Source organism: Shewanella rhizosphaerae, assembly GCF_019457655.1.
In the GTDB taxonomy this organism is placed as follows: Bacteria; Pseudomonadota; Gammaproteobacteria; order Enterobacterales; family Shewanellaceae; genus Shewanella; species Shewanella loihica.
Map to the genome: position 1 here is coordinate 2,760,382 of NZ_CP080420.1, position 230,686 is coordinate 2,991,067.

Annotated in this window: 174 protein-coding genes, 3 tRNA genes and 1 other RNA gene (2 of these 178 running past the window's edge); 83 read left to right on the forward strand and 95 right to left on the reverse strand. The window is 53.2% G+C overall.

Annotated features, from left to right (window positions below; all coding sequences use genetic code 11):
* On the forward strand, positions 1-938 hold the 3' portion of the coding sequence (locus K0I63_RS12240; RefSeq protein WP_220081216.1) for an aminopeptidase P N-terminal domain-containing protein. 382 nt of this gene lie to the left of the window's left edge; the window shows 938 of its 1,320 coding nt (coding positions 383-1,320); its start codon lies off the left edge, out of view; it ends in the stop codon at positions 936-938.
* 69 nt (positions 939-1,007) lie between these two features.
* Here K0I63_RS12240 and K0I63_RS12245 read toward each other — a convergent pair whose 3' ends face one another.
* The 3 genes from K0I63_RS12245 to K0I63_RS12255 form a co-directional block, all read right to left on the reverse strand.
* Complete coding sequence (locus K0I63_RS12245; RefSeq protein WP_220081217.1) at positions 1,008-1,598, reverse strand: uracil-DNA glycosylase family protein; 591 nt, start codon at positions 1,596-1,598, stop codon at positions 1,008-1,010.
* Positions 1,599-1,760: 162 nt separating this feature from the next.
* Positions 1,761-3,083, reverse strand: a complete 1,323-nt coding sequence (locus tag K0I63_RS12250) for an NAD(P)/FAD-dependent oxidoreductase (RefSeq protein WP_258406861.1) — start codon at positions 3,081-3,083, stop codon at positions 1,761-1,763.
* Between the two features lie 14 nt (positions 3,084-3,097).
* Complete coding sequence (locus tag K0I63_RS12255; RefSeq protein ID WP_220081219.1) at positions 3,098-4,138, reverse strand: proline racemase family protein; 1,041 nt, start codon at positions 4,136-4,138, stop codon at positions 3,098-3,100.
* Positions 4,139-4,341: 203 nt separating this feature from the next.
* On the opposite strand from K0I63_RS12255, the gene dapA reads away from it, so the two are divergent.
* The 5 genes from dapA to K0I63_RS12280 all read left to right on the forward strand — a co-directional run bounded on the left by dapA (position 4,342) and on the right by K0I63_RS12280 (position 9,815).
* Positions 4,342-5,256 (forward strand): 4-hydroxy-tetrahydrodipicolinate synthase, encoded by a 915-nt coding sequence (dapA, locus tag K0I63_RS12260; protein ID WP_220081220.1) that lies wholly within the window; start codon positions 4,342-4,344, stop codon positions 5,254-5,256.
* 20 nt (positions 5,257-5,276) lie between these two features.
* On the forward strand, positions 5,277-6,278 hold the full coding sequence (locus K0I63_RS12265) for a 4-hydroxyproline epimerase (RefSeq protein WP_220081221.1): 1,002 nt from the start codon (positions 5,277-5,279) through the stop codon (positions 6,276-6,278).
* A 26-nt stretch (positions 6,279-6,304) separates the two neighbouring features.
* On the forward strand, positions 6,305-7,870 hold the full coding sequence (locus K0I63_RS12270; protein WP_220081222.1) for an aldehyde dehydrogenase (NADP(+)): 1,566 nt from the start codon (positions 6,305-6,307) through the stop codon (positions 7,868-7,870).
* A gap of 106 nt (positions 7,871-7,976) precedes the next feature.
* The gene (locus tag K0I63_RS12275; protein ID WP_011866162.1) at positions 7,977-8,648 is read left to right on the forward strand and encodes a GntR family transcriptional regulator; all 672 of its coding nucleotides are present in this window, start codon (positions 7,977-7,979) and stop codon (positions 8,646-8,648) included.
* 99 nt (positions 8,649-8,747) lie between these two features.
* Positions 8,748-9,815: a ketoacyl-ACP synthase III gene (locus K0I63_RS12280; RefSeq protein WP_220071738.1), complete on the forward strand. Its 1,068-nt coding sequence runs from the start codon at positions 8,748-8,750 to the stop codon at positions 9,813-9,815.
* Between the two features lie 101 nt (positions 9,816-9,916).
* Here the strand turns inward: K0I63_RS12280 and K0I63_RS12285 are convergent, their stop codons facing one another.
* From K0I63_RS12285 to K0I63_RS12345, 13 genes are all read right to left on the reverse strand, one after another.
* The gene (locus K0I63_RS12285; protein ID WP_220081223.1) at positions 9,917-10,507 is read right to left on the reverse strand and encodes a lecithin retinol acyltransferase family protein; all 591 of its coding nucleotides are present in this window, start codon (positions 10,505-10,507) and stop codon (positions 9,917-9,919) included.
* Between the two features lie 154 nt (positions 10,508-10,661).
* Positions 10,662-11,294, reverse strand: coding sequence for an exonuclease domain-containing protein (locus K0I63_RS12290; protein ID WP_258406862.1), 633 nt, complete (start codon positions 11,292-11,294; stop codon positions 10,662-10,664).
* Between the two features lie 48 nt (positions 11,295-11,342).
* Entirely contained in the window at positions 11,343-13,190 is a 1,848-nt protein-coding gene (locus K0I63_RS12295) for a DUF294 nucleotidyltransferase-like domain-containing protein (RefSeq protein ID WP_220081224.1), read from the reverse strand.
* 120 nt (positions 13,191-13,310) lie between these two features.
* Positions 13,311-13,931, reverse strand: coding sequence for a class I SAM-dependent methyltransferase (locus K0I63_RS12300; RefSeq protein WP_220081225.1), 621 nt, complete (start codon positions 13,929-13,931; stop codon positions 13,311-13,313).
* Between the two features lie 149 nt (positions 13,932-14,080).
* Positions 14,081-15,799: a sodium:solute symporter family protein gene (locus K0I63_RS12305; protein WP_220042760.1), complete on the reverse strand. Its 1,719-nt coding sequence runs from the start codon at positions 15,797-15,799 to the stop codon at positions 14,081-14,083.
* Between the two features lie 11 nt (positions 15,800-15,810).
* Complete coding sequence (locus K0I63_RS12310) at positions 15,811-16,077, reverse strand: DUF4212 domain-containing protein (RefSeq protein ID WP_011866169.1); 267 nt, start codon at positions 16,075-16,077, stop codon at positions 15,811-15,813.
* Positions 16,078-16,387: 310 nt separating this feature from the next.
* A complete protein-coding gene (locus K0I63_RS12315; protein WP_220042761.1) occupies positions 16,388-17,020 on the reverse strand; it encodes a thiol:disulfide interchange protein DsbA/DsbL in 633 nt (210 codons plus the stop codon).
* A 223-nt stretch (positions 17,021-17,243) separates the two neighbouring features.
* Positions 17,244-18,131 carry an SDR family oxidoreductase gene (locus K0I63_RS12320; protein ID WP_220081226.1) on the reverse strand — a complete coding sequence of 296 codons (888 nt, stop codon included), beginning with the start codon at positions 18,129-18,131 and terminating at the stop codon, positions 17,244-17,246.
* Positions 18,132-18,194: 63 nt separating this feature from the next.
* Positions 18,195-19,403 carry a cyclic di-GMP phosphodiesterase gene (locus K0I63_RS12325; RefSeq protein WP_434086800.1) on the reverse strand — a complete coding sequence of 403 codons (1,209 nt, stop codon included), beginning with the start codon at positions 19,401-19,403 and terminating at the stop codon, positions 18,195-18,197.
* 498 nt (positions 19,404-19,901) lie between these two features.
* A complete protein-coding gene (locus K0I63_RS12330) occupies positions 19,902-20,372 on the reverse strand; it encodes a DUF2919 domain-containing protein (RefSeq protein ID WP_220081228.1) in 471 nt (156 codons plus the stop codon).
* Positions 20,373-20,533: 161 nt separating this feature from the next.
* Positions 20,534-22,543: an NAD-dependent DNA ligase LigA gene (gene ligA / locus K0I63_RS12335; protein ID WP_220081229.1), complete on the reverse strand. Its 2,010-nt coding sequence runs from the start codon at positions 22,541-22,543 to the stop codon at positions 20,534-20,536.
* A 67-nt stretch (positions 22,544-22,610) separates the two neighbouring features.
* On the reverse strand, positions 22,611-23,621 hold the full coding sequence (gene zipA, locus K0I63_RS12340) for a cell division protein ZipA (protein ID WP_220081230.1): 1,011 nt from the start codon (positions 23,619-23,621) through the stop codon (positions 22,611-22,613).
* A 23-nt stretch (positions 23,622-23,644) separates the two neighbouring features.
* Positions 23,645-27,070, reverse strand: coding sequence for a chromosome segregation protein SMC (locus tag K0I63_RS12345; RefSeq protein WP_220081231.1), 3,426 nt, complete (start codon positions 27,068-27,070; stop codon positions 23,645-23,647).
* A 188-nt stretch (positions 27,071-27,258) separates the two neighbouring features.
* Between K0I63_RS12345 and cysZ the strand changes: the two genes are divergently transcribed.
* Positions 27,259-28,032 (forward strand): sulfate transporter CysZ, encoded by a 774-nt coding sequence (cysZ, locus tag K0I63_RS12350; RefSeq protein ID WP_220042768.1) that lies wholly within the window; start codon positions 27,259-27,261, stop codon positions 28,030-28,032.
* A 50-nt stretch (positions 28,033-28,082) separates the two neighbouring features.
* On the opposite strand, the gene K0I63_RS12355 is transcribed toward cysZ, so the two are convergent.
* Positions 28,083-29,372, reverse strand: coding sequence for an RDD family protein (locus K0I63_RS12355; RefSeq protein ID WP_220083438.1), 1,290 nt, complete (start codon positions 29,370-29,372; stop codon positions 28,083-28,085).
* A gap of 263 nt (positions 29,373-29,635) precedes the next feature.
* Here K0I63_RS12355 and cysK point away from each other — a divergent pair, with 263 nt between their 5' ends.
* Entirely contained in the window at positions 29,636-30,604 is a 969-nt protein-coding gene (gene cysK, locus K0I63_RS12360; RefSeq protein ID WP_011866179.1) for a cysteine synthase A, read from the forward strand.
* 62 nt (positions 30,605-30,666) lie between these two features.
* Here the strand turns inward: cysK and K0I63_RS12365 are convergent, their stop codons facing one another.
* Entirely contained in the window at positions 30,667-31,323 is a 657-nt protein-coding gene (locus K0I63_RS12365) for a TetR/AcrR family transcriptional regulator (protein WP_220081232.1), read from the reverse strand.
* Positions 31,324-31,579: 256 nt separating this feature from the next.
* On the opposite strand from K0I63_RS12365, the gene K0I63_RS12370 reads away from it, so the two are divergent.
* Together K0I63_RS12370 and K0I63_RS12375 are read left to right on the forward strand one after the other, a co-directional pair.
* Positions 31,580-32,647 (forward strand): methyltransferase, encoded by a 1,068-nt coding sequence (locus K0I63_RS12370; RefSeq protein WP_220081233.1) that lies wholly within the window; start codon positions 31,580-31,582, stop codon positions 32,645-32,647.
* A 980-nt stretch (positions 32,648-33,627) separates the two neighbouring features.
* The gene (locus tag K0I63_RS12375) at positions 33,628-36,315 is read left to right on the forward strand and encodes a TonB-dependent receptor (RefSeq protein WP_220081234.1); all 2,688 of its coding nucleotides are present in this window, start codon (positions 33,628-33,630) and stop codon (positions 36,313-36,315) included.
* A 72-nt stretch (positions 36,316-36,387) separates the two neighbouring features.
* On the opposite strand, the gene yfcC is transcribed toward K0I63_RS12375, so the two are convergent.
* Positions 36,388-37,917, reverse strand: coding sequence for a putative basic amino acid antiporter YfcC (gene yfcC, locus K0I63_RS12380; protein WP_220081235.1), 1,530 nt, complete (start codon positions 37,915-37,917; stop codon positions 36,388-36,390).
* Positions 37,918-38,259: 342 nt separating this feature from the next.
* Here yfcC and K0I63_RS12385 point away from each other — a divergent pair, with 342 nt between their 5' ends.
* Positions 38,260-39,174 carry a LysR substrate-binding domain-containing protein gene (locus K0I63_RS12385; RefSeq protein WP_220081236.1) on the forward strand — a complete coding sequence of 305 codons (915 nt, stop codon included), beginning with the start codon at positions 38,260-38,262 and terminating at the stop codon, positions 39,172-39,174.
* A 184-nt stretch (positions 39,175-39,358) separates the two neighbouring features.
* Here K0I63_RS12385 and focA read toward each other — a convergent pair whose 3' ends face one another.
* A complete protein-coding gene (focA, locus tag K0I63_RS12390) occupies positions 39,359-40,885 on the reverse strand; it encodes a formate transporter FocA (protein WP_220081237.1) in 1,527 nt (508 codons plus the stop codon).
* Between the two features lie 960 nt (positions 40,886-41,845).
* Here focA and K0I63_RS12395 point away from each other — a divergent pair.
* From K0I63_RS12395 to pflA, 3 genes are all read left to right on the forward strand, one after another.
* Positions 41,846-43,378 carry a DUF3360 family protein gene (locus tag K0I63_RS12395; protein WP_011866186.1) on the forward strand — a complete coding sequence of 511 codons (1,533 nt, stop codon included), beginning with the start codon at positions 41,846-41,848 and terminating at the stop codon, positions 43,376-43,378.
* Positions 43,379-43,942: 564 nt separating this feature from the next.
* Positions 43,943-46,225, forward strand: a complete 2,283-nt coding sequence (gene pflB / locus K0I63_RS12400) for a formate C-acetyltransferase (RefSeq protein ID WP_011866187.1) — start codon at positions 43,943-43,945, stop codon at positions 46,223-46,225.
* A 103-nt stretch (positions 46,226-46,328) separates the two neighbouring features.
* Positions 46,329-47,069, forward strand: coding sequence for a pyruvate formate lyase 1-activating protein (gene pflA, locus K0I63_RS12405; RefSeq protein WP_220060451.1), 741 nt, complete (start codon positions 46,329-46,331; stop codon positions 47,067-47,069).
* A gap of 6 nt (positions 47,070-47,075) precedes the next feature.
* On the opposite strand, the gene yfbV is transcribed toward pflA, so the two are convergent.
* On the reverse strand, positions 47,076-47,519 hold the full coding sequence (gene yfbV / locus K0I63_RS12410) for a terminus macrodomain insulation protein YfbV (protein ID WP_011866189.1): 444 nt from the start codon (positions 47,517-47,519) through the stop codon (positions 47,076-47,078).
* 195 nt (positions 47,520-47,714) lie between these two features.
* Between yfbV and ackA the strand changes: the two genes are divergently transcribed.
* The 4 genes from ackA to K0I63_RS12430 all read left to right on the forward strand — a co-directional run bounded on the left by ackA (position 47,715) and on the right by K0I63_RS12430 (position 52,891).
* Positions 47,715-48,911 carry an acetate kinase gene (gene ackA / locus K0I63_RS12415; RefSeq protein ID WP_220081238.1) on the forward strand — a complete coding sequence of 399 codons (1,197 nt, stop codon included), beginning with the start codon at positions 47,715-47,717 and terminating at the stop codon, positions 48,909-48,911.
* A gap of 96 nt (positions 48,912-49,007) precedes the next feature.
* Positions 49,008-51,146, forward strand: a complete 2,139-nt coding sequence (gene pta, locus K0I63_RS12420) for a phosphate acetyltransferase (protein WP_011866191.1) — start codon at positions 49,008-49,010, stop codon at positions 51,144-51,146.
* A 327-nt stretch (positions 51,147-51,473) separates the two neighbouring features.
* Complete coding sequence (locus K0I63_RS12425; RefSeq protein WP_011866192.1) at positions 51,474-51,905, forward strand: hypothetical protein; 432 nt, start codon at positions 51,474-51,476, stop codon at positions 51,903-51,905.
* 761 nt (positions 51,906-52,666) lie between these two features.
* Complete coding sequence (locus tag K0I63_RS12430) at positions 52,667-52,891, forward strand: hypothetical protein (protein ID WP_011866193.1); 225 nt, start codon at positions 52,667-52,669, stop codon at positions 52,889-52,891.
* Between the two features lie 88 nt (positions 52,892-52,979).
* Here the strand turns inward: K0I63_RS12430 and K0I63_RS12435 are convergent, their stop codons facing one another.
* Positions 52,980-53,903 carry a class I SAM-dependent methyltransferase gene (locus tag K0I63_RS12435; RefSeq protein ID WP_220081239.1) on the reverse strand — a complete coding sequence of 308 codons (924 nt, stop codon included), beginning with the start codon at positions 53,901-53,903 and terminating at the stop codon, positions 52,980-52,982.
* A gap of 63 nt (positions 53,904-53,966) precedes the next feature.
* On the reverse strand, positions 53,967-55,118 hold the full coding sequence (locus K0I63_RS12440) for an AI-2E family transporter (RefSeq protein ID WP_220081240.1): 1,152 nt from the start codon (positions 55,116-55,118) through the stop codon (positions 53,967-53,969).
* Positions 55,119-55,193: 75 nt separating this feature from the next.
* Here K0I63_RS12440 and folX point away from each other — a divergent pair, with 75 nt between their 5' ends.
* A complete protein-coding gene (gene folX, locus K0I63_RS12445) occupies positions 55,194-55,559 on the forward strand; it encodes a dihydroneopterin triphosphate 2'-epimerase (RefSeq protein ID WP_011866196.1) in 366 nt (121 codons plus the stop codon).
* Positions 55,560-55,655: 96 nt separating this feature from the next.
* Positions 55,656-56,585 (forward strand): TIGR01777 family oxidoreductase, encoded by a 930-nt coding sequence (locus K0I63_RS12450; RefSeq protein ID WP_220081241.1) that lies wholly within the window; start codon positions 55,656-55,658, stop codon positions 56,583-56,585.
* A gap of 120 nt (positions 56,586-56,705) precedes the next feature.
* Here the strand turns inward: K0I63_RS12450 and K0I63_RS12455 are convergent, their stop codons facing one another.
* Complete coding sequence (locus K0I63_RS12455; RefSeq protein ID WP_220081242.1) at positions 56,706-59,156, reverse strand: ABC transporter permease; 2,451 nt, start codon at positions 59,154-59,156, stop codon at positions 56,706-56,708.
* On the reverse strand, positions 59,156-59,896 hold the full coding sequence (locus tag K0I63_RS12460; protein ID WP_220081243.1) for an ABC transporter ATP-binding protein: 741 nt from the start codon (positions 59,894-59,896) through the stop codon (positions 59,156-59,158). The genes K0I63_RS12455 and K0I63_RS12460 overlap by 1 nt, the downstream gene beginning before the upstream one ends.
* Before the next feature lie 34 nt (positions 59,897-59,930).
* Between K0I63_RS12460 and K0I63_RS12465 the strand changes: the two genes are divergently transcribed.
* The 3 genes from K0I63_RS12465 (at position 59,931) to K0I63_RS12475 (ending at position 65,045) form a co-directional block, all read left to right on the forward strand.
* Positions 59,931-60,524 (forward strand): arylesterase, encoded by a 594-nt coding sequence (locus K0I63_RS12465; protein ID WP_258406863.1) that lies wholly within the window; start codon positions 59,931-59,933, stop codon positions 60,522-60,524.
* A gap of 581 nt (positions 60,525-61,105) precedes the next feature.
* Positions 61,106-63,757 carry a parallel beta-helix domain-containing protein gene (locus K0I63_RS12470; protein ID WP_220081244.1) on the forward strand — a complete coding sequence of 884 codons (2,652 nt, stop codon included), beginning with the start codon at positions 61,106-61,108 and terminating at the stop codon, positions 63,755-63,757.
* A 52-nt stretch (positions 63,758-63,809) separates the two neighbouring features.
* Positions 63,810-65,045, forward strand: coding sequence for an SO2930 family diheme c-type cytochrome (locus K0I63_RS12475; RefSeq protein ID WP_220081245.1), 1,236 nt, complete (start codon positions 63,810-63,812; stop codon positions 65,043-65,045).
* On the opposite strand, the gene K0I63_RS12480 is transcribed toward K0I63_RS12475, so the two are convergent.
* The 3 genes from K0I63_RS12480 to K0I63_RS12490 all read right to left on the reverse strand — a co-directional run bounded on the left by K0I63_RS12480 (position 65,042) and on the right by K0I63_RS12490 (position 69,840).
* The gene (locus tag K0I63_RS12480; RefSeq protein WP_220081246.1) at positions 65,042-66,055 is read right to left on the reverse strand and encodes a helix-turn-helix transcriptional regulator; all 1,014 of its coding nucleotides are present in this window, start codon (positions 66,053-66,055) and stop codon (positions 65,042-65,044) included. The genes K0I63_RS12475 and K0I63_RS12480 overlap by 4 nt on opposite strands.
* A gap of 138 nt (positions 66,056-66,193) precedes the next feature.
* On the reverse strand, positions 66,194-67,225 hold the full coding sequence (gene sohB, locus K0I63_RS12485) for a protease SohB (RefSeq protein ID WP_220081247.1): 1,032 nt from the start codon (positions 67,223-67,225) through the stop codon (positions 66,194-66,196).
* 128 nt (positions 67,226-67,353) lie between these two features.
* On the reverse strand, positions 67,354-69,840 hold the full coding sequence (locus K0I63_RS12490; RefSeq protein ID WP_220081248.1) for a VolA/Pla-1 family phospholipase: 2,487 nt from the start codon (positions 69,838-69,840) through the stop codon (positions 67,354-67,356).
* A gap of 260 nt (positions 69,841-70,100) precedes the next feature.
* Here K0I63_RS12490 and K0I63_RS12495 point away from each other — a divergent pair, with 260 nt between their 5' ends.
* On the forward strand, positions 70,101-70,838 hold the full coding sequence (locus K0I63_RS12495; RefSeq protein WP_220081249.1) for a YciK family oxidoreductase: 738 nt from the start codon (positions 70,101-70,103) through the stop codon (positions 70,836-70,838).
* Between the two features lie 142 nt (positions 70,839-70,980).
* Here the strand turns inward: K0I63_RS12495 and fabB are convergent, their stop codons facing one another.
* Complete coding sequence (gene fabB / locus K0I63_RS12500) at positions 70,981-72,192, reverse strand: beta-ketoacyl-ACP synthase I (protein ID WP_011866207.1); 1,212 nt, start codon at positions 72,190-72,192, stop codon at positions 70,981-70,983.
* Between the two features lie 340 nt (positions 72,193-72,532).
* Here fabB and mnmC1 point away from each other — a divergent pair, with 340 nt between their 5' ends.
* Positions 72,533-74,356, forward strand: coding sequence for an FAD-dependent 5-carboxymethylaminomethyl-2-thiouridine(34) oxidoreductase MnmC1 (gene mnmC1 / locus K0I63_RS12505; protein ID WP_258406864.1), 1,824 nt, complete (start codon positions 72,533-72,535; stop codon positions 74,354-74,356).
* An 82-nt stretch (positions 74,357-74,438) separates the two neighbouring features.
* On the opposite strand, the gene K0I63_RS12510 is transcribed toward mnmC1, so the two are convergent.
* From K0I63_RS12510 to prmB, 6 genes are all read right to left on the reverse strand, one after another.
* Positions 74,439-74,963 (reverse strand): RNA methyltransferase, encoded by a 525-nt coding sequence (locus tag K0I63_RS12510; RefSeq protein ID WP_220081251.1) that lies wholly within the window; start codon positions 74,961-74,963, stop codon positions 74,439-74,441.
* 2 nt (positions 74,964-74,965) lie between these two features.
* The gene (locus tag K0I63_RS12515; protein WP_220081252.1) at positions 74,966-75,247 is read right to left on the reverse strand and encodes a YfcL family protein; all 282 of its coding nucleotides are present in this window, start codon (positions 75,245-75,247) and stop codon (positions 74,966-74,968) included.
* 22 nt (positions 75,248-75,269) lie between these two features.
* Positions 75,270-76,436 carry an ATP-NAD kinase family protein gene (locus K0I63_RS12520; protein WP_220081253.1) on the reverse strand — a complete coding sequence of 389 codons (1,167 nt, stop codon included), beginning with the start codon at positions 76,434-76,436 and terminating at the stop codon, positions 75,270-75,272.
* Positions 76,437-76,459: 23 nt separating this feature from the next.
* Positions 76,460-77,620, reverse strand: coding sequence for an MFS transporter (locus K0I63_RS12525; RefSeq protein WP_220083440.1), 1,161 nt, complete (start codon positions 77,618-77,620; stop codon positions 76,460-76,462).
* Between the two features lie 232 nt (positions 77,621-77,852).
* Entirely contained in the window at positions 77,853-78,947 is a 1,095-nt protein-coding gene (gene aroC, locus K0I63_RS12530; RefSeq protein WP_220081254.1) for a chorismate synthase, read from the reverse strand.
* Positions 78,948-79,078: 131 nt separating this feature from the next.
* Positions 79,079-80,023 (reverse strand): 50S ribosomal protein L3 N(5)-glutamine methyltransferase, encoded by a 945-nt coding sequence (gene prmB, locus K0I63_RS12535; protein ID WP_220081255.1) that lies wholly within the window; start codon positions 80,021-80,023, stop codon positions 79,079-79,081.
* A 79-nt stretch (positions 80,024-80,102) separates the two neighbouring features.
* Here prmB and smrB point away from each other — a divergent pair, with 79 nt between their 5' ends.
* A complete protein-coding gene (gene smrB, locus K0I63_RS12540) occupies positions 80,103-80,630 on the forward strand; it encodes an endonuclease SmrB (protein WP_220081256.1) in 528 nt (175 codons plus the stop codon).
* 187 nt (positions 80,631-80,817) lie between these two features.
* Here smrB and sixA read toward each other — a convergent pair whose 3' ends face one another.
* Positions 80,818-81,288: a phosphohistidine phosphatase SixA gene (sixA, locus tag K0I63_RS12545; RefSeq protein WP_144200613.1), complete on the reverse strand. Its 471-nt coding sequence runs from the start codon at positions 81,286-81,288 to the stop codon at positions 80,818-80,820.
* Positions 81,289-81,499: 211 nt separating this feature from the next.
* Here sixA and K0I63_RS12550 point away from each other — a divergent pair, with 211 nt between their 5' ends.
* The 3 genes from K0I63_RS12550 (at position 81,500) to K0I63_RS12560 (ending at position 89,945) form a co-directional block, all read left to right on the forward strand.
* The gene (locus tag K0I63_RS12550; protein ID WP_220081257.1) at positions 81,500-84,289 is read left to right on the forward strand and encodes an insulinase family protein; all 2,790 of its coding nucleotides are present in this window, start codon (positions 81,500-81,502) and stop codon (positions 84,287-84,289) included.
* A gap of 637 nt (positions 84,290-84,926) precedes the next feature.
* Entirely contained in the window at positions 84,927-89,192 is a 4,266-nt protein-coding gene (locus K0I63_RS12555; protein ID WP_220081258.1) for an EAL domain-containing protein, read from the forward strand.
* A gap of 150 nt (positions 89,193-89,342) precedes the next feature.
* Positions 89,343-89,945: a hypothetical protein gene (locus tag K0I63_RS12560; protein WP_220081259.1), complete on the forward strand. Its 603-nt coding sequence runs from the start codon at positions 89,343-89,345 to the stop codon at positions 89,943-89,945.
* Between the two features lie 419 nt (positions 89,946-90,364).
* Here the strand turns inward: K0I63_RS12560 and K0I63_RS12565 are convergent, their stop codons facing one another.
* The 3 genes from K0I63_RS12565 to fadI all read right to left on the reverse strand — a co-directional run bounded on the left by K0I63_RS12565 (position 90,365) and on the right by fadI (position 94,165).
* Complete coding sequence (locus K0I63_RS12565; RefSeq protein WP_350354946.1) at positions 90,365-90,565, reverse strand: hypothetical protein; 201 nt, start codon at positions 90,563-90,565, stop codon at positions 90,365-90,367.
* A 164-nt stretch (positions 90,566-90,729) separates the two neighbouring features.
* The gene (fadJ, locus tag K0I63_RS12570; RefSeq protein WP_220081261.1) at positions 90,730-92,850 is read right to left on the reverse strand and encodes a fatty acid oxidation complex subunit alpha FadJ; all 2,121 of its coding nucleotides are present in this window, start codon (positions 92,848-92,850) and stop codon (positions 90,730-90,732) included.
* Positions 92,851-92,854: 4 nt separating this feature from the next.
* On the reverse strand, positions 92,855-94,165 hold the full coding sequence (gene fadI / locus K0I63_RS12575) for an acetyl-CoA C-acyltransferase FadI (protein WP_011866223.1): 1,311 nt from the start codon (positions 94,163-94,165) through the stop codon (positions 92,855-92,857).
* 408 nt (positions 94,166-94,573) lie between these two features.
* On the opposite strand from fadI, the gene K0I63_RS12580 reads away from it, so the two are divergent.
* The 19 genes from K0I63_RS12580 to K0I63_RS12670 all read left to right on the forward strand — a co-directional run bounded on the left by K0I63_RS12580 (position 94,574) and on the right by K0I63_RS12670 (position 117,000).
* On the forward strand, positions 94,574-95,530 hold the full coding sequence (locus K0I63_RS12580) for an AAA family ATPase (RefSeq protein WP_220081262.1): 957 nt from the start codon (positions 94,574-94,576) through the stop codon (positions 95,528-95,530).
* Entirely contained in the window at positions 95,530-96,459 is a 930-nt protein-coding gene (locus K0I63_RS12585; protein ID WP_220081263.1) for a DUF58 domain-containing protein, read from the forward strand. The genes K0I63_RS12580 and K0I63_RS12585 overlap by 1 nt, the downstream gene beginning before the upstream one ends.
* Positions 96,460-96,954, forward strand: coding sequence for a DUF4381 domain-containing protein (locus tag K0I63_RS12590; RefSeq protein ID WP_220081264.1), 495 nt, complete (start codon positions 96,460-96,462; stop codon positions 96,952-96,954).
* A complete protein-coding gene (locus K0I63_RS12595) occupies positions 96,942-97,961 on the forward strand; it encodes a vWA domain-containing protein (RefSeq protein WP_220081265.1) in 1,020 nt (339 codons plus the stop codon). Before K0I63_RS12590 ends, K0I63_RS12595 begins: the two co-directional genes overlap by 13 nt.
* Positions 97,958-100,036, forward strand: coding sequence for a VWA domain-containing protein (locus tag K0I63_RS12600; RefSeq protein ID WP_220081266.1), 2,079 nt, complete (start codon positions 97,958-97,960; stop codon positions 100,034-100,036). Before K0I63_RS12595 ends, K0I63_RS12600 begins: the two co-directional genes overlap by 4 nt.
* Positions 100,030-101,670 (forward strand): BatD family protein, encoded by a 1,641-nt coding sequence (locus K0I63_RS12605; RefSeq protein WP_220081267.1) that lies wholly within the window; start codon positions 100,030-100,032, stop codon positions 101,668-101,670. Before K0I63_RS12600 ends, K0I63_RS12605 begins: the two co-directional genes overlap by 7 nt.
* An 84-nt stretch (positions 101,671-101,754) precedes the next feature.
* A complete protein-coding gene (locus K0I63_RS12610) occupies positions 101,755-102,318 on the forward strand; it encodes a sigma-70 family RNA polymerase sigma factor (protein WP_144200587.1) in 564 nt (187 codons plus the stop codon).
* Positions 102,311-103,015, forward strand: a complete 705-nt coding sequence (locus K0I63_RS12615) for a DUF3379 domain-containing protein (protein ID WP_011866231.1) — start codon at positions 102,311-102,313, stop codon at positions 103,013-103,015. The genes K0I63_RS12610 and K0I63_RS12615 overlap by 8 nt, the downstream gene beginning before the upstream one ends.
* Positions 103,016-103,378: 363 nt before the next feature.
* Positions 103,379-104,830 (forward strand): sodium/proline symporter PutP, encoded by a 1,452-nt coding sequence (gene putP, locus K0I63_RS12620; RefSeq protein WP_220081268.1) that lies wholly within the window; start codon positions 103,379-103,381, stop codon positions 104,828-104,830.
* 381 nt (positions 104,831-105,211) lie between these two features.
* Entirely contained in the window at positions 105,212-106,528 is a 1,317-nt protein-coding gene (locus tag K0I63_RS12625) for an OmpP1/FadL family transporter (protein WP_220078623.1), read from the forward strand.
* 105 nt (positions 106,529-106,633) lie between these two features.
* The gene (locus K0I63_RS12630; RefSeq protein WP_220071787.1) at positions 106,634-107,020 is read left to right on the forward strand and encodes a VOC family protein; all 387 of its coding nucleotides are present in this window, start codon (positions 106,634-106,636) and stop codon (positions 107,018-107,020) included.
* A 75-nt stretch (positions 107,021-107,095) separates the two neighbouring features.
* Complete coding sequence (locus K0I63_RS12635) at positions 107,096-107,806, forward strand: SIMPL domain-containing protein (RefSeq protein ID WP_220081269.1); 711 nt, start codon at positions 107,096-107,098, stop codon at positions 107,804-107,806.
* Positions 107,807-107,920: 114 nt separating this feature from the next.
* Positions 107,921-108,937 (forward strand): efflux RND transporter periplasmic adaptor subunit, encoded by a 1,017-nt coding sequence (locus K0I63_RS12640; protein WP_220042810.1) that lies wholly within the window; start codon positions 107,921-107,923, stop codon positions 108,935-108,937.
* 30 nt (positions 108,938-108,967) lie between these two features.
* Positions 108,968-112,222, forward strand: coding sequence for an efflux RND transporter permease subunit (locus tag K0I63_RS12645; protein WP_220081270.1), 3,255 nt, complete (start codon positions 108,968-108,970; stop codon positions 112,220-112,222).
* 11 nt (positions 112,223-112,233) lie between these two features.
* Positions 112,234-112,446: a YgaP family membrane protein gene (locus K0I63_RS12650; protein WP_011866238.1), complete on the forward strand. Its 213-nt coding sequence runs from the start codon at positions 112,234-112,236 to the stop codon at positions 112,444-112,446.
* 92 nt (positions 112,447-112,538) lie between these two features.
* Positions 112,539-112,853, forward strand: coding sequence for a rhodanese-like domain-containing protein (locus K0I63_RS12655; protein WP_398351624.1), 315 nt, complete (start codon positions 112,539-112,541; stop codon positions 112,851-112,853).
* A 664-nt stretch (positions 112,854-113,517) separates the two neighbouring features.
* On the forward strand, positions 113,518-115,929 hold the full coding sequence (locus K0I63_RS12660; protein WP_220081271.1) for a S8 family serine peptidase: 2,412 nt from the start codon (positions 113,518-113,520) through the stop codon (positions 115,927-115,929).
* A gap of 99 nt (positions 115,930-116,028) precedes the next feature.
* On the forward strand, positions 116,029-116,379 hold the full coding sequence (locus K0I63_RS12665; RefSeq protein ID WP_220083441.1) for a VF530 family protein: 351 nt from the start codon (positions 116,029-116,031) through the stop codon (positions 116,377-116,379).
* A 144-nt stretch (positions 116,380-116,523) separates the two neighbouring features.
* Positions 116,524-117,000 carry a hypothetical protein gene (locus K0I63_RS12670; protein ID WP_220081272.1) on the forward strand — a complete coding sequence of 159 codons (477 nt, stop codon included), beginning with the start codon at positions 116,524-116,526 and terminating at the stop codon, positions 116,998-117,000.
* 126 nt (positions 117,001-117,126) lie between these two features.
* On the opposite strand, the gene ribA is transcribed toward K0I63_RS12670, so the two are convergent.
* The 6 genes from ribA to rssA all read right to left on the reverse strand — a co-directional run bounded on the left by ribA (position 117,127) and on the right by rssA (position 123,347).
* The gene (gene ribA, locus K0I63_RS12675; protein ID WP_011866243.1) at positions 117,127-117,744 is read right to left on the reverse strand and encodes a GTP cyclohydrolase II; all 618 of its coding nucleotides are present in this window, start codon (positions 117,742-117,744) and stop codon (positions 117,127-117,129) included.
* A 234-nt stretch (positions 117,745-117,978) separates the two neighbouring features.
* A complete protein-coding gene (locus K0I63_RS12680) occupies positions 117,979-118,335 on the reverse strand; it encodes a YibL family ribosome-associated protein (RefSeq protein WP_011866244.1) in 357 nt (118 codons plus the stop codon).
* A 158-nt stretch (positions 118,336-118,493) separates the two neighbouring features.
* Positions 118,494-118,967, reverse strand: coding sequence for an anaerobic ribonucleoside-triphosphate reductase-activating protein (nrdG, locus tag K0I63_RS12685; RefSeq protein WP_220078630.1), 474 nt, complete (start codon positions 118,965-118,967; stop codon positions 118,494-118,496).
* A gap of 120 nt (positions 118,968-119,087) precedes the next feature.
* Positions 119,088-121,205, reverse strand: coding sequence for an anaerobic ribonucleoside-triphosphate reductase (gene nrdD, locus K0I63_RS12690; RefSeq protein WP_220081273.1), 2,118 nt, complete (start codon positions 121,203-121,205; stop codon positions 119,088-119,090).
* A 250-nt stretch (positions 121,206-121,455) separates the two neighbouring features.
* Entirely contained in the window at positions 121,456-122,193 is a 738-nt protein-coding gene (locus K0I63_RS12695) for a hypothetical protein (RefSeq protein WP_220081274.1), read from the reverse strand.
* 206 nt (positions 122,194-122,399) lie between these two features.
* The gene (gene rssA / locus K0I63_RS12700; RefSeq protein ID WP_220081275.1) at positions 122,400-123,347 is read right to left on the reverse strand and encodes a patatin-like phospholipase RssA; all 948 of its coding nucleotides are present in this window, start codon (positions 123,345-123,347) and stop codon (positions 122,400-122,402) included.
* Positions 123,348-123,599: 252 nt separating this feature from the next.
* On the opposite strand from rssA, the gene K0I63_RS12705 reads away from it, so the two are divergent.
* From K0I63_RS12705 to K0I63_RS12715, 3 genes are all read left to right on the forward strand, one after another.
* Positions 123,600-124,943 (forward strand): DEAD/DEAH box helicase, encoded by a 1,344-nt coding sequence (locus K0I63_RS12705; RefSeq protein WP_220081276.1) that lies wholly within the window; start codon positions 123,600-123,602, stop codon positions 124,941-124,943.
* Positions 124,944-125,258: 315 nt separating this feature from the next.
* Positions 125,259-125,699 (forward strand): DUF3010 family protein, encoded by a 441-nt coding sequence (locus K0I63_RS12710; protein ID WP_011866250.1) that lies wholly within the window; start codon positions 125,259-125,261, stop codon positions 125,697-125,699.
* Between the two features lie 75 nt (positions 125,700-125,774).
* Positions 125,775-126,281 carry a M48 metallopeptidase family protein gene (locus K0I63_RS12715; RefSeq protein ID WP_220081277.1) on the forward strand — a complete coding sequence of 169 codons (507 nt, stop codon included), beginning with the start codon at positions 125,775-125,777 and terminating at the stop codon, positions 126,279-126,281.
* Between the two features lie 74 nt (positions 126,282-126,355).
* Here the strand turns inward: K0I63_RS12715 and K0I63_RS12720 are convergent, their stop codons facing one another.
* The 10 genes from K0I63_RS12720 to K0I63_RS12765 all read right to left on the reverse strand — a co-directional run bounded on the left by K0I63_RS12720 (position 126,356) and on the right by K0I63_RS12765 (position 142,499).
* On the reverse strand, positions 126,356-127,612 hold the full coding sequence (locus K0I63_RS12720) for a peptidoglycan DD-metalloendopeptidase family protein (RefSeq protein ID WP_258407012.1): 1,257 nt from the start codon (positions 127,610-127,612) through the stop codon (positions 126,356-126,358).
* A 245-nt stretch (positions 127,613-127,857) separates the two neighbouring features.
* Positions 127,858-130,914 (reverse strand): AAA family ATPase, encoded by a 3,057-nt coding sequence (locus K0I63_RS12725; RefSeq protein ID WP_220081279.1) that lies wholly within the window; start codon positions 130,912-130,914, stop codon positions 127,858-127,860.
* Entirely contained in the window at positions 130,911-132,053 is a 1,143-nt protein-coding gene (locus K0I63_RS12730; protein WP_220081280.1) for an exonuclease SbcCD subunit D, read from the reverse strand. Before K0I63_RS12730 ends, K0I63_RS12725 begins: the two co-directional genes overlap by 4 nt.
* A gap of 234 nt (positions 132,054-132,287) precedes the next feature.
* A complete protein-coding gene (gene yghU / locus K0I63_RS12735) occupies positions 132,288-133,148 on the reverse strand; it encodes a glutathione-dependent disulfide-bond oxidoreductase (RefSeq protein WP_220081281.1) in 861 nt (286 codons plus the stop codon).
* Between the two features lie 243 nt (positions 133,149-133,391).
* Positions 133,392-133,721, reverse strand: a complete 330-nt coding sequence (locus K0I63_RS12740; protein WP_220081282.1) for a hypothetical protein — start codon at positions 133,719-133,721, stop codon at positions 133,392-133,394.
* A 124-nt stretch (positions 133,722-133,845) separates the two neighbouring features.
* The gene (locus tag K0I63_RS12745; protein WP_220081283.1) at positions 133,846-134,973 is read right to left on the reverse strand and encodes a toxin-antitoxin system YwqK family antitoxin; all 1,128 of its coding nucleotides are present in this window, start codon (positions 134,971-134,973) and stop codon (positions 133,846-133,848) included.
* Positions 134,974-137,292, reverse strand: a complete 2,319-nt coding sequence (locus K0I63_RS12750) for a toxin-antitoxin system YwqK family antitoxin (protein ID WP_220081284.1) — start codon at positions 137,290-137,292, stop codon at positions 134,974-134,976.
* A 147-nt stretch (positions 137,293-137,439) separates the two neighbouring features.
* Positions 137,440-139,248 (reverse strand): toxin-antitoxin system YwqK family antitoxin, encoded by a 1,809-nt coding sequence (locus K0I63_RS12755; protein ID WP_220081285.1) that lies wholly within the window; start codon positions 139,246-139,248, stop codon positions 137,440-137,442.
* A 9-nt stretch (positions 139,249-139,257) separates the two neighbouring features.
* Positions 139,258-141,567 (reverse strand): hypothetical protein, encoded by a 2,310-nt coding sequence (locus tag K0I63_RS12760; RefSeq protein ID WP_220081286.1) that lies wholly within the window; start codon positions 141,565-141,567, stop codon positions 139,258-139,260.
* 167 nt (positions 141,568-141,734) lie between these two features.
* Positions 141,735-142,499, reverse strand: coding sequence for a TSUP family transporter (locus K0I63_RS12765; protein WP_011866261.1), 765 nt, complete (start codon positions 142,497-142,499; stop codon positions 141,735-141,737).
* 110 nt (positions 142,500-142,609) lie between these two features.
* Here K0I63_RS12765 and gcvA point away from each other — a divergent pair, with 110 nt between their 5' ends.
* Positions 142,610-143,533: a transcriptional regulator GcvA gene (gcvA, locus tag K0I63_RS12770; RefSeq protein WP_220081287.1), complete on the forward strand. Its 924-nt coding sequence runs from the start codon at positions 142,610-142,612 to the stop codon at positions 143,531-143,533.
* A 3-nt stretch (positions 143,534-143,536) separates the two neighbouring features.
* Here the strand turns inward: gcvA and K0I63_RS12775 are convergent, their stop codons facing one another.
* The 6 genes from K0I63_RS12775 to K0I63_RS12800 all read right to left on the reverse strand — a co-directional run bounded on the left by K0I63_RS12775 (position 143,537) and on the right by K0I63_RS12800 (position 149,079).
* Complete coding sequence (locus K0I63_RS12775; RefSeq protein ID WP_220081288.1) at positions 143,537-145,507, reverse strand: NERD domain-containing protein kinase family protein; 1,971 nt, start codon at positions 145,505-145,507, stop codon at positions 143,537-143,539.
* 109 nt (positions 145,508-145,616) lie between these two features.
* On the reverse strand, positions 145,617-146,003 hold the full coding sequence (locus K0I63_RS12780; RefSeq protein ID WP_220081289.1) for a ribonuclease E inhibitor RraB: 387 nt from the start codon (positions 146,001-146,003) through the stop codon (positions 145,617-145,619).
* 32 nt (positions 146,004-146,035) lie between these two features.
* Positions 146,036-146,266, reverse strand: coding sequence for an RNA-binding S4 domain-containing protein (locus K0I63_RS12785; protein WP_011866265.1), 231 nt, complete (start codon positions 146,264-146,266; stop codon positions 146,036-146,038).
* Positions 146,267-146,314: 48 nt separating this feature from the next.
* Positions 146,315-146,860, reverse strand: a complete 546-nt coding sequence (locus K0I63_RS12790) for a GNAT family N-acetyltransferase (protein WP_220083442.1) — start codon at positions 146,858-146,860, stop codon at positions 146,315-146,317.
* Positions 146,861-146,867: 7 nt separating this feature from the next.
* A complete protein-coding gene (locus K0I63_RS12795; protein WP_220081290.1) occupies positions 146,868-147,146 on the reverse strand; it encodes a peptidylprolyl isomerase in 279 nt (92 codons plus the stop codon).
* A 91-nt stretch (positions 147,147-147,237) separates the two neighbouring features.
* Positions 147,238-149,079 (reverse strand): DUF885 domain-containing protein, encoded by a 1,842-nt coding sequence (locus K0I63_RS12800; RefSeq protein WP_220081291.1) that lies wholly within the window; start codon positions 149,077-149,079, stop codon positions 147,238-147,240.
* 79 nt (positions 149,080-149,158) lie between these two features.
* On the opposite strand from K0I63_RS12800, the gene K0I63_RS12805 reads away from it, so the two are divergent.
* Positions 149,159-149,668 carry a GGDEF domain-containing protein gene (locus K0I63_RS12805; RefSeq protein ID WP_011866269.1) on the forward strand — a complete coding sequence of 170 codons (510 nt, stop codon included), beginning with the start codon at positions 149,159-149,161 and terminating at the stop codon, positions 149,666-149,668.
* Positions 149,669-149,727: 59 nt separating this feature from the next.
* On the opposite strand, the gene K0I63_RS12810 is transcribed toward K0I63_RS12805, so the two are convergent.
* The 10 genes from K0I63_RS12810 to K0I63_RS12855 all read right to left on the reverse strand — a co-directional run bounded on the left by K0I63_RS12810 (position 149,728) and on the right by K0I63_RS12855 (position 163,528).
* Entirely contained in the window at positions 149,728-150,975 is a 1,248-nt protein-coding gene (locus K0I63_RS12810) for a tetratricopeptide repeat protein (protein ID WP_220081292.1), read from the reverse strand.
* A gap of 2 nt (positions 150,976-150,977) precedes the next feature.
* A complete protein-coding gene (locus K0I63_RS12815) occupies positions 150,978-151,595 on the reverse strand; it encodes an energy transducer TonB (RefSeq protein WP_011866271.1) in 618 nt (205 codons plus the stop codon).
* Between the two features lies 1 nt (position 151,596).
* Positions 151,597-152,001, reverse strand: a complete 405-nt coding sequence (locus K0I63_RS12820) for an ExbD/TolR family protein (protein WP_011866272.1) — start codon at positions 151,999-152,001, stop codon at positions 151,597-151,599.
* 13 nt (positions 152,002-152,014) lie between these two features.
* Complete coding sequence (locus K0I63_RS12825; protein ID WP_011866273.1) at positions 152,015-152,542, reverse strand: MotA/TolQ/ExbB proton channel family protein; 528 nt, start codon at positions 152,540-152,542, stop codon at positions 152,015-152,017.
* Positions 152,542-153,897: a MotA/TolQ/ExbB proton channel family protein gene (locus K0I63_RS12830; protein WP_011866274.1), complete on the reverse strand. Its 1,356-nt coding sequence runs from the start codon at positions 153,895-153,897 to the stop codon at positions 152,542-152,544. Before K0I63_RS12830 ends, K0I63_RS12825 begins: the two co-directional genes overlap by 1 nt.
* On the reverse strand, positions 153,897-154,679 hold the full coding sequence (locus K0I63_RS12835; RefSeq protein ID WP_011866275.1) for a DUF3450 domain-containing protein: 783 nt from the start codon (positions 154,677-154,679) through the stop codon (positions 153,897-153,899). The genes K0I63_RS12830 and K0I63_RS12835 overlap by 1 nt, the downstream gene beginning before the upstream one ends.
* 502 nt (positions 154,680-155,181) lie before the next feature.
* On the reverse strand, positions 155,182-156,141 hold the full coding sequence (locus K0I63_RS12840; protein WP_258406865.1) for a class I SAM-dependent methyltransferase: 960 nt from the start codon (positions 156,139-156,141) through the stop codon (positions 155,182-155,184).
* Between the two features lie 109 nt (positions 156,142-156,250).
* Complete coding sequence (locus tag K0I63_RS12845) at positions 156,251-158,848, reverse strand: TonB-dependent receptor (RefSeq protein WP_220081294.1); 2,598 nt, start codon at positions 158,846-158,848, stop codon at positions 156,251-156,253.
* An 847-nt stretch (positions 158,849-159,695) separates the two neighbouring features.
* Positions 159,696-160,907, reverse strand: a complete 1,212-nt coding sequence (locus tag K0I63_RS12850; RefSeq protein ID WP_220081295.1) for a porin — start codon at positions 160,905-160,907, stop codon at positions 159,696-159,698.
* Between the two features lie 233 nt (positions 160,908-161,140).
* Positions 161,141-163,528: a DNA polymerase II gene (locus K0I63_RS12855; protein WP_220083443.1), complete on the reverse strand. Its 2,388-nt coding sequence runs from the start codon at positions 163,526-163,528 to the stop codon at positions 161,141-161,143.
* A 162-nt stretch (positions 163,529-163,690) separates the two neighbouring features.
* Between K0I63_RS12855 and dinG the strand changes: the two genes are divergently transcribed.
* Genes dinG through K0I63_RS12885 form a run of 6 tightly spaced genes read left to right on the forward strand, consistent with a single transcriptional unit; the run spans position 163,691 to position 169,173 of the window.
* Positions 163,691-165,763, forward strand: coding sequence for an ATP-dependent DNA helicase DinG (gene dinG / locus K0I63_RS12860; protein WP_220081296.1), 2,073 nt, complete (start codon positions 163,691-163,693; stop codon positions 165,761-165,763).
* A gap of 38 nt (positions 165,764-165,801) precedes the next feature.
* The gene (locus K0I63_RS12865; RefSeq protein ID WP_220071811.1) at positions 165,802-166,575 is read left to right on the forward strand and encodes a sulfite exporter TauE/SafE family protein; all 774 of its coding nucleotides are present in this window, start codon (positions 165,802-165,804) and stop codon (positions 166,573-166,575) included.
* On the forward strand, positions 166,572-167,234 hold the full coding sequence (locus tag K0I63_RS12870) for a primosomal replication protein (RefSeq protein ID WP_220081297.1): 663 nt from the start codon (positions 166,572-166,574) through the stop codon (positions 167,232-167,234). Before K0I63_RS12865 ends, K0I63_RS12870 begins: the two co-directional genes overlap by 4 nt.
* A gap of 9 nt (positions 167,235-167,243) precedes the next feature.
* A complete protein-coding gene (locus K0I63_RS12875) occupies positions 167,244-167,933 on the forward strand; it encodes a DUF2057 domain-containing protein (protein WP_220071813.1) in 690 nt (229 codons plus the stop codon).
* Between the two features lie 7 nt (positions 167,934-167,940).
* Positions 167,941-168,843: a histone deacetylase family protein gene (locus K0I63_RS12880; protein WP_220081298.1), complete on the forward strand. Its 903-nt coding sequence runs from the start codon at positions 167,941-167,943 to the stop codon at positions 168,841-168,843.
* 51 nt (positions 168,844-168,894) lie between these two features.
* Positions 168,895-169,173 carry a late competence development ComFB family protein gene (locus K0I63_RS12885; RefSeq protein ID WP_144200513.1) on the forward strand — a complete coding sequence of 93 codons (279 nt, stop codon included), beginning with the start codon at positions 168,895-168,897 and terminating at the stop codon, positions 169,171-169,173.
* Between the two features lie 340 nt (positions 169,174-169,513).
* Here K0I63_RS12885 and ffs read toward each other — a convergent pair.
* An RNA gene (ffs, locus tag K0I63_RS12890) (signal recognition particle sRNA small type) lies at positions 169,514-169,611 on the reverse strand.
* A 172-nt stretch (positions 169,612-169,783) separates the two neighbouring features.
* Complete coding sequence (locus K0I63_RS12895; protein WP_220081299.1) at positions 169,784-170,083, reverse strand: ComEA family DNA-binding protein; 300 nt, start codon at positions 170,081-170,083, stop codon at positions 169,784-169,786.
* Positions 170,084-170,473: 390 nt separating this feature from the next.
* Here K0I63_RS12895 and K0I63_RS12900 point away from each other — a divergent pair, with 390 nt between their 5' ends.
* Positions 170,474-171,865: a DASS family sodium-coupled anion symporter gene (locus tag K0I63_RS12900; protein WP_220081300.1), complete on the forward strand. Its 1,392-nt coding sequence runs from the start codon at positions 170,474-170,476 to the stop codon at positions 171,863-171,865.
* Between the two features lie 105 nt (positions 171,866-171,970).
* Here the strand turns inward: K0I63_RS12900 and megL are convergent, their stop codons facing one another.
* The 6 genes from megL to pspA form a co-directional block, all read right to left on the reverse strand.
* Complete coding sequence (megL, locus tag K0I63_RS12905) at positions 171,971-173,146, reverse strand: methionine gamma-lyase (protein WP_220081301.1); 1,176 nt, start codon at positions 173,144-173,146, stop codon at positions 171,971-171,973.
* A 125-nt stretch (positions 173,147-173,271) separates the two neighbouring features.
* On the reverse strand, positions 173,272-174,366 hold the full coding sequence (locus K0I63_RS12910) for a TIGR01620 family protein (RefSeq protein ID WP_220081302.1): 1,095 nt from the start codon (positions 174,364-174,366) through the stop codon (positions 173,272-173,274).
* A 70-nt stretch (positions 174,367-174,436) separates the two neighbouring features.
* Positions 174,437-175,879, reverse strand: coding sequence for a YcjX family GTP-binding protein (locus tag K0I63_RS12915; RefSeq protein ID WP_220083444.1), 1,443 nt, complete (start codon positions 175,877-175,879; stop codon positions 174,437-174,439).
* A 51-nt stretch (positions 175,880-175,930) separates the two neighbouring features.
* A complete protein-coding gene (pspC, locus tag K0I63_RS12920; RefSeq protein WP_144200503.1) occupies positions 175,931-176,326 on the reverse strand; it encodes an envelope stress response membrane protein PspC in 396 nt (131 codons plus the stop codon).
* A complete protein-coding gene (gene pspB / locus K0I63_RS12925) occupies positions 176,313-176,552 on the reverse strand; it encodes an envelope stress response membrane protein PspB (RefSeq protein WP_011866292.1) in 240 nt (79 codons plus the stop codon). The genes pspC and pspB overlap by 14 nt, the downstream gene beginning before the upstream one ends.
* A gap of 20 nt (positions 176,553-176,572) precedes the next feature.
* Positions 176,573-177,256, reverse strand: coding sequence for a phage shock protein PspA (gene pspA / locus K0I63_RS12930; protein WP_011866293.1), 684 nt, complete (start codon positions 177,254-177,256; stop codon positions 176,573-176,575).
* Positions 177,257-177,433: 177 nt separating this feature from the next.
* Here pspA and pspF point away from each other — a divergent pair, with 177 nt between their 5' ends.
* The 7 genes from pspF to fabV all read left to right on the forward strand — a co-directional run bounded on the left by pspF (position 177,434) and on the right by fabV (position 185,236).
* Positions 177,434-178,504, forward strand: coding sequence for a phage shock protein operon transcriptional activator (gene pspF / locus K0I63_RS12935; RefSeq protein ID WP_220081303.1), 1,071 nt, complete (start codon positions 177,434-177,436; stop codon positions 178,502-178,504).
* Positions 178,505-178,591: 87 nt separating this feature from the next.
* Positions 178,592-180,235, forward strand: a complete 1,644-nt coding sequence (locus K0I63_RS12940) for an ABC transporter substrate-binding protein (protein ID WP_220078659.1) — start codon at positions 178,592-178,594, stop codon at positions 180,233-180,235.
* Entirely contained in the window at positions 180,235-181,266 is a 1,032-nt protein-coding gene (locus K0I63_RS12945; protein WP_220081304.1) for an ABC transporter permease subunit, read from the forward strand. The genes K0I63_RS12940 and K0I63_RS12945 overlap by 1 nt, the downstream gene beginning before the upstream one ends.
* Complete coding sequence (locus K0I63_RS12950) at positions 181,253-182,143, forward strand: ABC transporter permease subunit (RefSeq protein WP_011866297.1); 891 nt, start codon at positions 181,253-181,255, stop codon at positions 182,141-182,143. The genes K0I63_RS12945 and K0I63_RS12950 overlap by 14 nt, the downstream gene beginning before the upstream one ends.
* 12 nt (positions 182,144-182,155) lie before the next feature.
* A complete protein-coding gene (locus tag K0I63_RS12955) occupies positions 182,156-183,169 on the forward strand; it encodes a peptide ABC transporter ATP-binding protein (RefSeq protein ID WP_011866298.1) in 1,014 nt (337 codons plus the stop codon).
* Positions 183,144-183,929, forward strand: coding sequence for a peptide ABC transporter ATP-binding protein (locus K0I63_RS12960; protein WP_011866299.1), 786 nt, complete (start codon positions 183,144-183,146; stop codon positions 183,927-183,929). The genes K0I63_RS12955 and K0I63_RS12960 overlap by 26 nt, the downstream gene beginning before the upstream one ends.
* Positions 183,930-184,033: 104 nt before the next feature.
* Positions 184,034-185,236, forward strand: coding sequence for an enoyl-ACP reductase FabV (gene fabV / locus K0I63_RS12965; RefSeq protein ID WP_220042850.1), 1,203 nt, complete (start codon positions 184,034-184,036; stop codon positions 185,234-185,236).
* Positions 185,237-185,721: 485 nt separating this feature from the next.
* Here the strand turns inward: fabV and K0I63_RS12970 are convergent, their stop codons facing one another.
* The 9 genes from K0I63_RS12970 to K0I63_RS13010 form a co-directional block, all read right to left on the reverse strand.
* On the reverse strand, positions 185,722-187,587 hold the full coding sequence (locus tag K0I63_RS12970; protein WP_220081305.1) for a SurA N-terminal domain-containing protein: 1,866 nt from the start codon (positions 187,585-187,587) through the stop codon (positions 185,722-185,724).
* A gap of 225 nt (positions 187,588-187,812) precedes the next feature.
* A complete protein-coding gene (locus K0I63_RS12975) occupies positions 187,813-188,085 on the reverse strand; it encodes an HU family DNA-binding protein (protein WP_011866302.1) in 273 nt (90 codons plus the stop codon).
* 259 nt (positions 188,086-188,344) lie between these two features.
* Entirely contained in the window at positions 188,345-190,702 is a 2,358-nt protein-coding gene (gene lon / locus K0I63_RS12980; RefSeq protein WP_220081306.1) for an endopeptidase La, read from the reverse strand.
* A 126-nt stretch (positions 190,703-190,828) separates the two neighbouring features.
* A complete protein-coding gene (gene clpX / locus K0I63_RS12985) occupies positions 190,829-192,109 on the reverse strand; it encodes an ATP-dependent protease ATP-binding subunit ClpX (RefSeq protein ID WP_011866304.1) in 1,281 nt (426 codons plus the stop codon).
* Between the two features lie 84 nt (positions 192,110-192,193).
* Entirely contained in the window at positions 192,194-192,805 is a 612-nt protein-coding gene (clpP, locus tag K0I63_RS12990; RefSeq protein WP_011866305.1) for an ATP-dependent Clp endopeptidase proteolytic subunit ClpP, read from the reverse strand.
* A gap of 89 nt (positions 192,806-192,894) precedes the next feature.
* Positions 192,895-194,199 carry a trigger factor gene (tig, locus tag K0I63_RS12995; RefSeq protein WP_220081307.1) on the reverse strand — a complete coding sequence of 435 codons (1,305 nt, stop codon included), beginning with the start codon at positions 194,197-194,199 and terminating at the stop codon, positions 192,895-192,897.
* A 252-nt stretch (positions 194,200-194,451) separates the two neighbouring features.
* Positions 194,452-194,527: transfer RNA gene (locus tag K0I63_RS13000), tRNA-His, on the reverse strand.
* Between the two features lie 8 nt (positions 194,528-194,535).
* Positions 194,536-194,612 (reverse strand) — tRNA-Arg (locus K0I63_RS13005).
* Between the two features lie 64 nt (positions 194,613-194,676).
* Positions 194,677-194,753, reverse strand: a tRNA-Pro gene (locus K0I63_RS13010).
* A 347-nt stretch (positions 194,754-195,100) separates the two neighbouring features.
* Here K0I63_RS13010 and folD point away from each other — a divergent pair.
* On the forward strand, positions 195,101-195,955 hold the full coding sequence (gene folD, locus K0I63_RS13015) for a bifunctional methylenetetrahydrofolate dehydrogenase/methenyltetrahydrofolate cyclohydrolase FolD (RefSeq protein ID WP_011866307.1): 855 nt from the start codon (positions 195,101-195,103) through the stop codon (positions 195,953-195,955).
* A 159-nt stretch (positions 195,956-196,114) separates the two neighbouring features.
* On the opposite strand, the gene cysS is transcribed toward folD, so the two are convergent.
* Complete coding sequence (gene cysS / locus K0I63_RS13020) at positions 196,115-197,494, reverse strand: cysteine--tRNA ligase (protein ID WP_220081308.1); 1,380 nt, start codon at positions 197,492-197,494, stop codon at positions 196,115-196,117.
* Positions 197,495-197,758: 264 nt separating this feature from the next.
* Between cysS and K0I63_RS13025 the strand changes: the two genes are divergently transcribed.
* Positions 197,759-198,253: a peptidylprolyl isomerase gene (locus K0I63_RS13025; RefSeq protein WP_220081309.1), complete on the forward strand. Its 495-nt coding sequence runs from the start codon at positions 197,759-197,761 to the stop codon at positions 198,251-198,253.
* 18 nt (positions 198,254-198,271) lie between these two features.
* Entirely contained in the window at positions 198,272-199,000 is a 729-nt protein-coding gene (locus K0I63_RS13030) for a UDP-2,3-diacylglucosamine diphosphatase (protein WP_220081310.1), read from the forward strand.
* A gap of 73 nt (positions 199,001-199,073) precedes the next feature.
* Here K0I63_RS13030 and miaE read toward each other — a convergent pair whose 3' ends face one another.
* Positions 199,074-199,844 carry a tRNA isopentenyl-2-thiomethyl-A-37 hydroxylase MiaE gene (miaE, locus tag K0I63_RS13035; RefSeq protein WP_220081311.1) on the reverse strand — a complete coding sequence of 257 codons (771 nt, stop codon included), beginning with the start codon at positions 199,842-199,844 and terminating at the stop codon, positions 199,074-199,076.
* Between the two features lie 250 nt (positions 199,845-200,094).
* On the opposite strand from miaE, the gene K0I63_RS13040 reads away from it, so the two are divergent.
* Complete coding sequence (locus K0I63_RS13040) at positions 200,095-200,691, forward strand: Yip1 family protein (RefSeq protein WP_011866312.1); 597 nt, start codon at positions 200,095-200,097, stop codon at positions 200,689-200,691.
* 87 nt (positions 200,692-200,778) lie between these two features.
* Here the strand turns inward: K0I63_RS13040 and glnS are convergent, their stop codons facing one another.
* From glnS to K0I63_RS13055, 3 genes are all read right to left on the reverse strand, one after another.
* A complete protein-coding gene (gene glnS / locus K0I63_RS13045; RefSeq protein ID WP_144200479.1) occupies positions 200,779-202,449 on the reverse strand; it encodes a glutamine--tRNA ligase in 1,671 nt (556 codons plus the stop codon).
* 205 nt (positions 202,450-202,654) lie between these two features.
* Positions 202,655-204,949: a Fe(2+) transporter permease subunit FeoB gene (gene feoB, locus K0I63_RS13050; RefSeq protein ID WP_220081312.1), complete on the reverse strand. Its 2,295-nt coding sequence runs from the start codon at positions 204,947-204,949 to the stop codon at positions 202,655-202,657.
* Positions 204,942-205,181, reverse strand: a complete 240-nt coding sequence (locus tag K0I63_RS13055) for a FeoA family protein (RefSeq protein WP_011866315.1) — start codon at positions 205,179-205,181, stop codon at positions 204,942-204,944. The genes feoB and K0I63_RS13055 overlap by 8 nt, the downstream gene beginning before the upstream one ends.
* A gap of 393 nt (positions 205,182-205,574) precedes the next feature.
* Between K0I63_RS13055 and K0I63_RS13060 the strand changes: the two genes are divergently transcribed.
* The 10 genes from K0I63_RS13060 to K0I63_RS13105 all read left to right on the forward strand — a co-directional run bounded on the left by K0I63_RS13060 (position 205,575) and on the right by K0I63_RS13105 (position 225,183).
* Positions 205,575-206,543, forward strand: coding sequence for a DmsE family decaheme c-type cytochrome (locus tag K0I63_RS13060; protein ID WP_220081313.1), 969 nt, complete (start codon positions 205,575-205,577; stop codon positions 206,541-206,543).
* A gap of 15 nt (positions 206,544-206,558) precedes the next feature.
* Positions 206,559-208,670: an MtrB/PioB family decaheme-associated outer membrane protein gene (locus tag K0I63_RS13065; protein ID WP_220081314.1), complete on the forward strand. Its 2,112-nt coding sequence runs from the start codon at positions 206,559-206,561 to the stop codon at positions 208,668-208,670.
* Between the two features lie 37 nt (positions 208,671-208,707).
* On the forward strand, positions 208,708-210,618 hold the full coding sequence (locus tag K0I63_RS13070) for an OmcA/MtrC family decaheme c-type cytochrome (RefSeq protein ID WP_220081315.1): 1,911 nt from the start codon (positions 208,708-208,710) through the stop codon (positions 210,616-210,618).
* A gap of 75 nt (positions 210,619-210,693) precedes the next feature.
* The gene (locus tag K0I63_RS13075; protein WP_220083445.1) at positions 210,694-212,841 is read left to right on the forward strand and encodes an OmcA/MtrC family decaheme c-type cytochrome; all 2,148 of its coding nucleotides are present in this window, start codon (positions 210,694-210,696) and stop codon (positions 212,839-212,841) included.
* A gap of 539 nt (positions 212,842-213,380) precedes the next feature.
* Positions 213,381-215,672 (forward strand): multiheme c-type cytochrome, encoded by a 2,292-nt coding sequence (locus tag K0I63_RS13080; RefSeq protein WP_220081316.1) that lies wholly within the window; start codon positions 213,381-213,383, stop codon positions 215,670-215,672.
* A gap of 487 nt (positions 215,673-216,159) precedes the next feature.
* Positions 216,160-218,337: an OmcA/MtrC family decaheme c-type cytochrome gene (locus K0I63_RS13085; RefSeq protein ID WP_220081317.1), complete on the forward strand. Its 2,178-nt coding sequence runs from the start codon at positions 216,160-216,162 to the stop codon at positions 218,335-218,337.
* Positions 218,338-218,709: 372 nt separating this feature from the next.
* Complete coding sequence (locus K0I63_RS13090) at positions 218,710-220,680, forward strand: OmcA/MtrC family decaheme c-type cytochrome (RefSeq protein ID WP_220081318.1); 1,971 nt, start codon at positions 218,710-218,712, stop codon at positions 220,678-220,680.
* A gap of 81 nt (positions 220,681-220,761) precedes the next feature.
* Positions 220,762-221,751, forward strand: coding sequence for a DmsE family decaheme c-type cytochrome (locus K0I63_RS13095; protein WP_220078676.1), 990 nt, complete (start codon positions 220,762-220,764; stop codon positions 221,749-221,751).
* Positions 221,752-221,763: 12 nt separating this feature from the next.
* Positions 221,764-223,863 (forward strand): MtrB/PioB family decaheme-associated outer membrane protein, encoded by a 2,100-nt coding sequence (locus tag K0I63_RS13100; protein ID WP_220081319.1) that lies wholly within the window; start codon positions 221,764-221,766, stop codon positions 223,861-223,863.
* 156 nt (positions 223,864-224,019) lie between these two features.
* The gene (locus K0I63_RS13105; RefSeq protein WP_220081320.1) at positions 224,020-225,183 is read left to right on the forward strand and encodes a sugar diacid recognition domain-containing protein; all 1,164 of its coding nucleotides are present in this window, start codon (positions 224,020-224,022) and stop codon (positions 225,181-225,183) included.
* A gap of 22 nt (positions 225,184-225,205) precedes the next feature.
* On the opposite strand, the gene K0I63_RS13110 is transcribed toward K0I63_RS13105, so the two are convergent.
* Both K0I63_RS13110 and K0I63_RS13115 read right to left on the reverse strand, forming a co-directional pair.
* Positions 225,206-226,885, reverse strand: a complete 1,680-nt coding sequence (locus K0I63_RS13110) for an RluA family pseudouridine synthase (protein ID WP_220083446.1) — start codon at positions 226,883-226,885, stop codon at positions 225,206-225,208.
* A 190-nt stretch (positions 226,886-227,075) separates the two neighbouring features.
* Positions 227,076-228,047 carry a TDT family transporter gene (locus K0I63_RS13115; RefSeq protein ID WP_220081321.1) on the reverse strand — a complete coding sequence of 324 codons (972 nt, stop codon included), beginning with the start codon at positions 228,045-228,047 and terminating at the stop codon, positions 227,076-227,078.
* A gap of 110 nt (positions 228,048-228,157) precedes the next feature.
* On the opposite strand from K0I63_RS13115, the gene K0I63_RS13120 reads away from it, so the two are divergent.
* Both K0I63_RS13120 and K0I63_RS13125 read left to right on the forward strand, forming a co-directional pair.
* Positions 228,158-229,060, forward strand: a complete 903-nt coding sequence (locus K0I63_RS13120) for a LysR family transcriptional regulator (protein WP_220081322.1) — start codon at positions 228,158-228,160, stop codon at positions 229,058-229,060.
* Positions 229,061-230,183: 1,123 nt separating this feature from the next.
* Positions 230,184-230,686: the 5' portion of a gamma-glutamyl-gamma-aminobutyrate hydrolase family protein gene (locus K0I63_RS13125; RefSeq protein ID WP_220081323.1), read on the forward strand. It continues 301 nt past the right edge of the window; 503 of the gene's 804 nt are visible here — the first part of the coding sequence; the start codon lies at positions 230,184-230,186; its stop codon lies off the right edge, out of view.

The following is a 230,686-nucleotide window of genomic DNA, read 5'->3' on the forward strand; positions in this document are numbered from 1 at the left end:
TCAGCGACGAGCTGGGCCGCTTTAATCATAAATTGCTGGCGTGGTGCAACGCCCAGCGTCATGGCAGCGCCTTCGATACGCCTAAATACTTTCGGAGCATCACGCCGCTGGCCAAGCACCTACATCCACTGAGAGTGCTCAAAGATGAGAGCGAGCAGGCGGCGATCCGCGCCGCAGTTAACGCTTCCATCGACGGCCATAAAGCAGTAATGACAGCCTGCCGCGCAGGGATAAATGAGGCGCAGCTTGCCGCCACCTTTAATTTTGCCATCGCCGCCCACGGCGCTAACGAAGTGGCCTACCCCAACATAGTGGCGGCGGGCGACAACGCCTGCTGCCTGCATTATGAAGAAAACTGCTGTCAGACCCAATCCGGTCAGATGCTACTGATCGATGCCGGCGCCGAGCTCAATCACTACGCCGCAGATATCACCCGCAGCTATCCGGTAGATGGCCGCTTTACTCAGGCACAAGAAGCGATCTACCAACTCGTACTCGATGCCCTCGATGCCGCCATCGCCAAAGTCAAACCAGGCACGCCCTGGAATCACCTCTATGAGACCTGTATGCAGGTGATGGCCCGCGGCCTCATCGAACTCGGGCTATTACAGGGGAGCTATGAGGAGGTGATGGCCAGAGAAAGTTACAAACGCTTCACTGTGCATAAGACGGGGCACTGGCTGGGGATGGATGTCCACGATGTCGGCCCCTATCACGATGAGAATGACGAGTGGCGCAGCCTTGAGCCAGGGATGATCTTTACCATAGAGCCCGGCATCTATATTCCGGCCTCAGCCACAGATGTACCCGAAGCTTTTCGCGGAATGGGGATCCGCATCGAAGATGATATCCTGGTCACTGCTGACGGCCATGAAAACCTGTCAGAGAAAGTACCTAGGTCAATTGCCGAGATCGAGGAATTCATGGGCCGAAGCTAGTTTTTTATGACGTGAGCGCTATAACAGCATTAGGGTTCTAATGACTCGAGGTTTCTTGGGTTTAGAACTTTAAAGACGCTTTTGCGCGATAGCGCTCGCCACCCGAGCCTTGAGTACGGGCAATAATTCGGTTTCAAACCAAGGGTTACGCCTGAGCCAAAGATTGTTGCGAGGGCTGGGATGAGGCAGCGGCATGATCTGATTGCCGTAAAGTTGCCAGCCTTGCACGCACTCGGTCACCCCACCACACTGCTTACCGAAATGATAGGCCTGGGCATATCGGCCAATCACCAGGGTGAGTTGAATGTTTTTTAGGTGTGCCAGCAGAGCCTCTCGCCAGGCGGGCGCACATTCTGCCCTTGGCGGCAGATCCCCAGAGCGTCCCTTCCCCGGATAGCAAAAACCCATGGGGACTATGGCAAAAAGATTTGGATCGTAAAACTGCTCACGGCTCACCCCGAGCCATTCCCTGAGCCTGTCACCGCTGGGATCATCAAAGGGCTGCCCGCTGGCCGCGGCCTTAGTGCCCGGCGCCTGACCGACAATCAACACCTTGGCGCTTGATTCGGCCTGCAGCACGGGCCGCACCTTATGACTAAGATGCGGCTGGCAGATCTGACAGCGGGCTATACGCTCTAGTAGTTGTTCTAAGGATTCCATAAAGGCTCCGGCAAAATATTATTAACCAATATAATGCTACAGCAATGCCAAAGCTAAATCGCAATCGAATCTTCACCGAGATGCGATCTTACAGACATGCATACCCGCCTTTCTTTTATCTCGTTATCCTTAAATCACTTACTATGCCTCATCGTCCGCCACCTAAAATCGGTCGATGCGATAAGGGGTCATATCGACCAAAGCCTCCTCCCTCTTGATGGTCTTCGCCATAAGCTGTGCGCTAAAGGCGGCCCAGGTGAGTCCCAGGTGCTGGTGACCAAAGGCAAAGAAGATCTTATCACTCTTAGGTGAAGCGCCCAGCACAGGCAGGGAGTCGGGCAGCGAGGGTCTAAAGCCCATCCAGCGCTCTCCCTGGGAGGTTTTAGCACTGGCCAACACATCTGGCAGCAGCGCCTTGGCATGGGGCAGCAAACAATCGGCCCTTGCCTCGACCAGTGGCGCCTTGAGACCGCCAAATTCAACCGTACCAGCCAGACAGGTGCCCCGACTCATGGGGGTAATGATGAACTTGCGCTCGAAAGATGCCACAGGCCGCTGCAGACGGCTTTGCTGTGGCATCATCAGATGATAACCACGCTCGGTTTCCAGCGGCACCTTAAAGCCAAGCTGCTGCGCCAAAGGTTTTGACCAGGCGCCGGCGCTAAGCAATAACTTGTCGCTTTGGTAAGTTACTCCGCTAGCGACACTGACATTAACACCTTTCTCATTATTATCTCCCTTACATTCAGCAGCTAACTGAATTACCTCTCCGATCACCAGCTTGCCGCCCAGCTTCTCAAACTGCGTTGCCAAGCGGTGACACAACTCGGCCGGGTCCGGTGTATGGCCGACCTGGGTAAACCACAGTCCGTGGTTGATATTGGGGCTTAGATCCGGCTCTAGCGCCCTCACCTCCTCACCACTGATTAGCTTCACCACCACGCCGGCATCGCGATAGCTCTTGTATACCCGCTCGACCTCGATAAAAGGCGTCTGTTCAAACACCAAGAGACTGCCCTGCAGTTTGAGTAGCTCGGAGCAGCCACAATCGCTCACCAGTTGCTGCCAGGCTTGGATACTCTTTTGATTTAAGGCCTTGATCGCCGCCGAGTTATGGGCGCGTCTTGCGGGCAACATATTGACTAAGAAGCGCATAAACCAAGGCAAGGCCTTGAGAAAATAGCGCGGCTGAATGCGAAACGGCCCTAATGGGTCGAGCAACATGCCAGGCAGTTTGAGTAACATAGCCGGGTCGGCCAGGGGGAACACCTGCTCGGTGGCAAAGTGGCCCGCGTTTCCAAAGGAGGCGCCCGCCGCCACTCCTTGCTTGTCGATAACGCGCACGCTAAAGCCGGCCTTTTGCAGGGCGATGGCATTGGCAAGGCCTATAACGCCAGCGCCTATAACAGTGACATCCGCGTTTCGGGTAGAGGCAGCGCAGGCCCGAGACTCTTTGTCATGGCCCGTTAACTCATGGTTTGTCATATGATTAGCCTCGATCATCTGAGCATAAATCCCTGCTGAAACTGATCCTTAGGATCTAAGATAAACTCATGACGCCCGGTAATAAAGGCGCGGCCGCTCACCTCTGGGATCACCGCCGCCTTGCCATAAAAGTCGGCGTTATCCAGCGCGCAAACCTGCATGGCGCCATCGACGATACTCTCAATCTTCAGGCGCTCACCCAGTGCGACCTCGCCGCGAGCGTGAAGCAAAGCTATTCGACCGGCAACCCCTGTTCCCGTTGGCGAGCGATCGACTTCGCCATCGGCAAACACGCACACATGTCGCGAGTGGGCATCATTGGAGCTGGTCTTATTTGAAGTAAAGATGGTGCCGTAGAGAAAGCCCAAATCCGCTTCTAATGGATGAGCTAACGGATGCTGAGCCATCACGGCGTGCTTGATGCGCCGACCCCAATCGATCAGCTGGGCGACATTATCCGGCAAGCAGCTCAATCCCAGCGCATCGGCATCGACATAGGCGTAATAGGCACCGCCGAAGCCGATATCGTAAGCCACCTCACCTATGCCCTCGACGTTTACGCGACAATCCAGCGCCTCGGCCCAGGAAGGCACGTTACGAAAACTCACCTTGAGTTCACCCTTCTCATCACGATAGGCCTTGGCATGGATAAGCCCAGCCGGCGCATCTATCTTTATCTCTCTTGGCGTATCGCCTAGCGCTAGGGTGCCCGTCTCGACCGCCACTGTTACCAAGGCCAAGATGCCGTGACCGCACATGCTGCTGTATCCCTCGTTATGGAGAAACAGCACGCCGAAATCAGCGCCCGGGGTGATAGGCGCAGTGATGATGGCGCCGTACATGTCGGCATGGCCCCTGGGCTCATGCATCAAGAGCTTACGATAATGATCCAGATGCGCCGTGAGATATCTGCGTTTGGCCAAAATGGTATCCCCGGGGATCTCGGGATATCCCTCCAGCAGGATCCGCAACGGCTCGCCTTCGGTGTGAGCGTCGAGGGTCTTAAATCGGGTACAAGCATCGAGAAAGCTAGGACTTAAATCTAATAGGCGCATGGGGACTTCCTTTGTTATTGTTTGTATGCAATATATAGTATTTACCGGTGAGAGATAAAAACATAAATAGCGGCAATCTCACCAAGGGGCTTTTCTTCCCCTTAAAATTGTATACAATATACTATAGCTTTTGGTAAACGCCAAAACTTGATATCACTTTTTCGCCGCGCACGTTGCACGGCAATATCTATAGAGGTCTGAACATGAAAGTAAACTGGCAAGGTGTATTCCCAGCAATTTCTACCCAATTTAATGACGATGGTTCGATCAACTATGAGTCGAACGCAAGAATGCTGGAAGACCTCATTCGTGACGGTATCGATGGGGTGATCGCCCTGGGTACCATAGGCGAGAACGCCTCCCTTTCTCCGGAAGAAAAACGTGAATTCATCAAGCACACGGTCGAGACGGTCAATGGCCGCATCCTGGTGCTCTCTGGCTGCACCGAAAACACGGCCCAGCAGGCGGCGAAATACGCCCAGGATGTCGAGGCGCTCGGTGTCGATGGCCTGATGCTACTGCCCGCCATGGTCTACCGCGGCACTGACCGCGAGGTGATCGCCCACTATCAACATGTGGCGCGCTCGACCAAGCTGCCTATCATGATCTACAACAACCCTGTGGGTTATGGCGTCGACATCAACCTGGAGATGACCGCAGTGCTGGCCGAAGAGCCAAACATAGTGGCCATCAAGGAATCGACCACAGATACCCGCCGCCTCACCGAGTTGCAGAGCCGTTTCGGCGATCGTTTCAACATCCTCTGCGGTGTCGACGATATTGCGCTGGAGAGCATTTTGCTGGGCGCCACAGGTTGGATCTCTGGCCTAACCAATGTCTTCCCAAGAGAATCTGTTACTCTGTTTAAACTGGCCCGTGCCGGCCGTATTGAAGAAGCCCGTGAGATCTACCGCTGGTTCATGCCGCTGCTACGCCTGGACACCATTCCGACCCTGGTACAGTGCATCAAGTTTGCCGAGCAGATCGTCGGCCGCGGCAGCGAAAATGTGCGCCTGCCTCGAATGACCTTGATCGGTGAAGAGCGTGCCTATGTGGAAAAGGTGATGGCCGAAGCCTTGGCTACCCGCCTGGATCTCGACAAGTACAACCTCAACTAATTCTAGGGAGTATGGCATAGATGTTAAAAGGTACCTTCTTTTGCGTCGATGCTCATACCTGCGGCAACCCGGTCCGTTTGGTCACCAGTGGCCATCCGGACCTCAAGGGTCGCACTATGAGCGAGAAGCGCCAGGATTTCCTGGCGCAGTATGACTGGATCCGCAAGGCGCTGATGTTTGAACCCAGGGGCCACGACATGATGTCCGGCGCCTTCCTCTACCCCCCTTGCAGCGACAACGCCGACGCCGCCATCCTGTTTATCGAAACCAGCGGTTGCCTGCCCATGTGTGGCCACGGCACCATAGGCACCATCACAGCCGCGCTCGAGTCTGGCCTGTTAACCCCTAAGACGCCGGGTCAGCTCACCATAGACGTGCCCGCCGGGCAAATTAAGGTGCAGTATCAGCAAACCGGCGCCAAGGTAGATTGGGTCAAGATCTTCAACGTGCCCGCCTATCTAGCCCATAAAGATGTGGTGCTGGATATCCCAGGCCTTGGGCCGCTCAAGTTAGATGTCTCCTACGGCGGTAACTACTACGCCATCGTCGATCCCCAGGCCAACTTCCCTGGCCTGCGCCACTGGAGCGCCGGCGATATCCTGCGCTGGAGCCCGATCGTGCGCGAAATCGCCCACAGAGAACTAAACTGCGTGCACCCAGACGACCCCACGGTCAACGGCGTCTCCCACGTGCTCTGGACCGGTGACACCATCAGCGAAGGCTCCAACGGCGCGAATGCTGTGTTCTATGGCGACAAGGCGATCGACCGTTCACCCTGTGGCACAGGCACCAGCGCCCGTCTGGCTCAGCTCTATAGCCGCGGCGAACTCAAGGTCGGCGATGAGTACACCCATGAAAGCATCATAGGCAGCCAGTTTGTCGGCCGCATCGAAGCCGCCACCAAAGTGGGCGAGTTTGACGCCATCATGCCAAGTATCAAGGGCTGGGCACGCATCACCGGGCACAACGCCATCACGGTCGACGATGACGATCCCTATGCCTTCGGATTTCAGGTGGTCTAACCGGCCAGCCCAAAAGGACAATAGCAATGACACTAAGCATCACCAACAGATTAACCGGTCAGCATTACATCAATGGCGAGTGGCAGGGCGAAGCCTGTGCCTTTAAAAGCTTTAACCCAGTCGCCAATACTCAGATTGATTGGCACTTTGCCAGCGCAAGCGACGAGCAGCTCGCCCAGGCCACCAAGGCGGCTGAGCAGGCCTTTAATAGCTATCGCAACAAGAGCGACAGCGAGCGCGCCGCTTTTCTGAGCGCCATTGCCGAGCATATCGAGGCCGACAAAGAGGCAATCATAGAAGCCGCCCACCTCGAAACCGGCCTGCCTCTGGCCAGATTACAGGGCGAAACTGGGCGCACCTGTGGTCAGCTGCGCCTGTTTGCCCAAAATCTTGTTAACCCAATAGAGCAATCGATTGCCGACATGGCTCAACCTGAGCGTCAGCCGCTGCCAAAGCCAGATACCCGTCTAGGTAAAGTTGCCTTAGGGCCAGTGGCCGTCTTCGGCGCCTCTAACTTCCCGCTGGCCTTTTCCACCGCGGGGGGCGACACCGCATCGGCGCTCGCCGCAGGTTGCCCCGTTATCGTCAAGGGCCACCCGGCGCACCCGGCCACGAGCGAGCTGGTCACCCAGGCCATAGAAAAGGCGATCAAAGCTTGCGACATGCCAGCCGGCGTATTTAGCCTGCTGCAGGGACACACCCCGGCGCTTTCCACTGGCTTGGTCGAGGCGACAGAGATCAAGGCGGTGGGTTTCACAGGTTCGCTAAAGGTGGGTCGCATCCTGGCCGATCGCTGCGCGGCGCGCCCCGAGCCTATTCCCTTCTATGGTGAACTGGGCTCTACCAACCCACAATTCCTACTACCTGGGATACTCGCCGAGCAGGCAGAGACGCTGGCCGAGACTCAGGTGCAGTCTATGATGATGGGCCATGGTCAGTTCTGCACCAGCCCTGGGGTGATTGTCGCCATCAAGGGCGAGGCGCTGACCCGCTACTGCGATAGACTCAGCCAGACCCTGGCCGAACAAGCCGCCAGTGCCATGCTCACCCCTGGCATCGCCGCCACCTATCAGCAGCAGACAGAGGCACTGCTGGCACACCAGCAGCTGACGCTTTTGGCCCAGGGCAAGGCGGCCGAGGCCAGCCACCATACCCGCCCGGCGGCGGTAAAGGTGGATGCGGCAGGCTATCTGGCCGACAGCGCCCTACAAGAGGAGGTCTTTGGTTCCTTCGCTATAGTGGTAGAGTGCCAAGACGGCGCGCAGATGCAAGCCGTTGCCGAGCAGCTTGAGGGGCAGCTCACCGCCACGCTTCATGGCAACGAGAGCGATTGGGCAAATGCCCATAGCCTGGTGGATGCCATAGGCCAGCGTGTCGGCAGGCTTATCTTTAATCAGATGCCAACAGGTGTCGAGGTGTGTCACTCGATGAACCATGGCGGGCCTTATCCTGCCAGCACCGACAGCCGTAGCACTTCGGTAGGCAGCATGGCGATACACCGCTGGACGCGGCCCATCTGCTATCAAAACATGCCAACCGCTTTGCTGCCCGAAGCATTGCGAGATGGACAAAGTCTCCTAAAGCGCTTCTAACAGGCATATTAAATAAAGGGAAACCACGGTTTCCCTTTATTTATAGTGCTATAAGCGGTAATCTTATGCGGATCACATATAATAACGAAAAGACATTACGGGAACTATGAGCCGAACAACTCCAATCGTTCATAAAACGCGCACCCAGGTCGTGGTGGAAGTCTTAAGAGAGAAAATCCTTTCAGGCGAAATTGCCGCCGGCGAACCTTTACGCCAGAGCGCCTTAGCCGAGGCACTGAACGTCAGTCGCATCCCGGTCAGAGAAGCCCTGCTGCAACTCGAAGCCGAAGGACTCGTAAAGTTTGAAGCCCATAAGGGCGCTACCGCCACCGAATTGTCGGTCGATCAGGTTACCGAGCTGTTTGAGCTAAGAGCCCTTATCGAAACCGATCTGCTTGCCAAGGCGATCCCGAATCTCGATGATGAGATGCTGGCTCAGGCCCAGGGTTACCTGGATGAACTGGAGGCGGCTTTCCAACAGGAAGATGCCGTGAGCAGCTGGAGTGAACTCAATACCAAGTTCCACACCTGCCTGTATCAGGCGGCCGACCGCCCTCACACCATGGATGTGGTACACGGTCTTAATACCAACTGTGATCGCTACATACGTCTACAGCTTCTGCTGGCAGGCGGCATCCCCAGAGCGGCGCAAGACCACAGAGACTTGCTCACCTACTGTCGTAACCAAGAAATTGACAAGGCAGTAACGCTTCTGAGAGACCATATATTACATGCAGCCAATGCCATACGTGAGCTGGTTGCCCAACAGGTGAGCTAAATCACTGTAGCTTGCTTGACTTATTGCTAGGCTTATTAGATTAGTTTGATAAGGCAGAGCTGATGTACTCTGCCTTTTTATTTTTGAGAGAATATTCAGATGCAGTACGCCACCATTACCGGCTGGGGAAAGTGTGTTCCCCCCGCAACGCTTACCAACCATGATCTTGCCACTTTTATCGACACTTCCGATGAATGGATTAAGCCGCGTACTGGGATCAGTCAGCGACACATCAGTCATGTTAACACCTCTGAGCTGGCAACCGTTGCCGCCCAGCGTGCCTTGGCCGCTGCCGGTGTTAAGGGCGAAGAGATAGATCTTATCATACTGGCGACCGCCAGCCCTGATACGCTGATTCCAAACATAGCATCAACCGTACAGGCCAACATCGGCGCCAGCTGCGGTGCATTCGATATCAACGCCGCCTGTAGTGGTTTCCTCTACGGCTTAGGTTTGGCCAGCTCACAGATCAAGAGCGGTCAGTCGAAGAAGGTATTGGTGATCGGCGCCGAGCGTCTCTCCTTCTACCTCGACTGGTCTCGCCGGGAAACCGCGGTCCTCTTCGGTGACGGCGCGGGCGCCGTGGTCGTTGAAGCCACAGATCAGCCTGGCGGCGTATTGGGCTATGAGCTCAACAACGACCCTGCCGGTCGCGATATCCTCAAGGCGGGCTTTGGTACCGCCATGGACAGATTCAACGCCGCTTCACTGGATTTCTACATCGAATTCAACGGTCAGGAGATCTTCAAACGCGCCATCGCGGGTATGGGTAAGCTCAGCAACACAGTGCTGGAAAAATGTGGCGTCGACAAAGACGAAGTGGATCTGGTGATCCCGCATCAGGCGAACGAGCGCATTATCGATACCCTGATCAACCGCATGAAGATCCCGAAAGAGAAGGCAGTGGTGAATATCGCCAACTACGGCAACACCTCGGCGGCCACTATCCCTATCGCCATCTGCGATGCGCTGGAGAAGGGTCTGATCAAGCCAAATCAAACCATCTTGTCTTGCGCCTTCGGTGCCGGCCTGACCTCGGCAGCAGTGCTGTTCAAGTGGGGCGAGCGCGTGACACCGATCAGCGAATCGGATGCCGAGCTACCGCCATGCGATCAGACAGGTATCGAGCTGGTCAAGCGCGCCGTGAACTACTTCTGCGGCGAATAATCGTCAAATTGGAAACAGAAAATGCCGACATGATGTCGGCATTTTTTTTAGCGTAAGACTTAATGAATTGACCTTCGAACCAGGCACAAGCTAAGCCTTTCTTAATCGTGTTTCACTATAGCCGCCTCATCCCAATAGATCGCCTGGGCGAAATGGCTGGCCAGCAGGCGATTAAACTTATCGAAACTCGAGATACTCAGCTCCTCGCCGGTAAGACAATACCAGACGAAGCGATGGCAGTTGTTATCGAAGAGATCATAGTCGCGATACTGATAGATGGCCTGCTGCGCCCTCTTCAGCACGGATTCACCAATTAAGGGCCTATGTTGATGGTCACAGGCGACGAAGATACGGCTACCGGTGCGCCCCGCCAAGAACCGCTTAGATGACACAGGCCGGATCAGCCCGCTGCCGTGTAACTCTACTAAGGTATCCTCACCTAACCAGATCCCGGTATGCTCTATCACCCCGAAGACGAAGCAGCACACCAGGGCACCGGGCGGCGGCGTGACCTTGACCTCGCCGAGGTGCAACACACTGGGGGCGAGCGGGCTCACCCGCTTACCCTCTGGCGCCTTGGGCGCACGGCCTAACCGCCTGTCTAAGGTCAACTGTCGTTGTTTCTGTTTGGCGTCGGCGATAAAGGCGGCCCCTAGGGCGGCCCCGCCGAGCCAGAGTAAAGGAAGCGCCATGATTAACCTCTTTGCTTATTACTTATGCCATGACTCAGGCCATAGCCGGACAATACCATCTAAATGGCTCCATCCAAGCTCCTGTCTCTATTGAGATAATGGCGGAAAGTCGCCAAAGATAAAGGCGCAAAATGTAACCAAGTATAACCGAGTATTAAGGCAGCAGCTCGGCGATCTTTACCTTAGTTGCGCCGCCCATGGCCGCCACCTGTGCCAGCAGCAACTCGCCGCAGGCCAGCGCGTCGATGAGCGCGTTATGAGCCGCATACACGGGCAGACCGTAACGGGCGCGGCTTCGCCCCAGGCGCAGACTGCCCTCTTGCAGATGTTCCTGTTGCCTCAGTAGTCGCTGCTTCTCCAGCAATAAAGTATCTATGGCGAGTAGGCGCGGCTTCTCTCCCAAACAGGCCTGCAGGCCAGATTGTAAGAAGGCGAGATCCAGCGGCGCATGGTGGGCCACCAACACCTTGCCCTCACTCACGGATAAAAACCAGGCCATCGCCTGCTCCGGGGTCAAGGCCGCATCCAGATGGGTATCTAAGATGCCGTGTATGGTGGCGCTCTGGCCGACGCTGCCCTCTATCTGCACCAACTTGTGCTGCGCCTCGCTGAGAATAAGCTGCCCCTGACGGATAGGCACCACGCCGATACTTAAGATCTGATCGAAGCTGGCATTGAGCCCTGTCATCTCGAGATCTATTGCCAGCAGCTCCGCCTCCGCGAATGGCTTGTCGATAACCGGCATCAGCGCCTGCTGATAGGCCTTGAGCCCGGCATCTTTTGCCATCAGGGCTCGCCAACAGAGCTGCGACCTGACCTTAATCCCTGCCAGCACCTAGAAGCTCCGGGTAAATTTAAGTTTTAGGCCCGCCTGCGCGTCATGCACCACCTTGAAGGCGTCTCGCAGCTGATGACGTACCAGCGAGGAGAGCTGCTGGGGCATCAGATAATTAGTGAGGGGTTGGTTGTGAGTATACTGATAACCCTGATTCGACAGGCGCATGTGGGCGATAAACTCGTGGGCATCGGCTAGATTCAGGGCATCTTTGCGATTGATGATGTTCTGCTCCATCAGCAGGCGAATGCGCTTGGCGGTATTCACCTCGCTAATGCCCGCCGACAGGGCGTAGACTCTGGCGATATCGTTAATGAGCGCACTGCCCTTGTGCTTAAGATCGATGCCTTTCACCTCCTGGCCGTCACGCTCCAGGACAAACTTCTTGAAGAAGCCCAGCGGTGGTGATACCTGCAAAGCGTTGCCCGCCATCCCCGCGAGGAAGATATCGTTATCTTTGGTGGATTCCAGCACCTGAGACTGCAGCCCGTCAAACAGGCTCGACGGGCCATAGACGCAGCGCATATCGAAGAAGATGCTGGCATGCATCAAGGCCTTAGGCTCGGGGTGCTCGACCCAGTTGGCAAACTTCTGTTGCCACTGGGCTAGCGTCATCCGCCATTTAGGGTTCTGCGCCATGATGTCCCCAGGGCAGTAGACATAACCGCAGCGATCCAGCCCGGCGCAGACCGCCTTGGTCAGGGCCTCGAAATACCCCTGGGCATGCTCATCCATCTCATGTGCCAACAGCAGGCCGTTATCCTGATCCGAACAGGCCGCCTGATCCTGGCGCCCCTGAGAGCCGAACGCCAGCCAACAAAATGGCATGGGCGCCTGACCGAGGATCTGCTGATTGAGCACGATCAGCCGCCGGGTCAAGGCATCGGTCACCGAAGTCAGCACCCTGCCGATCTCCTCGGCCCTGGCATCGGCGCTGATGAGATTTTGCAGCAGCAGCGGTATCTGTTTAGAGACATGGATCAAGCTCTCGAGATCATGCTGACGCTCTATCTCGCCAATGAGCAGCAAGGGCTGCGAGCTCTGGCCCCGCAAAATATCTGTGCTGGTGATCACCCCTATGGGGTGTCCCTCGTCCAAGATGGGCAGATGGTGAATGTTGTGCTGGCTCATCAGCAACATGGCCTCGAACACCAGGGCATTGGCACTCAGGGTGATCGGGGTAACCGTCATCGCCTGATGCACAGGCAGGCTGCCGTCGAGGGACTCGGCCAGCACGCGGTTACGCAGATCCCTGTCGGTGAGGATCCCCGCAAGCTTATGGTTATCTATGATAAGTACCGAGGAGACCCGGTTATCCCGCATCAGGCGGGCTGCGTCGCTGACGCTGGCATTGATATCCAGACACAGGGGCTGTTTAGACATCAGGCTGCTGACTCTGTTGGTGGAGCCTAGCTCCTTGGCCTTGAAGCGCCCCTGATGGCGCAGCCGCTTGGCGAAGGCGCGGTTAAAGAAGCGATCGAACTCGCGGCTCTCGCTTCTGAGCTGGTTAAAAGTTTCTGGGTCTAAGTGATATACCAAACCATCTTCGAGGATCTGTACTCTGTTGCTCACCTTCTCGCCGGAGAGCAGCGAGGGAAAGCCGAAGAAATCGCCGTCGCCGAGCCTGTCGATCAGGTCGCCATCTTCGCCGCGCACCTCGAAGGCGCCGCTGCGGACGATATAGAGCTGAGGATGCTCCTCATCTAGCGGCACATAGACGGAGGAGCGGCTGTAATAACCGACGGTGAGGGCGCGGCAGCAACGCTCCAGGGTCTGCTCAGAGAGGCTGTCAAAGGGCGTCAGCTGGCCAAGAAATTGGGTAATAGGTTGCAGTTCGCTCGCGTCCATGATCTCCCTCTTACGTTATGGTCGGCATCTCGCCCTAGACTCTCGCCAAGCATCGGCCGTTTTATTCACTATAGCCTTAACAAACAAACTCTTGTATACGACTAAAGGCCAGCCGATTCCCTAACGCCGCCTGGCAATGATGAAGAGATCCACATCGCCCCGCTCAGGATAGTCCTGACGATGACAGCTTAGCAGCTCAAAACCTGCCGAGCTCAGCTCAGCGCTGAGCCAGACGCCGCAGTGATAATAGATGAAAGCCTGATCGCCGCTGCTGGAGGTCTGCAGCTTAGAGGCGGCATAATCGCCCTCCATGGTGCTCAAATAGAGTAGGCCACCAGCATTCAGCCTTCTTGTCATCGCCTGGATCAAGGCCTTGGCTTCATCCCGACTGAGATAAGGCAGGCAAAAACCACACACTATGGCATCAAACATCTCAGTTAAACTGTCGATAGCCAGGCAGTCCATCACCTCAAACTGGGCGGTGGGGTTATTCTCTCTTGCCAGGCTCACCATCTGCGGCGCCAGATCTGTCCCCAAATAATCGAGCTGAGGACGGCGCGCCAGCAGATAACGGGCAATGTTACCCGGGCCGCAGGCAAGCTCCAGCACCCTATCTTGCTCGCCGAGTAACTCACTCAGGCGGGCATAGGTGGGCTCGTAGAGTGGCATCTGCATATATTTATCCTGATACTGGCGCGCCAGCTTATTAAAGGTCGCCACAGATAATTGATAGTTACTCACCCCTACTCCCCTACAACTCCAAACATGAATCCCAACCATAAACTCTAAACACAAACCCTGAGACTGCCAGATAAGCTAAAGATAAATCAATAAGATATGAAACAAAAAAAGGGAGCGCACTGCGCTCCCTTGGTCGATAAGTCTATCGATTAGTGGTCGTGGGCCTCACCGGCTCCCTTAGGGAAGCGGATTGATTCAACCATATCAACCACATTCTGTGGTACCGCAGCCGTTACCTTGCTGACGATAAAGGCTACCGCAAAGTTGATGATCATACCCAGCATGCCTATGCCTTCTGGCGAGATGCCAAACAACCAGTTCGCCGCGTTGTTATCACCAGGGTTCACAAACTTGAAGTAGATAATGTAGCTTGCCGAGAACAGCAGACCTATCACCATACCGGCAATGGCACCCTCTTTATTCATGGTACGAGAGAAGATACCCATGATGATCGCCGGGAAGAGTGACGATGCCGCCAGACCGAAGGCGATTGCCACCACGGCCGCTACGAAGCCTGGAGGATTGATACCAAAGTAACCCGCCATAACGATACCCAGCGCCGCGGCGATACGGGCATAGAGCAGCTCCTGCTTATCCGAGATATCCGGCATGAAGTTCTTCTTCAACAGGTCGTGCGATACCGACGTCGAGATAACCAGTAGCAGACCCGCAGAAGTTGACAGCGCCGCTGCCAGACCACCTGCCGCAACCAGTGCGATCACCCATGCTGGAAGATTAGCGATCTCAGGGGTAGCCAGTACCATGATGTCGCGGTCGATCTTCATCTCGTTGGTTTCGCCCTTGGCATAGTAGATCTTGCCGTCGTTGTTCTTATCGTCCCACTTGATCAGACCTGTCTTCTCCCAGTTCTTGATCCAGTCTGGTGCCGTTTCATAAGCCACACCCGTTGACTCTGGACCATTGATTGTCTCAATCATGTTCACGCGAGAGAAGGCAGCCAGTGCAGGAATAGTGGTGTACATGATGGCGATAAACACCAATGCCCAACCGGCTGAGACACGTGCATCTTTCACCTTAGGCACGGTGAAGAAGCGAACGATAACGTGTGGCAGACCCGCAGTACCGAACATGAGTGCGCCCGTGATGAAGAAGACGTCGATCATCCCCTTAGAGCCCTCAGTATACTGAGAGAAACCAAGCTGAGCAGACAGACCGTCGAGTTTCTCAAGCAGGTAGACACCCGTGTTGTTGCCCGCGGCATCGACCAACTCGGCACCGAAGCCAAGCTGCGGTAGGATATGACCTGTCATCATCACGGAGATGAAGATAGCAGGAACCATGAAGGCGAAGATCAATACACAGTACTGAGCCACCTGGGTATAGGTAATGCCCTTCATGCCACCGAGTACTGCATAGAAGAAGACCACGGCCATACCAATATAAACACCGGTATCGACCTCTACTTCCAAGAAGCGTGAGAACACCACGCCCACACCGCGCATTTGTCCGGCAATGTAGGTGAAACAGATGAAGATGGCACAGACAACCGCAACGGTACGGGCCGCCTGGGAGTAGTAACGATCGCCGATAAAGTCAGGCACGGTAAACTTGCCAAACTTACGCAGGTAAGGTGCCATACAGAGCGCGAGCAGCACATAGCCGCCTGTCCAGCCCATCAGGTAGACGGAACCGTCATAACCGACGAAGGAGACGATACCCGCCAATGAAATGAAAGACGCCGCCGACATCCAGTCTGCCGCCGTGGCCATACCGTTCATCACAGGGTGTACGCCACCGCCAGCAACATAGAACTCTTTGGTTGAGCCGGCGCGAGACCAGATCGCAATGCCAATATAGAGGGCAAAGGTAAAGCCCACTATCAAATAGGTTAACGTTTGAACATCCATCTCATTGCTCCTTAGTCTTCATGAACATTGTATTTTTTGTCCAGCGCATTGGCTTTCGCCACGTAGACAAAAATCAGTGCAACGAATACATACATGGCCCCCTGCTGAGCAAACCAGAAGCCCAGTTTGAAGCCCATGAAATGGATCTCATTGAGTACATCGACCAATAAAATACCGCAGCCAAATGACACTGCAGCCCAAATTGCTAGCAGTCCGAGCACTAGACGTAAATTTTCACGCCAGTAACCTTCTGCCTTTTCGTTATTTTCAAAAGCCATTGCGACTCCCCTGTGCTGATTATTATTAAGTCATGAATTAATCTAGCAAGCGCAGTCATTAGGACAATCGCGACTTTGGTCTAACGCCAGCGTCAACCTGAGCGCGAATTAAAACATTTTCTTTACAAAACAATAAGATCAAAGTTGACGCCAGCGTAAACCTATAATTTTCATAGGCTTGCAAACTAGACTAAGGTCGAACAGAATTGTTAATGGAATGTACAAAAAAGCCGCCAAGTGGCGGCTGATGGATTAGAGAGGCTTCCAATTAAGAGACTCTCTATTGAGGGACTTCCTAGTAAGAAGTGGCCTATTTCAGAGTCGAAAGATAGGCAAGCAGATCGGCCAACTCCTCGGCGCTGCGCTGCTTATTGCTCACCAGATATTTGCCGTTCACCAGCAGCGAAGGCACCCCGCGGATCCCAGATAATTGCGCCTGAGTATCATAGTCGGCGATCGCCAACTTGTTATCTACCGACGCCAGCGCCTTGTCGACCTCAGCCTTGGACAAGCCCTGCTCGACGAAGAACTGACTCAGCTCCTCCTGACGCTTAAAGGCGCCGTTCCCCTCATGGATCCGCTTAAACAAATTGCCATGGGTCTGCTCGGTCACATGAAACTTCTTCGCTAGGTAGTAGGCTTCCTGGCTTAGCTGCCAGGCAGCACGCCCACCCGCCACCGGCGTGCGCTCAAATGCCAGCTTATCACCCAAGTCGGCCTTTAGCTTGGCCACGGCCGAGGTGATCAAGCCATCCTGACGATAACAGTGGGGGCAGTTATAGGAGAAGAACTCGCGTACCACAGGCTGATTCACCTCAGGGATCCCCGCCACCTTCACATAGTCGACCCCTTCGACATACTTAGCCTCAGCACTAACCTGAAAGGCGGCCAGGGCGATAAACAACAGACTCACATAACGACATAGATTCACGACTCTTTTCATAACCAACTCTTCTTATTATTGAAAAATGTTTCTACCCCAAGCTTAGCTGAGGCTATTTATTTATCTTGCAACCTTCTCTCACAATCTTCTCTTACTATCTTCTCTTACCAAGACAAGGACTCATAAATTCAGTCAAAAGCGCAACCAAATACGCTTCGGCCTTTTGAACGCTAAGCTTCAGGAACATTAGCCTTCACGAACACTGGCTTTCACAAGCATTAGCCTAGCAATGGGCCAACATAGCTAAGGGATCGGTAAACTTATACCGATAGTTTAGCTCCCGGGTGATAAGGCCTCCATCGACGCGCTTATCTTCAGCTAAGTCTCCCTCGATAAAGCTTGGCGGCGTGAGCCCCAACTGAGTCGCCGCCTGTTGATAAAATTCCGCCTTGGTGGGATGCTGCGGCGCGCAGAGATTATAGGCTGGCGATAAAGGCCCCTCAGCTTTCAGCAGCGAGGTCACGGCACCAATGCAATCATCGAGATGCACCATATTCACTGCAAGGTTACCACCAGGCACATCCTCTCTTCCCGCCAGGAAGCGCCCTGGATGCCGTTTAGGACCTATGAGACCGGCAAAACGCACGACGACGCAGTTATTGTTAGACTCGCCAACGGCAGAGTTAGCACCAGAGAAGAGCGCCTCGGCGGCCAGTAAGGTCTCGCTCGCCGGGCTGTGGACCTTAGCATCGCTCTCGACGCAACCACTCTCAGCACTCTCGCTCGAAAAACAACCGCCACCGGCAGGATAGACACCAGACGTGCTGATAAAAATGATACGCTGATATTCGTGAGTCCCCATTAACGCCTTGAGGCGCTTGAGACGATCCAGATAGCCGTTATCACCACGGCGAAGTCCGGGGGGAATGTTGATCACTATGGCATCGCAGGCGAGGCCTTGGGTTATCGCTTCGCGGGTCTGAGAGGACAAACCTTCACTCTCGAGTGCTTCTAAATCCAGCGCAAAGCCAGTGATTCCATCGGCTGATAAGGCCTCGGCCTCCTGTGGCGAGCGCTTGGAGCCCGTAACCTTTAATCCTTGGCTTAACAGGGCCTTGGCCAAAGGCAGACCAAACCAGCCGCAGCCGACGACGGCAACAGAAGTTATCATCTTGAATGCTCTAAATTAAAATATTTTGACTTGAAACCAGACTTCTAAAATAACGCAACGGGACTAGGGGGTGCCAGCAAAATAAAAACTAATTCCACTGTCGGCCTGTAACACGCGCATTGCACCTTCGGTTAATTCTTCAAGCTTTAGCACGCTATCGACAAACACCTCCTCCTGACTGAGGAAACGCAGGCCGGGCTCGCTACCGTCGGGATGACAGGCCCACACCTGAGGCTGTTTCACCGATTGAGTGGTGACCATCACCTTGCCGACATCGCCATCGCTGAGACGCACCAGAGTGCCCGGCGGATAGATCCCAAGCAATTTAACCAACACGGCGATCAGTGTCTCCGAATGTTTCCCCGCATGATTCTTAAACAGATAACCCAGAGCTATCTGAGGCGAGCGGCTCTCTTCGGCCCACAGCTGACCGTCATAATCATTCGCCAGGCTCACCAGCTGGGTGATGATGGGGATCTTCTTCTCTGTCAGGCCGTCTGGAAAGCCAGAACCATCGATAAACTCGTGATGATGCAAGACAATACTGAGCACCGCCTTATTAAACAGGCCCGTCTTGTTGAGCATCTCGTAGCCAAAGTTGGGGTGCATCTTAAGGAAATTGGCTTCGGAGGCCGTTAACGGTGTCTTCTTGCGCCGGATAGACTCGGGTACCTTGAGCTTGCCTATGTCGTGGAACAGACAGCCCAAGGCGATGTCGCGCATATCTGATTTTGGCAGCTCCATGGCCCTGGCGATCATCAGCGCCAATACCGCCACCGAGATGCCGTGTTGAGTTACGCTATTGTCACTCTCACCTGCGGTCACTAACGCCAGGTGGGTCTGCTCATACTCAAACATATGCTCGATGAGGGACTCCACCAGCGAGGCAGCCTCGCGATAGGCACCCTCGGGATCGCTGGCTATCTTGCTAAAGGTCGAGCGACACTCGTTGACACAATCGATGAATCGCTTCTGACTCAGACGCAGAGACTTCCGCACATTGCGTTTGGCTTCTACGATGGGATCCACCACCTCTTCTGCCTTTTCAGCCTGCTCATCCCCCTCCTCACTCTCCTCTTCCAGCAGTTCTTCGCCCGACACCAACAGAACGTAGGGCACGCCAAGACTCTTGATCAGCTCTATCTGCGCCTCTTCTTCAATCTTGATGCGGTTAAAAAGGAAAGGATGGTTTTTCCAAGACAAGGGTAACTTAACAGTGATACCTGTTTGTAACTTAGACAGGGGTAATTGTATCGGCTCAGTTCTGGCCACTCGAAGCAACTCCATTGATTTTCCCCATACCCATTGGGTCCCCTGCTCCAGATCTGGATGCGGGATGATCCCCTAAGAATATGAAAAGCAACCTAACTTTAATAACATAACTATAGTCAATAGCAACTCAATTTGTACAATCTGTCATTAAATTGACCACTTACGCACAGATTGACGCCAAAGTGCACCGAGAGACGATTAGCTGCTGGTTATAAGATATGCAAAAAATCTAAACTAAGATTGAAATTATTTATTGTATACAATATTCAATTGGTGTTAGTATGCTTCTGTTCTTTAGAGATACGTAGCAACCCCGGATTATGTTTCTTTAAAGAGTGTTGCTGTCAATTGTCCTTAATATAAGTCCTGTGAATTTGTTGTTTTTCACATTGATTTATAAGGTATTTTGTAACATTCCGATATCTTGAGACTGAATTTTCATTCGAAAAGATATGCTTGGCGCTGCATCTTGCAGCGCTTTTTTTTGGCCGGGATTCGCTAATCCGTCTGATTGCGCCAATCCTGAAGGTAGTATTTGAGGTGCTTCGACTTGGCGATGTAGAGCAGGCTCCAGAAGAGAAACAGCGCGTCCAGGCCAAAACTCCAGCTATAGAGAAAATGGTTATGAATCAGGCGCTGCAACAAGAGGCCGGCATCCAGCATCAAGAACACGATCAGCAGAGGTTTGAGTTGATTAAAGGCGGGTCTTAACCAGAGTGGAGCGCGTTTGCGCTCGGCGATCACTAAGCCATAGAGAAATAAGCCACCGACACCGGCCGCCAAGGCCATCAGAAAGTCAGACTTTTGCGGATAGATGAGGGCGACCAAACCGGCTCGATCGCTGGCCTGAGTCAGGGAGGCGATAAACACACACCATCCCCGGGCGATAAAGGCCAGCATCAGGTACAACATAAGCGGCGGCTTAAAGTGTCCCTTATCGTCTAACCAATTAATATGTCCAAAATTCAATAGTGTTCTCCCTCCCCCGTTTCTCTCTATATGGTGATGATGTCGCGGATTTCAACATCTGATAACAAATGGAGGCGGTGAACGATAAAAAAAGCGCCATCCCTCGATGACGCTCTCGTTTAACTTAGATCTAATTTAGTAGGCTAATTCACACAGCCAATTTAAGAGCCTAGGATTGCCAAGAGCTCTGCCTCATCGATCACCTTAACTCCAAGCTCCTGCGCCTTGGTCAACTTTGAGCCGGCCGCCTCACCGGCAACCAAGCAATCGGTATTTTTCGAGACGCTGCCCGCCACCTTGGCACCTAATGCCTGCAGCTTAGCCTTGGCATCGTTGCGATTGAGTTGCGTCAAAGTGCCGGTTAGTACCCAGGTCTGCCCCTTCAGGGAGAGCGCCTCTTCGGCAACCTCTTCGATGTCGGGCCAGTGCACACCGGCCTGCAGCAGGCCGTCTATCACCTCAAGGTTATGGGGCTGCTCGAAGAAGTGCACCAGATGCTGAGCGACGATCACCCCCACATCGTCAACCTTCATAAAGGTCTCGGCGTCCGCCTGCTTGAGTTTCTCAAGGGTCTTGAAATAATTAGCCAGGTTGGCGGCGGTGGCTTCGCCCACTTCCCTGATCCCCAGCGAATAAAGGAAACGGGCAAAGGTAGTTTGCTTGGCCGCTTCCAGGGCATTGACCAAATTAGTGGCCGACTTCATCCCCATACGATCCAGCATAGTGATCGCCGAGGCGGTAAGCTTGAAGAGATCCGCAGGGCTGGCCACCAGCTCCTTATCGATCAGCTGCTCCACCACCTTGTCGCCCATGCCATCGATATCTAACGCCTTGCGCGAGGCGAAGTGCTTGATCGCCTCCTTACGCTGGGCCTCACAGTAGAGGCCGCCTGTACAACGGGCAACCGCTTCGCCCTCGACGCGCTCCACGTCGCTGCCACACACGGGGCATTGTGGCGGAAACTGGATCGCCTGGGCATCGCTCGGGCGCTTCTCGGGCACCACGGCAACGACCTGAGGGATCACGTCACCGGCGCGGCGGATGATCACGCTATCGCCTATCATCACCCCGAGACGGGCGATCTCATCGGCGTTATGCAAGGTGGCGTTGGAGACGGTAACCCCGCCGACAAAGACAGGTTGCAGGCGCGCAACCGGGGTCACGGCGCCGGTACGGCCCACCTGGAAGTCTACCCCTTCGAGCAGAGTGATCTCCTCCTGGGCCGGAAACTTATAGGCGGTGGCCCAGCGAGGCGCCTTAGCAACGAAACCAAGAGTCTGCTGCTGAGCGATATCATTCACCTTAAGCACCACGCCATCTATCTCATAGGCCAGCTCGCTGCGACGGGTCAGTATGTCCTGATAATAGGCCAGCACGGTCGGGATATCCGCACATACCTTGACTTCACTGCTCACCGGACAACCCCACTCTTTAAGCTGCATCAACTGCTCGAAATGGCTGGCTGCCAGCGGCCAGGTTTCTGGCTCCACCACGCCCAGGGCGTAGGCATAGAATGCCAAGGAGCGGCTGGCGGTGATCTTGCTGTCTAACTGACGCAGGCTACCGGCGGCGGCATTACGCGGATTGACGAAGAGCTTCTCGCCCTTGGCGCGGGCCTTGTCGTTGACCGCCTCGAAGGCCGCCTTAGGCATAAAGACTTCGCCGCGCACCTCGAGCAGTGGCGGGAAACCGCTCCCCCTGAGTCTTAAGGGCACAGATTTGATGGTGCGCACATTCTCGGTAATGTCCTCACCGACAGAGCCATCGCCGCGGGTGGCGGCGCGCTCAAACACGCCATCGCGATAGAGGATACTCACCGCCAAACCGTCTAACTTAGGCTCACAGCAAAATGCCGGCGCCTCCGGCAGCTTATCGCCGACGCGCTTATAGAAGGCGTTGAACTCCTCTTCGCTGAAGACGTTATCCAGGCTCAACATGGGTTTGAGGTGAGTCACCTGATTAAACTTGCTCAGGGCCTCGCCGCCGACTCTTTGGGTTGGAGAGTCGGCCAGCGCCAGCTCGGGATGCTCGACCTCCAACTCCTGCAGGCGACGCATGAGACGGTCATATTCGGCGTCGGGGATCGAGGGCGCGTCATCGACATAGTAGCGATAGTTGTGCTGATTAAGCTCGTCGGTTAACTGTTTAATCTCGTCTTGTATGGCTTGCATGATTTCTTATCCAGTTTAAGCAACAGAGGCCGCTGATGCGGCCTCTACTTCAATGTTGGTCTAGGGATCACATCTGCGCGCGAATGCGCTGCAGGTAAGACTGCTTGGTCTGCTCGCTCCAGGCGCCGCGACCACCGTCGAGCACTTCGCCGCCGAGATCGTCGGCCAGCTGATGGGCCGAGTTAAGCATGATTGAGAAATTCATCAGAGGATCGCCATAGCAAGGCAGCGTCATAAACAGCACTATGCCCTGAGTAGTAAACTGCTCCATCTCATCTGGGTTGAATACCCCAGGCTTAACCATGTTAGCCAATGAAAACAGCACCTTGCCTGTGCCAGCATTATCCTCATGACGATGGAAAATATCCATATCACCAAACTTGAAGTTAAGGGTCAACAGGCTAGGTAGTAGCTCGGCGCCATTGAGGGCCTCGCCCTCTTTAGCCACCACGTGCAGCACCAGTACATCCTGTGGTTCGCCAAGCGGCGCCTCTTCGGCCACTTCTGGCGTTGGCTCTGGTTCAACAGGCACTGGCTCTACAGATGCAGGCGCTACTGACTGAGTCGCTTCGACTCTCGGCGCGGGGCGCACTGCTTCATGCTTCCGCTCAGTAACAGGGTCTTCAAACAGCGAAGGCTGCGCGGGGGCCTGCCCCAGGCCAAGCTCCATCTGCTCGAGATGGGCGTCGCTAACTTCCTCGTTAGGAGTGGCCGACATCACTGGCTCTTGACGCGAACGCGGCGCCTTCTGCTTAGGCTCGTCCGACAGGGAGAAACTGGGCGAGGCTTCTGCTGGCTCGCTCTCTTGCGCGCGAGCACCTGCAGGTGTGGCACGGCTGGTCGAGGTGGCCTTAGGAATGCTGCGATCTTCGCCGTTATTTTTAATTACTCTTACAGGGCCAACGCCATCTGCGTCGAAACCGTCACTGTCACGTGTCTTATCTGTGTATAGCCCTGTCATGGGCGATTCTTTTAATGATTTAGGTTGCTGCCGCCTAATGGACCAAAAACCATGCACAAGTACCGCGATAATGGCTACCGCGCCTAACACGAACAATACCAGTTGCAAATTTTCCATTGATTACCCTGTTTTTCCCAAAATTATACTGCGTCGGCTAATGCCACCGCCTCATCGATATCGACGGCAACTATGCGTGAAACCCCTGGTTCGTGCATAGTGACACCTATTAGTTGATCGGCCAATTCCATGGTGATCTTATTGTGACTAATATAAACAAATTGCACGCTCTGAGACATCTCTTTTACCAGTCGGCAGAACCTGTCGACATTGGCATCATCGAGCGGCGCATCGACCTCATCCAACATACAAAATGGCGCCGGATTCAGCCTGAAAATCGCAAATACCAATGATAAAGCGGTTAATGCTTTTTCTCCACCCGAAAGCAGGTGAATCGTACTATTCTTTTTCCCCGGCGGTCTGGCCATAATGGTGACCCCAGTCTCCAGCAGATCATCATCGGTCAGCGCCAGATAGGCACTGCCGCCGCCAAACACCTTAGGAAACAGCACTCCGAGATCTTGGTTGACCTTATCGAAGGTCTCCTTAAAGCGCGTCTTGGTCTCGCGGTCGATCTTGCGAATCGCCTCCTCCAGGCTGCCAAGGGCCTTGGCCAAGTCCGCATCCTGACTGTCGAGATAGGCCTTGCGTTGACTCTGCTGCTCGAACTCTTCAATCGCCGCCAAATTTATCGCGCCAAGATGTTCGATCTGCGCCTTTGTGCGCTCCAGCGCCTTCTGACGATGGCTCAGGCATACAGTCAGATCCAGCGTTGCCTGCACCTCGGCGATATCCACCTCTTGGCTCTTGATCTGGGCTAACTGACTGTCAATTTGACCTTTTATTCCTTCGCGACGTAACTTTAACGCGCTGATGGCTTGAGTCAAGTGATCTAACTTGCCAAGTTGTTGTTTTTGCTTGGCGCTGATCTCGTCTGCTTGATTTTGCAGCTCAGCCTGCTGCAGGCGCAGGGCATCGAGCGCCGCCTGCGCCTCTCCCTGACGCGCCAGGGCATCATTGAGCTGGGCCGTCATGGCATCGGCTTGCAGCTTACCATCTAGCTTATCCTGCCCCTCGAGTTGCCCCTGAAGCTCGCTCAGTTCTTGGGCCAGCTCCTTCATCTGCCGCTCGAGCTGCTCACCCTGCTGGCGGCTAAGCGCCTGCTCGGTATTGATCGCCTGCAGCGATTGCTGTAGCTGCTGGGACTGCTGCGCCAACGCCTGACGCTCGCGGCCCAGCGCCTTATGCTGGGCGCGGCGATCGGCAAGTCCCGCCACCTGACTGTCGGCTGAGCGCGTCAGCTCAGTCAGCTGCGCCTCGTCTTGATCGCGGCGACTTGTCAGCTCACTCAGGCTTTGCTCCACGGCTGTGAGCTCGCCGGTCTGCTCTTCGAGCAAGGCCTTCAGCCTGGCTTGCTGCTCACCTTGCTGGGCGATACGCTCCTGGGTCGCCTGAGCCTGCGCCATCAGACGTTCACGCTCAAGCTGCGTCCCCTGCAAGCTGGTATTTAGCTGCAACATTGCTTCACGCTGCTCATCCAAGCCCTGATTGACCTCGGCAAGCACCGCCCTTCGCTCATCGATCGCCTCGACACTGGCCGCTATGCTGAGCTCCAATGCTTCCTGCTCGGCCTTGAGCTGCACCAACTGGCTGCCCTGCTCGGCCTTTTGCAGCACAAAGCCTTTACCCACTATGTAGCCATCGGCGGTGACGATGCGCTCGTCATCCTCAAGTGAATCCAGCATCGCCTTAGCCTGACTCAGGCTATCGACCCAGCTAAGCCTAGACAGCCAGGGCGCCAGGTTGACCTCGCTGCTCAGCCCAGTCCACTGCTGAGATCTGCTTAACTCAAAGCCGCTCTCATTCTCTGTTTCCTCTGCTCTTGGCTTGTCACTCACCTTCTGGGTGAGCAGACCGTCGAGCAACAGGTCGACCGCCGCTTCCCAGCCGGGCGTGACCTGAATCGCCTGCCAGAGGGCGCGGCCCTGAAGCGCGTCTTCCTGAGGTAAGATACGCTTGACCACCGCCAGACGTCCTCTCTCCTCGGCCAGGGACTGCGACAGGGCATCGACCTGCGCCTGGGTCTGGCGCGCCTGCTCCTGTCGCTGAGACTGAGTGCCAGCCCCCTGCTCGATCTCGCCCTTAAGCTCATCGAGCCGCTCGGCGAGCCGTTCACACTGAGCATGTTGCAGCGCAAGATTGGCGCTCTCATCCTGATGGGATAACTGCTCGAGCTGGCGTGACGCGCTCTGATGTTGCGACTTAAGCTGAGCCAGGGCGCTCTGCTTATGCTTGAGCTCCCCCTTGGTGAGTTCCAGGCGTAGCTGGCATTGGTTAACCGCCTGCTTGGCCTGACTCTCGGCTTCCTGTGCCTGCTCCAGTGATAGCTCGACCTCGCCAAGCTGCTCATCGAGTAGCTCGAGCTGCAGCTGCAAGGTCTGATGGGCCTGCCGGGCATCGTGCTGACGTTCATCGAGATCGCCGCGCGCCAATATAAGCGCCTGCTCCTGCGCCTTTAACAGCGCCAGCTTCTCTTGGTCCTGCCTGATACGCTGCTTGAGGTGCGCATCTTGCTGCTGGCGATGCTTGACCTCCTGTTCGAGCTTGGCGATCTGATTACCGTTAAGATAGAAGGCCTCGACCTGTTGCTGCTCCTGGCGCTCAAGCTCATCGAGTTTGAGTTTAAGCTCGGTCAAATTGCGCGACAGAGCTTCTCGCCCAGCATCGCCCTCGCTCTGGGTCAGCGTCTTGGCTTCTATCTCCTGGGATAACTTGTCAGATTGGGCGCTCAGCTCCAGATATTTAGCCACCTCGAGTTGGGCCTGCTGATCCCGCTCCGTCTGCTTCAGCGCACGATATTGACGCGCAGCCTCGGCCTGCTCGGCCAGCTTGTCTATCTGTCGGCCCAGCTCTTGACGGATATCTCCTAGGCGTTCGAGGTTCTCGCGGGTGTGGCGGATACGGTTTTCCGTTTCGCGTCGTCGCTCCTTATAGCGGGAGATCCCCGCCGCCTCTTCGATGAAGACCCTCAGCTCCTGAGGCTTAGATTCGATGAGACGTGAGATGGTGCCCTGCTCGATAATGGCGTAGCTGCGCGGACCAAGTCCCGTGCCCATGAAGAGATCGGTAATGTCCTTACGGCGGCACTTTTGGCCATTGAGGAAGTAACTGGATTCGCCGTCCCGGCTCACCTGACGCTTCACGGCAATCGCCTGATAGCTGGCGTACTGACCGCCCAGACGGCCCTGCTGATTGTCGAAGCTGAGCTCGACACTGGCCACGGAGACCGGGCGTCTGGCCGAGGAGCCGTTAAAGATAACGTCAGCCATGGAGTCGCCGCGCAGGTGTTTGGCAGAGCTTTCGCCCAGCACCCAGCGCACCGCATCAATCACATTGGACTTGCCACAGCCATTAGGGCCAATAATTGCCGTAAGCGGTTGGTTAAAAGGGATTTTAGTGACATCGACAAACGACTTAAATCCAGCAAGTTTTATCTGTGTGAGTCTCATTGTGCCAGTTTGGTCGTCTATTGGGAGGCGCGCTTGGTATCGCTGTTATTATTGCTAGCCACTTTATCAAAGCATGCCGCATTTTGTAACGTTTTTTCTGTTAAGCGGCGTGATTTCACCCTTGTTTTTACAACAGGGCTGACACACAATCGGCCTTAAGCAAGACATAAGGATATTCAGATAAGACTATGAATCAAAAAGCAAGCAAGCCCGCTAAGAGTGGCGTGAACTATTTTCTCGACGGCTTTCGGCTGATCAAACAGCCGGGGCTGAGACGCTTCGTCTTCATCCCGCTGAGCGTCAACCTGGTGCTGTTTGCGGCGGTGATCTACTTCGCCATCGGCCAGCTGGAGCAGGTGTTTCAATGGATCAATGGTCAACTGCCGGAGTACCTGAGCTGGCTGAACTTCCTGCTCTGGCCGCTGGCGGTGCTCACCCTCTTGGTGGTGCTCTCCTTTATCTTCAGCTCCGTCATGAACTGGATAGCCGCCCCCTTCAACGGCCTGCTGGCGGAGAAGGTTGAGCAGTATCTCACCGGCAAAGACCTCAATACCGGTGGCACTATAGATTTGATTAAAGATCTGCCGCGTATCCTGGGGCGCGAGTGGATGAAACTGAAATATTACCTGCCCAGAGCCATATTGTTTCTCATTTTGTTCTGGGTGCCTTTCATCGGCCAGACCGCCGCCCCTGTACTCTGGTTTCTGTTTAGCGCTTGGATGATGGCGATCCAATACTGTGACTATCCCTTCGATAATCACAAGGTGCCTTTTAATGATATGAAGTTTGCCCTCAATCAGACCAAGGGCAGCAGCTTTAGCTTCGGCGCCGCGGTCACCCTGTTTTCGATGATCCCCATCATCAACTTTATCGTGATGCCAGTCGCCATCTGTGGCGCCACCTCTATGTGGGTCGACAAATACCGCGCCGCCTATCGCAATGAGCAGATTGCCCCTGAATAAAGCTCACTTCAAAAGAAAAGGCCTGCAATTGCAGGCCTTTTTATTACGAATCAGGCGCCACCGTATACCTCAGGGGAGCTCTCCTCTGCTGGGATTTCTCTTGGCTTAGAGAGATCAACAACGACAGTTTCTGAGATTTTATCTTGAATCGCCTGACGATTGGCATCCCAATATATCTGTAGGAATCCGAGTAAACCTGTGGCGAAACCGGCGCCATAGCCGCCATAACGTCCAAAGGCATCCCATAGCGAGATAGATGAGGCATCCAGCGGCACCACCCGAATGTTGAGCAATTTCTTACCCAGCGTCTGGCCATCGAACCAGGCGGTAAAGATAGTAAAGTAGAAGGCGGCCCAGCCAAAGCCGAGCCCGAGATCGTTTAAGATACCTTTGGCCCATTCCAGCAGGCTGTAGGGCGAAGGCTTATCTTCCTCCTCATCAAATTTATCCGGGTCAATCCCGAGCGCCGCTGGCTCATCCATTAAGGCTTGTTGGCTTGGCTCGGCGACCTTGCTCACTTGCTTATCCAGCGCTGCTTCAGTCCCATCTAGCTCCGCCTTAGGCGCCGGGCCTGTCTTACTCACCTCTTGCTTCAGTGCTTCTTGCTTCAATGCTTCTAGCTTAACCACGTCTTGCTTATCCTCGCCGTGCTTCACAGCATAGCCATTAGGGTAAGCCTGCTTTAGGCGCTTCATCAGTAGTTGTTTTTCCTGACTCGGCAGAGACAGCTCGTCGATCAGCTGAGATGCCAGCGCCACCTTCTCCCTGTCGCTTGCCTTTAAGCTGTCCATCGCGCTAAGCAGCTTGATTAATTTCTCGTCGGCGCAGCTTGCCTCCTCACACAGACTAAGGGCTATGATCTGCGGCATGACCTTAAGTGCATTCAAGGACTCCGCCTGCTGGCCTGTGGTTTGCGCCACTTTCTCCACGTCTTTACCTTTATCCGCATCGCCGTAGGAGATGATGTTGTCGCTGGTGACCCAGATTGTCATCAAGAGCATGGCAAGATAGAGGCCCCACTTCAGCGCCTTGCCCAGTTGATGGCTGCGACGCTCAATGACTAAGGTTAAACCGACCAGGAGAATGAACAGGGCGCCGGCCTGCTCTGCTAACACGCTAATCAGCAAACCATCGATCAGCATCGCTAGGCCGCGCTTGAGTGGCGAGGCCAGCGGGGTATAGAGCAGTTCTGGCGCCACATGAAAGGCGAAGGGGGTGACTATTGTCTTAGGGTCCTTGATCCTAGGGTCTTTGGTCTTAGGACCTTTGGAGTTTGGAGCTTTTGTCTTAGATTTTTTAACTGACTCAGGGCTCGCAGATCCATGCGCTGTGCTCGGCATATTTGCCACATCCCCTATGCTATCGTTTGTGCTGCTCACTCATCTGCTCCCTGCGATTTATTCTGCTTATTTTGGCTAGCGGGCTTGATACATTTCGCTAACTTATCAATAGGATCCCCATTAGACCAGCCCCCTTAGCGATGTAATTATGATATAAGTGACAGCTTTTATAACAGAAAAGAATAACGAAGATGAAACTATCATTTCTAATGCGCCCAAACCACACTATGATTTAGCTGTATACATTAAGGAGCAAGTAATCCATGAGTAAAATTTTCGAAGACAATTCATATACCATAGGTAATACACCTCTTGTTCGCCTAAATCGCGTCAGCAAGGGAAATGTGCTCGCCAAGGTTGAGGCCCGTAACCCTAGCTTTAGTGTAAAGTGTCGTATTGGCGCGAATATGATTTGGGACGCCGAAAAGAAGGGCTTGCTCACTAAAGACAAAGAATTGATTGAGCCGACCTCAGGTAACACAGGTATCGCACTGGCCTATGTCGCCGCGGCCCGTGGTTATAAGCTAACCCTGACCATGCCAAACACCATGAGCCTCGAGCGTCGCAAGCTGCTTAAAGCCTTGGGCGCCAATCTGGTGCTGACCGAAGGTGCCAAGGGCATGAAGGGCGCCATCGACAAGGCTGAAGAGTTACGTCAATCTGCACCAGAAAAATACCTGATATTAGGTCAATTCGATAACCCAGCGAACCCAGAGATCCACGAGAAGACCACAGGCCCTGAGATCTGGAACGACACAGACGGTGAAGTCGATGTGGTTGTGGCGGGCGTGGGTACCGGCGGCACCATTACCGGTGTGAGTCGTTATATCAAGCAAACTCAGGGTAAGGCGATCACCTCGGTTGCCGTTGAGCCTGCAGACTCTCCTGTCATTGGCCAGACCATGGCTGGTCAACCTGTGCAGCCTGGTCCACATAAGATCCAAGGTATCGGCGCAGGTTTCATCCCTGGCAACCTAGACCTTGACGTGATCGATCGCGTAGAAGCCGTGACCAACGAAGAAGCGATCGAGATGGCCCAGCGTCTGATGAAAGAGGAAGGTATCCTGGTAGGTATCTCTTCGGGTGCAGCGGTTGTTGCGGCTAACCGTATCGCCGACTTGCCAGAATTTGAAGGCAAGAACATCGTAGTGATCCTGCCATCTGCGGCCGAGCGTTACCTCTCTTCAGTCCTGTTCCAAGGCCAATTTGGTGACGCGGAAAACGTTCAGTAAGACTCGCCTACTAAGGCAGGTTAACTAACTTGAGGCCCCGATAGTTTTAAACTATTGGGGCTTTATTTTATGGCACGCAGGATCTTGTCGATACAGGCACCAAGGGTCCGCTGCAGAAAGTCACTGTTTAGATTGCCACTGATAATACTCTGATACTCCACCCAACGAATCAGCCCCAACAGCTGATGGGCGTCGGCATTGGCCGTGGTTGATCCTAAGGCGGTAAAAAACTGCTCGATAGTGCTGACAAAGTCATTGTCCAACAGCTGAATCGCCTCGGCGAGCGCAGGATTGCGCAGCGCCTCTTCGTGAAACGCGACCTCGAGAATACGATCGTCCCTGTGACTCACCTGAGTTTGAATATGCTCGCAAAGAAAATCGGTCAGATGAGCCGCCACCTTGTCCGGCGCCACCTGGTGACTGTCTGCCTTAAGCGCCTCGAGCAACTGAAAACTCTTCTGCTCCAGAGTGTTGTTCATCCACAGGGTCTTTTCGGCAAAGTAGGTTAAGGCGTCGCTGATCAGATCTTTGATATCTTTAAAGTAATAGGTGGTCGAGGCAAGCGGTACCTGCGCCTCTGTTGCCACGGCGCGATGACGCACGCCGCGAACCCCCTCCTTGACGATCAAGCTTAGAGTCGCCTCTAAGATGGCCACCCGCCGCGCCTCACCATCGGCCCTGTGGGTGATACGTCCAACATAACTAAGAGGTTGCTGCATTAATTCTATCCTTATCGATCTAAGCCGTCGGCGACAGAGCTGATGCTATGTTAACACCTGAGTAACACTTGACCTAGCACAGCGTCGTTACACGCCCCTTCTCAACGATCAATAACGCCTTGTATCGTAGATAATTTCGGCTATCTTGGGACTGTTTTCGCGAGCCAGGTCGATAAAACGACATAGACTTGATGTCCTAAATTGAGGATCGGGCTAGAGTGGATGACATTGCACTCACTCAAGCGTCAGGACTCTGATGGACTTTTACCAATCGCCGAAACAGATATCGGCATTTGATGCCAAATTTGAAGCACAGAAAATCGCATTCGCTCCCATAACCTTCCAGGTTGCCCGTTGCCTGCTGAAATTTAATCTATTAGCCCAAATCGAAGCTAAACCTGGCTCGAGCCGCCCACAGCTCGCCAGTCTGGTTGAGCTGTCAGACTATGGCGTTGGTGTCCTGCTGGATATGGCCCTGAGCATGGGGCTCGTCTGGCAAGATGATCAAGGCTTTCACCTGGACAAGATAGGCCACTTCCTGCTTCACGATGAGATGTCCAGAGTCAACCTTAACTTCAACCATGACGTTTGTTATCAAGGGATGTTCGAGCTCGACAAGGCATTGGAGAATGGCGAAGCCAGTGGTCTGAAGGTGTTTGGCGATTGGCAGACCATCTATCCTGGCCTAAGCCAGCTGCCACCGGCGGCCAAGCAGAGCTGGTTCGAGTTCGACCACTTCTATTCCGATCACGCCTTTGGCACTGTGATGCCACTGATCTTTAAAGCCAAGCCGAAGACACTGGTGGATATCGGCGGTAACACGGGAAAATGGGCTCTCGCCTGCACCCGCTACGATACCGACGTCGAAGTCACCATCATGGATCTCCCGGGTCAGCTGAAGGTCGCCATGGAAAATGCCAAAGACAAGGGCTTGAGTGAACGTATCCATGGCTTCGAATGTGATCTGTTAAAGGCGGATACGCCTTTCTTTAAGGGAGGGGATCTCTACTGGATGAGTCAGTTCTTAGATTGCTTCTCCGAGGAGCAGATACTGACCATATTAAAACTGGCCGCCGCCAATATGGCTTCCCATAGCGAACTCTGTATCTTAGAGACCTTCTGGGACAGACAACCCTGTGAGGCCGGTGCCTATTGTGTCAATGCCACCTCGCTCTACTTCACTGCCATGGCAAACGGCAATAGCCGCATGTACCACTCCAAAGATCTGCTCAAGCTGATCTCATCGGCGGGCCTCTATGTCGACGAGGATATCGATAACATAGGACTAGGTCATACCTTGCTGCGCTGTCGTAGAAAGCCTTAAAAACTTAAACCTAAATTCTTAAATCTTTAATCTTAAATCTTTAACCTTAAAAATCTTAGGTAGACCAATGACCTCACGCTTGCGGTCTACCTAGCTCTCTATTTTCTCTAGTCTCTATAGTACCGATGTGTACTCTGTTAAATAGCGCTAGGTTTGGGTTAATAGATGTATAGACACTAGATTAATAAGCTTAATAGCCAACTCGGCTGGGCCAAATGTGTTGCTAAGCACCTTCTCAGCCAACAAACCGTCGCCCGTCAAGGTGACTTCCCTTTCCCTTTCCCTTTCCCTTTTCCTTCCTTTTGCCCTCTCATTGGTGCAAATAGTCGAGCGGAAAAGAGCAACACAGATTTAACAAGCCTAACCCTCAAACTTAATAATAATGACTTATCATGGGCGCCAAATAGACCATGAATTAAGAAAAGCACCGCACATTAGTATTAGAAATTAATCCCCTCACACCTTGCCGTTAACAATAAACAAACAATTAAACAGACATGAATAGCGGTGATTTTGGTCACAAACAAATCATTTCCACAATATTTTTCATATTTTTTGTATTTTTTTTAAATAACAAACAACACAAGTAAAAAACAACCACCCACAAAAATAAAAACAAGTGAAAAACAAATAACCCCACGAGATTTCACATCATCGCTACAGACAACCCCAAAATATAACATCTAGAAGTATTTTGAAATAAATCGCTTATTTAACACCCACTTTGCAATGTTAATTGTTTTTTATTTGTTAAAAAAAAGATAAAAATCTAAGTGCGTAAGCAGACGTATCGGCTGTAGCCGCCTTGTTGCAGTTGTTACCTCTCTATGATTATATCGAGCACGAGGTAAAGATTTATCAATATAAGTAAATATTTGAAAAGTTTTTACTAAATAAAGATCGACACTTAGATCGAATAAAAGCGGTCAGTCCATAAGTGTTCAAATCAAAAATTAAAATAAGTCTCAGGGAGAAACACAATGCAGCCTAATTCTATATTGGCTAAAGCTGTTCGTTTCGCATTAATTGGTGGTGCCGCGACGGCAGCACTAAGCGTACCTGCCGTTTATTCGGCGGACGAAGACAGCGTAGAACGTATTCAAGTAACAGGTTCACGTATTAAGCGTACCGATATGGAAACGGCTACACCTGTTACCGTCATGAGCGCAGAAGACATGGCGAAACAGGGTTTCACTAACGTTCAAGATGCGTTGGAAAGCCTAACTTCAACCACCAGTGCAATGACCACCCAGTCAGTTCATGGTTTCACACCAGCCGCCTCATCTATCAGTCTACGTGGCGCCGGTGCTAACCGTACTTTGACACTGATCAATGGTAAGCGTCTAAACCAATATCCAAAGCCATCTGGTGGTACCGATAACTTCGTAGATACTGCTAACCTGCCTATGGAAGCGGTACAACGTATCGAAGTACTGCAATCTGGTGGTTCTGCTATTTACGGTGCTGACGCCGTTGGTGGTGTGATCAACATCATCCTGAAAAAAGACTTCGAAGGTGTAGCACTTAAGTACCGTCACGGTGACACCACAAACGGTGGCGGCGGAAGTGACCGTATCGCGCTTTCTCTAGGTGCTTCATCTGATCGCGGTAACGTATCGACTTTCATCGAATTTACCGATAACGAGCAGCTAAAAGCGACTGATCGTGAAAACTTCGGTCTACACACTGACAAAGTACCATACAGCGAATTTTCTGCTTACAGCTCATACGGTGCTCGCATCGTAGGTTCTGGTACTGGCGCACGTCAACTGACTGAAGAAGAATGTACCGCTGGCGGTTACCTGTGGACTGGCTCTCTGTGTGGTTTCGACCGTTCAGAATGGCGCGACCTACAACCTAAGAGCTCACGTTTCATCAGCTCAACCAACTTCAACTATGAGCTGGCCGATGACATTAGCTTCGTAGGTCGTTTAGATTTCGCCGAAGCGAAATCTACCACTAACATCGAGCCTATGGCGATCAATGACTACGACATCAAAGTCGCAGGCAACAGCGTCACCGTAAGCAATGGCGATCTAAGCAAGACTTTCAACGACAAGACTACTGCCCTAGGCGGTGACTTCGCCAACGCAACCGATGGTGATTACAACTACCTACGTCGTCTACACGAGTTCAGCAACCGTGCTGGCGAGACTAAGACGCGTAACTACTTCTTCACCGCTGGTCTGGAAGGCACACTGGCTGATGAATACAGCTGGGATGCATCAGTTAACTACGGCCGTACTAACGTAGACGTGTTCCGCAGTGGCTATGCTACTGTTGGCGGCATGTTCGACTACATCACTGCCGGTGAAAACGGCAACTCTCTGCTGAAGAACATGAGCGCAGAAGATGTAGAACAAGCCTCTTACTCACCATTTGAGAAGGCTCAGTCTACTCAGAAGAACATCCAGGCTAACATCTCTGGTATGGCGTTCGAAATGCCAGCGGGTGACGCTCAGTTTGCATTCGGTGCTGAGTACACAGAGCAAGACTATGAAACCAACACAGATTCAGAGTCTAAGAAAGGTAACATCCTGACCACTGGTGGTTCTTCAGGTGCCGGTGAGCGTTCTTTCTGGGCAACTTATGCCGAATTGAGCCTACCTGTTCTTGACGTACTGACTGTCGACGCGGCACTACGTTATGACCGCTACGATGATTTCGGTGGCAACCTGTCTCCACAGTTGACTATTGAATACCGTCCACTAAGCGAACTATTGGTTCGTGGTTCTATCAGCTCAGTATTCCGCGCACCAGACATGCATCGTGTATATGGTGATGCGACTAAGGGCTTCTCTACTGTTATCGATTTCAAACAGTGTCAAGCACTTGGTGGTATTCCAGGTCAGGGCTACCCAGGCGATGAAACACTGAATGCTGTTTGTAAGGAACTTCACGTAGACACTACAACAGGTGCTAACAAAGATCTGGAAGCCGAAACTGGTTACACAGCTAACATAGGCGCGGTATGGGGCGGTGATGCACTCAACGCATCATTCGACCTATGGGAATGGAAACTGGATGACATGGTTAGCGACATCAGCGCTAGCAAGGCTGCTCGTGAATACGAACAGTACGAAAGCATGCTGACTCGTGATGCAAGCGGCACTATCACTCACGTGAACGCCGTTGCACAGAACCTGGCATTCCAAAAAGTACGTGGTTTAGATATCACTGCTGGTTATAGTTGGGATCTGGACAACATTGGTGAGCTGAAGCTTAACTTCACCGGTACTTACATCCTGTTGTCTGAGTACCAACTGTCACCAACTGATCCAGTTGAAGACGATCTAGAAAACGGTGGTCTGCCACAGTACCGTGCAAACGTTGTACTGGGTTACTACATCGATGACTTCGAAGCAACCTTAGGTGCTTACCACACTGCGCGTATGCACGGTGTTCAATACAAGACGTTCAAGCAATCTGCTATCGACAACAACGAAACATTCGACGAAAGCGCACACGAAGTGGCATCACAAACTAAGTGGAACCTGACTGCAGGTTACAACATCACTGATGCTATCAAGGTGAAAGCTGGCGTAGTTAACCTGTTCGATGCAGGTCCTAACTTTGACCCAACCGATACTTCTTGGCCGCACTACCCACGTTCAGTGTACAACGCACGTGGTCGTGAGTGGTTCCTAGAAGGTGAAGTGAAGTTCTAATCTAACTGAACTTTAATGAAAAAACGGCATCCTAGGATGCCGTTTTTTATTGCCAAAATTAAAAACTTGCTCTTAGACAAAGCCGAGATAATGAGCGGCGACTACCACTAGGCTAGAGACCAAAAACAGCGCTAGCATGAAACGCCAGATAAACTTGACCCAAATGCCCCAATCGACACGACACACACCTAATGTGGCCATCAATGACGCCGACGTCGGCACCAGCACATTGGTAAAACCATCCCCCAACTGAAAGGCCAACACGGCCACCTGGCGGGACACACCAACGATATCGGCAAGGGGCGCCATCAAGGGCATGGTCAAGGCAGCCTGACCCGACCCCGAAGTCACAAAGAAGTTGAACACCGACTGAAACAGCAACATAAACCAGGCCGAGGCGACCGCAGGTAATTGGCCAATCAAGCTGCCTGCGCTGTTGAGTAAGGTGTTAAGTACGCTTGGTTCATCAGGCTTACCGCCACCGAGAAGCAGCAAGATCCCCGAGGCGCAGCCTACCAGCAGAGCTGGCTCAAGCATGGTGCCAGCGCCTTGTTTGAAGCTGGTCGCCATACGATTCAGCGTCATACCATTGAGCCTTAAGATCACCGCAATCATCCCCACGACAATCCCCATGGCAAAGAACTGACTGGCGATTTCGGGAATAAACCAGGCGTTAGCGACAACGCCCCAAATCACCCAGATAACCGTTAGCAAGATGGTAAGCAGCACCAGGCTATCGCCGAGATTAAACCGGCTCTGTAACTCCCTCGCTGCATGATGCTCGCGAAAATATCTGTCCGACTCATAACAGAGTGAGCATTGGGGATTGGCCTGGATCTTGGCGCCGTAGCGCATGGTGAAGATCACCCCCATCAGGGTGAAGCCTGCCCACATGACGCCCCTTACCCCAGCGCCCGACAGCACGGGAATGCCGGCGATGCCCTGGGCAATCGCCACGCTGAAGGGATTCATCCAGGAGCTGGCAAAGCCCACCTGAGTCGCCACATAAGTCACCATCACAGTGGTGATACCATCGAATCCTAAACGTATCATCAAAGGGCAGATAATGATGGCAAAGGCGATCGCCTCCTCCCCCATGCCAAACACGGCGCCGCCAAGGGAGAACAGGATAAAGAGCACGGGAATGAAGAGGCGCTCATTACCCTGGGTCTTATCAATAAGCCTTATGATGCCATTATCTATGGTGCCGGTTTCCATCACTATGCCGAAGGCGCCGCCTATCACCAGCATAAACATGATCACCCCGATGGCGGTGCCCCACTTAGAACCCGAAGTTAAGCCTTCGAAAGCAAAGTTAAAGAAACCTACGCCTCCGCCTCCCTCAAACAAGGCGACCGGCTGCTTGAGATGCTCTCCGGCCTCATCCAGGCTAAAGCGAAACGAGTTAGGGTCGACGACACTGCGCTGTTTTTCGACGCCATCGGCAAGATAATGGATCTCCTGGGTCTCGAAGGAGCCGACTGGCACCAGATAGGTCAGCAACATGGCAGCCAAAGCCACGAAGAAGATGATCACTAAAGTATCGGGTAAAGGGATTTTATTTTGCGGGTTCACCGCCGGGGAAGGCGCTTGATTTGCCATTGTTTTTCCATGGTTATTCTTGGAATCTAAGTTATTGCCCGCCAATATAAACCAATTCCCTTTTCACTGCACAAGAATCACCCTTACCAGCGAATAAGGGATAGCGCTCAGATCAGGCGGCCATATTGCTCAAGCATCCCTGGATAGGATTCACGTATTGGTCAAAATTGTCATGGGGCGCACAAGACGTCGCCAAAGAGTGAGGCAGGTCGAGTAACTTAGATAAAATCAACGCTTTACTTGTGAAAGCATTCGGGCGCTCATACAATCAATATCACACAAGCATCAATTTTATTGATAGTTTTCTTTATTGTTTAAATCAGTTAGGACGCCACAAGCTCGATGAAGTACTCACTAAAACAAATCATGGTGTTCGATGCCGTAGCCAGCCTAGAGAGTGTGAGTGCCGCGGCGCGAAAACTGTCGATGACCCAGTCTGCAGTCAGCATGTCCCTTGGCCAGTTGGAGAACCTGCTCGGCCGCCCGCTGTTTATCAGACAGGGCAATCGCCTCACCCTCAGCCACTGGGGAAACTGGTTACGCCCAAGGGCAAGACGCCTGCTACAGGATGCTCAACAGATCGAATTAGGCCTTCACGAACAACACCTTATAAGTGGTCGTTTCCGTTTATGCTCGAGTCAGACGGCCGCCGAACATCTGCTGCCTGAGCTCATCAGTAAAATCGATACCGATTTTCCTGAACTTAGGATCGAGCTCACAGTGGAGAATACCGAGAACGTGGTCGAGGGCTTACTTAATTACGAATATGACTTTGGCATCATAGAAGGCCGCAACGACGACAGCCGTCTCTATCAGGAGCAATGGTTAGACGATCATCTGGTGGTAGTCGCCTCGCCTCATCATCCCTATGCCAAGCAGACCAACATCAGCCTGGCGCAGCTTGAACAGGCAAGATGGGTGCTGCGCGAGCAAGGCGCCGGGACCCGCCGCATCTTCGAGGGAGCCATACACGGCGTCATCGAAAAGCTTCACGTATGGAAAGAGTATGAGCATGTCTCCCTGCTCAAGGCCCTGGTAAAGAATGGCCCCTATCTGAGTAGCCTACCTTTCCTGGATGTGGAGAAAGAGGTCGCCGCCGGCGAGTTGGTTATCCTACCGACCCCGCAGCTCAATATGCAGAGGCACCTCTCCTTCGTATGGCGCTGCGATTCAGGCGAGAATCCGCTACGTGACTGCGTGATCACCGAGGCCAGACGCCTGAGCAAACATCGCCAGCACGCCAAAGGCACTAAATAGCAATTAGGAATTAGTTGCCCAACTCACTGACGGCTTAACTCACAGGTAAAATGAGTAGACAATTGAACGGGCAATTGAAAAGGCAATTGAACTGCAAATCGAACAGACAGTTGAGCTAGCAACTCAGTAGACATTAAAAAGGGGCATTCGCCCCTTTTTTGTTGTTTACAGCTGGTCTTGGCCACTATTCGTAGATGGCGCATACCTTGGCTACGATGGACTCTCGGTTAATCACCCCAACTAACTTGCCTTCACTGACCACAGGAAAACAGCTGGGCTTACTGGCGCTGGCGTGGCGCAGTCGCTCCTCGTAACTGGCATAGGTATGACCGGTCAAAACGCCCATGTCACTCACGGGAAACAGCTTGTCACGATCTACCACCATCACCTCTATCAGATCGGCCACCGCATCATCAGGGGTTACCGTCAACACCCGGGTCTGCATCAGATCGGCCACCTTGTAGCTAATGCCACGGACAAACTCTTCTGACCAGAGACTACGCAGCAGATCTTGTTGAGAGACAAAACCCAGCAGGCGTTGCTTAGCATCAACAACAGGCGCGCCGCGCAGCTGCTTCTCGTTGAGCTGCTTAAGCCCCTCATATACAGACAGCTCGGGGGCTAGGGTAAAAGGTGTCTGCTCCATCAGCGCGCTGACATTTAATTTTTGAATCGATTTAGGCATTTGGGTCTCTCCCCTACAAGCTTTACTAGATAATATTGAGATTGAATGTGCAGCGAGCTCGCTGCCGTTGTCCTGTCTGTTACTCTGATCACTGCGGCTTAACACGGGCTCGAGATGCACCGTCATAGATGTCACCTGAGCGAGTGGGCCAACATGTGCCTTACTTGAATCTATCCACCAGTAACCCAGCCCCACCACTAAGCCACCGCCGACGATATTGCCCGCGGTCACAGGGATCAGGTTATTGGTCAGAAAATGAAGCAGCGTCAGATCACTAAACTGCTCGGCGGTAAATCCGGGGATCTGATACCAGTCCCAGATGGCCAACTGCTTAATGGCGATCCCCAGCGGCACCATGAAGAGATTGGCTATGCTGTGCTCGAAGCCACTACTGACAAACATCGCCACGGGTAGCATTAACAAGATGGCCTTAGTCAGCGCCTCCTTACTGGCGAAGGTCATCCAAACCCCCAAACAAACCAGCATGTTACATAAGATGCCCAGTGCGAACGCCTGGCCCCAGGAGTGGTGCAGCTTATGTTGGGCGACCTTTAAGGCGTTGAGGCCCCAGAGTCCACCGTCTAACAGATACATCTTGGCACTGAGGATCAAAGCCAGCATGAACATGGCGCCGCAAAAGTTACCCAGATAGACGCGTCCCCAACAGGCGAGCAGCTCCCGCGTGCTGACACGTTTCTGCGCCCAGGCGACGCTGCTCAGTACGCTACTGGTAAACAGCTCACCACCACAGATCACCACCAACATCAACCCGAGGCTAAAGGCCAGGCCGCCAACGAGTCGTACCATGCCCCAATCGCCAGATGCCCCCGTGGTAACGGTGAGATAAAACACGAAGGCGAGCGCGATAAAGGCGCCGGCAAACATCGCCTGGCCGATAGACTGCATCGCCTGCTTAGTTACCTTCTCCTGACCATAAGTCGCGGCGCGTTGACACAGACTAGGCTCGATCGAAGGCGCTGGCTCGACCCGCCTGGCTGCAAGTGGCACTAGATTAGGTATCGTCATGGCGCGTCCATCTCCAGCCGAGCGTAAAACAGGGGTGAAATTTCATTAACATCATCTCCGCAAGTGCCAAGTCCCGAAAGACGGCTATTGATTAATAAATGTTTTTACAAAGAGTTAGCCTATTGCCTCACTCTCTGATGCCGAGATTAGCCATTAAAAAGGCGAAATAAAATTTGATAATAATGAATGAGACAATCAGTAAAATTGATAACCAAACCTGGAGGTAAGCAAGTTGTTAAGTCAGCAACAAATAACCTTTAAAGCGATTAAATACAATAAGTTATAAGAAAACATATGTTACTTAGGAAAATAGAGATAAAAGCGCCCATGAGGTGTAAAGGCGTACGGCTCACCAAGCAAACTGGCAACTAACCACCTATTGCCTAAGCTATAAGGCATCTTGATTAACATCCCTGGCGAATCCTTTGTGTGGGCGCGCTGGAGGCGAAGCGGCAGACGCAGATGAGCATTTTCGAGACGCGACGCACATCGCACAGGCTTTTTGTGAAGCCTGCCCCAGCCAAAAATGTGAGCCGTGCGAGGCATCTCTAATTTGCAGAGAATGGGGGGAGTGGCTCCCAAAAGTGACAAAAGGCGCGATCCATATCCAAACGCAATATATATGCCTAATGTAAAAATTGATCTGAAATGGCGATACAAGATGTTAACTAGCTCCCAAATCATCTAATCACCAGTTTCAAGTTTATTGATAGTTAATGTCAGGTGAAATTCACTATGTTAAGATTTATGAGGTAAATTGGTCAGACCAATTTTAAACAGCGTTAGGGATGCAACTGCTCGCCGGATTTAGGGTGTTTTATCCATTCTAGGGGGCGGACAAGTTACTCGAGTGGCACCTGGGGGTTTTTCAACAAACGACACTCGCTGACTTGCAAGGATTACCTCTAAGTCTTCATCGAATTGATGAGTCAATAAGTTCTTTTCGGAGAATGAGAAATTATGTCAGAAACAGTCAAAAAAGAAGAGATGGAAGCCTCTGAGCTGACTTACAAGGCGCTTCACCGTCCTGCCAGCGAGTTTGCCACTCGTGAAGAATATTTAGACCACGAATTACAGATCATGAAGCCCAGACGTTGGGGCCTCAACCTGCCGGGACGCGACTTCCGCTTCGAGTGGGAAGACTTAGTACCCGCCATCGCTGGTACTATCGGCATCACGGTAATGTATTCCGCCGTAATGGCCGCCTGGGCGTCGGGCCTGAGTGAGCGCTGGGAACACATCAACCTGGGCGCCGAATTCGCCATTCAGGTGGTTCGCGTCGAAATGCTCATCCCCGCCCTGCTCTTCTGTATCATCAGTTCCGGCTTTATCAACCCTCGCGCTAACCTTGGCGGCAACCACGGCCCCATGATCCCACTTATTGGTACCATCGCCTTAGCCGGTGCGCACCCGTTAGCGCTTGCGATCCTTCTGGGTATCTTTGGTCTGCTACTCAGTTATTTTAAGGGGGGCTCCAGGTTGGTAAACCTCACCTCCAGCGGCGTCGCGGGGGGACTCTTAGTCTTCCTGGGCTTCATGGGCGCTAAGAGTCAGATCACCTCGCTGTTTGACTGGGCCGGCGGCCTGCAGGCCAAGCACGCCCTGGACTATAGCCTGGGCTATGTGGCCTTCTTCATCCTCTTGGTGAACGTCGTTCTCTACGCCTACCTGGCCAAGGTGGGTAAACGCTGGCTGGCTATTCCGCTTTGTTCAATCGCGGCAATTGCGCTGGCCTTCGCCCTCGGCGCCGGCTTAGATCTGCAGTTTGTTACCGCCCCTGGCATCCCTAACCTGAACCCAGTGTACTGGTGGGGCTCTACCGAACACGGCTGGCAGCTAGGCTTACCTAACTTCGAGCACTTCATCGCATCACTGCCTTTCGCCATCCTGGCGGTTGCCATGTGGTCACCAGACTTCCTCGGTCACCGTATCTTCCAGGAGCTGAACTACCCTAAAGGCACAGAGAAAGTGCTGATGGATGTGGATGACACCATGACCACCTGCTCGCTACGTCAAATCGTGGGTACGGCTGTGGGTGGTGGTAACATCACCTCTTCATGGGGTACCTACATGATCCCGGCGGCGATCGCTAAGCGTCCTATTCCTGCCGGCGCCATCTTACTGGGCAGCCTGTGTATCATAGTCGCGGTACTGGGTTACCCAATGGATGTCACCGTATGGCGCCCTGTTATGTCAATCGCGTTGCTGGTAGGCGTATTCCTGCCGCTACTGGAAGCCGGCATGCAGATGGTGAAAGACACCCAAAGCAGCCAGGCGGCGGGGATCTGTATCTTCGCCTCATTCGTCGCCAACCCTGTGCTGGCCTGGGCACTCACCATGCTGTTAGACAATAACGGCTTGATTGGTGATAAAGAACGTGCCGCCAGCCTAAGCCTGGCCGACAGGCTGATCATTCCGGGTCTGGCCTTTGTTATCTGTCTCGCCGCCATGCTCGCGGTGGGGATGATTCAAGGGATCCCAGCGCTACTTTAATCGCGCAAACGACGACGAAGAGGGCTTAGGCCCTCTTCATTTTTATCTCCCCTATACTTACATCAAACTTGCTGATAACAGGCATCAATATGCCCTATGGGCATGGTGCTCATAACTCCGGGGAATCGCCCTTATCCTCAATGTCACGGACAGTCAGACAAAGGTGTGAACCACCTCGCGCAAATAACCGACTCTTAGGTGAGATGCAAACGAAATTTTGCGCCAAAAATGATAACCCGATAGCAATTTTGGCATTAACTCGGGCAAAAGCGGACCGATTCAGATGCAGCGCCTAGGGAGATATGGTACTATGCACATGGTTAATTGGTCTTACCAATTTAACGATAACCGAATCAATTTAGACAGTGAGTGTCAAACGGCTTCGGATATCGCGTAAAACAGATTTAAATCGACACGGTTTACCGGTTCGATAATTCAGTTCCCATCATCCGGGTAATACATTGAAGGGAGCTGCGAAGAATAGCTATTGGTGTATCGCAACGTCTGCAGTGACAGCCTCTCGATAACCAATAACCTTTATCTCAAACAGAAGGTATTAGTACGATGACCGAAAAAACTGAGCTGTTCACCAAAGCGTGGGAAGGTTTTACTCCTGGTGATTGGAAGTCTGAAGTAAATGTACGCGACTTTATTCAAAAGAACTACAAGCCCTATGAAGGAGACGAATCTTTCCTAGCCGGCGCCACCGAAGCGACCAGTGCGCTTTGGGACAAAGTGATGGAAGGTATCAAACAGGAAAACCGCACCCACGCGCCGGTTGATTTCGATACCGACAAAGTCTCTACCATTACCTCTCATGCAGCAGGTTACATCGACCAAGATCTTGAAACCATTGTCGGTCTACAAACAGACGCGCCACTTAAGCGTGCCATGTTACCCAATGGCGGTATCCGCATGGTCGAAGGTTCATGCGCTGCCTATGGTCGCGAACTGGATCCAAACATCAAGTATGTCTACTCAGAGCTCCGCAAGACCCACAACCAAGGCGTGTTCGACATCTACACCCCTGAGATCATGCGCTGCCGTAAGTCTGGCGTACTGACAGGTCTGCCAGATGCCTACGGCCGTGGCCGTATCATTGGTGACTACCGCCGCATCGCCCTGTACGGTATCGACTACCTGATGCAGGAAAAATTTGCTCAATTCAGCTCACTGCAAGCGCAGTTTGAAGCGGGTGAAGACCTTTCAGCCACCATGCAGCTACGCGAAGAGATCGCCGAGCAGCACAAAGCCCTGGGTCAAATGAAGCAGATGGCTGCCAGCTACGGCTGTGACATCTCAGGTCCTGCAACCAACGCTAAAGAAGCGATTCAGTGGACCTACTTCGGCTACCTGGCCGCAGTGAAGAGCCAAAACGGTGCAGCTATGTCTCTAGGCCGTACCTCTAGCTTCCTAGATATCTACATCGAGCGCGACATCAATAATGGCGTGTTGACCGAGCAGCAAGCCCAGGAGATGGTTGACCATTTCGTGATGAAGCTACGTATGGTGCGCTTCCTACGTACTCCTGAGTACGACGAGCTATTCTCTGGCGACCCAATCTGGGCTACCGAGTCTATCGCGGGTATGGGTCTTGATGGCCGTACTCTGGTGACTAAGTCTAGCTTCCGCTTCCTGCACACACTGTACAACATGGGTCCAAGCCCTGAGCCAAACATCACAGTGCTTTGGTCAGAGAAGCTGCCGCTGAACTTCAAGAAGTACTGCGCTAAGGTCTCTATCGACACCAGCTCTATTCAGTACGAAAACGATGACCTGATGCGTCCAGATTTCGACTCTGACGACTACGCTATCGCCTGTTGTGTGAGCCCTATGGTTGTTGGTAAACACATGCAGTTCTTCGGCGCCCGCGCCAACCTGGCCAAGACAATGCTTTACGCCATCAACGGCGGTGTGGATGAGAAGCTTAAGACTCAGATAGGTCCTAAGTTTGAGCCAATCAAAGATGAAGTCCTGGACTTTGACGATGTGATGGGCCGCCTGGACACCATGATGGAGTGGCTAGCCACCCAATATGTGTCTGCGCTGAACGCTATTCACTACATGCACGACAAGTACTCTTACGAAGCGGCCCTGATGGCGCTACATGACAGAGACGTACGTCGCACCATGGCTTGTGGTATCGCCGGTCTGTCTATTGCTGCCGACTCACTGTCTGCCATCAAGTTTGCCAAGGTTAAGCCAATTCGTGACGAAAACGGCATCGCCGTCGATTTCGACATCGAAGGTGAATATCCTAAGTTTGGTAACAACGATGCACGCGTCGATGACCTGGCCACCGAGCTGGTTGAGCGCTTCATGGCTAAGATCCGTCACAAGAAGATGTACCGTAACGCGATCCCGACTCAGTCTATCCTCACCATCACCTCAAACGTGGTTTATGGTAAGAAGACGGGTACGACACCAGACGGTCGTCCAGCAGGCGCGCCATTTGCACCGGGTGCAAACCCAATGCACGGCCGTGACGAGAAAGGCGCTATCGCCTCGCTAACTTCTGTTGCTAAACTGCCATTTGCTCACGCACAGGACGGTATCTCTTATACCTTCTCTATCGTGCCAAATGCCCTGGGTAAAGATGACGACGGCCGCCGCGCTAACCTGGCTGCACTGATGGATGGTTACTTCGCTCATAACGAGACCCGCGAAGGTGGTCAACACCTGAACGTGAACGTGATGAACCGCGAAATGCTGGAAGATGCCGTGGTTAACCCAGACAAGTATCCACAGCTGACTATCCGTGTATCTGGTTACGCCGTGCGCTTCAACGCACTGACACCAGAGCAGCAACAGGACGTCATTACACGTACTTTCACCAAAGGGATGTAATTTCCGTCAATCGAGCGGTCAAACGCTAGATTTTTGGTGAATATAAGCTAGGCTGTGCACTAATTTAGCACAGCCTACTTTAATTGAAGTTTTCGGAGTCACAATGACAGTAAAAGGGCGGATTCACTCACTGGAATCCTTTGGCACAGTTGACGGTCCCGGCATTCGGTTTATCACCTTTATGCAAGGCTGTTTGATGCGCTGCCAATACTGCCATAATCGTGATACCTGGGATCTTCACGGTGGACGTGAAATCGAGGTCGACGAGCTGATGGAACAGATCATCAGCTATCGACCTTTTCTCGAGTCCAGCGGCGGAGGCGTCACCGCCAGTGGCGGCGAAGCCATACTGCAAGCCGAATTTGTCGCGGCCCTGTTCAAGGCCTGCAAAGCGCAAGGGATACACACCTGCCTAGACACCAACGGCTTCGTCCGTAAATACACCCCAGTTATCGATGAACTCCTCGATAACACAGACTTGGTGCTGCTCGATATCAAACATATCGACGACGACCAACACATCGCCTTAACCCATGTCAGCAATCATCGCACGCTGCAATTTGCCCAGTATCTCCAAAAACGCCAACAAAAAGTGTGGATACGCTATGTGGTCGTGGGCGGCTATACCGATGATATTGCTTCGGCAAAAGGCTTGGCAGAATTTATTAAACCTATGACCAACGTGGAGAAGGTAGAACTGCTGCCCTACCACGAGCTAGGAAAACACAAATGGGAAGCCATGGGCGAAGAGTACACCCTCAAGGATATCTCTCCCCCATCTCGCGAAACCATGGAACAGATTAAACAGGTGTTTGTGGAAGCCGGCATAACTGCCGTGTACTAACAAAGGTTAGAGCGCTTCCCAGTAGTGCTTATCGAGACGCTCGAAGGCCATCTTCAAGATGACCGCCATGTCAAGATAACAGGCACTGGCACCTAGCGGGGGACAGGCCACCCCCATCCCCTGGAGCTTGGCGGACAGATTATTGCCCCAATCCAGCAGAGAAAGTGGCAGCGGATGCTTGGCGCGCCAACCGAGCCAAAGCAAGCCTTGAATAGGCAAGCTGATAAAGAATAAGGCGATGGTGATAGCCTGAGGTAACCAGGCCCAGCCATACAGATAGAGTTGACTGCCGCCGGCCAGCAGGGCCAGCAGAGGCATCAAGCGAATCGCCAGAGCCGTCGCGCGGATCACGCGATACTCTGGAAAATAAAAACTAAGTTGTCTAACCATAGGCCAGGTCTTCATATAGCGACGACCGACCCCTAAGGTTTTTAACACTTGAACAGTCAATGATGACACCTAACACTTAAGAGACTGTCTTTACCATAGCACAAGGCGAGCGTCAGCCCCAAGCGGCATCGCCTTGGCAAAGACCGAATCTTAATCTCAGGAATGAGAATTTAAAGCGACACCGGCCCTAGGCTTTGTGGTCATTTAATTTTGGTGAATGCCAGTCATTCACTCACTTTGCAAAAGGTTTTAAACATGTCTAACAAACTGGTTTTGGTACTAAACTGCGGCAGCTCATCACTGAAGTTCGCCATTATCGACGCGCTTACGGGTGACGACCAGATCTCAGGTCTAGCAGAGTGCTTTGGTCTGGAAGATTCACGCATCAAGTGGAAAGTCGATGGCAACAAATTCGAGTCTAAGCTAGGCGCCTTCACGGCTCACCGCGAGGCGGTCGAGTTTATCGTTAAAGAGATTCTGGGCCAGTATCCTGACGTCGCCGCCCAGATCCAGGCAATCGGTCACCGCGTTGTTCACGGTGGTGAGAAGTTCACCCACTCTGTGGTGATCGATGACAGCGTGATCGCGGGTATCGAAGATTGTGCCGCCCTGGCACCACTACACAACCCTGCGCACCTTATCGGTATTCGCGCCGCCCAGGCCTCTTTCCCTAACCTGCCACAGGTAGCCGTGTTTGACACCGCCTTCCACCAAACCATGCCAGAGCGCGCCTTCGTGTATGCCCTGCCCTACAAGCTCTATCGCGAGCACGGCATTCGCCGCTACGGCATGCATGGTACCAGCCACCTGTTTGTGAGCCGCGAAGCCGCCAAGGCGCTGGGTAAAGAGTTAGCCGACACCAACGTCATCTGTGCCCACCTGGGTAACGGCGCGTCTGTCACCGCGGTTAAAGGCGGTAAGAGTGTCGATACCTCTATGGGTCTGACACCGCTCGAAGGTCTGGTCATGGGTACCCGCTGTGGTGACATCGACCCATCTATCATCTACCACCTGGTAGATCGTCTGGGTTACACCTTAGATGAAGTCAACAACCTGATGAACAAGCAGAGCGGTCTGCTGGGCATCTCTGAGCTGACTAACGATTGTCGCGGCATCGAAGAAGGCTACGCCGAAGGCCACAAGGGCGCGACGCTGGCGCTTGAGATCTTCTGCTACCGTCTGGCCAAATATATCGCCTCTTACACTGTGCCACTGGGTCGTCTGGACGCCTTGGTATTCACCGGCGGTATCGGTGAGAACTCAGATCTTATCCGTGAGAAGGTGCTTAACCTGCTCGCTATCTTCAACTTCGAAGTGGATCCAGCGCGTAACCAGGCGGCACGCTTTGGTAACCAGGGTCAGATCACCACAGATAATGGCCCAGTTGCCATGGTGATCCCAACCAACGAAGAGTGGGTGATCGCCGAAGACGCCGTTTCACTGCTAAAGTAATGTTATCGAAGCAGTAAATGCTATCGCGGCGCCAAACGCCGCCACCAATTTTGACAAGACCCGGCCGTATGTCTGGCCGGGGCATAAGAGGTAACTATGTCTCGCAATATTATGCTCATCCCCAATGGTACCGGCGTCGGCCTGACCTCTATCAGTCTAGGCATGGTACGCGCACTGGAGCGCCACGGGGTAAAGGTGAGATTCTTCAAGCCTATCGCCCAGCAGCGCCCAACCGATAAGGGTCCTGAGCGTTCGACCACCATCCTTAGCAAGTCGCCGACGGTAAACCCGCTCGAGCCCTTCGACATGGCTCACGCCGAGCACTTGATCCGCACCGATCAGACTGATGTCCTGATGGAGCAGATCATTGCCCGCGCCACCGAGTGCGCCGATCCAAGCGAGACCCTGATCGTCGAAGGTCTGGTGCAGACCCGCAACCACCCTTTCTCAGACGACATCAACTATGAGATCGCCAAGGCACTGGATGCTGACATCATCTTCGTCGCCGCGCCGGGTAACGAAACCCCGACCGCCTTGATGAACCGTCTCGAGATCGCCCATAACGCCTGGGGTGGCAGCAAGAACAAACGCCTCATCGGCGCCATCATCAATAAGATTGGTGCCCCGGTAGACGATGAAGGCCGCGCCCGCCCGGATCTGTCAGAAGTGTTCGATCACCAGGATGTACAGCGTCCAGACGCCGCCAGCATGTTCCAGCTTCCTGGCAAGAGCAAGCTGCGTATCCTAGGTAGCGTGCCATACAACCTGAATCTGGTCGCGCCACGCGCCTCAGATTTGGCCAAGCACTTGAGTGCCCGCATCATCAACGCCGGTGAGATGAATACCCGTCGTCTGCGCAAGGTCACCTTCTGCGCCCGCAGTATTCCTAACATGGTGACCCACATCAAGACAGACTCTCTGCTGGTTACGTCGGGCGACCGCTCTGATGTGATCGTCTCTGCCTGTCTGGCGGCGATGAACGGCGTTAAGGTGGGTGCACTGCTGCTGACAGGTAGCTACGAGCCAGAGCCTGAGATCATGGCCCTGTGTGAGCAAGCCTTCGAGACAGGCCTACCGGTATTCTTGATCGACACCAACACCTGGCAGACCTCGCTCAACATCCAGCGCTTCGACCATGAGGTGCCTGTGGATGATGCCGTGCGTATCGAAGAGGTGCAGGAATATGTTGCCAGCCACATCGATCAAAGCTGGGTAGAAAGCGTCACCATGAACTCACCGCGTGAGCACAGACTGTCGCCACCAGCGTTCCGCTACAAGCTCACCGAGCTTGCCCGCGCCGCGGCCAAGACAGTGGTTCTGCCTGAGGGTGACGAACCAAGAACCATCGAAGCGGCCGCCATCTGCGCCGAACGTGGCATCGCCCGCTGTGTGCTGATTGGTAACCCTGAAGAGATCCAGCGTATCGCCAGCCAGCAGGGGGTAACTCTGGGCGAAGGCGTAGAAATCATCGAGCCTGAAACCGCTCGTGAGCGCTATGTTGCACCTATGGTTGAACTGCGTCGCCACAAAGGCATGACAGAAGTGGTCGCCCGAGAGCAACTGGAAGACAACATGGTACTGGGTACCATGATGCTGGCACAGGGTGAAGTAGACGGTATCGTCTCTGGTGCGGTAAACACCACGGCCAACACCATACGTCCGCCACTACAGCTGATCAAGACGGCGCCTGGTTCTAGCCTAGTTTCCTCTATCTTCTTCATGCTGATGCCGGATCAGGTACTGGTTTATGGTGACTGTGCCATCAACCCAGATCCAAACGCCGAGCAGCTGGCAGATATCGCCATTCAGTCGGCCGACAGCGCCGCGGCCTTCGGCATCGAGCCTAAGGTTGCCATGATCAGCTACTCAACCGGTAGCTCAGGCACAGGTTCGGACGTTGATAAGGTGCGTGAAGCAACCCGTATCGCCAAGGAAAAACGCCCTGAGCTGGTGATCGACGGCCCACTGCAATACGACGCCGCCGTGATGCCAAACGTGGCTCAATCTAAGGCGCCTAACAGCCCAGTGGCCGGTCAGGCAACCGTGTTCGTCTTCCCAGATCTGAACACAGGTAACACCACCTACAAAGCGGTTCAGCGTAGTGCGGACTTGATCAGTATCGGCCCTATGCTGCAGGGTATGCGTAAGCCGGTTAACGATCTGTCTCGTGGCGCCCTGGTCGACGACATCGTCTACACCATCGCCCTAACGGCGATTCAAGCCTCACAGAACTAATCTGTACTCGCCATAAGATCGAAAAAGCCTGTCACGAGGCAGGCTTTTTTTATTCTCAAACGGTTTGGCAAGATTAAAAAATATTCAGAGATGCACAATGCGTCAAAAAATGACCACAAAAATTTACCAATTAAGTTCAGTCACTTAAGAGTTATGCATCGACTCTTCAACATACTTGTCCACAGATTCTGTGGATAACCGTAACAATTTGTTCATTCAGATATGCCAGCCCAGCTCCTAAGAGTCAAGTACTTTCGACTGACGCGCCCCGCTTGCCAAGACTTTAGAGAATCGCGATACTAGGTCAAAGCCTTTCGATTAAACCCTATGAAAAAATTACTCTTTATCTTCATTTTATTCTTAACGGCCTGCAGCCCAGACTCGGAAACCGTGTCGGGCGTCATGACACCTGAGCAGGTCTCATTAGGATTCTTTCGTGCCATCTATGTCGACAGAGATGTCGAGAAGGCCAAGCAGTTTGTCGATGAGCCGATGCAGAAGGTGTTGTCGCACTACTATATCGCCGCCTCGGTGCAGCGCCACGTGTTAAACCTCTCCATGCGCGATGTGACCCTGGAGATCGAAGAGATAGATATCGACTTCTTCCGCAAATTTACCAAAGATGTCACGGTGATCGTCAAGATGACAGGGCTCAAGGGTGGCCAACCTTGGATAGACGATCGCACCATACGCCTGCACAAGGTGAATAAACGCTGGGTGATAGTGGAAATTCTGCCGGAGAAAGGCAACCTCAACTAAGCGCTGGACTCTTCATGCGTTAGTCTCTTCATGCGTTAGACTCTTCAAGCGCTAATATCAATAAGCGCTTGTCTCAATCGGAGTGCCCGATACCAGAGTTCTAGCTATATAGGCCTAGCTTTGGAGGCCTAGCTTTAGAGATCGAGCTTAGAGGCCGAGCCTTCAAAAAACACGGCCTATGGTGTCGTCCATAAAGCGGCAAAACAATTAGCGTCACAACCACAAAAAAGAGCAGCCCTAGGGCTGCTCTTTCTGTCTGAAGACTCTCACCTTAACGCACCTAGTCAGACTCGGCACCTAAGTGAAAATTCAGTTTGGATATTTCCTTAATCCAAAAACGCTTCGTCATCCATCTCAACGGGTAATGACTCAATTACTTCATCTTGTACTTGGTAATAAGCGCTTTCGTATTCACGGGCTTCCATAACGACTCCAGATTTTTGTGTAGGGTACAGGCATGCTTTTTTATTGGTGCATTTTGCCTTGGGTATAAGCTGCAACTATCTGCTAACTCATGGACGCTAGTGTAACACTAAAAAAGTGGGACTTACAGAAAACTTTCAGTATTGTGGCCACATTTAGCAAATAAATGCCTAAAAGTGTCAATATTCAATGATCAGGGTGAAAGTCTTTCATTTTTTTACTGCTACGAAAACTAAAAAACATTTTCTTTACAATAAAACGATCTAATGACTCAAATGAGAACTGCTATCAATTAATTAATAGCGAATCGTTTGCGCAAGCAGGAGTGAGGTGATGCAATGAACACGCTGATCGAATTTGAGGCCCAAAGGCTAGCCGACCTGTTTACGCAGGGAGACACCTTATCTATCCACCTGTTCATGGACTCAATGTCCATGCCCTTCGACGTACAAGAGAAACTGTTCAACGAAATTTCGGCGTTAAAAAACCTGGACCACCAACAGATAGCCCAGGTCATCGAATCTCACGGTCAATCCCTGATTCAGGAACTCTACCGCTACTAACTCTAACGCTACTAAATCAACCCCTACTAACTAGAGGCTCATGGCTGAATGGTGCTAGCCATGAGCACGGCTCATTAGCCCTTAAAGCCTATTCTGATTCTGCTTGGCGCTGACGATAGCGCAGCACCTTCAAGGCCTTGTCGGGATCTTTATCTAGAAACACCTCGGGATTAGCCAGCTGCTCGACAAACTCCAGCGTCGGACTCTGCTCTGCCACCTGCTGTTTGAGAAAATCGATATCCAGCTCCGGCGCATTGAGACACAGCAGGACTTCGCCTTGCGGCGCCAATAACTGAGGCAGGCGGCGCAGCAGGCGCGCATAATCCTTCGTCGCCACGAAGCTGCCGCGCTGATTACTCGGCGGATCGGCGATGATGAGATCATAAGGCCCCATCTTGGTTAGCTTGCCCCAAGACTTGAAGATATCGTGCCCCAGGAAGCGTGCACCATGGGGCAACTCGTTGAGCAGATGGTTCTGTTTGCCTATGGCTAACGCCCCCTTGCTCATGTCGATATTAACCACCTGATCCGCACCGCCCTGCAGCGCCATCACAGAGAAGCCGCAAGTATAGGCAAACAGGTTGAGCACATTGGCCTGGGCGGCATTAGCCTTCACCCAGGCGCGCCCGGCGCGCATATCGAGAAACAGGCCGTGGTTTTGCCCGCGCAGCAGATGGATCTGAAAACGCGCCCCGTTTTCACTCACCAGATGTGGCTCGGGCACCTCACCATATAGCAGATGGGTCTGGGTCTGCCCAGCGCATCTGTGCTGGAATACCAGGTTAAAGCCCTGCTCTCCCTGCTCTTCTCTCCAACGCGCCTGAATCGCCTGAGTCAACTCCTCAAGCGCCGCCTCATCGATCTCTTTGAAACTGGTGAGCAGAAGCACAGGGGGAAACCAGTCGAGACACAGATGCTCGGCGCCCTCATAACGACCACCACGGCCATGGAACAGCCGCTCGGCCTCGTCAGAGAATTGCACCTGCTGTATTGCTTGCTTAAATGACTCCATCTAACGCTATTTACCTATTACTTTATGCTTTAACTAATGCTATTTGCTTTATCGAATAATGAACTACTTTTCCACGTCGGCTTGTTCGCCGGCGTCGGTTTGCTTGCTGGCCTTGCCACTTACCTGAGCATCGGCGTTAACCTGTGCATCGGCGTTAACCTGTACCTCGGCATTAACCATAGTCTCATCGACGCGATCGGCCAGTAAGATGGCCAGCCAACCGCCACTTTGACTCGACTCTAGCGCTATCTTGACGATCATGGTCAGCGGCACAGAGAGCAACATGCCCACAGAGCCCAACAGCCAGCCCCAGAAGATCAAGGAGAGGAACACCACCAGGGTCGAGAGTCCCAGGCCGCGCCCCATATATTTAGGCTCGACGATATTCCCCATCACGGTATTGGTCGCCAGATAGAGCAGCGCCGTGCCCCCCGCCCCCGCAGGGCCGAGTTGAATAAAGGCCAGCAGCACAGGCGGAATCGCGGCGATGATAGAGCCTATGTTGGGAATATAATTAAACAAGAAGGCGACAACGGCCCAGAGCAAGGCGTAATCGACGCCCATCAGCGCCAACCCCGTCCCGACCACCACGCCGGTCCCCACGCTCACCAACGTCTTGATCACCATATATTGGTTAACCGACTGCAGGAATTTGTCTATCTGCTTGATGCGCATGTCAGGATCGTCCAGCGCGAAATGCAGCTTCTTGGGCAAGTCCTGGGCCTCAAACAACATAAACACTACGGTTAGTATGATCAGAAACAGGTTAGCCATCACGCCGCCGACACTGGACAACATGTTAGTGGTCATCGACAGCGCAATACCCGGGTCGAAATAGGCCAAGATCTGCTCCTTGGAGACCTCGATATTCAGCGCCTGTAACTTGGTCAACACCCAGGCAAACTGCTCCACCAGCTGATCTCTATATAGGGGCAACTGACGGGAAAATTCGTTGATTGAGCTCCCCACCAAGGAGGCCAGCCAGAGCCCCATCAGCACGATAAACACCATCATGATGGCCACCGCCAATGCGCGGGGCAGCTTGAGCCGAGTCATGCCGTTGATGGCCGGGTTGCAGATCACCGCAATAAAGGCCGACAACACAAAGGGAACCACGATAGGGCTGGCGGCTTTTATCCCTGCCAAAATCACGACGATAAACGCCATGATGGCAAAGCCTTTAAACGCGACCCCCTGATTATCAAATCGAGTCATCTAAATAAAGTCCTTCTGAATTACCCATAATATTGATAGGCTTAACTTAAATCTTACACAAGAAAAATTACGATCATGAAACCAGAAATCGCCATCATTCGAATTAAAAATCTTCGTCTTCGCACTTACATTGGCATCAAGGAAGATGAGATCAACAACAAACAGGACGTCACCATCAACGCAGAAATCCATTACTGCGCCGCTAAGGCCCGTAACAGCGACAACATGCAAGACGCCCTGAATTATCGCACGATAACGAAAAAAATCATTGCTTTAGTTGAAAACAATCGCTTCTCACTGCTCGAACACCTCACGGATCAGGTGTTAAGCATTGCCAGCGATCATGAATGGGTCGATTTTGCCTCGGTCGAGATAGACAAGCCCCATGCCCTGAGGTTTGCCGATTCTGTCTCGATGCAGCTCTGCTACCAGAAGGGCTAAGCCTCACCCATCCCCTCAATATCAGCAGCCTAAAAGTGATCCGAATCCCTCGCTATGGTGTATATTTTTGATATCCCCTAAAAAATTGGAGTCGGCATGCGGATTTTGATCACCGGCGGAACTGGATTCATAGGCAAGGCCTTAGTGAAGGCCTTGGAAGGCGAACATCAACTCACCTTACTCACCCGTTCGGCCGGTAAGGCCCACCTCACCCTTGGTAACCAACACAAGTTACTGGGTAACCTTGGCGCCCTAGCCAATCTCGACGGCTTCGATGCCGTCATCAACCTGGCGGGTGAACCCATTGCCGATAAGCGCTGGAGCCTGGAGGTAAAGCAGAAGATCTGCGACAGTCGCTGGGATACCACTGCGCGTCTGGCCAAACTCTTCGAGGCGAGCAAGACGCCGCCTAAGGTCTTCATCAGTGGCTCTGCCATCGGCATCTATGGCGATCATGACAAGCAGGTTCATCTGGATGAAAGTTTCGACCTCGCCCACTTCAAAGACACAGGCAAGGAGGAGAAATTCCCCCATAGCGTCTGCGCCAAATGGGAAGAGTTAGCCCTGCAATGCCAAGCGCTGACCCGGGTCTGTGTGATTCGTATCGGCCTGGTGCTCGGTTTAAACGGCGGCGCGCTGAAGAAGATGTTGCTGCCCTTTAAACTAGGCGCCGGCGGCGTGGTGGGGTCCGGCAAACAGGGGATGAGCTGGCTCCACAGAGAAGATCTTATCGCCATCATACTGTTTCTGTTAAATAACGATCAGTGCCAGGGGATCTATAACGCCACCGCTCCTAACCCGGTCAGCAATCGCGAATTTACCAACTCTTTGGGCACAGCCCTGAGCCGCCCCACCCTGCTGCCTATGCCTGCCCCTGTCCTAAGCCTAGCCCTAGGTGAGATGTCCCAGCTCTTGCTGGAAGGCCAATATGTCTACCCCGATCGGCTAACCCAGGCGGGCTTTAGTTTTCACTACACTCATCTGGATGACGCGCTGACAAATCTATTTGGCGCCTCCACAAGCTAAAGTCTTACCCCTCGAGCCTTAAAGGCTTAAACCTTGAGCCTTGAGCCTTGAGCCTTGAACTTTGAACTTTGAACTAGCGGCGCGCTAACCACTCGCGCCGCTCTGCTCTTTTACTTCCCGTTAGCCTTGCAAGAGTTGTCGACAGGACTTCTGCAATAGCTGACGACAACGCCAAGTGCCCAGCAGGGCGACGATGGCCGCGCCGGCAAGCGGTGCCAACAGCCACCAGTCCCAATGCATATAGACCACTAGCTCAAACACCTGGGTCTTCAGCAGGTAGATGGTGAACTCGGCGACTATGGCGGCCAACAGGCCGGCGATAAGCCCTAGCAGGGCAAACTCCAGTGCGGTGGCCATGCGCAGCAACCAGCCAGAGGCGCCGAAGGTGCGCAGCACCGCTAGCTCGCGCTGACGTGTCGCCATCCCCGCCTCGGTCTGCGCTATCATCACCAGGCTGCTGGCCAGCAGGACCAGTACCAGCACCAGGGTCAGCGACAGAGAGACCTGGTCGATGATCTGCCTAAGCTGCTTCACCATGGCGCCGACATCTATGATGGATACCGTGGGGAAGCGTTTGATCAACTCGATCACCATAGGTCGCTTGCTGTCGTCCAGATAGAAGCTGGCCATTGAGGTATAGGCAAAGGGCGCTAAGGCGTCGGGGTGGAAGATCATGAAGAAGTTTGGCTGCATCGTCTCCCAGTGTACGGCGCGGATGCTGGCCACCTTGACGGTCAGCGGCTGGTTATCGATAACATAGCTCAGCTCATCCCCGAGCCCGATACCGAGGCGCTCGGCGACGCCGGACTCCACCGACACCTCATCGGCCTTTTGGTTAAAGTGACCCGACAGCAGCTCGTTATTGGGTGGCAGCGAGGTACGCCAGGTCAGATTCAGCTCACGGGAAATCCCTACTCGGCCTTGGGCCCCCTCATCTGCCTGCTCGGCAGAGATCAACTTCTCGCCATTGATCGCCACCAGACGGCCGCGGATCACTGGATAGATATCGGTTGCCTTGACGCGATTGTCACTAAAATAGGCCTCCAGCGGCGCCTGCTCCTCGGGCGCTATGTTCACCAGGAAATAGTTGGGCGACTGCTCGGGCAGCTGTTTATGCCACTCATCGAGCAGGTCTTGCCTAAGCGCTATGATGGTCAGCAGCAACACCAGGGCGCTGCTAAAGCCCACCAGCTGCACCGCGTTTTGCCTGGCGCGGCGTCTGAGCCCCGCCAAGGCCAGCTGCATAGGATTGGTGGTCTTCATGCCTACGCTGTGACCGGCGCGGATCAACAAGAAACCAAACAGACTCAGCAAGACGCCGAGCAGCATCACGGCAGCAACCACAGTCAAGGTAAGTACCAGACTCTGTGAATAGAGATACCCCAGCAGTGCCATCGCCGACAGACTAAGCACCAGGTGCAGCCACATCCCCAGCTGAATTCCCTCTAGCTGGCGCTGCAACACCCTAAGGGGCGGAATGGCCAACAGCCTCATCAGTGGGTAGGCCGAGAACATGAAGGCCGAGATAAGCCCGGTGGCGACCCCTAAGGCGATAGGTCTAAACAGCGGCGGCGAGTACGCCGAGATCGAGGCTGGCAGATAGGCGCTGATCAGCGTATCGAGCAGAAAACCACCAATAAGCCCCAACGCGATACCCGCAAGGGTGACCAACAGCAGATGCAGGCCAAAGAGAATACGGATCTGACGGCTGGAAGCGCCGAAGGTCTTAAGCATAGCCACCACGTCAAAATGGCGCTGACAGTAACGCTGGGCGGCGATCCCTATGGCGGCGCAGGCAAGCGCTATCCCCAGCAGGCTGGCGAGCAGCAAGAAGCGCTCGGCCCGTTTGACCGCACCGGCGATGGGAGAGTCCCCCGACTGCACATCGACCCAGCGCTGACTGTTGTTAAGCAGCGGCTTAACTTCGGCCTCGAAAGCCTTGAGCTGGTCAGCCTCTCCAGCGAACTGATGGATATAGCTCACCCGACTGCCAGGTTGAATCACCCCAGTCTTGGGCACATCTTTAAGTCGCATCAGCACCACAGGCGATGAGGCGAAGGGGTTAAAGCCCGCATCGGGCAGCCTGGCTATCTCGGCGCTGAGGCTGAAGTTGGCATTGCCTAGCTCGAGCTGCTTAGGGTAACCCAAGATCCCACCCAGGCGGGTCTCGTACCAGAGCTGATCCGCTTTGGGCAGCTTATCGGTCGGGCCATCACTCAGCTCTATCACGCCTTTTAAGGGGTAATCGTCGCCAACCGCCCTTACCGTCACCAGCTGAAAGGCATCACCTGCATAAGCCATGGAGTTAAACTGCATGCTGGCAACGTGTCTGAGCCCCAGCGCATCGGCCTTGGCTAAGATCTTGTCATCCAGGGGAACCGGCGAATTGATGATGCGATCGGCGGCGATAAATTTAGAGGCCTGGCCATTAATGGCCAGCTGCAGGCGCTCGCTCACCCGCGCTAGGCCTGATACCGACAAGACCGCCAGGGTGATCGCCAATATGATGAGTAACAGCTGTCCCTGCAACAGCTCTCGTTTAAACAACTTCCATGCGATGCGAGACTCCATTAACTCGCCTCCGCTGCGCTCGAACGGGCCATCTCTTGCTCGCCGCTGTTGTCAGTTTCTCTCATCACCTCACTCAACTGCCCCGCCTGCATGTTCAGGCGGCGCTGACAACGATTGGCCAGCTGGAGATCATGGGTCACCAGCACCAAGGTAGTGTCGCTCTCGCGGTTGAGCTCAAACAGCATGTCCGCCACCCGGTCGCTGTTGGCGCCATCCAGGTTACCCGTCGGCTCGTCGGCAAACAGCACCTTAGGCTCACAGATGAAGGCCCTGGCGATGGCGACGCGCTGCTGCTCGCCGCCAGAAAGCTGATTGGGGAAATGGTTGAGTCTGTGGCTAAGTCCCACTCGCTCCAGCATCTGCTGCGCCTTCTGCTTGGCATTACTGATCCCCGACAGCTCGGCCGGTAGCATGACGTTCTCCAGGGCGTTGAGGGTATCGACCAGCATGAAAGACTGAAAGATGAAGCTGACTTTCTGTTTACGCAGCGCGGCCTTGCCTTCCTCATCCAAACCATTGAGGGTCACGCCATCGAGGACTATCTCCCCCTTGGTGGGCGAATCGAGCGCGGCCAGCAGGCCGAGCAGGGTCGACTTACCCGAACCCGAGGGGCCAAGAATCGCCACACTCTCCCCCGACTTGACATCCAGATTGATGCCATTGAGGATAGTAAGCTCTCCCTCTTGGGTAGTTACCGATTTATAGAGATCACTGACCTTGATAGCACTATTTTCTAACATAAATTCCTTCTCGCTTCGTCGCTTAAGCCGTTTGGTGCAAGCCACTTGCCTGCTTGTCTTATTCTTGATCCCCCAGGCCCATGCTAACCCGATATTGATCTTAGGTGATAGCCTAAGCGCAAGCTACGGCATGGAACAAGACAAGGGCTGGGTACATCTTTTGCAGAAGCAATCCCCCGAGGTCACCATCATCAACGGCTCGGTGAGCGGCGAGACCTCGGCGGGCGGTCTGCGCCGACTGCCCGCCCTGCTTGACTCGACCAAGGCCAAGCGGGTCTTTATCGAGCTCGGCGGCAACGATGGCCTGCGCGGATTTTCGCCTAAGCAATTGAAAAATAATCTTACAAAAATGATACTGCTCGCCAAGGACTCAGGCGCCGAGGTGCTGCTCAGCGAGGTGATGGTGCCGCCCAACTATGGCCCTCGTTACGCCAAACAATTTACCCAGGTCTATCAGGAGCTATCGAGCGAGCAAAGGGTAACCTTAGTGCCCTTCTTTATGACAAATATAGCCATTCATCCCGAGCTGATGCAGGCCGACGGCATACACCCCAACGAGCAGGCACAGCCACAGATCGTCAGCTTTATCCGCCCCTGGCTTATCGATACGCAGCAACCGAGTGAATAGGATCACCTCGGGCACGCATTTGGGCAGACTATCCCGGTATGCTGATCTGTTCGCCTGGGGGCATAGCTATTACGCCGAGTGCTGACAGCTCCCCCTAATTATACACTTGGCCTTCCCCTTCCTGTTGTGCACCAACCTGCAACCAGATATCTCCCCAAGCCTTGCTTGCTCTAATCCATGCTTGCTCAAGCCCGTTCTAATTCTTACGCCTCTGCCTATCTGTGCCTCGCCGCGATTTACCGCAAGCGGCTTCCGCCTATGCCCCCAAGCCCCATGCCCCATGCCCGATGCCCCAAGCAACAGCCCCAAACAACGGCCCCAAGGCTAACGGTTTAGGCTCCCTATCAGGCTTGAATGCTAAAATCAACTCCTCCTACCAGTTGAGTGTGGCAAATTTTACCGTTTGATAAATTACACACCTCACTGTTTTCCATCAATTTTATCTCAAACACCTGTTTAATAAATGTACTAAGCCACTGATTGTTACGGATGTTAAAAGTTTGTTGGCCGGATTTCACATTGCTTATCTAGTACGCCAGTGCAATCTAGAGTGGGAATAATAACAATAAGTAGGAGATACTATGTTCAACAAGATGCCTTCGTGGCTGCTCCCAAGTCTAGTGGCCAGTGCAGTGGCCCTGTCCATCACCGCCTGTTCCTCAGATGATGAAGATACCCCTAACGTCGAGACACCACCTGTTACCACAACACCAACGGATCCCGGCCCAAGCTTTCCGGTCGGTGCCATCATCATCGAAGATGGTGAGAACCTGACCACCCGCATTCAGGAAGCCCTGATCAACGCCCAGAGCAATGATGTGATCGTGCTGCCTAAGGGACACTTTAAGATAGAGTCGACCCTGCTGTTTGACGGTGACGTGGACGGTGACGGTGCCTATGCCAAGAACATCACCATCATGGGCTACGGCATGGAAGAGACTGTACTGGACTTCTCTGAGTCGATCACCGGCGATGGTATCTTCGTGCAGAACGCCGTTAACATCACTATCCAGGACCTCTCGGTCAATGAGGCCAAGAACAACGGCATCAAGCTGAAAAACACCAACGGCATCATCTTGAGACGCCTGGCCACCGTATGGGAAGGTGCGCTGGATGAAGATAACGGCGCCTACGGCCTCTATCCGGTGGAGTGTGAAAACATCCTCATCGAAGACACCTATGTGCGCGGCAGCGCCGATGCCGGTATCTATGTGGGTCAGTCTGAGTACATAGTGGTTCGCCGTAACATCGCCAAGGAAAACGTCGCCGGTATCGAGATTGAAAACTCTAAATACGCCGACGTCTACGACAACGAAGCCATGGGCAACACGGGCGGCATCCTGGTATTCGATCTGCCGATCAACAACCACAGATATGGCTCCAGCGTGCGTATCTTCAACAACAAGGTGTATAACAACAACACCCCTAACTTCGCCAACGCCTCCTCTAACCCTGCCGGGGTACATATCGTGCCGCCAGGCACAGGGGTGATCATCCTCTCCACTAACGATGTGGAGATCTTCAACAACGAGATCACCGGCCACGACACATTAGGGGTGACCGTCTCCAGCTTCTTCATCGCCGAACCGGATATGACCAGCTTTGTAGGCAACTATGGCCAGCCGGGCCAGCCCATAGAAGATGGCTGGCGCCCGACACCACGCAACATCTATCTGCATGACAACGTCATCACAGACTATGGCAAGAAGCCTAATGGCTATCTGATTGAAGATATCATCAAGGCCTACCTGCTGAGCCACGGCGCCTTCCCTGGGATCCTCTACGATGGCTTGGGCGAGATGCTCTCCAACAACGGCACCGCCGCCTATCTGGGGCTTAAGGAGTTGCCTTTTGCCGATGATGGCAGCGACAACATCTGTGCCCGCGATAACGGCGATGTCTCCTTCGGTCGTCTCTATGCCAACAACAACACAGATATCAGCATCGCCGACGTCCTCTATGAGAAGACCCAGGATAAGATCATGAACTGTGCCCAGGTCAGTTTGCCCGTGCATACTGTCACCTTTGGCGATCAGATCTTCGGCTGCGGCGTGGATGACGATGTCGAGGGCTGTGACGGCGGCAACCTGGTCGGTGGCGGCGGCACCATAGGCGAAGGTGAAGGCGGCCTGGTGGGCGATGGTGACCTGAGCCTGTGTAGCACCACAACACCAGGCGTAAATTGGGATGCCCTGCTGGGCGCCAACTGCCCGAACCTCTCAGACTATCAGCTGTTTGCCGATACTAAAGATCCGAGCACTGGGGCGAACTCAGGCGGTATTCCTTACGATCTCAACACTCAGCTGTTTACCGACTATGCCAGCAAGTATCGCTTCGTCTTCGTGCCTGAGGGCAAGGTGGCCAACTACTCGGCCAACGAGAGCATGGACTTCCCCGTCGGTACTGTGATCACTAAGACCTTCGCCCTACCAAGCGACACCAGCAAGCGCGGCGTGGCCAACGAGACACTGGTCGAGACCCGACTGTTGATTAAGCGCGCCACCGGCTGGTCGGCCCTACCCTATGTGTTTAACGCAGAGCAGACAGATGCCGTGCTGGCCAAGGCCGGCGCTATCCAGGCCAAACAGGTGGTTCACAACGGCAAGACGCTGGACTTCGACTATGTGGTCCCCAGCATGAACCAGTGTAAGCAGTGTCATCAGTTTAAGAGTGATGATGCAAGTAACGCGGTATTCGTGCCCATAGGCCCTAAGGCGCGCCATCTGAACAAGGACTATGCCTATAGCGACGGCACCATGAATCAGCTGATGAAGTGGCAGGCCGCCGGTATCTTGCAGGGCGTGCCAGACACGGCAAGCATCCCCACAGTGCCCGCCTTCCACGATGGCGATGAGGCCAAGGTGGCAGCCATGACAGATGCCGAGCTGATGCAAACCGCCAAGGGCTACCTGGATATCAACTGCGCTCACTGTCACCGCCCAGAAGGCAACGCCTCTAACACAGGCCTGAAACTGGAGTACTGGCGTACCTACGAGGAGGACAGCGGCTATTCTCACGGTACCTGTAAGTCGCCAATCGCCTATGGCGGTGGCTCGCTGAGCTACGACGTGGTGCCGGGCTCGAGCGAGACCTCTATCCTGCACTTCCGCATGGATAGCACGACACCTGGCGATCGCATGCCTGAGATAGGTCGCAGCTTGTCCCACACCGAAGGCTCGGCCTTGATTGCCGAGTGGATCAAGCGATTACCGCTGGCCACCTGCTCTCAATAATCCCAACCCAAGGGCCGCCATCTGGCGGCCCTTTTTCTCACGAGTCGAAACTATGTTAACCAGCCCAGTAAAAGGTTTGCTGCCGCTTTCGAGCCCAGTTTTATTAGCTCTCTTGCTGCTATGCCTCACGGCCTGCGGCGGCAGCGATGACTCCTCGACCAATCCAACAGGCACAGACACCAACCAGCCTGGCACACCTGTGACCCCGCCGACGGGCGGCACAGATCCCTCATCGGATATCTGCGATAGCCAGGAGGGGGAGATCAACTGGCAGGCGCTGATGACACAAGACTGTCAGCTTCTGTCCCAATACCGGCTATTTCAGCAGCCTGATAAACCAACAGCAGATCCTAATGGCCCAGGTTTTAGCTACGAACTCTCCAGCCAACTATTTACCGACTACGCCCATAAATACCGTTACATCTTCCTGCCCGATGGCAGCCAGATCGACTATCACCCGAGCGATACCTTCGACCTGCCGGTAGGCGCCGTGCTTGTCAAAACCTTTGCCTTGCCAAGCGACACCCAGCTCACAGGTGAAGCCAACGAGACCTTGGTCGAGACCCGTCTGCTTATCCACCGCGAGAGCGGCTGGACGGCGCTACCCTATCTCTGGCAAGGCGGCGAGGCGCGCCTCGCCGTTGCTGGCGCCAATCAGGCCCACAGCCTGACGCGTCAAGGCGAGCAGCTCGAATTCACCTACCATGTGCCCAGCCGGGCGGAATGCAAGGTGTGCCATCAACGCGCAGGTGACGGTGGCGCCCAGATCTATCCCATAGGCCTCAAGCCCTACCTGCTAAACCATGAAGTATTAGTCGATAATCAGACGGTGAATCAGCTCGAACATTGGCGCGACCAGGGGCGCTTGAACGGCCTGCCGGCGGGCGGCGCCCCAGATTCGGCGCCGGCGATCACAGATGAGAGCAGCGATCTGACCATTAGAGCCAAGGGATATTTGGATATCAACTGCGCCCACTGTCACAGGGCCGAAGGCTTTGCCAGCATCTCGGGGCTGCGCCTGGGTTTCTATGTGGATCACACCAGCTATCAATATGGGATCTGTAAACAGCCACCGGGCTGGGACGGCGGCGAGAAGGGGCTCTCCTACGACATCATCCCCGGCGATGGTGAGCACTCCATCTTGCTCTATCGCCAGATACTAGATGCGCCCAAAGATCGTATGCCGCCCATAGGCCGAAGCCTAAGCCATGTGGAGGCATTGACCGTGCTACAAAGCTGGATAGATGGCCTGTCGCCCAGTTTAGGCAACTGCCAGCATGGGGGCTAGATCTTGCGAATAAACTGGCCTGGCGGCAGGCCAAGCCAGTGTTTGAAGCTCTGACGAAAATGGCTCACATCGCCGAACCCCATGATATCGGCGATATCCACTATGCTCTTGTCGCCCTGAACGATGAGGCCGATAGCCGTCTGGCAGCGCACCTGATCCACCAGCTTCTGATAGCTGGTGCCTGCACTCGCCAGGTGTCGTCTCAGGGTACGATCACTCATGTTGAGTCTCAGCGCCATCGACTCCAGCTTAGGGTTATTGGGAAAATCCTGGTTTAGGATGGCCAACACCTTCTCGATCAAGGAGGTGTCATGCAGAGCCTGCTCATCAAGATGTAGCAGAGAGAAGTCATACACAACAGGCAGCGAAAGCATTTCATGGGAGATGGCCCACTCGAAGAACTCGCCGTCGAAACCAATATCGGCCTGGCAGAACGCCGCCAGGAACTCAATGTCGTGAACCGGGGTGGCCAGCTGCACCCGCTCGAGTGTCACCATCTCCCCCGTGAGCTGACGCGCCAGGGCTAACATGGAGCAGACGCTGTTTTGAAACTGCAGGCTGAAATAGGGCGCCGAGATCTTCGCCGTATTGAGCCAGCGAAAATAGAGGCTTCGCTCGCCATGGCTCACTAGGGTATCCGAGACACTGCCCACCAGCTCGGGATGGGCGATAACAAACTCAAGGCATTCACCTAAGGTCTGACACTTGGCCAGATAGGGCCAGATAAGCGCCAGCTCTTCCACCCTGTAGGTCTCGCCGAGCCGCGCGCCTATCTGAGGGTCTTCAGCTAAGTTCCCCAGAAACGCCATGGCATAGTCCACCTGCCAGACATAGACAAAGTTTAACTTGGCCAGCTCGTTAAGCCCCAGGCCTATCTCCTGACACAGCTGCTGGGCATGATGCTCGCCATAACGCTCGGCCATGAAATGAACCAGGCTTCTCAGTTCATAGGCGGGATAAGATTGATCGCCAACTTTTAATGTCGCCTGATAGCGGGTATTACTCGTCATCTCATCATTACAACATCCAAGGATAATAGTATTTTGTATAAGATTTTAGAGGCGAGTAAAAGCCCAGCAGGGATAAAAAGTTACAAATATGTAAAAACCCGCCGAGGGCGGGTTTTTATCCGGTGAAAGTCACAAGCCTTAGTTAAGAGGTTGATTCTTTTCCGCCAAGCGATTGAACACGGCATTGACCGCCAGTGAGGCGCTGTGGGCAAACTTGTCGGCTATCTTCTTCTTCAGCTGATAACGAACCTTGATCACCGTCTTCTCTTCGGCAAGCTTCATCACCACATCGTCACTGGTAGAGAGGCCATCGACCAAGCCAAGATCCAGCGCCTGCTGACCATACCAGTGCTCACCGGTCGCCACCTTGGCAATATCCAGCGTAGGACGGTACTTGCTGATGAAGGCTTTAAACAATACATGGGTCTCTTCCAGCTCTTCCTGGAACTTCTGTCTTCCTTCGTCGGTATTTTCACCAAACAGGGTCAGGGTACGCTTGAAGTCACCTGCGGTGTGCTGCTCATAATCTATATCATGCTTCTTCAGCAGACGATTGAAGTTAGGGATCTGCGCAACCACACCGATAGAACCTACGATGGCAAAAGGCGCGGCATAGATGGTATTGGCCACACAGGCCATCATATAGCCGCCGCTCGCGGCCACCTTGTCGACACAGATGGTCAATGGGATCTCGGCGCTGCGCAGTCTGTCGAGCTGGCTCGCCGCCAAGCCATATCCATGGACCATGCCGCCGCCACTCTCGACATTGACCACCACTTCGTCGCCTTGCTCGGCAATGGCCAGGATGGCGCTGATCTCCTCTCGCAGTGACGCCACCTCATGGGCATCTATGCTGCCCTTGAAGTCGATAACAAATACACGAGGCGTAGGCGCGGCTTCGCCATCGGCCTTCTCTGCCTTCTCCTTGGCCTTCGCCTCGGCCTTGAGGCCCTTCTCGTAGGCCTTAAACTGCTTCTTGCTCAGCAGTTCTTCCTTTAAGTCGTGTTTGAGTGCCTTAAGGTCCTCAGACACATTGGTCAGCTTAAGCTCACCCTTATCGGCCTTCTGCTTCACCGCCGAGGCCAACACCAGCACCACGACGGCGACGATAGCCACCACTATGGTGACGGCTTTTGCCAGAAAGAGTCCATACTCGTACAAAAATTCCAAAATTCAGCTCCGTGATCAGGCCTTTAAAATCTGGCCGCTATTCTATCAGCCCTGAGGGCAATAACAAATCCAGCCATAAAAAAACCCAGCCAGGCTGGGTTTTTATTTAGTCCTTTTTGGATTTAGGCTTAGTTAGCTGGCACCGCACAAGGCTGAATCACCGAATCATCCTGCACCAGTACGCTTGCCTGGCCCTTACCCGCAGTCAGGGCAAACGCGGCAACTTGCTGCTGCATCTCAACCGTAGCCGCCGCGGCGCTACCATCTGTCACACCAGGAACCTCACTTGGGCTAATCAGCGAGCTGTGATGACCCTTGCTAAAGCGCACGGCGCCAGAGCCAACTGTCGTGGTATCTATACACTCAAGACCCAGGTTGGCAATCAGCGGCTCGGTACCCGCCACAGGGAACTTGTCTACGCGATTAGGTAGTACCTGATCCCCTAAGTTGCTGCCATCTCCCACGACTTCAATCAGATGTACAGGCAGACCAGTCGATTTAAGCGTTGCTGCATGGTTGATAGGATCCGCACCATCTACCGCAGTTTGTACCGCGAAGGCGAAGGTTGGAATGAACTCGGCATACACTGCCTGAACCAGGGCCGCATACTCTGGCGTACCAGGCTCATAACCGGCAACGTTAGCCTCATCCATCAATGCCTTGAAGGTATCGCTGGCGGTCACGTTTTCAAACAGCAGCGGGCCGAAGGTGGCAGAGCCGATGAAGGTGCCCGATAAGCCACCAGTTGGCGCAACCAGAGAAACCGCATTGAGCTTATGCACATAGCTAAGATCCGCACCGTTAGCCGGATGGCTCAGGCCAGAGTTAGCATAGGTAGCAAAGTCGGTACCGACGATGGCGCCAAGGCTCAGACCCTGTGCACTGATCTTAGTGATATCGAACATCTGCGGCATCTGCGCGGCGGCTAGGCCACCGGCAAGCCCTGTGAGGGCGGCGCGAAGCGCTAGATGGTCAACCGTTGCCTGTCTGAAGTTATCACGTACCGCCAGAGTGCTCGCTATGTTAACAAACACCAAGGGGTTACCATTCTTAAACGCATCAGGGTTACCTATCACAGCGCCAAATGCTGGATCTGAAGCCGATACCTCATAGATGCCGTCACCGTTGGCATCGAATGAGCGAGCGCCGTGCAGCGGCATATCGATGGCGATAGTGGCAACGCCCATTGCGGCATAACTACCGGCATAGGCCAGTGACATCTCTTTACCGCCGCCCAGGCCATGCATGGCGATGGTAGTCGGCCAACCACCAGTTGGCGGCGTAAAAGGTAGTCCCTGAGAGGCGTAGAACTGCGCCAGACGCTCGGCGTTTGGCATAGAGATCAACACTGGAACCTTCTCTGCGCCAGTTGGTGCAGGGATAGGGTTGAACTTAGTCAGGTGCTTGGCCTTATCGGCCGGCGTACCATCATCGAGTAGCCAGGTCTTACCCGCCAACAGGGCAGGATCTGCCAGACCGGCCGCGGGGTCGATACCGTGCGCCACGGCCTGAGCGCCGTAATTTTGCTGACTCAGGGTACCCGATTGCAGGGCTAACAATACGGCTACAGGGCTGTCGCCCAGCGCATGCCAGTTACCATTGATGCCATTACACATCACAGAGTTACAGGCGCCATAAGTAGGCAGGGTCAGCTCTGCAACATAAACATCGGCTAGACTAGAGACCACATAGGCCACGCCATCGGCAGGTGTCAGGCCAGCCGCCTGGGCAACTGTGATCCCCAGCGGATGCGGCTGAGGCACTGAGATAGACGGCGCAAAAGGTGTGCCCTCTTGCAGCATCAGTAGCTTAGTCGTCTCATAGACATCGCTGATCGACTGGGTAGTAAACAGACCAGCATAACTGATAGTCGCGCTATCTACACCGTGAGCAGCAGCCATGCCCTTCTCATAACTGTTCACTAGCGTTTGCAGCATCAGCTGATCGGGTGTCTGCAGCGGCTTGGTCTCGATATCGAGTTTCAGCGTGGCATAGGTGGTCGACGGCGCAATAGGACGACCTGCCGAGTCTTGAATCAGGTCTGTGGTCGCATACACATAAGATTGGCCCGCCTTAAGTGGCTTAAGCGGTACGATAGCGATAGTGTTGCCCGAGGCGCTAGCAACAAAATCAACGCCAAACTGAAGCTCGTTGCCTATCTTACAGGCTGACACAGATGGCGCAGACTGACACTCGGGATCCGATGATAGCGGACCACCTACAGTGGCTTCGAACATGCGCACCGCGCCAGGCTGGGCCACAGAGGCAGCCGCCAGCGTCAGCATGGTACCGTCATGGTCGGTAGCAGGTTCAACCGTGATAGAGATGGGAGAGGTGGTAGACCAACCGTCCAGTGCGCCCAGCGCCATCTGAGGGTCGGTGTAATCGCTTGAGCCGTCAGCTTTTTCGCCCGGCATGGTCAGGGTACCGTCGGTGGTGCCACTAAAGAGTAGATCGTTGGGTAATGGTACCTTGCTGTTAGCAGGATCGAATACCATGTGTGAAAGAGGGATTAGCGGCTCAGTCTTCTCTGCGAGTTGATCGACGCTATCTTCGCTACAACCAGCCATTCCCAATGCGGATGCAATTGCGACACCCAAAAAGAGTCTTTTCATCTTTTTTCCCCAAATCTTGTTGTAATAATTTTGTTTTCCCCAAAAATTGGTCACAATAGTCTTCCTTGTGTGACCAATAGGACTTTTAGTGTCCTTATGGCTACTCAAGTTAACGCAAAATTATTGAGTTAGCTACAATTTTGTCACACACAAACAACAGAACGATGGTCATTAATCAGTCATTTGTTTTAAACATACGTTTCAGGCTCAAATAAATCATAGAAATGGCGGGGAATTCCGCTAACAGGAAAAATTGACTCATGTTGGAATATCAGGCAGCAAAAGATTTACTTAAAAATAAAACGATACTGGTCACAGGCGCCGGAGATGGTATTGGTCGCGCCGCTGCTCTGGCCTACGCTGAACATGGTGCCACGGTGATCTTGCTGGGCAAGACAGTCAAGAAACTGGAAGCCGTCTATGACGAGATAGAACAGGCCGGCTACCCTACCCCTGCTATCGTGCCACTCGATCTCAAAGGCGCCACAGAGCAAAACTACCAGGACATGGCCGAAACCATAGAGCAGCAGTTTGGTCACCTCGACGGCCTGCTGCACAACGCCAGCCTCTTGGGTGTACTGGGCCCGTTCGAACATATCTCGATGGATTCGGTAAAAGAAGTGCTACAAGTTAACTTGGTCGCCGAGATCATGATGACCAAGGCGCTGCTTCCCGTGATGAAGAAAGCCCCTGCTGCGTCTATCCTGTTCACCTCCAGCAGTGTTGGCCGTCAGGGACGCGCCTTCTGGGGCGAGTATGCTATCTCGAAATTTGCCACCGAAGGCATGATGCAGTCTCTGGCCCACGAATATGAAGACAGCAACCTGAGAGTCAACAGCATCAATCCTGGCGCCACCCGCACCAAGATGCGCGCCAATGCCTACCCGGCAGAGAACCCACAGGATCTCAAGGCGCCAGAAGAAATCATGGCGACCTATCTCTACCTCATGGGTGACGACGCTAAAGGCGTCACTGGCCAGCAGTTTAACGCCCAGTAGTTTAAGGGTCAGTCATAGCTCACGCGCCCGCTTTGATGGGCGTGTTTCACTTTTTATCAGTAAGATGACCAGCTGACGCTAGACACAAAAAAGGGAAGCATCTGCTTCCCTTTTCTAATAACTGTCAAAAACAGCTGAGCAATTACTTGTACTTGCGCATAACCAGAGTAGCGTTTGTGCCACCGAAGCCGAAGCTGTTGCTCATGATAGTGTTAAGCTCGGCATCGCGATATTCGGTCACGATAGGCATACCTTGAGCCTTCTCGTCGAGAGTATCTATGTTGATGCTTGGCGCGATGAAGCTGTTCTCCATCATGATCAGGCTGTAGATCGCCTCATGTACACCCGCGGCGCCCAGAGCATGACCAGTCAAAGACTTGGTCGATGCGATAGCTGGCAGGTTGTCACCGAAGGTTTCGGCCAAGGCTTCCAGCTCACGCATGTCGCCAACTGGCGTTGAAGTACCATGAGTGTTGATGTAGTCGATTGGTGTGTCTACACCTTCGAGGGCCATCTTCATGCAACGCACCGCGCCTTCGCCCGATGGTGCAACCATGTCGTAACCATCTGAAGAAGCGCCGTAACCGATCACTTCGGCATAGATCTTAGCGCCGCGAGCGAGCGCATGCTCAAGCTCTTCGACAACCACGATTCCGCCGCCACCAGAGATAACGAAACCATCACGGTCTGCATCATAGGTACGAGAAGCCTTCTCAGGGCAGTCGTTATACTTAGTCGACAGTGCGCCCATGGCGTCGAAGCCCATGGTCAGGGTCCAATCCACCTCTTCTGCACCACCAGCGAAGACCATGTCTTGCTTACCCATCTGAATCAATTCGACTGCATGGCCGATACAGTGAGCACTGGTTGCACAAGCCGAACTGATTGAGTAGTTCATGCCCTTGATCTTAAACGGCGTGGCCAAACAGGCACTGGCCGTGCTCGACATGATGCGTGGCACGATATAAGGACCAACGCGCTTCACACCTTTCTCACGCAGAGTATCGGCAGCCTGAACCTGGTTAGCCGATGACGCGCCGCCAGTACCGGCGATGATACCGACGCGGTGATTTGAATATTGTTCTTCGGTGAGGCCAGCATCGGCTATCGCTTGCTCCATGGCAATATAAGCGTATGCGGCTGCATCACCCATAAAACGTAATGCTTTACGGTCGATATGTTCTTTAGGGTCTAACTTAATGTCGCCCCAAACATGGCTACGAAGCTTCATTTCTTCAAACTGATCTGAGTGGGTAATACCACTGCGACCCGCTTTGAGTGACTCGGTGACTTCTTGCTTGTTGTTACCGATACTTGACACTATGCCAAGGCCGGTGATCACGACTCTTTTCATTATTTACTATCCATTCCGTACGTCTAGTACCAATTTAGCTGCGCCAATAGTATCGCTTTTACTGCATTTAAGTGGTCAGCTTTCCATAAAGGCAGGTAAAATAATGCCTAATATCCCCTTGAGAGTAAATTCATTGGCCACCGAACACCCGAATAACGCACAAAATAATGACAAAATGCCTACATTCGACGCAATTTTCAGCCATTTATCGGCGGTAAAGAGTCAAAACTCTCACCAAATTATCGCCCTACTCCCAAGCAGTGATGCCAACTGGCCAGCCGCGCTTATAACAGAGCGACTAACGCAAGCTGGTTCAAAACAGCCCCCTCAAAAGCAGCAATTGCATCTACACCTGTTTGCCCAGCATCAGGCATGCTGGCTTAAGGCCCTAGCCGAGAGTGAAACCCTGGCGTCACCAGCCAAAGAACAGATTAAGGCGATTTGCGATGCTCGGGTATCGGGCTGTCACAGGCTCAAGCTGGCAAACGCGCGGCTTATCATCGACATCCATCTTGGCGATCCGCTTTCCCAGCTCAAGGCGTTAGTTGCCCCAAGCTTAGCAAGTCAAGCAATCCAAGGCTGGTTGGCGGATACCCAGGCTACCGATGAGGCGCTTATCTGGCAGATGGCGCGCCTCAGCCAAGATAACGCCGAGTTTCTCCTTCTAGAGAATAGCGACGTCAATCTAGACAAGACCTCAGATAACGCCAGTACAAACTTACTGACCCAGTTGATCATTAAGGCGGGTTTTACCTGCTATCGCCTTAACTTACCCCTAAAAGATGACCAACTCGTGACCCTGGCCGAAAAACCAAGTATCGCGTCTCAGGATATCGCCATGCAGGAGCGGCGCGCCCTCAGGCGCCAACAATTAGATAAGTTCGCCTTCAACCCCTTAACACAAGGTCGTGAGGGAGAAACCGCCATCATAGGTGGTGGGGTCGCCAGCGCGAATCTGGCGCTCTCACTGGCCGAGCGCGGCAAAAAGGTTAGCTTCTTCTGTATGGATAAGGCGCCGGGCGAGCAGGCCTCGGGCAACAAACAGGGCGCTATCTATCCCCTGCTCACCCCAGAACATGGCAGCCTGAGTCACTATTTTTTGCAGGGTTACCTCTTTAGCCGTCAAAGGATTAAGCAGCTCCTTGAGGCGGGCCATGAGATCCCCCATGATTTTTGCGGCGTGCTGCAGACCGGCCACGATGAGCGCAGCCATAAGCGCCTCGCCAAGATAATCAACGCCCAGCCCTGGGCAGAATCTATCGCTCGCCCTGTCGATGCCCTCCAGGCCACGGCGCTCGCCGGAGTCAGCATCGAGCACCAGGGGATCTACTATCCGCTCGCAGGTTGGGTATCGCCACAGGCCTTTACCCGCGCGGCCATCAGCCAAGCCGAGCAGTTAGGTAAACAGACCAGCCACTACCAATGCCAAGTCACGGCGATTAGATTTGAGAACCAGCAATGGTATCTCAGCGCCATTCAAGATAGTCAAGAAGTCGAATTTGGCCCCTTTGCCAATCTGGTGCTGGCCAATGGCCGCCACCTGACTGATTTCGCCCAAACCGACCACTTACCCATCAGCGGTTTTCGTGGTCAGGTCAGCCATATACCGGCAAGAGCGCCACTTAAGGATCTTAAGACGGTACTCTGCGCCCACGGCTACCTAACCCCTGCCCACGATAAGCTGCACTGCACAGGGGCCAGCTATGTGAAAGACGCCAGTAACCTCGATTACAGCGCGGTGGAGCAGGTGGAGAATTTAGACAAGATCCGCACCAGCTACGGCGGCGAGTGGACCAAGGCGGTAGATATTACAGGCCATAGCGCTCGCGTAGGCGTGCGCATGGTCACACGGGATCATGCCCCCATGATGGGCTGTGCCCCTGACTTTGAGGCGATATCGGCTACCTATATCAACCATCAGCAAAGCAAGAAGAGCCCCAAGGAGAGCGCCAAGTGTTGGCAGACGACACCAGCACCCGTTCATCAGGGACTGTTTATTCTCGGCGGACTTGGCTCGCGGGGCCTCACCTCTGGCCCACTGGCGGCAGAGATCTTAGCCGCCCAGCTTTGCGGCGAGCTCCTGCCCGCCACTCAGGATATATTAGCCCTGCTCAACCCCAACCGTATGTGGATGAGAAAGCTGATAAAGGGTAAGGCGCTGTAAGCGCTAATTTGAGAGATTAGGGGTAAGCAATGAGAACCAAGGGCGAGTCGTTAAGCCCTTGGTAAATGATCCACCTGATGAGTTAGGCTTTGACCTTGACGCGGTTGTTAGTGTCACGGCTTGCACGAATGAGGTCATCGCCCGAGAGATGCTCCCCCTTGGCCAGTCTGTCGTAAAGCAGCACATTGACCGAGGAGGCCAGATTCATGCAACCCACGGTCGGGACATAGACCACCTCATCGGCGCAGTCGATAAGCGCCTGATCTAGGGTGCCATCTTCTGGACCGAAGAGATAGATGGCCTTTTGCGGATGGCTAAAGGCCGGCAGCGGCGTGGCACCTTCCACCAGATCGACGCAGATCACCTTGGTATCGGCATCGAGTGAGTCAAGCAGCGACTCTACCCCATTGAGGGGAATATGCTGACTCACCCGCTTGGTGTCGGTATTGTACTGCTCGCCCCTGTGCAGGGCAGCCAGCGCATAACGTTTACCCGTATAACGCACCTCATCGGCGCGATAACAGCCGGCGGCGCGCATCACGCCGCCCACGTTCGTCGGGCTCTTTGGGTTTTGCAGCCCTATGATCACCTTGCTTGCATTAGCCATGACTAGGCGTTTTCTACCTGAGCCATCTTCTCGCGCAGCTCAGCCCAGGCATTAACCACCAGGGCATAATCGGCAGGCTCGAGCTCAGACTTGGCCGTTTCCAGACAGGTCTGCATCTTAGCCTCCAGCGCCTCGCTGTCTTGCACCGTTTCCTGCTCGAGCTCTGACAGCACCACAGCCACATGCCCCTGTAGGTAACCACTGGCAAAGAGTTGGTCGTCATCACCGCCTGCTACCTTGGTGGCGATCCACTCGTCTAATGCTTGCTCATACTGCTCTAACATTGTGTCTCCAATTGTCATCTTGCTATTCAGGCTGCCCGATCACATCTGGGCTGACTAAATCTAGGCTGATTAGGTCAGGATTAGCCACCTGATACATCACATAATCGTGGTAGCCGGTCACGACTTTATAATAACCACATAATTCACTGTCTAACTCTGGGTCGCCACTATCCACAATTAAGGGCCGACCTTCAAGTGCTTTTAACTTAGTTTTTGTCGCCAGGATGATAATATTCTCCTTGCCCACCTGACGAATAAGCGCCGGCGACAACTGTTGGTTGCCCCGTCCCAGGATATGCCCCTGGCCGCCGATGAGGGTGATCACTAACTTACACTCACGACCAGTGGTTGCCTCGAGCAGCGACTGGGCGCTGAGATCGCTGGCAAGCAGCTCGCCCGCGTCAATCAGATCCACCCCGAGCAGGGTGTTATCCAGCCCAAGTTCCTCCATCACGGCGGCGACTGTGCTGCCCGAGCCCATGATGGCGAGCCCATCGTCTATCTGCTCAATCGCCTCGGCGGCGATATCCGCCAGCACCAACTCATCGACCTCTTTGCCGCCCATCTTGACCGCCTGAATGTAGCGCGGTTCGGCAGGCACCTGCATCTCGCCGAATCGGCGCGCCCTTACCACACCTTGCCTGAAGGCCACCTCGTCGATATCCATCACATCGGCCGACATCAGGCTCACCAAAGCGCCCTCTAGCAGCAACTTGACCACCATGCCCGAGGCGTGAGGCGTAATACCATAGACGCCCGAATGAATCTTCACCCCGGCCGGCACGCCCAGCACAGGCTGAGCCTCATCGACCACCTCAAACAGATCACGCGCCGTGCCGTCGCCACCGGCAAACAGCAAGAGATCCACGCCTGCGGCCTGCAGCGCCTTGGCGGCGGCTTGGGTATCGCTGGCCGCGGTGGTATCACCCGCCTGATAAACCACCTGATGGTTAAATCCCATCTTCGCGGCTAAATCGGCGCCCATGGCACCGGAGGCGGTAACGACAGTGATCTTATCCAGATAAGGTTTAATCACCTCTAGCGCCTGGGCCATTCTCAGATGAGCCTTAGGCTCGGCGCCGCGGGCTATCGCCTCATCCGCCACGCCATCGCTTCCCTTGAGTGCCACACTCCCTCCAAGGCCTGCCAGAGGATTGATGATCACGCCGAGGCGAAATGTCTGTTTCATGGATATTTCCTTATCATCTCTTATTATTTTGCGATTTCGCGCGCCTTAGGGATTAACAGTACCGCAAGCATGGACAGTAGGGCACAAACGGCGGCCGCCAACCAGCTCAGCCAAGCCTGGGAACCGTCCCCCCAGATGAAGCCGCACAGCCAGGTGCCCAGCGCGCCGCCGACACCAAAACTCAGGCTGGCATAAAGCGCCTGCCCCTTACTGCGGTGACGCACGTCGAATCTTTGATGAACGAACTGAATCGAGGCCGCATGCACCAGACCAAAGGTAAAGGCATGCAGCAGCTGACTAACCCCGAGCCAGATCATGTTGCTGGCACAAAAGGTCATGAGTAGCCACCGCACCGCCGTGAAGCCGATAGAGATAACCAGCAAGGCACTGACCCCATATCGACCCAACAATCTCGGCGCAAACATAAACATGACAATCTCGGCCAGCACCCCAAGAGCGACATAGATACCGGCACTAGACTCGCTGTAACCCACCTGTTTCAGATACAGCACAAAAAAGCCGTAGAAAGGTCCGGCGCTCATCTGCAGCAACATGGCCGATAGCAAGAACCAGATGATACCCGCATCTAGCTTCAGAGGCGTGGGTACCTGGCTCTTGTCGACCTTCACCCGGGTACTTGGCAGAGACAGGGAGCAGCCCAGCAAGCCAAGGAACAGGGCCAGACCGACGAAGGGCAAGATCTCTGTGCCGAACTGGCTGATGGCAAAGCCTACGCTGACCACGAACACCAGATAACCCAGGCTGCCGAAGCTGCGGATCTTACCATAGCCCCCGGTGTTCTCCCCCAGGGTCTCTAGGGTAATCACCTCGAGCTGGGCCAAGATAGCGTTCCAGAAGAAGGTATAGATGCTGAGGCTGATGGCCAGATAGACAAAGCCACCGTGATAGAAGAAACTCATAAAGGTGACCGCCGAGCAGGCCGCCCCCATCTTCACCAGCTGGCCACGCATGCCCGTCTTATCGGCCACCATGGCCCAGATATTCGGGGCTATGATGCGCGTCGCCATCAAGATGGCGAGCAAAAAGCCGATCTGCTGGGCATCGAAGCCCCGGTTCTCGAAGAAGACCCCAAGATAAGGCACCAGCACGCCGAGGATCGCGAAGAAGAAAAAGTAACAGGCGCTAATCCAGTGCAGTTGGTGTTGTGGATCAGGCTGTGACATGCCATTTGGCGACATGCTAGTGGATGACTGGGCGTTGGACGACATTTGTGTAGGGCGATTCCTATGTGTAGGGCGATTTCTAGCAGGGTTATTATCTGCTCTCGATATGACTCGGAGCGACTTCTTATAATGACTTTAATTCTGAATTCTTATAATGACTGGAACCCATAACATTAATGGCTCCCATAAAAGAAGGCACATTTCTGTGCCCTCCAATTCGCTCAATTGCGTCTTACTTCATCCCAATCACAGGGGTGATGCTCTCGACATTCATGTTTTGCGCCCTGTGCCTGAGGAGATGGTCCATCAGGACGATAGCCAACATGGCCTCGGCGATCGGCACGGCGCGAATCCCTACACAGGGATCGTGACGGCCCTTGGTAACCACCTCGGCACGCTCGCCCTGCACCGTCATGCTCTCTCCTGGCACGCTGATGCTGGAAGTCGGCTTCATGGCGATATGCGCGACGATTGGCTGACCCGACGAGATCCCACCGAGAATACCGCCCGCATGGTTAGAGGCGAACCCCTCGGGCGACATCAGATCTCTGTGCTCTGAGCCCTTCTGGTTTACCACGGCAAAGCCATCGCCAATCTCCACCCCTTTGACAGCGTTGATCCCCATCAGGGCATGAGCGATATCGGCATCGAGACGGTCGAACACCGGCTCGCCCAGTCCCACAGGCACATTGGTCGCCACCACAGACACCTTAGCGCCTATGGAGTCACCGCTCTTTTTAAGCTCACGCATATACTCGTCAAGTTGCTCGAGCTTGGCAACATCGGGAAAGAAGAAAGCGTTGTGCTCAACCTGATCGAAATCCAGGGTCTCGGCGCAGATAGGCCCAAGCTGTGACAGATAACCCTTGATCTCTATGCCGTGCACCTGTTTTAGATACTTCTTGGCCACAGCGCCGGCCGCCACACGCATGGCGGTTTCCCGCGCCGATGAGCGCCCGCCACCGCGATAATCCCTAAGGCCATATTTTTGCTGATAGGTGTAGTCGGCGTGGCCCGGACGGAACTGATCTTTGATGTTGGAGTAATCCTGGCTACGTTGATCGGTATTCTCGATCACTAAGCCTATAGAGGTACCGGTAGTTTGCCCCTCGAATACACCCGAGAGGATCTTCACCTGATCCGGCTCGCGTCTGGCTGTGGTGTATCGCGAGGTGCCCGGACGGCGCCTGTCGAGATCATGCTGCATATCGGCTTCATCGATAGCCAGACCCGGAGGGCAGCCATCGATAATACAACCTAAGGCTTTACCGTGGCTTTCACCAAAAGTCGTCACCACAAAATTTTGACCGATACTATTACCCGACATTCGCTTACTTCACCTCTACTTGATTATTTGCCTCAGCATAACCTAAAGCCGCCACTGGCTATATTCCTAAATCGGCTTAGTCATTCTAAGCCGACAAAACATTGGCCAATCAGACTCTAGACGACCACACATTATTCACTATCTTTGTAGATGGCGAAAAGTGATTCATTTTCAACTAACTGATCGCGAGTCAGCACGAACACGCCGTCGCCACCGTGCTCGAAGTTAACCCAGGTAAATGGCACCTCGGGGAACTGCTCCATAAGATGAACCATAGAATTACCCACCTCGACCACCAAAAGGCCATCTTGAGTCAGATAATCGGCCGCATTGGCAAGGATGCGCTTGGTGAGATCCAAACCATCGCGCCCCGAGGCTAAGCCTAGCTCTGGCTCGTGATGATATTCCTCTGGCATGTCACCGATATCTTCGGCATCCACATAAGGTGGGTTAGAGACAATCAGATCGTATTGCGGCCCCTTAGGAATGGCGGCAAACATGTCAGACTCGATAGGGAATACTCTGTCCATCACGCCTAATGATTCAATGTTAATCTGCGCCACTTCCAGCGCATCGCTGCTGATGTCGATAGCATCGACCTCGGCATCTTCAAACTCATAGGCACAGGCGACGGCAATACAGGCGCTGCCGGTACAGAGATCCAGAATACGGTTAACCGGCTTGTTATAGAGCCAAGGGCTGAAACGGTTAGCGATCATCTCGGCGATCGGCGAGCGCGGCACCAACACCCTGTCGTCCACATAGAACTCCAGGCCGGCAAAGAAGGCGCGGTTGGTCAAATACGGCACGGGCAGACGCTCGCGTACCCGGCGAATGATGAGCTCGACAATCTTATGCTTTTCACTGCTGGTGAGATTGCTATGGATCACCTGCTGACCAATCTCTTCTGGCAGATGCAGTGCATGGAATACGAGAGCGATCGCTTCATCCCAAGCGTTATCGGTACCATGACCATAGTAGATATTGGCATCGTTAAAGCGGCTCACCGCCCAACGTAACATATCGCCGATTGTACGTAATTCCGTCACGGCTTCATCAACAAAAATCTTGTCCAAAACTGGCTCCCGCTAGATAGTTCCGCCTCATTGTAACTGAACTCTATTCATATGGCATCGGATTCAATAAAATAGCGCCATGAATAAAGAAAATGATGATGAATTGGCGCTTTTTTCAGCGTTAACCAAAGGGATAAAGCCGCTTAAACAGGATAAGCGTCATTTCGCCGCGCCGCAAAAACCGAAGCGAGAGCTGGAGATTGCCACCACCCAGCTGCACGCCGACAGCTATTTTTCCGATACCTACCAGCCCCTGTTGCCGCTAGAGGGCGCCATGCGCTGGTCGCGAGAGGATGTCGACAGCCACGAGCTCAAACGGCTCAGACGCGGCGACTATCAGCCGGACCTACTGCTAGACCTGCACGGCATGCGCCAAACCGAGGCCAAACTCGAACTTGCGGCCCTAATCCAGGCCTGCGTTAAACAGCACAGCCACTGCTGCTGCGTCATGCATGGCCACGGCACCGGCATCTTAAAACAGAATCTTCCCATGTGGCTTGCCCAGCACCCTCTGGTTAAGGCCTTTCACAAGGCGCCTAAGGAATGGGGCGGCGATGCGGCCCTCCTGGTGTTGATTGACGTTGGCGAGTTGCCGAGCTGGGATTAGTCCTTTGTCTTTTGGGAATGTGACCAGCAGATACGATAAAGCTCACTGCTTGATTGACGAGCGGACTGAATAGCCGCCTTCTTATTTCAGTAGAGATCAAAAAGGACGCCGAGGCGTCCTTTTGTTTATGTGGTTTTGTTTATGTGGTCAACAGTTACGCAAATGCGTTAATGCATTTTTCTATGAGTTAGCTCACCGTGTGCGGCGTATGCTGCCAGCTGAGCGAACCACGCTCACCGTGACGGTCTATCAGGGTCACACCAGAAGTCGCAAACAGCGGCGGCTCTATACCAGGCACCAACTCGCTCACCATATAACCTAGCAGCGGCATGTGGGCAATCACTAACACACTGTCCGCCTTATACTGTTCGGCGTAGGCCAGGGTCAGATCGGCGGCTAGGGTCGGCTCGGCCGATGGAGTCAGCTCGTCTAATACCAGCCACTTTCTCGGTTCGGGGAAGTGCTTACTCACTTCCTGCCATGTTTGCTGCGCACGCAGATAGGGACTCACCAACACGAGATCGAACTCGGTCACATCACGGGCCAACCAATTACTCATCAATTCAGTCTGATAACGGCCGATTTCTGTCAGTACTCGTTCTCGATCTGAGTGGGCGTGATAACCCGCCTCGCCATGTCGCATCAAATATAGCTTCATACTACTCTCGCTATGATTATTCTTGTTCTACTATGAATTGTAGCGTTAAAGTGCAGCGCAACAAACCTTAACCCTGTTATTAATTAGTCGAATAATGGATAAGATATTTGCCAAAGTCTTTTTTGAGGCTCAATATGTAGGCTTACCGCTTTAGTCGCCTAAACTCCGATGAATATCATACGTTTGTCCAGCATAAGGATGGAGCCAGCCATTGCAAACATCTATGCCGATCACTAAAAGCCCCAACGATCATCGCCAGTATCAGTATCTGCAGCTGGACAATGGGCTACGTGTATTGCTAGTGGAAGATCTCCAGGCGCAACAGGCCGCGGCATCGATGGCGGTCAACGTCGGTCATTTTGACGATCCCGCTTCGCGTCCCGGCATGGCGCATTTTCTCGAGCATATGTTGTTTCTGGGCACGGAAAAATACCCCAAGTCTGGCGAGTATCATGCCTTCATCAATCAACACGGCGGCAGTAACAACGCCTGGACAGGCACGGAGCAGACCAACTTCTTCTTCTCCATCGACGCCGAGGTGTTCGAGGAGTCGCTGGATCGCTTTAGCCAGTTTTTTATCGCGCCCTGCTTCGATCTTGAGCTGGTCGATAGAGAGCGCCACGCCATCGAGTCCGAATTCAGCCTAAAACTCAAAGATGATATCCGCCGCACCTATCAGGTTCAGAAGGAAACGGTTAATCCGGCTCATCCCTTTTCAAAGTTTTCGGTTGGCAATCTCAAGACCTTAGACGGCGATGAGAAAGCCCTTAGGCAAGAGCTGCTGGATTTCTATCAGACCCATTACAGCGCCAACCTGATGACCCTGTGTCTGGTAGCGCCCTTGCCACTTGCAGAACTCTTGGCATTGGCCGAGAGCTATTTTGCGCCGATTGAAAACCGCAAGCTGGCAAAGCAATACCCAAATGTGGCCATCTATGAAGCCGCTCAGCTTGGCCAACAGATCAACATAGTGCCGCTAAAAGAGCAGCGCCGCGTGGCGATCACCTTTCCCCTTCCCGCCATCGACCGCTTCTATAAGCGCAAGCCGCTGACCTTTATCAGTCATCTATTGGGCTATGAGGGCAAGGGCAGCCTGCTGAGTCACCTAAAGGATCAGGGGCTGGCCATCAATCTCTCAGCCGGTGGCGGCGTCAATGGCTATAACTTTAAAGACTATAACATCAGCATTCAGCTGACCGAGAAAGGCCTGCTACAGCTCGACGATGTGATTCAGGCGAGCTTCGAATACCTGAAGCTGATCAAGACCCAGGGCATGCAGGCATGGCGCTATCAAGAGCGAGCCAACCTGCTCAAGCTTGCCTTCAAATATCAGGAACAGATCAAACCACTGGATCTGGCCAGCCATCTCAGCATCAACATGCACCACTACGAGGTATCTGATCTCATCTATGGCGACTATCGCATGGATGGTTTGGATGTAGCTCAGGTCACCGAATTGCTGGATCTGATGAGCCCGGATAACTTACGTATTCAGCTGATCTCACCCGACTTAGACACAGAGAAACAGGCCGCCTGGTATCACTCGCCCTATCAGATGAAACCCATAGATGCACAGAGGCTCAAGCATTGGCGCGAGCCTGAGATTCGAGAGGCGCTGAAACTGCCGGAGCCTAACCCCTTTATCATCGAAGACTCGATCGCCAGAGACGTTAAGAGTGACCATCCGGTGCCCGTTGTCGTCTGTCAGGAAACTGGCTACCGAATTTGGCATAAGAAAGATGACGAGTTTAACGTGCCAAAGGGACATATGTACTTGTCCCTGGATTCGCACCAGGCAGCCGCTACCCCAAAACATGCAGCGCTGACCCGCCTCTACGTGGAGATGCTGCTCGATTATTTGACCGAGTTTACCTATCCAGCCGAAGTCGCCGGGCTCAGCTACAACATCTACCCTCACCAAGGGGGGATCACTCTGCATCTAACCGGCTTGACCGGTAAACAAGAGGCCCTACTGTCACTGCTGATCAACAAAGCTAGGGAACGCAACTTTACCCAGGACAGGTTTAAGCAGATAAAGAAGCAGATCCTACGCAACTGGTTTAATCAGAGCCGCGCAAAGCCCATCTCTCAGCTATTTACCAGCCTGACGGTAACGCTGCAGAAACGCAGTTTCGAGCCGCAACGTATGGCTGAGGAGCTAGAAGACATTACCCTGGACGATCTCCACAACCATGTGCGGGCCTTCTATGAGAAGATCCATCTCGAGGGTCTGGTCTATGGCGACTGGCTGACCGAAGAGGCTCAGGCCCTGGGTAAACGATTGGATCACATACTCTCTTTGGTCTCCTCACCCAGCGGTGAGTCGGAGCGAGAGCTGATCAAACTTGAGAATGTCGGCACCCTGATGCGTGAGGTCAGCGTTAATCATCAGGACAGCAGCATCATAGTCTACTACCAGTCGTCCCAGGCAACCCCCCTAAAAATGGCCCTGTTTAGCCTGTTAAATCACACCATGTCCTCGACCTTCTTCCACGAACTGAGAACCAAGCGTCAACTAGGTTACATGGTGGGCACGGGTTATCTGCCGCTGAATCGTTATCCTGGGATGATCTTCTATGTGCAATCGCCCACCGCCGGCCCCTTAAAGCTACTGGAGGCCATAGATGAGTTTATTGCCGACTTTAACTACGCCGTCATGCAGATCACCAATGATCAATGGGAACTCACCAAGCAAGGGCTGATCAACCAGATCATGGAACACGATCCAAACCTTAAGACCCGGGGGCAGAGATATTGGTCGAGCATAGGAAACAAAGACTACGACTTTAATCAGCGAGAACTTGTTGCCGAGCAAATTGGCGAACTCACCCGTTCGGATCTGATTAAGTTTATGATGCAGAAGATGCGCACCAAACACGGCGACCGCCTGATCCTCTTCACAACAGGAGAGCAACACAGAAATCAGGAACAGCTGACCTCAGACAATATGATCACAGATCTGAGAAGCTTTAAACAGCGAGCCGCCAAGTTTAGCTATTAGGCTAGTGCCCTCCCCTAGAGTCTGGCACATTAGTGTCCAAGGCTTTGGGCTTTGGGCTTTGGGCTTTGGGCTTTGGGCTTTGGGCTTTGGGCTTTGGGCTTTGAACCTAAATAGCCACAGTGTTAAGGCACTGTACTTGAGGTAGCGTTCTTCTAATAGTGTGCTAAAGAGCTTTTTCTTGCTGGATACTAGTTCACTCTGGGTGTTTAAGATTGAGTTGCTGGCCTCAGTACTTGATACATTCATCTTAATCCATTGGTTAGTTCTTGTGTTTTAAACCCCCTATCTGATCCACTACGAGACTACGGTGAGAATCGTTAACAGATCGAACCTGTTTTTACCTCACTGCGCCGACCCAACATTGTCGCAACGCCAGGACACTGATTATTAGCGTCTTTTTTGCTTCAACCCCTAAAATACGCGATATAGTACAAACGCCTGATTGGTTCCCACACAACAGACAAAGCCAGATCACGAAGAAGATTTAGCAGTACAAAACCCTAAAAGACAATGAAAATGAAAGTAATTTGCAAACAAGAAAATTCAGTGTTCTTTTGACAAATCCCCCTATTTCTGAATAAAGTAGGTTAAATAACTGTTGCCTATGCATTATTGGCTAATAATCAAACTAATAATTATGCCTAAATACCTTATAAGATTTGCACTATCTTTCCTGCTGGCTGCCTCATTCTCTAGCCAGGCTTTAGCTGTTGAAAATGCAACATCAAGCGGATTACTTCTGAATATTGATTATTACAATGTACCCGAAGGGCTATCACAGAGTACGGTCACTTCTATTGTCGAAGATCAATATGGTTATGTTTGGATAGGAACCCTTAATGGCCTTAACCGATTCGATGGGAAAGCATTCAAACACTATTTTTCAGTTAACGACAATAACTCCCTCCCAAGTTCATTTATCCGTAGCTTATATATTGACAAAAATGGAAGGCTTTTAATCGGTACAGATAAGGGATTAGCCCTGTATAACCGTGAGCTCGACATATTTAAAAAAATTGATATTCTCGGTAATGAACAGATCTGGTCTATACATGAAAAAAAAGACAACATCCTAATAGGAACGGATAATTTTATTCATGAGCTGGATATAAATCTATCCCTAAAAATCAACTCAAACAACATTAACGCCAGCGGAATAAAAAAAATAATAACAACAAAATCATCCATTATCATTAGAGCTTACAATGGCAATATTTATTCAATATCAGAAGGTAAAGCAAAGTTACTATTCACGAATACCGTCGACATTATAAGTTATGAAAAAGAAGTTTATAGGGTGTCAGTAGACGGAGTTTTTAACATTAAAGATAATTCTTTGTTAGAAACACCAACAATTCCAGAATCCATTACTGAAAAAAATAATGAACTGTACTTTTTTAGCGACAAATCAATCTTCCAAAGCAAACAAAAAACATTCTTGCAACTAGGAAAAACGAATAATAACTCTATAAGCGCCCCAGATATATATGTAGGAGAAAAAAACTTATACCTAGCAACTCAAAACAATGGCTTTGCAATAATTAACAAACAAAAAAACATACTCAATACATATAATATTACAGAAAATGTTTGGTCTATAAATACTCTAGATGATAACAGGCTAATTATCGCATCTGACTCCGAGGTTATTGGAATATATGATGATAATCTGAACATAATCTCATCTTATGATTCTCATGTAAAAGGCCCTAAATCGGCAGTCGTTGCAAACAACACGTTGTACGTAGGTACATCTGAAGGACTCCTTACGATAGATTTATCATCAAATGGAAAAAGAGTCATTAACCACGAACGATTTTTCATCGTAAAATCAATAAATGAAAATAGTATTTTTGCAGGTACATTTGACGGGAAAATAGTTTCAATAGATATTGATTCGATGAAACAGAGCGAGTTAATTATCGACGCTGGCAACCCCATATTCGATATAGAACCATTGAATAAATCAATATGGATAGCGACACAAGGTGGACTCTTTAAATTGAAAAATGGTGTTATAACACCGATTTTTACTGAAGATATGGTAACCGATATCCATTCAAAAAATGGAAAATTATATTTTGGAACCAGAAAATCCATATCAGAAGTAAACCTTGCCACCGATAAAGTATCCACTCTATTTGAAACGACCAAACCTATATATGCACTTACATCTTACAATGATAACCTTTTCGCCTCTTCAAATGCCGAAATAATACTAGTAAGAAAAAATGGACAAAAAACATCTTTAACATCTGAATATGGTAGCCAAGGTGAGTACAACACACAGTCAATTGCACACATAAATGACAACATATATATCGGCGGAATTTCTGGTATTACAAAAATATCTGCTAACACAATATTAAATAATTTAAATACGCTCCTCCCCCCCAAAGTATCTTTGGAACAACTTTTAATATTCAACGTTCCAGAGAACGTTGGTAACGGAGTACTAAGTAAAAGCCTAGACTTTTCCAAAAACCTAACTCTAAAGTATTCTGACTACCCATTTACGTTTAAATTTGTATCACCAGGAAATATGAATGATCAGTTACAGTATTCATACCAAATGAGTGGTTTAACAGATAGTTGGCTAGAATCTCAGGGTATCAATTCAGCAACCTATACGAATCTATCTCCAGGTGACTATACATTTAAAGTCCAAGCAATTGATCCTCTGACAGGCAAAAAAGGAGAAGTTAAAAGTATCCAAATAGAAATCACCCCTCCTTGGTGGTTATCGATCCAAGCTAAGCTCGTCTACCTACTTATTACCCTTTTGATCACGGGTGCCATAGCCAAGGCAGCGCTTAGAAGAAGAGAGGTACAGCGTCAGATCGCTAAGTCTGAAGAACGGTTGAAACTCTCCCTGTGGGGGAGTGGTGATGAGATGTGGGACTGGGATATCGAGACGGGTCAAATCTACCGCTCTAACATCTGGGGGTCTCTCGAGTTTCCACGGGATGGCCAGCGCTCCGGTGAGGAAGGTGAAGAGAGTAACATTCATCCTATGGATCAAGAACGTGTAAACACGGCGCTGAATAAACACTTCTACGGTGAAACCGATCACTTCGAGGCAGCCTATCGCGTTAAGGGCAAAGATGACCAGTGGATCTGGATCTTGGACAGGGCAAAGATCGTTGAACGCGATGAAGAAGATAAAGCCCTGCGTATGACAGGTACAATCAAAAACATCAGCAACTTTAAGCAAGCCGAGGAACAGCTCAGACTGTTCGAACGCGCCATCGAGAACATCTCAGAAGGCATGTTCATCCTGGACAACAAATTTAAATTTGTTGAAGTCAACGAAGCCTGCTGCGATCTGTGTGAGAAGAGTCGCAATGACTTTATTGGCGAACTGTTTAAGTTTGACCTTTATCCCGAGAGCTACTCAGAGCAGATTCGCCATATTCTGCAACAACAAGGTAGCTGGAGTAACGAAGTTGAGTCCGCCAAGGGCGACGGCAGCAGTTTCTTGATGGAGCTCACCGTCGATGCGATTTACGATGAACAAGGTGTCCTCTCCCACTATGTAGGGGTGTTCTCTGATATCTCCCGTCGTAAGCAGCAGGAAGAAGAGTTACGTAAACTAACCAACAACGATCTACTCACCAGTCTGCCAAACCGCTCTAGCCTCATGGTCACCCTTGGTAACTTGGTGAAGAAAGATACCCATCACACCCTGATGGTTTTGGACTTAGATAACTTTAAGAAGATCAATGATTCACTTGGGCACCAGGTTGGTGATGAGCTATTGATCAAAGTAGCGAGACGCATCGAATCCACCGTACCTTACCATACGAGTATCTATCGTTTGGGCGGCGATGAGTTCGCCATACTGGTCGATAACAATCCAGATATCGGATCCAGCGCCGTCATCGCCAATCATGTAGTCGATGCCTTCTCAAGCCCATTCGAGCTCACCAAAGACAGAGTCGTTGTCGGGGTGAGTATAGGCATAGTGCTCTACCCAGAAGACGATCAGAATGAACAAGCACTTCTGCGCAAGGCGGACATTGCCATGTATCACGCAAAATCTGCCGGTGGCAATCGTTATCAATTCTATTCGGAGTCTCTCAACCGCAATGCCATTCGCCAGCTGGAAGTGGAGAACCTTATCCGCGAAGGTTTAAGGGACGATCTCTTCGAAGTCTACTATCAACCTAAGATTGACCTCAGAACCAGCAAGATGGCCGGTATGGAGGCCCTGGTAAGATTAAATCATCCTGAACACGGTCTCATTCCACCGGGCGACTTTATCCCACTGGCCGAGGAGAATGGACTCATCGTCGAAATTGGCGAGGTCGTTCTACGTAAAGCCTGCTTTGCGGCACAAAATTGGCGTCGTCAAAATTTGTTCAACGGCCGGGTCGCCGTCAATTTATCATCACAACAATTCGCTCTTCCGGACCTACAACAACGGATAGAGTCAATTTTACGTCTAACTCAACTGCCCGCAGCCAACCTTGAGCTTGAAATTACCGAAGGCACCGTCATAAAACAGCCAGAAAAAGCGATAAAGGTGATGATGCAACTCTCTAAGATGGGCGTCAGCCTTGCGTTAGACGACTTTGGCACCGGATATTCGTCACTGTCATATTTAAAGCGCTTCCCAATTGACACCCTAAAAATCGATAAGGCTTTTGTTGACGACATAGATAAATCTGACAGAGATCTAAAGATGGTCGACTCTATTATCACTATTGCCCATAACATGGGCCTATCTGTGGTCGGTGAAGGCGTCGAGGAAGCCTCTCAGCTTAGCATCTTGAAAGCATTAAAATGCGAAGAAATACAAGGATTTATTTACAGCAAGGCAGTAAATGAAACCAGCTTCACCGAGCTACTAAAACAGGAGAGTTTTACCTACACACCTGTCTCACAACACAAGAAAGCCTAGTCATAGAATGGGAAATCACACACTTAAAGAGGAATATGTTTAACTAAAATTAAGCTAAAAATAAAAATTGGCATAACACCTGCAGTACATCTCTCAGACGTCAACAAATTGTTGGCACTATAACTTCAATAACCCTGAGAGATTAAGACAATGATTAACGGACTAGTTACTGCCATCGCTTTAGCGCTTTCTATTTCTTCAGTAAATGCTGAAACAATTTCTAAGGAAACGGTAGTCACCGCAGGCTTTCCTCATGTGAAAGTAAAGCCTATGGAAGTTACTGGTTTCCCACATGTTAAGTTCAAGCCTATGGAAGTCGTTGGGTTCCCGCATGTTAAGTTCAAGCCTGTGGAAGTCGCTGGATTCCCACATGTTAAGTTCAAGCCTATGGAAGTCGCTGGATTCCCGCATGTTAAGTTCAAGCCTATGGAAGTCGCTGGATTCCCGCATGTTAAGTTCAAGCCTATGGAAGTCGCTGGATTCCCGCATGTTAAGTTCAAGCCTATGGAAGTAGCTGGATTCCCGCATGTTAAATTCAAGCCTATGGAAGTCACTGGGTTCCCGCATGTTAAGTTCAAGCCTATGGAAGTCGCTGGGTTCCCACATGTTAAGTTCAAGCCTATGGAAGTCGCCGGGTTCCCGCATGTCAAGTTCAAACCTATGGAAGTAGCCGGCTTCCCTCATGTTAAGTTCAAGCCTGTAGAAGTCGCTGGGTTCCCACACGTCAAATTCATCAACGCAGCCGTTGCTTAAGTCTTAAGGAGAATGATTATGTTAGATTCATTGAAAAAAGCTCTAGGACTTACTCACAAACCAGAGCGCAAAAAAGTACAGCTTCCAGAAGGCCTGAATCACTTAGAGGTGATCCCAGCAAAAGGTTGGTGGAACTAATTGACTTCAAACGTCTTTCGAAAACCAGACACATAAAAAAGGAGCTCCAAGAGGCTCCTTTTTTGATCTGACTTATCTATCTGATTTTTTTATCTATTTCTTTACATGAACTGACTATTGTCCGAGATGTAGATATCTTGGCCCAACGCCCATGCCACGCTAAACGCGCAGAGAAGATGGCATCTACTGGCACTTCAAACTTGCTAATAAGTCACTCATATTCACCGCAGCTCTACATCTTGATAGCGCTACACCCTTATGGCTTTTATACCTTAATAGCTCTATACCTTAATAGACATGCTTTGCTTGCCCTGCGCCCGCTTCTGCGCGAATCGCTTGTGAGTGCTAAATAGCGGATAGGCGACCGGCCCTATGATGAGTCCTAGCATGGCCCAGCGTTTCACCCCTAGCCCAGCGCGAAATGCCATACTGCCCATCGCCACACTACTCACCATCAACACACCAAGAATGTAAATCACCACAGACACTACCTCACAACAACGGCGTCAATAAGGCTAAAAACAGCCAAAACGAGCCCAGCATGATAACCGAACCCACGCCTTGAATGAACAAAAAACAGGCAAAAATAATCCTGAGGCAAAAAAAATGCGGCATTATGTTGCCGCATTGTTAAATATGGAGCAGGCTATTCGTAGAACTTGCTGCCCGATTCGGCCATCTCGACTAGACGATCACATGGCGCGAAACGATCCCCGAATTGATCTTGATAACGTTTCAAGGTCTCGACCAAGTGCTTGGCACCCAAGGAGTCCATGTAACGGAAAGGCCCACCCAAGAATGGCGGGAATCCGATGCCAAATATTGCGCCGATATCACCGTCTCGTGGCGAGGCGATAATCCCCTCCTCCAGACAACGAACCGCTTCATTGAGCATCTGCACCACACATCGCTCGGCCAGCGTTCTTGGCTCGCTGTCGGCGCCAGGTGTTAACCCAAGCACACCATAGACGCTCTCATCCACCAACTTCTTCTTCGATTTAGCACCATATTGGTAGAAGCCCTTACCATTCTTACGGCCCTTACGGTCATCGGCCAAGAGCTTGTCAAAGGCGGCGGGTGCCTTGAAGCGTTCACCCAACTCCTTCTCCAGAATCGGCGAGATCTTGGCGCCCACATCTATGCCGACCTCATCGAGCAGCGTCATAGGACCTACCGGGAAACCAAACTTCACCAGCGCTTTATCCAGGTGATCTACGCTCTGCCCTTCCAGCAGCAGATTGGCTGCCTCGTTCATGTAGAGCGCCAGAATACGATTAACATAGAAACCAGCACCATCTTTCACCACGATAGGCGTCTTTCCCTGCTTGCGGGCAAAGGCAACTGTAGTGGCGATAGTCTGTGGTGAGGTCTTATCATGGGCAATCACCTCGACCAGAGGCATCTTCTCAACCGGCGAGAAGTAGTGCAGGCCAATCACATTCTCAGGACGCTCGGCAGCCTCGGCGATCTGCTTGATGGGCAGGGATGAGGTATTCGAGGCAAAAATCGTATGCTCGCCACATTCACGCTCGACATCCTTCACCATCTGATGCTTGAGGTCTAGATCTTCAAACACGGCTTCCACCACCATGTCCGCATCCTTGATCCCTTTATATTCGGTGGTGGTGGTCATCAGCGCCATCAGGTTATCGCGCACCGCAGGCGTCATGTGACGACGTTTCACCCCTTTGGCCAGCAACTTATAGGCATAGGCCAGTGCGTTGCTTAAACCTGTCTCGCTGATATCTTTCACCCGCACCGGGATCTTCGCCTTGGTGGTGGTCACAGAGGCGATACCGCCACCCATCAGGCCACCGCCCAGTACCATCACCTTGTTGACGGCCTTTGGCGATACATCACCGGCACCAGACTCTTTCTTCATCTCTGTGGTTGCAAAGAAGATGCTGCGCAGGGCCTCTGACTCACTGGAGACCACAAGATCGCCAAAGTGCTGCGCCTCAACCTCGAGGCCTTTCACTATGCCTTTGGTCACGCCCTGACGCACACAATCAATGATCTTCTCTGGCGCAGGATAGTTGCCCTGAGTCTTCTTATTGACCTGCTTAAGCGCCTGTTCGAAGATGATGTTACGACCAACAGGCGTACCCTCAAGCAGCTTCTCTACTGTCGACAGCTTTGGCTTCTTCGCCGGACGTGCGCCAGCCAGTGCCATCTCTATCGCCGTCTGCAGCAGAATCGATTCCGGCACCACATCGTCAACCAGCCCCATCTTCAATGCCTGCTTGGCGCGCAGCTGCTTGCCGGTGAGCATCATATCCAGCGACTTGGCAATACCCACTAAACGTGGCAGACGCTGAGTCCCGCCGCCACCTGGCAGCAGGCCGAGTTGCACCTCGGGCAGCCCCAACATGGTCTTGTTGCTGTCGGTACAGACACGCTGATGACAAGCCAGGGCCAGTTCTAATCCCCCACCGAGACAGGCGCCATTGATAGCGGCTACCACGGGAATCGAGAGCGACTCCAGCGCAAAAAACACCTCGTGACCCTGCTTAGACAGCTCTCTGGCATCTTCGGCGGTAGCGCAGGCATCCAGCATAGAGATATCGGCGCCCGCTACGAAGGAGTCCTTCTTACCCGAGATGATCACCACACCGCGAATCCCTGTATCGGCCTTGATCTCGGCCAACATCTCACAGATCTCCGGGCCAAACTCGGCTCTAAGGGTATTCATGGTCTCGCCAGGTACATCCATGGTCAGCACGGCGATGCCGTTGTCGAGACGATTTAATGTAAAACTCTTTTCCATGAGATCACTCCACTTCTACTATCATAGCTGCACCTAAACCACCCGCCGCACAGGCCGTTGCCAGGCCGGTACCGCCGCCGCGTCGTTTGAGCTCGCGACACACCTGAGTGATCAAACGCGTCCCGGTCGCCGCAAAGGGGTGACCATAGGCCAAGGAGCCGCCCAAGACATTGAACTTAGTCATGTCGATCTCGCCGATGGCGCGATCGCGGCCCAGCTTCTCTTTGGCAAACTTCTTCGAGGCAAACATCTGCATGTTGGCCAGGGTCTGCGCCGCAAAGGCTTCGTGCATCTCGATAAGAGTAAGATCCTCAAGCTCCATACCGGCGCGTTTCAGTGCCAGTGGCGTCGCATAGGAAGGCCCCATCAACATATCCTGCCACACGTCGATGGCGCTAAAGGCGTAACTCTTAATGTAACCAATCGGCTCATAGCCCAGGGCCTTAGCACGGCTCTCGCTCATCAGGAGTACCGCCGAGGCGCCATCGGTCAGCGGCGTACTGTTGGCCGCCGTCACAGAGCCATGTTTGCGGTCAAACGCCGGACGCAGCTTGGCGTAAGAGTCGAGCGAAGAGTTTTCGCGAATGTTGTTATCTCTGTCGATGAAGGATTTGTATGGCGGCACGTGCGCCACCATCACCTCATCACGCAGGTGGCCCGAATCCCAGGTTTCTGTCGCCAGGGTATGTGAGCGATGCGCCAGGGCATCTTGATCGGCGCGGCTAATGTTATAGGTCTTGGCCATCTGCTCGGCGGTCTGTCCCATGGAAAGGCCGGTTGAGTATTCCGCAACCGCAGGGGGCACAGGAAGCAGATCTTTCAGTCCAAGACGGCGGATGATGGCCCACTTTTGGCCAAAGCTGCGCGCCTTATTGAGATCCACCAGGGCGTGAGCCAGTTTCTTCGACACGCCGATTGGCAGTACAGATGATGAATCGGCGCCGCCGGCAATCCCTATCTCGATATTGCCCGTCATGATGGACTCGGCCACATTGACTGTCGACTGGAAACTGGTGGCGCAGGCACGTGTCACACTATAGGCGTCGGTGGACACATTCATGCCGGTGCCGAGCACTATCTCGCGGGCGATGTTGGGCGCCGCTGGCATCTGTACTACCTGACCATAAACGAGCTGTTCAATCTCTTTCGGGTCGAGTTCCGAGCGAGACAGGAGTTCGTTCACCACCATCTTGCCCATATCCAATGCCGACACCCCATGAAACGCGGTCGCCTGCTTAGCAAAGGGGGTTCTAAGCCCCATCACTATCGCGATGCGATCACCCTTCGCGTTCCTTACTTGCTGTAATTCACTCATCTTTTGCCCTCGTGACGCGTCTGATAGAAACGCTTCTACTAACGCCGTTATTATTCTTCCCTACCCCGTTGCCGGGTATCTCGCTACACTCTCGCAACAGGTCAGACCATCAAAGTGTGATCTGATTCTAACTTCTTATTTCAAGGTTTTAAACACCTGTTTGGTTTTTAAACGACAAATATCGAAAAAGATGTTGATTAACAATGTTTAATAAAAGCAAAATTAGCCATTAAAGCCAGTTTAAATCCCGGTTTAAGCATGCTAACTTATTTTGCTGATTGAAATTTGGCGCCGCCAAGCCCACAAGGTCATCCAACTCACCTGAGGCTGAGGTAAGGCGTTTATCACTGAATTTTTTACCCGATACGCTGTCTACAGCTCACACAATAGATAATACCGAGTAGCATCATGCCCTTAAGTCGATTTCATGCATTACGTGAATACCTGGATAAAGTGATCCTAGGTCAACCCACTCTTACCGAAAACTTATTGATCGCACTGATTGCCGATGGTCACTTACTGGTTGAGGGCCCACCAGGCCTGGCCAAGACGCGAGCGGTCAAGGCGCTGAGCGATGGCGTAGAGGGGGACTTTCACCGTATTCAGTTTACCCCGGACCTACTCCCGGCGGATCTCACCGGCACCGACATCTATCGCGCCCAGACGGCCACCTTCGAGTTTGAGGCAGGCCCTATCTTTCACAACCTGATCCTGGCCGATGAGATCAACCGAGCGCCGGCCAAGGTGCAATCGGCGCTATTGGAAGCCATGGCCGAAGGCCAGGTTACCGTGGGTAAACAGAGCTACAAGCTGCCAAAACTGTTTCTGGTGATGGCGACACAAAACCCGCTGGAAAACGAAGGCACCTATCCCCTGCCCGAGGCGCAGCTTGACCGCTTCCTGATGCACCTGAATCTTGACTACCCCAGCGCCGCCACCGAATTTGAGATCATGCGCCTGTCCCGCAGCGAAGCCCTCACCCAGGAGCTGCCAAAGGTTGAGCCTATCGCCCAGGAAGAGGTATTCGCCGCCCGTAAGGCCGCGCTGGATATCTATCTCGCCGAGCCGCTGGAGCAGTATATTGTCAACATCGTGATGGCCACCCGCCAGCCACAGCAATACAGCGATCAACTGGCTAACTGGCTGGAGTATGGCGTCAGCCCGCGTGCGACCATCTCCATCGAGCGCTGCGCCCGCGCCCGCGCCTGGCTGATGGAACGCGACTTTGTCTCGCCGGAAGATATTCAGGCCGTGGTGCCCAACGTACTGCGTCACCGCCTGCTACTCAGCTATCAGGCCCAGGCCGAAGGCGTGGGCAGCGATCAAGTAATAAACCATATTCTGAGTCAGGTAGCGGTGCCTTAATGGGACAGAATGCTTTACCCCTATTTGCCGATGGCGTCTCCCTCAATCAGAAAGAGCTGTTAGCCTGCCAAAATCTTGCCCGGGCCCTGCCCGAGCGCAAGAGCAAGGCGCGCGCGGCACTAGCCGGCCAAAGAGCCAGCAGCATCAAGGGACGGGGAATGGAGTTTGCCGAGGTGCGCCATTACCAAGCCGGCGATGATGTGCGTACCATAGACTGGCGAGTAACCGCCAGAACCGGCAAGGCCCATACCAAGCTGTTTGTCGAGGAGCGTGAGCGCCCGGTATTACTGCTACTGGATCTCAGCCACAGCCTCTATTTCGGCTCGAGTCTGATGCTACAATCGGTGCAGGCGGCGCATCTGGCAGCCACCCTGGGCTGGGCCGCCGTCGGTCACGGCGATCGCCTGGGCGCACTGATCGCCAGCGAGGCCGAGCACCTAGAGCTTAAACCCCGCAGTCGACAAACTGGCATGCTGGCGCTTATCTCTGCCATAGAGCAGGTCCACCAGCAGCAACTTCATCAGCTGAATCAGCCGGTGAAACAGCCCGAGCATATATTCAAGGCCTGTCAGCGCCTCAGGCGAATCGCCAAGCCTGGCTCGCTAATCTGGATCATCAGCGATGGTAGCCATTTCGGCCCCCAGTGTCTGGGGCCGCTGAGCGAGCTTAAGCGCCATTGCGATATCGGCGCCTTTCTGGTAACAGACCCCCTCAGGCAAGGCACCCTAAAGCTGCCGCCCCAGTTTCAATTTCCGGTGAGGGATGGTGATAAGGAGCTGATGTTAGACAGACGCAGCTATGATGCCTGGCTGGTTCAGCAACAAACACAGCAACAGGGATTTATCACCATGATGGATCAGATAGGCGCCCGGCCAAGACGCGTCGACGCGGCCCAGCCGTTAAACCAACAAATTGGAGCCCTGAGGTAGATGCAAGCGGCAAGTCAACCTGCGCTCGCCAATCTGCAGGATATCATTACCCCTGAGCCTATCGGCTTCTGGCCCCTCGCCTATGGTTATTACCTGCTGGCGCTGCTAGTGCTAATCCTGATAGCGGCCCTGTTTTTCTATGTCAAACGCAGAGGCAAGCTGCTGGCGGCAAAACGCGAGGCGCTTAATCTTCTCGCTAAGGTGACGCCAGAGGACCCTCAACTACCGCTGGCGGTCAACAGCCTGCTAAAACGCAGCGCCATGAGTTATCTGCCTCGCGAGCAGGTCGCCTCTCTACAGGGCGATGCCTGGTATGCCTGGCTAGAGGATCAGGTGCCGTCCATGGATCCTATGCTGCCAAGCCTGTTGGAGAAGCGTTTCCAAGCGAATAAGCTCTCATCAAGCGAGGCCACGCAACTCCTCGATGGCGCCAAAGCCTGGCTACAGCAGGCGCTGCCGCTCAAGGCTGGTAAGGAGGCGTCATGTTCACACTAGCCTGGCCCTGGCTACTCATTTTGCTGCCGCTGCCGCTGATTTTTTCTCTTCGCAAAGCAAGTGGCAGCAAACAAGCCACGCAGACGGGCGGCGGTCATCTACAGATGCCCGGCGTCGCTGAAGCGCCAACGACAAGATTCGATCACTCCCCTCGCCGCAGCCGCTGGCCCTATTGGCTCATCTGGACGGCGCTGGTATTCGCCGTTGCCCGCCCGCTATGGGTTGGCGATGCCATAGAACTGCCCAGCAAGGGACGCGACCTCATGCTGGCGGTGGATCTGTCGGGCAGTATGCAGATAGAAGATATGGTGCTAAATGGTAAGACGGTCGATCGTTTCGCCATGGTACAGCAGGTAATGAGCGAGTTTATCGAGCGCCGCAAGGGCGACAAGCTGGGGCTGATACTGTTTGCCGATCACGCCTATCTGCAGGCCCCGCTCACCCAGGACAGACGCTCGGTGGCCCAGTTTCTCACCGAGGCACAAATCGGCCTGGTGGGCAAACAGACCGCCATCGGCGAAGCTATCGCGCTGGCGGTCAAACGCTTCGACAAGGCCGAGCAGAGTAACCGCGTGCTTATCCTGCTCACCGATGGCTCAAATAACTCGGGTAGCATCACGCCGGAGCAGGCCGCCGATATCGCCGCCAAACGAGGCGTAACCATTTACACCATAGGGGTGGGCGCCGAAGTGATGGAGCGCCGCACCCTGTTTGGCAAGGAGCGCGTTAATCCGTCGATGGATCTCGACGAGACGCAGCTCACCCTGCTGGCCCAGAAGACCAAGGGGCGTTACTTCAGGGCGCGTAATTCAGATGAACTGGAACAGATCTATCAGGAGATAGACAAGCTTGAGCCTACCGATAGCGACCAACTCAGCTATCGACCACAGGCCGAGCTCTTCTACTATCCCTTGGCCATTGCCCTGCTTGTCAGTGTGCTCATGATGTTAAGCGGCTTTGTCGCCGTGCAGGCCATAGTTCAACGTTTACCACGGAGCGCCTCATGATCCATTTTCTCCGTCCCGAATGGCTGCTGGCCCTCATCCCCCTGGCGTTATTGCTCTGGCTGCGAAAGCGCCAGCGACATCAGGCCTCTAGCTGGAATCGCTATATCGCGCCGCACCTAGCTAAGGTGTTAGTGAGCGGTCAGGCAAGCAACAAGAAACAACACCTGGGCCTCATCGCCTTTATCTGGCTCGTTAGCGTCCTGGCGCTCTCTGGCCCGGCGCTGACAAAGCAGACGCTGCCGGTATTTGAAGCCAACCTTGGCCGGGTGATAGTGATGGATATGTCGCTCTCCATGTACGCGACCGATCTGGCACCTAACAGGCTGACTCAGGCCAAGTTTAAGGCAACGGATCTGATTAAGAGCCTCAAAGAGGGTGAGACCGGCCTTGTAGCCTACGCTGGAGATGCCTTTACCATCAGCCCAATGACCCGGGACAAATCAACTCTACTGAACCTGCTGCCGACCCTGTCGCCGGAGATCATGCCTGTGCTGGGCTCCAACCTGCCAGCGGCGCTAGAGCAGGCCAAGCAGCTGCTTGTCCAGGGCGGTCACCTTAAGGGCGAGATCATCTTGCTAGCCGATGGCGTCAACCCAGACCAAATCAGCAAGGTCAAATCGATACTGGACGATACTCAGTATCGTCTCTCCATCATCGCCATGGGCACAAACCAGGGCGCCGCCATCCGCTTACCGGATGGACAACTGATGCGTGACCAAAGCGATCAGGTGGTGGTCAGTCAAACGGACCTCGCTCAGCTTAATAGTTTAATTGGCAACAGCGGTGGCAAGTTATTTGCCTACCGCGCCGATGGCAAAGATCTTGAGGCCCTGACCCAGAGCTTAAGTCAGGAGAGCGATGCCAAGACCTCAGATCTCCAGGGAGAAGCCTGGCAAGATCTCGGCCCTTATCTGGCCCTGCTCCTGCTGCTGCCGGCGCTGCTGAGTTTCAGACACGCCTTCGCCGCGCTTGCCTGTTTAGCTATTCTCGCCCCAAGCCCAGAGGCCCAGGCCGCCAGTTGGCAACATCCCTTCTCCACAGACGATCAGCTGGCGATGCAGGCCTATCAGGCGCAAGACTATCAAGGTGCGGCCGAGCAGTTTACCTCGCCTCAGTGGAAGGCCGCATCCCTGTACAAGAATGGTGATTATCAAGAGGCGCTCGAGCTTTTCGAGCAGGATGACTCGGCGGGAGGCCTGTTTAATCAGGGCAACAGCCTGATGCAACTCAATGACCTCGATAAGGCCATCGAGCGTTATCAGCAGGCGCTCAAGAAAGACCCTCAGCTTACTCAGGCCGAGCAAAATCTTGAGTTGGCCGAGCAGCTAAAGCAGCAACAGCAAGCTAGCCAAGATCAAGGCCAATCGGATCAAAAACAGTCCGAGCAGAATCAATCTGAGCAAGACCAGTCGAATCAGGACTCAAATAAGCAAGATAAGTCCCAACAAGACGGCGCCGGGCAAAATCAAGGTCAGCAACAAGGCCAAGGCGATCAGCAATCGGGCCAGGGCTCGAGAGGCCAGCAGTCTCAAGGCCAGAATGGTCAACAAGAAAATGGGCAAGGCACTGACCAACAAAGCACTGGCCAGCAAGGCGCTAGCCAAGAAAGTCCTGAGCAAGAAACTCCCGAGCAACAAGCCTCTGCCGAGCAGGATGCCAGCCAGGATGGTCAGTCGCAAGACCAGCAGACAGGCGCCGCTAATGACGCTCAGATGAGCGCCGATCCGGCCAAGGACGCCAAAAACCAAATGGATGGCAACGCAAATCAATCTGACGCTGGCCAGCAGATGGGAAAAGGCCAACAGGCGCAAGACGAACAAGAGAGCGCTCAAGCCCAGGCTCAGGCCCAGGCCGCGAATATGACGCAGGGCAAACCCGGCGAGGGCGATGAGCAAGGCGAGCCGGTCGCGGCCGCAACCAACGCCATTGCGCCAGAAGATCTGCCCCCCGAGATGCAGCGCGCCCTTACCGGGGTGATAGACGACCCTCAGGTCTTGCTGCGTAACAAGATGCAGCTGGAATATCAAAAACGCCGCCGTCAGGGGGCGACCATAAAGGACAATCAACAGTGGTAATACGACGCTTTTTGACCTTAGCCTGTTTGGCGCTCTGCCTATCGGCGCCGGCCTATGCCTTAACCAAGGTAGAAACATCGGTAGACAGAAACCCCGCCATCCAGGGGGAATATCTGGTGCTCAGCATCAAAGCCGATGACGATGTAGACAACGCCAGCCTGGATACCAGCGGCCTGTTAAAAGACTTTATCGTCGGGCGTACCAGTGTCAGTCGCAGCACCCAGATCATGAACTTCGACGCCAGCAAAGAGACCCGCTGGCAGATCCTGCTGGCGCCCAAGAAGACCGGCACTGTGATCATCCCCGCCATGACCATAGACAACATAAGTTCAGATCCCATAGAGCTAAAGGTGGCCGCCCCCGGCAGCCAACCCGAGCAGATGAAGAATCTGTTCATCCGCAGTAGCGTCTCAACCGAGACCGCCTATGTGGGTCAGCTGATCACCTATAAGGTCAAGCTCTACCTGGGCGTCGAGCTGCAACGGGGCGTACTCAGCGCGCCCAACGTCGAAGGGGCGCAGCTTAAGCAACTGGGGGACGATGTCGATGGAACAGAGATCATCGACGGTCGCCGCTACCGGGTGATCGAACGCACCTATAGCCTGATCGCCGACGAACCCGGCACGCTGTCGCTCTCCGGCGCCAGCTTCTCCGGCGATGTCTTAGTGGAATCTTCCCGTCGCGGCGGCATGTTCTCCTTCAACGAGAGCCGTCCCATGCAGGCCAAGGCCGCCCCGAGTGAGATAGAGGTGTTGCCGATCCCCGCAGGCTATCAGGGCGACTGGCTGGTCAGCGATCTCGTGGTCTTAAAAGAGGACTGGAAAAAAGATGCCCAGTATCAGGTAGGCGTGCCCATCACGCGCAACATCAGCCTGCTTGCCTCCAACGCCGACGACACCAGCCTGCCCAGCATCAGCCTGAGTCTACCTGACTCCTTTAAGGTCTATCCGGAAAAACCCCAGCGCAAGACCTATGTGCGCGATAAGCAGGTGGTCGCCCAGCTCAACCAGACCACGGCGATAGTCCCGACACAGCCCGGCAGCTATACCCTACCCGAGATCCGTATTCCCTGGTGGAACAGCCGTACCCAGAAGCAGGAGTTCGCCACCCTGCCCGCGCGCAACATCAGCGTCGCGCCGGCTAGCGCCAACCAGGAGAGTCCGCAGCTCACCGCGGTAACACCACAAGCCGATTCGAGCGGCCTCTGGCCGGCCATCAGCGCGCTGTTTGCCCTGCTCTGGTTGGCGACTAGCCTGCTCTGGTACCGTCACTACCAAGCTAATCGTTATCGCGCCGCGCCAAGCGGTGCAGATGAAGGTGCTACGAGTCACGCGCCCAAAGCCACGGATGCGTTACGTCAATTTGAAACCGCCTGCCGGGATGGTAAGACGGGTGACGCCCTGGTCGCCCTGCAGCGTCACATGAGCCAGCAGGCCGGCGTGCCAATGACTCTGACCGATATCGCGGCCGTAAGCTGCGATCTCGACCAAGCGATTCAAGCCATTCAGCGTCAGGGATACAGCCCAGACGGCCAAGGGCTAGAGGTTGAAAAAGTGATCACTGCGGTGAAAAATGCCCCAAAAGCTGCGCCCCACAGCACACAATCTGCTTTAAGGCCCCTAAATCCGCTCTAACAACTTGCCTCAGGCGCGCCAATGGCGTTAACGTAGTCGAAACAATTGACGCGCCTCCCCTCCTTTCTATGCTGCGAGTAAAAAATGTTTAGCGTGATACGAAATAAAAAACCGAAAAAGTCGGTCAATAGAGACATGCTGAATAAACAACGACGATACGATAGCCTTGTCAGGGCACTTCATGGCGATCTGTTCCGCTACGCCTTCTGGTTGTGCGGGGATAAACATATCGCCGAAGATATCACCCAAGAAACCTTCTTACGCGCCTGGCGCTCCTTGGAATCACTCAAAGATGACAAGGCCGCCAAGGCTTGGCTGATCACCATATTACGACGTGAAAACGCCCGCCGGTTCGAGCGTAAGCAGTTTGACTACTCGGATGTGGAGCAGGCCGATATCGCCGACCATATCTCTTCCTCCAGCGAGGAGAACATGGAGCAGCATATGCTGAGGCGCCAGATTGCCAAGCTCGAAGCCGAATACCGCGAGCCCTTGATCCTGCAGGTGATCGGCGGCTTCAGCGGCGAAGAGATCGCCGATATCTTAGATCTGAATCGTAATACTGTAATGACTCGCTTATTTCGCGCCAGAAATCAGCTAAAAGAGATACTCGATGACACGCAAACCAGGGGGCGCTCTAATGGATGAGCTCAAATTCCGCCGCGAGGCCTATGAAAATCCAAACCGTCAAGACGACGAGTTTCTTGCGTCGATGCACGAGTCGAGTGAGCGAACTGCCTTTGTCAACGATCTCAAGCTATTAGACAAGAAACTCGAGGCCGCCCTTAAGATAGAGGTGCCTGAGGATCTCGAGGCTAAGCTGCTGCTCAACCAACAGCTGCATCAGCATCAGGTAGATCGCCGCAAGACAGGCTTTACCCTGGCCCTGGTGGCCTCTATCGCCTTCATTGCCGGCATCAGCTTTACCCTGCTGCGTCTCGCCCCGGTGGATCTGGGACAGCACGCCCTGGCCCATGTCTATCATGAAGAGATGGCGATGAAGAGTGAAGAGAACATCAGCGTCGATGAGGTTAATACTCAGCTGGCCTCGCTGACCAGCCTGAAGCATGCCCACTTTACCGAGCAGCCCGGTCGCGTACTCTACAGCACCTACTGTGACTTCCAGGGAGTGAAGAGTATCCATCTGGTGATGCAGGGCAAGCAGGGGAAGGTCACCCTGTTTATCGTGCCGCTGGAGGATCGTATGGTGCTCGAAGAGGCCTTTGCCGACAACCGTTATCAGGGAATGGGCTTCAAGTCTGACAACGCCTACGTCCTCTTGGTCGGCGAGCATGCCACAGATCTGGATTTTGTCAGAGACGAAGTGAAAGAGTCTTTCATCTAGGGCTCCTACCGTTAGACCAGAGTCCAAAGCACATTCCAGTTAATCAGGTAAGCTAATACAGGGAGTCGACCTCAGGTTGGCTCCCGTTAACTTTCACACTGTGATTTAACCCCACGGCCACTAACATATACGAGCCGCAACCTACCAATATGACCAACAAAGCCACAACATTTCCGCATAACTTGGCAATTAATCGACCGATAAAGCCTAGATCTTGATCACATTTCACAGCAGATTTGGGCTAGCGCTCAAACATCTGCTAGCATACAGGCTCATTTAAAACAGACATGTCATCGCACTTTGACGCTGGGCTCAGATCCCGGCTAACAAAAGGCATTGGCATGAGAACAATATGGCGAAAGCATGAATATTGAATTACCGATATTAGTCACTTTTTTCGGCTACCTCATCCTTATGATGGGCATTGGCCTTTGGGCATATAAAGCAACCGACTCTGTCGACGATTATATTTTGGGTGGCCGCTCCATGGGACCGGCCGTCACCGCACTCAGCGTGGGCGCCTCGGACATGTCCGGCTGGCTGCTGCTGGGACTCCCCGGCGCCGTCTATCTCGGCGGCTTGGGCGAAGCCTGGATCGGCATAGGCCTGGTGTTTGGCGCCTGGCTAAACTGGCTGTTCGTGGCCAAACGCCTGCGGATCTACACCCAGTTTACCGACAATGCCCTCACCCTGCCGGACTTCTTCGAGAAACGCTTCGAAGACAAGCAGTCCGTGCTTAAGCTGGTCTCGGCGATCACCATTCTGGTTTTCTTCACCTTCTATACCTCGTCAGGCATGGTGGGCGGCGCCATACTGTTCGAGAAGGTGTTTGGCCTGGACTACAACCTGGCCCTGCTTATCGGCTCTGGCATCATAGTGGCCTACACCTTCGTCGGCGGCTTCTTCGCCGTGAGCTGGACCGATTTCTTCCAGGGCTGTCTGATGCTGATCGCCCTGCTGATCGTGCCGGTCACCATCTTCAGCCAGCCTGAGACCCAGAACGGCATCCACAGCCTGGATCCTGCCATGCTATCACTGCTGAGCGACAACACCACTATGATAGGCCTGGCATCTCTGCTTGCCTGGGGCCTTGGTTATTTCGGTCAGCCCCATATCCTGTCGCGCTTCATGGCCATCGGCAGCGCCGACGACCTTAAGGTCTCGCGTCGTATCGCCATGAGCTGGATGATAGTGGCGCTGATGGGCGCGCTGGCAACAGGTCTTGCCGGCACCCTCTACTTTGCCGATCAGCCTATCGACAACCCAGAGACCATCTTTATCCACCTGGCCCACGCCGCCTTTAACCCGTGGATCGGCGGCCTCCTGGTGGCGGCGATCCTCTCGGCCATCATGAGCACCATAGACTCACAGCTGCTGGTCTGCTCTAGTGTGATCACCGAAGACTTCTACAAGAAGTGGCTCAGACCCGATGCCAGCAGCAAGGAGCTGATGATGATTGGCCGTATCGGCGTGCTGACCATAGCCGTCATCTCTGGCGTCATCGCCCTGAACCCTGAGAGCAGTGTGCTGAGCCTGGTGAGCTATGCCTGGGCAGGTTTCGGCGCGGCGTTTGGCCCTGTGGTGATCCTGTCTCTCTTCTGGCGTGGCTATAGCCGCAATGGCGCGGTAGCCACTATCGTCGTTGGCGCTATCACAGTGGTACTTTGGAAGCAGAGTACAGGCGGCATCTTCGACCTGTACGAGATCCTACCTGGCTTCCTCTTCGCCACCCTGGCCGGTGTCTTAGTCAGCCTGGTCTCGGCGCCAGCAGAAAGCACCCGCGAACAATTTGAGCAATTTAGCCAGAAACTCTGAGGCAAGGCTCCCACTTCGCTGATGTAAAAATGAGCGGAAGATCAAAAAAGCGTACAAGTGTACGCTTTTTTTATACCGCATAAATTTTACTTACAATTTGCCATTTCACAACCCGTTAACCTTTAGCAAAACCTTAATCAAACCCAGAAGCTACGTGGCATAGCGCCATCAAGCACCTCTTCAAACAACAGCTAACTTTCCTGCATAAAACTGGCCATCCATTTAACACAAAATCAACAAAAAGTCGCATCTGGTCGGAGTTGTTGAGGTAACACCTCATCCCTACTATGCACGGGAATTATAAAATGGACCTGGCCGCCATGACTCAGGCACAAGCATGAGCGCAGTATGCAGCCGGGCCGACAATAACGAGAACAAACTATGAAGCGTTTCAACAAGACAATACTCGCAGTAGCCGTCACACTCGCTAGCTCACAGGCGATGGCCGCCGGTTTCCAACTCAACAGCCAGTCAGCCACTGGTGTCGGCCGTGCATTTGCCGGTGATGCCGTCATCGCTGACAACGCCTCAGTGCTGTCTCGCAACCCAGCGGCCATGGCCCTGTTTGACGAGAAGCAACTTTCTATGGGCCTGACCTACGCCGATGTCGAAGTCAGCGTGAAAGATGTTTACATCGACTCGCTAGTGGGCCCGATCCACTATGGTCATGTGGACGATGCCGCAGAAGCCAAGATCATCCCTAACTTCTACTATGTCAGCCCGGTAAACGACAAGTTTGCCTATGGCGTTGCCATGTTCAGCAACTTCGGCACAGGCACAGACACTACCCCTATGTCACAGCAGCTGGTTAACGGCCTGCCTGCCCCGCTGGATCTTTTGGGTAAGACAGAAGTGACCACGCTCAACTTTAACCTGAGCGCCTCTTACCGCTTTAACGACCACTTCAGCGTCGGCGCCGGCGTCGATGTGATCTATGGCCAAGGCACCCTGACCCGCGGCGGTTTGGTACCGACTCAAGCCGGTGCAGTACAGCAAGATCTTGTGGATGTTGACGCCGACGGCGTAGCATTCGGCGGCATCATAGGCGCAGTGTATGAGATCAATGCCGATCACCGATTCGGTATGAGCTACCGTTTCAGCCCAGATTTCAAGGCAACAGGCGACATCAACATGTATAACCCAGTTGCCGGTGCCAACGTGTCCTTCGATGAGATCAACATCCCTATGCCGGATATCTTCCAGGTGGCGGGTTTCCATCAGCTGACCGAGAAGTTTGCTCTGCACTACACGGCGCAGCTGACCACTTGGGGCGATTTCAAAGAGATCACTGTGACCGACGGCACCATAGGCGGCGTGCCTGTCGCACCTGAGGCTAGCCTCAAGACCTACGCCTGGGATGACTCTTGGCTGTTCAGCGTCGGCGGCACCTACACCCTCAATCAGGACTGGACAGTGCGCGCCGGTTACATGTTTGACCAAGGCGTCGTTGGCGAAGTCAGCTCTATCTCCATCCCTGACTCTGACCGTCAGTGGTTCACCGCTGGTGCCACCTATAACCTGGGCAAACACGCTAGCCTGGACTTCGGTGTCGCCTTCATCCGCGGTGAAGATGTAGACCTTATCGAGCACAGCGCCATCACAGGCGGCCTGCCTATCGGTCCTGATACTGGCATGGTTCACGCGACCACACGCTCGAACGCCACTTACTACTCTATGCAGTACAACTACAAGTTCTAACTTGTACGAGTGTCCCCAAAAAGCCGCAGCCTACTGCGGCTTTTTTGTAGTTATCGGAAAACTTTTCTACAGTTAATACAAAGCTCCCGTGACGACAGATGGACAATGGCAAAAGTAATTGGTTTAGGTGGCATATTTTTCAAGAGTGACGATCCCCAGCGGCTCGCACTGTGGTACAAAACCTACCTGCAGGTGCCGGTAGAAAACTGGGGCGGCGCGGCCTTCTACCTCAACAACCTGATGCCTATGGCGGCCACCGGCTACAGCGTCTGGACGCCAATGGGGAGAGACACAGATTATCTTCACCCCTCAAGCAAAGAGTTTATGTTTAACCTGATCGTCGACGATCTCAACGAGGCCCTGTCTCAGGTGGCCGAAGGCGGCGCCGAGCTTTTGGCCGAAACCGAGGACTCAGAATTTGGCCGATTCGGCTGGTTTATCGACCCCGACGGCAACAAGGTCGAGCTCTGGCAACCCAGCACCCAAACCTAAGCGCTGTTTCCCCTGGAAAACCAAACGAAACAAGCATATGCTGGCTTTACCCCATAGCAACTCGGACGCTTATCCATGCAAAAATCAGTGGCAAGTATTCTCTTAGGCGGCTTCATCTGCGCCGGTCTCTATCTGTTAGGCACTAGCCTTGGCGACAGCATCATCAAGATGCGCGCCATGGAAAGAACCGTCACGGTCAAGGGCCTCGCCGAAGTCGAGGTAAAGGCCGATACCGCCATCTGGCCCATCCGCTTCACCCAGGTCGACAATGATCTCAATACCCTCTATCAGGAGGTGCAGAGTAAGACGGATAAGGTGATCGCCTTCCTGATTAAACAAGGTTTTACGCAAGATGAGATCTCAAGCTCCCTGCCCTCCATCGAAGACAGACAGGCCCAGGGTTATGTAGACCCTAACGTCAAGTATCGCTACGCGGCCCAGGTCACAGTATCCCTCTACACCAAGCGGGTGGATCTGCTGCTGGGCACCCAGCGCAACCTTATCGAGCTTACTAAGGAAGGGATTGCCATTTCCAACCAGGATTACAACGGCCGCACCGAGTTTCTCTTCACCGGCCTGAATGAGCTCAAGCCGCAGATGGTGCAGACGGCGACGGAAAATGCCCGCCAAACCGCCGAGAAGTTTGCCAAAGACTCCGCCTCCCAACTTGGCAAGATAAAGCAGGCGTCTCAGGGGCAATTTACCATCAGCAACCGTGACAGCAACACGCCGAGTATCAAGAAAGTCAGGGTGGTTTCGACCCTGACCTATTACTTAAACGATTAGTTTTAAAGGGGCAAAGGATTTTCGTCCCTTCAATCGTATTTTTCTAATAAAAGATTGCACAAGCTTAAAAAGTCCATTAGAATTTTCTTATGAAGTTTTAAGAGGTGATCTTCCATGCAAGTACAACACACACTTTCCATCGGCATTTTGCTGTCACTCGTCAGCCTGGTATCTGGCGCCAGCGAACTGCCCACCATGACGGTGGCCAAACACTCTCAGCCCCAGTGGATCACCTTAGATGCACAGCTTGAGGCGGTAAAGTCGGCGACGGTATCGGCGCAAACCTCGGGCCGCATCATCAAGATCAACTATGACGTCAACGATATCGTGCCCCAGGGCGCATCGCTGCTGGAGATCACCAGCAAGGCCCAGGGCGCCGAGCTGGCGGCCGCCGAGGCCGACTTTGCCCGCGCCCAGGCCCAAAACGAAGAGGCGCAGAAGCAGCGTAAGCGTTATGAGCAGCTGTTCCCCCAAGGCGCCATCTCCCAAGGCGATATGGATCAGGCCATCGCTAACGCCCGCGCCTCGGCCCAGGCGGTCAGCGCGGCCAGAGCCCGTATCATTCAGGCCAACGAGTCTCTGCAGTACACCACGGTCAGCGCCCCCTTTGCCGGCGTGGTCACCAAGCGCCATGTGGAAGTGGGCGAAACTGTGTCTCCCGGCCAGGCGCTGCTGAGCGGCTTTGCCACCGAGCATATGCGCGCCGTCACCCATGTGCCCCTGCGTTACATAGATGCGCTGCGTGCCAATCCCAAGATGAAGCTAGTACTGACCAACGGCAAGGAGCTCGAATCGGACGCCCTGACCATCTTCTCTTTCGCCGATGCCAAGAGCCACAGCTATAAGACACGTATTGACCTGCCGCCTCAGGAGCCCAACCTGATGCCGGGCATGTGGGTCAAGGCCAGCTTCAACGCCGGCGATCGCAATACGCTGACCATCCCCGAGTCTGCGGTGATCTACAACAACGAACTGAGCGCGGTCTATCTGATGCAGAACAATCAGTTCATGCTTAATCAGGTACGCCTGGGCAACAAGCAGGGCGATAGCTTCGAGGTGCTGTCGGGCCTGAGTGATGGCGACACCATCGCCATCGACGCCTATCAAGTGCTGCTGAAGTTGAAACAATAGATCTGGTGATCGAATAGGAGCCGTATAGATATGAATCAGCAAGATCGACACCAAGATAATCCGCACAGCCCAAAACGTCTGGGATTTTCCGGGCGCCTGGCGGCCATGTTCCAGCTGAGCGCCATCACCCCCTTGCTGGCCCTGCTCGGCCTGCTGCTGGGTCTGTTCGCCGTCATGGTGACCCCAAAAGAGGAAGAGCCGCAGATAGATGTCACCTTTGCCGACATCTACATCCCCTTCCCCGGCGCCACGCCGAGCGAGGTCGAGCATCTGGTGACCCAGCCCATGGAGGAGGTGATCTCGCAGATCAAGGGAATAGACACCCTCTACTCCTTCTCACAACCAGACGGCGCACTGATCATCGCCATCTTCGAGGTGGGGATCCCACGTAACGAGGCGATCGTCAAGCTCTACAATCAGGTCTATTCCAACAAGGACAAGGTTGCCAGCCAGGCAGGCGTGGGCGAGCCACAGATCAAGCCCCGCGGCATCGACGATGTGCCCATCGTCAGCCTGACCCTATGGTCAAAAGACAAGGCGCAATCTGCCGAGCAGCTGACCCATATCGCCAAGGGACTGGAGAGCGAGCTAAAACGCATTCCGGGCACCCGCGAGATCTACAGCGTCGGTAGTCATGAGATCAGCCTCAACGTGCGGATCGATCCCGCCAAGATGAGCTTCTATGGCCTCACCTACGACGATATCAACCGTAGCCTGTCGAGCAATAACCATGTCTCCATGCCGGTATCTCTGGTGCAGGATAATCAGGAGATCAAGGTACAGACTGGGCAGTTTTTAAAATCTAAACAAGAGGTTGAGCAGCTGGTTGTCGCCGTGTATCAGGACGAGTCAGGCCAGAGCGCTCCCGTGTACCTGGGCGATATCGCCAAGATTAGCCTCAACAGTGACATCCCGACCCAGCACGCCTGGCACGGCGATAAGTCGGCCATCTATCCTGCGGTCACCATCGCCATCGGCAAGCAGCCCGGCGAGAACGCCGTGGATATCGCCAATGTGATCCTCGAGCGCCTGGATAAGATAGACAACATACTGGTGCCCGACGATGTCAACATCACGGTCTCGCGCAACTATGGTAAGACGGCGGGCGACAAGGCCAACACCCTGATCCTCAAGCTGGTGTTTGCCACCTCGGCCGTGGTGATCTTGGTCTTCCTCACCATGGGGCTACGTGAGTCTGTGGTGGTGGGCATCGCCATCATCATCACCCTGGCGATCACCCTGTTTGCCTCCTGGGCCTGGGGCTTTACCCTTAACCGTATATCATTGTTCGCCTTGATCTTCTCTATCGGCATACTGGTAGATGACGCCATCGTGGTGGTGGAGAACATCCACAGGCATATGGCGCTGGGCAAACGCTCCTTCGTGGAGCTGATCCCCGTCGCCGTCGATGAGGTGGGCGGCCCCACCATATTGGCGACCTTTACCGTGATCGCCGCGCTGATGCCGATGGCCTTCGTATCCGGCCTCATGGGCCCCTACATGAGCCCTATCCCCATCAACGCCAGCATGGGGATGCTGATCTCCCTGGCCATCGCCTTCATCGTCACCCCCTGGCTGGCCACTAAGCTGCTCAAGGGTCATCAACACCAAGGTGGTGATGGTGAACATGACGTGGACGATCGCATGCTGAGGCTGTTTACTAGGCTGATCTCCCCCTTCGTCAGAGGCAAACAGGCCGGTAAGGCGAGGATTGGACTGGGCGCCGCCATCGCCCTGCTGATCATGATCGCCGTCTCGCTGCCCGTGGGTCAGTTAGTGGTACTCAAGATGCTGCCCTTCGATAACAAGTCGGAGTTTCAGGTGATGCTGGATATGCCTGAAGGCACGCCGGTTGAACAGACCCAGCGCGTACTCAAAGCCCTGGCCATGGAGCTGGATAAGGTCGAAGAGGTGGACAACTACCAGCTCTACGCCGGTACCGCCGCGCCGATGAACTTTAATGGTCTGGTGCGTCACTACTTCCTCAGACAGAGTCAGGAGCTGGGCGACATTCAGGTCAATCTGGTCGATAAAGGCGATCGCGACAGAGACAGCCACAGCATAGCTTCCGAGGTGCGCCGCGCGCTGCAGGCCACCGCCAAGCAATACAATGCCAACGTCAAGGTGGTCGAAGTGCCCCCTGGCCCACCCGTGTGGTCGCCCATCCTAGCCGAGGTCTATGGCCCTAACGCAGAGATGCGCGAGACAGCAGCCAATGCTCTGCAGCAGCTGTTCCACGATACCCAGGATGTGGTGGATATCGACATCTACCTGCCCGCCGCGCAGCAGAAATGGCAGGTCAATATAGACCGCGCCAAGGCTAGCTTGATGGGCGTGCCCTACAGCAATATCGTCGATCTGGTGGCCACCTCGGTGGGCGGCAAGGCGGTGAGCTACCTGCACAAGCCGAATCAAAAGTCGCCTGTACCTATCAAGCTTCAGCTGGAAGAAGGTGCCAAGGTAGATCTCGAGCAGGTGCTTAACCTCAGGCTCACCAATGCCTCGGGTAACTCTGTGCCCGTCTCTGAGCTGATCACCATACACAAGCGAGCCATAGACGCGCCTATCATACGCAAGAACATGATCCCAATGATCATGGTGGTCGCCGACATGGCCGGCCCGCTGGACAGCCCGCTCTATGGCATGTTCGAGATCGCCGGCAGCATCAATCAAGAGGGTGGTCTGGGCTTCGATCAACACTATGTCAACCAACCCTCAGGGCTGGACAGCATAGCCGTGCTCTGGGACGGCGAGTGGAAGATCACCTATGAGACCTTCAGAGACATGGGTATCGCCTATGGCGTGGGCATGATCGCCATCTACCTCCTGGTGGTGGGTCAGTTCCGCTCCTACAGCGTGCCGCTGATCATCATGGCGCCTATTCCGCTCACCATCATAGGGGTGATGCCGGGCCATGCCCTACTGGGGGCACAATTTACCGCCACCTCTATGATAGGCATGATCGCCCTGGCGGGCATTATCGTGCGTAACTCCATCCTCTTGGTGGACTTTATTAATCAGGAAACCGCCGCGGGTGTGCCCTTCGAGCAGGCGGTGATCCATTCTGGCGCCGTCAGGGCCAAGCCCATCATGTTGACGGGACTGGCTGCCATGATAGGTGCCCTGTTCATCTTAGATGATCCGATCTTCAACGGCCTAGCCATCAGCCTGATCTTCGGCATCTTGGTATCAACCCTGTTAACCCTGGTGGTGATCCCCGTGCTCTATTACGCCGTGATGCGTCACCGCCCCGAATATTTTGCCGCGGTTAATCCGCAATCTTAAGGAGATACAGTATGTCTGTCGAACGTAGTATTTTCGCCTTTGCAGGCTTTATGGTCATGTTGTCTTTACTGCTCACGACCTTTGTCCACCCTAATTTTATCTGGCTAACGGCTTTTGTAGGCGCTAATCTATTTCAAAGCGCCTTTACCGGCTTCTGTCCGGCCGCCATGTTAATGAAGAAGATGGGGATCAAGACGGAAGCGGAATTGGCCCGCATGAAATAACTCACAGATCACAAGGAGCCAACGTGAGACAAGCCAATAAGATGCTACCCAAATCAATCATCAGCCTGATGGCGCTGCTATTTGTCGCCATCATGGGCGTATCGGCGCCAAGCTATGGCGAAGAGAAAAACCCTAAGGTTGCCTGGGAGCATATACAGCAAGGGGCCATGGTCGTTGATGTCAGAACCCCGGAGGAGTTTGCCGAGGGACATCTAGAGAACGCGATTAATATTCCCTTTGAAAACATTGCCGAAGAGTTTACCAAGCGCGGCATCGCCAAAGATCAGTCTGTGGTGCTCTATTGTCGCAGTGGCCGCCGCAGCGGCATCGCTCAGGAGAGTCTGGTAAAACTAGGCTACAGCAACACCTATAATGGTGGCGGCTATCAGAGCCTGGCTAAGCACTAAGAGAAGATGAGCTTAACGCTCAGACATCCCTAAACCGACTAAGGCACCCCTGGGTGCCTTTTTCATTAGCTGCCTTTTTCATTAGCTGCCTTTTTCTTTAGCTGCCTTTTTCATTAGCAGCCTTTTTATTCCCAGTATTATTTACTAGTAGGCGTGTTCACAAGCGGACTGCTTCATTAGCTGCCATCTTCACACTGCGCCTTTTTACACTTAAAGCATGCCTCCCCCTTTAGAAGGCTAGGGATCTCGCGACATTAGGACGCTGCCCAATTGTAACAATTGAAACAGCATATAACTATTCGCTATATGTTATTACACTTGTGGAATAACGATTATCCCATAATTACAATAAGTTATAAATTAAGGTCAATTTTACGTCGCAGGCAATCAGGCAACACACCAAGCATATAAACAGGCTAAAAATTCGAATAAATACTCAAAAACACACTATCCCATCGGCGAAACAATCGTATTCACTGAATATTTTCTGCATAAAAATGCTTTGCACAAATCGCTTCTTTTACCCAAACACAGACTTAACAGCTTGTTTACAAATGTTTCATCAGCAGATAAATTCACTGTCGAGTAACGCATATGATGGCAGTCATGCTGCTATGCACTCCAATAATAATTATTAATTCTAACTTTTAAAATGGAAGACAATATGACAGTTAAAAAGACAACTGCGGTCGCTATGTCTTTGTCTGCGCTTGCCCTGGCAATTGCAGCAAACGTCAATGCGGCGCCTGCGAAAGGACTCCACCTTCAGGCAGATAATGCTCGTATCAATCAAGCATCTCCCCTGCCTAAGCGCTATATCGTCAAGTTTAAGAATGCCCAGGCCGCCGCACAGGCCGATGCCAACAGCCTAAACGACTATCAACCAAGAGCCAACGAAGTCTTCTCTCAGCACAGAGCACTGAACAGCGTTAAGGCTAAGCAGATGAAGCGCATCGGTCGCTCAAACGCTTACTCGGCGCAGCTGGATAACAATGGCGTTAAGGCCCTGAAATTGCGCGCCGACGTTGATTATGTTGAAGAAGATATGCCACGCCACCTGCTGAGTGAAACCACACCTTGGGGTCAAACCTTTGTGGGTGCCACCAGCCTGAGCGACAGCATGGCCGGTAACCGCACCATCTGTATCATCGACTCGGGTTACGATCGTAGCCACAGCGAGCTAAGCGGCAACAATGTCACAGGTACCAACAACTCAGGTACGGGTAACTGGTATGAGCCAGGCGCCCACAACGCTCACGGTACTCACGTAGCGGGCACCATAGCCGCGATCGCCAACAACGATGGTGTGGTCGGTGTGATGCCAAACCAGAACGCCAACATCCACGTAGTGAAAGTATTTAACTCAGATGGTTGGGGCTACTCATCATCATTGGTTTCGGCGGTTGACACTTGTGTGGCCAACGGCGCGAACGTAGTAACCATGTCTCTGGGTGGCTCTCAGTCAACCACCACAGAGAAAAACGCCCTAGCCGCTCACGCCAACAACGGCGTGCTGCTGATCGCAGCGGCCGGTAACGACGGTAACAACACCCACAGCTACCCAGCATCATACGATGCGGTTATGTCTGTAGCTGCGGTTGATAACAACAAAGATCACGCGGCCTTCTCTCAGTACACCAACCAGGTGGAGATTTCAGGTCCAGGTGAAGCGATCCTGTCAACCGTTACTCGCGGTGAAGGTCGTCTGGCTAACATCACAGCCGGTGGTCAGTCATACTTCGACAATGGCGTAGTGCCTCACAACCGCTATGTGAAAGACAGCAGCGGCAACTATGTTGGCACGCCTATCACAGGTTCTGTCACTGCCGAGCTGGCCGAGTGTAGCGTATCGGGCGGTGTCTTTAACTGTGGCGACATGACTGGCAAAGTCTGTCTGGTTGAGCGTGTTGGCAACCAAGGCGCAAGCTACCCAGAGTTCGATGCGGTCAAGGCATGTAATAACGCCGGCGCCCAAGCAGCTATCGTGTTCAGTAACACTGCGCTGCCAGGTCTGCAAAACCCCTTCCTGGTTGACACCAACAACGAAGCCCCAATGGTTTCTGTGTCTGTCGATCGCGCCACAGGTCAGGCACTACGTGCTCACCTAGGCACTAACGTTACAGTAGCCAACACTAGTGGTGAAGATTACGAGTACTACAATGGTACCTCTATGGCGACACCACACGTATCGGGTGTTGCAACCCTGGTGTGGAGCTACCACCCAGAGTGTAGCGCCGCTCAGGTGCGTGCTGCGCTAACTGCAACGGCTGAAGATCTCGATGTTGCCGGTCGCGACGACAAGACTGGTTACGGTCTGGTTAACGCGGTTGCCGCCAAAGAGTACCTAGATGCCTCTTGTAACGGCCCAACCGATCCAGGTACAGGCACCGGTGGTAACGTACTGGAAAATGGCGTGGCTAAGACCAACCTGACTGGCGTGAAAGGCGACGAGCTACACTTCTCTATCGACGTACCAGCCGGTGCCAGCGATCTGAACTTCGCCATGAGCGGTGGTACAGGCGACGCTGACCTTTACGTTCAGTATGGCGCGGCACCTACGCTGAGCAGCTACGACTGTCGTCCATGGAAAGGCGGCAACAGCGAGTCTTGCCCAGTGAGCACACCACAGGCGGGTACCTACTATGTGATGGTTCAAGGTTATAGCGACTTTAGCGGTGTTAGCCTGACAGCCAGCTACACAGAGCAGAGCACTGGCGGTAACACAGGCGGCCCAGCCACCTATACCAACAACACCAGCTATGCGATCCCTGACAACAACACTGCGGGTATCAGCAGCCCAATCGATGTGGCTCGCAGCGGCGACTCTGGCACGGTAACGGTAACGGTTAACATTACCCACACCTACATCGGCGATCTGCAGGTTGAACTGCACAGCCCAAGCGGTCAAGTAGCCGTGCTACATGACAACAGCGGCGGCAGTGCCGACAACATCATCAAGAGCTACACAGTCGACATGTCTGGCGTTGAATCTGCCGGCACCTGGACACTGAAGGCAGTTGATAGCGCCCGTCGCGACACAGGCACTATCGATGCGTGGCAGCTAAGCTTCCAATAATTGCATCATCTAGATAGGGGACCTCAGGGTCCCCTTTTTTATCGAAAACGCCTTGGATAAGCTGATATAATGGGCCAAATTTTTTACTCAGCTATCACCATGACTCAGGCGAATAACCCACTACACGGCATCAAACTCGAAGCCCTACTCACAGACCTCGTCGACCACTACGGCTGGGAAGAGCTTGGCAGACGCATCGACATACGCTGCTTTAACCACGACCCATCCATCAAATCCAGTCTCAAGTTCCTGCGTAAGACCCAGTGGGCCAGGGAAAAGGTGGAGCGCCTCTACCTCAAGATGATTGGCGAGCCTATCCCGGCGCATCTACGCGGCGATGCCAGTCGTCCTATAGATGCCCCCAAGCCTAAACGCACCACTGGCGATGAGGCGGAAAGCTCAGGCACCAGCGGTGTCAACCAACATATTTGGGGCAAATCTGACGACTAAGCCAGGTGATTTCACCAAAAAATCGAGCCTCATCAGATTAATCCCATAAAAATCCGCTTAAGCTTCTGCCCTGCCTGCCGATACTAACGTCAGGCATACTTTTAATTGCATCTATTTAATGAAGTAACAAGGAAGGTTAAGCAGATGAATGTGAACGGTATAAACGCCTTCGGCGCCCAAAGCCTGGGCCCTCAGAGCCTAAGTTCAGTCGATGTGCGCGATCCCAACGCGCCCGAGGCGGCTCAAAATCCAAATGACCCAAACCAGAGTGAACAAACTCTGTCCAGCAGTGACAGAGTCAGCCTGTCTGAGGCAGGCAAGCAGGCCCTCGCCGATGCAACCGGCAAGGCGCTGCACAACAGCGAAGCCGCCAAGACTGACAAGGCGCGCAAGACTGAGGAAGCAGAAGACGATGAAAACTTGTCTGAGATCGACAAGAAGATCAAAGAATTGAAACAGAAACTCGAAGAGCTACAACTGGAGCTTCAGGCCCTGCAGGGGGACGATTCTGAGGCGGCGGAGCTGGAGCGCAAGCAGATACAAGATCAGATAGCCATCACCACCAACCAGCTGATGGCCCTGCTTAAAGCCAAAGAGAAGCAGGTTCAGCCAAGAGAATAGAATCCATAGAGGAAGAGTTGCCAGCATGTAGGCCGTGGCGACACATTAAGGTCACCACGGTGCTAACTCATATTTAGAAGTTATCCCAAAGCCTATACCGTGAACTTAGCCACGGCAAAAGCAGGATTAGTCTTGATGCTCTTCGGTGAAGTGATATTCAGACATCATGTGACCCAGCTCGGTCGATTTGGTCTTCAGATAGGCCTCGTTATAACGATTCTTACCCACCTGCAGTGGCACACGCTCGATAACCGCGATGCCAAGTTCCTTCATCGCCTTCACCTTGCGGGGATTATTGGTCATCAGCTTCACCTGCTGCACACCAATCTTCTCAAGCATGGGCTTGATCATGTCATATTTGCGCATATCGGCGGCAAAACCCAGACGCTCGTTGGCTTCCACCGTATTGGCGCCTTGATCCTGCAGCTCATAGGCACGGATCTTATTGAGAAGGCCTATACCACGGCCTTCCTGACGCAGATAGAGAATAAATCCCTGACCCGCCTCGGCGATATTTTGCATCGCGGTTTGTAGCTGAAAACCACAATCGCAGCGCAGACTGAACAGGGCATCGCCAGTCAGACACTCGGAGTGAATTCTGCCCAGAATGGGCTGGCTCGCATCTAACTCGCCAAAGGTGAGCGCCACATGTTCTTTGCCCGTCTCTGTATCTTCGAAACCATGCATGGCAAACACTCCCCAAGGGGTGGGAAGCTTTGAGGTGGCGACATACTTAATCGACATGAAATAACCTTTACAACTCGCTCTGTCTGAGATGCGAACGAAAAATGAAAACCAGGAGGAGAGACTCTCCCCTTTCTCAGACCGAGCATTCTATGTGTTTTTGCCTAACAGTGAAATACCCGAGTGATGAAATCGGTTATTGCTTCACCGCAACCGCTTTGGCTTATAAGGATACGCCCTGAGTGGCGGCAAGGCTATGAAGTCGCTCACGCCGCCATCAAAATCCTCTATGGCCTAGAAGGCCTTAGGCGCGTATCCAGTCACCTGAGTCAGTCCCATCTGGCGCCCAAGGGCCGTCATGGGATGCACAACGATCAAGCCCTTCACCGAACGCTTGAGCTTACCCATATCCGCCTGCTCGGCCTTGGTCAGCGCACGGCTAAAGGCAAGTTCGCTCACCTCTGTGCCGCGTTTGTTCAACTGACGGCTCTGCTGCTGTTTAACATGGGTAATTTGCTTAGTTACCGCATTGATCTCTTGCTTAAATTGCAAAATCACCGCCTGATCGCCACGCTTCTCTGCCGCATCTAATTTACGACGATACTTGTCGAGACGATCGTTTAACTGCTGTAACTCTTGCTTTAAATTCATTAACTTGCCTTAAAAATCTCGCGAATATACAAATGCCACTCAGATAAAAATAGGCAGCATTTGCCAGTTTGGCGAACATTATACCACTAATGAGGAAGGTACGAACAAGTCATCCGGCATTGGCTGCACCCAAGCCATAGCAGTATCTGCCGCTAATTTCAGCGTTTTTCGGTGAGATAGTGAATAACCTGATTGCTGCTCCCGCGAAACACCAGACTGGGATCGGCGAGCGACTGCTCAAACTTGCCATCCACCAGCACGTCCACATGGGCGATAACCGCTTGTTGGGCCGGGCTGAGTTCATCGAGTCTATAGCCAGTCCACAGCCAGATATCCTTGCCCCGGCACTCCTGCCTTACACGTTTAACTAAGGCCAAGATGACATCGAGATTACCCGGATGCAGCGGGTCGCCGCCAGAGAGCGACAGGCCGCGGCGCACAATGCGGGTATCATTGAGATCCTTAATCACTTGCTCAAGCATAGCCTCGTCGAACAGATGGCCCGAGTCAGGATTCCAGGTCGACTGGTTGTAGCAGCCACGGCACTGATGCTCGCAGCCCGAGACAAACAGGGTCGCCCTGGTGCCGGGTCCATTGACCACGTCGATAGGAAAATATTGATGATAGTTCATGTGCCCCTCATACAAAGATAGCAAGTGCCCCGGGGCGCCTTGCTATCTTCATCTTTTCTTTCACTTTCTATATTCACTTTGTGCCCGCAGCCGAAACTTAGGGCTGCTTGGCTCAGCTCATTAGAGGTGCTTCACCCGGCGTTTAACTTCTTCCTGCTTACCATAGTTGAAGGGTCTGGCATCCGGGCTGCCCAGGTAGCCACACACCCTGCGGGTCACAGACACCCGGCTCGGCTCATGGTTGCCACACTTAGGACAGGTAAAGCCCTTGCTGGTACAGCTAAACTCGCCGGTGAAGCCACAGTCGTAGCACTCGTCAATCGGCGTGTTGGTACCATAGTAAGGCACCCGGCTGTAACTATAATCCCACACATCTTCCAGCGCCTCGATATTGTGCTGCATGTTAGGGTATTCACCGTAGCAGATGAAGCCGCCACTGGTGAGCGCGGGATAGGGCTGCTCGAAATCCAACTTATCGTAGGGATTCACCTTCTTCTCCACATCTAGGTGGAAGCTGTTGGTGTAATAGCCGCGATCCGTAACGCCGTCGATCACCCCAAAGGCCTCTGTATCCAGCTTGCAGAAGCGGCTACACAGGTTCTCGCTCGGCGTGCTGTAGAGGCTAAAGCCATAGCCCGACTCCTCGCGCCAACGCACGGTCGCCGCCTTGAGGTGCTCGATAATGGCAAGCGCCTTGCCGCGCAGGGCCTCGCTGTCATATACATGGGTCTCGCTGCCATAGAGGGCATTGATGGTCTCATGCAGGCCGATATAACCCAGGGAGATAGAGGCGCGACCATTCTTAAAGATGCCGCTGATCTCATCATCCGCGCGCAGACGCACGCCACAGGCGCCTTCCATATAAAGAATTGGCGCTACCCTAGCCTTCACGCCTTGTAGACGCTCGATGCGCGTGTCCAGGGCGCGGCGGGCCACCGCCAAACGCTCATCCAGCAGCTGATAGAAACGCGTCTCGTCGCCCTTAGCCTCGATAGCGATACGCGGCAGGTTCAAGCTGACCACGCCAAGGTTATTACGCCCTTCATGTACCAGCTCGCCCTCCTCCTCGTAGGTGCCGAGGAAGCTGCGACAACCCATAGGCGTCTTAAAGGAGCCTGTGACCTTTTCCACCTGCTCATAGTTGAGGATATCCGGGTACATGCGCATCGACGCACACTTGAGTGCCATCTGCTTGATATCATAGTTGCAGTCGCCCGCCTTGTGGTTGATGCCGTCGCGAATGGCGAAGACCAGCTTAGGGAAGACCGCCGTCTTACGGTTCTTACCCAGGCCCGTCATGCGCACCTTCATCATGGATGACTGGATGAGGCGCGACTCCCAGGAGGTGCCCAAGCCGAAGCCGAAGGTGACAAAAGGTGTCTGGCCGTTGGCTGTGTGCAGGGTGTTGACCTCATACTCCAGCGACTGGAAGGCGTCGTGACACTCTTTCTCTGTCTGCGCCGTGGCAAAAGCCTTGGCATCTGTGATCCCCCAAGTCAGCGCGACCTGATAGTGCTTGTCATAACTCTTGGCAACGAAAGGCGCGAGCACCTCGTCGATACGGTTGATGGTGGTACCGCCATAGATATGGCTGGCCACCTGGGCGATGATCTGCGCCGTAACCGCAGTCGCAGTCGAGATAGACTTAGGGGTCTCGATCTCGGCGTTGCCCATCTTGAAGCCATGGGTCAACATGCCGGCCAGATCGATCAGCATACAATTAAACATGGGGAAGAAAGGCGCATAGTCGAGATCGTGATAATGGATCTCACCCGACTCATGGGCCGCCACCACATCCTTAGGCAGAATATGGCGTGTGGCATAGTGTTTGGCCACAATGCCCGCCAGCAGATCACGCTGGGTGGGGATCACCTTAGAGTCTTTGTTGGCGTTCTCGTTCAGCAGCGCCGCATTGCTCTGCTCCACCAAGCCACGGATCTCGCGGTTGAGACGGCTGCTCAACTCACGATGGATATCCCTATCATGGCGATACTCGATATAGACCCTGGCGAGTTGCTTATAGGGGCCTTCCATCAACTGATTTTCTACCGCATCTTGCAGGTCGTGAATATCCACCTGCTCGAGCTCGGCCACCGAATGGCGTACTTGTAAGGCCACCTCGGTGGCATAGGCAACATCATCAATACCTGCCGAACTTGCTGCAGCAACCACTGCATCTCGAATCCTTGTTTCGTCAAAAGGCGTGCGGTAACCATCCCGCTTAATAACCACTGGCATTGTTCAATATCTCCTCAAGTAACGGCCAAATTAACACCATATATAGTGTTAATATAGACGATGAACACAATATGTAGCGCATTAAGCTACAAGTTAGGCTCAAGTACCTTGATCCAGATCATTAATTTGCGGATGGAATTTTGTGACACAAGATTACTGCCAACTGGGCCACTTATCGTTAAAACTTGCCTTGACCCAGTCGGCAAAGGGAGCTAGATGCGGGATAAAAATGGGACAAGCTGTGAATAAATTACGTAATTCGTTTAGATAGTGCCAGATAACGCTGTAATTGCCCGGAAGCCTGTTGCGAACTTCCCGACGCGACCGCCAATTGCATGGTGGATTTAAGCGCCTGCCACATCTCCTTGTCTCTGCTCGCCAGACCGTTATCTCCTTGAACAAACACCGACAGCTGGGCCGATACCCGCGCCGCCTTCTGGTTCAAACCCTGAGTGTCGAGGCTGTCCATCTGCTTGAGCACAGACTCGGCGTCATCTAGCATGGCGATCATCACGCTATCGGGTTTACTCTCCTTGAGCTGCTCGCGCTGGCTGGCAATGAAGTCGAGCAGCGACGGCTGCGAGCCATCGCCCCTTGGGATCTCAAAGCCCGCCTGACTCAGGCGATTTAGCTGATTTTCCGACAAGATGCCGTCCTGATGTAGACGCTGAATTAACTTGGGAATATCGCCGATACTAAACTGCCCTTTGGAGAAGAAGTCTTTGGCCATCGCCTCTATCTTCTGTGCCCGCTCGGCCCTTGGCGAGAGAAATACCGCCTCCTGTGGGATATCTGGTCCTGTCGTTTGCGCCTTGGAGACTTGATTTGACAGGGTCACCTTGTCGCTGGCCGATGAGCCGTCGACATCACGTGTGTCCTGACCATGTGTATCAGGGCCATGTGCTTCTTGGCCGTGTGAATCTAGGCCATAGCTGTTGGCAATCAGATTGGCTTGTGAAGCATTAATGGCCTGGCTAATTGAATTCATTGTCAATTTTTCGACTACTGCAGAGAAATATCCCTACAAGCAGCAAAAACCAGGCCAAAGCTCCTAGCCAGAACTCCTAAAGAGACAAGCCTTAGGGAATGCTAGGTGATTATTTAAACAACTCCTGTTTATAAGGACTGACGCCTAAGGGCTAACAACTACGCACTCACGCCTAAAGACTATTACTTAGACTATTACTCAGGCTATCAGTGACGCTCAAGCTCATCGATACGGGCGCGGATGATATGGGCCACCTGCTTCACCGCCTCTTGCCCCGCCTCGATCGCCTCGCCCGCGCGGTGGAACTCCATGGTGCCAATCTCCATCACGTTAGGGGTGATCAGAATATCCGGCGGATCCCCCATCAGGCGCACCCGCTTGTGGCGCTGCTCCAGGATATCCATCGACTGAGACATCACAGCCAACATGCCTGGCTCGCTGCGATTGCCGAGGGAAAACTTATCGGTCAGGCCGCTGACATAATCCCGGCCCCGGGCCAGGAGATCCATGAAACCGCTCTCCAGCTCCTTCTCGGCTTTCACCTGCTCTGCTTGGCTCGCCTTCACGTCGGAAGAGATGGCCACAGGCAGCTGCTGATGGCGGGTCTTCCTGTGGGCGTTAAGATCCACGGCAATCACCAAGTCGACGCCCATGGCCCGGCTTACCGATACGGGCACAGGGTTAACCACGGCACCATCCACCAGCCAACGCTCGCCGACTCGCGCCGGTGGTAAGATCCCCGGCATGGAGCAGGAGGCTCGCACCGCATGACGCAGGCTACCCTGCTTGAACCAGATCTCCTGGCCGGTATAGAGGTCGGTCGCCACCGCGGCAAAGGGCATCTGCATCTGCTCGATATCCAGGTTGCCGATATGCTGCTGCATCACGTCGAACACCTTCTCACCGCCAATCAGCCCCCCCTTGCGCCAGCTCAGATCCATCAGGCCCAACACATCCCAGCTGGAAAAGCTGGTCACCCAGGCCTCTAGATCGCTAAGGTTATCTTGTGCATAGGCGGCGCCCACCACGGCGCCGATAGAACAGCCGGCCACCTTGTTGGGGAAGACTCCCATGTTCGCCAGCTCGTTTAGCACACCTATATGGGCCCATCCCTTTGCCGCACCACTACCCAGTGCAATGCCGATATTCACCATCTTCTCTGTTACTCTCCCTGGGACGCGAGCCGCTTGAGCTAGTCACTTAAGTAAATAGCTTGAGAAAGTCGCGTCTTATTGTCTTTAGTTTTCATCATAAGCCAAACCATGACGCCGCACAGCCCATAGCGATAAAAATTAATCTAAGCGCTGCGCCGTAGCATTGATTGGCGACGGGCCAGCGCGCAAGTCGTGGCTGAATCGCTCACGGCGATGTATAATGCGCCCCTATCTATATTTCGGAGCACAGCATTGCAATTTTCAGATTTTTCACTCGATAAACGTCTACTGACCAGCCTTGAACATATGGGCATCGACACGCCGACCGAGATCCAAACGCAATCGATACCCGTAGGCTTATCGGGAAGAGATCTTATGGCATCGTCTAAGACGGGCTCGGGCAAGACCCTGGCCTTCCTGTTGCCAGCAATGCAGCGTGTCATAGCCACCAAGGCGCTAAGCAAGCGCGATCCCAGGGTATTGATTCTGCTACCGACCCGAGAGCTGGCCACCCAGGTCTACAGTCAGCTGCGCCTACTGGTCGCCAATACTCAATACAAGGCGATCAAGATCCTCGGCGGCGAGAACTTTAACGATCAGGCCAAGGCCTTGGCGAGAGACCCCCACTTCGTGGTGGCAACCCCTGGCCGTCTGGCGGATCATTTGGCTCAGCGTCACCTGTTCCTCAACGGACTCGAGCTGCTTATCCTGGATGAGGCCGACCGCATGCTGGATCTTGGCTTCGCCGAGCAGCTCAGGGCGATCAACCAGGCCGCAGATCACAAGCGTCGCCAGACCCTGATGTTCTCGGCAACCTTAGATCACGGTCAGATCAACGAGATTGCCGCCGAGCTGCTCAAGGAGCCGGAGCATGTGGCCATAGGCGCCTCCCATGTGGAAAACCAGGATATCGCCCAGAAGATCTACCTGTGCGACAACCTGAGCCACAAGGAGCAGCTGCTCACCCGTCTGCTACAGCTTGAGCCCCACAAGCAGGTGATCATCTTCACCGCCACCCGTGGCGATACCGACCGCCTGGCTGGTGTGCTGGCCGAACAGGGCTTTAGCACCAGCTCCCTCAGCGGCGAGTTGAAACAGGCGGCGCGTAACCAGATCATGGACCAGTTCAGCCGCGGTCAGCAGCAGATATTGGTCACCACAGACGTGGCCTCCCGCGGCTTGGATCTGCTTAACGTATCCTTGGTGATCAACTTCGACATGCCAAAGTTTGCCGAAGAGTACATTCACCGTATCGGTCGTACCGGCCGCGCCGGCGCCAAGGGCGATGCTATCTCCCTGGTAGGCCCGAAAGACTGGGTCAACTTCAAGCAAGTACAAAACTTCCTGCGTAAAAGCTTTGAGTTCAGCGAGCTGGAGGAGTTGGCGCCTAAGTTTAAGGGGCTAAAAGATAAGCCGAGCCAGGAGAAGCGCCTGGGTAAGCAGCAGGCGAAACCTAAGGCTAAGAAGGCTAAAGCCGCCAGCAGAGCCAAGCCGACGAAGCCGCGGGATAAGCGCTTCATCACAGGCGTCGATGTGGGCGATGCGCCTATGCTTAGAAAGCCCAAGGCGAAACTGCAGGATACCCCTGAAGATTAACGCCTGGCCCCGAGCCAAAAACCTATGATTAGCGGTCACTTAGCGGTCACTTAGTATTTACTGAGGGCCGCTTTTTATTGCCCGCTTTATCTCTTGTCTATCTGCTCTCTACTGTTCTGTACCCGTTCTGCATCTATTCTATATTTATTCAATATCGCCCGACGCTAATCGTGTCGGGCGGTTATCTATGGCACATGCCACCCTATTTAAATCAAGCGGCAGACGATAGCGGCGATTTTCACCTAACAACTAGTGCTCAATCGGACCAATTAAGGTTACAATAGCCGCCATTGATTTTTTTATATTAGGGTTATCATGAGAGTTTGTGGCGTTGAGTTAAAAGGTGGCGAAGCCATCATCTGTTTGTTGAGCTATGAGGGTGAGACCTTTAACATCCCAGATTGCCGTTCTCGCTCACTGACCATCTCTAATTCGGCCAGCACTGAGTCGATCAAAGAGTTCCACTTCGCCTTCAGTAAGCTGATGCAAGACTACAAGGTCGATCAGGTCGCCATCATAGAGCGCGAGCAGAAAGGTAAACTGGCAGGCAGCGCCACCAGCTTCAAGATGGAAGCGGCGATTCAGCTTTGCGGCCTGCCGGTACAGCTGATCTCACCGGTCAACATCAAGGAGCAGCTCAAACGCAATCCACCTATGGTGGATTTCGAAGGCCTGGATCTCAAGCGTTTCCAAAAGAGCGCCTTCGAGGTCGCCTACTGCTACCAAAACAAGTGCATCTTCGCCAAGAAAGATTAAGCCTGTTGCCGGGCGCATCCCGCCCGGCATTATCTAATCGCTTCACCTCAGCCGTCATCCACTAGGCTTTTGCTTATGTCATCACTGCCCTATCTGCAAGGCTATCGGCCCGAGCTTATCAGCCAGGTCAACGAACTGATCGAGACCAATCGATTGAGGAGCGTCCTCGAACGCCGCTACCCTGATAGTCACACGATCCGCAGCGACAAGGCCCTGTATGACTACACCATGGCGCTGAAAACCCGTTATCTTAAGAAGTCTTCGCCCCTGAGTAAGGTGATCTTTGACGATAAGATCACCCTCAAGAAGCAGGCGCTGGGCCTGCACAGCTATGTCGCCAAGAATCACGGCGGCAAGACCAAGTCGAAGAATGAGATCCGCATCGCCGCGCGCCTCAAGGAGGTGCCCGAGCCCCTGCTGCGCATGGTGGTGGTACACGAGCTGGCACATCTTAAAGAGAAGGATCACAACAAGGCCTTCTATCAGCTCTGTTGCCATATGCAGGGCGACTACCATCAGCTTGAATTTGACCTGCGGCTGTGGCTCACCATGCTGGATCTCGAGGCCCAAGAGAAAGGCTAAGCATAAAAAACGCCACATCATGTGGCGTTTTTCTATTCAATAAGCAGTTAAATCAATCGGTATTAATTAGCTTTTTAGCTCTGGCCCATCATCATCTGGCGCACCTTGACCAGCTGAGCAAACTCGCCCATCTGCTTTTTCGACAGCTTACTCGCCATAGGGATATCCGCCTTCATAGGATCCACGGGGCGGCCATTGATATGGAACTCATAGTGCAGATGTGGCCCTGTGATGCGGCCCGTCTTACCCGACAGGGCGATCACCTGGCCTCGAGACACCCTCTGTCCCTTGTGCACCAGGGCCTTAGAGAGATGCAGATAACGGGTACGATACTTGTTGCCGTGGTCGATCACCACATATTTACCCGCATATCTATGGTCGGTCACCAAAGAGACGATGCCATCGCCAGGGGCTACCACCTTAGTGCCGATCGGCGTGGCGAAATCTGTGCCGTTATGGGGCGCGGTGCGACCCGTAACCGGATGGTGACGATGGCGATTAAAGCGCGAGCTGACACGGTAGTTCTTCTGTAGCGGCACACGCTGGAAGGCCCTTGCCAGGCTGCGGCCCTGATCGTCATAGAAGTTGCCGTCGCTATTCTGGTAGGCGTTGATCGTGCTGCGGCCACGTTCTATGGTGATGGCGAGAATGTCGCTGTTACCCGTCACCTCACCATCGATGTATTGATCGCTCTTAAGCACAGAGAATCGGTCGCCCGCGCGCAGATCCCGGGCAAAATTCAGCTTCTCTTTCAGCAGGGACTCGATGCGCTGGATCTCACCGGCATTCAGGCCGATACGCTGAGCCGACAGATAGAAGGAGCCCTGGATCTCACCGCTTAAGGCCCTGTCCTGCCAGATCCCCTCGATATTGATCTCATCGACACTGAATCCCCCCTCCTCGTACCGGCTAAACACCACCTGGCGCGCCGCATTGAAGTAGAGTTCGAGTTTCTCGAGCTGACCCGAGTCATCGAGCCAGAAACGTATGATGTTGCCGGGTTTGAGGGTATCGAGGGCCAGAATGTTCAGATCCGCCTCCAACACCTTGTACATGGTCTGCTGATCCACATTGGCCTCGACAAACAGGCCACTGAGGGTATCGCCGGATACTATGGTCTCAACAAAATCGGCATGAGACACGGTTTCGACCGCTTCGTCGCCCAGGTGCAGGTTAGTCACCAGAGACTCAATATCCAGCGCCACCGGAATGCGTTGTGGCAGGGCCTGTTTCTGGCTTGGCCAAAGCAGTGCCGCGCCCACGACCAGCCCGGCCGCCAATAAGATCTTCTTGTGGGGCGAGGGTAACGCCATGATACGGGATTGAGACATGCTCAAAAAAGAAATTTTACCTGCGCGCAACCTGTGCCTCATTTTTCATTATTATGCTTATCATTAGACCCCAAAACCCCATAAAACATGGGGTCGATGCCAAGTTATATCAAAAATAACGGCATTTACAAACCGATCGACAACACAATTTAATGGAATAAACAGAGGTTTTTGGCGACCAAACAGACAAAAAAACTAAAAAGGTGCTGAAAATCCCACTGATATCAGCACCCTTTTAATCTAGCTTAAGGTAAAACTAATTTAATCTCGCTGCCCTCGGCACTCTTAAGGATATCGATGCGGCTAGCGATCTGCTCTTTCATCTCGGTCACGTGGGAGATCACCCCCACCATGCGACCCGCAGACTGAAGATCCATCAAGGTTCTGATGGCCAGCTCGAGGGAGTCCTGATCCAGGCTACCGAAACCCTCGTCGATAAACAGGGTGTCGAGCTTAATGCCGCCGGCATAGGCCTGCACCACATCCGATAACCCAAGGGCCATAGACAGAGCCGCCATAAAGCTCTCGCCGCCACTCAGGGTCGCCACTGAGCGCACCTTGGCGGTGTAAGCATCTTCCACTTCCAGCTCCAAACCAGAGGCCTTGTTACCCTTGGCCCTCTCCTCCTTGCGCAGCAAGCGATAGCGCCCCTTACTCATCAGCTGCAACCTGTGGCTGGCTTCCAGCAAGACATCGTCCAGCAATACGCTCAGCACGAAGCGTTGCAGGCTTATCTTGTTACCCGTGTTGCCATTGGCAACATCGGCCAGGGTGCCGACCACGGCGTATTGCTGCTCGAGAGCGCCGGCCTTAAGATCCAGCGCCTTGAGCTGCTCCTGGGTTTGACTTAGCTGAGCCGCCCTGGCGCTCACCTTCTGCCACTGAGCCAAGGCCTGCTGCATCACCTGCTCGGCGTCCATTTTTTGCCGCTCGAGCGCACTCATATCCGGCGCCTCACAACCGGCTAAGGTCTCTTGGAGCTGAGACAGGTTGGCCTGATGAGTGATAAGCGCCTGCTCGAACGCCTTAATCTGATTGGACAGCTCGGCCAGATCGGCCTCGGTCAGGCAGGCCTTCTCGAAGGCGGCAACACTTTCAAATTCCGAAGTCGCTAGCGCCTGTTGGAAACTCAGGCTCTCCTGCTCGGCTAGGGCATTCACCTCACCAAGACGACGGCTCGCCGCCTCCAGCGAAGCCTTGGCCGCCGCATTATCCTGCTCAGCCTTGGCATGGGCCGCCCTCACCGATTGCTGGCGCGACTTAAGCTCATCGATAGTCTTGGTAAGATCGGCAATGGCCGTGCTGAGCGCCGCCAGGTCGCTATGGCCCTGTGGTATGGCCGCGCTTATCTGCTGATACTGCCCCTTGTCGCTGGCCAGCTGCTCGGCCAGTTTGCCGTAGTGGGCACGCGCTTCATCCAGCGCGGTTTGTAGCTCTCGTCCCTGGTGCTCGCTGCGCTCAAGCTGAGTCTCTAACTGGGCAAGTGATTGCTGCGCAGCCTTGGCCCGATCGAACCCGTCGCTAAGCGCTGCGAGTCGCACCTGATGCTCATCAAACGACAAACCCGCCGCCTCGCCAAGCTCCTCTTGTAGCTGAGATGCACTTAGCTGCAGGCTCGAAAGGGATTGCTGGAGCAGCTTATACTCGCTTCTGGCCTGATGCAGCAGATTAAGCGCGTCGCTCTCTCGCTGCTTGGCCTGGGCCAGCGCCTCGTCGCTCGGCAGGTCAAATTCGCCCATGGCAGGCTCTGGGTGTTCTAGGCTGCCACAGACCGGGCAAGGCTCACCCGGCGATAACTCTGCCGCCAGGCGCGCCGCCTGACCGCGATGCCAGCTAAGCTCCAGACGCTTATGGGCATCGATCGCCTGCTTGTGCTTTTCGGCAAGCTCACTGCCTGCTGTCTTAGCCGCCGTTAACTTCTGCTCGAGCGCTGCGATCTCCAGCCCCTGCTGCTGCCAGCGCTCAAACACCTTGAGCTGGGCACGGCCGTCGCTCAGAGATTGTTGCAACGCGAGCTGCGGCTCGGCGTCACGTTTAAGAGTCTCGCGGCGACTCACCATCTCCTGGCGAGCCTGATTAAGCTCGTCTAGCTGCTTGGCGCTCTGCTTACCACTCGCCTCGGCCGCCTGCATCTTAGCCTGGCCATCGGCGAGTCGCTGATTCAGTTGATTAAGCTGCTCTAGCTGAGGCGCTAGTGCCTCAAGTTGGGTCAGGCGCTGCTGCTGGCTCAGTTGCTCTTGCTCGAGCGCGCCCAGCTGCTCGAAGGCCTGCTGGCTCTGATTCAATGCATGCTCGGCGCTAGCTTGAATCTGCTGACACTCATCTAAATGCTGGCTTGCCGAGCGCTGCTCGCCGAAGCGCGACTGCATCGCCCGGTACAGGGGGCTCAGGCTATTGGCTCGACCGGCCGCCTGCAGTCTCTGTTGCCACAATGTCGCCTCAACCTGGCGGGCCTTAAGCCCCTCGCCCTCGCTTTGCAGCGCCTGCAGGCGATTGAAATCACTCTGCAGCTTCTGGCCCTTGTCCAGATTCTGATTGGCCGTCAGCAGTGCCTGCTCGGCTTGCTGCTTTTGCGCTTGGGCAAGTTCCAGCTCGGGGGCTATATTCGTCTGTTCCTCGATAAGCGCCTGATCGCTTGCTAACTCGGCGCCCTCCAGAATGCCACCACGGCGATTGCGCATCGCCTCTACGTCACGGCGGATCCCGGCCGCCTGCTGCTTGAGGCGCTCCTCGATGCGACGATAGATGTGGGTCTGAAACAGCTGGCTGAAGATCTTCTCCCTGGCCTTAGAGTCGGCCATCAAGAGCTCGCGAAACTTGCCCTGGGGCAGCACCATCACCTGACGGAACTGATCCACATCCAGGCCAGTCAACTGCTCTATCTGCGCTGTGGCGTCAGACACCTTGGCCGCCACCAGCAGGGTCTCGCTGCCATCTGTGTCGAAGCGAGACAGCTGGGCCTCGCTCTTTTGCAGCGTCACCCCATCACCACTCTTCTTAGCCCTTGGCTGCTCGGGCACGCGGCGAATAAGATAACGCGTGCTGCCGAGCTCAAACTCGAAGCCGACCTGAGTCAGCCTCTGCTCATCGGCCATGTCGCAGCGCATCTGGGTGCCTTCGCGCTCATCTCCTGTGGTCTTGCCATAGAGGGCGAAACAGATGGCATCGAGAATCGTCGTCTTACCCGCCCCCGTGGGGCCGTTGATTAGAAACAGCGGGTTACTGCCCAGGGCGGCAAAATCTATGGTCTGCTCGTCGGCGAAGGGGCCGAAGGCGGTCATGGTCAGTCGCAGTGGTCTCATTGCGCCGCCTCCCCTTTGTGCAGCTCATCCAGGGTCTGGGTGATCAGCTCAAGCTGCGCCTCGTTAAGTGGATCGCCGGAGACCTGAGTGAAGAAATCTTTGAACATCTCGAGCTCACCCTTCTTGATGTGATCCGAGGCGATGGCCAGCTGCTCATTATTGGCCATCAGGCCGGTGCGCTCAAGATGCAGCACATTGGGATAGACGCTTCTGAGCTTACCCATGGCATCTAAGATGGCGTGTTTATCCAGCAGTCGCACCATCAGATAATCCTCACGGCCGGGATCTTTCGCTCCTTGCTGCAATAAGTCATCGAGCGCGCCCTCTATGATGCGCACATCACGCAGAGGCGTGAGCGGCAGCAGTGTCATGACAGCCTGGCTGTCTGCCGTGAGCTCCACCAGGGTTACCGACTTGTTCTGATGTTGCTCGCTAAAGGAGTATTTGAGGATGGAGCCAGAGTAGCGCACCTGCTCCGTCCCCTTGCATTGCGGGCCATGGAGATGACCCAGGGCCGTATAGTCGAAGGGCGCGAAATGCTTAGGCGAGATCTTGTCTGCACCGCCGATACTCAGTGGTCGCTCCGAGTCCGATTCGCTGCCGCCATCGAGGAAACAGTGGCCTATCACCACCTTAGGTAATCCCTGACTGTCATGATCCTGCACCTGCTTGAGCAGCTCGACCATCGCCTCCTCATGGCTGCTGGCCTCGCATTCCAATTGCTGTCTGACGGTAGCGGGCTCGGCATAGGGCAGCGGATAGAAGATGGCATCACCGCTGCCTGAGCTTAATCTTATGGGGCTCACCTTGGGCGCCAAGGGGCCTATGATGTGCAGGCCGCTGGCCTGCATCTGGCGCGCGGCAAACCCCAGCCTTTCATGGCCGTCATGGTTACCGGCGATCATGATGACGTCGATCCCAAGGGCGATAAATTCGTTGAGCACCTCATCGAGCAAAGCCACAGCGTTGGCCGGCGGCACGGAGCGATCGTAGATATCACCGGCGACAATCAGGGCATCGACCTCATGGGTTTTAGCCAGGGAGACTATCTGATCCAGCACATGACGCTGATCGTCCAGCAGGCTCTGATTGTGCAGCTGACGGCCAATATGCCAGTCTGAGGTATGGATAAATTTCATCTTTTCTCGTTTAAAAATGAGGAGGATAGGAAGAGAAGCTCTGCAGGCTATAGTAAGAAATGTCACCCCATTAGGCAATGCGCTGCCCAAGGCTTTGTGAAAGCGGCTTAGCAGCTGCTCAGTATTAGGCCCAAACCTGCCCTGCAATAAACTCTTGGCCAGCGTTTCTTCTAAATAAAAAAGACCCACCATAACGGGTGGGCCTTCTCTGTTTACCAAGCTTGTACGCGCGAGCTATTTATCCGGCGTCAATGCCAGCACGGCGTCGACATCAGCAGCGCTATGACGCTCGGCCAGCTGCTCCCAAGGTTCGCCCCAGGTGCGATTGACGATGCGACCGCGCTTCACCGCATCCCGCGCGGCGATCTGCTCGGCCCAGCGCTTGAGATGCACATAGCTGTCGACATCGAGGAACTCAGCCGCGTCATAGGCATGACCCAGCACCAGATTGCCATACCAGGGCCAGATCGCCATGTCGGCGATGGAGTAGTTGTCCCCGGCGATATAAGTGTGCTCTGCAAGCTGCTTGTCCAGCAGATCCAGCTGACGCTTCACCTCCATGGAGAAGCGGTTGATGGGATACTCAAACTTTTCCGGCGCATAGGCGTAGAAATGGCCGAAGCCACCGCCGAGGTAAGGCGCCGCGCCCTGCAGCCAGAAGAGCCAGTTGAGCACCTGAGTGCGCTCAGGACCAGTCGCTGGCAGGAAATAGCCAAACTTCTCAGCCAGGTGAAGCAAGATTGCGCCGGACTCGAACACGTTAACTTCAGTATCACCCGTCTTATCCAGCAAGGCAGGGATCTTAGAGTTGGGGTTGACCGCCACGAAGCCGCTGGAGAACTGCTCGCCCTCACCTATCTGAATAAGATGCGCGTCATACTCGGCATCCGCGCCTATGGCGAGAAGCTCCTCGAGCATTATGGTGACCTTCTGGCCATTAGGCGTCGCCAGGGAATAGAGCTGCAAGCCATGCTCGCCCTGGGGCAGTTTGGCCTCATGACGGGCGCCCGCCGTGGGGCGATTGATGCTGGCCCAGGTACCGCCATTTTCGCTGTCCATGGTCCACACTTTCGGGGGAATATAGGTTTCAGACATACTGCTTCCTTTATCTTATTAGTTGGTGTCGCGATCAATAGTGTCGTCGCGCCATGCCCGCTGGGGACATACTCTGTCCTGGAGTGATCTCGGGGCGTATGCTGACAATTTAAACCCTTGTGGGGTCAATTGGATAGAACCTTTGGCTATAGGGCCAACTGAATTGGCATGAAAGAAAATCGCCATTCACCGCAAGGCCACAACTGACAGGCGTTCGCTCAATAAAAGGCGTTTCAGAATGACTCAATCCGAATCCGCATCAGCATCCGACTCGTCGGCCTGTTTGGCCTGGTATCTTTCTAAGATCCCGCTGCGGGCAAGTCCGCGATGCACATTGCGGCACAACTTGGCGAAGCGGCTCACCTCACCGAGTAATGGCGTGCCTCCCTGCTCGATGGCGCTTTCCCAATAGCGCATCTCGCTGTCGACCAGCTCGAGTAACTTCTTGGGGCAACCGATACAGGAACCCTGAGGGCCACAGACGAAGGTCTCGGGCTCATTGAGCGGCATCGCCTGCTTGACCTGATCGATCAGCTGTAACATGGCGGTGGTGCTATCTGGCTTGCGCGTCACGGGCGTTGAAATCTCACATCGAATCTGACGAAAAATAAGACGGCTATATTACCTTTCCCTAAGCTAACAAAACAGGACCTGGATCATAGCCCCCGGATCAAACCCCCTGAGTCATAGTCTTGGTTCATGGCCGCTCGTAATAGGTCTGCTGACCCGCAGCGTTAAAGTAAAACGCCTCGAGCAATTTCCCCTGGCCGTCGAAGCGCTCACGCTTAATCAGTTTGCCCGATTCATCGAAGGTCTTCACCTCTGTATCGACCATGATCCCCTGTCGATACTCCTTGGCATTCATCAGCTGACCATTGCAGTGATAGGACTCGAATCGCCCCTGCTCGACACCCATCTCATAGTGAGCGAGCTCCTCCAGCGCGCCGCTAGACTGACAGAAACTGCGCTGCTCACCGTGGCGCTCGATAAGCGGATCGAAGCCATATTGCTGCTGCGATTGAAGGCGACCGTTTGGCCAATAGGTCTGCTGCGCAGCCAGATTGCTCTGCCTATCATAGGCATAGCGCGTCTTTACCTTGCCGCTGGCATAATAGGTTATCTCGCTGAGCCGCTTAAGATCCTGTTTACGAAACAGGGCGTCGCTGGCCAAGCTGCCGTCTGGGAAATAGTGACGCAGGCGCTCACGCTGTTCGCCGTCCTGAAAGAATAGGTGCGTCCAGGGACGTCCCTGCTCATAGGTGATGGACTCGACTGTCTTATCGCCCTCCAGGCGGCGATAACTTTCTATGATGCCAGCCTCATCGAACAGGGCAACCGCCTGTTCCTCACCATTCTTGTAGATGGCCTGACGTTTCGGTCGCTGGCTTTGCACATGATAGTCCAAGTGCTCACCCTCTCTTATCCCTTGGCGATACCAACCCTGGGACAGGATCCGGCTGCCCTCGGCTGAGAAGCTAAATCCATGGCGTTTCCCCTCGTAGTACTGGGTGGCGCCAAAGTAAGTCGCCGGCTCGCCTCGGGTCGCTATGCCGCTAAAGGGCTTGCCGCGATAGCCTGTTAGGCAGTCGGTCTCGACCCAGATCCCGTAAACCTGCTGCTTGCTGCACTCGATAGGCGCAAGCGACTGCTCATCTATGGGCAACTGAGGCGCCTGATGGCAGCCGGGTAACAGCAAGAAGGCCAAGAACGCCGGAGAGATAAGCTTGACGCCAGGCTTCATCTTATCCCGGCTCCATCTTGTTCCAGCTTTGCTCAGTTTGACCTGTTCCAGCGTCCTTTGGCTAAGTGGCACGTATCTTCTCATCTAGTGATGTTCCGTCTTGATCAGCTTGCCGAATTGATCATAGAAGGCCCAGTCGCCGGCCTGACGATCAGCGATATAGCTGCCTTCGCTGCGCAGCTCACCACTTGGCCAGTAGGCGCGCCACAAGCCTTCCTTGCGAGAGCGCAGGAAGGCCCCCTGCTCGGCCTGCTTACCATTAGCGTGAAAATAGCTGGCCTCACCTTCACGCTGACCGTCCAGCCACAGCTCCTTGGCCTGTGGCTTACCCGTTTGGAAATAGCTCAGCTGCTCGCCGCTCAGCTTGTCTTTCTGGTAGTGGGCGCGCACCTTTAACTGGCCATTGGGGTAATATTTGGCGTACTCGCCGTTAAGTTTACCCGCAAGATACTCGCCGCTTTCCGACAGCACACCGTCCTCAAACCAGCTTTGCCAGAGTCCGACCTGCTCCCCCTTAAGCATCTCGCCCTCACGCTTGAGTTGGCCGTTATTGGCGTAGTACTCGCTGTAGTGGCCGCTGAGTTCACCCGCCTGATATTGCTCGCTGCGATAACGCACCTGCTTGAAGCTGTAATAGGCCCGCTCGCCCTCGAGTTTGTCCTGATGATAATGGCTGACGCGATAGATGTTGCCCTCGGGAATAGGGCCGAAGCTAGGATCCTTCTCCTGGTAGCGATACTCGGTCCACTCGCCCTCCTTGCGATCCTCAAGGTAATGACCTGTCACCCGGCGACGTCCGTTATCCAACTCGCTGTAAGGCCCGTTTAGCTTGCCCGCCTCAAAGGTCATCTCGCGGCTCACTATGCCCTGACGATACTGACGCCAGGTACCCTGTTTCTCGCCATTCTTGTACTCGCCAGCCTCGTTGAGATCGCCGTTGGCATACCAGCGGGAAAACGCGCCATGAAGCGGATAGCGGCTGCGGCCGGCGATTTTCTCATCGCTGTAATGCATAAGCTCTCTGGGTTTACCCGTCTCATAGAAGGATTCATATTTGCCGACCCATTGCCCGTCGATGCGGGTGCCACGCTCCTTGAGGGTGCCGTCGTCGAAATAGCGCTCGGCCCTGCCTGTCTGGCGATTGTCCTGATACTGATCCAGGCTGCGCAACTGGCCGTTATCGTAATAGGCGATGAAATTCCCATGGCGCGCGCCCTGACGCCACTGCTCCTGACGCTGCAACTTGCCCTGACGATAGGTCTCGAACTTGCCATCTTTCAGCCCCAGATCGTAATGCTCAGTGGCCAGCAGGTTACCCGCCGGGTCGAAGCGCTGCTGCAGGCCATGCAAGGGATACTGCCCGTTGTCGGCCAAAATTTGATCCTGGTAGCGAATCACCTTCTTGGGTTTACCATCGTCAAAATAGGTCTTCTGCTCACCCGCCTGCAGGCCCGCCTTATAGTTCAGCTCACTCACCAGGATGCCGGCGCGGTTAAAATAGCGCTGAATGCCGTCATGTTCGCCATCGAGGTAGTTTTCCTCCTCGAGCTTGACCCCTGTGTCGCTGTAATGCACCAGAGTGCCCTGGCGCAGATCCTCACTATACTGACCCTGCAGCGATAACTGGCCATTGGGATAGTAGCTTAGACTCTCGCCGTGGAGGCGACCGGCGACGTAATGCTCGTCACGCTCGGGCGTGCCATCATCATAGAACGTCTGCCAGCGCCCCTGACGCTCGCCGTTGGCATCTAGCGTGCCTGTCTCAATCACCTGCCCCTCGCTGTTTTGCGCAAGATAAGGGCCGGACAACTGGTTGTTGGCATACTGCTGTCGCTGAGCCAGCACGCCGTTTGCATGGTAGATCTCCCACACTCCGTGGCGCAGATTATCGACATAAGTCTCTTTGGCCTTAAGCTTACCGCTGGCGAAATAGCGCAGCACCTGGGTCTTCGCCCCAGCCTCATAGACCGTCTTCTGATAAAGGTTACCCAAGTCATCATATTCGGCCCACTCGCCGCTTGGCACGCCGTTGAGATAGAACTGCTCCTCACTCAGCTCGCCATTTGGGCTAAACAGCTGCCAGCGCCCCGACTGCAGGCCGCTGACATACTCGCCGTCCACCAACTTCTGATTGTTGGGCAGATAGACCTGCCAGCGACCATTGGGCACGCCCTGGGCAAACTCCCCCAGGGTATAGCCTTGATTATCCCGCACCAGGGTCACCTGACCACTCAGCGCCATGCCGGTGGCCAGGTTGTAGTAGGTGGCGATCCCTTCCTGCTGGCGGATCTCCACCATCAGGCTGGAAATATTCTGACTCGCCGCCACGGGGCTGGCGATAAAGCTAGACACGCCCAGGCCGATCCCAGCCAACAACACAGAATAAGCGCGATTAGAGTGCATATAAGCTTCCTTGTACCTAACCATTTGTTCCTAAAAACATGTTCCTAACTATCTGTTCCGAACGATATGTTCCTAACAATATGTTTCTAAAAGACGTCTAAAAATTAATATTTACTGAATAATGTTGGGTGCAGCCAGGCCCTGCTGCTATCGCCGAAAGATCAGCTCATGCTGAGTGCGATAGGGCCAGCTTTGTTCAGCCGCGATCGGCTCGCCGTGGCGATACTCGCTACGCCTACTCAGGGCGCCATCATCATAAAACGCATACTGAGTGCCATGCAGGCGCCCCTGCTCATCAAACTTCGCGATAGCCAGCCTATAGCCCTGGGCGCTGAAACGCTGCCATTTCCCCACCTGCTTGCCTGCCCGATATCGGCCTTGCCAATTTTCGCGCCGAGTCACGGGGCGCGGCGAATAATCCCCCTCGCTCGGCGGCACTATCCAATCGCCGTCACGCTGACCGTTAAGATATTGGCCACGCGCGTAGATCTGGCCGTCGCTATAGTAGCGCTCAAATTTGCCGATGAGCTCGCCATCGCGATAGTGAATTCGCTCCAACACCTGACCCGCCTCTCCAAGGGATAAATACTCGCCATCGAGCCGGCCATGGCGGTTATAGTGGCACTGGGTGCGCATCTCGCGGCTTTGCATCACCCAGTCGCCCACCTGCTTGTCGGCGGCATATTCTCCCTGATAGATGAGCTTGCCATCGCCGCTTCGTTTCTCTGCCTTTCCCTGCTTCACGCCGTCGTGATAGTGGCTCTTCTCTATCCAGGCGACTTGATTGTTCCGGCCCTGTTTATTGCTGGCAGCTTCGCTATTGTTAGCTGCGTGACTATTGTTTGCGCCAAGCTTATTGTTATCGCTAAGCCTGTTGCTCCCGCCAAGCTTTGCCTCAATTTTTAATCCGGTGAGCTTACCCGCTATAGTCTCCTCGCGGCCTATCATCTCGCCCTCAAGGTATTGGCTAACCAGACGCCACTGCCTCAGCTTGTGCTTTTCTATCTGCGTGACCAAAACCTCTTTTTGATAGAAGCGCCTCACCTCTTGGCGATCGCCATAGGCGAGGTAGCGATATTCCACCTCGAGGTAGCGCTCACCATTGTCACGATACTCGACCACGCTCTCGGTGCGGCCACGCTCATCGAGGAGCTCGCGTTTAGCCAGGCGACCATCTTCGAAATAATTCAGCTGCTCGCCCGTCTTGATGCCGTTTTTCCATCTGTGATGCTGCTTGAGCTGACCACTTTGAAAATAGGCAAAGTAATCCCCCTCCTCCTTGCCATCACGATAGGCCTGGGTCACCTCCACCTTGCCATCCTGCCAGAAGGTTTCGGTGCCATGCTTAAGCCCATCTCGCTTCTGGCTTTCCATGGTCAGCTGACCCTGTGGGTTGTAGAAGCGGTCACTGCACTGCCCGGTATGACAGAGGACTCGCACCGGCGCACCGGTCGGTGAGTAGACCATCTCCTGCTGCACAGGCTTGCCCTGGTGATAGATAGACTCGCGCTTAAGCTCGCCTGTTGGGTAATACTCTTTCTGCGGTCCCTCTCTCTCGCCCCTATCGAACTGGCAGTCGCAGCTAAGCTTTCCATCCTCATCATAAATCCTCACCAAGCCTTGGCGCTGACCCAGGTCATTAAACTCGCCCTGCTCGACCAAGGCGCCATCGCTGGCGAAGAAGCGATAAGGCCCGACGGGATGAGTGCCGTTATCTCCCAGTCGATCACTGCTTAGGGCGCCACTAAATTGCTTGATGTTTGTGCTGAGATAATAGGGCTCAAAGCGAAACCGCCCCAAGGATGAGCCGGGCAGAGTCTCGAGTGGGCCCTTAAGGTAAAACTTGGCCTCGCTCTTAAGCTCGGTCGGTTGCCAGTCCTTATCGAGCCAGATGCTCGCCTCGGCGGCGCCAGAACTTACACACAAGACGAGCAGAAACAGTAAGATACGCTGCATTCTCATCTCCTAGGGCAGAGGCTTGAGCTTAAACTGATAGGGAAAGCTAATAGACTCATCGCCGATGGCGAGATAGGCGGCGCTGCTCGCCGCGCCATCAACGCTAAGAAATCGTCCCTCAACCAAGGCCTTCTCCAGCCCCTGCCCCTCGCCGTCTTTAGGCAGACGCGGCGACAGTGGCCGTCCCTCGGCGTCTGTTATCAGCAGCGAACGATACAAACGACTCACCTCAGCCTTGTGCTTATCCAGATTAGATAGCCAGGGAGTGAGGTCCACCAGCCAGGGGCGACGCTTATCGCCCTGCCCAATACTCTGCCACTGGGGGCGCCCCTGACAGACAATGCTGCCCTGGATGCTTTTGTCGTAGAAATAGCGCCGACTGCCATCTTGGCTAGCCAACACATAGGCGCTCTGCCCCCGACCGTTATCGATAAGGCGCCACTGCACCGACTTACCGGCCTCGTTAAACCCTTTATCTATCTGCGGCCGACACACCTCGGCAAGGGCAGTCGGCATTGGGATATAGAGATCGTTCCCTGTGCGAGAGACGACCGATAGCTCGGTAAACTGCCATCTATCTTTCGCCTTAGCAGATGCATCGCCGTCAAGGCTGCCCCTTGAGGCTGGCGTTAGCGGTGGATTGGCGAGGTTCGCCTCATAGTCTGACTGAGTCACAAAGGTGATAGCTTTTGTCCTCACCCTATCTATTAGCTGCTCACCGTGGAGGATTGAGAGTGATGTGGGCACCTGGGCTAACTGCAAGATGTAGACATGACTAGTCTGCTCACGGGAGGCCTGCTCGCCGGAAGCCTTTTCACGGGAGGCCTGCTCGCGAAAAAAGAGCTCATCTAGCAGTTGCTGCTCTGTGCTCGTCAGCCACTTAGGCCCCTGACCTACTGGCGCTTCGAAGCCCAACTTGCCGTTTAGGCCGTTGAAATCAGGCGACAGGCTGTTAACTCCACGATTAGTCACGACTAGGCGATAACGACCGGGTTTGTTCAGTGCGCTGAGTGTTAGCGTCGCCTCGCCGAAGCGGTAAGACTGCTTCAGCAGTGCCTGCCAGGAGACTTGCTCAGTGTATGTGCGTACCGGAGTAAAACTCACCTCGGCGCGGATCTGATAGAGTTCCTCCAACTTGGTCCGGCTCTCGCCCCAGCCGAGCGGCAGCAGATTAACCCCTGAACTAACCACACCCTCTAGGGCGCTGGCGCCCCGGACACTATGACGCCACAATGGCAGCTCTATCTCCCTGTCCCGCCAGTCGATAAGCTGGATATTTTGGTACTCGACCGAGGTGGCAAAATCCCCCGCGACTAGGCCATGAATATAGCGCAGCTCGATATCATCACCGCCCCAACCGGCTGACATGATCCCTTGGTCCGGCTCCATCATAGGGAGGCTAGCATCAGGGTCGTCTGGCGTCATGGGCAAGGTTGGGATCTCATACAAGTCGTGCTCAAGGTCATCGATCGAGTCACCCTCATCCTGCCACAGCATGTCGCTCACATAGAGAGTCGATTTAGGCGCCAGCAGCCAACGGCGCGTCTGCCTCCTATCGCCTTTCTCTTGCTGCTCCACCAGCAAGATCCTATCTAGCCAGCCGCTATGCCTGTTGAACCTCAGCTGGCCATAGCGTCGGTTTTCTATTCCTTGTTGCACACTGCTCTGCTCGAGCGTCGCCGTCACCCATTGCCCCTCGATGGCGGTTATCTGCCAGGGTGCTGACTCACTCGCTGCGATTTGAAACAGGTTACCGAACTTAAGGGTGTCACCCACACTAGGCGCCTTAGCTTGCCACTGAGCTAAGGGTATGAGCGGATTGAGCGTGAACAGGGATTTCAGCGGCGCCAGCGCCCTGACAGCCTCTTTGCCCTGCTTCGCCAGATAGGCATCCCACGAATTCTGAGCCTTGAAACGCGCTTGGCTTTGACTTGTAGCGGCCTTGTCATCACCGCTTAACAGCACTCCCTGACGCACTATCTTGGCCAGCGCCGCGCCGCGGCCAGCATCATCGAAACTATTGATATTGAGTCGATAGGCAGGGTCTTGATACTGCAGCATAGTCGGGATAACAGAGAGGCTGACGCCACTGCCGCTACTTGTTGTCGAATCTGCTTGATACTTGAGGAGCGCCCGGGCCCGGACGCCGACTTGCTTGCTGTCACCATGAACATAGAGGGTACTCATGGTGACTTGATATTCATGGGGGCGGGCATCCGTTTCCCGGCTATTCGCCTCACAATAATTACTCTGAGACGCGAACAGACTCAAACAGAGCATCAATGCCGTACAAACAATCCTGTTTTGGCTAAAGGCCATCCTAACTTCCCTGGCTTTGCATGTTACTGAAATGTAATGAGATTAAACTAAACCTTCAGCCATTCTACACAAAACTCAGGTGAAATACACAGCATTCGATTTCCGCTGTCAGATCCCCTAAGTCACTGACTTACAGAGACTACGGCTCTTTTATGTCAGAGAAAGTACTACAGGTAATGCTCCAGCAGCAACTTGCCGCTCATGGCGATCGACATGGTCACCACCAGCGGGCGGATGATCTTACTGCCCTTGGTCACCACCATGCGCGAACCTAAGGTAGCGCCAATCGCCTGACCCAGCAGCATCACGCCGCCCAGCAACCAGAACACCTTGCCGCCCAAGGCGAAAAAGATCAGTGAGGCAATGTTGGTAGAGAAATTGAGCACCTTGGCATGGGCGGTCGCCTTCGCCAGCCCATATCCGGCGAGCGACACGAAGGCCAGTGCGAAGAAGCTGCCGGTCCCCGGACCGAAGAAACCATCGTAGAAGCCCACGCCTAAGGCGGCCGTCAGGCCAAAGAGGGTTGGCGACATCACCTGATGCTTATCCTCTTCGCTGATGGACTTGGAAAACAGGAAATAGCAGCCGATCGCCAGGATCAAGAAAGGCAACAGCAGCTTAAGCACACTGGCATCGATTAGCTGCACCGCGACCGTCCCAAGCGCGGCGCCAAGAAAGGCGCAGCAGATGGCCAATTTCATCTTACTGAGATCCACCATCCCCTTACGCACGAAGTAGAAACTGGCAAAAAAACTGCCGCCACAGGCCTGTAGCTTGTTGGTCGCCAGCGCCGCCGTGGGTGGCAGGCCCGCCCACATGAGCGCAGGAATGGTGATCAGGCCGCCGCCTCCGGCGATGGCGTCGATAAAACCGGCCAGGGCGGCCACTGCAAACAGCAGTGCCATCAGTTCATAACTCAGTTCGAGGGACATAGGGACTCTATAAAGGTTTATTCACAATTGGCCGCTATTAAACGCGCTTTGCATACATTTAGCAAAGGAGTTATCCTCGCCTTAGCGTGAAATAATCTCACAGATAAAATATGAACCAACTGACACTCCCGCCCCTAAATGCCCTGCGCGCCTTCGAGTCTGCGGCAAGACATCTAAGCTTTACCCGCGCTGGGAATGAACTCTTTGTCACCCATGGTGCCATCAGTAAGCAGATAAAATTATTAGAGTCTTACTTAGATGTCAGCCTGTTCAGCCGCCAGCATAAACAGCTCAGCCTCACGCCTGAGGGCGAGCGTTATCTGCGCCATATCAGCAGCGCACTGCAAAGTATCAGCCAGGCCACAGAGGAGCTAAGGTCACAACCGGGTATCGCGCAGGCGCTGTCGATCAACGTCTTGCCCAGCCTCACCATCAACTGGTTGATCCCGAGACTCGAGGAGTTTAAGGCCCGCCATCCCCACCTCTATGTGGATCTCTCCATCGGCGACTTTCAGGTGGATTTCAAGCGGGATAAGTATGATGTGGCCATTCGCAGCGCCACGGTGCGCCCGACCCATTGCCATGTACTCAAGTTGATGGATGAAGATCTCTGCCTGGTCTGCGCGCCGCAGCTGGCCAAGCAGATAGACAGCCTTCAAGATATCAACCGTCAGACGTTACTAAAACACACCACCCGCCCCGAGCTCTGGCCACTGTGGGCCGAGAAGGTAGGGCTCAAGCTGACTACAGACAAGATGCTTGGGATGGAGCACTTCTATATGCTGAGCCAGGCGGCGGTCAGTGGCATGGGGCTTGCCCTGATCCCCCGCTTCTTCATCGAAAAGGAGCTGGCAGAGGGCAGCCTGGTGATCCCCTTAGCGACCCAATTTACCAGCCCCTACGCCTACTATGTGTTGACGCCGAATCTACCGCCGTCAAAGCAAAGTGAGCGACCACTCAAGGTCCAGGCCTTTATCGACTGGCTGCTGGAGATCTTTGCCCCATACCGCCACCAAAGCCACGATCTCAACTAGAACTTACTCGAGCAGATCGCTCACATCGAAGGCGTCGAGATAGTTAACGCCCTGGCCCACATCGAACTCGAAGTTGAGCACCTTGAGGCAGGTATCGAAGGTCTTCTCGCCAAACCACTCTCGGTCGAAGGCATGCAGCGCCTTGATGATCCCGGCCTGCCCGCCATCTCCCTGGAGCTTGACCGGCGTCAGGGTGGCGATAAAACTTGCCACCAGACCGTAGAGGTCCTTCTCGGCCTCCCCTTCGGCGGCCCATAGCTGAGGGTCGGCGTAACGGCGAGCATAATGACTGGTGGCGATATCCAGTCCTATGCCGAAGTTCACCAGTACGGCCTTATCGTCGCTACAGATGATGTTTTTCGGGCAGATGGCGCCGTGATAGATATCCATCTGATGCAGATACTGCAGCGCCGACAACAACTGAGTAAACCAGGTCGCCGGTTGCCCAAGTTGAATGTCGCTCAGCTCATCCAGCGACACGCCGCGCTCCCAGGCGCGGCTGATAAACAGCTCATCGCTCTGGGGCAGCTGCCCAAAGTTAAGTACCTGCTCCACGTGGGGATGATAGAGTTTCGACAGGCTGCGATAGAGGCTGCTGAGCATCAGCCAGTCAGTCTCCACCTTGGCATAGAAGGAGACGCCGCAGGGATAGTTACCCTGAAGATGACGCGCGCGCCAGAACTGGCTATGCTCGGTGGCGGCGATGAACTGCTCCAGCTGATAGTGATGATCGATAATGGCGCCGCTGGCGATCTCGATGCGCTCCGGCAGGGTGTCGCAGACGCCGTTGTCGATTAATGCCGCGATATCACAGCGGATCATGTCTAGGTCTGTGGTACTGCCACTGGCGGCCTGGCGAAACCATTGATAGATCCTCGGCTGACGTGTCTGCTCCGCCAGGGAAAGAAAACTGGTGGCGAAGGCGGTGATATCTTGGCTGGCATTGAGGTTGTCCTTGATATCGATAAACTCGACATCGCCGAGATCTGAGACGAACAGACAGTTGCTCTGCCAGCCGCCAACCGTGACACCACGGCGATGGATCTGCTGCAAGCCGGAGACGGCGCGGCGCAGGATCTCCAGCAGCTGATAGGTGGTCAGTTGCTCATGCTCGAGCACATCCAGTGGCACGCCCCGTGGCATCCTGATCGGCAACACCAACTGCTCGCCATCTTGAATAAGAGGCGCGCATTGCGGCACGCCGCTACAGCCCGCCAGGGTCTGCAGCCGTTTAAACTCATCGCGCAGACGCAGCTCATATTGCAGCGACTCATCGCTGTTCTCAAACTGAGTCGGCACTAACACCTTGAGCAACCAGGGCGCCGTCCAACCGCCGGGGCTGTACTCAGCCTGCCACACCTCGAGGCCGCTCTGGATGAAGAGACACTTGAGTTTGACGAAATCCTGGATCTTGTTGTTGCGCTGCTCCACCAAGGCCACCTGGCCTATGGTCTCCAGCACCATCTGTTTCTGCTTGTCGGTCACCTGATGCTTACGCGGCGCCGTCAGACCCCACTCTTTGGTGAGCGCGGCAACGATCTGGCTCGGAGTATAGATACTCAAAGAGCCCTGCTGTTTCTCAAGCTCAATCTCCTCCCCTTTGCGGCCGGTGACAAACACCATCCCCTGACACCAGGGCGCATAGACCCCCACGGGGATCTTGTGTTTGACATTGCCCGCCAATACACGGGCCACATAGTTGGCCTTGGCCAGGCTGTTATCCACCTGACGGCCATCGAGCGACCAGGCATGCAGGCCGGCGTCCAGACGACCGATATAGCCCTTCACGTCGACCACATAAACGCCCCACTCGCCAATCACCAGCGCATCGACCTCCATCGCCTGTCCCGACTTGGTGGGGATCTCCACATTGGTCAGCAGTATGTAGTTGTCGGGCAACTCGTCGGCCAGCATAGCAAATGCCCAGCGCTCGGCGTCGTTGACCGGGGTTCCAAAACTGATCTGCTTCGCCATCTGCTCTCCTTAATCCTTGGCTCGCTTATCTTATTGCTAACGTTACCGCAAAAAAAAGCCACTATAAATAGTGACTTATTAAATTAGTGGCATTTTGAATTAGCTGCGATTAATGATGGCAGTCGTCATCGCATTCATGGTCATGGTCGGCAAACTCATCGTCACCTTCCTGATGCTGCATCACGCCCCAGCCATCGGTCGCCCCACCGAACTCGGCGGCAAACTCGTTGAGCTCAACCTCCTGCTCGACGATGGCCTGATATTCCGGCACCATGTTGATGCAGACGATCAATTCCCACTTACCAAGCTCATCGTTGAGTTGTAGCTCCAACTCACCTTCTAGCTCTGACTGGGAAAGCTCTTCCACCGCGGATTCGGCGTCGCGCTGATCGTCGAAGATCAGGAAAAAATCCACATCCAAGGCCTTAGTTAAATCGATACCGGCCTCGGCCATGGCGGCTAACATCTTGCCATTATCATCATCTGGAAACTGCATTGTTTGACTCCTTCTGGATCTGTCGCGACGAATCACTCAGCGACAATTGTCACGCTTTCGCCGTTGTAGCTGACCACCTGTCCGGCAATCACCTTCTTACGTTTACGGGTCTCGACCTCACCATCGACGGTCACCAGGCCTTCGCTGATCACCATCTTGGCTTCGCCGCCACCTGAGGTCATTGATTGCACCTTCAATACTTTATAGAGTTCAATAAACTCTTCACCCGGTAACAGGGTCAAGGTTTGAGATTCTGTGGTCACACTAACTACCTTTATTTAACTGAGTCGGCGGGAGTATATCACTCTGGCCTATTGCGGGCTATCACTGCGCTCCGAGGCGAGCAATCCATAATAACGATCGTCCACCCAGGCATTATTTAGCCTGAAGTTATGCCTTAAGGTGCCCTCAAGGATAAAGCCGCACTTCTCAAGCACCCGGGCCGAGGCCAGATTCTGGTCGGTACAGAGCGCAATAAATTTATGGGCATTAAACTGCAGACAGGCCCAATCGATCACCGCCCTGAGGCTCTCGGTGGCATAACCGCGCCCCTGGCCACTATTGCTTAGCATATAGCCCACCTCGACCTGACCCAGGCTGGTATCGACGCCATAGAAGCCGGTGAAACCGATAAACTCACCATCCTCTATGGTTTCAATCACCAGGGTCAGCCAGGCACCAGACTCGTAATCCCAGGGCGCGAGACGCTGCTCGAACTTCTCCCGGATAACACCTTCAGTTTGGGGGGCTCTAACATAGCGGTTTTGCTGCTCATCCTGATGGACCGACAAGAAATGCGGCCAGTCCTCAGGCATGAGCGAGCGGATCTTTAAGTTGTCTGTATATAACTCGACGATCAAGAGACTAACCGCGGCTGGTCACTTCGAGCAGGTGGTAGCCGAACTGGGTCTTAACCGGGCCTTGCACCTCGTTTAGCGGCGCACTGAAGACAACCTCGTCGAACTCACGTACCATCATGCCAGGACCGAATGACCCCAGGTCGCCGCCCTGCGCCCCTGATGGACAAGATGAATGCGCCTTGGCCATCTCGCCGAAATCTGCGCCATCCAGGATCTGTTGCTTGATCTTTGCGCATTCTTCTTCGCTGCTAACCAATAGATGACGTGCTGTTGCTTGTACCATGTGGCACTCCTTTGATTTCCCTAAAAATGAATAAAATAAAACCCAGCAAGTATAAAACATTTGCTGGGTTTAAAAAGGTATAACGCTAAGATTATGCCTTAGCGCCCTGAGCTTTTATCCAGCGGTGGATTTTTTGCTCCATTACCGCCATCGGCAGCGAGCCTGAGGTTAAGATCTGATCGTGGAAGCCTTTGAGATCGAACTTGTCACCCAAAGCCTTTTCCGCCTCGGCGCGCAGGGCCAAGATCTTCAGCTGTCCCACCTTGTATGAGAGGGCTTGGCCGGGGATCGCCATGTAACGCTCTACCTCGGCGATGATGTCGGTCTCGGCCATCGGCGAGTTATCCTTCATATACTGAATGGCCTGTTCGCGGCTCCAACCTTTGGCGTGCAGGCCGGTATCGACCACCAGACGCATGGCGCGCAGCATCTCATCGGATAGCTTACCGAAATACTGGTAAGGATCTTCGAACAGGCCCATCTCGATGCCGAGATACTCAGCGTACAGGGCCCAGCCCTCTTCGAAGGCGGTATAGCCGCTAAAGCGTTGGAACTCAGGCACACCGATCAGCTCCTGCTTGATGGCGATCTGGAAGTGATGCCCAGGTGCGGCCTCGTGCAGTGATAGTGTCGTCATGCCCCACTTAGGCTGCGCCTTCAGGTTATAAGTGTTGATATAAAACACACCTGGACGTGAACCATCGACCGCAGGTGCCTCATAAGATGCACCGGCCGCAGACTGCTCGCGGAAGCTCTCAACCGGCTTAACCACATAGTCGGCCTTAGGCATGACATTGAAGTAGTTAGGCAATACGGCGTTGATCTTGTCCTTCAGTACCATGTAGCCGTCGATCAGCCCCTGACGCTCGCTAAAGAAGTATTGCGGCTCAGAAGACAGTGAAGCAAAGAAGTCCTTGAGATCGCCCTTGAAGCCCACCTGCTCTCTCACCTTATCCATCTCGCTGAGAATACGCGCCACCTCATTAAGGCCAATCTGATGGATCTCATCAACCGGCATAGTGGTTGTGGTGTGGGCATTGGCTAGATGCTGATACCAAAGTTTACCGTTAGGCAATCCCCACCATCCATCGCTGGCTCTGGCCACGGGCAGATAGGTTTCCTGGAAATATTGCTTCAGCGACGCCAGCGCTGGGATCAGCTCTTTGCCGATCAGAGTGTCATATTGCTGAGTAAGCTTCTGCTTCTCCTCTTCACTAAAGCTCTCCGGCAGATTAGTGATAGGCGCATAGAAGAGGCTGTCACTCGGCTGCTCGACCAGTTGGGCCTCCAGCTGCGGTATGATGCGCTCGACCAAGACTCTTGGTAGCACCACCTTGCTGGCGATACCTTCGTCCATGCGCGCTTGGGCCAACTTAGTCCAGTTGATGAAGCCCGATAGACGCGATAGCCAGTTTTCATAGTCTTTAACCGTTTTAAATGGCTGCGCGCTCTCACCGCTGCCCAGCTGCACCATGGTAATGACTGTGCTGTAGAACTGGTTCATCGGCATGAAATAGGACGGGAAGGTTTCGGACACCAGCGCCATGTTTCTATCATAGGTAAACATGTCGTAGCTCAGCTGCAGCGGCTCGGGTAAGGCGCTGCGATCTATGGCCTTTACCGCCTTCAGATAACGACTGTTAAGCTCGTGACGCGCCTTGAGATACTCCTCGGTCAGATCGCCGCCAAACTGGTCGTTGTAGTCATTGACGCCGACAAAGGTGGCGTACATTGGCTCTAGCTTGAGCATGTCGTTGAAATAACGATCCACTAAGGCGAGGTATTCCTGCTCTGCGCTTTGTGCCTGAGGCGCCACAGTCTGTTCTGGCGTTGGCGCATTGCTCTTGGCCTGGCTTGCACTGGTTTCCTTGTCTGAGCAGCCCACCATGGCCACTAAAGCTGATATCGTCAATGCGAGAAGCGTTTTGTTCATTCGAGTTATATCCTTCATATTCTGTGCAAGTGAGTGTTGTTTTCTATAATTACCTTAGGTGTATCTGAGGAGCGAGCTAATGATTTACTCATTTAGTAATTCTGGATTCAGAGATCCCGAAACTGGCGTCTACAACCAAACCTATTTTATGGAGGTGTTTAACCGTGAGTGGCACCGCCACATGCGCGAACGCCAGACGCTGGCCTTATTGTATCTTTGCCCACACATTCATGAAACAGTAAAGCAACCTCATTTACTGGAATTATTCATGAAACAGGTTCAAGAAGCGATACTTAGGACAACGGATATGGTCGCCAGACTGAATCAGGATAACTTTGCCTTGGGGCTGTTTAACATAGATAGAGAAGGAACCGAAATCGTTATCGCCCGCATAGAACAGAAAATAATGGACTTCAATCAAGACTATCAACGCAAACACAGCAACCGCATCGACTATGAGCTGGCCGGGTGTCTCTGCCAACCCGAGAGCGATCTCAACATCGAAAACCTGTTTGAAGATGTCCGCTCATTGACCCACACCCTCGAGGGGCAGAAGGAACACCATACGGCGATGCATTGTCTGAACTAACTTGTTTACTTATCTACAGGCATAAAAAAAGCCCCTTGCGGGGCTTTTTATTTTAAGGCTTAAAGTGCGACGTTATAGATACGTGCCTTTTCCTTGATATAGGCGAGATAACTTGTCGCTGAACGCTTAGTCTTCTCATCCTTAGCAGCCTTCAAGCAGGCATTGTATGCCGCTTTAATCTGCTTAGTACCTAGATAAGCCAAGGTTAGCTCAAACTCAACTTCACCTTCACTCACACCGCCGGCAGCCAATGCTTTTTTCAGCACAGGGATCGCCTCTTTGTGTTTCTCTTGCAGAGTGAGCAGACGGGCTTGTTTAAGGTAAAGTTTACCATCGTTGTTGATGGCAGCTGCCTTACCATAATAATCCGCCGCTTCCTTTAGCTCTTTAGCATTGTGATAGAAGCCACCCAGGATAGAGAAAGTCTTCTCATCTTCCTTAATCAGGCCGCTCTTCATATGCTTTTCATAGATTTTCGCCGCGCGATAGGGTGAACCATTTTGCGCCAGCAGTTGAGACAGACGCGTGATGTTACCCGACGTCTCTAAAAATCCATTCTTATAAGCTAAGTCATAGGTTGCTAAAGACTTATCATAGCTTTCAGTCATCAAATAAAACTGCGCTAACTGTACCCATAGACGGCCATCTTCTTGGAAAAGAGGCACCATAGTCTCTAGGACTTTAATCGCATTTTTATAATCTTTCTTGTTGAAGTAAGCCGTCAGCTTCATCTGGTACAAGCCTTTATCTGGCTTAGTACTGATAGACAGACCCTTATCGACAACGCTGAGCACCTTATCCCACTCTTTGAGCTCTGAATAAGCGATACCTATACGACGATACACTTGTGGATCTTCTTTACAGGTAAACTTCATCCACTCGTAGTAGTAAGGGATAGACTCTTTAAACTTCTTTTCCTGAATCAACAGGTCGGCATATAGACGCAGGGTTGCACCATGGTCTGTACCGCCAAGAACATCAGCGTCAACGGCTTGCTTCAGGTACTTGATTGCCGTACCCATCTGATTCTTTTCGGCGTAAAAGTTACCCAACATACGGGCAATATAGGCCTTATCAAAAGCATCGCGTGGGCTGGCTTCAAGCAACACGGCAATCGCTTCGTCGATATTGCCTTCTTGATAAGCTTCGAAAGACTTTTGCACTTTCTTTGCCGAGCTTTGGCCTACAGCCTTAGACTGGCGCTTCTCAATGGGGCATTTTTCGGCAGCGTTTGCTGCTGGTGCAACGACTAGGCTTCCACCAATGGCAAGCAATAGTGCGGCTGCAAGTGTATTAACCTTTTGCATCTCTATTTGCCTCCATCAAGTTTAAAGTCTAGTTGTACAGTCATACCAGGTTGCTTAAGGGCTTTACCGTCAACAATCTTTGGCTTGTACTTCCACTTCTTCAGTGCACGCTTAGCTTCTTTGTCGAAGATACGCTTAGGATCGGCGTTGATCACTTGCACATCTTCTACACCACCAAGTTCGTTGATGGTAAAGCTAAGTTGAACCCAACCTTCCTTACCGTCACGCGCTGCAGCAATCGGGTACTGTGGCTCGATACGAACGATAGGTGTTGCATCACCGTCACGAGTCATCATGTTACCCAGCTTAAAGCCGGTAGATGCTGCACCTGCTACTACACCAGTCATGTTGAAAGACATGTTAGTGTCGATGTCTGACGAGCTATCAGGCGGTGGCGTATCTGGTAAAGGTGGCTGCTCAGGCGGTGTAGGTGGCTTAGGTTTAACCCTAGGCTTGTCCTGCACTTTCGTATCCTGTTTATCCATACTGATCTCAATAACCGGAGAATCAGTGGCAGTGTCGGCGCGTTTCGCGCCGCCACCGACCAAGAAGGCCATGAAAACAAACAGGGCGAAAGTAACAGCACCACCAACTAATAATGATACTATTCCTCTCAGCATATTAGTCTTTCCCCGCTGATACCGAAATCTTGTTGATCCCAGCTTTCTTCACATTGTCCATAACCTTAACAACAATGCCGTGTTCAGCTTCTTTATCTGCTTCGATCAATACAGCCGCTTCTGGTGATTCAGCCAGCATACGCTCAACGTTTGCTGTTACACGCTCGATGTCAACCTGACGGTTTTCCATCTTGATCACGCCTGTCTTGCTCACACCGATAAAGATGTTTGCCGACTTCTGAGTTGTCGCTTGAGAAGCCTCTGGCTTGTTGTAGTCAAGACCAGATGGCTTAATGAACGACGTTGTTACGATAAAGAAGATCAACATGATAAACACGATGTCGAGCATCGGTGTCATATCAATTTGCGCTTCTTCTTCTATACTTGAATGCTTTTTACGTGCCATGTTCAATCTCTCTCTAGTGGTGTGGCAGGCTATCTTTTAGCTTTTCCATACTGATTTTCATCTTGGCGTCTAGGCGAGTACTAAAGAATACTCCCGATAACGCTGCGACCATTCCCGCCATTGTCGGCATGGTTGCCATTGAAATACCAGCTGCCATCATACGAGCATTACTCGTCCCATGAACTGCCATCACATCGAATACCTGTATCATACCGGTTACGGTACCTAGTAGACCGATCATTGGACAGATGGCTACTAAGGTTTTGATAATCAGCATACGAGCATTCATATCTTGTTTCGCTTGGGATACCCAAGCTTCACGGATACGGTGTGCATGCCAAGAGGTTGAATCCTCTCGCTTGTCCCATGCGGTGATAATGTTTTTGTGCTCTTTTGGCGCAATCAGATTGAGATACCAATAGCGCTCAAGCATTAACACCCACATGAGGAATAGCACTGCCGCAACCAACCAGAGGACGTCGCCTCCGGAGGCCATGAAGCCCCTGACGGAATCCCAGATGTCCATCAGGTATAGCATCATTAGGCGTTCCTCTTCTCAGCGTGCTCGGCAACGATACCTGCACTTTGCTCTTCAAGTACTTGAACAACTGACTTGCTACGTGCAATCACGATAGCGTGCATTAGCATTAGTGGCAGTGCAGCAACCAGACCTTGTACGGTCGTCATCAGTGCCATAGAGATACCACCAGCCATTAGCTTAGGATCACCAGTACCGAATAGCTGGATGCTTTGGAAGGTTGCAATCATACCTGTTACTGTACCCAGTAGACCCATCATAGGTGCGATAGCCGCTAGAACCTTGATGATAGAGATACGAGTCTCAAGTGCTGGAGTTTCTTTCAGAATCGCTTCGTCAAGTTTCAGCTCAAGCGTTTCAACGTCAACATCTTTGTTATCGTGGTATGCCTTAAGTACGCGACCCAGTGGGTTGTTACCAGGGTTGTCGATGTTCTTACGTTGTGCGTTAACTTTCGCGCCAACAACATACAGAGTCACCAGACGCTCGATAGAGATCAAGGCACCAAGAACAAGCAGACCGATGATGATGTAACCGATAGTACCACCGGCTTCGATACGCTCTTCGATAGTTGCCTTCTGAGTGAACACGTTTAGCAGTACACCACGTGCAGGGTCAACAAACAGCTTGTGAACGCCTGAAGTTTGACCTTCAAAGTCTTTAACGCTGGCAACTTGCTCGCTACCAGGCTGTTGTGAAAGCTGCTGAACCAGACCTAGATCGGCGTTATAAACAACATACTGTCCATCGGCTAGCAGGTTGTAAGCACCAACACGAGTGATCTTGGTGTTGTGAACGTTACCGTCGATACCAGTTACGGCACCTTCAAAAGTAACCACTTTACCAGACTCAGCCATTTCGAATAGCTGCTCTTCCCAGAACTTTTCTAGCTCTTCGATTTTTGGCAGCTCTTTACGTGCACCTAGCTCGGCGATGAAAGCATCACGACCAGGGAACTGAGCGCTAACGTTTGATGAAACAAGCTTACCAGCGAAATCACCGGCTTCACCTTTAACAACACCGAACATCTCACCCAAGTCACCTTGAGCAATCTTACGGTCTTCTTCTAACTGAGCGATTTTACGCTCGTTATCGGCAAATGCTTGAGAAAGATCTTTACCGCGTTGTTCTTCAGCCGCTAGAGCCGCTTTTTCACGCTTTAGCAGTGCAGCCTTATCGCCACGCTCGGCTTGGAACTCGGCTTCACGCTTCTTGTTTACTTTAGCAGCGTTAGCACGATCGGTTTGAACTTGCTTAAGTAGCTGGTCGATGTTCTTAGGCGCATCAGCAGCGCTCACCATGCCAGCAGTTAAAGACAGACTTGCAGCAACGATTGCTGTAGAGATTAACTTTTTCATTATTGTGCAGCCTCCGCAGCTGGGATTGGTAACGCGAACATATCTGGAGCACCCTGGCCACGAGCCTGGCGAATTGCTTTAGTAATGTTACGTAGATAGCTATCTTCTAGCTTATCCCATGCTTTTGTCTCAGGATTGAACATCCATGCAGACTTTTGATCTAGGCTTTGTGCGTAGTAGGCAACGCGACCGAAGTTGATGAAATCAACCAGGATCTCTTTACCGTCAAGTTGCAGCTTACCGGTTTCAACATTCAACTTAGAACCATATTCACGCTCGATGTTATAAGCATCAAGGATCAGACGGTATTTTTCAGCCAATGTTACGTTAGCGGTATCTAGGGTTTCACGAAGACGCTTGATACGGGCTTCACGAGTTTCTTTGTTGAATGGCAGATCCAGAGCAACAAACTGCTCTAGTGCATCAACCATCTTGAACATTAGCGGTACAACGCCTTGACGTAGCTTATCAACACCGTTGATGTCTTCTTGGATAAGCTTCATGGTGGCTTCTTGGTCTGCTACCAGGCCAGCTACATAATCGTTGTATGACTTAGTTGACTCACGAGTGTCTGCAACTTGGCCATATTCAAACGCCATGTCTTGCGCTTGATCGTAATACTTATCAACTTTCTTTTGAGATGCGGCTGCATCTGCATGAATTTTCGCATCCGCTTTCTGAACATCAGAAAGTGGATCGGCAACCACTAAGTTACTGCCTGCTAAGGCCAGCGCGCCAATGAGCGCCGTAGCGATTTTAGTTCTATTGCTTACCTTGGACATAGTTCCCAACCAATTTGAAGTGAAAAATAAAAGGTTTAACTTATTGGTAACACGGGTTTTCTGCTTATATTTGCATGAATTCCGCCACCATAAGTGTGCATTTCTCTTGTGATTGTTAGTTATTATCTTCCCTTTTCTACACCAATCAAGGTGTAGACCCGCAGGCATCATTTCACAAAATGTTGACCTGTGTCAACATTTGGAAACGGCTAAAACTAGCAGAAAAAGCTCTTAGGGGCTGAAAATAACACAAGAGGTGTTTTTTCAAACAAGTCAATATTTACAAATCTAATTCACATGAGCCGACTTAAACAACAATACATATCTAACCACATGATTTTAATAAGATATAACAAACAACAAAAACCAAATATACCATTAACAAACTATTAACCAAATAACTTTATCGCAAACGTTTGCATCAAATTATGTTGTGCTGGTATTACCACGTGGTCTATCTGAAACATCTTTTATACATATCGCGAATTGGGGCCTGCAGATACTAGATAGTTTTATTTATGACAATCTTCCAACCCAAAACCTGACCGTCATTATCTTCAATCTGATTAATGCTGCTTAAGTTCGCACCCAGTTCAATTAGATTAGCTAACATGGCTGAAAGTGCCAATTCATCTAGAGATGCTTCGACAAGCTCACCGAGGCGATCTCTTAATGTTTCAATCTGCTGCCGTGCAAAAGAGAGATATTGCAGCTTCTTTGCCAAGGGCCAAAATAGGCCTTGTTGAAAAAGGCTCGCCACATAGGTAAGCAACTCACTGTCCTTCAGCCCTTCCTCATCGGACTGAGCCAGGGTTGAGATCTCTTGATTCAATTGGTGGCGCAATCGCTCGCACTCGATATCTTGCTTGATGCGCTGAACATCTTCTGCGTTGGTGAGCGTGCCCATCTTCAAAGTGAGCGCTTCCATGGTCTCGAATACTTTGGTTATCGAATGCTGACTGACGACATTCAAAATTCGCCGGTTACGATTAATGATCATCGAACGGCTATGGTGAGTCACCAAGCTAAGTCTGCCTCCGGGCTTAAGCACACGAATCGCCTCCGGAATAGAAAGGGCTAAATCAGAGTACTCTAGACCATATTGGGAGATAACCAGGTCAAAACTATTGTCCTCAAAAGACAAGCTTGAACAATCTATGTGGGAAAGCAGTGATACCCTCACCTGCTCACTTAACGCCAACTCGTCCAACTTGGTATTAATTTGGGCAAGGTCTACACCTATTACTTCACCTTTCTTATTATCGCCTTTGAAATATTGATTCAACAGCAGCGGTAGTGCCCCGTTACCAGTAGCCAGATCCAGCACCTTAAAATTGTCTGCTAAGGCATTAAAGTCCTTGTGCCAATTTGTCTCTAGTACGCCTGAGTAATTGCCAGAAAAACTGTCACCAAAAGATGTCAGATGTCCCTGTTGCCAGTATTCGTCCCAATGATGGCTCATAATGCTCGCCCTTTTGTCGTTTTTGTTATCGGCTTTTATTAATACCATAAAAAAAGGCCCTAAATAGGGCCTTTTATCAGATATTTATACTAAAACTATTAGCTTACTCTTAGAACTTCAGAGTGTAGCTTGCGCGGTATTCGCGGCCGTAGTTGTTGTATAGCTCTGGGTTTTCGAACTTACCGTCTGAAGATAGAACTGGATCTTCATCAGTTAGGTTGTTAACACCTAGCATGATTGAACCGAATGAACCTGCATCATAGGTATAGTTGATGTTATGGATTAACCATGAATCAAGCTTACCAGTGTCTTTAGTTTCATAAGTTGAATCTGTGTAGTTCATGTTCCAAGATACGCGGTGGTCGCCCATTGTGTAAGTTGTAGTAAATACAGACTTGTACTCTGGTTGGCCATTCCAGCCCTTAGTATCAACGGCACCAGCACCACCTTCAACTTCCTCTGTGTATTCAAGAACGAAGCTGTTGGTCCATGCTAGACTGAAGTCGCCGATATCAGTTTCTAGGTTACCGTTCAATGCAACGTCAAGACCTCTGATTTGAAGTTTGTCGCCGTTACCGTAACCTGTACCAATCTCTTCAGCTGCACCAGTCGCATCGCGCTTAACATAGAATGTATCTGTTGGAGTCAATGAGCCACTTGCAATACCTTCCATCACGTTTGTGATAGAACGCTGGCTGATAACATCGTCGATCTTCAGGTCGAAGTAATCAACCTTAATACCAAAGTTATCTACCACATCCCATGCGACACCGAAGTTGATGTACTTAGAAGTCTCAGGGCCTAGATTCTTGTTAGCGCTGATCCATGTATCATACTGCTTTTCAGGACACTTATCTTGAGGAATACCTGTTGCAGCGCAGTATGGATAGTCGGTACCGTCCTCAGCACTGAAAGTTGTTGCAGCATATAACTGATCCAGAGCTGGAGCACGGAAGGCTTCAGAGTAAGAAGCACGAACAACAATGTTGTCCAGAGCTTGCCAACGAATAGAGGCCTTAGGTGCAACGTTATCACCGAAATCGCTGTAATCATCGTAACGAGCAGCGATGTTCAGTTCGATGGTGTCAGTCAGAGGCATAGCCGCTTCATAGAATGCAGCCCATACTTGACGGTCGCCACCCGCAGAGTTACCAGCACTACCACCGATCAGACCCGCTTCAGATTGTGCATCATAAACAGAGTTATAATCTTGATCGAAGTATTCCATACCAAAGTAGTGAGCAACAGCACCGCCTGGCAGTTCAAACGCATCGAAACCTATACCTGCGTTGTACTGGTGGAAGGTCGCACGGTCTTGAGTCAGAGTAGTGGCCTTCATGTTGTTTACACCGGCTTCAGACCCCAGATCGATTCCGTTAGCTTCGTTGTAAGCAAGACCTGAGTAGCTCAGGTAGTACTCACCGATAGACTTGTTATCGGCCTTGTTGTAGTGGTAGTAGAATTCCCAAGTCGCATCGTTCCATGCGCTGATAGAACCACGAAGACCAGTCAGGTAATCTTGGTTGTAGTCATCTACGTTACCGTCACGAGTACCGATACCAACCCAGCGGAAGTAACCTTTCGCTTCTACATCAAACGGGTTATGTGGGTTATCGGCAGACATGTTATTCCAAGCAGCTGCTGGAGGCGCATAACGACCGAATGAGTTGTTCTGGGTGAACATTACACGACCGAACCATTCTACATCTTCAGCGATTTCATAGTTGGCATCTACATAAACGGTGTTACGGTCAACAGAAGCCTTGTTGTATGAAACATTACCGTATGCATACATACATAGCTCAGAACCCGCACCAAATACGTCATCACCACGTACTTTCTTAAATACATTGTCACCGTATTGTGCCGCTAAGTCGTCACAAAGTGGTGAAGGCTGGTAAATACCTGTATCAGGATGCTTAACGCTCGCGCCGTAATAACTCCAGCCATCTGTTTCTGAGTATGCCTGGATTACACCGTCACCGTTTAGATCACGCATCCAAGGAGCTGTGAACTCACGATCTGCATCAGAGATACCTTTACGGTCTTGGTGGTCGAATGCGAAGGTAATGTTACCCTTGTCCATTTCATAACCAGCAACCACAGAGAATTCTTTACTTGTCAGACCGCCGTCACGGTCACGTGAACCGCCACCAACGTTGAATTCGATACCTTGGAAGTTCTTCTTCATGATGATGTTAACAACACCAGCAATCGCGTCAGAACCGTAGGTAGAAGAAGCACCGTCGGTTAGAATTTCGATACGCTCAACTGCCGCCATTGGGATGGCGTTAAGGTTAGCAGAAGCACCACCTAGAGTAGGTGAACCTGGGAAACGCTTACCATCGATCAGAACTAGGGTACGGCTTGAACCAGCACCACGTAGGTTGATTGTCGCTTGAGACTGAGCAGAGCTACCAGAGCGCTCAGAGAATGAACCAAAAGAGTTTAAGTTACTGTTACGTAGCGCATCGGCTACTGTAAAGTTACCTTCAACTTTCATATCGTCTGCAGTGATCGTTGTTACAGGTGAAGCACCTTCAAGATCACTACGCTTAATGCGTGAACCAGTAACTTCAATACGTTCAACTTTATCTGCAGCTTGCTCGTCTGCCGCGAATACTGCTGGAGCAGTAAAAGCTGTCATAGCTGCACCGCTAACTAGTGCGAAACGCACTGAATTAGCTAATAAGCTGTTCTTATACATGTTGTTTCTCCCTGGACTTTATTTTTTATTTTTGTGTGAAAGTAAACACAAATAAACACCAATCGTTACACTTGTGCACATTCGCCAACAAATAGAACCACATGTGAAACATTTAATCAACAATCGCATCACTATTTTCACAGATTTAATTGGCGATCGCTCAATTTGTAGACGCCCGTCACAATAAGGCAGATTTTTGCTAGCTGTAGCAAGTCGACGATTTAGGGCAAAAATTGCCGTAACAAAGTATTGCGAACAGAGATGAGTTACAATTAAATCAAATAAAACCAATGGGATATAATTTTTTAGCATATGCACACTGATTACAGATAAAACTAATTTAGGAGGACTATTAATTAGCGGTTCATCAAACTAATGATCGACAAGTTGTTAAATATCAGTAGTTGTAACAAAGAGGCTTAATTGTAAAATCACGCTGGCAATTGGGTAAAATCGGCAACCGTACGTAAAGAATTGATTACAAATTAAGCTGCTGTTAGCGATTAAATCGCAATACCTCTCACATAAGGCAAATTCGGCAGCATTAGGGGGAGTTAAGATAAAATAAGGTAAGGACTAAGGTTAAACCGAGACCCGACTAAGACTTGATTAAGCGCAGATAGAGACTAGTCTCGAGTCAGGCAATGAGACCTAGCTTCGACTCTTGATAGACACTCAAATATTAGTGTGCAAAACCAGTCGAGCAGAATAAATAGAGTAGCTTATGACAGGGTCATCACTCGCCATCAAAAGATAAGAATTGGCATTTTAGAAAGGTAATAAAAAAGCGCCTATTAGGCGCTTTTCTTTGCATTGATCAGACTTTCACTCGTAATGACAAGACGTATTACAGAGTGTAACGAATACCTATGGCTATACCGTCTTCTTCGAATTTAGCCTGGGCTTCAGCATCGGCACCTTCAAACTTACTGAAGTCTTTACGGCCTTCAACATAAAGCACTGTGTTGGCATCCCACACATAGTGCAGACCAACAACCACGAACTGACGCTTGAACGACGAGTTAGGGTCAACATTGTTAGGCTGGATCACATAGTCCTTACCCGCGTCCAAGATGTTGTAAGAAACAAAGGGACGGAAACCGTTATCAAACTTGTAAGAGAACAGCGTTTCGACACCATATGAATCCTTGATCAGACGACCCAGGTTATCGGTATCGTGGTTCTCGTTCTTGTTGAAGTTAGCCGCGCCGTAGAAACCGTCGGCGTCCCAGTTACCCCAGGTCACGCCCATACCGTAGATCACGTCGATTGCGGTGATCTGCTCTGAGGTCTTTCTGAAGGTGACATCAAACTCACCACGGTTGATACCGGCAGAGACAGCAAGCTTGTCGTTAACCTGATAGGTCGCAGACGCACCATAGGTGTAGTTGTACTTAACTTCTTCTGAATCTAAGACAGGATCTTGGCTGTCCCAACGCTCTTTACAGTCGGTGGACAGGTTAGGATCATATTCACAGGTATAGAACTTATCGTTCTTTAGCTGGGCCTGAACCGCAAAGCTCAGATCGCCGACGCTGTTACGGTACTGAACGATCTTGTCACCACGACCCACACCGTTTACCGCACCATCTGCCTTGTTATAAGTATAAACACCAGCAGCGTTACCGTCCCATACGAAACCGTAGTTAGTGTTGTAAACCACATCATACCAAGCACCCCACTGCTTACCTATGGTCAGGCTACCATAAAGATCGTGGGCGATACCGACATAACCTAGACGATTGTTAAGAAAGTCACCGCTCTTAGATTCGAAGTTACTCTCACTGCTGTAAACGATTTCGCTGTTACCGAATGGGTTAACACCCCACTCCAGCTTAGTGAACGCCTTCCAGCCGTCGCTCATCTCACGGGTGAAGCCAAAATTGATCCGTGACGCACCGTTAACCACTTCAGTTGAACCTTGAGTGTTAATAACACGGGCATCAATAAAACCACCAATTTCTACCGCATTTTTATCGTCTTTATAGATTTCGATAGCGGATGCAGCGGGGACAAAAATGACAGCCGCTAACGCTGTTGCTATTACACTCTTCTTCATCTGTTAGTCTAACCTTTTGTTATGTTCAGTTTGCTTTATCTTATTGTGCGACATTCCGTTGTTTTATTTCGTTCCAATTTCAGCTAAAGACTAGCAAAAGATTAGCATTCCCTCAAAGACGAATATCACAATAACGGCGCTATTTTTCACCAAGTTAACTAAAGAATTCCAGAAAACTCAGACTTTACACCAAACGTTAACAACTCATCACTATCTCAACAACCAGAAAACAACTAAATTAACGACATTTGCTTGGCCACAAGATTATTGAAACTAGTGTTTAAAATTGAAAGTATGGGATCAGAAATGGGGGCGATCTGTTTATCCAGATAATACTGATAATCGATCTTTCCGAGTAGATGCTGTACAGGTTCTGCGCCGTTTTGTGTCATCAGATAGCTTATTTTTTCGCCCCGCTTGCCATGACTGTCATCCCCACTTCGCTGACACCAGAGAGTCGCCGCCTTCACGTGGGGTGATGACTTGGCGGTATAGTCTTCGATGTTGCGCCTGAGGCGTTTAGAAAAAATCAGCTTGTCGTCCAGCTCTCCCTGCTGCAGCGCATCCACAATTTGTTTTAAATAGCCGAGCACATCCTGCTTGGCAAACAGTCGATAATAGAGCTCGGCCTGCACCTCCCGCGCCAAGGGGCTCCAGTCACTCCTCACCTGCTCCATCCCCTTGAACACCAGCTTGAGGCTTTGGTCCTCCTGACGATAGGCGCCCACATAACGCTTCTTGGAGCCTTCGGTAGAGCCACGCAGTGTCGGCATGAAGAACTGCTCGAAATGTCGCTCATATTCAAGCTCGAGGTAACAATCTAACTGAAACTCCTGCTTGAGCTTGAGTCGCCATTTCTCGTTGATCGATGCGACTAACTCCCTGGCAAAGGAATCGATATCACCGACGCGCTCGGGCGAGGAGATATGCACGAAGGTAGAGTCCGTATCACCATAGATAACGGTCAAGCCTAGCGCCTCAATCCATTGCTTGGTCTGCTTCATGATCTCATGACCCCTAAGGGTAATTGAGCTTGCCAGGCGAGCATCGTGGAATACGCAGCCGCGAGACCCCAGCACGCCGTAGAGAGAGTTCATGATGATCTTTATCGCCTGCGACAGGGGGGCATTGGCTTCGCGCTTGGCTTCTTCGCGCTTGGCTGACAGGCTGGCGATAAGCTCAGGCAGAATGGGCGAGTTACGGCTAAACTGGGCGCCCAAAAAGCCAGGCACGGTATCATTGCCTTCTCTTAGTCCCCTTGCCCCAGCATTCGCCACTTCTTTTAATCCTTCCACCAGCCCCTTGGGATCGATTAAGAAGGTTCTGATAATCGAGGGATAAAGGCTCTTAAAATCGAGCACCAATATATGTTGATAGAGACCGGGTTTCGAATCCATCACATAACCGCCGGGACTCTCTATGCCATCGCTGACCGGCGCACTGGGGGCCACATAGCCGGCGCGGTGCAGATGGGGCAGATAAAGATTATTAAACGCCGCCACCGAGGCGCCGACCCGGCCAAGCTCCAAGCCGGTTAGACGCGAGCGCTCCATCACAAAGGCCAGCAGATCGGTTTTGGCAAAGATCTCCCACACCAGGCGACAGTCGGTAATATTATAATGAGCCAGCGCCGCCTTATCCTCACGAAACAGAGTCGCTATCTCCTCGGCGCGGTGACTGACGTTATGAATCGCCTTCCCCTCGCCGAGTAACTCTCTGGCGACAGACTCAAGACTAAAACTGTCAAACTGATAGAAGGCCGCCTTGAGCCAGTCGATGCCATCGAGCACCACACGCCCAGGCAAGATTAAGGTCTCGGGGCGATATTTGTTGTCGACACGCCAAGAAAGCTGAGTGCCTAGCCTGCCAAGCGTAAGGGGGATATTGAGCGCCTTGGCCCTGCGATACAAGAGCGCCAGATCGAAGGTCACAACCGCCCAGCCTATGATGATGTCGGGATCATGCAGCTTAAACCAGTCGAGCAAAGCCTTAATCAGCGCAGCCTCATTGGGCACAAGCTCGAGATACTCAGGCGGCGAGTCACACGCCTCCCCCACCATGATCACCTGTTGATAGGGCTCGCCGCTGGCCGATTGGCCGTACAGCCCGACACTAAAAAGCTCTCCATCCATGGCACATTCGAAATCCAGCGAGACCACAGCCAGCTTAACTTCTCGATTAACATCTAGCTCACTGCGTCTGGCGCGCTCGGCGATGAGCGTGGGCGTGTCTTGTGCTTGGTTTTGCCAGCGACCGATAAACTCTACGTCCAAGGCGATGTAACGCTCGATAAGATAACGCTGTTCGGCCCTGAGCTCAGACTCATAAAGGGAGATCCCCTTATCGGTGGCGATACGGCTTAGATGACGAAAGCTTTGATTATTGGCGAAATAGAGTGCGCTGACCGGCTCATCTTGGAAGGTGGTCAAGTTAAGCGCTTCGCTACGCACCCCACTCTCCTGGTTGCCGCAGAGAAGGCTCAATTCATCCTGAGTGCGACAAAAACAGATGCGCTCGCCATTGGGCACAATGACCCGAGTCGGCCCTTCGGCCGTACTAAGATAATAATGTAATTCGCTGCCTTGGTGGTGACGGGTTAAGATCCGCCCTTTTACGCTCACCAGCGGGATGTTTAAATCATGCAAGCCTGGCTATTATCCAATTAATTTCAATACATTAGGTAACACGACTACAAATAAGTCGTGAATTCCTTGCTTCAACTCTTCTTAGGCTATGTAATCACTGTTATTATGTACAGCATTATTTGCCAGCACTAAGCCTTCATGTTATCTGCCGACGTTAAAACCCAGATCCGAACGATTTACAAAGAGATTGCCGCCGCCCTGCCTAACTTTAGATCGCGTCGGGAACAAAATTATATCGTCGCCGAGATCTCCAAGACACTCGCCGGTGAATATGACAAGCATAGACGCATCATAGTGGTCGAGGCAGGCACAGGCATAGGCAAGTCACTGGCTTATATCTTAGGTTCGATTCCATTGGCGTTAGCGAGTAAGAAGAAGGTCTGTATCGCCACCGCCACGGTTGCCCTGCAGGAGCAGCTGCTCAACAAGGACTTACCCTTCTTCTCCAAGCAATCAGGGCTTAATTTCACCTTCGGCCTAGTAAAGGGACGTCAGCGCTATGTCTGTCTCTCTAAGCTTGAGATGCTGATCGGCGGCGATGACGGCACTCAGATGGCCATGTGGCAGACAAAGCCCGACCATAGCCAGGTAGAGCTCTTACAAGGCCTGCTGAAACACTTTCACGAAGGACGCTGGAACGGCGAGCGAGACACACTGTCTCAGCAGCTGCCCGATCACCTGTGGCAGCAGATCGCCTGCGATAAACACAGCTGCCACAGACAGCTCGCCAGCCACAGACACTGCCCCTTTCATAAGGCCCGTGAAGACGTGGACACCTGGGATGTGCTAATTGCCAACCATAGCCTGTTGTTTGCCGATCTCGAACTGGGCGGCGGGGTGATTCTGCCAGATCCGGAAGAGCTCTATTATGTGATTGACGAGGCCCATCACCTGCCGATAGTGGCCAGAGACTTCTCCAGCGCCCAGGCAACCCTCAGGGGCGCCATCGACTGGCTTGAAAAGGTCGGTAAGACCAGCGCCAAGCTGCAGAACCAGCTCAAGAGCAACAACATCATAGCCCCAGCCCAGGCCATGCTAGATCACATCAACGATCTCACCAGCCTACTCACCAGCGTCGCCCAATATTGCGACGGCCAGGCGGCCAAATTTGATAACCCGGAGCGGCGCATCCGCTTCGAACACGGCAAGCTGCCGGCGGCCTTGACCATGCTGGCGGAAAACCTGGCCACGGCATCGAGCAGCGCGCTCAAGCAATTCAACAAGATGCTGGTGCTGCTCAACGAGGCGATTAAGGATGGCGAGCTACCTAAGCATCAATCTGAGCAGCTACTGAGTGAAACGGGCTTCATGTTACAGCGCCTGGAGAATCTGCAGAAGCTGTGGAAGATGATGGCCAAGGAAGACAGCGCCAAAGGCGCGCCCATGGCCCGCTGGGTCGAGCATCTGGTGGGCAAACAGAGCGACTATCTGTTTAACGTCTCGCCGATCGAGGTGGGATATATGCTCGAAACCCTGCTGTGGGAGAAGGCCGCCGGCGTGGTACTCTGTAGCGCGACACTGAGGGCACTGAATAACTTCAACCACTTTACCCATCAGGTAGGACTCTCCATCAACGATGGCAGTCGCTATCTGGCCATGGACAGTCCGTTTGATTTCCAGCAGAACGCCACCCTGTATCTGCCCAAGATGCGCACCGAACCCACGGACGATCGCTATACCGACGAGCTGGCGGAACAGATCCTCACCCTAATCGACGGTGAGATGGCGACCCTAGTGCTGTTTGCCTCCTACTGGCAGATGGAGAAGGTGGCCGATCTGGTCAGAAGCAAGATTAAGTCGCCGCTGCTTATACAAGGGGAAGCCTCCCGTCAGCAGCTGCTGCAAGATCATAAGCAGCGCTGCGATAACGGCGAGGTCAGCATCATCTTCGGTACCGGCAGTTTTTCTGAGGGTCTCGACCTTCCCGGCGACTACCTGACGAACCTGATCATCACAAAACTACCCTTTGCCGTGCCCACCTCGCCGGTGGAACAGGCACACGCGGAATACATTAAGGCAAAGGGAGGAAATCCCTTCTTGCAGCTGACGATCCCAGATGCTTCGCGTAAACTGATCCAAAGTTGTGGTAGATTACTGCGTAAAGAAGAGGATTATGGCAGAATCACCATATTGGATCGCCGTTTAGTGACCAAACGCTACGGCAAATCCCTACTGGATGCCCTGCCTCCCTTTCGTCAAGTCATTGAATAGAAAGCAATCTAATAGAAAGCAACCGAATAGGATAACCATTGGATCTATTACTCGACCCAGGTAGCTGGGCGATTCTGGCTGCGACCGGCTTTATCGCAGGTTTTATTGATGCCGTCGCCGGTGGCGGTGGCCTGCTGTCGATCCCGGCCCTGCTCACCATAGGCATTCCACCCCATACGGCGCTGGGCACTAACAAGTTGGCGGCCAGCTTCGGCTCCTCCATGGCGGCCTTCACCTACTATCGCAAGCAGTTTTTCACCCCCAGATTTTGGTATCACGCCTCCATTGCTACCTTTATCGGCGCTGTCATAGGCACCTTTGTGGTCTACCTCATCGACAATCAATGGCTCGAGAAGTGGCTACCGCTATTTATCATCGCCGTGGCACTTTATACGCTACTAAAACCCAATGCCATGGGCTGCCCCACCTATGAGCCGCCGGTAAAGCCGCCCTCGAAGTTCAAGCAGTGGCGCCAAGGGCTACCGCTTGGCTTCTACGACGGATTTGCCGGCCCAGCGACCGGCGCCTTCTGGACCATCAGCAGCGTGTCTCAATATAAGCTGCCAGTGCTCAATAGCTGCGGCCTTGCCAGAGCCATGACGCTGATCAGCAACCTCACCTCACTGAGTGTGTTTCTTGCATTAGGCCAGGTGAACTTGATGGTTGGACTGTCGATGGGGCTGTGTATGATGCTTGGCTCATTCATCGGCGCCCGCACCGCCATCAAGTTTGGCGTGCCTTTTATTCGCCCCCTGTTTATTAGCATAGTGATACTCATCGCCATTAATCTGGCCTGGGGAGCCTGGGCATGAAGACAAATGAACTTATCCACCGCCTGCGAGTCCAACTGAAACAGTTAGAGCAAGAGGTGCTGCAACACGACAGCCAATTGCCTAAGGGCGAGCGTAAGCTGCTGCAAGATACAGAGCGATTTAACGACAATCTGTTTAATCAGGCGGGTGCTCAGCTTGGCCCCTGCATAGATCAGCTCAGTAAGAAGATTGCTCAGCTCGAAAAGCTGCTCCAGGGCAATATTTCGGCGACCACCATCACCCTGGCCTGCGAAGGTATTCAGGACAGGTTTACCGCCCTGAGACGCGCGTTGAATACCACGGCGCTTGGGGTAAAGTCGGCCGAGCAGCAGAAGGCATCACGCATCGCCCATGCGCGCAAGCGGCGGCAGAAGAGTCATGCCCAGAGCGGATTTAGTTGGATCGCGGCCGGCGTGATGAATAACAGCCACCAGCTCTATGAAGAATTGAACAAACATATGAACTGGGTTCACACCTTTGAACAAAAAATTGCGCATTTGCAATCTAAGCTTGAAAACTGTCATAGTGCTGACAAAATTGCACTGCAAAATGAAATACTTTTGGTCCATCGCCGCTTAGGCAAGTGCCGACAAGCTATCAGCTATATAGAAGATCGTATTCAGGCGTTCGAACGCCCATACAAGCATCAGAATCGTTAAGGAGCAACAATGAAATCAATCAAGCCAATCACCGCTTTAATCGCTCTGCTTGGTGCCTCATCGGCAATGGCTGCCAACCTCTCCATCCCCATGGCATTCGAATACCTTGCCCTAGACGGCAAGAAGGTAGAAGGCAGCCTGTTTAATCACAAATCTGATCTTGAGCTAAGCCAAGGCACGCACAAAATCGCTATCCGTTACCACGACATGGTGCAAGACGACTTCAGCGACAGCGAAAGCTTTGTAAAATCATCTCCCTTCATCGTAACCCTTGCAGTTGACGGCGACTATGACTACCGCCTGCAGCCTGCCGAAGGCGAGATCATCAAGAAGCCCAAGTCATTCGCCAAATCACCAGCGGTAGTGATCAGCCGTATCGATGGTGGCGCGGTCAACTACAAGGTGACTCACACCGAGCTCACTGAAGACAGCTTCGTCAGCAAGCTGTTTAACGGCAACTCGGGTCAGGATATCGAAACCGCTGCCGCGGCCGCGACAGGTACAGCCGTCGCCGCCCATGCAACTGCGCCAGTACAACCAACTGGTACTGTCGAAGCCGTCACCCTACCCGCTACGCTACCGGCCAATCCAACGGCTAGCGATGCCGATCATGCTCAGCAGATGTTGCAATACTGGTGGCTACATGCCGACGACAAGACACGTAAAGAGTTTATGAGCTGGGCTATCAAACAGCTGTAACTTTTAGATGGTTCCACTCGTCTATCACGCCAGCTATTCACAGCTGGCGTTACCCCACCACCACAGATTTCCCATAACTAAATACCAGGCGCTCTACCAATACCTGCTGGATAGACAGATAGTCGACCCGGCTGCATTTCACTCACCCGAGGCAGTTGGCCTTGAGTGGCTGAAATCGATCCATTATCCCGACTATGTCATGCAGTTTATCGAGCAGCGTCTGCCCGATAAGGCGGTGCGTCGACTGGGATTTCCCTTGAGCGAACGTTTAACTCAGCGGACACTCTACTCCGTCGGCGGCACCCATCTTGCCTGTGAGCTGGCGGTCAAAGACGGCGTTGCCCTGCAACTGAGCGGCGGTTATCACCACGCCCACTATCAGTTTGGCAGCGGCTACTGCGTATTTAACGACCTGATCTCCGCCGCCCTGCACGCCCAGAGTCTGGAGGGCATAGAGACTGTACTCATCTTCGACTGCGACGTACATCAGGGCGACGGTACTGCCGCCATGGGCCAGGCCTATGACAACCTCTACACCTGCTCCATTCACTGCCAGGAAAACTTCCCCGCCCGCAAACAGACCTCAGATATCGATATGGAGTTGAGCCGCGGTGTCGGTGATGAGGAATATCTCGAGGCTGTCGCTCAAACCTTGGCGCTCGCTATTCGCCTCTATCGACCAGACCTGATTATCTATGACGCCGGGGTCGATGTGCATCAGGACGACAGGCTAGGCCACCTCAATATCACCACCGAGGGGATCTACCAAAGGGACAGGCTGGTGCTGGAAAACGCCAAGGCAGCCGGCATTCCCATCGCCTGCGTCGTCGGCGGGGGTTACAGCAAGGAGATAGAGGTGCTCGCCGAGCGCCACGCGCAAGTTTTTATTGCCGCTCACGCCATATGGTAGCAAACTAGATTATGCTTAGTTAAACCATAATGGAGCCTGAGGGAGAGACCTATGCAACTGGAAATTCGCAATTATTACGAAGTACTGTTGATGGAGTTACTGTCTGATGAAGGATTATTTGACGAGCTACCCGAAGACTATCTTGCCGATCTCTGCTGCGTGACCCTGAACCAACTGCCGGTGCGCTATATACGTCATCTGGTGGATACCTACTTCTTCGAAGACTACAACGAACTCAAACAGATGAAGGAAGAGATCCAGACCGCACTGGAAAAATCGCGCGCCTTCTTAAAGTCAAAACTACCGGAAGAGCAGATTCAGGCAGAGTAGCCCAGGGGAAAGCCAGACAATCCTAGTGGGTTGCCGTCATAAGCAAAACCAACCGCCGGAAACTTTCTCTGGTGGTGAGCTACTTTCTGCTATCACACTTCCCCAGAAGAAATAGCCAGAATAAATGGGCAGAATACCTTGCTAAACCATTGGTAGCTAAGCCCAAAGTAGCTGTGCCTAGAGCACGACACTCACGCAAACCAAATGACTGATGTATGGACGAGATTGAAACAGATAAGGAGAATTTTTAGATAGACTATTTATCATCGAGTGTACCACCAAGTGTATCACCTGAGGTATTTCTGAGTTAACTCGTTGATAATAGTTAGGATTGGAGGTTCCCCTAGAGCCAACACCCCGGCACATGAGTCGCCTGCTGCGGTTGCTCCCTTCCGGGCCTGGCCGAGTTCACAAGTTATCATTGCGGGGGGACCCTAGGGTCACCATAGATTCTCAAGCAATTAAATTCTTAAGACGGCGTGCATTATCTACTATGGCAGCCCGGCAATCAAGTCAATAACCAAGAGTAATCGCCAGAATAGGCCCAACTGCCCATTCTATAAACAAAAGCCCGCGAGTGCGGGCCAAATTCCATCGACATCTAGGATGACTACAGGGCCAGTATCGCCTTGTTCTGTTCGATCACCTTAGGGCCGATACCCTTTACCTGGGTTAATTCTTCAATGCTGTTGAATTTACCGTAAGCATCTCGGTACTCGACTATGGCCGACGCCTTAGCTTCACCAATCCCCTTGAGCTGAGTCAGCTCCTGGGCGCTTGCGGTATTGATATTAACCTGGCTTAGGCTCGCCTGGGCCGTGTCGGCAGGTATCGAAACCTGTTCGGCAGCCAGAGCGGGAAAGAGGGAAAATGACGCTACGACGAACGCAGCTAAAAGTAGGTTCTTCATTGGGGCTCTCCTTAAATATCCTTATGCTGTTCATGGCCAACAATCCATTTTCCTCGGCCACCTCGAAAACATAGAACAGCTTCAAAAATTTCGCCAATTCGTGACCAACGAACACGGAGCCACAACCGCGGCGAGAGATGGATCACAAAATAAATTATATTAATTTATTTCAGTCTGTTATTAATTAGCGCCCCGTTACCCAGCCGCCGTAAAAAAAATTGATCGTCAGACATCACCACTGCGTGACTTGCGCTGCAAACCACACCAATAGAGCGATCTAAATCACACACGAAAAGGTGTGAAATGTAGTTTTGCCACAGAAAAAATTTAGTTGCGCCCCGCAACCGCTAGGCTAGTGTAGAGCGCCAAAATAATAATTAAGGAACCCCTATGTCCCTCGACACCACACAAGAGGCGCTCGCCGCGCCGCCAAAGCAGGCAGCCCAAACCAACTTGCCGATTCTGTTTGGCGATATAGTGCTGTTCGCCTTGCTCTATAACTTCCTGCCTTTCGAGCCAGGGGTGAATACCGGCATCGCTATTCTCGTCTTCGCCGCCGTACTCTGGCTGACCGAAGCGATTCACATCAGTGTCACCGCAATACTGATCCCTATCATGGGCGTCTTGCTGGGGGTTTTTGAAACCAAGGCAGCCATGAGCAATTTCGCCAACCCCATAATCTATCTCTTCTTCGGTGGCTTCGTGCTGGCCGCGGCCCTTAACCATCAGGGCATTGATAGACGCATCGCCCAAAAGGTATTGACCGCCTCAAAGGGCAAACTCAGCATCGCCTGCATGCTGCTGTTTGGGATCACGGCGCTACTCTCCATGTGGATCAGCAACACGGCCACGGCGGCCATGATGCTGCCTCTGGCCCTTGGGATCCTCAGGCAACTGGATTTCAAGGAGCACAGAAGCACCTATCTCTTCATGCTGCTGGGCATCGCCTATTCGGCTAATATTGGCGGCATAGGCACCCTGGTGGGCAGCCCGCCGAACGCCATCGCCGCCGCCCAGGTCGGCCTGAGTTTTGCCGACTGGCTAGAGTTTGGTCTGCTTACCGTGGCCCTTATGCTGCCTAGCATGTTGATTGCGCTCTATATCTACCTAAAGCCCAATCTAAATGTGGTGTGTGAGATCCCCAAGAGCAATGAACAACTCGCCCTGCAGGGCAAGCTCACCTTGCTTATCTTCCTTACCACTGTGTGCTGCTGGATCTTCAGCAAGCCTATCTCCACCGCACTGGGGGGAATTAAACAGTTCGATACCATAGTGGCACTGGGTTCAGTCGTCATGCTAGCCGGGCTTGGCCTGGTCGACTGGAAGAAGATTGAGAAAACCACAGACTGGGGCGTGTTGATCCTCTTCGGTGGCGGCCTCACGCTCAGCGCCATCCTCAAAACCACGGGCACTAGCGTCTTCCTTGCCCACTGGGTCACCGACATCTTCGGCAACACCCATATGGCCCTGTTTACCTTTGCGGTGATCTTCTTCGTGGTGATGCTTACCGAATTTGCCAGTAACACCGCCAGCGCCGCCCTCCTGGTGCCTGTGTTTGCCGCCATCGCCGAGGCGCTAGGCTTGTCACCTGTGATGCTCTCTGTGCTTATAGGTATCGCCGCGTCCTGCGCCTTCATGTTGCCAGTGGCCACACCGCCAAACGCCATCGTTTACGGCTCTGGCTTTATCAAGCAATCTGAGATGATGCGCGCCGGGATGATCATCAACTTCATCAGTATGTTGGCGCTCTATGTGATCGCCCATCTGTTCTGGACCATCTAAAACACAAAAGCCTGCAACTGCAGGCTTTTTTATTCGTCCGATTTAACGGCTTACATAACAATCAAGACGTTATTTTCCAAATTAGTCGTCAAATTAGCTGTCGATCTAAGCCTCGAAGGCTTGGGCCAGATCGGCAATAATATCCTCACTATCTTCAAGGCCCAGAGAGATCCTCAGTAGGGTATCGCCTATGCCGGCATCCATTCTCGCCTCTGGCGAATAGGGCGAATGTGTCATCGAGGCGGGATGCTGGATCAAAGACTCAGCGTCCCCCAGGCTGACCGCGATTTTAAACAGCTTGAGCCTATTAGCGAACGCCTTGGTAGTGTCGAAACTGCCTTTAAGTTCGAAGGCCACCACGCCGCCGGCACGGCGCATCTGCTTGCCCAGCAAAGCATGCCCAGAATGCCCCTTGAGGCCAGGATAATAGACTCTGGCCACCTTAGGATGTTGCTCGAGATAGTCGGCGACCCGCTCGGCGTTATCGCAGTGGCGCGCCAGTCTCACATCTAAGGTCTTGAGTCCTCTTAATATCAACCAGGCATCGTGGGGCGAGATCACCCCGCCGATATCCTTAAGCACTTCGAGTTTCACCTTAGTGATCATCTCCTCAGTCCCGCAGACGATGCCCGCGATCACGTCACCATGACCGTTGAGATACTTGGTCGCGCTGTGGATCACCATATCGATCCCCATGCTCAACGGGCGCTGCAACAGCGGCGTCATGAAGGTATTATCGACTATGCTCACCAGCTGATGCTTCTTGGCCAGCGCCGCGATAGCCTCAAGATCATAGACATCCAGATGTGGGTTAACAGGCGTCTCGCAAAACAACGCCTTAGTGTTGGGGCGAATGGCCTGAGCTATGTTGGCCACCTCGCAGAAATCCACCAGGGTCACCTCTATGCCGAAGCGCTTAAACTGCTCCGTCATCAGGGCAAAGGTACAGCCATAGACAGCCTTGGAAGCGACAAGGTGATCGCCTTGACTTAGATTGGTCAGCAGGGCCGCAGACACCGCCGCCATGCCGGATGCGGTCGCCGCAGCAGCTTCGCTGCCTTCCAGCACCGCCATCTTACGTTCTAGCTCTGCCGTGGTGGGATTGCCAAGGCGAGTGTAGATATAGCCTTGTTGTTCGCCGGCAAAGCAATCACCGCCCTGCTCGACTGTCTCAAAGGTAAAAGTGGCGCTTTGCACCAAGGGGGATACCAAGGCGCCATGCTGATTGGCCTCATGCCCAGCATGGATCACCTGAGTGGCAAGTTTCCATTTATCTTGCATAGACTTTCTCCGTCATACTCGCTGCCTATTATTGTTGGCTTATATTTATTGGTTTAGCGTGGCAGCGATGCATTAACTTGCCCAGTTTCGGGATGCGGAGTAAACCTGCTTAGCGAAATTATCTCCTATTTGGATGTAAAATCTTTGTTACGAACAGGCGTTTTACCTAAGACGCTAATAGAGAAGTCTTTCAACTCGCCCAGCAGGGCCGTGTGTATCTTACTCAGCTTAGGTCGGGAGTCAGGGGTAAACACCACGGGGCGACACAGCCGCATGGTCTGATAGCCCAGGCGCGCCGTGAGCAGGCCGCCACCCAGCCCCTGTGCCAGCCTCGCGGAGATCTTGCCTGACATCTCCAGCGAAAACAGCTGAGTCCCGATATCGGTGACAATCTCGCTGGTGCCGGCATAGATGATGTTAGTGATCACCGACCGGATAAGCTTGATGCGGCTCCAGTAACCCAGCTCAATGCCGTAGCAGCGCGCCAGCTCAGCTATCATCTTCTGATTGCGCCAGAGGATGATCGCCATATCGAGCACGGCGATAGGACTGGCCGCCAGCAAGAGTGCCGATTCGCTGGCATAGCGATGCACCAGTTTCTTCGCTTTGGCATCGACCTGCGGCAGCACGCTGCTCTCGAACAGCATCAGGCGTTCGGCGTCGTTATGCTCCTCGTGCACCAGGCGATAATAGCGATTGGTGTCAATATCTTCTGGCAGATTCGAGATGAGTCTGTCGATAAACTTGTCCGCCTCGCCCCTCTGCACGCTCTGAGATAAGCGCTCACTCACCGCCTGGGCCTCTTCTACCGCCCTTAGCCTGCGCAGTTGGCGCCACTCCTTCACGCCTAGGGTGATAGCCCACAGACTCACGATGGCGGTCACGCTACCATAGAGACCAAACAGCCAAGGGCTCTGCGCCCACGCATCCTTTAGGGTCAGCCCGAGCTCCACCAGCAAGATACAGCCAATCCCGAGTAAGGACGCCTTGGCAAGCCATGACCATGAGCGCCGACGCGCGCCAGATGGCGACCGACTAACGATGCCGTCAAGCTCAGGCACCAGTGCCTGGAGCGCCGCTTCGTCGAGTTCACCTCTCTCGGCATCCTCAAACACCACCTGGTCATCGAAGCGCTCTGCCGCTTTGAGCTCGGTGACGCTTAACGCCTGCTCTGGCTCGAACACTTGCTTCTTTTCTATCTGCATATCGGCTTTACTCATAACGCTTTTCGGTGCCCTCTTTGAAATGCATGCTTTCTAACTGCTAGCTCTCTACACCCAAGTGCCCGATTTAACTCAGCTTGTCGCCGAGCAAAAATTGCAACAGGTGATCCAGGCGAATATGCTCAAACTGCGCCTGATGGCCAGACTCGGCCAGTCGCGGCGGGGCGAAATCGACAAACTCGAACCCTTGCCTTCGCCAGAAATCGCCACCGGGTAAGTGAGTGGGGACTTCGCCCGGGAACATGGTCACCTCTTGGTTTGAGGCGAGCTCTATCCCCTTCACCACCTCGACCGATTTCCCCTGGCTCTGCACCATGCCGTGCTGAGTCGCCTTGATGGCACTGATCGCCATCACCTCGACTTCACAGCCTTCAAACTGGGCATGTTGCTGGCTGCGTTTCACCAGGTGAGACAAGAGCGACAGCACATTGCCCTGCTGATCCCGAGTGATGTGATCCACCTTGCTGGCGGCAAACAGCAGCTTGTCTATCCGCGGGGCAAATAAGCGTCTCAACAGATTCGATTGCCCGAAATGGAAACTCTCCATGATGGCATCGAGCGCTCCCGTCATATCATCAAACTGCGCCTTACCGCGATTGAGCGGCGTCAGACAGTCGACCAACACCAGCTGGCGGTCGAACTTGGCAAAATAGTCACGATAGAAGGGCTTTACCACCTGGCTAACATAGCTGTGATAACGCTGCTTCAATACCTGATAGTAGGAGTGCTTTGGACTCTGTTCTGCGGCGTCCAGCTCGGTCTCACTGAGATGCAGCAACGGAAAAAACGCCAGGATGGGGGTATCTGCAAGCTCACCCGGCAGCAACATGCGCCCGGGCTGCGCATGGTAGAAGCCTTGCTGTTCCACTAAATCTACCAACAAGGCCTGATAGAGGCTGGCGATCTGCTTTAACTTTAACTCGTCGGCACTTTGCTTGAGGTCCAGCTCCCGACAAGCCGCTACGAACGCCTGATAATGGGCGCTCTGAGACAACACGGCATCACGGCGCGCCTGCACCTGGCACCAGGCCTTGAAACTCAGCTTGAGCATAGGCAGATCCAGCAGCCACTCGCCGGGGTAATCCACTATGTCCAAATAAAGCGTCGCGCTGTCGGTAAATTTCGCCCTAAAGCCTGCCGAAGGCTGATAGCGAATGGCCAGGCGCAGCTCGCTGATGGTACGGGTCGATTGTGGCCAGGCAGGCGTCTCGCCGCACAAGGCGCTCATGGCGCCCTCATAATCGAAACTCGCTATAGTCAGATCCGGCTGTAGGGCGCGTTTCACCCCGTGTAAGCGCCCCTCACGGGAGACCTGCAGCAGCGACAACGCATTGTGGCGCTGACCGACACCGGCATGCAGCAGTTGATTGACCAATCCGGTAATGAAGGCGGTCTTACCTGCGCCCGATAAGCCTGTCACCGCCAGACGAACATGATTGTCCGTGGTGCGTTTAACCAGTGACTTGGAGTGATGGCCGAGTTGACGAAGTGAGCGGTTAAATGAATTCATCATTTGATTTTAATACGGCTAAGGGCGGTATACACCGCCCATTGAAAGGATTTAAAGATTGTTGATCTGTTGTTTAAGATCGAAGCTATCTGAGGTGACGTGCCTTTCAAGATGCTGCAACCTGAGTTCTAAATCGCGGAACTGGTTGTTGACGTCTCTTAAGGCAGCCTTAGCCGGCTCTCCTGCCTGCCATACCTTCTTCTTCACCTCGATCTCCTTGTGTTGTTGCTTGTTCTTTGCGCTGCCGGGTTTGATATCCAAGATCATCCAGAGTAGTACGTAGATGATAAGAATAACCCCAGATCCCCCAAGCAAAAATATCGATGCGGCGACCACTCTGACCAACCAGGTTTCAAAGTTGAAGTAGTCCGCTATCCCTGCGCATACTCCAGCTATCTTGCCTGACTCGGGGATTCGATATAAGGGTCGTCCCTTAGATTCGCTCATCTCGATTCCTCCACTGCGGGGCCTCGCTATCTAAAATCGCTTCCAATGTCTCTATGCGTTGGGCCATTTTATCAGCTTTGCCGATTAGCTCATTCAGCTGAGCATACTCTTCTTCAGTGAGTCCCTGGCTCACTTGGCGTTTGCTACGATAGTGCAGTATCAGCCAGATGGGCGCCACCACTACCATAAAGATAATAATTGGGGCTATTAATAAATCCAAATCCATAACTCACCTCAGAATTGTTGTTATTTAGTCTGTTTCTTGGCTTTCGCTGCTTTTACCTTAGCCTTCAGGGCTTCTAGCTCTGCACTAACGGCATCTTCAGCTTCCAGCGCGGCGAATTCATCGTTCAGTGTCTTCTGGTTACCCAGATCATAGGCTTCCACCTGAGATTCAAGACCTTCGACACGACGCTCATACTGCTCGAATCGGCTCATGGCATTGTCAATCTTGCTAGAATCCAACTGACGCTTCACCTCAAGGCGAGAAGACGCAGTCTGCTTACGCATAATGATAGTCTTCTGACGTGCCTTGGCGTCGGCCAATTTCTCTTGCAGCAGGTTCACTTCCTCTTTCAGGCGTGCGATCTGTTCTTCGACAACCACTAGCTCCTGCTCTAGGGTGCTTGCCAGCTCACTGGCCTTTTGCTTTTCAAGCAGAGCGGCCTTGGCCAGATCTTCACGGTCTTTCGACAGTGCCAGTTCCGCCTTGTCCTGCCAATCCTGAACCTGCTCCTGCACCTTAGCGATACGGCGAATGATCTCTTTCTTCTCTGCCAGTACCTTGGCTGAGGTAGAACGAACTTCTACTAACGTATCTTCCATCTCTTGGATGATCAGGCGAACCATTTTTTCTGGATCTTCTGCTTTATCGAGTAATGCGCTGATATTCGAGTTAATAATATCTGCAAAGCGAGAGAAAATTCCCATAATACTGTCCTCAAATTTATGTTGGTTTCGCCTAGATTAATACATTAAGTGTGCCAACTTAACTATACCGATTAAAAACAATCGGTTAAACATATTTATAACTTTTTCTTTATTTTAATTCACAGGGCACATATTATAATTTTCACCAATAATTAGCGTGAAAGACTAAAAAATAAAGTGGCCAATCAATTTCAACAAGACAACCTCATAGGTCAGTCGAACGCTCTACTGGAAGTCCTTGAGCACGTTTCAAAAATTGCACCCTTATCTAAGCCAGTCTTAATTATTGGCGAGCGCGGAACCGGTAAAGAGTTGATCGCCGAGCGCCTACATTATCTCTCCAAGCGCTGGGATCAAAGCTTTATTAAGCTAAATTGTTCATCCCTCAGTGAAAATCTATTAGAGAGCGAGCTCTTTGGCCACGATGCCGGTGCCTTCACCGGCGCCAACAAGAAGCATGAAGGACGGTTCGAGCGTGCCGATGGTGGCACTCTGTTTTTAGACGAGCTCGCCAACACCTCTGGGTTGATCCAAGAGAAGCTGCTGCGCGTCATCGAATATGGCGAGTTTGAACGTGTGGGGGGCAGCAAGACGGTACAGACAGATGTGCGCCTGGTGTGCGCCGCCAACGAAGATCTGCCCTCACTGGCCGAAGCCGGCGAATTTAGGGCCGACCTGCTCGACCGCCTCGCATTTGATGTGATCACCCTGCCACCGCTGCGTCATCGCCCGGAAGATATTATGCCCCTGGCCGAATATTTCGCCATCGGCATGGCTCGCCAGCTGAAACAGCCACAATTTGACGGCTTTAGTCGCAATGCCATCGACCAATTACTGGATTATCACTGGCCAGGCAATATCCGTGAGTTGAAGAACGTGGTCGAGCGCGCCGTCTACCGTAATACGGATCTGGAAGAACCGATCGACAGCATTATCATAGATCCCTTTGCTTCCCCTTATAGGCCGACCAACCGCGTCAAGACCAAGTCCCGCCAGGTGCAGAGTGAGCCGATCGCTGAACAGGAGAGCCCTGCGACGCCCGCTACCGAATCAAGGAGCGAGGCTAAGGGCTTAGATATCAGCTTCCCGCTGGACTTTAAAGAGCACTGCGAGCAGCAGGAGATCATGCTGCTTAAGAAGGCGCTGGAATCGGGGCAATACAACCAGAAGAAGACGGCGGAGCTGCTCGGGCTTAGCTACCATCAGCTGAGAGGCATCTTAAAAAAGTACAACTTACTGGATAAATAAGCGCGCCAGGGGCAGATGATGTTTGCCCCTAACTCCAGACCACTGTTAAAATAAACCCCTTCATTCAAATAACTATTACATCTGCTGATGAAAGAGCTGCTCAAACGTCTCACGTTAGGTTCGGCGTTTTGTTGTATCGTGCCACTGCTGTCGGCCTGTGGACCGACGCGAGTGCCCTCGGGATTGGTCTATTGCTCTGAAGGCAACCCTGAGTCCTTCAACCCCCAATTGGTCACCTCTGGGACCACAGTCGATGCGACCTCACAGCAGCTATACGACGGTCTGGTGGATTACGATGCCAGAACTGGTGAGATGACCCCATCTCTCGCCACCTCCTGGCACCTGAGCGATGATGAGAAGGTCTACACCTTCGAGCTACGCCAGGGCGTGCAATTTCATCGCTCCGACATCTTTACCCCGAGTCGCAACTTTAATGCCGACGATGTGCTCTTCTCTTTCAACCGCATTATAGATACCGACAATCCCTATCACTTTGTCTCTAAAAGCGGTTATCCCTTCTTCCAGAGTATCGGCTTTGCCGAGCTTATCGACGACATAGAGAAGATAGATGACTACCATGTCGCCTTTCATCTCAAGCACAAAGATGCCTCTTTCCTCTCTAACCTGGCGACAGGCTTTGCGGTGATCCTCTCTAAAGAGTATGCCGACCAACTGCAGCGCACGGGCCAGGAAGAGTTGCTGGATAAACTGGCCATAGGGACAGGGCCCTTCAGGCTGATCGATTACGTCAAGAACGACTTTATTCGTTACTACCGCAACCCCTACTATTGGCGCCTGACCCCCGAGGTCGACCAGCTGGTGTTTGATATTACGCCAAAGAGCACTACCCGCCTGGCTAAGCTTATCACCGGCGACTGCAACGTCTCGGCCCTGCCTAAGGCCGGTGAACTGCCGGTGGTGATCGAGAAAGAGGATCTCGAGGTGGAGTCGCTCCCCGGATTTAACGTCGCCTTCTGGGCCTTTAATACCGAGCGGATCCCCTTTAACGATGTCAGGGTGCGCCGCGCACTGGCCCACGCCATAGACAAAGAGAACATCCTCAGGGCCGTGTATCAGAAGACGGCCGAAGAGGCGGTGGGTCTGCTGCCGCCACTCTCCTGGGCCTACTCGGCCAACGAGAAGATGATCGACTACAACCCAGAGAAAGCCCGCGAGCTACTCGACGAGGCTGGAGTGAAAAACCTCACTATAGATATCTGGGCCATGCCGGTCGCCCGCATCTACAACCCCAACGCCCATAAGACCGCCGAGCTTATCCAGGCCGATCTGGCCAACATTGGCGTCAAGGTCAATATCGTCAACTACGACTGGAGCGTCTTCAATCAGAAGCTGAGTCAGCATGGTTACGACTCGGTGCTCATCGGCTGGAACGCCGACAACAGCGACCCCGACAACTTCTTTACCCCCATTTTAAGCTGCGCCTCGGTGGGCTCAAACAGCAACCGTTCGCGCTGGTGCGACCCCGCCTTCGACCATATCCTCAACGCGGCCAAGTCAACCACAGACAGAGAGAAGCGGGCGCGTCTCTATCAAGAGGCCGAGCAGTATGTGGCCGAGCAGGTACCTATGCTGCCCTTCGCCCACGCTACCCGTATGGTGGTAAAACAGAAATCGGTGACCGAAGCTAAGCTGACCCCCTTTGGCGGCATCTCCTTCACCAAGACGTCTGCCCAGCCTCGCCTTGCCAGCGACAACAAGGAGAGTAACTGATGGCCAGATACCTGATCCGTAGGTTAAATCTTTTCCTGGCGACCTCACTGGTGCTTTTCCTGGTGATGTTTATCGCCACCGGTAAGTTTCCCGTCGCCCACACCTTTGCATTAACGGGCCTGCAATCGCCTACTGCCCAGGAGCTGACGCAAATAGCGCAAGATTATCAACTCGATAGCTCGCAGGCACACCAGTTTCTCGCCTACCTACAGCAGCGCCTGTCGGGCAATCTGGGCATATCGGCCACCTCACAGAACCCGGTGATCGACGAGCTCACCGCCGTGCTACCCGCCAGTTTCGAACTGGGGATTGTCGCCGGACTGATTGCCCTGGTATTGGGCCTGCCGCTGGGAGTGCTGGCCTCCTTGAGCAAACATAAGATCACTCAGCACACCATCATGGCGATCACTCTGACCGGCTACTCCATTCCCGTATTCTGGCTCGGCCTGTCGTTGTCGCTCTGGTTTGGGGTGCAGCTGGGCTGGCTGCCGATCTCGGGGCAGATTAATCTGCTGTATGACATACGCCCGGTTACCGGCTTTCTACTGATCGATACCCTGCTGTCGGACTCCCAATACGCCACCTCGGCCTTTATCGACGCCCTGCTGCACATCATCTTGCCTGCGGTGACCCTGGCGGTACTGCCTTTTACCGTGGTGGTGCGTATCACCCGCGCGGCGATGATATCCATCATGGATCAGACCTATATCAAAGCCGCCGAGGCCCGCGGCCTTCATACCAGCATCATAGTGCTGCGCCACGCATTGCCAAACGCCTTTATTCCCGTGCTGAAAAACCTCGGCCTTATGCTGGGCGCCTTTGCCAGCTATGCTATGGTGGTGGAGGTGATCTTTAGTTGGCCAGGCGTGGGCGCCTGGCTGGTCTCTGGGATCTATCAACGGGATTATACTGTGATACAGGGCGGGATCCTCGCCGTCGCCTTAATCATCATCTTCTTAAGTATCCTTATCGAGGTGATCCATACGGCAATGAACCCCCTCAGCAGGAAAGAGCTCTATGCCGCAAATTAAAATCTATCAGGAAGATCACATCCCCTCGCCCCTGAGCCGGATCTGGTCCGCCTTTACCGATAACCCGTTCGCCTTCGCCGGGCTCTGGGCCGTCTGCTGTCTGCTGCTTCTGGCCCTGTTTGGCCCGCTTATCGCACCCTATAGCCCTGAGCATCAAGACCCCTTGGCGCTGCTGCTAGCGCCCTCCTGGGAGCCCACAGGCACTGTGGAGCACTTCCTCGGCACAGACGATCTGGGCCGAGACATCTTCAGCCGCCTGCTTCATGGGGCTCACCTCACCTTCGGCATGGCGCTGGCAATCGTTATCACCGCCCTGCTGCTGGGCTTCATCATAGGCTCCATCTCGGGCATGATGAAGGGTCTTAAGTCGAGTATCTTGAGCCACCTGCTTGATGCGCTGCTGTCGATCCCTTCGCTGTTGATGGCGATTCTGGTGGTGGCTGTCACAGGACCAGGGCTTGGTAACGTCTTCTGGGCCGTGGGTATCGCGCTCACGCCGCAGTTTGTCCGCGCCATTCACCAAGCGGTGCACGAAGAGTTACAGAAAGAGTATGTCACCGCCGCCAGACTCGACGGTGCCAATAGTTTGCAGATCTTCTGGTATGTGATCCTGCCCAACATCATGGATACCATGATCATTCAGACCACCTTAGGGATCTCAGCCGCCATCCTGGATATCGCCGCGCTGGGCTTCCTCAACCTGGGGGCCCAGGCCCCTAGCCCAGAATGGGGCGCCATGGTGTCACAAGGCTTAGATAACCTGCTCACCGCCCCCTGGACGGTTACCATACCCGGCGTCGCCATCCTCTGTAGCGTGCTAGCCATTAACCTGGTGGGAGACGGACTGCGCTCTGCCCTCTCGCCGATTCGCTCCTAACGAGACGCAGCTATGCCTTTACTGGACATTAGAAACCTCACCATAGAACTCGACACCCCCCACGGCCGCGTCAAGGCCCTGGAGCGCGTGAGCCTCACCCTTAACCCGGGCGAGGTCCACGGCCTGGTGGGCGAGTCGGGCTCCGGCCGCACCCTGCTGGCCAAGGCTATTCTTGGCATCCCGGGTCACAACTGGACCATACAGGCGGATCGCATGATGTGGGATGGACAGAACCTGATGGACATGTCCCCCAGCGAACGCCGCGTGCTCATGGGCAGCGAGATGGCGATGATCTTTCAAGACCCCATCAGCAGCTTAGATCCGGCCATTGCCGTCGGCACCCAGATCATCGAGGCGATGCCGGAAAACAAGGAACTGCCTTGGTGGAAGCGCGGCAGCGACAAGCGCAAGAAGGCCCAGCAGTGGCTGCATAAGGTGGGTATCAAAGAGACCCAGAAGATCATGTCCAGCTACGCCTGGGAGCTCTCCGACGGTGAGTGCCAAAAGGTGATGATCGCCATCGCGGTAGCCAACCAGCCCAGGCTGCTGATTGCCGACGAGCCCACCAACTCGATGGAGGTACGCACCCAGGCACAGATCTTCCGTCTGCTGAGTAAACTCAACCAGCTACAAAACGTGTCTATCCTATTGATTAGCCACGAGTTAGAGACACTTTCTCAGTGGTGCGACCGCCTAACCGTGATGTACAGCGGTCAGGTGATGGAATCGGGAGTGACTAGCGATGTTATCGCCAATCCCTATCACCCTTACACCAAGGCGCTGTTGGATAATATTCCCGATTACTCCAATCCCGAGCACCACAAGACCATGATGCAGACCCTGCCAGGCTCGGCGCCTGCGCTACAACATCTGCCCATAGGTTGCCGACTCGGCCCCCGTTGCCCCCAGGCACAGAAGCTCTGCGTCAACCAGCCAAGCCTGTGTCACCAGAAAGATCGCTATTTTGCCTGTCATTTCCCTTATCACAATGAGCCATGCCATGAAGAGCCCCTTACTAAAAGTTAATCGACTCAGTAAAACCTTTTTCGCCGGCTATAAGGGGTTTAAGCGCCAGTATAATCATGCCCTCGAGCCTATCTCCTTCGAGCTTAATCGCGGCGAGACGCTGGCGATAGTGGGCGAGACAGGCTCGGGCAAGAGCACCCTGGCGCGTATCTTGGTAGGCGCCGAGCAGCGCACCGATGGCGAGATCTTATTTGAGGGCGAAGCGCTGGAAAGCCGCAACCTGAAGCAGCGTTGCAGGCTCATTCGGATGATTTTCCAAGACCCCAACACCTCGCTCAACCCGCGCTTGACTGTGGGTGAGTTACTGGATGAACCCTTAAGGTTCAATACGGATCTGGACAAGCAGGCACGCTTCGCGCAGGTAGTGGATACCCTGCGCAAGGTCGGCCTGCTGCCAGAGCACGCCGACTTTTACCCTCACATGATCTCAGAGGGGATGAAACAGCGGGTAGCGGTAGCCAGGGCCTTGATGTTAAACCCAAAAATCATCATCGCCGACGAGGCATTGACGGCGCTGGATCTCTCGGTTCGCTCGCAAATTCTTAACCTGCTGCTCAAGCTGCAGCAGGAGATGGGACTCTCCTATATCTTCGTGTCCCATAACATGAACATCATTCGTCATTTCAGCGATAAGATCATGGTATTGCACCAGGGCAAGATGGTGGAAAAAGCCACCACAGAGAAGCTGTTTAACGCCCCCGAGCATGAATACACCCAGCGGCTTATTCAGGAACAGACCATGTTTTCCTACAAGCGTTAAACTGCTCCAACCACTGGAACATTAACGTCTTATTATTAAAAAAGGTGTGCCATTTCAGCGTGGTTTAATTATCCTTATGGCACTTTTTCAAGAGAAGCAGAAACATGATAATCAAACCCAAAACACGTGGCTTTATTTGTACCACCACTCATCCGGTTGGCTGTGAAGCAAATGTACTAGAGCAAATCAACATCACTAAGGCAAAAGGCCCTGTCGCCAACGGCCCTAAGAAAGTATTAGTGATCGGCTCTTCAAGTGGCTATGGTCTATCTTCGCGCATTGCGGCAGCCTTTGGCAGCGGCGCGGCAACCCTCGGCGTCTTTTTTGAAAAACCAGGTACCGAGACTAAGCCTGGTACGGCTGGCTGGTATAACTCAGCGGCCTTCGACAAATTTGCAAAGCAAGACGGTCTCTATTCTAAGAGCCTGAACTGCGATGCCTTCAGCCATGAAGCCAAGCAGAAAGCTATCGAGCTGATCAAGCAAGATCTGGGTCAGGTAGACATGGTCGTCTACTCACTGGCCTCTCCGGTAAGAAAACTGCCTGACAGCGGCGAGCTGATTCGCTCTTCACTGAAGCCGATTGGCGAGACATACAAGTCTACCGCGGTTGATACCAACAAAGATCTGATCATCGAAACCAGCGTAGAGCCGGCCACAGAGCAAGAGATTGAAGATACTGTTACCGTCATGGGCGGTCAGGATTGGGAACTGTGGATCAATGCCCTGGCCGAGGCTGGCGTACTGACTCCAGATTGTAAGACAGTTGCCTACAGCTACATAGGCACAGAGCTGACCTGGCCTATCTACTGGCACGGTGCCCTGGGCAAGGCCAAGATGGACCTTGACCGCGCCGCGCACGCACTCAACGACAAGCTATCGGCCACAGGTGGCAGCGCCAACGTCGCCGTGCTCAAGAGTGTGGTTACTCAGGCCAGCTCGGCCATCCCTGTAATGCCACTCTACATCGCCATGGTATTTAAGAAGATGCGCGAAGAGGGTCTGCACGAGGGCTGTCAGGAGCAGATCAACCGTATGTTCCACGAGCGCCTCTACCGCGCCGATGGTGCAGCACCGGCAGTCGATGATGCCAACCGCCTGCGTCTGGATGACTGGGAACTTCGTGACGAGATCCAGCAGCACTGCCGCGACCTATGGCCGACCATCACCACAGAGAACCTCAGCGAACTCACCGACTACCGTGAGTACAAGGAAGAGTTCCTCAAGCTATTCGGTTTCGGTATCGAGTCTGTAGACTATGATGCCGATGTGAACCCAGAGGTGAACTTCGACGTCGAGCAGTTCTAAACCGCTCGCTCATCGATAAAAAGCCACGGCCATAGCCGTGGCTTTTTGTTTTCAGGCTATTTTCCCTGAAGCGCCTCAGAGGCGCTATCAGGCCGCGATTGGTGAAACCTGCCATAAGCCCCAATAAAAGTTGCATTCAACTCATCTCTTCTAAGCGGCGTCATGAGTAGGCTAAAGACAATCTCCCTACCAATCCCCCATAGAAGACAATCCAGAGTGATAACAGCAAAAGCAGATGCTAACCGCTACTAGCTAGAAGCCACAGCCATACACTCGATAGAAGGCAGTTATCGACACACACCTTCCCCTAATGAAACGGCAGAAATGGCTTCTATGCAGCAACTTAGGCAGATATCCCCCTTAGTCGGATTGTCGCTCTGTACTCACTGGCAAACCGAGTTGCATGTCCTCGGGCCGAATCTTAGCGACAAAAAAGCCAGTCACTAGGACTGGCTTTTGGCTACTCATCTTATTCTCAAGATAAATTATTCGGCTGGCGTGTAAACCACTTCCGCCTGAGCCTTCAACGCGGCGATAAGCGCGCGGTAATCGTTCTCACTGTACTGAGAGTTCAAACGCTGCTTAAGGGCCGTAACTAGGCTCTCATCGACGCTCTCGGCTTGATTCACCTTATCGAGGATCACCACGGCATAACCGTTAGCCAGGGCTGCGGTATCAACCACAAACTGCTCGGCTGGCTGGGCCATCTCGAACGCTTTGCTAACGATAGAGGTATCTATGCCTTGCTCACCACGGCTTAGCTGAGTGCGCGTGATCATCTCGGCCGGGATCTCACCGCCCTTGATAGCTGCCATCATCTCTTGTGCCTTGTCGCGTGCCAGCTCGTTAGCCTTGTCCTGCTTGAGACGCTCGACAATGGTCGCCTTCACGTCGGCAAACTCCATGGTGCCCGCCGCAGCGTGCTTGTTCACACGCACCACGACCACATGGTTATCACCCAACTCGATCACATCACTGTTCATGCCATCGAGCAGAACCGTATTAGAGAAGGCCGCCTTAAGCACATCGGCAGAGTTTAGTGGCTCTGGCGCATTGTCACGAGTAAATACAGGGCTGATCTTAACCGCAACGCCCACTTCTTTAGCCGCTTCGGCTAGGGTATCGGGTACTTCGTAGCTCACGTCAGACAGGCGCTGTTGCAGGGTATAAAACTCGTTAACTGCCTTGTCTTGCTGGATCTGGGCAACGATCTTGTCTTTTACAGCCTCAAATGGCGAGGTCGATGCCGCTTGTAGATCGAGCAGCTTGATGATGTGGTAACCGAAGCTGGTCTTCACTATGTCTGAGTACTGACCTTTTTCCAGTGCGAATAGCGCCTGGTCGAAAGGAGCTTCCATCACGCCCTGTTCGAACCAATCCAGCTTACCGCCCTGCTCACCGCTGAAGCTGTCATCTGAATCACTCTTAGCCAGCGCCTCAAAATCTTCACCCGCCTTGAGCTTAGTCATGATAGCTTCGGCCTTAGCCTTAGCTGCATCTTCATCATCACCCAGGCTCACCAAGATATGGGCGGCCAGACGCTTCTCAGGCTGCAGGTACTGCGCCTTGTTCTCGTCGTAATAGGTCTTAGCTTCTTCATCGCTTACCTGAATCGCCGAGGCCAATTGATTGGCACTTAGCTCGATATAATCCAGCGCAATGGTTTCAGGACGCACAAACAGCGACTGATTTTGCTGATAGTAGGTATTCGCTTCTTCGTCACTTACGCTTACAGTGGCCAGCATAGGCTCAGCATCGACCACATGGTAACGAATGTCTCGGGTTTGCCCCTGAATCTTGGCCAGATACTCGGCTTCACCAGGCAACACAAATTCAGAACCGACAACGGTCACCACTAGCTGACGACGAGTCATGTCACCACGCATCATGTCGCGGAAGCTGTTGGCTTGATAGCCAAGCTGGCGGATCAGGGCTAGGTAACGGTCGTTGTCAAACTTACCATCGGTTTGGAAGGCGGGCTCATTCATGATAGCCGTCTTGATCTGTTGATCAGACACTGTAAGCCCTAAGTCGGCAGCGGCTTGATCCACCAACTTGTCGGCGATCAGGCGCTCTAATACATTCTGCTTAACGCTAGCCAGGTAGCTTTCGTTGCTGGCCAAGGTGTCGTACATATCACCCAGTTGCTGCTCTAATCGAGCACGCTCGCTTTGATAGGCTTGCTCCAGTGCAGATTTACTGATCTCTTCACCATTAACCGTAGCCGCGCTCGGCTCCGAAGATGAACCCAAATAGCTACTCACGCCAGTAAATGCAAAGGACAAAATGACAAGAACGAGAATGCCTTTAGCAATCACGCCCTGTGAGCCTTCGCGAATCTTTTCTAACATCAGACTTCTCGCTCGTTGCAATAAAAATAAAAAGGCGCATCACCTATTGGAGGATGCGCCATTTTTGTAATTTGTAGACCTAGTTTACACAGTGCGTAATGTTAGGCCAACGGCTTGATAATGAGGGTTACATTATCAAAACCCCTACTCGTAAAAAGCACTGTCTAAACAGTGCTTATCAAACTACTCGTAAGGTTTACAAAGGCCACCTTAACTAAGTGTGTCTTAGTTTACAGCGTCTTTAAGTGCTTTACCGGCCTTGAATGCTGGAATGTTTGCTGCAGCAATCTTGATCTCTTTACCAGTCTGTGGGTTGCGACCAGTACGCTCTGCGCGTTGACGCACTTCAAAAGTACCAAAACCAACTAGAGAGATTTTATCGCCATCTTTTAAGCCATCAGTCACAGCAGAAATAAAAGAATCTAGAGCACGACCAGCGGCCGCTTTAGAGATATCAGCACCAGAAGCGATTTTCTCGATTAGTTCAGATTTGTTCATGTCATCCCCTTGAATTTAATTTTTGCGCCGCAACCAAATCCTTCTCTAGAGCGGTCTGCGGAGGCTTTTTATAACAAGCTTGAAACTAAAGTTCAAGCCAAATAGGAAAACCTAAGAAATAAAATTGGAATAAGCCTAAAAACCAGCAGCGCCAAGGGCTGCAGCTAAAATGCTATCCACAGACCTAGGCTACCACAGGTTTAGATTTTAAAAAGCCCCTTTTTGCATTTTTTTTAATGCAAATAGGCATTTTCTTGCGTTAGACCAAATTTTTAACAACTTCAAAGCCTTCGATTGGTCGTTCTAGCGCCAGCTTAAGCACCTCATCCACCCAACGTACGGGTCTGATCTCAAGGTCGGCCACCACATTGGCCGGAATTTCCTCAAGATCACGCTCGTTCTCCTTAGGGATCAGCACAAGCTTAGTACCGCCGCGATGGGCCGCCAGCAGCTTCTCTTTCAGGCCGCCGATTGGCAAGACCTCACCGCGCAGGGTGATCTCACCCGTCATGGCCACATCGGCGCGCACCGGGTTACCTGTGAGGCTAGAGACCAGGGCGGTACACATGGCCGCGCCGGCAGAAGGACCGTCTTTCGGTGTAGCTCCCTCGGGCACGTGCACGTGAATGTCACGCTTCTCGTAAAAATCTGGGTTGATGCCCAGCTGCTCGGCCCGGGCACGTACCACTGTCATGGCCGCCTGAATCGACTCCTGCATCACGTCACCTAATGAGCCAGTGTAGGTCAGCTTGCCCTTACCCGGCACAGAGGTGGCCTCTATGGTCAACAGATCGCCCCCTACTTCGGTCCAGGCTAGGCCTGTCACCTGGCCAATCTGGTTGTTCGACTCGGCCTTGCCATAGTCGAAGCGCTGCACGCCGAGGAAAGACTTGAGGTTGTCTTGATTGACATCCACATGCTTCACCGACTTGTCCAGCAGGATTTGTTTAACGACCTTACGGCAGATCTTAGACAGTTCGCGCTCAAGCGCACGCACACCTGCTTCGCGGGTGTAGTAGCGAATGATGCCAATAATGGCGCTCTCATCGACGTTGACTTCGCTGACCTTGAGGCCGTTACGCTCTATCTGTTTAGGCAACAGATGCTGCTTAGCGATGTTGAGCTTCTCATCTTCGGTGTAACCCGACAGACGAATCACTTCCATACGGTCAAGTAGCGGGCCTGGAATGTTCATCGAGTTAGAGGTCGCCACGAACATCACATCGCTCAGATCGTAATCGACTTCCAGGTAGTGATCGCTAAAGGTCGCATTCTGCTCAGGGTCTAACACCTCAAGCAGCGCCGACGCCGGGTCACCACGCATGTCGCTGCTCATCTTATCGATCTCATCAAGCAGGAAGAGCGGGTTCTTCACGCCAACCTTAGACATCTTCTGGATCACCTTGCCCGGCATTGAGCCGATATAGGTACGGCGATGACCACGGATCTCCGCCTCATCTCGCACGCCGCCAAGCGCTACGCGCACATACTTACGGCCGGTTGCCTTGGCGATAGATTGTCCCAGCGAGGTCTTACCCACACCCGGTGGCCCCACGAGACACAGGATAGGTCCCTTGAGCTGTTTAACACGGCTCTGGACCGCCAGATACTCTAAGATGCGCTCTTTAACCTTTTCCAGACCATAATGGTCTGTGTCCAGCACATCCTGGGCCTTGGCGAGGTCGCGCTTGATCTTAGAGCGCTGCTTCCAGGGCACAGAGATCATCCAATCCACATAGCTGCGCACTACTGTGGCCTCGGCGGACATAGGCGACATCATCTTCAGCTTGTTGAGCTCGGCGGTAGCCTTCTCTTTGGCCTCGCTCGGCATGCCGGCTTCTTCAATCTTACGGGTCAGGGTCTCAAACTCGTCGTGAGACTCGTCGATATCCCCAAGCTCCTTCTGAATCGCCTTCATCTGCTCGTTGAGGTAGTACTCGCGCTGGCTCTTCTCCATCTGTTTCTTGACGCGAGAGCGAATGCGCTTCTCCACCTGTAGCAGATCGATCTCCGACTCCATCATGGCCATCAGATATTCAAGGCGCTCGGAGACGTTAACCATCTCGAGTACCGCCTGCTTATCTTCAAGCTTAAGTGGCATATGGGCCGCCATGGTGTCGGCAAGGCGCGCGGCTTCATCGATCCCCGACAGTGAGGTCAGTACCTCGGGCGGGATCTTCTTGTTTAGCTTGATATAACCTTCGAACTGACCGATGGCCGAGCGCACCAATACTTCCTCTTCCTTATCGGCAAGTTCTTCCGATTCGAGGTACTGGGCGGTCGCCACAAAAAATTCGGTTTCTTGAGTGTACTTGTCGATACGGGCACGTTGGCCACCTTCGACCAGCACCTTCACAGTGCCGTCAGGCAGTTTGAGCAATTGTAAGATAGAGGCAACGGTTCCGACCTCGAAGATATCATCGCTGGTCGGCTCATCTAATTCAGCATCGCGCTGGGCCACTAATATAATCTGCTTATCTTGCTCCATCGCCGCTTCCAGGCAGCGAATAGATTTTTCCCGACCGACAAACAGGGGAATAACCATATGGGGGTAAACCACCACGTCTCTCAATGGCAGTACCGGGAGTTCGATTCGCGCTTCACGCTCTAAGGTCATAGCTCGATTCCGTTTGGTAACAATATTAATGAGTATATTGGGGTGTTTCAGTGGGTTTCAATGGCAAATATAAAAAAAGGAGCCCAGTGGACTCCTTTATGTTTATTTCGCTTCACGTTAGCCGAATTATTGTTCAGCCACCGCGGCTTGCGTCTCATTGGCTTCGTAGATGAGGATAGGAGCGGACTCGCCCTTAACCACTGACTCATCGATAACCACCTTGGCCACGTTCTCGGTTGATGGCAGGTCATACATGATGTCCAGTAGAATGCCTTCGACGATTGAACGCAGACCGCGAGCACCTGTCTTACGATCCATTGCCTTGAGGGCAATCGCCTTGAGCGCATCTTCTCTGAACTCAAGCTCAACCCCTTCCATCTCGAACAGGGCGGCAAACTGCTTAGTCAGCGCATTCTTTGGCTCAGACAGGATCTGAATCAGCGCCGCTTCATCCAGCTCGGCCAGGGTAGCCAGTACAGGCAGACGACCGATGAACTCAGGGATCAAACCATATTTCACCAGATCTTCAGGCTCAACCTGCAGCAATACGTCAGAGATAGTGGCCTTATCGGCCTCGCCTTTCACCTCGGCGCCGAAACCTATGCCGGTACCGACATGAGAGCGCTGCTCGATCACCTTCTCTAGGCCCGCAAAGGCGCCGCCACAGATGAAGAGGATCTTAGAGGTATCGACCTGCAAGAACTCCTGCTGAGGATGCTTACGTCCGCCTTGGGGCGGTACGGCAGCCACAGTGCCTTCGATCAGCTTAAGCAGCGCCTGCTGCACGCCTTCACCGGACACGTCGCGGGTGATCGATGGGTTATCTGACTTGCGGCTGATCTTATCGATCTCATCGATATAGACGATACCGCGCTGGGCCTTCTCGACATCGTAGTCGCACTTCTGCAGCAGCTTCTGAATGATGTTCTCGACATCCTCACCCACATAACCGGCTTCGGTCAGAGTGGTGGCATCGGCCATGGTAAAAGGCACATTCAAGAACCGAGCTAAGGTCTCGGCAAGCAGCGTCTTACCACTACCGGTTGGGCCGATCAGCAAGATGTTACTCTTACCCAGCTCGACACCATCTTTAGGGGTGGCATTTTTTAAACGCTTATAGTGGTTATATACAGCAACAGATAAGACTTTCTTAGCCTTCTCTTGACCTATGACATAGTCATCAAGATGCGCTCTGAGCTCATGTGGCGTAGGTAATCTATCTTGATCTTGCTTTGGCGATATCTCACGGATCTCTTCACGGATAATATCGTTGCAAAGCTCTACACACTCGTCACATACATACACAGAAGGGCCGGCGATGAGCTTACGAACCTCATGCTGACTCTTTCCACAAAAAGAGCAGTACAGCAGTTTCCCGCTATCACCGTTACTTTTGTTGTCGCCCATTAGTTTACCTCTTTTGCAGTTTCACTCACTGCACAATTCTTCTCTTACGCCTTTTACTGATCATAGCTCAGCAAGCGACAAATATCAGCCTCGTTTATCGAGCACAGAGTCAACCAATCCGTACTCTGCGGCCTCGGTTGCACTCATGAAATTGTCACGATCCGTATCGCGCTCGATCACTTCCAGCGGCTGGCCTGTATGGTCGGCAAGCATCTGGTTCAGCTTGTTCTTAATGCCCAAGATCTCTTGCGCGTGAATCGCGATATCAGAGGCCTGGCCCTGGAAGCCACCCAATGGCTGATGGATCATCACACGTGAGTTAGGCAGACAGTGACGCTTACCCTTGGCACCACCGGCAAGCAGGAAGGCGCCCATACTGGCGGCCTGACCGATGCAGACTGTGCTGACATTTGGCTTAATAAACTGCATGGTATCATAAATCGCCATCCCCGCAGTGACCGAGCCACCAGGAGAGTTAATATAAAGATAGATATCTTTATCTGGGCTCTCAGACTCGAGGAACAGTAGCTGAGCCACAATCAGGTTAGCCATATGCTCTTCAACCTGACCAACGAGAAAGATCACCCTCTCTTTGAGCAGACGAGAATAAATATCATATGAACGTTCCCCTTTGGCAGTTTGTTCAACGACCATAGGCACAAGTGCATTCAGTACTGATTCTGGCGCATTTTGCATTATTAACTTCCCTAAATAAAAACGGCCCGCATGAGGAGCCTCATACGAGCCATTATAAATGGCTAACAGCCATTTAAGTCAAGCATAGGTTACGCGCGACCGGTAGCCTTGTTCATAAATTCTTCGAATTGAACTGCTTTCTCGGTAACCTTGGCAGTTTTCAGCAGTGCTTCAACAGCTTGCTCTTCTAGCGCAACGTTACGCATGTTCTGCATCATCTCTTGGTTGTTATTGTAATATTCAATAACTTCCTGTGGATCTTCGTAGGCAGAAGCCATAGAAGCGATCAGCGCTTGAACACGCTCGTCGTCAGCTTTCAGCTCGTTAGTCTTGATCACTTCGCCAAGTAGCAGACCCACTTTTACGCGGCGCTCGGCTTGCTCGGTGAACAGGTCAGCTGGTAGCTCAGGCATGTTAGCGGCTTGGTTGCCGAAACGCTGCATAGCTTGTTGACGCAGGACGTTAACTTCGCCATCGATTAGTGCCTTAGGCAGGTCGATTTCGTTTTGCTCAAGCAGACCGTTTAGGACCTGATCTTTGACGTTAGCTTTAAGCGCTTGCTCAAGCTCACGGCTCATGTTCTTACGGATCTCAACTTTCAGCGCTTCCAGGCCGCCATCGGCAACGCCGAACAGCTTAGCGAACTCGTCGTTCACTTCTGGCAGGTTAGCCGCTTGTACTTCTTTCAGAGTGATAGCGAACTTGGCTACTTTACCCTTCAGGTTTTCTGCGTGGTAGTCTTCTGGGAAAGTCACGTCGATATCGAATGCTTCACCGGCTTTGTGACCTTCAACACCAGACTCGAAACCTGGGATCATACGGCCGCTACCTAGTTGAAGTTCGAAATCTTCAGCCTTGCCGCCTTCGAACTCTTCACCGTCGATAGAACCAACGAAGTCGATCTTCGCCTTGTCGCCTTCGGCAGCTTCACGCTCAACTGCTTCGAACGTAGCGTGTTGCTTACGCAGCGTTTCGATCATTGCATCAACGTCTGCATCGGTAACTTCGGCAGTTGGTTGCTCAACTTCAATCGCATCTAGGCCTTTTAGTTCTACTTCTGGGTAGATTTCGAAGGTAGCAACAAACTGGAAGTTTTCAGCGTCGGTTTCACCAGGAACGAAAGTTGGTGCACCGGCTGGGTTCAATTTCTCTGCGATGATGGCTTCAACGAAGTTACGTTGCATCACTTCGCCAGTGATCTCTTGACGAATCGCTTTACCATAACGCTTGTTGATCACGCTTACAGGTACCTTGCCTGGACGGAAACCAGGAATACGTGCACGCTTAGCTTCATTTTTCAAACTATCAGAAACGGCTTTTTCAATCTGCTCAGCAGGAACAGAGATAGTTAGGCGGCGCTCTAAACCTTGTGTTGTTTCTACAGAAACTTGCATTGTTTTACCTCGAAATATGTCAAACGTCTTTTGTAATAGCCGAATCATCAACTATTAAGGTATTCGTTTCTTGATCTAAAAAAACGACTAAAATGCCTTGGTAACTGGGTTTGGCAGTCGTCGCACATAGTTGAAATTTATCAAGACGCGACATTATAGCCACGGTTTTCGGCATAGTCGAGCCTCAAAGCTCTAATTACGGGCGTAAAAAAAGCGACCAGAGGTCGCTTTTTTTATTTTCTTCGAAAGAAGTGGGGTGACTGATGGGACTTGAACCCACGACAACCGGAATCACAATCCGGGGCTCTACCAACTGAGCTACAATCACCACTGATTTGGTACGCCCGGCAGGATTCGAACCTGCGGCCATCCGCTTAGAAGGCGGATGCTCTATCCAACTGAGCTACGGGCGCGTCGTTATGAACTTGGTTCATATCCTAACAGGGCAAATAACGTCTCCACGTTATTTAAAAAATTTGGTCGGTGATAGAGGATTCGAACCTCTGACCCTCTGGTCCCAAACCAGATGCGCTACCGGACTGCGCTAATCACCGAGAATTTTACTGCTCGACCATACTCTGGGTGTCGTCGAGAACGGAGCGCATATTATCCCCTCATATGGTTAGCGTCAACGATTTTTTTGCAACGCCGACGCGCCTGACTATTTAAGCAGCTATCCGCAACTTTATTAAGCAATTCGCGCAAATATCCAAGCAATTAATCAATTTCATTCCCCTAAATAGCCTTATTTAGACTAGCTAGACATATCGTGGCCCTCGCCGACATTATTCATATATTAGAACTGACTGTTATCGAGCTAAGTCAATGACAGTTTCCGCCCCCCCTGTTAAAATGTCGCCGATTTTTTATTATCGCGCCATATTAAGGAAATCCACCCCCCATGACAGCACAAATAATCGATGGCAAAGCGATTGCTCAATCCATTCGAAAACAACTGAGTGCCAAAGTAACCGCCCGCAAAGAGGCCGGAAAACGTGTTCCGGGATTAGCCGTTATCTTAGTGGGAGCCGATCCCGCCTCTCAGGTCTATGTCGGCAGTAAGCGCCGCGCCTGTGAAGAGGTTGGCTTCCTATCACAGTCGTTTGACCTGCCGACCGAAACCTCGGAAGCCGATCTGCTGGCCCTGATCGACAAGTGCAACGAAGACCCGAGCATCGACGGTATCTTGGTTCAACTGCCACTACCGGATCATATCGAAGAGTCGAAGGTGATCGAGCGTATTCGCCCGGATAAAGATGTCGACGGTTTCCATCCTTATAATGTGGGTCGTCTGGCTCAGCGCATCCCGGTACTGCGCTCTTGCACGCCAATGGGGATCATGACACTTATCAAGTCCACCGGCGTAGACACCTATGGTCTGGACGCAGTGGTCGTTGGCGCCTCTAATATCGTCGGCCGCCCGATGACGCTAGAGCTGCTATTAGCCGGCTGCACCACGACTACCTGCCATCGCTTCACTCGCGACCTTGAAGACAAGGTGCGCCGCGCCGATCTACTGATCGTCGCCGTGGGTAAGCCGAACTTTATTCCTGGCGAATGGATTAAACCGGGCGCCATCGTTATCGACGTGGGCATCAACCGCTTAGAGAGCGGTCAGCTAGTAGGTGATGTGCAATATGATGTGGCCGCCGAGCACGCCAGCCATATCACGCCAGTACCGGGCGGTGTCGGTCCTATGACCATCGCCAGCCTGCTGGAAAACACCCTGTACGCCGCGGAAAACTATCACGACTAGCTATCTTGACTAAGCTATCTCGACTAACGTCGACGACTAAATGCCCGCAAGTATTAGCCGTCTGACTTGATTAGCTAGCGACAGATACAAAAAAGCCTGCAATATGCAGGCTTTTTTACGCGTGTCACTCTATTAAGTGATGGAAAACGTCATAACGCCTTACTTCTTACGCCAGGTCGTTCCTTCCGGGCCATCTTCAAGGATCACCCCAAGGGCATTGAGGCCATCACGCGCCACATCGGCCGCGGCCCAATCCTTCTCGGCGCGGGCACGGTTACGCTCGACGATCAAGGCTTCGATCTGCGCCACCTCATCATCGCTGCCCTCGCCCTTAAAGAAGCCATCGACATCCTGCTCTAGGATCCCCAACACGTCACCCAACTGCTTCATGCTAACGCCCAGGGCGGAAGCCGCCACCAGGTCATCAACTTTTAGACGGTTGATCTCACGGGCCATGTCAAACAGCACTGAGTAGGCCTCAGGCGTATTGAAGTCATCGTCCATAGCCTCTTTAAACTTAGCCACATACTCGCTTGCTGGCGCAGCCTCGACGCTCAGATCCAGTCCCTTCAGCGCGGTGTAGAGACGCTCGAGCGCCGCCTTAGCCTGCTTTAGGTTATCTTCCGAGTAGTTTAGCTGGCTGCGGTAGTGACCAGACAGCAGGAAGTAACGCACGGTCGAGGCATCGTAATGCGCGAGCACGTCGCGAATGGTGAAAAAGTTATTGAGCGACTTGGACATCTTCTCCTTGTCCACCATCACCATGCCGGTATGCATCCAGTAGTTCACATACGGGGTGTCGTGGGCGCAGCATGACTGAGCGATCTCATTTTCATGGTGAGGGAACTGCAGATCAGAACCGCCGCCATGAATATCGAAATGCTCACCCAGATGCTTGCTGTTCATCGCCGAACATTCGATATGCCAGCCTGGACGACCAGGGCCCCATGGCGAATCCCACGTTGGCTCGCCCGGCTTAGACATCTTCCACAGCACGAAATCCATTGGATCGCGCTTGTTCTCGTCCACTTCTACGCGGGCACCTGCCTGAAGTTGATCCAGGTTCTGACCTGACAGACGACCATATTCAGGGAAGGACGCAACGCTGAAGAGCACATCGCCATTGTCGGCGATATAGGCATGGTCGCGCTCCAGTAGGCGCTCGACCATCTCGATGATCTCAGGCATATGCTGAGTCGCACGAGGCTCAAAATCGGGGCGCTTCATGTTCAGCGCGTCGAAGTCGTGATACATCTCTTGGGTCAGACGCTCGGTAAGGGCGTCGCAGCTCTCGCCATTCTCGGTGGCGCGCTTGATGATCTTATCGTCGACATCTGTGATGTTACGGTGGAAATTAACATCGTAGCCGATATATCTCAGGTATCTGACGATCATGTCAAAAGCAACAAACGTACGTCCATGACCAATATGACACAAATCATAAATGGTAACCCCGCAGACATACATGCCGACTTTACCTGGCTGTATTGGCTTAAATTCCTCTTTTTGGCGGGTAAGACTGTTGTATAGCTTCAACATTGATATTCTCTACAGATAATTGACAACAAATAGGCCGCTCAGTCTACCACCTGCAAACGGCCGCTTCCAGCGTGATTGCGTGAATCTAAAGCGTTTTTTGTGCCCCCGCACATTCTCTGGGCCAGACAGGGCAAAATGCGCGAGTTTATCGCGCGGCTAAGCATGCTCCCGGGGAGAAAAGTCACGTCATCCCTTTATGCGCCTTGGTTAATAGGCTAGAATCTGGCGCTATCTGAATAAGTAACCATGATGAGATACAGTCATATGATCACAATGCAAACCAACCACGGTGTTATTAAACTCGAACTCGATGCCGAAAAAGCCCCTGCAACCGTCGCTAACTTCATCAAGTATGCGAAAGACGGCTTTTATGATGGCACCATCTTTCACCGCGTTATCGATGGTTTCATGATCCAAGGCGGCGGATTCACCGAAGATATGTCGCAAAAGCGTTGCAACGAAGCGATCGAAAACGAAGCCAACAATGGTCTGTCTAACCTGGTCGGCACTATAGCTATGGCCCGCACCTCAGATCCACATTCGGCCACCGCGCAGTTCTTCATCAATATCAACGACAACACCTTCCTCGACTTCAAATCTGAGTCGGTACAAGGCTGGGGTTATTGTGTATTCGGTAAAGTCACCGAAGGCATGGATGTGGTTAACCAGATCAAGGCCGTTGCCACCGGCAACCGCGGCATGCATCAAGACGTACCGCTAGAAGCCGTGGTCATCGATAGCGTAACCGTCGAAGCATAATCACAGGGCCGACACTCGTTGAACTACACCCTGTTTGTGGGCGATCTGCACCTCAGTGCCGATCGCCCCGATATCCTAAACGCCTTCCATCAATTTCTTGACCAAGATGCCAACCATTGCGACGCCCTCTATATCCTGGGTGATCTGTTTGAAGTCTGGGTGGGCGATGATATCGCCGAGCCTTTTGCCCTGGAGCTTGCCGAGCGCTTAAAGCGATTCTCGACCCATACGCCCATCTATTTTATCCATGGCAACCGCGACTTCCTGCTGGGTAAAGAGTACGCCAAGCGCTCAGGCATGAAGCTGCTGCCTGAGGTTTATAGCATCGATCTCTATGGTGAGCCCAGCGTGTTGCTCCACGGCGATAGCCTGTGCACCCTGGATAAGGCCTATCAGAGATTCCGCCGCTTTAGAAACATGGCCTGGGCCAAGTTTATCTACAATCACCTGCCTAAGTCGAAACGCATCGCCATCGCCGACAAGCTGCGCAGCAAGAGTAAGCAGAGCAATCAGCTTAAAAGCTATAGCATCATGGATGTGGAGCAGAGCGCGGTTGAGCAATTGATGGCTGAGACTGGGGCTAAGCGCATGATCCATGGTCATACCCACAGACCAGACATTCATCGGCTCGCCAACGACACTCAGCGTATTGTGGTGGGCGACTGGTATGAGCAAGGCAGCGTATTGAAGATCAGCCCCAAGGAAGTGAACCTGCAGAACCTTCCCTTTGGTGAAACAGAGGCATAGGCCAGCCGAAACAGCCTGATCCCCCGTTAGTTTACAGTACGCACTAACTAAGGTCTGTTAAACTTTTCCCGTATCAACAGGTCTCAGGCCTTCCCGAGTGAAACTTAAATTCAGTGTCTGGCGCGCTGATTAGTTCCGCCTCCAGCTTGGCAAAGTGGGTCACACGTTCATCGATATTCTCAGGCGATATCGCCTGGGCCAGCACCAGATAATCTTGATAGTGACGCGCCTCTGAGCGCAGCAGCGACACGTAGAACTTACTCAGGCCCTCATCAAGATAAGGCGCCAGCTTGGCGAAACGCTCACAGGAGCGAGCCTCGATAAAGGCGCCTACGATCAGCTTATCCACCAGGGTAGCCGGCTCATGGGTGCGCACCGCGCGCATCATCCCCTTGGCATAGCGGCCGGCCGTGAGATTTTGATAGGGTATGCCCCGTGCCTGCATGATCTCCAGCACCTGCTCAAAATGGTGAAACTCCTCTTTTATCAGGCGCACCATCTTGGCGATAAGATCCGGGCCGTAATCGACCCCATCCTTCGCGGTCAACTCACCCACCAGCTCATTCTTTTTTACATCCCGCGCCAGAAAGGCATCGATATCCCGCGACTTGTTATAGACGAACTCCTCATAAGGCTTGGCCCACTGGAGTAGCTGATCGCCACTCGCCTTATCCACCGCATACTTACGGATCAAGAACATCGCCGTCTGCGCCGCCTTCAGCTCACAGTTACAGTGATCGATAAGCAGCGCAGCAAGCTGCTCCGGCTGGCTAGCGAGCGCTATCCACTCATCAGGGGTTTCACATTGTAGGAACTGCTTTATCGGGGCTAATAGGGCTTGCATCACACACTCGAGGGTTAAACGGACAGACGCCGACTATTCTACCCTTAAAAGATGGCCTTAGGCAGGTCCATCTGCCTAACAGATGAAAGTTAGCTTGACTAGTCTAAGTTTATGTTCAATAAATAAACTATGTCAGTCCTCACAGGGCTGTTTGGGAGCCTGAGGTCTATTGGGTAGCAGACCAACAGGCAATGCGGGTTCGTCTGAAGTTTGGCGAGCACAATATGAAAGCTGAACAAGGATAATTATAATGATATTGAATCACTTAATGGGGTTATACACTCATCCGAAAGAAGAGTGGCACACAATTGAGAAAAACCACGAAGCGCTGAGAAGCAGTCTTAGCCATGTCATGCTAATCGCCCTCATACCGGCCGTCTGTACCTATCTTGCCTCCACCATGTTCGGCTGGAACCTAGGGGTATCCGATCCCCTCTTCCTCACCAAGCAAAGCGCCATGATGATGTCCATCAGCATGTATTTCGGCCTGATTGCCGGCGTCTTCGCCCTGGCCTATCTGGCCTATTGGATGGCAAAGACCTTCGATGCTCAGCCTAGCTACACACAGGCGATCGAGCTGGCAGCCTATACCGCAACGCCACTCTTTATGGTCGGCCTGGCGGCGCTCTATCCTGCGCTCTGGTTCATGATGGTCGTTGGATTGGTGGGACTGACCTACTCTGTGTACCTGCTCTACACCGGGGTACCAATCATCATGAATATCCCGGAAGAGAAAGGCTTCATCTATGCCAGTTCGGTAGTCACAGCAGGCCTGGTGCTATTGGTCGCGCTGATGGCCTCGAGCGTCATCCTTTGGAGCTTCGGCCTAGGCCCCATGTACCAATAGAAGACTTAGCTAACGCAAGATACAAAAAAGGCTTTAGGGTTCACCTAAAGCCTTTTTTTAATATCAAGTTTAATACCAAGCATTCACTTAGTTAGAAGAGTCTCGCAGGGCAACCGTCAGGTTAAACACCAGATGCTCAGGCGATGAGTCTTTGCTATCGGCGCAGAAGTAACCTTCGCGCTCGAACTGATAGGCCTTCTCGGCCTCAGCATTAACCAGGCCAGGCTCGACCAAACCATGCTTAACTACCAGAGACTCAGGGTTTAGCACCTCATCAACCGTCTCGGCGGCCGCCGGATTCGGCTGATTGAAGAGTCTGTCATATAGACGGAACTCTGCTGGTACGGCACTTGTGGCCTCAACCCAGTGGATCACCCCTTTCACCTTGCGACCATCGGCTGGGTTCTTACCCAGGGTCTGATCGTCATAGGTACAATAGATGGTGGTCACATTGCCCGCCTCATCTTTATCGCAGCGCTCGGCCTTGATCACATAAGCGTTACGCAAACGCACCTCTTTGCCCTGAATAAGGCGCTTGTACTTCTTGTTGGCCTCTTCACGGAAATCGTCGGCATCGATATAGAGTTCGCGGCCGAAGACCAGCTCGCGCTCGCCCATAGACTCGATAGTCGGGTGCGCCGGTGCAGATAGCTTCTCTACCTGGCCTTCTGGGTAGTTTTCGATGATCACCTTAACCGGGTTGATCACCGCCATGGCGCGAGGCGCGTGCTCGTTCAGCTCTTCACGGATACAGGCGTCAAGCATGCTCACTTCGACCATGTTCTCTTGCTTAGTCACACCGATACGACGGCAGAACTCACGAATCGCCGCTGGCGTGTAGCCACGACGACGCAGACCGGCGATGGTCGGCATACGCGGGTCGTCCCATCCTGATACCAGACCACGCACCACAAGGTCGTTAAGCTTACGCTTAGACATCAGGGTGTATTCCAGATTCAGGCGAGAGAACTCATATTGACGGGTACGGTTTGGCGCCTGGAAATCGTCCAGGTTATCCAGCACCCAGTCATACAGACGGCGGTTATCCTGGAACTCCAGCGTACAGAGCGAATGGGTGATATCTTCCAGCGCATCGGAAATACAGTGGGTGAAATCATACATAGGGTAGATGCACCACTTGTCGCCTGTCTGATGGTGATGGGCGAAACGGATACGATAGATCACAGGGTCGCGCATACACATGAAAGGTGACGCCATATCGATCTTGGCCCTGAGTGCACATTCGCCCTCTTTGAATTCGCCCTTGCGCATCTTCTCGAACAGCTCAAGGTTTTCTTCGACAGAGGTATCGCGATATGGACTGTTCTTACCCGGCTCTTTCAGGGTGCCACGGTATTCACGGGTCTGCTCACCATTGAGGAAACAGACATAAGCCAGTCCCTTGTTGATAAGTTCTACCGCGTATTGGTGCAGCTGATCGAAATAGTTCGACGAATAACGGATCTCACCATCCCATTGGAAACCTAACCAATGTACGTCGGCCTGAATAGAGTTAACGTAATCGATATCCTCTTTCTCAGGGTTGGTATCATCAAAACGTAAGTTACATAGCCCCTTGTAGTCCTGCGCCAAACCGAAGTTCAAACAGATCGATTTTGCGTGACCGATATGAAGATAGCCGTTTGGCTCGGGCGGAAAACGAGTGTGCACACGGGTGTGCTTACCGCTCTCTAAATCTTCATCTATGATGTTACGAATGAAGTTACTTGGACGTACTTCGGTGTCCACATGACTCATGGAAATCCTCTTTGCGAACTCTATTTCATCGGGCGCACAGGTGCCGCTCGAGACTAATGGGAGAAAACCTGCATATTCCTACAGATTTCGCTTCGTTACAACGGCCAAATCGCAAAAACTGCCATGATTTAGCGCAAAAACAGAAAAGCAGCGACTTATCGCTGCTTTTCTCGGTTTAACAAGCTGTTTTACATCTGGCTTAAATCTACTCGGTCACCACATTGATCACCGGAATGATAGTCTGAGCACGCTGTCCCTTGCGCTTTAACCAGAGGTAGAAGACCACCAGCGCAACTAGGAAGAAGGCAATCCACAGGCCAGACTGCAACGGGTGCGCCGCAAAGGTCATCGCCTGATAGAAGACGGTCGCTGTGCCATAGGCCAGGCCCAGGGTCCAGGTTGCCGCAAAGGTTGCCCAGCGAGGGCCAAACTCACCCACTAGAGCGCCCATGGCCGCCACACACGGCGTATAGAGCAGGATAAACAGCAGGTAGGCAAAGGCTGCCGTCACGCCACTGAAACCACTCTGCAGCGCACTGAAAGTCGAGGTATCGACATCCAGCTCACTCGAAGCCGTCTCAATGGTCTGAATATCACCAACCGAGATAGATAGCGGATCTTCAGGTGCGATGCCAAACAGGTTCTCAGGGATGGTCGCCAAGGCCTCGCTAAAGCTCTCAGACAGTGGCGCCAAGGCTTCATCTTCACCGCTCGCGGTCGAGTAGAGGCTGTTCAGGGTGCCGACTACGGCTTCTTTGGCGAAGATACCTGTGATGATACCCACAGTTGCCGGCCAGTTATCCTGCTCTATGCCCATTGGCGAGAAGAGCGGCGTGACCTTCTGGCTCGCCACACTCAGCACAGACTCAGAGCTGTCCTCGTGGCCGAAGCTGCCATCGACGCCGATAGCGTTGATGAAGTTAAGCAGGGTCACCACGATAACGATTGTCTTGCCTGCGCCCAGAATAAAGCTCTTGGTGCGCTTGCCGGTTCTGGCCATCACCGCCTTAAGCTTCGGCTTCTCGTAGTTAGGCAGTTCCATCACCACGGCACTGCTGCTGCCGGGAAGCAAGGTTGAACGTAGCAACAAGCCCGTTCCTACCGCGGCTAACACGCCTATGATATAGAGCAGGAATACCAGGTTCTGACCCGACTCGGGGAAGAAGGCCGCGGCAAACAGGGCATAAACCGGCAGACGTGCACCACAAGACATGAAGGGTGCCATCATACCTGTCACGATACGCTCACGCTCGCTGCCTAAGGTACGGGTCGCCATAATGGCAGGTACCGAGCAGCCAAAACCGACGATCATAGGCACAAACGCCTTACCCGGCAGACCGATACGACGCATCAGGCCATCGACCACGAAGGCGGCGCGCGCCATGTAACCCGAGCCTTCCAGCACCGAGAGTGCCAGGAATAGCGCGGCGATAACGGGGATAAAGGTGGCTACAGTTTGAATACCCTGGCCCATACCACCGGCAACTATGGTCACCAACCAGGCTGGGGCACCGATATTGGTCATCAGTGCGCCGAGATGATCGACAAACAGGGCGCCGGCCGTGATGTCGAAGAAGTCGATAAAGGCGCTACCGACATTGATACTGAACATAAACATCAGGTACATCACAAACAAGAATACCGGGACACCTGCGATGGGATGTAACACCAGCTTATCGAGACGGTCGCTCAGGGTAAGCTGGTCGCTGTCTTTCACCGATTGGTTAAAGACCTGCTGCACGAAATCGAAACGTGTGGTGGCCACCATGATCTCGATATCCTTGCCCTGGGCCGCTAAACGCTCGGAGCACTGGGACACCTCAGACAACATCTGACCATTCTTGCACTGGCCACAGCCAAGACCGTTACCCATCATCGCCAGGGCGCGGCCACGACTCAGCTGGCTATCACGCTCAAACAGCGCCTTGATACCCGCCTCAATCTCAACATCGTAGTCCAGAACCAGAGGCGCCTCGGACACCTTACCATCTAACAGGTCGACCACCTGGGCCTGTACCTGCTTGATATCATTCATATCGCGAGAGCAGACGGCGATCACTGGGCAGCCTAGCTGCTGACTCATCTTGTCGACATCGACCTCGATCCCATGGGCCTTGGCCGCATCAATCTTGTTGATCACTACCACCATAGGAATGCCAAGCTCGCGCAGCTGCACCGTCAGATACAGGTGACGCTCGATGTTGGTGGCATCGACCAGGTTGATGATGCCATCCATCTGCGCCTCGGCCAGGTATTGCTGGGCAATCTGTTCGTCGAGAGAGCAATCGCAGCTGCTACCGGCTGGCAGTAAGTCGTAAATACCAGGCAGATCCGTCAGCAGCACCTGGGTATCGTTCAGGGTAAAGGCCCCTGTCTTCTTCTCTACCGTCACTCCAGACCAGTTACCCACCTGCTGGTTAGCACCGGTTAGCGCGTTAAAGAGTGTTGACTTGCCCGCGTTAGGGTTACCAACGGTCACACAATGAAATTGTTTAGCCATGAGCCAGCTCCACCTCAATTACTTCAGCCAGGTCCTTACGCATGCATAACTTACTGCCACGAATGGCCAACTCTAATCCCGAGCCCAGTGGGGCACGTCGTAACAGGGTCAGAGAGGTGTTGGGGGTTATCCCCATGGATAAAAGCTTGCGTTTCACCACCGCAGGCAGGCTAATCTGGCCAACCTCGGAGATCACTGCACTATCGCCAGGCTTTAATTCGCTTAATTTCATATTGCAACTCTACCTTTTCAGGTCTCGATAAATCTGAACTACACCAGATTCTAACGGAGCAAGGCTTCCAATAACTTTATCTAGATCAATATTTATGATTGGAAACGATAATAATTTTCAATTGTATTTTATATTATGTGACAGATATCTCAATCAGTAAACGAGATTATCAAATGAGAACCATTTTCATTAGCGAGCAATTCTACGTCCCAACTTACGAACGCAACGTGATCCAGATCACGTAAAGTGCTAATTCGCTCAAATACTTCATTTTTACCCATTATTTATCGCCACAAAATTTACACATTCGTCACAAATCTTGCCTATTATTTAGCTTTGGTAAATTAGTAATTCATAAAGATAACAACTAAACGCCACACTGTGCTTGGATGGATGATGATGAAAAAGGAATCGACTTGGCTGCGTGCCCTTAGGCTAACGGCCCTACTCGCGCTATACCCTCTCTTTAGTTTGCTCGCTCAGGCAACCCCCTGGGATGAGATGCCCGCCGACGAGGTGGAGAAGATCCTCGATAGCAAATTCGCCGAAGGTCAATACTCCCCCAAAGGCGCCGATAGCTGCCTCATGTGCCATCGCAAGAACCAAACCGTCATGGCGCTATTTGACGGCGTGCATGGCAATCCCCAGGTAAAAGGCTCCCCCATGGCCGACCTGCAGTGCGAAGCCTGCCACGGCCCCATGGGCAAACATAATCGTGGCGGCAAGGAGCCTATGATCACCTTCGGCGCCAACTCACCCGTGCCAGCAGAGAAACAAAACAGCGTCTGCATGAGCTGCCATAACGACGACCAGCGCATGGGCTGGAGCGGCAATCATCACGACAATGCCGATGTCGCCTGTAGCGATTGTCACCAGGTACACACGGGTCACGACCCCATTAGCGATAAGAGCCAGGAGGTCGCCGTCTGCACCACATGTCATACCCAACAAAAGGCCGACCTGCACAAGCGCAGCAGCCACCCACTCAAGTGGCAACAGATGGTCTGTAGCGACTGTCACAATCCCCACGGTGGTCTGGGCGAGGCCAGCCTAAAACAGATGAGCATCAACGACAACTGCTACGCCTGCCACGCCGAGAAACGTGGGCCTAAGCTGTGGGAGCATGCACCGGTCACCGACAACTGCGCCAACTGTCATAATCCCCACGGCACGGTCAACGAGGCCATGTTGATCGCCAAGCCCCCTCAGCTTTGCCAGCAGTGCCACGCCAGCGACGGTCACGCCGCCAATCCGGTATTTGCCAACAGCCCTAATGCCTTCAACGGCGGCCAAAGCTGCCTCAACTGCCACAACCAGGTGCATGGCTCTAACCATCCATCGGGCAAACTACTGCAACGTTAATGAGGGAGCATAGCGATGAACAGACTTAAAGGGACTCAAACACGCGCTTGGCCACTCAGCCTGCTGACCCTCTCTATCCTCAGCAGCCTGGCATCGGCCCAGGGGTACGATCTCGCCTCCGCCAACCGCAGCTCGGTGAAGATGGATGCCTGGAAATGCCAACGCTGTGAGGTCAAAGATGCAACCACTGGCGAGATAGGCGTCGGCGTCGCCTATAACGACGGCGGCGATAGCCGTTTCGGCAACACCACGGGCACAGACACAGATGGCGCCGTGGCGAGCCTGGAGGCAGACCTGACCCACAAGAAGGCCTCTGGCTACCAGACCCAATTTAAGTCAGACCGCCTAGGCTACGACGCCGGCTCGGCCAGCCTAACCACGGGGCGCAAGGGCAAGTACGAGATAGCCGCCAGTTATCAAGGCTTTGCCCGCTTCGACAACAACGCGGCGCTAACCCCCTATCGGCTAGCGGCCGCTAGTTGGCAGCTCCCCAGCCAATGGCAGAGCGCCGCCACAACCGATCAGATGAGCAGCCTAAACGATAGCCTGATGGCGAGTGAGCTTAAGATCACCCGTGACCGCTACCGTCTCGACGCCGCCTATACCGGCAGCTTCTACGAAGCCAGCCTCGGCTACCAACATGAGCAGCGGCAGGGCAATCGCCGTGCCAGCGCCAATCTGCTCACCAATAGCACCATGCTGGCCGAGCGCGTCGACGACAAGAGCGATCGCATCGAAGGCAAACTTTACTTTCGCGGCGATCAGTGGCTGACCGGCATAGATGCCGAGCTCAGTCATTACAAGAACGATATCAATGCCCTGCACTGGCAATCGGCGTTCAGTCCCACCTTTGGCGCCGCCTATTATGGCCAGAGCGCTGTAGCGCCCGATAACAAGGCCTATCGCGTGGCGGCTCACAGCCAATTCTCCGCCCCGAGTCAGCAGGTGCTGATGCATCTGGGTTTTAGCCGCATGACCCAAGATCAGGCCTATCTGCCGGCCACCATCAACGGCCCTTCCCCCATGCTGCCTGCGACCAATCTCGACGGCCAGGTGGATCTGCTGGAGATGAAGCTTAAGTATCTCGGGCGTCTCACCCCAGAGCTCAGCCTCAGGGCCGGCTACGATTATCGCGATCGCGACAACAAGTCTGAGATCTTGAGTTACCCGCAGATCATTACCGACAGCTACTACAGCGGCGATAAGCTTAATCAGGCCTATGACCGAACCCGTCAACAGGCGAATCTGGGGGCCAAGTACCGCTTTACCCGCAGCCTCTATCTGGATCTGCAATACCAGTATGAGCACAACAACTACAACGCCCTCGACCGCGACAGCCTTCAGACATCAGATGTTACGGCCAAGCTCCACTATCGACTCTCCTCCCAATGGCAAGCCTGGCTCAAGGCCGAGTTTGAGGATCGCGGCGGCAGCGAATATCTGGGCTCGAGCGTAAGCAATCGCCCCAACAGCCCGCTTTTAAGGCGCAGCTATCTGGCCGATCGTGAGCGCCAGCGTTATGGCCTCTACACCAGTTTTAACGGCGAGTCGCTCAGCGCCATGCTCAACCTGCACCTGATGCAGGATGACTACACAGACACCCAGATAGGCCTGACCCAGGTCGATAGCCAGGGTTATGATCTCTCCGCCAACTATGCCCTGAATGAGCAGATTAACCTCAGCGCCTTCGTCAATCAGGACTGGCGCGACAGCGATCAGGCGGGCAGCAACAACTTCGGTAGTCCCAACTGGTTTGCCACCACCAAGGATAAGGCGACCCTTATCGGTGCCGGGTTCGATTACGACGCCCTGATGGAGAACCGTCTGCGACTAGGCCTCAACTACAGCTATAGCGACGGCCAGAGCGACACTGAGGTCAGCCAGGGTCTGCACAGCCCATACGGCAGCTATTACGCCACCAGGCACAATCTCAACGCCTTCGCCGACTTTAATCTCAGCGAGAGCCTGGGGCTGCGGCTGGATTGGATCTTCGAGCAGTACCAAGACGCCGACTGGGCCAACGACAAGCTGATGCCAGACAGCATCCCCAACGTCTTGACCTTCGGTGACCTCAGCCATGATTACAACGCCCACTACTTTGGAGTGACCCTGAGTTACCAGCTGTAACTCAGGCGCCCCCTATGCCAAGGAAGCGATGATGAAGATGAACAAAACTTTCCATTATGCCGCCCTGTTTGGGCTAGTTTCGCTACTCACCGCCTGTGGCGGCGATGATGGTAAACCCGGTAATCCTGGCGAGCCCGGCGGCCCTCCAGCCATGGTGATCGACACCTTAGTGGTCAGCTTCGATCCCGTGCAGATGCAATCAGGCGTCGCCACAGTGAACTACCGCGTCACCAATCAGGATGACGAACCTGTAGTGGGGATCCCAAGCGCCACCTTTATTGCCGCTCAACTGCTGCCCCAGGGCTATACCAATGCGGGCAACGCCTCCCAGTGGCAATACTTCACCTCGGAGAGCTGCAACGACAGCTGCCCTGGGGAGTATGTGGATCATAAGAATGGCCGCTACAGCTACACCTTCAGCGCAGGTTTCGACGGCTTGAATGATGTCGGTTACCAGGCCGGCGCCACCCAGCGTATAGTGGTTAAGCTAGGGGGCGACAGCCTGGCCGATGGCACCAGCCTGCCCATCACCAACCAACACTTCGACTGGCAGGGCGACAAAGACGGCGCCAGCAGCGATCCTGTCTACACCCGCAACCTGATCAAGATAGAAACCTGCAACAGCTGTCACAACGACCTGGCCTTTCACCGCGGCAACTACAACCAGATTGAGACCTGCGTGACCTGTCACAACGCCGATCGCGTCAGCAATCCAGACAACATCTTCCCGCAGATGATCCACGGCAAACATCTGACCGGCTTCCCCGGCTCGCTGGCAAACTGCCAGACCTGTCATGCCGAAGATGAGACCCTAAGCGAGCAGATGAACTGGGCACGGGTGCCCACCATGGAGGCCTGTGGCGCCTGTCATACCTATATCGACTTCAAGAAGGGTGAAGGCCATCCGGCGCAGCTCAATAACGCCAACTGCGTCGCCTGTCACAACCCAGATTGGACAGCCAGCGTCCATAACGACGGCGGCAACGCCCAGGCATTGGCACAATTTAAGCCTGTGATCACCAAAGCCATGCGCAGTGGCGATACCGTCTCATTCACCCTGACACTGGAAAACCCCGCGACGGGTCAGCCCTACACGGCCAGCGCCGACCAACTGGATTTCGTCTCCGACCTTCGCGTATACGCCAACTGGGGCACCAGCTTCGACTATGCCACCCGCTCGGCGCGCTCCATACGCGTGCATGAAACCGCGCCTATCTCCGGCAGCAACGGCAGCTTCGACTATCAGATAGCCGGGCTGACGGTCCCCGCAGGTAGCGAGATGGATAAAGGCACGCTAGCGATTCAAGGCAGAGTCTGCGCCGCCAACGGCGTGCTGGGCGCCTGTAGTGATGAGGCCAACAGCGAAGTGGTGATCAAATCCAGCCATCGCTTCTTCGCCACCGATGCCTTGAGCGATAGCGGCCGCCGCGTGGTGGTTAACAACGACACCTGCGGTAGCTGCCACGGGGATCAACAGCTGAACTTCCACGGTTCGCGCAACGATCTTGAGGGTCAGTGTCAGCTATGTCACAACCCCAACATGCAAGCCGAGGCTGCGGACAATCCGTCCCTCACCACAGCGGACTTCAAGCATCTCATCCACGGCATTCATAGCGGCCAGCGCGCCGGTTTCGAAGGGATCAACTACCCGGGCAACATAGGTAACTGCGCCCAGTGCCACGCCGACAGAGATGGCGTGCTCTCGGTCGCCCTGCCGCTGGATGCCGGTGTGAAACCGCTGGCCATAGACGATGGCAGCTACACCAGCCCGACGGCCGCCATCTGTAGCGACTGCCACAGCAGCGAGACCAACAAGAACCATATGATCCAGCAAGGCGCAGTATTCAGCGGCACCCTGTCCGATGCCACCGCAGGCACCGAGAGCTGCAGCACTTGTCACCGACAAGGCGCCGATGCCGATGTGCTGACCGTGCATCCCATCAAATAAACCGGACAAGGCGCCAGGCCACTGGCGCCGATTCGACAACGCATTGAGAGATTGACTGAAATGGAAGGCACTATGATGGATATGAAGAAGAAGGTGAATCAATGGAGCCTCATCGCCCTGAGTTGCAGCGCGCTGCTACTGGGCTGTGGTAGCGACGGCAAGGATGGTAAAGACGGCCCCGACGGTGTCATAGGCGTCAGCATCACAGATACCCCAAGCGTGATGGCCCAGTTTACCCAGGCATCGATAGAAGATGGTCAGGTCAGCGTGACCTTTAAGCTTGAGAATGCCAACGGCGTGGCCGTTCTCGGCCTGACCAAAGACTATGACCTCAGATTCGGTATCGCCCAGCTGGCCCAGGTCACAGAGACGATTGACGGCCAAAGCTTCGATCGCGGCTACCAGTGGCAGGCCTACATCAATAGCCTCAGACAGCCGGGTTCATTGCCAGATGACACCTCTGGCCTTAACCCCTCGCCTCAATATCAAGCCAATGTCGAGGCCGCCAGTGCCTGCGAAGACTGCCTGACGGATAATCTCGATGGCAGCTACACCTATAAGTTTCAGCAAAACATCGCCAATGTCACCGAGCCTTTAGCCATCACCTACAATGGCGATAACACCCACAGGGTCACCCTGGAGCTTAAGCTGCCCCAGGCGACCGCCAACGCCCACCATGACTGGCAGCCCTCTTCGGGGTCGACCGACGGAATTCAAACCCGCAATGTTGTGAGTAAGGAGACCTGTCTTAACTGTCACCAGGAGGAGAGCCTAGCACTGCACGGTGGCCGCCGCATCAGCCTCGAAAACTGCGCCAGCTGTCATACCGCAACCTCAGGCGATCCCGAGAGCGGCAACAGCATCGAATTTACCTACCTGATCCATGCCATCCACAAGGGTCAGGACAGGGTCACCAGCACGCCAGAAGGGATTGTACCCGCCCCCTATAAGATAGTGGGCTTTGGCGGCAGCCTGCACGACTATGGCAAGGTGATGTTCCCGCAGAAACCGGCGGCTAACTGCGCCGCCTGTCACAAAGAGGGGGACGGCGCCCCAAGCGACGCCGCCCTGTTTAAGGCAGATAACTCCAGCGTTGCCTGTATCAGCTGTCACACCGAGAAACCATCGCAGAATCACTCTAGCACCAACTGCGTCGCCTGCCACAACGCCACGGATACCTATCCGGGCACAGGCAACGCCGAGAAGCGCCATGGCGATGTGCTAAAGGCCTACTCGCAGGCCCAAGCCATGGGCGTCAGCTTCAGCAACATAGGCCTGGATGGCGACGGTAAGCTGAAATTTGATCTCCAGGTAACCGACTCTGCCGGTAATCCGGTGGCCAGCGAGTTTATCGAGCTTGGCACCCGCGTCGTGGTCGCCTGGGATGTCGACAAGGACTACCCGGCCTACACGGATGCCTCCTACAGCAATCGTCGCTTCAGACTGTCCCAAGGCACCTATGACAATGCCAGCAAGACCTTCACCATAGTGGCCAGCAGCTTCGACATGCCAATGGATGCAGCGGGCAAGACCTTCGAGCTTTGGTCTGCCGTAGAGGTGTGCTTCAACCACGGCGGCTATGGCGTTGCCGATGTGGTGATGACCGCCTGTAGCGATGATACCCGCTCGGTGGCCGTTAAAGAGGCGCCTTATCGCTTCGTCTGGTCCGGCACAGGCGTTGCCGAAGATGGCCAGGTGGCCATGCGCCGCGCCATCGTCGATACCAGCAAGTGTCAGACCTGTCACAACCAGGAGAATCACCATTACAACAATGGTTATAACTGTCAGACCTGTCATACCTCAGACAAGACCACCAGTGGTGATGACAGCTATCCGGGCGGACGTCGCCCCACCAGTTTCGCCTTTAAGGCCCACGAGGCAGAGGGTCACTACCTCAAGTATGCCGGCGTGCAGTCGGGCACAGTGCTCAAGACAGACTGCCTCACCTGTCATACCGATGATGGCATCACACTTGGCCGCGCAAGCGATCGCGTCTGGCGCTATGGCGATACCACCACAGGCGTCGATATCTGGGTCTCATCCGATGCCGGCGCCTGCCTGAGCTGCCACCAGAAATACCTTAAGGATTCTGGTGCGGCCCATATCCAGGCCAACGGCGGTATCTTAGACGGTATGGACGCAGACGATGTGCGCGCCCGGGCGGCAGAGACCTGCGCCACCTGCCATACGCCGACTCAGCTGTTAGGCATTCACCAGGAATAGCATCGCTACTATAAAAGATGGTGAGCGACACACTGGATAAAAGGAGGCTGCAGCCTCCTTTTTTATCGCCCAACACCGAAGCATGCCATCAATGCATGACGCCATATGCCACGCCACTCAATCGCATATTTCACAAATTAATAACATCAGGCCCACAAACCCGGGAGTTTCACCGGCAAAATGGATCGGTTTCCCAGCGCCTATGCTTGCGTTAGATCAAAACTGCGGTGAAAAAATCCCCTGCCGCTTAAGCTTTATTTAAGAAAAGGCTTATTTTTAGGCCACTCAAGAGAAAATGCCCACACTAGTTATTTGTAAGTCATTGTAAAGTATTGAATTTAACAAGTTTATCAATTTCCACCAAGCTTAATGGATCCGCTTCACGTTTGCGCCAAGTGGGCCGTTGCACCTACCCCCTTTTAAGTAATATGGCCCCTAAGGTGCCGCCAAGTTGTTGAGGCAATAGCAATAACTCTGGCCACCTTGTTCATACCAAAAAGAAAAAATTGAGATCACTCTCATTCTCATGCAGGGGAAAAATGATGAAACGGTATTCAATCAGTACCGCAGTCAAAACAGCATTCGGTGTCGGAGCCTTATCTCTGGCGCTGGTCGGCTGTGGCGGCAGCGATGGTAAAGATGGTGAAGATGGCAAGCCTGGTGAAATCGCGGTCGATATCAACAGCGCGACTGCGGTCCAAACCAAGATAGAAAGCGCCAGCTATGACGCGGCGGCCAAGACCCTAAGCTTCGAATTTAGCCTGACCAATCCTAATGGCGTCGCCGTCACAGGATTAGAGGCGCTCACCGACCCACTACGCATCGCCTTCGGTCGTATGGGCACCCGCAGCGAGGCCTTCACACCCTATAGCCTGGAAGATGGCACCCAGGTCACCGGCCGCGCCGATGGCGACGAGGAGATCTGGCTCTCTTACCGCAACGCCAGCAAGAACGGCGTACCTATGACGGGCACCAACAACTGGCGTCCAACTCGTGACTGCCCTGAAGGACTTAGCTGCCTGAGCTACCTAGGCGAAGGCCGTTATCGGGTTACGGCGCCAGAGATCATAGACACCAATGGCCTGGACTACGACTATGATGCCAACCGTATCAATGGTATCTACCTGATCACCTATGGTGTGGGACAGAACAAGCTGAAAAATGTCGAAACCTACTACTGGGATCCTTTAACCGAGCAGTCGGTCTCTTCGCCTAAGAAAGTGCTGGAGATGGATACCTGTATCAGCTGTCACGTAGGTCAGGATCATATCCGCCACGGCAACTATGGTAATACCGCCGACGGCTGTGGTTTCTGCCACACAGACTATACACAGTACAGCGGCTCAGGTATTGATAGCGAAGGCAACACGGTCGAATTTAACTTTGATGGCTCCATCAAGGGACTGGTTCACGCCGTGCACACTGGCATTACAGAGGGAGATCGCCGCGAGCTGGCCAAGTTCAACTCGGTTATCGCCAATGCCAACAACCCAGCCTTTACCTATGAGTTTGATGGTGCGGCGCTCGATAGCGAAGGCAATCCTAAGGCCGAGCTTAACTTCCCGGCCTCGACTGCCAACTGTCAAAGCTGTCACGTAAGCTACACCACCACAGAAGAGACGCTGCCCGAAGGCCTGACCGCTCACGCCCTCGCCTGGTTTGGCGATAAAGATGTGACCAGCTGTCAAAGCTGTCATGGCGAATACCACAAGGGCAGCAGCCTGGTGGCGCCGGGTGAAGATGGCGCAACAATGGTAGGTTGTGTCACCTGTCACAGCAGCCAAGATGGCAATACCCGCGGCGGCGCCTTCCGCCACTTCGCTGGTCATGAACAAGAAAGCAGTGAGGCCGCATCACAGGCTGGGCTATTAGTCAGTGCTAGCTACAGCCAGATCGCCTGGGATGAAACCAGCGCGACCCTAAGCTTTATTCTTAACCTGAATAAGGGTGAAGAGGCGGTTACCAGCCTACATGTACCGGGCATTACCGTGTATGTTAACGCCGTCGATGCGGTTAAACCTGACGCCTACCTGGCGGCGCGCACAAGTGGTAAAGCCACAGCTAACCCAGATGGCAGCTATACGGTGACCGTCGATGCGTCTAAGCCTGCCTATGGCCTGCCTTCACTGGCCGAGGTTATTGCTAATGGGGCAGATCTGGCGATCACATCGAGTTTCAAGACTTGTTTCACCAATAAAACTTCAGATCTACTAGCCTTAGTTGATGGCGCTTGCCCATTAGATAGTCGTGGTAGAGAAAATGTCCTAAGCCCAAATGCAGCTAAAACTGTGTTCGTTAAGCTTGACGGAACGCCTGGTGCAGTGCGTGCCAGCGCCGTGGACTATGACAACTGCGCAAGCTGTCACAACAACGACATGGTGGCCCGTAAGGGTGCGGCGCACTACCGCAACGCCGACGTACACACCTGTGCCCAGTGTCACGAAGCCGGTGATTACAACAGCCTGGTGGTACGCGTTCACGGCACCTTCGGTAAGGCCCATGGCCGCGCCGATGTACATCAACTGGTCAGCAGTGCCAACTGCTCAGCCTGTCACAGCGATCTCAACTTCGGTCTAGAGAATGCACGCTCAACCCCGATGCGCTGGAACAAGGGCGATGCCAGCTACTCCAGCCCACAGGCCGGTGTGTGCGCTTCTTGCCACGTCTCATCGAACTATGAGATCGGCGGTGGTAAAGATGCGGCCAAGTCTCACATCGAGAGCATGGGCGGCGTCGTTGCCGGCAGCTATGAAGCGGCTATGCTAAACAGCGAGTCATGCCTCACCTGCCACAGCGCAGAGAAGGTCGCCGAGCTGCACAAGCAAAACTAAAACAGACGCCACTGTTTTAAAGACCCATTTAAAATAAGCTAAGAGTGTCAGGCCATGCCTGGCGCTCTTTTTTTATCGCCGCTTTCTGTTCCACTTTCTCTCCCATCTGCCGCAAGACCACGGGTGCGCATGGAGCAAACTCAAAGAAACACAGGCTCTACATACCCCCAAAGGCGCCACATTTTCGGCTACAGCAAATTAACAGGATGTGATTTAACTGGCTGACTTTCTTAAGTGAAAATGAAAATTTCACCAAAAATGCACTTTTTTACCTACCTCTAAAGAAATAGTCAGATCTCAATCACATAAGCAGACTGAAACACCTGCTAAAAAGTTGCCATTTCGATAGCCTTAGAGGTGGAAATTAATTCCACACACTAAGCGGGTGTTTTCAGTAAACAAAATAAATACTGTTCTCAATTTCAGTACTTGTTTTTATTGAAGAACAATCAATTAGTGATGATTAAAACTATTGCAGGGAATAATCATGATGAAAAAGTTCAATGTTAATGCAGCGACAAAAGCTGTATTAGGTGCCGGACTTCTCTCTCTCGCCTTATCCGGTTGCGGCAGCGACGGTAAAGATGGCGAAGATGGTAAGGACGGCGTCATTGGTGTCAACATCGACACTACACCTACCCTTCAGGCAACCTTTACCAACGCGACAATCGACGCGGGTAAAGTCACGGTCGACTTCAAGCTTCAAGATGCAAACGGCGTTGCCGTACTTGGGCTCACCAAAGACCACGACCTGAGATTTGGTGTCGCGCAGCTGACCCATGTGGTTGAAACCAAAGCCGATGGCGAAACCGCCGATCGCGGCTTCCAATGGCAGGCCTACATCAATAGCGAGAAAGCGCCTAACCCAGACTGGGTACCAGAGGGCGATACCGACATCAATCCGTCTAACCAGTTCCAAGCCAACGTAGAGCAGGCCGCCAAGTGCGACGACTGCCTAGTCGACAACGAAGACGGTAGCTACACCTATACCTTCCAGACCAACATCGCCAACGTCACCTCACCAGTCACTGTGACCTATGACGCCGATGCGACTCAGCGTATTACGCTCGAGCTGGAACAACCTAGTGTCACGGCTAACGCCAACTATGATTTCCAACCTTCTAGTGGCGCGACCGAAGGCATTCAAACCCGCAACGTGGTTGCTATCGAGACCTGTTACACCTGTCACCAGCCAGAGAGTCTGGCACTGCATGGTGGCCGTCGTATTAACATCGAAAACTGCGCCTCTTGCCACACCGCCACCTCTGGCGATCCAGAAACTGGCAACAGCGTCGACTTCACTTACATGATCCACGCCATTCACCGTGGTGAAGAACGTCACACCTATGATGCCGACGGCAACCAGGTGCCAGCACCTTACAAGGTGATCGGCTATGGCGGCGGCGTGCATGACTACGGCAAGGTGATGTTCCCACAAAAGCCAGCGGCCGATTGTAGCGCCTGTCACGTAGAGGGCAGCAATGCACCGGCAAATGCCGACCTTTACAAGGCAGATCTGAGCAACACAGCCTGTATCGCCTGTCACAGCGAGAAACCATCTTCTCACCACAGCAGCACAGACTGTATGGCCTGTCACAACAGCACCGAACCATACGGCGGCACAGGTAGCGCCTTCAAGCGTCATGGCGACGTACTGAAAGCGTACCAAGATGCCGAAGCGATGAGCGTTAAGTTCAGCAACATAGGTGTTGATGCTAATGGTAAGTTCGCCTTCGACGTACAGGTACTGGGTGCCGATGGCGCCGCCCTGGATGGCGAGCTATTAGATCCAAAATCACGTGTGGTTGTGGCCTGGGATATCGACAAAGACTTCCCTGCCTACAGCGATGCCTCCTACAGCAATCGTCGTATCGCCCTAGAAGAAGGGGTTTACAACGCCGAGACTAAGGCTTACACCCTAACCGGTACTAAGTTTGATCTACCTGCCGATGCCAACGGCAAGACCTTCGAGCTCTGGTCAGCGCTGAAAGTCTGCTTCAACAACGGTGGCTATGGCGTTGCCGAGATTAAGCCTACCGCCTGTGCGACCGAAGGCGTACGTAAGGTAGAAGCTAAACAAGAAGCGATGCACTTCGTCTGGAAAGATGGCGCCATCGACGACAGCGCAACACCTGCTGAGCGTCGTGACATCATTGACCCTACTAAGTGTCAGGGCTGTCACAACCAGGAAAACCATCACTACAACAATGGTTACAACTGTCAGACTTGCCACACTTCTGACAAGACCACTAAGGCTAACGCCAGCGAGCAGTATCCAAATGCGAAGAAACCAACCAGCTACGCCTACAAGGCACACGAAGCTGAGGGTCACTTCCTCAAGTATGCTGGCGTAGGTTCTAGCACTGTTGTGAAAACCGACTGTATGACCTGTCACACAGACGGCGGTATCGAACTGGGCCGCGCTCCTGAGCGTACATGGCGCTATGGCAACCTGTTAACAGGTGAGGACATCTGGGTATCTTCCGATGCAGGTGCTTGTATGAGCTGTCACCAGAAATACCTGAGCGATGCAGCCAAGTCTCACATCGAGACCAACGGCGGTATCTTAGACGGTGTTGATGCCGATGACGTACGTACTCGCGCAGCAGAAACCTGTAAGACCTGTCACACACCTGAAAAGGTGATGGAACTGCACGGTCACTAGTAGGTTTGACCCACTAACTCTCAAGGTTAGTGGGTCGACATCTACCTCGAAGGGAGGCACTCGCCTCCCTTTGTTTTTACTGTAGAACAGTGAACGCTAAAATAAGAACAAAAATCGCAAAACTGTTTCATTTTGCAACATTTTTTCTCCCAATCCGTCCCATTCTCCGCCCGCCGGGCTACCCCTTTAGAAATAGAAAGATCTCGGTCACACATTAGACTCAGTCAGGCAGATTTTAGCCGCTTGTTACGTTAGCATTTCCTTGGGGATTTCTATTTCCAGCATTGACTTAGGTCGCACAACTTATAACTGAGAACCGGCGCAATCAATGGCCATGCACTTAAGACGATGCCAAACCTATGCAGGGAAAAAATGATGAACGTACAAAATAATAAATTTAAGCTGCTACTCGCAGCAGGTGCCGTCTCCATGGCTCTTACCGGTTGTGGTGGCAGCGACGGTAGTGATGGTAATCCTGGCAACCCAGGCGGCCCAGCAGCCGATGCCATTGAAGTACTTCACCTTGATGTCACCAAGGTTGAATACGACAACGGCACACCCACAATCACAGTCTTTGCGACCAACCAGGAAGATCTTCCTGTTATCGGTCTGAAAGATCTTGAAGTGAAAAAAGTGGTTCAGCTACTGCCACAAGGCGCGACCGGTGCAGGTAATGCCGCCGAATGGCAATATATCGGCTCACAAAAAGCCTTCACCGACCACAAGAATGGTAACTACAGCTTCACCATCGAAGTGGAAGGCTACAACCCAGAACTGACCCAAAGATACAATATCGTCGCCAAGGCCTCGACACTGCTCGACGGCGTCACCCTGGTGCCGCAAACCGAGATCGCCGAAGACTTCTCTGGCGAAGGTTATGAGCCACTCTACACCAAGAATGTGGTCTCAACCGCCAGCTGTAATAGCTGTCACGCCGAAGGACAGAAGATCTACCACAGCTACACCAGCGTAGAGACCTGTGTCTCTTGTCACACCCAAGAGATGGCCGATGAGAAAGGTAAGCCACAAGTTGCCTTTAACCATCTGATCCACAACGTCCATAACGACGCAAAGATGTATGGCCGCAACATGGACCAGAGCGCCGAAACTGCGCACCACATTGTCCAGGACAACTGCCAAGCCTGTCACGTTCAGTCTGACGAGCTCACCGAGTGGGGCAACTGGTCACGTATTCCAACCATGGAAACCTGTACTAGCTGTCACGTCAACATCGACTTTAAGGCGGGTAAAGGCCACTCTCAGCAAAATGACAACAGCAACTGTGTTGCCTGTCATAACGCGAGCTGGACTGCCGAGCTGCACACCCAAGCTGGCAACGACAAGAAAGCCCTTATCGACCAATACGGCCTGAATGTTGAGTCAACCATCAACACCGAAGGCACTGCAGCCACCATCAGTGTTCAAGTGGTCGATGCCAGCGGCGCCGCCGTTGATATCAACACCATTCTGCCTATGGTACAGCGCTTCGAGATCGTGACTAACGTAGGTCCTAACAATGTGACCCTAGGTTATGGCGGTAAAGACTCTATCAACGCCGTGAAGAATGGCGTGGTCGATGCCAAGGCGCTAGTCGAAGATGGCAAACTGGTTTACACCACTAGCAAAGATCTTAAGCTAGGTGCCAACGGTATCGACAGCGAGACCGCCTTTACCTTCGTTGGCTGGGCAATGTGCTCAGACAAGGGTGAGTTCGTCAACTGTGACGATCCTGCCTTCGACGGTAGCGACACCGACAAGTACACCGGCATGAAAGCCGACCTTGCCTTCGCCGCACTAGCAGACAAGGCGCCAAGCATGCGTCACGTCGACTCAGTGAACTTCACCGCCTGTGCCTCTTGTCACACCACAGAGTTTGAAGTGCACAAGGGTAGCCACCATGCAGGTTTCGTCCTGTCTGAGCAGCTCTCTCACGCGAAAGACGCCAACGACATGCCTATCATAGGTGTCGACGCCTGTGTGGCCTGTCACACACCTGACGGCACATACGCTGGCGGCGCGAACAAGGGTGCCCTGGAGATGAAGCTGCACGTGGTACACGGCGAGCAAGGCATCATCAAAGATTGTGCCCAGTGTCACAACGACTTCAACCTGGACGCCTTCAAGGCTAAAGGTGCCCTGGCAACTGCTGCTAGCCAATACAGCACACCTATCGCCGCGACTTGTACTTCTTGTCACACCAGCGATAGCGTCAAGGCCCACGCCGAAAGCCAAGGTGCCATCATCAATGGTGCTAAAGATGTCGCTAACGATGCGGCGCAGCTAGAAACTTGTTTCTTCTGCCACGCACCTGTTATCGAAGATCACACTGCGGTGAAGATGTAATTTGCGCATCTCAAATTGAAAACCGGGGGAGTCACCTCCCCCACTTTTCACGACTCATTTGTGCAAATTAGGATGCCTATTATGAAAATCACAAATCAATTCAAAAGCCTGTTTCCGGCGGTGATGGCGGCAGCGCTACTTACCCTAGGCATAAGCCAAGGCGCGGTGGCGTCTAAGTGGGATGCCAAGATGACCCCGGACGAGGTGGAAGCCACCCTGGACAAGAAGTTCGCCGAAGGCCAATACTCGCCTAAGGGCGCCGACTCTTGTCTCATGTGTCACGGCAAGTCTGAAAAGGTCATGGACCTGTTCAAGGGCGTACACGGCGCTGCCGACTCGAGCAAGAGCCCGATGGCCGGCCTGCAATGTGAAGCCTGCCACGGCCCTATGGGTAAGCATAACCGCGGCGGTAACGAGCCGATGATCGCCTTCGGTCCCGACTCTACCCTGTCTGCCGAGAAGCAAAACAGCGTCTGTATGAGCTGTCACAAAGATGACAAGCGCATGGCCTGGAACGGCGGTCACCATGACAACGCCGATGTGGCCTGTGCCTCTTGTCACTCAGTGCACACTGATAAAGATCCAGTGCTCTCTAAGAACACAGAGATGGAAGTCTGTACCAGCTGTCACACCAAGCAAAAAGCCGACATGAACAAGCGTTCTTCTCACCCAATGAAGTGGGCGCAGATGGTCTGTAGCGATTGTCACAATCCACACGGTACCCTGTCGGACTCGGACCTGGTCAAGCCCAGCGTTAACGAAACCTGCTATTCGTGCCACGCAGAAAAACGCGGCCCAAAGCTATGGGAACATGCGCCCGTAACTGAAAACTGCGTTACCTGTCACAACCCGCACGGCAGTGTTAACGAGGGCATGTTGAAGACCCGCGCCCCGCAACTTTGTCAGCAGTGCCACGCTAGCGATGGCCATGCCAGCAATGCTTACATGGGCAACACTGACCAAGGTTCTACCGTGGGTGGCAATGCCTTTACCGGTGGTCGCAGCTGTCTGAACTGTCACAACCAGATCCATGGTTCTAACCATCCATCTGGCAAACTGTTCCAGCGCTAAGGAGACGAGAAGATGAAATTCAAACTCAATGTAGTCACCCTCGCCCTTATCGCTAATGCCGGTATCGTCATTCCCGGCATGGCGCTGGCCGACGGCTATGGCATTCAAAACGCCAATACAGAAAAGGTGAAGTTCGATAACTGGGACTGTAAGCGCTGTAAGATTGAGACAGGCGTCAGCGGCACTATCGGTGCTGGCGTCGGTTACAACGACAGCGACGACATCCGCTCGGCCAACGCCTTTGCCGCCGAAAATGAATTTGTCGGCAAGGTCGACGCCGATGTGAGCTACATCAGCGAATCTGGCTACCGTGCCAGTATAGAGGCGCAAAACCTCGGCATGGAAAACGGCCGCCTGGATCTCGAATCTGGCAAGGTAGGTCAGCACAAGCTGAGCCTCAACTACCGTCAGATAGCCACCTACAAGACTGACAAGGCGATGAGTCCTTATCAAGGCGTGGGCGGCGACCACCTGACCCTGCCAGACAACTGGCAGACGGCGGGTTCGAGCCAGGATATGAGCGAGCTATACAGCAGCCTAAACCCACTGGAGCTGTCGCTCAAGCGCAAACGCGCCGGCATCGGCTTCGAGTATCAGGGTGAAGAGCTGTGGAGCACCTACGTCAATTACCAGCGTGAAGATAAGACCGGCCTCAAGCAGGCATCGGGCAGCTTCTTCAATCAGTCTATGATGCTGGCAGAGCCTGTGGACTACACCACGGACACAGTTGAGGCGGGTATCAAGCTTAAAGGCGACAACTGGTTTACCGCCCTGGCCTACTCAGGCTCGAGCTTTAAGAACCAGTATAGCCAGCTCACCTTCGACAACGCCTTTAATCCGACCTTCGGCGCCCAGACTCAGGGCACCATGGCCTTAGACCCAGACAACGAGGCGCACACAGTCTCGCTAATGGGCCAATACACGGCGGGCAGCACCATCATGAGCGGCCGCGTGCATTATGGTCAGATGAGCCAGGATCAGGCGCTGGTCACCTCAGGTTATGGTTACCAGACACCTGTGGACGCGCTGGATGCCAAGGTCGACATGAAGGGCGCTAACCTCAAGGTGGTGTCTCGCATCAACCGCACGGTTCGCGTTAACGCCAGCTATGACTATAGCGACCGCGATAACAAGACCAATGTGGAAGAGTGGACCCAGATCAGCATCAACTCCACCACAGGCAAGGTGGCCTACAACACCCCTTATGACTTCACGACGCAAAGGGCTAAGTTGGGCGCCGATTTCCGTCTGAGCCGTGGCATGAAGCTGGAAGCGGGTTACGACTTCCGCCGCGACGAGCGTAGCTACCAGGACCGCGAAACTACAGATGAGAACACGCTATGGACCAAGTTCCACCTCAGCGCGTTCGACAACTGGGATATGTGGATCAAGGGCAGTTATGGCGAGCGTGATGGCTCTGAATATCAGGCCTCTGAGTGGACCTCTAGCGAGTCTAACAGCCTGCTGCGCAAGTACAATCTGGCGGATCGTCAGCGCACCATGGTTGAAGCCCGTATCAGCCACACGCCAATCGATGCCCTGACCATAGATTTCGGTGGCCGTTATGCCCTGGATGACTACAACGACACCCAAATAGGTCTGACCGAGTCGAAAGATGTCAGCTACGACATTAACGCCAGCTACCTGATCAACGACGACATGATGGTCAACGCCTTCTACAATCGTCAAAACATAGACTCAGAGCAGGCAGGCAGCAGCAACTACAGCTCGCCTAACTGGTTTGGTCTGGTGGAAGATCAGGTCGATGTGATCGGCGCCGGGTTCAGCTACAACAATCTGTTAGAGAAGAAACTGCGCCTGGGCGTGGACTACACCTACTCAGATTCGAGCAGCAACACCCAGGTGAAACAGGGTCTCAGCGGCGACTATGGTGATTACTATGCCAAGGTCCATAACGTCAATGTCTACGGTCAATACCAGGCCACAGACAATATGGCACTGCGTCTTGACTACAAGATGGAGAAATACAAGGACAATGATCCAGGTAACAGCATAGCGCCAGACGGGATCTGGAACGTGGTCGGCTTTGGCTACAACAGCCATGACTACAACGCTCACCTGATCATGCTGAGCATGAGCTACAAGCTGTAATTACCGTGCATTTATAGCTAGCTAAAAACCCGCGCCCGTCGCGGGTTTTTTATGCACCATCCTTAATGGCCATCTCGCAAAAACAGCCTCCCAGGCTTTTTCCCGTCGGGCTTTTGCCGTAAGCTCAACACACCACCTCCAATATGACGCAGCGCCTTGTACTTTCTCGATAATCAACTCGCCCAGCAGATAGTCGATCGCACCATGGCGATCATAGGACACAACATCAATGTGATGAACAGCCAGGGAGTGATCCTCGGCTCGGGCGAACCCCACCGCATCGGCTCCACCCACGAGGGCGCCCTGCTGGCCATCAGTCAGAACCGCACCGTCGAGCTCAACAGCGCCAGTGCCGCCAGCCTCCAGGGGGTCAAGCCCGGCATCAACCTGCCGCTGCACTACCAGGGTGAGATCATAGGCGTCATCGGCATCACGGGAGAACCCGAACACCTCAAGGCCTTCGGTGAGCTGCTGAAGATGACCGCCGAGATGATCGTCGAGCAGGCCAACTCGCTCGATGTGGCCCAGTGGCGCGCCCGTCAGCAGGAGGAGTTTATTCTGCAGCTGATAAAACCCGAGGGGCGGGACCTCAATCACCTGAAGATCTGGGCCCAGCGCCTGGATATCGATCTCGAGATGCCAAGGGTCGCGGCCGTGCTGCGTATCAGCGACAACGCCGGCGATGAGCTAGCCAACTCCCAGCTCAAGACGGTACTGCATCTGTTAGAGACGCCGTCCCGCGGCAACCTGATCGCCATGACCTCCATGACTGAGCTGGTGATCCTCAAACCCGCCTTCCTCGATGGCAAGGCCTGGAGCGCCGAGGCCGAGAGCCTGCGTATCGACCGTCTGCTCAAGCGTCTGCCCAGCGAGCTAAACGCCAGATTAAAGATTTCCCTGGGCCACTACTTTCCCGCCACCATGGATATCAACCGCTCCTATCAGACGGCGCTGGAAACCCTCAATTTTGGCCAGCAGCTGCACCCAGAGCAGAGTAAGTATCTGTATGAAGATCATGCCCTGTTGGTGATGCTCTCGGGGCTTAAACATGACTGGCGCGGCGAGCAGCTGCTGAGGCCGTTTCAGCGCCTCATCGACAGGGACAAAAACGCCCTGCTGCGCAAGACACTGGCCAGCTATCTGGGCCATTTCGGCGACCAGCAAGCCTGCGCCAAGGCGCTGTTTATCCACCGCAACACCCTGAGGTATCGCCTGGATAAGATCGCCCAGATCACTAAGGTAGATATTCAAAAACTCGACGGCCTGCTACAGCTCTACCTGGGTCAGGTGCTGCTGAGCCGAGGCCAGGACCAAGGCTAAATGATGGCTATGGCAAACAGGCCTAGAAATCGGGATCGCAGCTAAAGCTGATTCGCTCACCGCTGATGGGATGATTAAAGGCCAGATACTGGGCGTGCAGATGCAGGCGGTTAGCCTTAGCCCCGTAGAGATCATCGCCTATGATGGGCATGCCCAAGCCATCCTGATGGGCACAGTGCACCCTGAGCTGATGGGTACGTCCTGTCTTGGGAAACAGTGACAGCAAGGTCGTCCCCTCGCCTCTGGATTTTACCTGCCAATAGGTATGGGCGTGTTTACCGTGCTCGAAACACACCAGCTGACGCGGCCTGTCGTCGAGATCTACCCGCAGCGGCAGCTTGATCTCGCCCTCTTCCCTCTGCACCTCACCCACTACCCTGGCCAGATAACGCTTCTCCACTGTGCGGCCGATAAACTGCTGCACCAATGCGGTATTGGCCTCACTGCTCAGGGCGATCACCATCAGGCCTGAGGTGGACATATCCAGACGGTGAACGATCAGCGGACCTGTCGCCTTAGGAAAGGCCTGTCGCATACGGCTATAGACGCTATCAGTTACGTGCTTGCCCGGCACAGAGAGAAACTCCGCCGGCTTGTTGACCACGGCGATCGCCTCATCCTGATAGATAATGGAGAGATCTTTGCCCTCGGCGGGATTGTTCAGCAGTGGGTTGTCATCCAGCGCTATGCCACTCAACATATGGGCCAAAATCGGCTCACACTTGCCGTGACAGGCGCCATAGAACTGCTTGTGCTGCTTCACCTCCGACTTGGGCGATGCCCCCCACCAGAACTCAGCCATAGCGATGGGCTTGAGGCCGTTGGCGAATGCAAACTGCAACAGCTTAGGCGCGGCGCACTCTCCCGCCCCCGCAGGAGGTAATCCTTTTGGCGACAGGCTAAATAGGGTGTTGAGATCTTTGACCTCCCCCGCCTGATTCAAGAAGCAATACTGGGCGAACAGCTTGCGCTGTAGCGCGTTGGACTGAGCGGCCCGCTGCTGCTTTAACGCTTCAATCTCATCTTGCAGTGCGCTAAGACGATGCTCGCGTTCGGCGATCTGACTATCCCACTGCTCATTTACCAGCCTGAGTCTGTGCTTCTCGGCCACGCTCTCGCGGCCAAGTTGCTGCTGCAACGCCTCGAATGCCTGGGCATCTAGCCGCTCACCGGCCACACGTCTGGCCTTACGCGCCTTACGATTTTCGATGATCTCAACCCGCAGCTCGGCCTCCGCCGCGGCTTTACCAGCGTTTAATGTGTTTAGCTCATCTCCAAGCGATGCAAGTTCTGGCGCCTGCTGCAGCGATTCAAGCTCAGCAGTTAACTGATTGATGGCCAGCTGCTCACCGTGGAAGAAGCTGTCCTTAGTCAGCATGTCAAATACCGGCGGCACGAAGCCCGGCAGCAGATTCTGCTCGGCTAACTTACCTGAAAACGCCTTGAGATAGCCAAGCTCGCCATCAGCTTTTTGCACCACCAGCACGCCAAACATCTTACCTATGGCCCCTTCGCGCTGCCCCGTCAGGCCGAAGTTATGTTGCCAGCTCTGTTGCTGCTCTAAATGCGCTTGCAGCTCGCTGGCCGCCAGCTCACACAGCCTGTGGGGTTCATAATAAAAGGGAAAGGTAAACCGCTCAGGCAGCGCTATGCCCTCGATTGAGGTGCTAAAAGGGGTAAAACATTGTTGGGCACAGTACATGGCGTCTAACATCTTGAGTAAATAGGCGATAAGTGGGCCCATTTGGCATTAGGACCCTTACTGAAAGCGGGGATTTTACGCGCTCACGCCGCTGAAGTCATGGGACTGACGTAATAATTTGCGCCTTGAGGACACGATACTAGCCTATCCGTAACACTAGGCTATTCGTGACACTATGCCGTCCGTGACACTAGGCCGTCCGTGACACTAGCCGCGGTTGTATCAGGAGGCTGTTGATGTAACGCAGCGCAACATAGACCACCACAATTGTCGCCACCACCAACTCCAGCGCCGCGAGATCTCGCACCTGCTGCACATACTCGCCTTCTATCCCCTCTACTACCATCCAGTTGGCCATCTTAAACAGCGCCGTGCTGCCTATCACCATGGGGAAGGTAAACGCCGCATAGCCGGGGCTAAAGGGCAGTCTCAGGAGCTTATAAAACGCCAGGTAGATGATGGCCGTCATCAACACGGCGATACCAAATAACAGGGCGATGATCACCGGCGATGGCGTCGCTGTCACAGTTAGGTAACCTGCCAGCGAGAGGCTGGCAGGCGCCGCCAGAATCGCCAACGTCGGCTTGGCCGCATCGGGCACCTCATGGGTGAACATGAGGCGATAGATCATCATGGGCAGCATCACGGCATAGGCCAGCATGCCGAAGACCAGAGTGCCCTGGGCAATAGTCGCCAGCGCAGGATTGCCGGAGAAGGACACATCCGCGACCACTATGCCCACCGGCGGCACGAACCAGCTGGGCACCATGTGGTGCAGCTCAAAATCCTTCGCCCTGTGATAGATAAAACTCACCAGGAAGACGATATGCAGCGCCACAGCCGCGAGCCACAGGGCGTCGCCCGCAACCGGAAAGAATTGCCCCAATGAGTTAGACACCACCATGGTCGCCATCGCGAAGGTGGGGACCACGCTGCCGACGACAGGGTGGGCGAGATCTTGCCTTAAAAGATGGTTATGAAAGAAAAACTTAACGCTCAAGACGGCTAACAAGACGCTGGCCAGGGCGGCGCCAGCCCACTGACCATAGCCATGAAGCTCAGTGAAGTTTTCCCAACACCATCCTAAGCTTGCAATGCCTAGCGCCAAGCCCGCCATAGGTGTAGGAACGCCCATTACTGCCTTTTTCGTTTTATGAATCATCACAATCTCAATCAGGTTTCTTGCTGTGAAGCAATAATATACTTGCCTTTCGTTTCGTTATATCTAATTATTTATAACTAATGTTCAGAATAACTAAACAAACATCATCTATGGCCAGCCACATCTCGCTCAAGCAACTCAAGGTCTTTAGCACTCTCACCCAACACAAGACCCTAACGGCCGCGGCCGACAGCCTGTTTCTCTCCAAGGCGGCGGTGAGTATGGCGCTGTCGGAGCTGGAAAAGCAGCTCGGCCACCACCTGTTTGACCGAGTGAACAACCGTCTCATCCTCAATCAGGAGGGACACAAGTTGCAGCCTCTGGCCGATGAGCTTCTACACAGAGCCGGCGATATTGAGCAGCTGTTTAACGATGAACAGTCACTATCGGGTCAGTTGCGTATCGGTGCCAGTGACACCTTGGGCAATCAGGTAGCCCCCTATCTGCTGAGTGACTTTCGCCGCCATACCCAGCACGAGTTACAGAGCCTGTTTATCTCTAACTCGACGCAGATCTGCGACATGCTGATCGCCTACGAGCTGGATATTGCGCTGATCGAGGGTAAGATCCAGCACCCAGAACTCGACGCAACCCCCTTCAGCTCAGATGAGATGTGCGTGATCTGCCCGCCAGATCATCCCCTGCCCACAGATAGCGATATCCCCTTGCATCAACTCGAGGCCAGCCACTGGATCCTGCGCGAAGCCGGCTCAGGCTCCCGGGAATTTTTCCTGCGCGTGGTCGCTCCGAGGCTAGAGCAATGGCAGGAAGCCTTTCAGCTCAACAACACAGAGGCCCTGATCAACTCGGTCTCGGCCGGCCTTGGCCTAGCCTGTCTGTCACGCCTGTCCGCAGAACCGGCGATCCGCGACGGTCGGGTCAAGGTGCTCAGCCTGTCGCTAAACATGAAGCGCCGCTTCTGGTTACTGGTCCACAAGGAGAAGTACTTAAGCCCGCTGCTGAAAACCTTTATCGCCTTCTGTCATGACTGGGAGCGGGAACATCAGCTGTAGGGTGACAGTTCACGCCAATAATAAGAGGATATTGGCGAGCTTGTTTTGATCTAAGTCGGTTTGTTGTCAGGATATGATCAGCCGACAGGGAATTATGATGGTGGCGTCTACCAGGGTTATTTTGTTGTAGCTTCTAACAAGATGATTCTTTGAAAGGTCCTTGAAGGCCGCTATCTTCATGGCAACCTAACACCTGTCTGGCGGGTGCTGTACATGGATGTACCAATGTGGTGGTCACAGGGATGTGAAGAAACGACGAACGCGCAAACACAATTACTCCAACGCCTCTTCGAATATCCATTATTAGCTGCTTAGAGGGAAAAGATTCGCTTTATAGATGTGCCGTTGCCCTAAGATCTACCGTTGGAAATAAAGGTTAATCGAAGAAACGGTAGATACAGGTGCAGGTACGGGTGAGGCCTTCGGTTTCAGGGCCAAAATTGTTCCATACATTATTTGGCATTCCCTCCATCCATGGAGGTCAGATGAGTTCGTATAGCGCCCTTGGAGGGTTCACAGCGTGCCTCAGCAGTACCGACTTATAAAGCCTGCGACAGGCAATTGATAAACCACTAGGGTTCGACCTTCAAATCCCCTTCGGAGGATAACCCCAATAGTCCCACCAGCCCCCCATAACATCAAATCGAAGAAGCGTTAGATACCCAGTGAAGATACGCCAGTGAGCTTCCGAAACAAGGATGTTTCGGTAGAGCCTATAGGGATATATTCACGGCGTCTCACAGGCGTATCTGCACATCAGCCCACCGCAGGTGATAGGTTGCAGCTAAGGTTCGACCTTACATCCCCCTTCAAAGAACAATCCAGGTAGACGCAAACATTTAAAATTCCCCGAAGCAAGCAAACAAGATCAACTCAAACAAACACGACCTGAGAATGAAATCAGGGATTTCGCTCTCTCCTCCTACCAGCACCAAAATGTAATTAATTACACCCACCATGTTTGACATAATGAACACCAATAGGCAGACTGGTGGTCAACAAATGTGCTTTTTCACATTTTGCTATCCTTAAGAAAGGCGATAGCCAAGGCCAGTAGCGGCCACATGAGGCTACACAGACGTCACGCATCGGGTGACATACAAATCGACCAAACGGGTGATCTATGCCAATAACACAGACTACAAGTGCTAAGAAATCCAAACCAATTATCTTGATGACCATGGGTCAGCAAGACAGGAACCAGCATCCCTACCAGGTGATGACCCACAAATATATGCAGCCGATTGTGGAGATCGCCGGGGCCATCCCGCTGCTGATGCCCACCTGTTTCGGCACAGAAGATGTGGACCGCTACCTGGATATGGTCGATGGCGTCTACCTCTCGGGCGCGGGCTCCAATATCGACCCGAGCCTCTATGGCCAGGAAAACCTCACCCCGGAAAAAAGTCAGGATGTGAATCGCGATACCGTGGATCTGGCCATCATAGCCGGCGCCCTCAAGCGTAAGTTGCCTATCTTAGGGATCTGCCGCGGCATGCAGGAGCTCAACATCGCACTGGGTGGCACCCTGTATCAGAAGGTCTATAGTGAGCCAGGTTTCGATGATCACCGTGAAGATCCACAGACCCCAAACCATGTGCAATATGGCCCCAGACACGCCATCAA

Coding starts and splice junctions, on each gene's coding strand:
- pta (WP_011866191.1), top strand. CDS start 49,008: ATGTCTCGCAATATTATGCTCATCCCCAATGGTACCGGCGTCGGCCTG.
- K0I63_RS12915 (WP_220083444.1), bottom strand. CDS start 175,879: ATGAATTCATTTAACCGCTCACTTCGTCAACTCGGCCATCACTCCAAG.
- pspB (WP_011866292.1), bottom strand. CDS start 176,552: ATGGATTTGGATTTATTAATAGCCCCAATTATTATCTTTATGGTAGTG.
- K0I63_RS12815 (WP_011866271.1), bottom strand. CDS start 151,595: ATGCTGAGAGGAATAGTATCATTATTAGTTGGTGGTGCTGTTACTTTC.
- K0I63_RS12875 (WP_220071813.1), top strand. CDS start 167,244: ATGAAATCAATCAAGCCAATCACCGCTTTAATCGCTCTGCTTGGTGCC.
- pflB (WP_011866187.1), top strand. CDS start 43,943: ATGACCGAAAAAACTGAGCTGTTCACCAAAGCGTGGGAAGGTTTTACT.
- K0I63_RS13065 (WP_220081314.1), top strand. CDS start 206,559: ATGAACAGACTTAAAGGGACTCAAACACGCGCTTGGCCACTCAGCCTG.
- K0I63_RS12385 (WP_220081236.1), top strand. CDS start 38,260: ATGAAGTACTCACTAAAACAAATCATGGTGTTCGATGCCGTAGCCAGC.
- K0I63_RS12720 (WP_258407012.1), bottom strand. CDS start 127,612: ATGTCTCAATCCCGTATCATGGCGTTACCCTCGCCCCACAAGAAGATC.
- lon (WP_220081306.1), bottom strand. CDS start 190,702: ATGACCTTAGAGCGTGAAGCGCGAATCGAACTCCCGGTACTGCCATTG.
- K0I63_RS12520 (WP_220081253.1), bottom strand. CDS start 76,436: ATGAAACAGACATTTCGCCTCGGCGTGATCATCAATCCTCTGGCAGGC.
- K0I63_RS12280 (WP_220071738.1), top strand. CDS start 8,748: ATGCAGTACGCCACCATTACCGGCTGGGGAAAGTGTGTTCCCCCCGCA.
- clpP (WP_011866305.1), bottom strand. CDS start 192,805: ATGCAAAATGCGCCAGAATCAGTACTGAATGCACTTGTGCCTATGGTC.
- K0I63_RS12395 (WP_011866186.1), top strand. CDS start 41,846: ATGTCAGAAACAGTCAAAAAAGAAGAGATGGAAGCCTCTGAGCTGACT.
- K0I63_RS12435 (WP_220081239.1), bottom strand. CDS start 53,903: ATGGAGTCATTTAAGCAAGCAATACAGCAGGTGCAATTCTCTGACGAG.
- megL (WP_220081301.1), bottom strand. CDS start 173,146: ATGCAAGATAAATGGAAACTTGCCACTCAGGTGATCCATGCTGGGCAT.
- fadJ (WP_220081261.1), bottom strand. CDS start 92,850: ATGGAAAAGAGTTTTACATTAAATCGTCTCGACAACGGCATCGCCGTG.
- K0I63_RS12900 (WP_220081300.1), top strand. CDS start 170,474: ATGTCCCTCGACACCACACAAGAGGCGCTCGCCGCGCCGCCAAAGCAG.
- feoB (WP_220081312.1), bottom strand. CDS start 204,949: ATGGCTAAACAATTTCATTGTGTGACCGTTGGTAACCCTAACGCGGGC.
- K0I63_RS12625 (WP_220078623.1), top strand. CDS start 105,212: ATGAAGCGTTTCAACAAGACAATACTCGCAGTAGCCGTCACACTCGCT.
- K0I63_RS12765 (WP_011866261.1), bottom strand. CDS start 142,499: ATGTCCCTCGAACTGAGTTATGAACTGATGGCACTGCTGTTTGCAGTG.
- pspC (WP_144200503.1), bottom strand. CDS start 176,326: ATGAGCGAATCTAAGGGACGACCCTTATATCGAATCCCCGAGTCAGGC.
- K0I63_RS12245 (WP_220081217.1), bottom strand. CDS start 1,598: ATGGAATCCTTAGAACAACTACTAGAGCGTATAGCCCGCTGTCAGATC.
- K0I63_RS12870 (WP_220081297.1), top strand. CDS start 166,572: ATGAAGACAAATGAACTTATCCACCGCCTGCGAGTCCAACTGAAACAG.
- K0I63_RS12470 (WP_220081244.1), top strand. CDS start 61,106: ATGTTCAACAAGATGCCTTCGTGGCTGCTCCCAAGTCTAGTGGCCAGT.
- rssA (WP_220081275.1), bottom strand. CDS start 123,347: ATGGTGAATATCGGCATTGCACTGGGTAGTGGTGCGGCAAAGGGATGG.
- fadI (WP_011866223.1), bottom strand. CDS start 94,165: ATGAGTGAATTACAGCAAGTAAGGAACGCGAAGGGTGATCGCATCGCG.
- nrdG (WP_220078630.1), bottom strand. CDS start 118,967: ATGAACTATCATCAATATTTTCCTATCGACGTGGTCAATGGACCCGGC.
- K0I63_RS12845 (WP_220081294.1), bottom strand. CDS start 158,848: ATGTATAAGAACAGCTTATTAGCTAATTCAGTGCGTTTCGCACTAGTT.
- K0I63_RS12960 (WP_011866299.1), top strand. CDS start 183,144: ATGAAGAGCCCCTTACTAAAAGTTAATCGACTCAGTAAAACCTTTTTC.
- K0I63_RS12295 (WP_220081224.1), bottom strand. CDS start 13,190: ATGGACGCGAGCGAACTGCAACCTATTACCCAATTTCTTGGCCAGCTG.
- K0I63_RS12715 (WP_220081277.1), top strand. CDS start 125,775: ATGTCATCACTGCCCTATCTGCAAGGCTATCGGCCCGAGCTTATCAGC.
- K0I63_RS12975 (WP_011866302.1), bottom strand. CDS start 188,085: ATGAACAAATCTGAACTAATCGAGAAAATCGCTTCTGGTGCTGATATC.
- K0I63_RS12600 (WP_220081266.1), top strand. CDS start 97,958: ATGATCCATTTTCTCCGTCCCGAATGGCTGCTGGCCCTCATCCCCCTG.
- K0I63_RS13095 (WP_220078676.1), top strand. CDS start 220,762: ATGAAAATCACAAATCAATTCAAAAGCCTGTTTCCGGCGGTGATGGCG.
- K0I63_RS12265 (WP_220081221.1), top strand. CDS start 5,277: ATGTTAAAAGGTACCTTCTTTTGCGTCGATGCTCATACCTGCGGCAAC.
- putP (WP_220081268.1), top strand. CDS start 103,379: ATGAATATTGAATTACCGATATTAGTCACTTTTTTCGGCTACCTCATC.
- K0I63_RS12710 (WP_011866250.1), top strand. CDS start 125,259: ATGAGAGTTTGTGGCGTTGAGTTAAAAGGTGGCGAAGCCATCATCTGT.
- K0I63_RS12615 (WP_011866231.1), top strand. CDS start 102,311: ATGGATGAGCTCAAATTCCGCCGCGAGGCCTATGAAAATCCAAACCGT.
- K0I63_RS12950 (WP_011866297.1), top strand. CDS start 181,253: ATGCCGCAAATTAAAATCTATCAGGAAGATCACATCCCCTCGCCCCTG.
- K0I63_RS12345 (WP_220081231.1), bottom strand. CDS start 27,070: ATGAGACTCACACAGATAAAACTTGCTGGATTTAAGTCGTTTGTCGAT.
- K0I63_RS12725 (WP_220081279.1), bottom strand. CDS start 130,914: ATGAGACCACTGCGACTGACCATGACCGCCTTCGGCCCCTTCGCCGAC.
- K0I63_RS12315 (WP_220042761.1), bottom strand. CDS start 17,020: ATGAAAAGAGTCGTGAATCTATGTCGTTATGTGAGTCTGTTGTTTATC.
- K0I63_RS13120 (WP_220081322.1), top strand. CDS start 228,158: ATGGCCAGCCACATCTCGCTCAAGCAACTCAAGGTCTTTAGCACTCTC.
- nrdD (WP_220081273.1), bottom strand. CDS start 121,205: ATGCCAGTGGTTATTAAGCGGGATGGTTACCGCACGCCTTTTGACGAA.
- K0I63_RS12270 (WP_220081222.1), top strand. CDS start 6,305: ATGACACTAAGCATCACCAACAGATTAACCGGTCAGCATTACATCAAT.
- pspA (WP_011866293.1), bottom strand. CDS start 177,256: ATGGGAATTTTCTCTCGCTTTGCAGATATTATTAACTCGAATATCAGC.
- fabB (WP_011866207.1), bottom strand. CDS start 72,192: ATGAAAAGAGTCGTGATCACCGGCCTTGGCATAGTGTCAAGTATCGGT.
- K0I63_RS12355 (WP_220083438.1), bottom strand. CDS start 29,372: ATGCCGAGCACAGCGCATGGATCTGCGAGCCCTGAGTCAGTTAAAAAA.
- K0I63_RS12805 (WP_011866269.1), top strand. CDS start 149,159: ATGATTTACTCATTTAGTAATTCTGGATTCAGAGATCCCGAAACTGGC.
- K0I63_RS12370 (WP_220081233.1), top strand. CDS start 31,580: ATGGACTTTTACCAATCGCCGAAACAGATATCGGCATTTGATGCCAAA.
- K0I63_RS12285 (WP_220081223.1), bottom strand. CDS start 10,507: ATGGCGCTTCCTTTACTCTGGCTCGGCGGGGCCGCCCTAGGGGCCGCC.
- K0I63_RS12495 (WP_220081249.1), top strand. CDS start 70,101: ATGTTGGAATATCAGGCAGCAAAAGATTTACTTAAAAATAAAACGATA.
- K0I63_RS12555 (WP_220081258.1), top strand. CDS start 84,927: ATGCCTAAATACCTTATAAGATTTGCACTATCTTTCCTGCTGGCTGCC.
- K0I63_RS13080 (WP_220081316.1), top strand. CDS start 213,381: ATGATGAAACGGTATTCAATCAGTACCGCAGTCAAAACAGCATTCGGT.
- K0I63_RS12665 (WP_220083441.1), top strand. CDS start 116,029: ATGACTCAGGCGAATAACCCACTACACGGCATCAAACTCGAAGCCCTA.
- K0I63_RS12695 (WP_220081274.1), bottom strand. CDS start 122,193: ATGAATTCAATTAGCCAGGCCATTAATGCTTCACAAGCCAATCTGATT.
- K0I63_RS12755 (WP_220081285.1), bottom strand. CDS start 139,248: ATGCAGCGTATCTTACTGTTTCTGCTCGTCTTGTGTGTAAGTTCTGGC.
- K0I63_RS12510 (WP_220081251.1), bottom strand. CDS start 74,963: ATGGCTAATGCAAGCAAGGTGATCATAGGGCTGCAAAACCCAAAGAGC.
- K0I63_RS12525 (WP_220083440.1), bottom strand. CDS start 77,620: ATGTCACAGCCTGATCCACAACACCAACTGCACTGGATTAGCGCCTGT.
- yghU (WP_220081281.1), bottom strand. CDS start 133,148: ATGTCTGAAACCTATATTCCCCCGAAAGTGTGGACCATGGACAGCGAA.
- sixA (WP_144200613.1), bottom strand. CDS start 81,288: ATGAAGCTATATTTGATGCGACATGGCGAGGCGGGTTATCACGCCCAC.
- K0I63_RS12880 (WP_220081298.1), top strand. CDS start 167,941: ATGGTTCCACTCGTCTATCACGCCAGCTATTCACAGCTGGCGTTACCC.
- miaE (WP_220081311.1), bottom strand. CDS start 199,844: ATGCAAGCCCTATTAGCCCCGATAAAGCAGTTCCTACAATGTGAAACC.
- K0I63_RS12660 (WP_220081271.1), top strand. CDS start 113,518: ATGACAGTTAAAAAGACAACTGCGGTCGCTATGTCTTTGTCTGCGCTT.
- folX (WP_011866196.1), top strand. CDS start 55,194: ATGAAACCAGAAATCGCCATCATTCGAATTAAAAATCTTCGTCTTCGC.
- K0I63_RS13060 (WP_220081313.1), top strand. CDS start 205,575: ATGATGATGAAAAAGGAATCGACTTGGCTGCGTGCCCTTAGGCTAACG.
- K0I63_RS12955 (WP_011866298.1), top strand. CDS start 182,156: ATGCCTTTACTGGACATTAGAAACCTCACCATAGAACTCGACACCCCC.
- K0I63_RS12885 (WP_144200513.1), top strand. CDS start 168,895: ATGCAACTGGAAATTCGCAATTATTACGAAGTACTGTTGATGGAGTTA.
- K0I63_RS12430 (WP_011866193.1), top strand. CDS start 52,667: ATGAACACGCTGATCGAATTTGAGGCCCAAAGGCTAGCCGACCTGTTT.
- K0I63_RS12645 (WP_220081270.1), top strand. CDS start 108,968: ATGAATCAGCAAGATCGACACCAAGATAATCCGCACAGCCCAAAACGT.
- focA (WP_220081237.1), bottom strand. CDS start 40,885: ATGACGATACCTAATCTAGTGCCACTTGCAGCCAGGCGGGTCGAGCCA.
- K0I63_RS12595 (WP_220081265.1), top strand. CDS start 96,942: ATGTTCACACTAGCCTGGCCCTGGCTACTCATTTTGCTGCCGCTGCCG.
- ribA (WP_011866243.1), bottom strand. CDS start 117,744: ATGTCGATTAAGTATGTCGCCACCTCAAAGCTTCCCACCCCTTGGGGA.
- K0I63_RS12650 (WP_011866238.1), top strand. CDS start 112,234: ATGTCTGTCGAACGTAGTATTTTCGCCTTTGCAGGCTTTATGGTCATG.
- K0I63_RS13110 (WP_220083446.1), bottom strand. CDS start 226,885: ATGTACTGTGCCCAACAATGTTTTACCCCTTTTAGCACCTCAATCGAG.
- K0I63_RS12290 (WP_258406862.1), bottom strand. CDS start 11,294: ATGGCAAAAGATGCCGGGCTCAAGGCCTATCAGCAGGCGCTGATGCCG.
- K0I63_RS12895 (WP_220081299.1), bottom strand. CDS start 170,083: ATGAAGAACCTACTTTTAGCTGCGTTCGTCGTAGCGTCATTTTCCCTC.
- dinG (WP_220081296.1), top strand. CDS start 163,691: ATGTTATCTGCCGACGTTAAAACCCAGATCCGAACGATTTACAAAGAG.
- zipA (WP_220081230.1), bottom strand. CDS start 23,621: ATGGAAAATTTGCAACTGGTATTGTTCGTGTTAGGCGCGGTAGCCATT.
- K0I63_RS12800 (WP_220081291.1), bottom strand. CDS start 149,079: ATGAACAAAACGCTTCTCGCATTGACGATATCAGCTTTAGTGGCCATG.
- K0I63_RS13115 (WP_220081321.1), bottom strand. CDS start 228,047: ATGATTCATAAAACGAAAAAGGCAGTAATGGGCGTTCCTACACCTATG.
- fabV (WP_220042850.1), top strand. CDS start 184,034: ATGATAATCAAACCCAAAACACGTGGCTTTATTTGTACCACCACTCAT.
- K0I63_RS13040 (WP_011866312.1), top strand. CDS start 200,095: ATGATATTGAATCACTTAATGGGGTTATACACTCATCCGAAAGAAGAG.
- pflA (WP_220060451.1), top strand. CDS start 46,329: ATGACAGTAAAAGGGCGGATTCACTCACTGGAATCCTTTGGCACAGTT.
- K0I63_RS12910 (WP_220081302.1), bottom strand. CDS start 174,366: ATGAGTAAAGCCGATATGCAGATAGAAAAGAAGCAAGTGTTCGAGCCA.
- K0I63_RS12850 (WP_220081295.1), bottom strand. CDS start 160,907: ATGAAGAAGAGTGTAATAGCAACAGCGTTAGCGGCTGTCATTTTTGTC.
- K0I63_RS12730 (WP_220081280.1), bottom strand. CDS start 132,053: ATGAAATTTATCCATACCTCAGACTGGCATATTGGCCGTCAGCTGCAC.
- K0I63_RS12425 (WP_011866192.1), top strand. CDS start 51,474: ATGAAAAAATTACTCTTTATCTTCATTTTATTCTTAACGGCCTGCAGC.
- K0I63_RS13075 (WP_220083445.1), top strand. CDS start 210,694: ATGGATATGAAGAAGAAGGTGAATCAATGGAGCCTCATCGCCCTGAGT.
- K0I63_RS12680 (WP_011866244.1), bottom strand. CDS start 118,335: ATGAATTTAAAGCAAGAGTTACAGCAGTTAAACGATCGTCTCGACAAG.
- K0I63_RS12820 (WP_011866272.1), bottom strand. CDS start 152,001: ATGGCACGTAAAAAGCATTCAAGTATAGAAGAAGAAGCGCAAATTGAT.
- K0I63_RS12365 (WP_220081232.1), bottom strand. CDS start 31,323: ATGCAGCAACCTCTTAGTTATGTTGGACGTATCACCCACAGGGCCGAT.
- dapA (WP_220081220.1), top strand. CDS start 4,342: ATGAAAGTAAACTGGCAAGGTGTATTCCCAGCAATTTCTACCCAATTT.
- cysS (WP_220081308.1), bottom strand. CDS start 197,494: ATGTTGAAGCTATACAACAGTCTTACCCGCCAAAAAGAGGAATTTAAG.
- K0I63_RS12825 (WP_011866273.1), bottom strand. CDS start 152,542: ATGATGCTATACCTGATGGACATCTGGGATTCCGTCAGGGGCTTCATG.
- K0I63_RS12835 (WP_011866275.1), bottom strand. CDS start 154,679: ATGTCCAAGGTAAGCAATAGAACTAAAATCGCTACGGCGCTCATTGGC.
- K0I63_RS12635 (WP_220081269.1), top strand. CDS start 107,096: ATGCAAAAATCAGTGGCAAGTATTCTCTTAGGCGGCTTCATCTGCGCC.
- K0I63_RS12760 (WP_220081286.1), bottom strand. CDS start 141,567: ATGGCCTTTAGCCAAAACAGGATTGTTTGTACGGCATTGATGCTCTGT.
- K0I63_RS12450 (WP_220081241.1), top strand. CDS start 55,656: ATGCGGATTTTGATCACCGGCGGAACTGGATTCATAGGCAAGGCCTTA.
- K0I63_RS12490 (WP_220081248.1), bottom strand. CDS start 69,840: ATGAAAAGACTCTTTTTGGGTGTCGCAATTGCATCCGCATTGGGAATG.
- K0I63_RS12515 (WP_220081252.1), bottom strand. CDS start 75,247: ATGTTAGAGCAGTATGAGCAAGCATTAGACGAGTGGATCGCCACCAAG.
- tig (WP_220081307.1), bottom strand. CDS start 194,199: ATGCAAGTTTCTGTAGAAACAACACAAGGTTTAGAGCGCCGCCTAACT.
- K0I63_RS12830 (WP_011866274.1), bottom strand. CDS start 153,897: ATGAAAAAGTTAATCTCTACAGCAATCGTTGCTGCAAGTCTGTCTTTA.
- smrB (WP_220081256.1), top strand. CDS start 80,103: ATGAATAAAGAAAATGATGATGAATTGGCGCTTTTTTCAGCGTTAACC.
- K0I63_RS12480 (WP_220081246.1), bottom strand. CDS start 66,055: ATGACGAGTAATACCCGCTATCAGGCGACATTAAAAGTTGGCGATCAA.
- K0I63_RS12630 (WP_220071787.1), top strand. CDS start 106,634: ATGGCAAAAGTAATTGGTTTAGGTGGCATATTTTTCAAGAGTGACGAT.
- K0I63_RS13070 (WP_220081315.1), top strand. CDS start 208,708: ATGAACAAAACTTTCCATTATGCCGCCCTGTTTGGGCTAGTTTCGCTA.
- clpX (WP_011866304.1), bottom strand. CDS start 192,109: ATGGGCGACAACAAAAGTAACGGTGATAGCGGGAAACTGCTGTACTGC.
- K0I63_RS12440 (WP_220081240.1), bottom strand. CDS start 55,118: ATGACTCGATTTGATAATCAGGGGGTCGCGTTTAAAGGCTTTGCCATC.
- K0I63_RS13100 (WP_220081319.1), top strand. CDS start 221,764: ATGAAATTCAAACTCAATGTAGTCACCCTCGCCCTTATCGCTAATGCC.
- K0I63_RS13090 (WP_220081318.1), top strand. CDS start 218,710: ATGATGAACGTACAAAATAATAAATTTAAGCTGCTACTCGCAGCAGGT.
- K0I63_RS12560 (WP_220081259.1), top strand. CDS start 89,343: ATGATTAACGGACTAGTTACTGCCATCGCTTTAGCGCTTTCTATTTCT.
- K0I63_RS13085 (WP_220081317.1), top strand. CDS start 216,160: ATGATGAAAAAGTTCAATGTTAATGCAGCGACAAAAGCTGTATTAGGT.
- K0I63_RS12945 (WP_220081304.1), top strand. CDS start 180,235: ATGGCCAGATACCTGATCCGTAGGTTAAATCTTTTCCTGGCGACCTCA.
- glnS (WP_144200479.1), bottom strand. CDS start 202,449: ATGAGTCATGTGGACACCGAAGTACGTCCAAGTAACTTCATTCGTAAC.
- K0I63_RS12745 (WP_220081283.1), bottom strand. CDS start 134,973: ATGAGAAGATACGTGCCACTTAGCCAAAGGACGCTGGAACAGGTCAAA.
- K0I63_RS12250 (WP_258406861.1), bottom strand. CDS start 3,083: ATGACAAACCATGAGTTAACGGGCCATGACAAAGAGTCTCGGGCCTGC.
- K0I63_RS12970 (WP_220081305.1), bottom strand. CDS start 187,587: ATGTTAGAAAAGATTCGCGAAGGCTCACAGGGCGTGATTGCTAAAGGC.
- K0I63_RS12275 (WP_011866162.1), top strand. CDS start 7,977: ATGAGCCGAACAACTCCAATCGTTCATAAAACGCGCACCCAGGTCGTG.
- K0I63_RS12320 (WP_220081226.1), bottom strand. CDS start 18,131: ATGATAACTTCTGTTGCCGTCGTCGGCTGCGGCTGGTTTGGTCTGCCT.
- K0I63_RS12305 (WP_220042760.1), bottom strand. CDS start 15,799: ATGGATGTTCAAACGTTAACCTATTTGATAGTGGGCTTTACCTTTGCC.
- cysZ (WP_220042768.1), top strand. CDS start 27,259: ATGAATCAAAAAGCAAGCAAGCCCGCTAAGAGTGGCGTGAACTATTTT.
- K0I63_RS12375 (WP_220081234.1), top strand. CDS start 33,628: ATGCAGCCTAATTCTATATTGGCTAAAGCTGTTCGTTTCGCATTAATT.
- K0I63_RS12795 (WP_220081290.1), bottom strand. CDS start 147,146: ATGGTACAAGCAACAGCACGTCATCTATTGGTTAGCAGCGAAGAAGAA.
- K0I63_RS12655 (WP_398351624.1), top strand. CDS start 112,539: ATGGGCGTATCGGCGCCAAGCTATGGCGAAGAGAAAAACCCTAAGGTT.
- K0I63_RS12475 (WP_220081245.1), top strand. CDS start 63,810: ATGTTAACCAGCCCAGTAAAAGGTTTGCTGCCGCTTTCGAGCCCAGTT.
- K0I63_RS12940 (WP_220078659.1), top strand. CDS start 178,592: ATGAAAGAGCTGCTCAAACGTCTCACGTTAGGTTCGGCGTTTTGTTGT.
- K0I63_RS12810 (WP_220081292.1), bottom strand. CDS start 150,975: ATGCAAAAGGTTAATACACTTGCAGCCGCACTATTGCTTGCCATTGGT.
- K0I63_RS12255 (WP_220081219.1), bottom strand. CDS start 4,138: ATGCGCCTATTAGATTTAAGTCCTAGCTTTCTCGATGCTTGTACCCGA.
- K0I63_RS12585 (WP_220081263.1), top strand. CDS start 95,530: ATGGGACAGAATGCTTTACCCCTATTTGCCGATGGCGTCTCCCTCAAT.
- K0I63_RS12775 (WP_220081288.1), bottom strand. CDS start 145,507: ATGGCGAAGCAGATCAGTTTTGGAACCCCGGTCAACGACGCCGAGCGC.
- K0I63_RS12640 (WP_220042810.1), top strand. CDS start 107,921: ATGCAAGTACAACACACACTTTCCATCGGCATTTTGCTGTCACTCGTC.
- folD (WP_011866307.1), top strand. CDS start 195,101: ATGACAGCACAAATAATCGATGGCAAAGCGATTGCTCAATCCATTCGA.
- K0I63_RS12590 (WP_220081264.1), top strand. CDS start 96,460: ATGCAAGCGGCAAGTCAACCTGCGCTCGCCAATCTGCAGGATATCATT.
- ligA (WP_220081229.1), bottom strand. CDS start 22,543: ATGCAAGCCATACAAGACGAGATTAAACAGTTAACCGACGAGCTTAAT.
- aroC (WP_220081254.1), bottom strand. CDS start 78,947: ATGTCGGGTAATAGTATCGGTCAAAATTTTGTGGTGACGACTTTTGGT.
- K0I63_RS12460 (WP_220081243.1), bottom strand. CDS start 59,896: ATGTTAGAAAATAGTGCTATCAAGGTCAGTGATCTCTATAAATCGGTA.
- gcvA (WP_220081287.1), top strand. CDS start 142,610: ATGAACCAACTGACACTCCCGCCCCTAAATGCCCTGCGCGCCTTCGAG.
- ackA (WP_220081238.1), top strand. CDS start 47,715: ATGTCTAACAAACTGGTTTTGGTACTAAACTGCGGCAGCTCATCACTG.
- K0I63_RS12750 (WP_220081284.1), bottom strand. CDS start 137,292: ATGCACTCTAATCGCGCTTATTCTGTGTTGTTGGCTGGGATCGGCCTG.
- K0I63_RS13055 (WP_011866315.1), bottom strand. CDS start 205,181: ATGAAATTAAGCGAATTAAAGCCTGGCGATAGTGCAGTGATCTCCGAG.
- K0I63_RS13025 (WP_220081309.1), top strand. CDS start 197,759: ATGATCACAATGCAAACCAACCACGGTGTTATTAAACTCGAACTCGAT.
- K0I63_RS12670 (WP_220081272.1), top strand. CDS start 116,524: ATGAATGTGAACGGTATAAACGCCTTCGGCGCCCAAAGCCTGGGCCCT.
- yfcC (WP_220081235.1), bottom strand. CDS start 37,917: ATGGCAAATCAAGCGCCTTCCCCGGCGGTGAACCCGCAAAATAAAATC.
- K0I63_RS12840 (WP_258406865.1), bottom strand. CDS start 156,141: ATGAGCCATCATTGGGACGAATACTGGCAACAGGGACATCTGACATCT.
- K0I63_RS12310 (WP_011866169.1), bottom strand. CDS start 16,077: ATGGCTTTTGAAAATAACGAAAAGGCAGAAGGTTACTGGCGTGAAAAT.
- K0I63_RS12610 (WP_144200587.1), top strand. CDS start 101,755: ATGTTTAGCGTGATACGAAATAAAAAACCGAAAAAGTCGGTCAATAGA.
- K0I63_RS12455 (WP_220081242.1), bottom strand. CDS start 59,156: ATGGAGTCTCGCATCGCATGGAAGTTGTTTAAACGAGAGCTGTTGCAG.
- K0I63_RS12780 (WP_220081289.1), bottom strand. CDS start 146,003: ATGCAGTTTCCAGATGATGATAATGGCAAGATGTTAGCCGCCATGGCC.
- cysK (WP_011866179.1), top strand. CDS start 29,636: ATGAGTAAAATTTTCGAAGACAATTCATATACCATAGGTAATACACCT.
- K0I63_RS12580 (WP_220081262.1), top strand. CDS start 94,574: ATGCCCTTAAGTCGATTTCATGCATTACGTGAATACCTGGATAAAGTG.